This window comes from Citrobacter youngae (assembly GCF_003818115.1).
Taxonomy (GTDB): domain Bacteria; phylum Pseudomonadota; class Gammaproteobacteria; order Enterobacterales; family Enterobacteriaceae; genus Citrobacter; species Citrobacter youngae.
The window spans coordinates 1-230,686 of sequence record NZ_RPOI01000003.1 but is presented as its reverse complement, the minus strand read 5'-3'; the positions used below and the strand labels follow the sequence as shown (position 1 = coordinate 230,686).

The following is a 230,686-nucleotide window of genomic DNA, read 5'->3' as shown; positions in this document are numbered from 1 at the left end:
CCGGTGGGTACTACGCTGGAAGTGCTGGATCTGTTTTACAACACGCCAGCCCGACGCAAATTTATGCGCACCGAGAAAACTGAATTTAATCATATCGACGAGATTATTCGCCGCATTGCGTTGGCGCGTTTCGATGTGACAATTAATTTGTCACACAACGGCAAAATGGTGCGCCAGTATCGTGCCGTAGCGGCGGATGGACAAAAAGAGCGCCGGCTGGGCGCGATTTGCGGCACGCCGTTTCTGGAGCATGCGCTGGCGATTGAATGGCAGCATGGCGATTTAACCCTGCGCGGCTGGGTGGCCGATCCGAACCACACAACGGCTGCGCTGGCGGAAATCCAGTACTGCTATGTGAATGGCCGGATGATGCGCGACCGGCTGATCAACCATGCTATTCGTCAGGCCTGTGAAGATAAGCTGGGAGCCGATCAACAACCCGCTTTTGTGCTGTATCTGGAAATCGACCCGCATCAGGTGGATGTTAACGTACATCCTGCCAAACATGAGGTCCGTTTTCATCAATCCCGCCTGGTGCACGATTTTATTTACCAGGGCGTGTTGAGCGTCCTGCAACAGCAGCTTGAAACATCGCTGCCGTTGGCTGACGACAATGAGCCTGCCCCAAGGCACATCCCGGAAAACCGTGTCGCCGCCGGACGTAACCATTTTGCCGAACCGACTCCCGCGCGCGAACCAGCGACACCGCGTTACTCTGCTTCCACTGGCGCTGGAAGCGGCAGTAGTGGCGCAGGCCGTCAGGCAGCGAGCTGGCCGCATGCCCAGCCTGGATATCAAAAGCAGCAGGGCGAAATTTATCAGCGCCTGCTGCAGACACCGGCTCCAATGCACAAACCACCGGTCACTGAAACGCCGGCAGCACCTCTTACCGGTAACAGTCAAGGGTTTGGAAGGGTGCTGACTATCGTAGGGACCGACTGTGCATTACTGGAAAGCGATAGCCAGATTCGGCTGCTGGCGTTACCTGTTGCGGAACGGTGGTTGCGGCAGGCGCAGCTTACGCCCGGCCAGGCCCCTGTTTGCGCTCAGCCATTGTTGATCCCGTTACGTCTAAAAGTCACCGCTGATGAAAAAGCAGCGTTGCAAAAAGGGCAGAGCCAACTGGCCGATTTGGGGATTGAATTTCAGCTGGATGCGCAGCATGTGACCATCCGGGCGGTGCCTTTACCCTTACGCCAACAAAATTTACAAATCTTGATTCCTGAACTGATAGGCTACCTGGCGCAGCAAACCGTATTCGAAGCGGGCAACATTGCGCAGTGGATTGCACGTAACCTGATGAGCGAGCATCCGCAGTGGAGTATGGCCCAGGCGATTACTCTGTTGGCGGATGTTGAGCGGCTATGCCCACAACTCGTGAAGGTACCGCCGGGTGGTCTGTTACAACCTGTTGATTTACATTCGGTAATGAACGCCCTGAAACATGAGTGATACCTGTAAGGCGAGCCTGCCAAAGGCGATTTTTTTGATGGGGCCAACGGCCTCCGGTAAAACAGCATTAGCAATTGAATTGCGTAAAGTTTTGCCCGTAGAGTTGATAAGCGTTGATTCCGCCCTTATTTACAAGGGGATGGATATCGGCACCGCGAAGCCTGATGCTAATGAATTGAAGGCCGCACCACACCGATTGCTGGATATTCGTGATCCGGCGCAAGCGTATTCTGCTGCGGATTTTCGTCGCGATGCGCTAGCCGAGATGGCCGATATCACCGCAGCGGGGCGTATCCCGCTGTTAGTGGGTGGCACTATGTTATATTTCAAAGCCTTGCTTGAAGGGCTGTCGCCGTTACCGTCGGCGGACCCGGAGGTCAGGGCCAGAATCGAGCAGCAGGCGGCAGAGCTTGGATGGGACGCGTTACACCGACAGCTTCAGGAGATTGACCCGGTAGCTGCAGCGCGGATTCATCCAAATGATCCGCAAAGACTTTCCCGGGCACTGGAAGTTTTTTTCATTTCGGGTAAAACTTTAACGGAGCTGACGCAAACGTCAGGAGATGCTTTGCCGTATGAGGTGCACCAGTTTGCGATCGCTCCGGCGAGCCGTGAATTGCTCCATCAGCGAATTGAGCAGCGTTTTCATCAGATGTTAGCTTCAGGTTTTGAAGCAGAAGTCCGGGCGCTTTTTGCCCGAGGAGATTTGCATACGGATTTGCCTTCCATTCGTTGTGTCGGGTATCGCCAGATGTGGTCATACATTGAAGGCGAAATTTCATACGATGAAATGGTTTATAGAGGTGTTTGCGCCACGAGGCAGTTAGCGAAGCGGCAGATAACCTGGTTGCGTGGTTGGGAAGGGGTGCACTGGCTTGACAGTGAAAAGCCTGACCAGGCGCGAAACGAAGTATTACAGGTTGTTGGTGCTATCGCGAACTGAATGTGTACAATTGAAACGTATCGTGCGCAATTTTTCAGAACCATAAGGTTCAATACGCAAAGTCATTCAAGTTGCATCAAGGCAGCAAGAGAGTGAATCCCCAGGAGCTTGCTCAAGTAAGTGACAGGGGGGAACGAACGTCGCTAACGTAGAGGCAACCTGAAGGATGAAGCGTATTAAGTACAAATAAGCATATAAGGAAAAGAGAGAATGGCTAAGGGGCAATCTTTACAAGATCCGTTCCTGAACGCACTGCGTCGGGAACGTGTTCCAGTTTCTATTTATTTGGTGAATGGTATTAAGCTGCAAGGTCAAATCGAGTCTTTTGATCAGTTCGTGATCCTGTTGAAAAACACGGTCAGCCAGATGGTTTATAAGCACGCGATTTCTACTGTTGTCCCGTCTCGCCCGGTTTCTCATCACAGCAATAATGCCACCGGCGGCACTGGCAGCAACTACCATCACGGTAGCAACGCGCAAGGTTCATCTGCGCAACAGGACAGCGAAGAAACCGAATAAGGTTGTTAGCTGTTTTACACACGGGGAGCCAGCGATCCTGCGTTCCCCGTTGATATATATTAAGGGGTTGACGCTTGTTTGACCGTTATGATGCCGGTGAGCAGGCGGTACTGGTACACATCTATTTTTCGCAAGACAAAGATATGGAAGACCTCCAGGAGTTTGAATCTCTGGTTTCTTCCGCCGGTGTCGAAGCAATGCAGGTGATTACCGGGAGCCGTAAAGCACCGCACCCGAAGTATTTTGTTGGTGAAGGTAAGGCAATCGAAATTGCCGAAGCCGTAAAAGCGACTGGCGCTGCGGTGGTGATTTTTGATCATGCGCTGAGCCCCGCCCAGGAACGTAACCTGGAACAGTTGTGCCAGTGTCTTGTTATCGACAGGACCGGTCTTATTTTAGATATTTTTGCCCAGCGTGCGCGCACCCATGAGGGTAAGTTGCAGGTTGAGCTGGCGCAGTTGCGCCATATGGCTACGCGTCTGGTCCGTGGCTGGACCCACCTTGAAAGGCAAAAGGGCGGGATTGGTTTGCGCGGTCCGGGTGAAACCCAGCTCGAAACCGACCGTCGTTTGCTGCGTAATCGCATTTTGCAAATACAGTCGCGCCTGGAAAAAGTTGAAAAGCAACGTGAGCAGGGGCGGCAGTCGCGCAAGAAAGCGGATGTCCCAACCGTATCACTGGTGGGATATACCAACGCCGGAAAATCCACCCTGTTCAACCAGATAACCGAAGCCCGGGTTTATGCAGCGGACCAGCTGTTTGCGACCCTGGACCCGACGCTGCGCCGAATAGACGTAGCGGACGTCGGTGAAACCGTGCTGGCGGATACCGTAGGGTTTATCCGCCATTTGCCGCACGACCTGGTGGCGGCATTTAAAGCCACCTTGCAGGAAACTCGTCAGGCGACATTGCTGCTGCACGTTATTGATGCAGCAGATTTTCGTGTGCAGGAAAACATCGAGGCCGTCGACACGGTGCTCGAAGAGATCGATGCGCATGAGATCCCGACTCTGTTGGTGATGAATAAAATCGATATGCTGGATGATTTTGAACCGCGTATCGACAGAGATGAAGAGAATAAACCGATTCGCGTTTGGGTTTCAGCGCAAACGGGAATAGGTATACCACAGCTTTTTCAGGCTTTGACAGAGCGACTTTCCGGTGAGGTTGCGCAACATACGTTGCGTTTGCCGCCGCAGGAAGGGCGACTGAGAAGCCGGTTTTACCAACTTCAGGCAATAGAGAAAGAGTGGATGGAGGAGGACGGCAGCGTAGGTCTGCAGGTTCGTATGCCGATCGTAGACTGGCGTCGCCTCTGTAAACAAGAACCGGCACTGGAAGACTATGTTGTCTGACCTGACGGATATGGCCTGAAGATTTTTTCGCCTCTATTCCTCGTGGATTTTATGCGGCAGAAAGGCGGCAAGTCCTGAAATCTCCAGGTGCATAGTCAACTATGTGACTGGGGTTGAAAGATGTAGCCAACGCATCTGCAGCGCAAAAAACGCAGGTATAGCATCGCATAACAAATATGGAGCACAAACATGGCGTGGAATCAGCCCGGTAATAACGGACAAGACCGCGACCCCTGGGGAAGCAGCAAACCTGGCGGCAACCCAGAGGGAAATGGAAACAAAGGTGGTCGCGATCAGGGACCTCCCGATCTGGATGATATCTTCCGCAAACTGAGTAAAAAACTCGGTGGTTTGGGTGGCGGTAAAGGCACGGGTTCTGGTGGTGGTAGTTCATCACAAGGCCCGCGTCCGCAACTGGGCGGCCGAGTCTTTACTATTGCAGCGGCAGCTATCGTCATTATCTGGGCGGCCAGCGGTTTCTACACCATTAAAGAAGCGGAACGTGGCGTGGTGACACGCTTCGGTAAATTCAGCCATCTGGTTGAGCCGGGTCTGAACTGGAAACCGACCTTTATCGACGAAGTGACCCCGGTCAACGTGGAAGCTGTGCGTGAACTCGCCGCATCCGGCGTGATGCTGACATCAGACGAAAACGTCGTGCGCGTTGAAATGAACGTGCAGTACCGTGTGACCGATCCGCAGCGTTACCTGTTTAGCGTAACCAGCGCGGATGACAGTCTGCGTCAGGCAACCGACAGCGCCCTGCGTGGGGTCATCGGTAAATACACCATGGATCGTATCCTGACTGAAGGGCGTACCGTTATTCGTAGCGATACCCAGCGTGAACTGGAAGAAACCATTCGTCCATACAACATGGGTATCACCCTGCTGGACGTCAACTTCCAGGCTGCACGTCCACCGGAAGAGGTAAAAGCGGCGTTTGATGATGCTATCGCAGCGCGTGAAAACGAGCAGCAGTACATCCGTGAAGCAGAAGCGTATACCAACGAAGTTCAGCCACGTGCAAACGGTCAGGCGCAGCGTATTCTGGAAGAAGCGCGTGCGTATAAGACCCAGACCATCCTGGAAGCACAGGGTGAAGTGGCTCGTTTCGCAAAAATTCTGCCGGAATATAAAGCCGCACCGCAGATTACTCGCGAGCGTCTGTATATCGAAACCATGGAAAAAGTGCTGAGCCATACCCGTAAAGTACTGGTTAACGATAAGGGCAGCAATCTGATGGTTCTGCCGTTGGATCAGATGCTGAAAGGTGGTAATGCGCCAGCAGCGAAGAGCGACAGCAGTTCAAATCTGCTGCGTCTGCCACCAGTAACGTCTTCCAGCACTGGGGCAAGCAACACCTCGTCCACCAGTCAGGGCGATATTATGGACCAACGCCGCGCGAACGCGCAGCGTAACGACTACCAGCGTCAGGGGGAATAACGATGCGTAAGTCAGTTATTGCGATTATCATCATCGTTCTGGTAGTTCTGTTCATGTCTGTCTTTGTGGTCAAAGAAGGCGAGCGCGGTATTACACTGCGCTTTGGTAAAGTTCTGCGTGACGATGACAACAAGCCGCTGGTCGTTGCACCAGGCCTGCACTTCAAGATTCCGTTTATTGAATCCGTGAAGATGCTGGATGCGCGTATTCAGACCATGGACAACCAGGCCGATCGCTTTGTCACCAAAGAGAAGAAAGACCTGATCGTTGACTCCTACATTAAGTGGCGTATCAGTGACTTTAGCCGCTACTACCTGGCAACGGGCGGTGGCGATGTTTCTCAGGCAGAAGTGCTGTTGAAACGTAAGTTCTCTGACCGTCTGCGTTCTGAAATTGGTCGTCTGGACGTGAAAGACATCGTTACCGATTCCCGCGGTCGTCTGACCCTGGAAGTTCGTGACGCGCTGAACTCCGGCTCTGCTGGCACGGAAGATGAAGTGGCGACTCCGGCAGCAGATAGCGCGATTGCCGAAGCGGCTGAACGTGTTCAGGCTGAAACGAACGGTAAAGTTCCGGTCATCAACCCGAACAGTATGGCGGCATTGGGCATCGAAGTGGTTGACGTGCGTATCAAGCAAATCAACCTGCCAGCTGAAGTGTCCGAGGCTATTTACAACCGTATGCGCGCTGAGCGTGAAGCGGTAGCGCGTCGCCATCGTTCACAAGGTCAGGAAGAAGCGGAAAAACTGCGTGCAACAGCGGACTATGAAGTCACTAAAACGCTGGCAGAATCTGAGCGCCAGGGCCGCATCATGCGCGGTGAAGGTGATGCAGAAGCCGCTAAATTGTTTGCCGATGCGTTCAGCCAGGATCCTGACTTCTATGCCTTCATCCGTAGCCTGCGCGCTTACGAGAAGAGTTTCGAAGGAAACCAGGATGTGATGGTCATGAGCCCGGACAGCGATTTCTTCCGTTACATGAAGACGCCGAATAGCGCAACACGCTAAAATAGCTCCAGCGGTTTTAGACCAGCAAAACCACCGGCATCCCCAGGGATACGGTGGTTTTCTTTTTATATAAGGACGACGGATGAATTCAACAATTTTGCTGGCGCTCGCGCTGGTTTTGGTGCTGGAAGGCCTGGGCCCTATGCTGTATCCCCGCGCCTGGAAGAAAATGATCTCGGCGATGGCACAACTTCCTGAAAATATTTTACGTCGTTTTGGTGGAGGTCTTGTGGTTGCGGGCGTAGTGGTCTACTACATGTTGAGGAAAACGATTGGCTGAACAATAAGTAGACTAATTTGCAGGATTTTGGATGCAAAAAGTGCTGTATATCTGAAAAAGCGGTGGTAGAATCCATTTTTAAGCAAACGGTGATTTTGAAAAATGGGTAACAACGTCGTCGTACTGGGCACCCAATGGGGTGACGAAGGTAAAGGGAAGATCGTCGATCTTCTGACTGAACGGGCTAAATATGTTGTGCGCTACCAGGGCGGTCACAACGCAGGCCATACTCTCGTAATCAACGGTGAAAAAACCGTCCTCCATCTTATTCCATCAGGTATTCTTCGCGAGAATGTAACCAGCATCATCGGTAACGGTGTTGTACTGTCTCCGTCCGCGCTGATGAAAGAGATGAAAGGGCTGGAAGATCGTGGTATCCCGGTTCGTGAGCGCCTGCTGCTGTCTGAAGCGTGTCCGCTGATCCTTGATTATCATGTTGCGTTGGATAACGCTCGTGAGAAAGCGCGCGGTGAGAAAGCGATCGGCACCACCGGTCGTGGTATCGGCCCGGCTTATGAAGATAAAGTGGCTCGTCGCGGTCTGCGCGTTGGCGATCTGTTTGATAAAGCAACTTTCGCTGAAAAACTGAAAGAAGTGATGGAATATCACAACTTCCAGCTGGTGAATTTCTATAAAGTTGAAGCAGTTGACTACCAGAAAGTGCTGGATGACGTGATGGCAATTGCCGACATCCTGACATCTATGGTTGTTGATGTTTCCGATCTGCTGGACCAGGCGCGTAAGCGTGGCGATTTCGTCATGTTCGAAGGTGCGCAGGGTACGCTGCTGGATATTGACCACGGTACCTATCCGTACGTAACGTCTTCCAACACCACCGCAGGTGGCGTGGCAACCGGCTCCGGCCTGGGTCCGCGTTATGTGGACTACGTTCTGGGTATCATCAAAGCTTACTCTACACGTGTCGGTGCGGGTCCGTTCCCGACTGAGCTGTTTGATGACGTTGGCGAGTTCCTGTGCAAACAAGGTAACGAGTATGGCGCGACCACCGGTCGTCGTCGTCGCACCGGTTGGCTGGACTCCGTTGCTGTGCGTCGCGCAGTACAGATTAACTCCCTGTCTGGCTTCTGCCTGACCAAACTGGACGTACTGGACGGTTTGAAAGAGGTGAAAATCTGTGTCGCTTACCGTATGCCGGATGGTCGTGAAGTCACGACGACTCCGCTGGCAGCTGACGACTGGAAAGGTATTGAGCCGATTTACGAAACCATGCCGGGCTGGTCTGAATCTACCTTCGGCGTGAAGGAACGTAGCGGTCTGCCGCAGGCAGCACTGAACTACATCAAGCGTATTGAAGAACTGACCGGTGTGCCGATTGATATTATCTCAACTGGCCCAGACCGTACTGAAACCATGATCCTGCGCGACCCGTTCGACGCATAATTCTGGTTATAGCGTGGCGTCGAATGGCGCTGCGCTTGCACTATCTTAGGCCGGATGGAGTGCTTTGCAGCAGCATTCGGCTTAAAATCACGTAAGTTCCTCGCTTTTTTCCTTCCTGAACTGAAATAAATTAGCGACCTGGCTGGTGGCTGGTTTATCATCAATATAATTAATACCACCAGGTTTATCCGTTTTATCCCTTTTCCTGAGGTTGATGTGCAGTTAACAAGTTTCACCGATTACGGATTACGTGCGCTAATCTACATGGCGTCACTTCCCGAAGGACGTATGACCAGTATTTCTGAGGTGACAGAAGTCTACGGCGTGTCCCGTAATCATATGGTCAAAATAATCAATCAACTTAGCCGGGCGGGCTTTGTTACTGCTATTCGTGGAAAAAATGGCGGTATCCGCCTGGGCAAACCGGCTAAAGCTATTGGTATTGGTGATGTGGTTCGCGAGCTGGAACCGCTATCGTTGGTCAATTGTAGCAGCGAGTTTTGCCACATTACCCCAGCCTGTCGACTCAAACAGGCGCTTTCTAAGGCAGTGCAAAGTTTTCTCACGGAACTGGACAACTACACACTTGCTGATTTGGTTGAAGAAAATCAACCGCTTTATAAATTATTGCTGGTGGAGTAATGAAGTCCAAAGTATTTCGCGTCGCATCGCGGCGGCAACTGAGCGACTCCCGGGAGCTTACAAAAGTAAGTGACTGAGGGGGAGCAAAGGCAGCCAACAAAGAGGCGTCGTGAAAGACGAAGGAATTCCATCAGAGCTGACAATGGAGGAACCTCGATGTCACAAGATCCTTTCCAGGAACGCGAAGCAGAAAAATACGCGAATCCTATCCCGAGCCGGGAATTTATCCTCGAACATTTAACTAAACGTGAAAAACCGGCCAACCGCGATGAGCTGGCCGCTGAACTCAACATTGAAGGTGAAGAGCAGCAAGAAGCGCTGCGTCGCCGCCTGCGCGCCATGGAGCGTGACGGGCAACTGGTCTTCACCCGCCGTCAGTGCTATGCGCTGCCAGAACGTCTTGACCTGCTGAAAGGCACCGTTATTGGCCACCGTGATGGCTACGGCTTTCTGCGCGTTGAAGGCCGCAAAGATGACCTGTACCTGTCCAGCGAGCAGATGAAAACCTGCATTCATGGCGATCAGGTACTGGCACAGCCGCTGGGCGCGGACCGTAAAGGTCGTCGCGAAGCGCGTATTGTGCGCGTCCTGGTGCCAAAAACCAGCCAGATTGTTGGTCGCTACTTCACCGACGCTGGCGTTGGGTTTGTTGTCCCTGACGACAGCCGCCTGAGCTTCGATATCCTGATCCCGCCGGAAGAGGTGATGGGGGCTCGTATGGGCTTTGTGGTGGTGGTTGAACTCACACAGCGCCCGACTCGCCGTACCAAAGCGGTGGGTAAAATTGTTGAAGTGCTGGGCGATAATATGGGCACCAGCATGGCCGTTGATATGGCTCTGCGTACTCATGAAATTCCCTATATCTGGCCGCAGGCAGTAGAGAAACAGGTCGCCGGCCTGAAAGAAGAAGTACCGGAAGAAGCGAAAGTCGGGCGTGTTGATTTGCGCGATTTGCCGCTGGTTACTATCGATGGTGAAGATGCGCGTGATTTCGATGATGCCGTCTATTGCGAGAAGAAACGTGGCGGCGGCTGGCGTTTATGGGTGGCGATTGCTGACGTAAGCTATTACGTTCGCCCGCCGACTCCGCTGGACCAGGAAGCCCGCAGCCGTGGCACATCCGTTTACTTCCCGTCGCAGGTTGTTCCGATGCTGCCGGAAGTGCTGTCTAACGGATTGTGTTCGCTCAACCCGCAGGTGGACAGGTTGTGTATGGTCTGCGAAATGACCATTTCGTCGAAAGGCCGTTTAACCGGCTTTAAATTCTACGAAGCGGTCATGAGTTCCCATGCTCGTCTGACTTACACCAAGGTCTGGCACATGCTGCAGGGCGACCAGGAACTGCGTGAGCAGTACGCGCCGTTGGTTAAACACATTGAAGAGCTGCACAACCTCTACAAAGTGCTGGATAAAGCCCGTGAAGAGCGCGGCGGTATCTCGTTTGAAAGTGAAGAGGCGAAGTTTATCTTCAATGCTGAACGCCGTATTGAGCGTATTGAGCAGACGCAGCGTAATGACGCGCACAAGCTGATTGAAGAGTGCATGATCATGGCGAACATCTCAGCGGCGCGATTCGTTGAGAAAGCCAAAGAGCCAGCTCTGTTCCGTATTCACGATAAGCCGACAACCGAAGCGATTAACTCGTTCCGTTCCGTCCTGGCAGAGCTGGGACTGGAGCTGCCAGGTGGCAACAAACCTGAGCCGCGCGATTACGCTGAACTGCTGGAGTCGATTGCTGACCGTCCTGACGCAGAAATGCTGCAAACCATGCTGCTGCGTTCGATGAAGCAGGCGATTTACGATCCGGAAAACCGTGGTCACTTCGGCCTGGCGCTGCAATCTTATGCACACTTTACTTCACCGATCCGTCGTTACCCGGATCTCTCCTTGCACCGGGCGATTAAGTATCTGCTGGCGCAGGAGCAGGGCCATAAAGGCAACACCACGGAAACGGGTGGCTACCATTATTCGATGGAAGAGATGCTGCAACTGGGTCAGCATTGTTCGATGGCCGAGCGCCGTGCTGACGAAGCCACACGCGATGTCTCTGACTGGCTGAAGTGCGACTTCATGCTGGATCAGGTGGGTAATGTCTTCAAAGGCGTGATTGCCAACGTCACCGGATTTGGTTTCTTTGTCCGTCTTGATGAGCTGTTTATCGACGGTCTGGTGCATGTTTCTTCTCTGGATAACGACTACTATCGTTTCGACCAGGTTGGGCAGCGCCTGACGGGGGAATCCAGCGGTCAAATGTATCGCCTGGGCGATCGCGTTGAAGTTCGCGTGGAAGCGGTCAATATGGACGAGCGTAAAATCGACTTCAGTTTGATCTCCAGCGAACGTGCGCCGCGCAATGAAGGTAAAACCGCGCGCGAAAAAGCGAAAAAAGGCGATGCGGGTAAAAACACCGGTAAACGCCGTCAGATGGGCAAAAAGGTGAATTTCGAGCCGGACAGCGCTTTCCGCGGCGAGAAGAAAGGCAGAGCCAAACCTCAGGCGGATAAGAAAGCGGCTGAGAAGAAAGGCGATAAAAAAGCGAAAAAGCCATCGGCAAAAACGCTTAAAATCGCTGCCGCCACCAAAGCTAAACGTGCGGCGAAAAAGAACGTCGCACAATAACCGCCACAAACAGTAAGTCGGGCAGCCTCGCGTTGCCCGCGTTACGCATAAACTATTAACGAGTATATTCATGAGTGAAATGATTTACGGCATCCATGCGGTGCAGGCTCTGCTGGAACGTGCGCCGGAGCGCTTCCAGGACGTCTTTATTCTCAAAGGTCGTGAAGATAAACGCCTGCTGCCGCTGATCCACGCACTGGAAGCACAGGGTGTTGTCATTCAACTGGCTAACCGTCAGTTTCTGGATGAGAAAAGCGAGGGTGCGGTACATCAGGGAATTATTGCTCGCGTGAAGCCGGGTCGTCAGTATCAGGAGAACGATCTGCCGGATCTGATTGCCACGCTCGATCAGCCGTTCTTTTTGATCCTCGATGGCGTCACTGATCCACATAACCTGGGCGCATGTTTGCGTAGCGCCGATGCTGCCGGCGTGCATGCGGTTATCGTGCCGAAGGATCGTTCTGCGCAGCTGAATGCGACGGCGAAAAAAGTCGCCTGTGGCGCGGCAGAAAGCGTACCGCTGATCCGCGTGACCAACCTGGCGCGCACCATGCGTATGTTGCAGGAAGAGAACATCTGGATCGTTGGTACCGCAGGCGAAGCTGACCATACGTTGTATCAGAGCAAAATGACCGGACGTCTGGCGCTGGTAATGGGTGCAGAGGGCGAAGGTATGCGCCGTCTGACCCGTGAACACTGTGATGAACTGATCAGCATCCCAATGGCCGGGAGCGTTTCATCGCTTAACGTCTCTGTTGCGACGGGAATTTGCCTGTTTGAAGCTGTTCGTCAGCGCGGGTAATTGATTCCTCCTTCTCTTAAGCCATCCTTCGGGATGGCTTTTTTGTGACCTTAATCCCAGGCACTCTCTTCTCGGACTGGCCATACTTAAGGCGACGGCCATTGACGGAGGGAGACACAATGCACTGGCAAACGCATACCGTTTTTAACCAACCTGTACCGCTCAATAACAGCAACTTATACCTGTCAGATGGCGCACTGTGCGAAGCGGTCAATCGCGAAGGCGCAGCTTGGGACAGCGATCTCCTCGCCAGTATTGGTCAGCAGTTAGGGACTGCGGAATCGCTCGAATTGGGTCGGTTAGCTAACGCTTATCCACCCGAACTGTTGCGCTACGACCCGCAGGGGCAGCGGCTGGATGATGTGCGGTTTCATCCCGCATGGCATTTGCTGATGCAGGGATTGTGCGCCAACCGCGTACATAACCTGGCCTGGGAAGAGGAGGCCAGGCAGGGCTCGTTTGTTGCCCGGGCTGCACGTTTTATGCTGCATGCGCAGGTGGAAGCGGGCACCTTGTGTCCGGTGACCATGACGTTTGCCGCCACGCCGCTGTTGCTCCAAATGTTACCTGCACAATTTCACGACTGGTTGACGCCGCTGCTAAGCGACCGTTATGACTCGCATTTACTGCCCGGAGGGCAAAAGCGTGGGTTGCTGATCGGTATGGGGATGACGGAGAAGCAGGGGGGGTCAGATGTGCTGAGCAATACCACTCAGGCAGAACGTCTTGTCGACGGCTCGTATCGGCTGGTGGGACATAAGTGGTTTTTCTCCGTGCCGCAAAGCGATGCCCATTTGGTGCTGGCCCAGGCAAAGGGCGGTTTATCCTGTTTTTTTGTACCGCGATTTTTACCCGATGGGAGCCGGAATGCGATTTGCCTTGAACGACTGAAAGATAAGTTAGGCAACCGCTCCAACGCCAGCTGCGAGGTTGAATTCCACGATGCGATCGGCTGGCTATTGGGTGAAGAAGGGGAAGGTATCCGCCATATCCTGAAAATGGGCGGGATGACGCGTTTTGACTGCGCGCTCGGCAGCCACGGCATGATGCGACGTGCTTTTTCCGTGGCGATTTACCATGCGCATCAGCGGCAGGTATTTGGTAAACCTTTGATCGAACAACCGATGATGCGTCAGGTACTAAGCCGAATGGCGTTGCAACTGGAAGGGCAGACCGCGCTACTGTTTCGGCTGGCGCGAGCCTGGGATCGTCGTACCGATACGAAAGAAGCGCTGTGGGCCAGATTATTCACACCCGCAGCGAAATTTGCCATCTGCAAAAATGGCATGCCGTTCGTTGCCGAGGCGATGGAAGTACTGGGCGGGATTGGCTACTGCGAGGAGAGCGAGCTACCGCGCCTGTACCGTGAGATGCCGGTAAACAGTATCTGGGAAGGCTCCGGCAACATTATGTGCCTTGATGTATTGCGGGTACTTACAAAACAACCCGGCATCTACGATATGCTCAGCGAAGCCTTTGCGGAGGTAAAGGGACAAGATCGGCATTACGATCGAATGGTGCGCAAGCTGCAGCAGCATTTACGTAAACCCAGCGAGGAGTTGGGACGGGAGATTACGCAGCAATTGTTCCTGCTCGGCTGCGGGGCGCAGATGTTGCGTTATGCCTCTCCGCCAGTCGCGCAAGCCTGGTGTCAGATGATGCTGGATACGCGTGGTGTAACACAGTTTTCTGCACAGGTGCAGGGTGATTTGCTGCTGCGGGCGACGGGAGGAATACGGTAATACTATGCCAGATGGCGATGCTGTCGCGTCGTATCCTGTCTACGTTCAATACAGGCAGGATACGTTTACGCCATCCGGCAATCTGTTATGCATAAAGTATGGCCTGTACGCGCCAGTTATCTGGCTGCTGTTCTTCGTACATCTGAATGATCCGATACCATGAGGCACCTTGTTCATCCGCTTTTAACGCGATTACACGTTCTACATCCTGCGGATTCCCTGCAATGTTACTGACAGAGATCAGGCCAATTTCGTTCAGGCCCGTAACGCAGTCAGCACTGGCGAACTCGGCAGACTGCGCCGTTGTACCTACCAGTCCGGCAGAAAACAGCAGTGAGGATAAGGCAAGTGATTGTTTCATCGTCAGCTCCATTATTCGTACCCCTACACATGGCAGGGCATTCCATCGCGATAATAAACCTCAAGCTCCCTGCTGTTGGTTTATTGTGCACAGGTAAACGCATAGGGGCGCAAAGCAATGTAAAGCTGACTAAATTTCAAGCCAATGTTATTTACGATACAAAATAGCTTGTGAATACCATTGGCCTGTCACGATAGTCTCATCAACTAATAAGACAACGTAATAATCAGCTTTAGCCGCGACGGCTTTGGCACGGATCTCTGCCAGCGCATCATCTGGAGAGCCTCTTACCAGCGCATTGACTGTCCCTATTCGCTGCAACCCGTTGCTTTGGTCGCGGCGGATCTCTTGCGGGTGGTCGGCTACGGGCGGTGCAGGTTGTGGTGTACCCTGTAACACGCTACAGGCGCTTAAAAACGTCACCAGCAACAAAGAGGCAAACCGACGCATAACTCTATCTCGTTTCCTGATAGCCATAGTGTAGTGCCTTATTAAATTCCCTTTAGGGGAATGTTCCCGAATTGTTATCTCTCACGCGATTTTCGAATGAAAATGTTGCGAAAGCGTAACCCAGTTCTCAACATTATGAATCATTGCCGAACACATTCGCTTGCGTTAAGTATTGCTGCATGGCATACCAGAAAGAAAGAGGCGACAAATGATCGAAATTGAAACACGACAGTTGGCGGGTATCCCTGTCCTGCACGCCGTTCCGGCTGGCAAACGCGAATGTTCACTCCCTTGTATTATCTTCTATCACGGGTTTACCTCTTCAAGCCTGGTCTACAGCTATTTTGCCGTTGCTCTGGCTCAGGCTGGATTCCGGGTCGTGATGCCAGATGCGGCCGATCATGGTGCCCGCTTCACTAGTGATGCACAGGGGAGAATGTACCGCTTCTGGCAGATTTTGCAGCAAAATATGCAGGAGTTTACGACGTTACGTGCGGCGCTGGTGGCGGAAAATTGGCTATCAGATGAACGACTTGCCGTTGCGGGGGCGTCGATGGGAGGAATGACGGCGTTGGGCATTATGGCCCGCCACCCCGAGGTTAAATGTGTAGCCAGCCTGATGGGGTCGGGCTATTTTACCCGGCTTGCGCAGACGCTTTTTCCCCCTTTACATGTCCAGACGCCAGAGCAGCAGGCGGAGTTCGATGCCGTTATTGCACCGCTCGCCGAATGGGACGTTACGCATCAACTGCAACGCCTGGCCGACAGACCGTTGCTGCTGTGGCATGGACAGGAGGACGATGTGGTTCCGGCTGTGGAAACTTTTCGTTTGCAGCAGGCGTTAATTCAGGCAGGTCTGGATAACCATCTGACCTGCCTGTGGGAAGCGGGTGTCCGACACCGCATTACGCCAGAAGCGCTGGCTGCGACGGTAGCATTTTTCCGCCAGCACCTCTAAACCCGCAAAATGTTCACGCCCTGAGCTTCAAGTTGTTGCAGAATCTCAGGGTTCGCGTTTTTACCGGTAATCAGCGTATCGATTTGATCGGCGCGACTGAACAGCATTCCCGCGCGTTCACCGACCTTACTGCTATCGACCAGTACCACCAGTTTGCCCACCACGTTAAGCATCTTCTGCTCGGCCATCGCGGTCAGCATATCGGTTTTATACAGTCCGTCCGCAGTCAATCCTTTACCGCTGGTAAACATCCAGTGTCCGGCATACAGGCTATTTTCACTGCCTTGTGGGCTAAGCGTGATGGATTGGCTTTTGTTGTATTGCCCGCCCATGATGATCACGCTGTCATGCTCCTGGTCGATCAGATAGTTTGCCAGCGGCAGATAGTTGGTGATGATCTGCACCGGCTTGCCGCACATTTCACGACCCAGCAGGAAAGCGGTCGATCCGCAGTTGATCACCACGCTTTCTCCCGCATTCACAAGCTGGGACGCCGCCTTGGCAATACGGACTTTTTCATCGTGGTTCTGCGCCTGGTGTAAATTCATTGGCGTCCAGCGTGGACGCTGCTGGGTAATGGCTTCTGCGCCGTTGCGGACTTTCTTGAGTTTGCCGCTTTCGTCGAGTTTGTTGATGTCCCTACGCGCCGTTGCGGGTGAAATCCCCAGACGCTCAATTACGTTCTCAACGGTAACAAAGCCCAACTGCGCCAGCATATCCAGCAATATTTGATGTCTTTGTGCTTCAGTCATGAGCTATTCCGATACAAATTGATTTGAAAAGATGATATTTGAAATAGCCTGGAAATACTAAAGTAAAAGGGAAAAAATGCCGGGATAGCCCGGCATTTTGTGTGGATCACAGGAAGGATTTAAACGGTAAATCCGGCTCAATCGTGAAACAGTCATCAAAGCCGCGCGGATAGTGATATTCAAAGTTATCTTTGTCCAGCGGCCAGGTGAATTTGCCGCCTACCTGCCAGATGAATGGCTTAAAGCTATACTTAAGGCGATCTTTTTTCATCTCCCACAGGACGCGGATCTCCTGTGGATCGGCCTGAAAGTTTGACCAGATGTCATGATGGAAAGGGATCACTACTTTTGTATTCAGCGCTTCCGCCATACGCAGCATGTCGGCGCTGGTCATTTTGTCCGTAATCCCACGCGGATTCTCGCCGTAGGAGCCGAGCGCGACGTCGATCTGATATTCGTTGCCATGTTTTGCATAGTAGTTGGAGTAGTGCGAATCACCGCTGTGGTACAGCGTACCGCCCGGCGTTTTGAACAGGTAGTTAACTGCACGTGCATCCATGCCGTCAGGCAGGACGCCTGCTGCTTTTTGATCTGCAGGCAAGGTGATTAATGCAGTACGATCAAACGCGTCGAGCGCATGAATCTCAATATCGTTTACTTTAACTACGTCGCCCGGTTTCACCACGATGCAGCGTTCTTTTGGCACACCCCAACCGATCCACAGATCCACGCAGGTTTGTGGGCCGATAAACGGCACGTCGTCGGCGCAGTTCTGCATGACGGCTGCCGCAACATTCACGTCGATGTGATCGTTATGATCGTGCGTCGCCAGTACCGCATCGATCTGTCGAATGGCAAACGGATCAAGAACAAACGGCGTGGTGCGCAGGTTAGGCTGCAGTTTTTTTACCCCAGCCATACGTTGCATTTGGTGGCCGGTTTTCATCAGCGGGTTGCCGTGACTCTGTTTACCCGTGCCGCACCAGAAATCGACGCAGATGTTAGTCCCGCCTTCCGACTTCAGCCAAATTCCGGTACAGCCAAGCCACCACATAGCGAAAGTGCCTGGTGCGACCTGTTCCTGTTCGATCTCTTCATTCAGCCAGCTTCCCCACTCCGGGAATGTACTCAGGATCCATGATTCACGCGTGATGCTTTTTACTTTAGTCATCGCATTTACCTTCATTTTTGTTCAAATTAAATCAATATGTGATTTGTTTTGATTAATCCTGGCATTATTTTTTCATATTGGCAATGGGGGATTTTTGAGCTTTGTGCGGATAACAGAAAAGGTAATGTAATGATTTTAGGTGATTTTACGCTATTCCGCTTGCTGTAATTCATTGATTTAATTGATATTGAATGTCTTTCATAGCATTGAATAATTACCCATTTTTCAAATGTGGTAATTATTTGCGTACTTCATCACATTTAATCAAATTTAATCTTGTTGTGATTACTTTTGAAAATTACAGTGAGTGCACAACATCCTGGCGTGTGGAAAGCCCGGCAACTTCGTCTACTGGAGATCGTTATGGAGATCCTCTACAACATCTTTACCGTCTTTTTTAATCAGGTTATGACCAACGCCCCGCTGTTGCTGGGTATTGTGACCTGTCTTGGCTATATCCTGTTGCGTAAAAGTGTCAGCGTTATCATTAAAGGCACGATCAAAACGATTATCGGTTTTATGCTGCTGCAGGCGGGATCTGGCATTCTCACCAGCACGTTCAAACCGGTAGTGGCGAAGATGTCCGAGGTTTACGGTATCAATGGCGCGATCTCCGATACCTATGCCTCCATGATGGCAACCATCGAACGTATGGGGGATGCCTATAGCTGGGTAGGGTACGCGGTACTGTTGGCGCTGGCGCTAAACATTTGTTACGTACTGCTACGGCGGATTACCGGTATTCGCACCATCATGCTGACCGGGCACATCATGTTCCAGCAGGCGGGCCTGATTGCCGTCTCTCTCTACATCTTTGGTTATTCCATGTGGACGACCATCATCTGCACCGCGGTGCTGGTGTCGCTCTACTGGGGTATTACCTCCAATATGATGTACAAACCGACCCAGGAAGTGACCGACGGTTGCGGTTTTTCCATCGGTCACCAGCAGCAGTTCGCCTCGTGGATTGCCTACAAAGTCGCGCCTTACCTGGGTAAGAAAGAGGAGAGCGTGGAAGATCTCAAGCTGCCAGGCTGGTTGAATATCTTCCATGACAACATCGTTTCTACCGCGATAGTGATGACCATTTTCTTCGGCGCGATCCTGCTCTCTTTTGGCATTGATGTGGTTCAGGCGATGGCGGGTAAAACCCACTGGACAGTCTATATCCTGCAGACTGGTTTTTCGTTCGCCGTCGCTATTTTCATCATCACCCAGGGAGTACGTATGTTCGTTGCTGAACTTTCAGAAGCGTTCAACGGTATCTCTCAACGTTTGATTCCCGGCGCGGTGCTGGCCATCGACTGCGCGGCGATTTATAGCTTTGCTCCTAACGCGGTGGTCTGGGGCTTTATGTGGGGCACTATCGGCCAACTGATTGCGGTGGGCATCCTTGTGGGCTGCGGCTCCTCCATCCTGATTATCCCAGGCTTTATCCCGATGTTCTTCTCGAACGCCACTATCGGCGTATTTGCTAACCACTTTGGCGGCTGGCGCGCGGCGCTCAAGATTTGCCTGGTGATGGGGATGATCGAAATCTTTGGCTGCGTCTGGGCGGTGAAGCTTACCGGTATGAGTGCCTGGATGGGCATGGCGGACTGGTCAATTCTGGCGCCGCCGATGATGCAGGGTTTCGCCTCCATCGGCATCGTGTTTATGGCCGTCATTATTCTGATTGCACTGGCTTATATGTTTTTCGCAGGGCGTACGTTGCGCGCTGAGGAAGACGCAGAAAAACAACTGGCAGAACACTCTGCTTAAAAAGGAGTTCCGATTATGACCGTACGTATTCTGGCTGTATGTGGCAATGGGCAGGGCAGTTCCATGATCATGAAAATGAAGGTGGATCAGTTTTTAACCCAGTCAAATATCGACCATACGGTAAACAGCTGTGCCGTGGGGGAATACAAAAGTGAACTGAGCGGCGCAGATATCATCATCGCCTCTACTCATATTGCCGGCGAGATTACCGTATCTGGCAATAAATATGTTGTCGGCGTGCGCAACATGCTGTCTCCCGCCGATTTTGGACCAAAACTGCTGGAAGTGATCAAAGCGCATTTCCCACAGGATGTGAAGTAAGGACGCACCATGAAATTACGTGATTCGCTGGCAAACAATAATTCCATCCTTTTACAGGCCGAGGCCAGCACCTGGCAGGAAGCGGTAAAGCTTGGCGTGGATCTGCTGGTTAAGGCTGATGTGGTTGAACCACGCTACTACCAGGCCATCCTCGACGGAGTAGAACAGTTTGGCCCGTACTTTGTGATTGCGCCGGGCCTTGCTATGCCGCATGGACGTCCGGAGGAAGGGGTTAAGAAAACCGGTTTTGCGCTGGTGACGCTGAAAACGCCGCTGGTGTTTAACCACGAAGATAACGACCCGGTCGATATTCTGATCACGATGGCGGCAGTTGACGCCAACACGCATCAGGAAGTGGGCATTATGCAGATCGTGAATCTGTTTGACGACGAAGCCAATTTCGACCGTTTACGCGCCTGCCGCACCGCGCAGGAAGTGCTGGATTTAATTGATAACGCCACTGCGGCGGCTGTTTAAAAGGATACCAAAATGTCATTACCTATGTTGCAGGTAGCGCTGGATAACCAATCAATGTCTTCCGCGTATGAAACGACGCGTCTGATTGCCGAAGAGGTCGATATCATTGAGGTGGGTACGATTCTTTGCGTGGCAGAGGGCGTTCGTGCCGTTCGCGATCTGAAGGCGCTTTACCCGCATAAAATAGTGCTGGCGGACGCTAAAATTGCCGACGCGGGCAAAATCCTCTCCCGCATGTGTTTCGAAGCCAACGCTGACTGGATTACTGTCATCTGCTGTGCCGATATCAACACCACCAAGGGTGCGCTGGAGGTGGCGAAAGAATTTAACGGTGACGTACAGATTGAACTGACCGGCTACTGGACCTGGGAGCAGGCGCAGGAGTGGCGTGACGCGGGTATTGGGCAAGTTGTCTATCACCGCAGTCGTGATGCGCAGGCGGCAGGCGTGGCGTGGGGAGAGGCGGATATCAGTGCGATCAAGCGACTGGCCGATATGGGCTTTAAAGTTACCGTTACTGGTGGTCTGGCGCTGGAGGATCTGCCGCTGTTCAAAGGGATCCCGATTCACGTCTTTATCGCTGGTCGCAGCATTCGCGACGCGGCTTCTCCGGTTGAGGCCGCTCGTCAGTTTAAACGTTCCATCGCCCAGCTGTGGGGATAAGGAGCGGCTATGTTGTCGAAACAGGTCCCGCTCGGTATTTATGAAAAAGCACTCCCCGGCGGGGAGTGCTGGCTCGAACGCTTGCAACTGGCGAAGGAACTGGGCTTTGACTTTGTCGAAATGTCGGTTGATGAAACCGATGCCCGTCTGGCGCGTCTTGACTGGAATCGCGAGCAGCGACTGGCGCTGGTGGCGGCTATCGCCGAGACAGGGATACGAGTACCGTCCATATGCCTGAGCGCTCATCGTCGTTTCCCGCTTGGCAGCGAAGATGATCGGGTGCGCGAACAGGGGCTGGAAATTATGCGTAAAGCCATTCAGTTTGCGCAGGATATTGGTATTCGCGTTATTCAACTGGCGGGTTACGACGTCTATTACCAGCAGGCCAATAACGAAACGCGTCGTCGGTTTCGCGATGGGCTAAAAGAGAGCGTGGAGATGGCGAGCCGTGCGCAGGTGACGCTGGCGATGGAAATCATGGATTATCCGCTGATGAATTCGATCAGCAAGGCGTTGGGTTACGCCCACTATCTCAACAATCCGTGGTTCCAGCTGTATCCCGATATTGGCAATTTGTCGGCGTGGGATAACGACGTGCAGATGGAACTGCAGGCTGGGGTAGGCCATATCGTCGCGGTACACGTGAAGGATACCAAACCTGGCGTATTCAAAAATGTGCCGTTTGGTGAAGGAGTCGTTGATTTCGAACGTTGTTTTGCGACGCTCAAACAGAGTGGATACTGCGGGCCATACCTGATTGAGATGTGGAGTGAAACGTCGGATGACCCGGTTCGTGAAGTTGCGAAGGCGCGCGATTGGGTGAAAACGCGTATGGCCAACGCAGGTCTGGTGGAGGCGGTGTAATGCAAAAACTTAAACAGCAGGTTTTTGAGGCTAACATGGATCTGCCGCGCTACGGGCTGGTGACATTTACCTGGGGCAACGTCAGCGCCATTGACCGCGAGCGCGGGCGGGTGGTGATCAAGCCCAGCGGCGTCGCCTACGAGCACATGACCGTTGATGATATGGTCGTGGTCGATATGTCAGGGAAGGTGATAGAAGGCGGCTTTCGTCCTTCTTCCGATACCGCCACCCATCTGGCGCTCTACCAGCGTTATCCGTCGCTGGGCGGAGTCGTGCATACGCACTCTACTCATGCCACGGCCTGGGCGCAGGCGGGGCTGGCGATCCCGGCACTGGGTACCACTCACGCGGACTACTTCTTTGGCGATATCCCTTGTACCCGAGCATTAACTGAAGCTGAAGTGCAGGGCGAGTATGAGCTGAATACCGGCAAGGTGATCATTGAAACGCTGAGCAACGTAGAACCACTGCATACGCCGGGTATTGTGGTGTATCAGCACGGTCCCTTTGCCTGGGGTAAAGATGCTCACGACGCAGTACATAACGCTGTTGTGATGGAAGAGGTGGCAAAAATGGCATGGATTGCGCGTGGCATTAACCCGGCTCTCAGCGCTATTGACGGTTATCTGATGAATAAGCACTTCATGCGTAAGCACGGCCCAAACGCCTATTACGGGCAGAAGTAAGAAAAAACGTTCCGAAGCCAACTCTTCATGGGGATAAGATCGGTCTGGCTTCGGGATTTTTTTGCAAAAAAAAAGCCCCCAGTGAAGGGGGCAAGTCAAACTGTGGCAATGTTCTCGTTGGTTATTTCTGGGTGCTAGCGATAAATATCTGCACTGGCGTGCATATTTCCGTTACTACCGGGTTCCCTGGTGAGGATCACGTGATAGTAGGTTGCGCCTTGCGCATCGGTTTCTTCATTCAGGGCCTGAGTGGCTTCACTTTCAGTGGCGAAGTTATGATTTATGTAAATAACGCCTAAGCTCTGCACATCATCCATATTCCTGGCCTGATGATTGTCAATTTTGATGGCTGCCGTTGCATTTGCACTGAGCAAAAGTACAGCCAGAAGGGTCAAAACACGGGCTCGCATAGGTACCTCCTCGACTGCGGTCTCTGGTTAGCTCTCTCCTGTGAGTGGATAACTTCTGATTTAATTTTAACCGCTGCCGGCGCAGTCGATAGCGACCATTTCTGATGCAGTTGTTCAAAAAATTACCGCAAAGCCATCTTTTCTTTAATTAACAATCAGCTGATGCCTTCCGCTGCGGTTAAAAATACCTGCCTTACGCGCATAAGCTCTTACCAAATAGTCAATTTAATCGGGTGAGTACGCCGTTTATAGTGAGCCAGATAATTAATATAACTTTATGATAATAAGGCAAAAACTTATGGATACTTCATTCATGGATTTCAGCTACTTTGTGATTATGTTTATGGTCGCGCTGGTGGCAGGCTTTATTAACGTGGTGTCAGGTGGCGGCGGGTTTCTTTCTATTGGCGCATTACTGATTTCCGGTTTACCCCCGGCTAACGCGCTGGCAACCAATAAGATTCAGGCGTTGGGCAGTTCGCTGACCTCCGGAATTTACTTTTTACGCCGGGGACATATTAATGTGCAGGAACACAAATATGTCTTTTTATCTGCCTTTATCGGTTCTGCGCTGGGCACGACCCTTATCCAGTTTATTGAGCCGGACGTGTTGAAGAAACTGCTGCCGATCCTGATAATCGCGGTCGCCATCTACTTTATTTCTGCGCCTAATCTTAGCGAACCGAAAAGAAAGCAGCAGGTATCCCTGTTTATCTTCTCGTTGATCTGCGGGGGAGGTATTGGGTTTTATGATGGTTTTCTCGGTGCCGGGGCCGGCTCATTTTATACGCTCTGCTACATCCTGCTGTGGGGATACAGCATCGATAAGGCGCAAATTCACTCGAATTTTATCAACCTGGCGTCGAACATTGCCTCGATTCTGTTCTTCATTTTCGGGGGTAAAATGATCTGGTCGCTGGGGCTGGTGATGTTTGCCGGGCAATCCCTTGGCGCACGTCTTGGCGCGACAGTCGTACTGACGCGCGGGAAGAAAGTTATCCGGCCGATGATTGTCATTGTCTCCATTTGCATCAGCGTCAAAATGCTGCTGGATATGTATTAATGGCGACACGATAAATAATCGTACAAGCACCTTGAGTTTAGCGGCTGACCCCAGTATTATGACGCGTCATTTTTCAGCCGACCTTTAACACGTTCCTTGCCTCCATGGGCCTCGGCTGACCCAGACAGGAGGCTGAATAATCCGTAAGGAGCAATTCGATGCGTCATTACGAAATCGTTTTTATGGTCCATCCTGACCAGAGCGAACAGGTTCCGGGTATGATCGAACGCTACACTGCTGCCATCACTGGTGCAGAAGGCACGATCCACCGTCTGGAAGACTGGGGCCGCCGTCAGCTGGCTTACCCGATCAACAAACTGCACAAAGCTCACTACGTTCTGATGAACGTTGAAGCGCCGCAGGAAGTGATCGATGAGCTGGAAACTACCTTCCGCTTCAACGATGCCGTTATCCGCAGCATGGTTATGCGTACTAAACACGCTGTTACCGAAGCATCTCCGATGGTTAAAGCGAAAGACGAGCGTCGTGAACGTCGCGATGATTTCGCTAACGAAACCGCAGATGATGCTGAAGCTGGGGATTCTGAAGAGTAATTTCTGATGACCAACCGTCTGGCGCTGTCCGGCACCGTGTGCAGGGCTCCCCTTCGAAAGGTCAGTCCATCAGGAATTCCTCATTGCCAGTTCGTGCTTGAGCATCGTTCTGTGCAGGAGGAAGCCGGGTTTCACCGGCAGGCGTGGTGCCAAATGCCCGTTATTATTAGCGGACACGAAAACCAGGCCATTACTCACAGTATAACGGTCGGTAGCGCAGTGACCGTTCAGGGGTTCATCTCTTGCCACAAGGCAAAGAACGGCCTGAGCAAAATGGTTCTGCATGCCGAGCAGATTGAATTGATAGATTCTGGAGACTAGCCATATGGCACGTTATTTCCGTCGTCGCAAGTTCTGCCGTTTCACCGCGGAAGGCGTTCAAGAGATCGACTATAAAGATATCGCTACGCTGAAAAACTACATCACCGAAAGCGGTAAGATTGTCCCAAGCCGTATCACCGGTACCCGTGCAAAATACCAGCGTCAGCTGGCTCGCGCTATCAAACGCGCTCGCTACCTGTCCCTGCTGCCGTACACTGATCGTCATCAGTAATCGGTCACGGTCCATTAATACGACTTTGAGAGGATAAGGTAATGCAAGTTATTCTGCTTGATAAAGTAGCAAACCTGGGTAGCCTGGGTGATCAGGTTAACGTTAAAGCGGGCTATGCTCGTAACTTCCTGGTACCACAGGGTAAAGCTGTTCCTGCTACCAAGAAAAACGTTGAATTTTTCGAAGCGCGTCGCGCTGAACTGGAAGCCAAACTGGCTGACGTTCTGGCCGCTGCTGAAGCTCGTGCTGAGAAAATCAACGCACTGGAAACCGTAACCATCGCGTCTAAAGCTGGCGACGAAGGTAAACTGTTCGGTTCCATCGGTACGCGCGACATCGCTGACGCTGTAACTGCAGCTGGCGTTGAAGTTGCTAAGAGCGAAGTTCGTCTGCCGAACGGCGTTCTGCGTACCACTGGTGAGCACGAAGTGAGCTTCCAGGTTCACAGCGAAGTGTTTGCTAAGCTGACTGTAAACGTAGTTGCAGAATAAGTTTTTATTCTGATGACCGCGTAAAAGCGCCGGCCCTGTGCCGGCGTTTTGCTTTTCTACCCTCCTGTTTTTCGCTCTGGCTATTCTTTGTCCTTTTCGGGATAATCATAAAAATAAAACATTATTTCAAAGTGGTGATGGAATGGAACCAACGCACCAACCTCTGTTCGCGCGTAAAAATGTTGTCTACCTGGGCGCAGCCTTCTGTTGTCTGTTGTGGGGGAGCGCTTATCCAGCGATAAAAAGCGGATACGAGATCTTCCAGATTGCCACGGATGACATTCCGTCAAAAATTGTCTTTGCCGGCTATCGCTTCCTGTTTGCGGGATTATTGCTGCTACTGTTGGCGATGGCGCAGCGTAAACCGATTGGCCGGTTAAGCCTGCGTCAGTACGGCCAACTCACGCTGTTGGGGCTGACGCAAACCTCGCTGCAATACATCTTCTTCTATATTGGCCTGGCGTTCACGACGGGGGTGAAAGGGTCCATCATGAATGCGACCGGGACATTCTTTAGCGTGCTGTTGGCCCATTTTATCTATCAAAACGACAAACTAAGCTACAACAAAGCACTAGGTTGTATTCTGGGTTTTACCGGCGTGATGGTGGTGAACTTTAACAGCGGAATGGATTTTAGCTTCAGCCTGTTAGGTGATGGTTCAGTGGTGATGGCGGCCTTTATCCTTTCTGCCGCCACGCTATACGGTAAACGCATTTCTCAGACGGTAGACCCGACGGTCATGACAGGCTACCAACTGGGGATGGGCGGTCTGGCGTTAGTTATCGGCGGTTATGCTTTTGGTGGCACGCTGACCGTACACGGCTTAGCTTCAGTGGCTATTCTGGGTTACCTGACGTTGCTTTCATCGGTGGCCTTCGCTTTGTGGAGCATTTTGCTCAAGTACAACCGCGTGGGGATGATTGCGCCGTTTAACTTCCTGATCCCGGTTTCGGGGGCGGTGCTGTCGGCGATATTCCTCGGCGAAAACATTCTCGAATGGAAATATGCGCTGGCGCTGGTGCTGGTCTGTTCGGGGATCTGGTGGGTGAATAAGGTGAAGCGTTAGTGCTTCACCTTGAGGCCTGATGGCGCTACGCGCATCAGGCCTACTGACTGAGACAGTCTTAGCGTGCGCGAATAAAGCTGCCGTTGGGCTGGCGGGTAAACAATACCTGCTGACCATTTCCGCTATCAATGGTTAACCCGGTCACCACCCCGTTAGCATTCTGCCTGATTTGGATCATCTGGCCGTCTTTCAAATTGCTCAGCGGCTTCCCGGCACCTTCCACTTGCGCCATGGCGTACACATCAGTTGGCGGAAGGTTATGGTCCCGGAAGACCTGCGCCAGCGTTTTCCCTGAGTCTACGCGGTAGGTACGCCACTGCTGCTCAATACCACTATTCTGCTGAAAGGGCTGCGTCTGAGGCTGTGATTGCTGAGCCTGCGGCTGCGCGTCTGGTTCTCCTTCCTGGATGGGTTCCGGCGCAACGGGAGCCACCTGGCCGGGATCGTTTTGCGGGGCCACTAACTGTGCCTGAAGCTGAGCCTCGGTTGGCGGCTGCGACTGTGACTGTAAATCCAGCTGGGCAGTACGCGTAACCACAGGGGTATCAGTAGTGTCACTGGAAGGAAGCAGGAAACCTATCACCAGCACGATAGCAGCAATAATAATGCCGCGTCGGTGCATAGGCGGTAGCGGGTCCATAATGCGAAAATTGTCCGGTGCATGCCAGATTTTCGCCAGGGTTGGTTTTAATTCAAAGCGCCCGGGCATGGCTTTCCTCCTGCTCAGCGTCTCGTTCCTCTGTCATAGAGTATAGATCGCTAACTCTATGATACTTGTTCAGGTACCCGCTTTCGTGACATTGATGCGGGCAATAGCATTGTTTCTTTTTCCTCGCGATTTGTCATCTGTTCCCGAGACAAAGTTTTACCGGATGCGGCATGGCTGATATGCTGCCCGCTACTTTACATCCGATGAAAGGAAATATGATGGCTAACCCGACTTTTGACACTATCGAAGCGCAAGCAAGCTACGGCATTGGTTTGCAGGTAGGACAGCAGCTGAGCGAATCCGGTCTGGAAGGGCTGTTGCCTGAAGCGCTGGTAGCGGGTATCGCTGATGCGCTGGAAGGTAAACACCCGGCAGTGCCTGTTGATGTTGTGCACCGTGCGCTGCGTGAAATTCACGAACGTGCTGATGCAGTACGTCGCGAGCGTTTCCAGGCTATGGCGGCTGATGGCGTCAAATATCTGGAAGAAAACCGTGAGAAAGAGGGTGTGAACAGCACTGAATCCGGTCTGCAGTTCCGTGTTCTGACTCAGGGCGAAGGTTCTATCCCGGCACGTACCGACCACGTACGCGTGCATTATACCGGTAAACTGATCGACGGTACCGTGTTTGACAGCTCTGTTGCGCGTGGCGAACCGGCTGAATTCCCGGTTAACGGCGTGATCCCTGGCTGGATTGAAGCACTGACCCTGATGCCGGTAGGTTCCAAATGGGAACTGACTATTCCTCAGGAACTGGCTTACGGTGAGCGTGGCGCTGGCGCGTCCATTCCTCCGTTCAGCACGCTGGTATTTGAAGTTGAGCTGCTTGAAATCCTGTAAGCAGTAACTTCTGTTCCCCCCGACGCTGGGGGGAGCAACAAAATAGCGTGAAAAGCTATAGTTACGTCGATGTCGATATTTTATCTTGCAAATGATGTTATTGCGTGTATTTTTGTGAACTGATTCTCGCTATCAGAGTGATATGACACTCACTTTAAACATAAAATTAACATTATATCTAAATCTTAGTATTCATCCCGCCGATTCTTACCTAATATCGATGAGTCCTGCCAACAGGATCGTCGTATCATAGACACACTAAAGGCCGTAGAGCCTGAACAACACAGACAGGTACAGGAAGAAAAAACATGGTAGATCAGGTAAAAGTCGACGCCGTTGAAGAGGCTTCGTCTGAACAGTCGCTACGGCGCAATCTCACAAACCGTCATATTCAACTTATTGCCATTGGTGGCGCTATTGGTACCGGCCTGTTTATGGGCTCAGGGAAAACCATCAGCCTCGCCGGGCCGTCGATCATTTTTGTCTATATGATCATCGGTTTTATGCTGTTTTTCGTGATGCGGGCAATGGGAGAATTACTGCTCTCGAATCTCGAATACAAATCCTTTAGTGATTTCGCCTCCGACCTGCTCGGGCCATGGGCCGGGTATTTTACCGGCTGGACCTATTGGTTCTGCTGGGTGGTTACCGGGATGGCAGACGTCGTTGCGATTACGGCGTATGCGCAATTCTGGTTCCCCGGACTGTCAGACTGGGTGGCATCACTGGCGGTGATCATTCTGTTGCTGGCTCTTAACCTCGCCACGGTGAAAATGTTTGGTGAGATGGAGTTCTGGTTTGCGATGATCAAAATCGTCGCCATTGTCGGCCTGATTGTCGTCGGTCTGGTGATGGTACTGACGCACTTCCAGTCGCCAACCGGCGTTCAGGCTTCGTTCACGCATCTGTGGAATGACGGTGGCTGGTTCCCGAAAGGTCTGAGCGGCTTCTTTGCTGGCTTCCAGATAGCAGTCTTCGCGTTTGTTGGTATTGAGCTGGTAGGTACGACGGCTGCAGAAACTAAAGATCCGGAAAAGTCTCTGCCGCGCGCTATTAACTCGATTCCAATCCGTATCATCATGTTCTACGTTTTCGCGCTGATCGTGATTATGTCCGTGACGCCGTGGAGCTCGGTAGTACCAACCAAGAGCCCATTCGTTGAGCTGTTTGTGCTGGTCGGTCTGCCTGCGGCGGCGAGCCTGATTAACTTTGTGGTGCTGACTTCAGCGGCCTCTTCCGCAAACAGCGGTGTGTTCTCTACCAGCCGTATGCTGTTCGGCCTGGCACAGGAAGGCGTTGCGCCTAAAGCGTTTGCCAAGCTGTCTAAACGCGCGGTTCCGGCGAAAGGTTTAACCTTCTCCTGTATCTGTCTGCTGGGCGGCGTGGTGATGCTCTATGTGAACCCGAGCGTGATTGGCGCGTTCACCATGATCACCACCGTGTCGGCAATCCTGTTTATGTTTGTCTGGACCATCATTCTTTGCTCATACCTGGTGTACCGCAAACAGCGTCCACACCTGCATGAGAAATCGATCTACAAGATGCCGTTAGGCAAGCTAATGTGCTGGGTATGTATGGCGTTCTTTGTCTTCGTACTGGTGCTGCTGACTCTGGAAGAAGATACCCGTCAGGCGTTGATGGTGACGCCGCTGTGGTTCATCGCGCTGGGTCTGGGCTGGTTGTTTATCGGTAAGAAACGTATGGCGGGTATGCGTTAAGCGTTGTCATATCGGACACAAAAAAGGCCACATAAGCAGTGGCCGAATTCGGACTTCAGGAAGGCGCTCTCGGGCGCCTTTTTTTATTCACCTGCGAGGGCACGCGGGAACAACACATTGTTTTCCAGACTGATGTGTTCCATCAGATCGTCGATCATCTCGTTAATGCCGTTATACATGGCTTTCCAGGTGGTGCAGGCTTCTGGCGGCGGCGTCACGTTGTGGGTGATGTGCTTGATCACTTCCACCAGTTCGCCGGCCTCGTCGTGTTCGCTTTCCATCACGCTGATTGGCCCCATCGCCTGGCTACCCATGCCCTGTTTGATCATTGGGAACAGGATCTGCTCTTCTTTCATCATGTGGCTGGACAGCTCTTCATGCAGCATCGTCAGGTTCTTCGCCAGACCACGCGGTACGCTCGGCTTGTCGGCATGAACACGTTCAACTTTAGTGGCCTGCAGGATCAGCTCCGGCAGCTGTTCGCGGTGGCGATCATGATATCGAATGACGATATGGTCGATGATTTCTGCCAGTGCCACGGTACGCCAGTCTTTTTCCAGCGGCTGTTCAGCCAACTGGGCGAGCTGCGCCTCGATAGCTTCCACATCCAGCTCTTTACGTGCGGCAGCGCGTGCCAGCGTTTGCTTACCGCCGCAGCAGTAATCCATATCGTATTTACGAAACAGGGCCGAAGCGCGAGGAATAGAGAGCGCCAGTTCACCTAAAGGTTGATCGCGATAAGACATAGCCGTTACCTCATTCTCAATAATATAAGATGTATTTTAAATGCAACTTATGGGGAAGGATATAACCCTTTCGGGTCAGAGGATTTTGTGATGATTGTCACGAAAATTTCTTATCTCGTTAACATGCTGAATCTTATTGAAAAGGGACAAAGCGGCGAAAAAAGCTACGCCACAAGATTAAATAAGCCGACGCAGCTGCCGATAGTTAGACCTCAGACAATACCTGCATAATTAAAAGGCAACAGATGTTCAAACGAATCAAAGTGATAACCTTACTTATCACCGTGTTACTCGCCCTGGGCGCGATGCAGCTCATTTCCGCAGGCGTATTTATTGGCGCGCTCAATAACGATAAGCAGAACTTTAACGTGTCTCAACTTTCCAGCCAGAACGTGGCGGAGTTTACCGATGCATGGATTAGCCTGAACCAGGCTCGCGTCACGCTCAACCGGGGCATGCTACGTTTACAGGGCACGATGGCCAGCGATATTAACGGCGGTCAGTTGAAGGAACTGGTGAACACGGCAAATCGCCTGTTGGCCGAATCGAAAGAGCATTACGATACCTACTACGCCTTGCCGGAAACGCCGGGACTGGATGAGCATCTGGCCGATCGACTGGAAGAACAGTACGGTATCTATTCTACTGCGCTGGCAAAAATGAACGCGCTGCTGGCTGAAGGCAAGCTGGAAGAGATGTTCAAACAGAATGCCGAGCAAAAGCAGACGGCCATGCAGGAAGTTTATCGGGAATGGCGTAGCGCGCAAACCGCGCTGGCAAATGAGGGCGTTCGGGATAACGAAAATGACTACCAGAAAATTATCTGGTTGTTATCCGCCATACTGTTGATTGTGTTGGCCGTCATTATCGTCAGTTGGATTGCCATGCAGCGTGTCCTGCTGAAACCACTCCACGAGGTGATGGGGCATATTCGGCATATCGCTTCAGGTGATCTGACCCATACTATTACTGCTGATGGCCGTAACGAAATGGCGCTATTGGCCCAGAACGTCCGCGAGATGCAGCAGGCGCTGGCGAACACTGTCAGCGTGGTGCGTGACGGGGCTGACACCATCTATACCGGGGCGGGTGAAATTGCCGCTGGCAGTAACGATCTCTCTTCACGTACCGAGCAGCAGGCTGCTTCTCTGGAAGAAACTGCTGCCAGCATGGAACAACTCACCGCGACCGTGAAACAGAATGCGGATAACGCGCGTCAGGCGACCAGTCTGGCAAAAAATGCCTCGCAGACGGCGCAGAAAGGTGGAGCCGTGGTCGACGGTGTGGTGCGTACGATGGATGAAATCGCCACCAGTTCCAGCAAAATTGCGCAAATTACCACTGTTATCGACGGCATAGCTTTCCAGACCAATATTCTGGCTCTGAACGCGGCGGTAGAAGCGGCGCGCGCGGGCGAACAGGGGCGCGGCTTTGCTGTCGTTGCCGGTGAGGTCCGCACGCTGGCGCAGCGTAGCGCTCAGGCGGCAAAAGAAATTAAGGCGCTGATTGATGACTCAGGGAATCGGGTTAATGCCGGTACAGCGCTGGTGCATGAAGCGGGTGAAACGATGGCGGAAATCGTCAGCGCCGTGACCCGCGTGACCGATATTATGGGCGAGATCGCCTCGGCCTCCGATGAGCAGAGTCGGGGTATCGATCAGGTCGGCCAGGCGGTGGCTGAGATGGATCGCGTCACGCAGCAAAACGCCTCGCTGGTGGAGGAGTCCGCTTCCGCCGCCGCCGCGCTCGAAGAGCAGGCCGCGCGGTTGAACCAGACGGTGGCGGTGTTTAAAGTGTCGCGCCGGATGGCGGCGTAAACGCCTTATCCGGCCTACATGAGATCGTACAGTCCTTGTAGGCCTGGTAAGCGCAGCGCCATCAGGCATCCCCCGAAACCGGCACTACCGCCGGTTTCTGCGGTTTTGACCGCACCGCAATCACCACGCCTATTATCAGCAGCGCAATACCGCTTACCGTCAGCAGCGGCGGAAATTCCTTGCGCAGAATAAAGGTGTACAGCAGGCCAGCCAGCGTTTCGAAGACAATCAACGGGCCGAGGATCACCGTCGGCAGTTTCTGGCTGGCGACGTTCCAGCACAGTGCGCCAACCCAAGAACACAATACCGCAATGGCTATCATCAGGCCGATAAACACGGCTGGACGCGGACCGAAGGGCAGAGCGAAGTCCGGCGTTTGCCCGTTCAGCCACAGGCAGGCGGCAATATAGCCGAGCAGAGAAACAGGCAGCGTCACCAGTGCCTGGGCCGTCGCCCACATCACCGGGTGCTTATCCGGATTCTCGCGCAGCCAGCGGGCATTACGCAGCGCATACCACGCCCAACACATCACTGAAATCAGCGCCAGTGCGATGCCAGAGCCATATCGCCAGCCGCTAAAGTCAGGGAGTCCCTGATTCAGCTCCGAGATATTCACGCACAGCAGGCCTATACCAATCAACACCAGCGCAGGCGACAAACGCCACCATGATAATTTGCCATCACGCTGGCTGTAGAGCAGGTTAGCGAAGACCGGGATCACCACCGGCAATGTCCCAATAATCATGGTGGAGACCGGTGCGCCGGTGCGCTGGATAGCGCTTGCCAGGCAAACGTAATAAATCAGATTCCCCATCATTGTTAGCGTCAGCGCAGTTACCCAGTCTTTCCGCCCGAGTTGACGCAGGCGCACACGTCCCAGCCAGGCAATCGGCAATGCGATCAGCCCCAGCGCCAGATAACGCCCCATCGACTGTAACACCGCCGGGTATTCCGGAACGATCAGCGGCCCAACAAAAATTAATCCCCACATCAGCCCGGCCAGCAGGGCATACAACACACCGCTAATCATTTTTGACATCCACATCGCTTAACATAAGGTCGAGTGTAGGCAGGAAAAATGCCGCCGTATTGTATGAGATTGCTGATCAACGCCGGACGACTTGTTTCTGATAACGTACCGGCGTAATGCCGTAGCGATGGGTAAAGGCGCGGGTGAGATGCGACTGGTCGGTGAGGCCGGTTGCGGCGGCGACCTCTGCGGCGGGCATACCGTAGGTAAGAAAACCTTTGGCTCGCCACAGACGGATCGCCATCAGCATCTGGTGCGGCGTGACGTGAAAATGCAATTTGAACTGGCGCTGAAAATGCCAGGGACTCAGCGATGCCACCCGCGCCAGTTCATCGAGCGTGACCGGGTGCATGTAATTATCGTGCAGATACTCGCGCACGCGTTCAAAGCGATGCGCCCCCTCCGGTAATACCGGCGCATGGCGGGCCAGCGGTTGGAACGTGTCGATCAGATCGAGTAATAATCCTTTTTGCGCCAGCGGATCTTCCGTGTTCCACAGGCCGTGGATCAGCGAGCAGATCTGGCGCGAGCGCAGCGGATCGTGACGGGTAACGTCATGGAACCACCAGTGGCGGATCCCGGTGACCTCTTCCAGAAGATCGGGCTCAAGATAAATCATCCGATAGCGCCAGCCGTCGGCGGTTTCGGCTTCGCCGGTATGCAGCTCATCGGGATTCATGGTTACGACGGAATGGGCGGGGGCCACGTACTGCGTGCCGCGATAGCGAAAACGCTCGGCTCCGGCTTCTATCGCGCCAATGCCGAACGCTTCATGAGTGTGCGGCTCAAAGGCGTAACGTGAGATGTGCGCATGATACAGCTCTACGCCCGGCACCTGCGCCAGATGGCGAAAGCGGGCGCTGTCTTTCTCATCAATAAACTGCTCAGGTACACCTTGCACGTTTTCTCTCCCCACGCATCATCCTGTCATTATCAGAGAGGATGCGCGGGGATGCCACCACAATTAACTAATTTTTAACACTTACACGATGCCTTTGACGCTGTCAGCCAGCGAGGTGGTCGGGCGACCAATCAGTTTGCTTAGCGTATGGCTGTCGTCGAACAGACCGCCTTTGGAGGCGCCAGTGTCTGAGTCAGCCAGCATGTCCGCCAGCCCGGCTGGTAGACCAAAGCCCTTCAGTGCGGCGGCAAAGTCAGTTTCGCTCAGGTTCTGATACACCACTTTTTTACCGCTCTGTTTTGCCAGTTCGGCAGCCAACTGGCTCAGGGTCCAGCCTGCGTCGCCCGCCAGCTCATAGGTTTTACCGGCGTGACCGTCTTCACTGATGACGCGCGCGGCGGCAGCGGCATAGTCGGCGCGGGTCGCCGAGGCGATTTTACCTTCACCTGCCGCGCCAATAAAGACGCCGTGTTCCAGCGCGGCCGGGGCGCTGGCGAGATAGTTTTCGGTGTACCAGCCGTTACGCAGCAGCGCGTAGGCGATACCGGATTCAGCCAGCATCTTCTCGGTTGCGATATGCTCATCAGCCAATCCCAGTGGGGAAGAGTCGGCATGTAGCAGGCTGGTGTAGGCGATAAATTTCACGTGGGCAGCTTTCGCCGCGTTAATTACGTTGCGATGCTGCGGGGCGCGTTGACCCACTTCGCTCGACGAGATCAGCAGTAGCTTGTCGATACCCTGCAAGGCAGTTGTAAAGGCGGCTTCATCGCTGTAATCCGCCTGACGAACGGTAATGCCCTGCTGACTAAGCGCCGTCGCTTTAGCGGGATTACGCACGATTGCCACAATCTGGCTGGCAGGAACGGTTTTCAGCAGAGATTCAATAACGTGTTGGCCCAGTTGGCCGGTGGCGCCGGTAATCGCGATCATGGGGTGACTCCCTGGTATTGGTCTTGTGTTTAATCACGCTAACACCTAAACTTACTTTTAGTAAGTACGTACAAAAAGGTTAGTATGAAAATGACAGCTTCGACGCTCTCCCAGCAGTTACGCGATGGCAACTTGTTTGCCGAACAGTGTCCCTCCCGCGAGGTGTTAAAACACGTCACCAGCCGCTGGGGCGTATTGATTCTGGTGGCGCTGCGCGACGGTACGCACCGGTTCAGCGATTTGCGCCGTAAGATGGGCGGCGTCAGTGAAAAGATGCTGGCGCAATCTCTGCAAGCGCTGGAGCAGGACGGGTTTATCAACCGGGTATCGTATCCGGTCGTACCGCCGCATGTGGAGTATAGCCTGACGTCGTTGGGTGAGCAGGTGAGCGATAAAGTCGCCGCACTGGCGGACTGGATAGAACTGAATTTGCCGCAGGTGTTGGCGCAGCGGGAAGAGCGGGCGGCGTAAAGTATTGCCGGATGGCGGCTAACGCCTTATCCGGCACTAAAGTTACTTACTCAAATCCAGCTGGTAAATGGCAAAACCGATGTCATCGGTCGCGACTTTCTTCAGCGGATATTGCCCTTTCTCTTTGATAAACGCCGCGGCTTTATCAGACGGTGATGTTTCAAAGCGAATATCCAGTGGCGTATCGCTGTGAATTGGCGCCAGACGCCAGTTGTTATCTGCCGCTGGATGAATTTCACCGGCACGCTTCGTCTCGGCACCTATCCATGCCGCCAGCACCGAGCGGTTTTCATCCGGTGATGCAAACGCGATGTGGCTGTCGCCGGTTCCGGCAAACTTACCGCCGTAGGCGCGGTAGTTGTTGGTCGCGACGAGGAAGGTGGCATTCGGATCGATTGGTTTGCCGTTAAAGGTCAGATTTTTAATACGTTCCGCTTTCGGATTAATGGTCTGACATTCCCCGTCGTAGCGGGCGGGTTGTGAAACATCAATCTGATAATTCACGCCATCAATCACGTCGAAATTATAGGTACGGAAGCCATCCCAGTTAATCAACGACTGTGGTTTGCTGCTGTGGATATCAATCTGATTAAACTGTCCGGCGGAACATTCCAGCCACTCTTTCACCTCTTTACCGCTGGCTTTTACCACCACCAGGGTATTGGGATAAAGGTACAGGTCGGCGGCGTTACGGAAGGTAAGCTGGCCTTTTTCCACCTCAACAAAGCTGGCCGGATCGTTCTTACGCCCGCCCACTTTAAACGGCGCGGCGGCGGAAAGCACCGGCAGCTTCGCCAGATCCGGATCGCCCTGAATAAAGTGCTCTACATAGGCTTTCTGCGCATTATTCACCACCTGCACAGTCGGATCGTCCTGCACCAGCGCCAGGTAGCTGTACATGTTGTCGGCGGATTTACCGATTGGCTTGCTGACGAACTCGCGCGTGGCATCGTGATCGGCTTTCAGGATCTCAACGATTTTCTTATCTTCAACGGCCAGTGATTTTTTCGCCGCCGCGTCATAAATCGGACGTGCTTCGGCTTTCGCCTGGGTGACCTGCCATTTCCCGCTGTCGTTATTCAGTACCAGATCGACCACGCCCAGATGATCGCCCCACATGCCAGGCATCACCGCCGGAACGCCGTTCAGGGTACCTTTAGAGATATCTGCGCCTTTGATATTGGCAAAGTCTTTACCCGGGAAGACGGCGTGAGCGTGACCAAACATAATGGCATCCACGCCCGGGACTTCACTGAGGTAGTAAACGGAGTTCTCCGCCATTGTCTGATACGGGTCGGCTGAAAGCCCGGAGTGAGCTACCACCACCACCACATCCGCGCCTTTGGCTCGCATCTCAGGCACGTATTTACGTGCGGTTTCGGTGATGTCGTTCACCGTCACTTTACCGCTGAGGTTGGCTTTATCCCAGGTCATGATCTGCGGCGGCACAAAACCGATATAGCCTATCTTCAGCGTCTGCTTGTTCCCTTGCTGGTCGACAACCTCAGTGTCTTTGATCAGATAAGGCGTAAACAGCGGCTTTTTGGTCTTAACGTCGATGATATTGGCATTAACGTAAGGGAACTTCGCCCCGGCTAGTGCGTTGTGCAGATACTCAAGACCGTAGTTGAACTCATGGTTGCCGAGGTTACCCACCGCGTAATCCAGCGTATTCAGCGCCTTATAGACCGGGTGAGTTTCGCCCGCTTTCAGCCCCTTGGCCGCCATGTAATCCCCGAGCGGACTGCCCTGAATCAAATCGCCGTTATCAACCAGCACGCTGTTTTTGACTTCACCACGCGCAGCGTTGATAAGACTCGCCGTACGCACCAGGCCAAATTTTTCAGTCGCCGTATCTTTGTAATAATCGAAATCCATCATATTGCTATGAAAATCAGTGGTTTCCATTATCCGTAGATCGACGGTCGCGGCATTCACACTGGCTGCAATCAGCGTAGCCAGAAGCGTTGCACTAAACTTAATCATCAGGGGCATCCTTTTAAGATCTAAGCCACAAAAGAAAATGTATATAAATCTTCTTGCTTACAGAACTGTGAATCATGACATGAATATAGCGTCTAAAACCGCAGACGCTATCACAGTTGGCGGATCCCCTGGCGATCGGGTATAAGTAAAACAACGAGTTAACACCACGAAAGAAACGAGGTGGAGAATGCTAGAACATGTATGCCAGCTTGCACGGAACGCGGGCGATGCCATTATGCAGGTCTACGATGGAATCAAACCGATGGAGATTACCAGCAAGCAGGACGATTCTCCGGTCACGGCGGCAGACATCGCAGCGCACACTGTGATCCTTGAGGGATTACTGGCGCTGACGCCGGATATTCCGGTTTTGTCTGAAGAGGCGCCTCCGGGCTGGGATGTTCGTCAACACTGGCAGCGCTACTGGTTGGTCGATCCGCTGGATGGGACCAAAGAGTTCATTAAGCGTAACGGTGAATTTACCGTTAACATTGCGCTTATCGAGAAGGGAAAGCCGGTTCTGGGCGTGGTTTACGCGCCGGTAATGAAAGTGATGTACAGCGCAGCAGAAGGTAAAGCGTGGAAAGAAGAGTGCGGCGTGCGCAAACAAATCCAGGTGCGTGATGCGCGTCCGCCGCTGGTGGTGATTAGCCGCTCCCATGCCGACAATGAGTTAAAAGAGTATCTGCAACAGTTGGGTGAGCACCAGACCACCTCGATTGGTTCCTCGCTGAAGTTCTGCCTGGTGGCGGAAGGGCAGGCGCAACTGTATCCGCGTTTTGGACCCACAAACGTGTGGGACACCGCTGCGGGCCACGCGGTTGCTGCCGCAGCCGGAGCGCACGTTCACGACTGGCAGGGGAAACCTCTGGATTACACCCCACGTGAATCGTTCCTCAACCCCGGCTTCCGCGTCTCTATTTACTGAGCAGTTTGTGCAGCAGGGCAATCACCTGCTGCACCTCATCCTGCGTTAGCGCCCCATCTTTTGCCCACTGTACGCGTCCGTCTTTGTCGAGAACGACGATAGCGGAGCTCTCTTCATCCAGTTGCCAGGCCTTACGCGCAATGCCATTGCTGTCGACAATGAATTGCGACCACGGGTAGAGCTTCTTATTGCTCTCCAGACTGCTGCGCACAAACATACCGGAGCCGGGAATGGCGTCATCGGTGTTGACGATAGTGGTGGTCTGGTATTTATCATGCGGCAGATTGGCCGCTTTGATGGCTTCAATCAGTGTCGCATTTTTCTCTTTGGCGGAGGTACGTCCAGCGATGTGTTGCACAATACGGACTTTCCCTGGCAGTTGCGCGCTATTCCAGCTTTTGTAGCTAAACTTATCGTTATCAAGAATCAGTTCGCCGCGATCGGCAATACCCACCGGCGGCACGCGCTGGTTAGTCTCAAACGAATGTGCGGAGGCAATCATCGGCAGCAGCAGGCACGATAGGGCCAGCAGTTTTTGTAAGGTCATGGGTTTTCCTTCTTTCTTTATTTTGCAGGTGATCCGACCACTTGGGCCTGGAATTTAATCATATGTGCGAATGATGCTTTTTCCCGCAAGCGCGATGCCAGTTTGCGGACGGGCGCACAAATCCTGCGAAAAATGAAGGCTTATACTGAAGACAGCGAAGCGTTGAAAAGATAATTCTGAATAATTGTAACCTGAAGGTAAATAAACTTATACACGCTGGAAACATCGTTCAGATAGTCTATAGTCATAAGGCATTAAAATTTGCGCCTGAGGATTGTCGGACCGATTGTGGTACCGCAAAGGCGTAACGCTCAGCAGGAGATACAATGAAAATTTTCCAACGATACAACCCGCTGCAGGTGGCGAAGTACGTGAAGATCCTGTTTCGTGGACGGTTATATATCAAGGACGTAGGCGCTTTTGAGTTTGATAAGGGTAAGATTCTTATCCCAAAAGTGAAGGACAAACTGCATTTTTCTGTTATGTCCGAAGTTAACCGTCAGGTCTTGCGTCTGCAAACTGAGATGGCTTGATCAAAGTGCTATGCAGTAGTTAAAAAAACGGCTCCTGATGGGAGCCGTTGATGTTTCTGGCGGGATTACGCTTTGGTCTCTTCTTTTGCATCCGGCAGCTTTGGTACCAGAACGGTAGGTTTGCTGTCCAGGCGCGTCACCAGCAGCTGATCGATCTTGTAGTTATCGATATCCACCACTTCAAATTTGTAGCCAGAATACTTCACCGAGTCGGTGCGTTTCGGGATTTTACGCAGCATGAACATCATGAAACCGCCGATGGTTTCATAGTTGCCGGACTGCGGAAACTCGTCGATATCCAGCACACGCATCACGTCATCAATCGGCGTACCACCATCAACTAACCATGAGTTCTCATCACGCGCCACAATCTGCTCTTCCAGACCCTGGCCGACTAAGTCACCCATCAGTGTCGTCATTACGTCATTAAGCGTAATAATCCCCACCACCAGTGCATACTCGTTCATGATGACGGCAAAGTCTTCACCTGCGGTTTTGAAGCTTTCCAGCGCTTCTGAGAGCGTCAGCGTATCCGGAACAATCAGCGTATTGCGGATCTGTACGCCGCTGTTCAGCGCCATGCTTTGATTTGCCAGTACGCGGTTGAGGAGATCCTTTGAATCAACATAGCCAATGATGTGGTCGATATCTTCGTTACAGACCAGAAACTTGGAATGCGGATGTTCCGCCACTTTGTTCTTCAGGCTCTGTTCATCTTCGTGCAGATCAAACCAGATAACGTTTTCGCGCGAGGTCATTGAAGACGGCACGGTACGGGATTCCAGTTCAAATACGTTTTCGATCAGCTCATGTTCCTGCTTGCGCAGAACCCCTGCCAATGCGCCGGCTTCTACTACGGCGTAAATATCGTCCGAGGTGATGTCGTCTTTGCGCACCATCGGGATCTTAAACAGACGGAAAATGTTATTTGCCAGACCATTAAAGAACCATACCAGCGGGCGGAACACGAGCAGACAGAAGCGCATCGGGTTGATGATACGCAAAGCTACAGCTTCTGGCGCAATCATACCGATGCGTTTCGGGGTTAAATCCGCGAACAGGATGAACAGGCCAGTCACCAGGGAGAACGACAGAATAAAGCTTAACTGTTCGGACAGCTCTGGGGCGAAGTATTTCGAGAACAGACCGTTAAATGCCGGTGAAAACGCCGCGTCACCGACGATACCGCCAAGAATAGCAACCGCATTAAGACCAATTTGCACAACGGTAAAGAACATGCCGGGGTTTTCCTGCATCTTCAAAACACGCTGTGCGTTTACGTTGCCTTCATCGGCAAGCAGTTTAAGTTTGATTTTGCGTGACGCAGCAAGCGAGATCTCGGATATCGAGAAAAACGCACTCACGGCGATCAGGCAGAGAATGACTAAAATACTGTTTAACATATCTTATCCGACCGTTAAGGCCAGATCCTCGGAAGGGATAAATTGATAAATCTGTGTGAAATACACATTGAAAACCGGTCCGAAGGGAGTGGATCGGCAATTTCAGGAGCTAGTATAGCGTAAGGTACTGTAAAGCCGCCAGAGGGCGGCGATTATCCTTGCGGCGGCAGGCAAACGCCTATGCCGCCAATGCCACAGTATCCATAAGGGTTTTTATGCAGATACTGCTGGTGATCGTCCTCGGCGTAGTAGAACGGAGTCGCCGTGCTGATTTCCGTCGTAATCTCGCGTTCATCGCCTGCGGCGGTCATTGCTGCCTGAAAACGCTCAAGGCTGGCCTGCGCGGCGGCGGTTTGTTCCGGCGTTAACGGGTAAATGGCGGAGCGATACTGCGTACCCTGGTCGTTCCCCTGACGCATGCCCTGCGCCGGATCGTGATTTTCCCAGAACACCTGCAGCAGTTGTTCGTAGCTGATAACATGCGGGTCATAGACGACGCGTACCGCTTCGGCGTGTCCGGTATCGCCGGAACAGACTTCCCGATAGGTTGGGTTAGGGGTATAGCCACCGGTGTAGCCGGCTGCGGTGCTATATACGCCGGGTAATGACCAGAATAAACGTTCAACGCCCCAGAAGCATCCCATGGCGAAAAGGGCTATCTCCATACCGTCAGGCACGTTGGTCATCGAATGTTGGTTAACCGCATGCAGCGTTGCCACTGGCATCGGGGTGTTGCGTCCAGGTAGCGCATCTGCTTGAGTAACAAGATGCTTTCTATCAAATAAACTCATGGCCGTTCTCCCGAAATCAGTCATTTGGGTTAAGGTTGTAACGAGACGCGTCTTTGCCCACAATAAACGGCGTGAATACGTCTAGAGTTAAACATAAGAAATATTTGGGTTGTCGTCTGTTTTTCAACTCTTATTGTTGATTTTTTGTTAAGCCGAGGAACGGCATAGTATTTTTTTCCAGGGGTGGGAAAAAAGGATATTCAGGAGAAAATGTGCCACATATCCGTCAGTTATGTTGGGTGGGATTACTGTGCTTAAGTGGCTCCGCCGCCGCCGCGAATGTTCGCTTACAGGTCGAAGGATTATCAGGACCGCTGGAGAAAAACGTCCGTGCGCAGCTGTCCACGATTCAAAGTGATGAAGTCACTCCAGACCGACGCTTTCGTGCGCGCGTTGATGATGCTATCCGCGAAGGGCTAAAAGCGCTGGGCTACTTTGAGCCGACCATTGATTTTGAACTGCGTCCGCCGCCGGCGAAAGGACGCCAGGTGCTGATTGCCAAAGTGACCCCCGGTGAGCCGGTGCTGATTGGCGGCACAGAAGTGATTCTGCGCGGTGGTGCACGTACGGATAAAGATTACCTGGATCTGCTGAAAACACGCCCGGCAATCGGCACCGTGCTGAATCAGGGCGATTATGACCGCTTCAAAAAGTCGCTCACCAGCGTGGCATTGCGTAAAGGCTATTTCGACAGCGAATTTAATAAAAGTCAGCTCGGAATTGCACTCGATCGCCGCCAGGCATTCTGGGATATTGATTACAACAGCGGAGAGCGCTACCGCTTTGGCCATGTCACTTTTGAAGGTTCGCAAATTCGCGATGAGTACCTGCAAAACCTGGTGCCGTTCAAAGAGGGCAAAGAGTACGAGTCGAAAGATCTGGGCGAACTGAACCGACGTTTGTCGGCGACCGGATGGTTTAACTCCGTGGTCGTCGCGCCGGAGTTTGATAAAGCCCGCAAAACCAAAGTGTTGCCGCTGAAAGGCGTGGTTTCGCCGCGCACCGAAAACACCATCGAAACCGGGGTCGGCTATTCAACTGACGTCGGGCCACGGGTGAAAACCTCGTGGAAAAAGCCGTGGATGAACTCCTACGGCCATAGCCTGACCACCAGTGCCAGTATTTCTGCGCCAGAGCAGGTTCTTGATTTCAGCTATAAAATGCCGCTGTTAAAGAACCCTCTGGAACAGTATTACCTGGTACAGGGCGGCTTTAAGCGAACCGATTTAAACGACACCGAGCAGGACTCCACAACGCTTGCGGTTTCCCGCTACTGGGACCTCTCCAGCGGCTGGCAGCGCGCGATTAACCTGCGCTGGAGCCTCGACCACTTTACCCAGGGTAACGTCACCAACACCACCATGCTGCTTTATCCGGGGGTGATGATTAGCCGGACGCGCTCGCGCGGCGGCCTGATGCCCGTCTGGGGCGACTCCCAACGTTATTCCATCGATTACTCCAACACCGCCTGGGGGTCAGATGTTGATTTCTCCGTCTTCCAGGCACAAAACGTCTGGATCCGCACGCTGTACGATCGCCATCGTTTTGTGATGCGCGGTAATCTCGGCTGGATTGAAACCGGCGACTTCGACAAAGTGCCACCGGACCTGCGTTTCTTCGCCGGGGGCGATCGCAGTATTCGCGGCTATAAATACAAATCTATTTCGCCGGAAGGTAGCGACGGCAAGCTGAAAGGGGCCTCCAAGCTGGCAACTGGCTCGCTGGAATACCAGTACAACGTGACCGGTAAATGGTGGGGCGCGATGTTTGTCGATAGCGGTGAAGCGGTCAGCGATATTCGCCGAAGCGATTTCAAAACCGGTGCCGGGGTCGGCGTACGCTGGCAATCACCAGTGGGGCCTATCAAGCTCGACTTTGCCGTCCCGGTCGGCGACAAAGATGAACATGGTTTACAGTTTTACATCGGTCTGGGGCCTGAATTATGAGTTTATGGAAGAAGATAAGCCTCGGCGTGCTGATTTTTATCCTGCTGTTATTAGGCACGGTGGCGTTCCTGGTGGGGACAACCTCGGGCCTGCATCTGATCTTCAAAGCCGCTAATCGTTGGGTTCCGGGGCTGGAGATTGGTCAGGTCACCGGCGGCTGGCGGGATTTATCACTGAAAAATATTCGTTATGACCAGCCTGGCGTGGCGGTGAATGCCGGCGAAGTGCATCTGGCTGTGGGGCTTAACTGCCTGTGGGACAGCAGTCTGTGCGTCAACGATCTGGCACTGAAAAACATCAATGTGGCGATCGACAGCAAAAAGATGCCGCCATCTGCGCCGGTTGAGGAAGAAGAGAGCGGTCCGCTTAACCTTTCCACGCCTTATCCGATCACGCTTTCACGCGTGGCGCTGAACAACATCAATATCAAAATCGATGACACCACGGTGTCGGTGCTGGATTTTACCTCCGGCCTGAACTGGCAGGAAAAAACGCTGACGTTGAAGCCAACGTCATTACAGGGGCTGCTGATTGCCCTGCCTAAAGTGGCGGAAGTGGCACAGGAAGAGGTCGTTGAACCAAAAATTCAAAACCCGCAGCCGGATGAAAAACCGCTCGGCGAAACGCTAAAAGATCTGTTCTCAAAGCCGGTACTGCCGGAAATGACCGATGTCCATCTGCCGCTCAATCTCAATATTGAAGAGTTTCGCGGCGAGCAACTGCGCGTGACCGGAGATACGGATTTAACGGTCCATAGCATGCTGCTGAAAGTGAGCAGCATTGACGGCAACATGAAGCTCGACGCGCTGGACATCGACTCGAATCAGGGAACGGTAAAAGCCAGCGGCACGGCGCAACTGACCGACACGTGGCCGGTTGATATTACGTTAAACAGCACGCTAAACATCGACCCGTTAAAAGGCGAAAAGGTGAAGCTGAAGGTCGGCGGCGCGCTGCGCGAGCAGCTGGAAGTCGGTGTCAATCTGTCTGGTCCGGTGGATATGGACCTGCGTGCACAGACGCGTCTGGCTGAAGCCGGATTACCGCTCAACATTGAGGTGGTGAGTAAGCAGGTTTACTGGCCGTTTACCGGTGAGAAACAGTTCCAGGCCGATGACATCAAACTCAAACTGACCGGTAAGATGACCGACTATACGCTGTCGATGCGTACCGCCGTGAAAGGTCAGGATATTCCACCGGCTACCATCACGCTGGACGCCAAAGGCAACGAGCAGCAGATCAATCTCGACAAACTCAGCGTTGCGGCGTTGGAAGGGAAAACCGAGCTGAAAGCGCTGGTGGACTGGCAGCAGGCGATCAGCTGGCGCGGGGAGCTAACGCTGGATGGTATCAACACCGCAAAAGCGATCCCGGACTGGCCGTCAAAACTGAATGGCCTGGTGAAAACGCGCGGCAGTCTGTACGGCGGAAGCTGGCAGATGGAGGTTCCCGAGCTGAAGCTGACCGGCAACGTGAAGCAGAACAAGGTCAATGTGAACGGTTCGCTGAAAGGGAATAGCTACCTGCAGTGGACGATCCCGGGCCTGCATCTGGAACTGGGACGCAACAGTGCGGACGTAAAAGGTGAACTGGGGGTTAAAGACCTCAACCTCGACGCGACGATTGATGCCCCAAGCCTGGATAACGCGCTGCCGGGGCTGGGCGGTACGGCGAAAGGGCTGGTAAAAGTTCGCGGTACGGTTGAAGCACCACAGCTGCTGGCGGATATTACCGCCCGTGGTCTGCGCTGGCAGGAACTTTCCGTTGCTCAGGTACGCGTTGAAGGGGACGTGAAATCGGCCGAGCAAATCGCCGGTAATCTTAATGTTCGCGTAGAGCGGATTGTACAACCTGACGTGAATATTGGCCTGGTGACGCTCAACGCCAAAGGCAGTGAAAAGCAGCACGAGCTGCAGTTGCGCATTCAGGGGGAACCGGTTTCCGGGCAACTGGATCTTGCCGGGAGCTTTGATCGCAAAGAACAGCGCTGGAAAGGAGAGTTAAGCAATACCCGCTTCCAGACGCCGGTCGGTCCGTGGTCGCTCAACCGGGCTATCGCGCTGGATTACCGTAATCAGGAACAAAAAATTAGTATCGGACCGCACTGCTGGAACAACCCGAATGCGGAGCTGTGCGTACCACAGACGATTGATGCGGGCGCGGAAGGGCGCGCGGTGGTGAATCTAAACCGCTTCGACCTGGCGATGTTAAAACCGTTTATGCCGGAGACAACCCAGGCCAGCGGCGTATTCACCGGTAAAGCCGATGTGAATTGGGACACCACCAAAGAGGGGCTGCCACAGGGGCAGGTCACCCTGAGCGGACGTAACGTGAAGGTCACGCAAAGCGTGAATGATGCACCGCTCCCCGTGGCGTTTGAAACGCTGAATCTGACCGCCGACCTGCACAATAACCGTGCCGAGCTGGGCTGGCTGATTCGCCTGACCAACAACGGACAGTTTGATGGACAGGTGCAGGTAACAGACCCGCAAGGACGCCGTAATCTGGGCGGTAACGTCAATATTCGAAACTTCAATCTGGCGATGGTAAACCCCATCTTCTCGCGTGGTGAAAAAGCGGCAGGGATGATCAACGCCAACCTGCGGCTGGGCGGCGATGTGCAAAGCCCGCAGTTGCTCGGACAGCTGCAACTGAGCGGTCTGGATATAGACGGTAACTTTATGCCGTTTGACATGCAGCCAAGCCAGTTAGCCGTTAACTTCACCGGAACACGCTCAACGCTGGCGGGCGTGGTGCGTACGCAGCAGGGAGAAATTAACCTGAGCGGCGATGCCGACTGGAGTCAGATAGACAACTGGCGGGCGCGCGTCGCGGCTAAAGGTAGCAGGGTACGTATTACCGTACCGCCGATGGTCCGCCTGGATGTCTCGCCGGACGTGGTCTTTGAAGCCACGCCAAGCCTGTTCACCCTTGATGGCAACGTGGATGTGCCGTGGGCGCGTATCGTGGTACATGATCTGCCGGAAAGCGCGGTTGGGGTTTCCAGCGACATGGTCATGCTTAACAACAATCTGCAGCCCGAGAAACCGCAGACTGCCGGCATTCCGATCAACAGCAACCTGAACATCCACGTCGGTAACAACGTGCGTCTTGACGCCTTTGGTCTGAAAGCGCGTCTGACGGGCGATCTGAAAGTGGTGCAGGATAAGCAGGGGCTGGGGCTGAACGGACAAATTAATATTCCGAGCGGTCGCTTCCATGCCTATGGTCAGGATCTGATTGTGCGTAAGGGCGAGCTGTTGTTCTCCGGTCCGCCGGATCAGCCGTTGCTCAACATCGAAGCGATTCGTAACCCTGATGCCACCGAAGACGACGTGATCGCTGGCGTTCGCGTCACCGGTACCGCCGATGAACCGAAGGCGGAGATCTTCTCTGACCCGGCAATGTCGCAGCAAATGGCGCTTTCCTACCTGCTACGTGGACAAGGGCTGGATAGCGAACAGAGCGATAGCGCAGCGATGACCTCAATGCTTATTGGTCTGGGGGTTGCACAAAGTGGTCAGGTTGTGGGTAAAATCGGGGAGACATTTGGCGTAAGCAATCTGGCACTGGACACGCAAGGGGTGGGCGACTCATCTCAGGTGGTTGTCAGCGGATACGTACTGCCAGGTCTGCAGGTGAAATATGGTGTGGGTATATTTGACTCCTTAGCGACACTCACGCTACGTTATCGTCTGATGCCTAAGCTATATCTGGAAGCAGTGTCTGGCGTAGATCAGGCACTTGATTTGCTCTATCAGTTCGAGTTTTAGCAATGCGAATATTTGTCTACGGCAGTTTACGAACCAAACAAGGCAACAGCCACTGGATGACCAATGCCCTGTTGCTGGGAAATTTCAGTATCGACAACTACCAGTTGTACAGCCTGGGCCACTATCCAGGCGCAGTTCCGGGGAACGGAACGGTACACGGGGAAGTTTATCGTATTGACAACGCCACGCTGGCAGAGCTTGACGCTCTGCGTACGCGAGGTGGCGAATATGCACGCCAGTTAATTCAGACGCCGTACGGAAGTGCATGGATGTACGTGTACCAACGTTCAGTCGAGGGATTAACGCTGATTGAAAGCGGTAACTGGTTAGACCGAGACCAGTACTGATATATCGCTACGAGAATAAACAACGCCGCCTTCGGGTGGCGTTGTTTATTTAAGGCTTAAAACTCTACGCGCGCGCCGAGATTATAGCGACGGCCTTCCACCTGCGCGGATTCATTCCACGCGGTAGTCAGCTTCGGATCCTCATCCAGCACGTTGTAGACCCCTGCCATCAACTGCGTGTGCTTATTGAGCTGATAACGTACGCCCACATCAACCATTGTGTAGTCATCGTATTTGTAGTTATTACCACTGTTGCGGTTACTGCTGCGATAGTTCACCGTACTCCACACGTCGAGACTCTGTGTCGCCGCCCAGGTCAGCGACAGATTCGCCATATGACGCGGGTAGTCGTTTAGCGCGTAGCCTTTATTGGCGCCGCTTTTCTGCTCGCTGTGGTTCCAGGTGTAGTTAGCGTTGGCTTTGAGGTCGGCGCTAATTTGCCAGTCGGCATTCAGCTCAATGCCGTATACGTCTGCCTCACTGACGTTAAAGTATTTACTGACGGAATCTGCTTTGTAGCCATTCACCGAGCACTGGTTTGTCGCCGTGGTTTCACAAATGGTTTGTTCAGCGATTTTGTCTTTGAACTGGGTATAGAAGACCGTGCTATCCAGCGCCAGCGCATCGCCTGTCCAGTAGAGGCCCAGTTCAGAGTTAACGCTTTTCTCTGGTTTCAGGTCGTCATTACCTACCGTCAGGAAGGGATAAGGCACGGTTGAGCCGTAAGGGGTGACGAAGTTGCTGGAGGTCGCGCGTAGCTCCGGTTTTTTATATCCTGCCGAAATACCGCCCTTTAGCGCCCAGGCATCGCTGAAGGCCCAGTTGCCGTACATTTTTGGCGTAATATGTGTACCAAAGTTATCGTCCTGATCCATACGCGCCGAAGTGGTCAGGATGAAATCGTCAATACTCCAGCCATCTTCAGCAAACAGCGCCCAGCCGTTGCGGCTGATTTTGGTTACCGGCTCTGAGCCGGGCAGCGTTTTGTTAGCCACATCAAAGCGGTCATTTAACTCTTCGCGGGTAAAATTCGCCCCGATGGTCAGTTTATGGTTGTCGAGTGTAAACGTGGTTTGCGAATTAGCGACATAGTTTTCCATCTGCACATACTGCGGGGACTGACCGTCATAAACGTATTTTGAGCGGCCCTTTTCGTAGTTGATGTAGTTGGTCGTCGCGATGGTGTCATCTGCATACCAGCCGGTATGTGTCAGGGTGGCGGCGTTACGATCGAACAGCCATGACCATGGCGCGCCGCGTTTCTGAGTGCGATTTTTCTCCTGCTCGCCGGTGACAACGTTGAGGTCGAACAGGTTGTTTTCGCTGGCGGCCAGGCCCAGCGTCATATCAACGGATTTACGGTTGTGTTTGCCGAAATAGTCATTGCGATCGTCATCGCGACGGTCGAGCCAGTCGGCCGCTACGCTAAGGCCGAGAACATCTGGCACAATCGGCCCCATGGTAAACAGATTCATCTGGCTGGTATTACCCAAATACTGGTGTTCCTGAAGCCAGGTATTCGCCGCAATCGCCGTCGTCCAGTCTTTCGCGCCGTACGGCTTTTTGGTAATCACGTTGACCACACCGCCGATGGCATCTGAGCCGTACAGCGAGGACATTGGCCCGCGGATAACTTCGATACGCTCAATGGCCTCCATTGGCGGTAAGAAGTTGGCTTCAGTACCGATATCATGGCCGTAGGGGCGCGACTCACCGGTATTTTGTTTGACGCTGTTGACCATAAAAGCGGTATAGGACGGGTCCATACCGCGGATCATAATGCTGCCCGCATTCATGCCGCTGCTGTTGGTAACCGAGACGCCAGGAAGGTTTTTAATCGCTTCACCAATGCTACGGTCCGGCTGAATATCCAGCGTTTTACGATCGATAACTGAAATGGTGGCCGGCGCTTCGCGCTTTTGCTGCGAGAACCCGGATGCGGTGATCACCATTTCATCTTCATTATTGCGTGAGGTTTCGGTGAGTTCTTCTGCCTGAGTGGGGAAAATAACCCCGCCAGAGAATGCAACGATCCCTGTCAGCGTAATAAGTTGACGCGTTTTCATAATATAAGACACCTGAAAAGTAAAAAAACAAAAGCATCACCTTGCAGCCCGGAAAAGCTGCAAGGTGTAAGAAGCGTTTTTAATTATTAATATTTAGAGAGATCGATTTTCAGCACGTAATCGGGCTTTACGCCAATCATTTCTTCCGGCTGTTTTACGCTGACATACAAGGTGTTAGCGTCCTGAGAAAGTGCAAGGCTGTTAGGTAACGCAGTGGTTTCAATACTTTGTTTTACCTGATAAGTCTTGCTGTCCACAATGCTGATGCGCTTTGCATTGCGGTGGGTGATATACACTTCCTGGCGTTTTTCGTTATATATAACTGCCAAAGAGTTAATGACCTTAATTGGCGCAATAACTTTGCCAGTATTAATATCGACAACCAAAACATCTGCTAAATCCGGATCGGTCAGGAACGCGCGGTTATTTTTTGCATCCAGCGCAATATTCAGGAAGAAATGTTTTTTAGTGGGTTCAATGGAAAAGCGGCTAATGATTTTGTGGCTGCTGGTGTCCAGCGTAATCAGCTCGTTTCTGCCATTCACCACATACAGGCGGTTCTTATTTGCATCCACCGCCATACCGGTCGGATACTGACCCATATTTTCAATGGTGGCGATTTTTTCGCGCTTTTGCGTATCCACTACCCAGACAATGCCTTTTTCAGCCACGCCGGAAACGTACAGACGGTGATGCTGCTTATCGAGCACCATTTCACGCGTATGGACGATTTCCTTTGGATTTTTGGTTTCGCTCAGTTGCAGTATCGCCAACTCTTTACCGCTGCGGGTATCAATTAGCGTTACCGAACCTTCCAGCGTGTTGCCCACATATAGCACCTGATTTTCTTCGTCCAGCGCGGTGGCAAAGGCACGACGGCTGGTGTCGATGACTTCGGTGGTTGTGAGTTTTTCCAGATCGAGTTTGTAGATAAGCCCGCGGGTTTTGTCTTTATCAAACGACGGAGACGAGGCGGCAAAGAGCGTGTTCTGCTGACTATCAACCGCTAGTTCATACACGCCGTTCCCGACGTCGTGGGTCAGAAAATCTTTCTCAGGTAGCATCTGCGCCACGCTGGGCAGGCTGGTAAATAACAGTGATGTGGCGAGCGCCACGCAGGAATAGCGTTTCAGGGACTTCACAGTGTGGAGGTTCATTGACTTTTATTCACATTTATTTACATGCTTCGAATGATAATGAGATCTAATCTCATTCGCAATTAAGATAAATGAAATGTGACTACCCAATCTGGTAGGTCAAAAAGAAACCAGCGGGATACCGGGAAAATAAAGGGAGGAAAAGCACAGGCATAAAAAAACCCTTACTAACCAGAGGCTGGTGTTCAGGGTTTTCAGAGCAGGCGAACTTACTTCTTCGCGCGCTCGAAGGAAGCAACGATTTCAGCTTTAGCGGCTTCAGCGTTGTCCCAACCGTCAACTTTTACCCATTTGCCTGCTTCGAGGTCTTTGTAGTGCTCGAAGAAGTGGGTGATCTGCGCTTTCAGCAGGTCCGGCAGGTCGGTCACATCTTTAATGTGATCGTATTCTTTGCTCAGTTTGGTGTGCGGTACCGCAACCAGTTTTGCATCTTCGCCGGATTCGTCGGTCATTTTCAGTACGCCAACCGGACGGCAGCGGATCACTGAACCTGGCTCCAGCGGATACGGAGTCGGGACCAGAACGTCTACCGGATCACCATCCAGAGACAGGGTGTGGTTGATGTAACCGTAGTTGCACGGATAGAACATCGCGGTGGACATGAAGCGGTCAACGAACAGGGCGCCGCTCTCTTTGTCAACTTCGTATTTGATCGGATCTGCGTTTGCAGGGATCTCGATAACAACGTAGATATCTTCCGGCAGATCTTTACCGGCAGGGACGTTGAGTAAGCTCATGTCTGTTTCCTTTAAATAAGCTATGGCAAACAAGTGGCGGGTATTATAGCCAACTCGCGCCGAATGTCTCCGCTTGTTTTCGATTTCGCGGCGCACATTTTCTTCTTTTCCCTTCTCTTTTGTGACAGAAAAATCCATATCTTCAGCCGCATTTTTCATAGTGATATGAAAGCGATTACAAAGTTGTGATTAACGTTTTATTTACTTTTTTGAAGTGTGATGTAACGCAATTCGTTACATGCTCAATTGTCTATAGTTTTTTCGCGACTGTTTATTAACCAACAATAATCCCCCTACGAGGACGCACTTATGTGGAAGCGCTTACTTTTAGTCACAGCAGTTTCGACAGCCATGTCGTCTATGGCATTGGCAGCCCCTTTAACCGTAGGATTTTCGCAGGTTGGCTCTGAATCCGGCTGGCGCGCGGCGGAAACCAATGTGGCGAAAAGCGAGGCCGAAAAGCGAGGTATTACGCTGAAAATCGCTGACGGCCAGCAAAAACAGGAAAACCAGATTAAAGCCGTACGCTCATTTGTTGCGCAGGGCGTGGATGCCATCTTCATTGCGCCGGTCGTGGCAACGGGTTGGGAGCCGGTGTTAAAAGAAGCGAAAGATGCCAACATTCCGGTCTTTTTGCTCGATCGTTCCATCGATGTAAAAGACAAATCTCTCTATATGACCACCGTTACCGCCAATAACGTGCTGGAAGGTAAATTAATCGGCGACTGGCTGATTAAAGAGGTGAACGGCAAACCGTGTAACGTCGTTGAGCTGCAAGGGACCGTCGGGGCCAGCGTGGCGATTGACCGTAAAAAAGGTTTTGCCGAAGCCATCGCCAGCGCGCCAAACATCAAAATTATTCGCTCTCAGTCCGGGGACTTCACCCGCAGCAAAGGCAAAGAAGTGATGGAGAGCTTTATCAAAGCTGAAAACAACGGCAAGAACATCTGCATGGTTTACGCTCACAACGATGACATGGTGATCGGGGCTATCCAGGCGATCAAAGAAGCGGGTCTGAAGCCGGGCAAAGATATTCTGACCGGTTCAATCGACGGCGTACCGGATATCTATAAAGCGATGATTGATGGCGAAGCCAACGCCAGCGTCGAACTGACGCCAAATATGGCAGGGCCGGCATTCGATGCGCTGGAGAAATTCAAGAAAGACGGCACGATGCCTGAGAAGCTGACCATTACCAAATCTATCCTCTATCTGCCGGATACGGCGAAAGAAGAGTTAGAGAAGAAGAAAAACATGGGCTACTAGTTTTGCTGTCGGTCTTCCGTAGGCCGGATAAGGCGTTACGCCGCCATCCGGCATTTATTGCCTGATGGCGCTGCGCTTATCAGGCCTACGAAACGCCGTGATTTCGTTCCGGAGGAATACCATGACCACCGACCAACATCAGGAGATCCTCCGCACCGAAGGATTAAGTAAATTTTTTCCCGGCGTCAAAGCACTGGATAACGTGGATTTCAGTCTGCGTCGGGGCGAGATTATGGCGCTGCTGGGGGAAAACGGAGCCGGCAAATCGACGCTCATCAAAGCGCTGACCGGCGTTTACCATGCAGATCGCGGCACTATCTGGCTCGAAGGCCAACCGATCTCCCCCAAAAATACCGCCCATGCCCAGCAACTGGGGATTGGCACCGTGTACCAGGAAGTGAACCTGCTGCCCAATATGTCGGTTGCCGATAACTTATTTATTGGTCGTGAGCCGCGGCGTTTTGGCCTGCTTCAGCGCAAGCAGATGGAAAAACGCGCCACGGAGCTGATGGCGTCATACGGTTTTTCCCTCGACGTCCGCGAGCCGCTGAACCGCTTTTCCGTGGCGATGCAGCAGATAGTTGCCATCTGTCGGGCAATAGATCTCTCCGCGAAAGTGCTGATCCTCGACGAACCCACCGCCAGCCTCGATACCCAGGAAGTTGAAATGCTGTTCGGCCTGATGCGTCATCTGCGCGATCGCGGCGTCAGCCTGATCTTCGTCACCCATTTTCTCGATCAGGTTTATCAGGTCAGCGATCGCATCACCGTCCTGCGTAACGGCGGCTTCGTTGGCTGTCGCGAAACCCGCGAATTGCCACAGATCGAACTGGTCAAAATGATGCTGGGTCGCGAACTGGATACCCATGCGCTACAGCGTGCGGGACGCACATTGCTTAGCGATAAGCCGGTGGCGGCCTTTAGCGACTTTGGCAAAAAAGGCACCATCGCGCCGTTTGATCTACAGGTGCGTCCCGGTGAGATCGTCGGTCTCGCAGGACTGCTGGGATCCGGGCGAACGGAAACGGCCGAGGTGATCTTCGGCATTAAACCCGCCGACAGCGGCAGTGCGCTGATCAAAGGCAAACCGCAGACCTTGCGATCGCCGCATCAGGCTTCGTGTCTGGGGATCGGCTTCTGTCCGGAGGATCGCAAAACGGATGGCATTATTGCCGCCGCTTCGGTACGGGAAAATATCATTCTGGCCCTGCAGGCGCAGCGTGGCTGGCTGCGGCCTATCCCACGGAAAGAACAAAACGAGATTGCCGAGCGTTTTATCCGCCAGCTCGGAATTCGTACCCCCAACGCTGAACAGCCGATCGAGTTTCTCTCCGGCGGTAATCAGCAAAAAGTTTTGCTCTCGCGCTGGTTGCTGACCAAACCGCAGTTCCTGATCCTCGATGAACCCACGCGCGGGATCGACGTCGGCGCGCATGCCGAGATCATCCGCCTGATCGAAACGCTGTGCGCGGATGGTCTGGCGCTGCTGGTGATTTCATCCGAACTGGAAGAGTTAGTGGGTTATGCCGATCGGGTCATTATTATGCGCGATCGCAAACAGGTAGCCGAGATCCCACTGGCTGAACTGTCCGTACCGGCGATCATGAATGCCATTGCGGCCTAAGGAGACTATGGTGATGCCTCAATCTCTCCCTCAATCCAACACCGCGAAACGACGGTTCCGTTGGCCAAAAGGTATGCCGCAACTGGTGGCGCTACTGCTGGTGCTGCTGGTCGACAGCCTGGTGGCCCCGCACTTCTACCAGGTGATTTTGCAGGATGGTCGCCTGTTCGGCAGCCCGATTGATATTCTCAACCGTGCCGCTCCCGTGGCGCTGCTGGCTATTGGTATGACGCTGGTGATTGCCACTGGCGGCATCGATCTTTCCGTTGGCGCGGTGATGGCTATTGCAGGGGCGACCACCGCGGCGATGACGGTGGCCGGGCACAGTTTGCCGGTGGTGCTGCTTGCCGCCTTAGGCTCCGGCATTCTGGCCGGGTTGTGGAACGGGATTCTGGTGGCAATCCTCAAGATCCAGCCGTTTGTTGCGACACTTATCCTGATGGTGGCCGGGCGTGGAGTGGCGCAGCTTATCACTTCCGGGCAGATCGTCACTTTCAACTCGCCCGAGCTGTCGTGGTTTGGCAGCGGCTCGCTGTTACTGTTTCCCACGCCGGTGATTATCGCGCTGCTGACGCTGGTCGCCTTTTGGCTGCTAACGCGTAAAACGGCGCTGGGCATGTTCATTGAAGCGGTGGGCATTAACATTCGTGCGGCGAAAAACGCCGGGGTGAATACCCGCATCATTGTGATGCTCACTTATGTGCTGAGCGGCCTGTGTGCGGCTATCGCCGGTATTATCGTCACGGCGGATATTCGTGGGGCAGATGCCAATAACGCCGGATTATGGCTGGAGCTGGATGCCATCCTGGCGGTGGTTATTGGCGGTGGCTCGCTGATGGGCGGGCGCTTTAACCTGCTGCTATCGGTAATTGGCGCGTTGATCATTCAGGGGATGAACACCGGGATTTTGCTGTCGGGCTTCCAGCCGGAACTGAATCAGGTGGTCAAAGCCATCGTGGTGTTGTGCGTGCTGGTCGTGCAGTCACAACGCTTTATCAGCCTGATAAAAGGAGTGCGCGGTCATGATAAAACGTAATTTACCGCTGATGATCACCCTCGGCGTGTTTGTGCTGGGCTACCTTTACTGCCTGACGCAATTCCCGGCTTTTGCTTCCACCCGGGTGATTTGCAATATCCTGACCGATAACGCTTTTTTAGGGATTATTGCCGTGGGCATGACTTTCGTCATTCTCTCCGGGGGGATTGATCTTTCCGTCGGGTCGGTGATTGCCTTTACGGGGGTATTTTTAGCAAAGGCGATTGGTTACTGGGGGATTTCGCCACTGCTGGCGTTTCCTTTGATTCTGGCAATGGGCTGCGCGTTTGGCGCGTTTATGGGGCTACTGATTGATGCGCTGAAGATCCCGGCATTCATTGTTACACTGGCGGGAATGTTCTTCCTGCGCGGCGTCAGCTATCTGGTCTCTGAAGAGTCGATCCCAATTAACCATCCGATCTATGACACGCTCTCAAGCCTGGCATGGAAAATTCCTGGCGGCGGTCGCCTGAGCGCGATGGGGTTGTTAATGCTGGGCGTGGTGGTGATTGGCATCTTCCTTGCGCATCGTACGCGCTTTGGTAATCAGGTTTACGCCATTGGCGGCAACGCCACCTCTGCTAACCTGATGGGCATTTCTACTCGCAGCACAACGATCCGCATTTATATGCTGTCTACCGGGCTTGCTACGCTGGCCGGCATTGTGTTTTCCATTTACACCCAGGCGGGTTATGCGCTGGCGGGCGTTGGCGTTGAGCTGGATGCGATTGCCTCAGTGGTGATTGGCGGAACGCTGCTAAGCGGCGGCGTGGGAACGGTGTTGGGTACGCTATTTGGCGTGGCGATCCAAGGGCTGATCCAGACCTACATTAATTTTGATGGCACATTAAGTTCCTGGTGGACGAAGATCGCGATTGGCATTTTATTGTTTATTTTTATAGCGTTACAACGTGGTCTCACGGTGCTTTGGGAAAATCGTCAGAGCTCGCCGGTAACCCGAGTGGGTACGGCGGCAACACCAAAGTAACATCATGATTTTGCACAAAACATTTAAATACCTAAACTTTTTCCGGTTGTAGTCGATAGGTTCTGTACAGGTCTGTTTTAACCCTACAACCGGAAATATAACGATGCCAAAATCCCTTTCAATTCGATCAAGTTTGTTGGTGTTATTGTCTCTGCTGACGTTTCTTCTGTTGCTGACCGGCGGCATGGGGCTTTATGCCGCTACCCGCGTTATTAACTCTTTGGTTTATCATGGTATTATGAGTGCTGCCATGTTGGCTGCCATTGTGTTGCTGGCGGTCATTTGGTTTATGCTGCGAAATAAGTTTCTCAAGCCGCTGGATAGCATAGTGGAGCAACTGGAACGCCTGGCGACGGGGGATTTGTCGCCTGTTACCACGCTGTCGGCCAGCGCTGAATTCAACCGCCTTAACGCTGCGATGGATGAAATGCGCCATGCGTTGGGTGATTCTGTGCAGCGTGTGCGTGAAGCCAGCTCGCAAATTGATGTTGGCAGCCGTGAATTGAGCGCAGGTAACCAGCATTTGGCACAACGTACAGAATCCACCGCCACGTCGCTGGAACAGACCGCCGCCAGTATGGAAGAACTCACCGCGACCGTGAAACAGAATGCGCAGAACGCGGAGCAGGCGCATCAGCTGGCAAAATCGGTATCGGATACCGCCGATAGGGGCAGTGAGATGGTGTGTTATGTAATTGAAAAAATGCGCGATATTTCCGGTAGCTCCAGCCGAATTGCCGATATCCTCAGTGTGATTGACGGTATTGCTTTCCAGACCAATATCCTTGCGCTTAACGCCTCCGTTGAAGCGGCGCGCGGGTGAGCAAGGCCGTGGTTTTGCGGTTGTTGCAGGTGAAGTACGTAATCTGGCCAGCCGCAGCGCCGAGGCGGCAAAAGAGATCCGTACATTGATCAGCGATTCCCATACGCATGTGGGTGAGGGAAGTGAACTGGCGCAGCAGGCGGGTGAAACCATGGATGAGATTGCGACCGAGGTCATGCGTATGACCAAACTGATGCGTGAAATTGCCAGTGCGTCCCAGGAACAGAGTCGCGGCATTGAGCAGGTGAATATTGCGGTGATTCAGATGGATGAAACGGCGCAGCAAAATGCGGCGCTGGTACAGCAGTCTTCAGCGGCTACCCGCTCGCTGGAAGAGCAGTCTTCAGCGCTAATCGAAGCCATGGCCGTATTTAAGCTACAGACAGCCTAACCGAACGTAGGCCTGATAAGGCGAAGCCGCCATCCGGCAATATCACAGCATTGTGCCGGATGGTACTTCGCTTATCCGGCCTGCAACGTGCTGTAGGCCGGATGTTGCGCTTATGCGTCCGGGAACTCGCGGATAAAGCGCTCTACATCGTCAACCATATGGTCGTTACCCACGAAGAAGGAGCGGCGTTGGTGCAGGCTTTCCGGGATGATATCCAGAATACGATTTTTACCGTCGCTCGCCTTGCCGCCGGCTTGCTCAGCCAGCAGGGCCATTGGGTTGCATTCGTACAGCAGACGCAGTTTCCCTTGCGGGTGGCTGGCGGTGCTTGGGTACAGATAGATCCCGCCTTTCAGCAGATTGCGATGGAAATCGGCAACCAGAGAGCCAATGTAGCGCGAAGTGTACGGGCGCTGGGTTGACTTATCTTCTTCCTGACAGAATTTAATGTATTTCTTCACGCCATTCGGGAATTTAATGTAGTTGCCTTCGTTAATGGAGTACGTGCTACCTTTCGCCGGGAAGCGCATACGTTCCTGGCTGAGGCAGAATACGCCCAGAGAAGGATCGTAGGTGAAGGCGTGCACGCCACAGCCGGTGGTGTACACCAGCATGGTGGAAGAACCATAAACCACGTAGCCCGCAGCAACTTGCTTGTTACCCGGCTGCAGGAAATCCTCTTCCGTGACCGGCGTGCCGACGGGGGTTACGCGGCGATAAATAGAGAAAATCGTACCGACAGAGACGTTAACATCGATGTTGGATGAGCCATCCAGCGGATCCATTAGCACAACGTATTTTGCGTGTTCACAGCCTTCAAAGACGACAATTTCATCTTCTTCTTCTGAGGCAATTCCCGCCACGATGTCGCGTGCCTTCAGTGCAGCTTTCAGTTTTTCGTTTGCGAACAGATCGAGTTTTTGTTGCACCTCTCCCTGCACGTTCTCTGCACCGCTGGCACCCAGGATATCGACCAGACCGGCCTTATTGATATCGCGGTGGATGATCTTGGCGCCCAGCTTTATTGCCGACAACAAAGCAGTGAGTTCACCGGTAGCATGAGAAAACTCGTGCTGCTTTTCGACAATAAATTCACCTAACGTTTTCATAACACTTTCCCTGCAATTTATGTGGAGTAAAGCGACCGCAACAATATTAACAAATATTTCAGCTATCGCGCTCAGGTGAATCGCGCCAGCAAACTACGGAATATCCTGAAATGCGTTTCTCAGTTGCCAGACATGTGCGTAAAATGGCCCCCAGATTAAAAAAGGATAGTGACGTATGCGCATTCATATTTTGGGAATTTGTGGCACTTTCATGGGCGGTCTGGCGATGCTGGCACGCTCGCTCGGTCATGAAGTAACCGGTTCGGACGCCAATGTGTATCCGCCGATGAGCACCTTACTTGAGAAGCAAGGCATTGATCTGATTCAGGGTTACGATGCCAGCCAGCTCGATCCACAGCCGGACCTGGTGATCATCGGTAATGCGATGACCCGTGGTAACCCCTGCGTGGAAGCGGTGCTGGAGAAGAACATTCCATACATGTCTGGCCCGCAATGGCTGCATGACTTTGTATTGTGCGACCGCTGGGTACTGGCGGTTGCGGGTACGCACGGCAAAACCACCACCGCCGGAATGGCGACCTGGATCCTCGAAGTCTGCGGCTATAAACCGGGCTTCGTGATCGGCGGCGTGCCGGGTAACTTTGAGGTTTCCGCGCGTCTGGGCGAAAGTGACTTCTTCGTGATTGAAGCGGATGAGTACGACTGCGCGTTCTTCGATAAGCGTTCTAAATTCGTGCATTACTGTCCGCGTACCCTGATCCTCAATAACCTTGAGTTCGATCACGCAGATATCTTTGACGATCTGAAAGCGATCCAGAAACAGTTCCACCATCTGGTGCGTATCGTGCCGGGCCAGGGACGCATCATCTACCCGGAAAACGACATCAATCTGAAACAGACGATGGCGATGGGCTGCTGGAGCGAACAGGAGCTGGTGGGCGAGCAGGGTCACTGGCAGGCGAAAAAGCTCACTACCGATGCTTCCGAGTGGGAAGTGTGGCTGGACGGTGAAAAAGTGGGTGAAGTTAAGTGGGGTCTGGTCGGCGAACACAACATGCACAATGGCCTGATGGCGATTGCGGCAGCCCGTCACGTGGGCGTCGTGCCTGCGGATGCAGCCAATGCGCTAGGCTCGTTCATTAACGCCCGTCGTCGTCTTGAACTGCGTGGTGAAGCGCACGGCGTGACGGTGTATGACGATTTTGCCCATCATCCAACCGCGATTCTGGCAACGCTTGCGGCGCTGCGCGGGAAAGTTGGCGGTACGGCACGCATTATTGCGGTGCTGGAGCCTCGCTCTAACACCATGAAAATGGGACTGTGCAAAGATGATCTGGCGCCGTCGTTAGGCCGTGCGGACGAAGTGTTCCTGCTGCAACCCCCGCATATTCCGTGGCAGGTAGCAGAAGTCGCTGAAGCCTGCGTTCAGCCGGCGCACTGGAGTGGCGATGTGGATGCCCTGGCAGATATGGTGGTGAAAACCGCGCAGCCAGGCGATCACATTCTGGTGATGAGTAACGGCGGATTTGGTGGTATTCATCAAAAACTGCTGGATGGTCTGGCGAAGAAAGCTCAGGCGGAAGCGCAAGAGCAAGAGTAAAAAAATGCCCGGTGGCGCTACGCTTACCGGGCCTACAACGAATTCACGGATTGTAGGCCGGATAAGGTGTTTGCACCGCCATCCGGCAAGCTCATTTCGCTAAACTTTGTTTCTCTAAATAAAAAGAAAGTTAATGTCGTCAGATTTCTTTTTCCTGTTCTGATAGGTTATTGCAATAAATATAATTTTGCTGCATATTGAAAATGTTATTTTAATATTCAACACAAGGATCGGTGTTCCTTAATATGACAGCGAGCATAGCCTCTTCATGTGATGGCAACAGAGAAATGGTAACGGTTTCTCTATGGGTAAGTTTCATTGGGTTAATTCTTGCAATTTGCTTTTTCTTGTATCTCATAACCGCAGGTATTGATGATGGTGATTGTATAGCGATATTTTTCGTCATGGCTGGAATACTCTTTTTTGTTATTGGTTTTTCGATGAGTATTGCCGGAATGATATCGTCGAATTATCGTTTAAAGGCGTTTTGTGCTTTCATTATCACCTGCTTATCAGCTGCAATATACGTATCTACTACATTATTATTTGCTTTTTAATAATAGCAGGGAGCCAAATATGCTCCCTGTGAGATTAATACTGACGTGATGGCAGGTTTGACAACGCTTCTGCGCTTTTTCGGGTTAACCCCTGGAACGGGTTCCAACTGTCAACACCTTTCACTGTGCGCAGGTAGTAGGCGGTATTGACTAAATGAGCGCATACAATGGCGTATCCAATATTTATGACTTTGGAAAAGGCATTCATATCAATATCTGCCGCAGTTTCTATTGCGATCAGTACGGCCTGTATGGCCGCTACGCCCAAAAATAATACCAGTCCCTTTTTCCATAAGCCCAGGATGCAGAAGTAGACAAAGCCGAAGAAAAAAGCATATAAGTTGGCTCCTATACTTATCCTCTGTCCAAACTTCATTGTTCTATAAATTTTTGTATAAGATGGTGTTCCTGGCAATCCATGCGTGCTCAGAAAGTCAAAACGCTCTCGCCATTTTGCATTAATTGATTCTTTCTCCATTTTATAATCCTTGTGAATATGAATATTATCCGAAGCGCTTCCGTTCAGAATTCAGATTCAATCACTTTCAGGTGCTGACTGCAACAATATTTGAGTACTATAAAAATAGCTGGAAGGAATAATATTAAATATTATATTTATAATATAAATGTCTTATAAGGGTAATTTATTACCCTTATAAGAGTCATAGCCGACGAATTACGCTTCGTTTTCCGCCAGTTCACGCAGATACTGGAAGATCTGGCGGGAAGATTTTGGCGGCTTGTTGCCCGCTTTTTCTTTCCTGGCGTTACGCACCAGCGAACGCAGTTGCTGACGGTCGGCGTCAGGCCACAGGTTCATCACTTCTTCGATGGCTTCATCGCTACCGTCAACCATACGGTCACGCAGTTGCTCCAGCTTATGGAAGACAACGACCTGTTGGTTGTGACGGTTTTTCAGCTTGTCCAGCGCCTGACGGATAGGATCAACATCGCGCTGGCGCAACATTTTGCCAATCAGCTGCAGCTGGCGGCGGCGACCTTCCATCTTAATACGCTGGGCCAGCTCAATCGCGGCACGTAAATCCGCATCGAGCGGGATTTTATCCAGCGCGTTTTTCCCCAGTTTTACCAGTTCCACACCCAGGTGTTTTAACTCCTCGGCGTCACGTTTTATTTCACTTTTACTGACCCAGATAATTTCATCGTCTTCGTCTTCGATGTCATCACCGGGAACGTCGTCGAGCCAGTCTTCGGGCTGCTTAGTCATGTCAGGCTCCTTAAAAAAAGAGGCTAATGTTACCAGTTAAGATGCGCACTGAAAAACGGTTCTCTGTTAGACTTCAGAGAAACTCTCTCTACATTATGGCATTTGCGATGAAAGTAATCTCACAAGTTGAAGCGCAGCGTAAGATTCTGGAAGAAGCGGTCTCGACGGCACTGGAATTAGCGTCAGGTAAGTCGGATGGCGCGGAAGTCGCTGTAAGCAAGACCACGGGTATTAGCGTCAGCACCCGTTATGGTGAAGTGGAGAACGTCGAATTCAATAGCGATGGTGCACTGGGGATTACGGTTTACCACCAGAACCGTAAGGGCAGCGCATCGTCCACCGATTTAAGCCCGCAGGCAATTGCACGCACCGTGCAGGCTGCGCTGGACATTGCACGTTACACTTCGCCGGATCCGTGCGCAGGCGTGGCAGATAAAGAACTGCTGGCCTTTGAGGCGCCCGATCTGGACCTGTTCCACCCGGCGGAAGTTTCCCCTGATGAAGCCATCGAACTGGCTGCTCGTGCTGAACAGGCGGCGCTGCAGGCTGATAAGCGTATCACCAATACCGAAGGCGGCAGCTTTAACAGCCACTATGGCATCAAAGTGTTTGGTAACAGCCACGGCATGCTGCAGGGCTACTGCTCCACGCGTCATTCCCTTTCCAGCTGTGTGATCGCGGAAGAAAATGGCGATATGGAACGCGATTACGCCTACACCATTGGCCGGGCGATGGGCGATCTGCAAACGCCGGAGTGGGTAGGGGCTGACTGTGCTCGCCGCACCTTATCTCGTTTGTCGCCGCGTAAGCTGTCCACCATGAAAGCACCGGTGATTTTCGCCAACGAAGTGGCGACCGGACTGTTCGGACACCTGGTCGGCGCGATCGCCGGTGGTTCGGTATACCGTAAATCCACCTTCCTGCTGGATTCGCTGGGCAAACAAATTCTGCCGGAATGGCTGACTATTGAAGAGCATCCGCACCTGCTGAAAGGGCTGGCGTCGTCGCCATTCGACAGTGAAGGGGTACGGACTGAACGCCGTGACATCATTAAAGATGGCGTGCTGACTCAGTGGCTGCTGACCAACTACTCTGCGCGTAAGCTGGGGCTGAAGAGCACCGGGCATGCGGGCGGGATCCACAACTGGCGAATTCCGGGACAGGGTCTAAGCTTCGAGCAGTTGCTCAATGAGATGGGCACAGGCCTTGTGGTTACCGAGCTGATGGGCCAGGGCGTAAGCGGCATTACCGGCGATTACTCGCGCGGCGCGGCGGGTTTCTGGGTCGAAAACGGCGAAATTCAGTATCCGGTGAGTGAAATTACCATCGCCGGGAACTTAAAAGAGATGTGGCGCAATATTGTGACCGTGGGGAACGATATTGAAACGCGCAGTAATATCCAATGTGGTTCGGTATTGTTACCGGAGATGAAAATCGCCGGGCAGTGATACTCGTTAAGGCGTTAATTTTTAATAATAAAAAAGGAAGTGAGCAATGCGTAAACACCTGTTAGCGATCGTCGCGGCTTCAACGCTGGTTCTTGGTTCTTCTGCGTTTGCAGCCGATCTTGAAGACGACATGGGGATCCTCAACGACAACCTGAAGATCGTTGAAAAAACGGATAATGCGACTGAACTGAAAGATGCGTTAACCAAAATGCGTGCAGCCGCGCTGGATGCTCAAAAGGCCACGCCGCCGAAGCTGGAAAACAAATCCCCGGACAGCCCGGAGATGAAGGATTTCCGCCACGGTTTTGACACGCTGATCGGCCAGATTGATGGTGCGCTTAAGCTGGCGAACGAAGGTAAAGTCAAAGAGGCGAAAGCCGTTGCGGAAGAGCTGAAAACCACGCGCAACGAAAACCACAAGAAGTTCCGCTAATCTGCGCTATCCGGCCTGCATACCCGTAGGTCGGATAAAATCCCCCGCTACTGCACGCCCCATAAGTAAACGCTATCCCCATCACATTTTTTCATTTTTATCGCCCATTCATTGTTCGCATTTCCTGCCATTTTGCGGCTCACTCTTGCGATCTCAATCACATTCTTCCAGTGATAAATTGCGAATCCCGCCCTTTTTGCGGCACAGATCACTATCGCTGACCCCCTTTCCACTTCGAAGTGGAAAACAACTCGCTACAAACTTTTAACCCCCACCGCTAATTTACCCTCAGAGCCATTAGTGGGGTAAGACGAGTGAATAACGGAGCTGTAATGAATGACATGGGGGAATCGGTGGAACTGGCCGACCGCATGCTGGCGCAGGTATATGCCTTGCTGCGTGAACGCCACATTATTCCCAACGCCGTACAGGAACAGATGCTGACATCGCATGTTCGCGCCATGGCGCACCGCTCGATAACGGGTGAACCCTTACCAGAAGTCGATGCCAGCTTATTTGATGAAATTTCTGCCGAGTCAATGGCGCTTGCCCGCGACGTGGTCGCCGAGTTTGGCAATCTTCCCGAGGAAGAAGCCTGGCTGCTGTCGGTGCACTTCGAAGTCGCGAAAGACAACCTTTAAGGAGCAAAAGATGGAACAGATTACCGTAGTGATTGGCGATCGTCTGGGTAAAGGCCAGAAAGTGGCGGCAGGCGTTGAGAAAGCGGGTGGCCGTGCGGTTGTGGTACCGGGCGTGGCGGCTGACATGAAGCTGGGTGACGTAATGAAAGCGGAAAACGCCACCTTTGGTATCTCGTTTTGCGGCAGTGGCGGGGCAGGGGCGATTACCGCACAGACCAAATACGGCTACAAGGCGAAATATGGCATGCGCTCGGTTGATGAAGGCGTAACGGCCATCAACGAAGGTTGCAACGTGCTGGGATTCGGTTTTATGGATAAAGAAGAGCTCGGTGAACGCCTGGTGCAGGCCTGGCAAAAGAAACACGGCGCTTAAGTATGAAAGAGCAATTCACTACCACGGTGAGAGTCACTGGCAAGGGCGAGGCCAAAGCGCGCGCCTTTGCCGATGCCCTGAACCACGTTCAGGCTGCGGTGATGAAAGCGTCGCCGCATATCTTACTGCGTATTGAGCCACAGGATGTGCAGGTTGTTCAAGCGCGTGAAACGGTGCGCAAAGAGGCGTTTTTATTCCTCTTTCTGCGCCGGGAAAGACGCACCTTCAGCGTGGAGCTGGATGTGACCGTCAACGTGACTGCCATCAATCTCGACAAGGTGGATTTCGTTACGCAACGCTGATTCTTTATTAAAAGGCATAAATATGTTCCTGATAATATTAATAAAATCGCTCATCATTGGTGGCCTGGTTGGCGTCGGTGTCGGCGCTGGGGCTGCACGCATGTTTCATGCGCCTACCACTCAAGGGATGGGCGCGTTTCGTACTCTGGGAGAACTGAATTCCTGCGAAGGGGATCCGGCTTCTCACTTCTCGTTCGGCCTGGGCTTCTTCTTTAACGCCTGGGCTTCTTCCGTTGCGGCGGGGGCGTTCACGCAGGATGTCGACCATCGCATCATTCCCAACTGGGGTGCCGCCGCGCTGATGGTTAAAAACCGCAACGTTGGTGAAACGCTACACGATCCCAAACGCATGGCGATTGCCTGTGGCGTTATCGGGATGATTGTCGTGACCTTCCTGAACCTCACCGCGTCATCCGTACCGGAAGCGCTGCAGGTTACCGCCGTCAAGGTGCTGGTGCCTGCGGCTAACCTGCTGGTTAATACCGTGATGCCGGTGATCTTCTGGCTGGCGGCGATCGACGCCGGTAAGAAATCCGGCTTCTGGGCCACCGTTTTTGGCGGCGCGGCGCAGCTGATCATGGGCAACGCCGTTCCGGGACTGGTGCTCGGCATTCTGATCGGCAAAGGTGTTGAAGAAAGCGGCTGGAACCACGTCACGAAAGTGATGATGGTAGCTATCGTCGCGCTGTTTGTCCTGAGCGGCTTCTTCCGCGGTTTCGATATGAAGATGATCGAATCCTTCCATCTGACCGTGCCTAACTGGCTCGAACTTATCCACAACTCGCTCAGCGGCAAATAACGGAGGTCATCATGGAACAGAATAAAGGTTTTTGGTTCGCTGACTGGTCGTTCCCGATCTTTGTGGGCCTGCTCTCATCCGGCGTATTTGCCGGAACGCATATGTACTACCTGTACGGTATTGGCGCATTTAACGAAGTGGCTTTTGTGGCGATGCTGAAGGCGGGAATGGATACCGGCTCCTACGGGGCGGTGGCGGCATTTGGCGCAAGTTTCCTGTTTGCCCGCATCATTGAAGGTTCGCTGGTGGGTATTCTGGATATCGGCGGGGCGATTCAGACCGGGGTTGGGTTAGGTGTTCCGGCGCTGCTGCTGGGCGCGGGCATTATCTTCCCGGTCGCCAACTTTGCCGCCTCGCTGGTCACTGGTCTGGTGATTGGTCTGGCGATTGGCTACATCATCATTCTGGCGCGTAAGTTCACCATCAACCAGAGCGATTCAACCTACGGTGCGGACGTCATGATGGGGGCCGGTAACGCCTCCGGCCGCTTCCTCGGACCGTTGATTATCCTCAGCGCGATGACGGCTTCTATTCCTATCGGAATCGGTTCTCTGGCGGGTGCGCTGCTGTTTTATCTGTGGCAAAAACCGATTACCGGCGGGGCGATCCTTGGGGCAATGATCCTCGGGTCCATCTTCCCGATTGCCATTAGCTAACTGTTGATTTGCAGGCCGGATAAGGCGGTTACGCCGCCATCCGGCATAGGAGAGAGCGATGTTTGATTTACTCCTGCGCGGTGCGCGCCTCGTTGACGATACGGTGAGCGATATTGCGCTGAAAGATGGCAAAATTGCGGCATTAGGCAACGTTGATGGTCCGGCGCTGAAAACTATTGAGCTCGGCGGCGAGTGCTACGTCAGCGCAGGCTGGATTGATTCCCACGTTCACTGTTATCCCAAATCCCCGATTTATCACGACCAGCCGGACAGCGTCGGTATTGCGACTGGCGTCACCACGGTCGTGGATGCGGGCAGTACCGGGGCGGATGATATCGACGATTTTTACACCCTGACCCAGGAAGCAGCGACTGAAGTGTATGCGCTGCTGAATATCTCCCGCGTTGGGCTTATCGCCCAGAATGAACTGGCTAATATGGCCAACATTGACGCCGATGCGGTGCGCCAGGCGGTGAAACGCCACCCTGATTTTATCGTCGGCCTGAAGGCACGCATGAGCAGCAGCGTGGTAGGTGTTAACGGCATCACCCCGCTGGATCGTGCCAAAGCGATGCAAACAGAGAACGGCGACCTGCCGCTGATGGTGCACATCGGCAACAACCCGCCGAATCTCGATGAGATCGCCGAGCGCCTGAGCGCAGGCGATATTATTACCCACTGCTACAACGGTAAACCGAACCGTATTCTGACACCGCAGGGAGAGCTGCGCGCATCTGTCACGCGGGCGCTGCAACGCGGCGTGCGTCTGGACGTGGGTCACGGTACTGCCAGCCTGAGCTTTGCGGTAGCGAAACGCGCTATCGGTCTCGGCATTTTGCCGCACACCATCAGCTCCGATATTTATTGCCGCAACCGTATCAGCGGCCCGGTGTTTTCCCTGGCGAATGTGATGTCGAAATTTCTCGCCATGGGGATGTCGCTCCCACAGGTCATTGAGTGCGTGACCGCCAATGCCGCTGACGGCCTGCGCCTGAAACAGAAAGGGCGACTGCAGCCTGGTCTGGATGCCGATTTAACCCTCTTTACGCTTAAGCGCCAGCCAACCGTGCTGGTAGATGCTGAAAACGACAGCCTGCAGGCTGAACAAATGCTGGTGCCGCTTGCCGCAATACGTGCGGGCAAGGGCTATATGACCGAACAAGGGAGCGCGGAACATGCCTTCGATTTTTGAGAAATACAATTTAAAACAGGTAATTAACACATCAGGCCGCATGACGGCGCTCGGCGTTTCCACGCCGCGACCAGAAGTGGTTGAGGCTGCGATGGCGGGGATGAATCAGTACTTCGAAATGAAAGATCTGGTCAATAAAACCGGCGACTACATCGCGAAATTGCTGGAAGTGGAAGGGGCGACCGTCGTCTCCTGCGCATCGGCTGGAATCGCCCAGTCGGTGGCTGCGGTGCTGGTGAAAGACAGCGACTGGCTGCTGGAGAATCTGCACGTTACGCCCATAGAGAACAACGAAATCGTGCTGCCCAGAGGCCACAACGTCAACTTTGGCGCACCGGTAGGCACTATGGTGGCGCTCGGCGGCGGCAAGCTGGTGGAAGCGGGCTATGCCAATGAATGTTCCGCGGCACAGCTGGCGGCAGCCATTACACCGCGCACGGCGGCGATTCTGTATATCAAATCTCACCACTGCGTACAGAAAAGCATGCTCAGCGTGGAGCAGGCCGCGGTGGTGGCGCGCACGCATAACCTGCCGCTGATTGTGGACGCCGCGGCGGAAGAAGATTTGCAGTGCTACTACCGCCTTGGTGCGGACCTGGTGATTTATAGCGGCGCAAAGGCGATTGAAGGGCCAACCAGTGGACTGGTGATTGGCAAAACCCAGTATGTTGAGTGGGTGAAACGCCAGACGGCGGGGATCGGCCGGGCGATGAAGGTGGGCAAAGAGGGGATTCTTGGCCTGACCTGCGCTATCGAACTGTATCTGAACGCGCAGAAAGAGAGCGGCGCGGAGATGGTCGAGAAAATGACGCCGTTCATTGATGCGTTGAACCAGCTGCACGGCGTGAGCGCCCGCGTGGTGTGGGACAGCGCAGGGCGCGACATCGCCCGTACGGAAATTAAGTTTGACGAAGCGGTAACCGGTATCGCCACGGGCGAACTGGTTGAAGCCCTGAAACACGGCGAGTACGCGATTTACTTCCGTGGGTACAAAGCCAACGAAGGCATTATCGAAGCCGATGTGCGCAGCGTGGATCGCGCGCAGCTGGAAATTGTGGCCCGTCGAATTGGTGAAGTGATTTCGCAGGAGAAAAACGCATGAAACTGACCCCTAACTTTTATCGTGACCGCGTCTGCCTGAACGTGCTGGCAGGCTCCAAAGAAAATGCGCGGGATATTTACGCGGCGGCGGAAGGACACGTGCTGGTCGGCGTGTTGTCAAAAAATTACCCGGATGTCGCAAGCGCGGTCGCGGATATGCGTGAATACGCAGCGCTTATCGACAATGCGCTTTCAGTGGGGTTGGGGGCGGGCGATCCAAATCAGTCGGCGATGGTCAGTGAGATCTCCCGTCAGGTACAGCCGCAGCATGTTAATCAGGTCTTTACCGGCGTGGCGACCAGTCGGGCGCTGTTGGGCCAGCAGGAGACGGTAGTCAACGGTCTGGTCTCGCCAACCGGCATGCCGGGCAGGGTGAAAATCTCCACCGGTCCGCTGAGCAGCCAGACGCCGGACGGTATTGTGCCGGTAGAAACCGCGATTGCGCTGCTCAAAGACATGGGCGGTAGCTCGATTAAATACTTCCCGATGGGCGGCCTGAAATGTCGTGACGAGTACATCGCCGTCGCGCAGGCCTGTGCCCGGCATGACTTCTGGCTGGAGCCTACCGGGGGTATCGATCTGGATAATTTTACTGAAATCCTGCAGATCGCCCTGGATGCCGGAGTGAGCAAAATCATTCCTCACATCTATAGTTCGATTATTGATAAGGTGAGTGGTAACACCCGCCCGGACGACGTGCGCCAGCTGATGGCGATGACCCGGGCTTGCATAGGCTAACTGACAGATGAGGAGACTGACGTGCGATTCCCCAACCAACGTTTAGCACAGCTGTTTGATATGTTGCAAAACGAAGCGCTTCCACAGGATGAGCTGGCGCAGCGGTTGTCGGTTTCTACACGCACCGTACGGGCGGATATCACTGCGCTAAACGCGCTGCTTAATCAGTACGGCGCGCAGTTTGTCCTCAGCCGGGGCAGCGGTTATCAGCTCAAAATTGACGACCCGGCAAGTTATCACTCTCTGCAAACGCAGCAGCCTGAAACGTTGCTGCGCATCCCGCGAACCAGCCAGGAGAGGGTACACTGGCTGGTGGTGCGTTTTCTGACATCGGCTTTCTCGCTAAAGCTGGAAGATTTAGCTGATGAATGGTTTATCAGTCGTGCGACGCTGCAAAACGATATGGCCGAAGTCCGTGAACACTTGCAACGTTATCGTCTGACGCTGGAAACGCGCCCCCGTCACGGCATGAAATTGTTTGGCAGCGAGATGGCGATCCGCGCCTGTTTGACCGATCTGTTGTGGACGCTGGCACAGCAGGATCCGCAGCACCCGTTAGTGATGCAGGAGGCGCTGAATGCCGGGATCCCTGAGCAGCTACAGCCTGTTTTACAGGACATTTTTGCCCGTTTTCATATTCGTTTGACCGACGAGGGCGAGCTGTTTTTACGCTTGTACTGCGCGGTGGCGGTACGGCGGATTAGTGAAGGGTATCCATTGCCGGAGTTTGCCGCTGAAGAAACTGAACAGGCGGTGTGCCTGGCCGCGCGTGAGATTGCGGCGGTTCTGCACCGGCTGGCAGACAAACCGCTTTCTGTTTTCGAAGAGAATTGGCTACAGGTGCACATCGCCGCCCGTCAGGTTCAAGAGATCGCCCCCAGCGCCATCAATGCGGATGATGACGAAGCGCTGGTTAATTACATCCTGCGTTTTATCAACACCCAGTACAACTACAACCTGTTGAATGACAAACAGTTGCATGCTGACCTGCTGACGCATATTAAGACGATGATCACCCGGGTGCGTTACCAGATAATGATCCCTAATCCGTTGCTGGAAAATATTAAACAGCACTACCCGATGGCATGGGATATGACGCTGGCCGCCGTCTCGGGATGGGGGAAATATACGCCGTATACCATCAGTGAAAATGAGATTGGCTTTCTGGTCCTGCATATTGGCGTGGGGCTGGAACGTAGTTACAACATCGGTTACCAGAGGCAACCGAAAGTTCTGCTGGTATGCGATGCTGGAAATGCGATGGCGCGGATGATTGAAGCGGTGCTGGCGCGTAAGTATCCGCAGATTGAAATCGTCGATACCGTCACGTTGCGCGACTACGAACAGCGGGAAAGCATTAGCGAAGATTTTGTTATCTCTACCGCGCGGATCGGTGAAAAAGATAAGCCCGTGGCGATGATTGCGCCGTTTCCGACCGATTATCAACTGGAGCAAATTGGCAAGCTGGTGCTGGTGGACAGAACCCGCCCGTGGATGCTGAATAAATTTTTCGATGCCGCCCATTTTCGCGTGATCGACGGCACCATGGATCAGCAGACGCTGTTCAAAACGTTATGCCATCAGTTGCAGGATGAAGGCTTTGTCGACGCGGAGTTTCTTGATTCGGTGGTTGAACGTGAGGCCATCGTCAGCACTATGCTGGGTGATGGCATCGCGCTGCCGCACGCCCTCGGTCTGCTGGCAAAGAAAACGGTGGTTTACACTATCCTCGCACCGCAGGGCATTGCATGGGGTGATGAAACGGCGCACGTGATCTTCCTGCTCGCCATTAGTAAAAGCGAGTACGAAGAAGCGATGGCGATCTACGATATTTTCGTCACCTTCCTGCGTGAACGCGCCATGACGCGGCTCTGCGCATGCCGGAATTTCACCGAGTTCAAAACCGTCGCCATGGAGTGTGTCAGTCGTTTTTGAGAGGCGTTATCCAGAATTCGATGTAATGCGTATGTAATGCTAAACTGCATTACGCATTCGATTCTACTGGAGGCATAATGGCCACGCTGAACGTCCGTCTGGATGACAAACTCAAAAATGAGGCTTATGCCGTGCTGGAAAAACTGAACATTACTCCAACGGAAGCTGTGCGATTACTGTTTCAGTACGTCGCGGAAACGGGGCGCATGCCAGTGAAAACCGTCACCGTTAGCGACAGCGAAGATACACTGATTCAGACAGTCCGGGAGAGGCTGGCCAGCCCGCAAAAAGGAATCAAGGTTAGTCTGGATGACTTATGAACTGGAATTCGACCCGAGAGCCTTAAAAGAGTGGCATAAACTGGGTGATACGGTGAAGGCTCAGTTTAAGAAGAAGTTGGCCGACGTGTTGTTGAACCCCAGAATTGACTCTGCCCGTTTAAACGGTCTTCCAGATTGCTATAAAATTAAGCTTAAATCGTCCGGCTATCGTCTGGTGTACCAGGTTCGGGATGAGGTTGTGACCGTGTTTGTTGTCGCGGTCGGCAAGCGAGAACATTCGGCCGTTTATCTCGATGCAAACAAACGGCTTTAGCGATCAACGCAAATGATGTACGACCTGGTTGCTGCTGCCGCGCCAGATCAGCGCCGGGTCTTTAAGATCCTGCACGTATTTGCCATCGACCAGTACGTTGATGAGATCGACCACCTGCATTTGCGCGGCGTTGAGTTCATCGAGCTTGTAGCCGGTCCACACCCAGATATCTTTGCCGGGGCACTCAGCGCGAACGCGCTGCACTAGTTGCAGGATTTCCGGCACGTTTTGCGGATGTAGCGGATCGCCACCGGAGAGCGAGATCCCCTGACGCCTGATTCGCGTATCGTTCAGATCGGCAATGATCTTGTCTTCCATCTCTTTGGTAAATGGCTTGCCGGAATTGAGCCGCCAGGTGCTTTTGTTATAGCAACCGGGACATTCATGCACGCACCCGGACACAAACAGCGTGCAGCGGGTGCCGGGGCCGTTAACGATGTCGACGGGGTAGTATTGGTGAAAGTTCATAGCTTGTAACCATGCCGGGTGGCGCTGCGCTTACCCGGCCTACAATAAGAGTGCGGTTCGTAGGCCCGGTAAGCGCAGCGCCACCGGGCATTAACGTAACAGCGGATTAACCTATCTGCCCGTTACCTAAATGCTTAACGCGGCGCTTCACTTCTTCCTGCTTACCGGCGTTAAACGGACGGGCGTCCGGGCTGCCTAAATAACCGCAGACGCGGCGGGTGACCGACACGCGCGCGGCGTCGTGGTTACCACATTTCGGGCAGGTGAAGCCTTTGCTGGTGCATTCGAACTCACCGGTAAAGCCGCACTCGTAGCATTCATCAATTGGCGTGTTGGTCCCGTAATACGGCACGTGCTGGTAGCTGTAATCCCACACGTCTTCCAGCGCTTTCAGGTTGTGCTGAATATTCGGGTATTCGCCGTAGCAAATGAAGCCTCCGCTTGCCAGCGGCGGGTACGGCGCTTCGAAATCGATTTTGTCGTACGGGTTAACCTTTTTCTCCACGTCGAGGTGGAAGCTGTTGGTGTAGTAACCTTTGTCGGTCACGCCTGGCACCACACCAAACTCGGCGGTATCAAGACGGCAGAAACGGTCGCACAGGTTTTCGCTCGGCGTGCTGTACAGGCTGAAGCCGTAGCCGGTCTCGTCTTTCCACTGGTCGACCGCCTGACGCAGACGTTCCACAATGGCGATACCCTTGGCGCGCAGCTCCTCGCTGTCGTACAGATGTTTGTCACCAAACAGCGCGTTAATGGTTTCATGAATGCCGATGTAACCCAGAGAGATGGATGCGCGACCATTTTTAAAGATTTCAGACACATCATCGTCCGCTTTCAGACGCACGCCGCAGGCGCCTTCCATATACAGGATTGGCGCAACGCGGGCTTTCACACCTTCCAGACGCGCAATGCGGGTCATCAGCGCTTTACGCGCCAGCACCAGGCGATCGTCGAGCAGTTTCCAGAAGGTGGCTTCATCACCGTGCGCTTCCAGCGCGATACGCGGCAGGTTGAGGCTGATAACGCCGAGGTTGTTACGCCCGTCGTGAACCTGTTCGCCGTTCTCGTTTTCCCAGACACCGAGGAAACTACGGCAGCCCATCGGCGTTTTGAACGAACCGGTGACTTTCACTACCTGATCGTAGTTCAGGATGTCCGGATACATACGCTTGCTTGCGCACTCCAGCGCCAGCTGTTTGATGTCGTAGTTCGGATCGCCAAACTTGTGGTTCAGGCCGTCGCGAATGGCGAACACCAGTTTCGGGAAGACGGCGGTTTTACGATTTTTACCCAGTCCCGCAATGCGGTTACGCAGAATGGACTGCTGGATCAAACGTGATTCCCAGCTGGTTCCCAGGCCAAAACCGAAGGTGACGAACGGCGTCTGACCGTTAGCGGTATGCAGGGTATTCACTTCATACTCGAGGGACTGGAATGCGTCGTAGCACTCTTTCTCGGTACGGGAATGCGCATAACCGTCGGCATCCGGGATCTGCCACTCTTCAGCGGTTTTGCGATGCTTGTTAAAGCTCTCGGTCACGAATGGTGCGAGAACTTCGTCAATACGGTTAATGGTGGTACCGCCATAAATATGGCTGGCAACCTGCGCGATAATTTGCGCGGTGACGGCCGTCGCGGTGGAGATGGATTTTGGCGGCTCAATCTCCGCGTTACCCATCTTAAAGCCCTGCGTCAGCATGCCTTTCAGGTCGATCAGCATGCAGTTAAACATTGGGAAGAACGGAGAGTAGTCGAGATCGTGATAGTGAATATCACCACGCTCGTGCGCCTGGACGACATCACGCGGCAGCAGGTGCTGACGCGCATAGTGTTTGGCGACGATACCGGCCAGCAGGTCACGCTGGGTCGGGATCACTTTGCTGTCTTTGTTGGCGTTTTCGTTCAGCAGAGCAGAGTTGGTTTGCTCAACCAGACCACGAATTTCCTGGTTCAGACGGCCACGCTTTTCACGCTGTATATCACGGTCGTGGCGATATTCGATGTACGCACGGGCGAGTTGTTTGTACGGACCAGACATCAGTTGGTTTTCTACCGCTGTCTGGATCTCGTTGATATCGACCTGGCTGCGCTCATTCATCTGGCTACTAACGACTTCTGCGACGGTGGCACAGTAATCTGCGTCATCGACTCCCGCTGCTTTAGCTGCACGCAGAATGGCTTCTTTGATGCGCTCTGATTTAAACGGCACTTTACAGCCATCTCGTTTCATCACATGCGGTGTCATGATCACTCCATATTTATAAGAACAGGTTATCCACAGAGGTTGGGGAAGCGGCCATGGCTTTATTCATCTCTATTGCCAATGACTTCCCGCAATCCTGACCCACTTTATCCACAATTCCACCGTAAAGCGGTGCACTGTAGTTGTAGCAATTGTAGTCGATTAATACAACATATTGGGTCGGCGTGCATTTTAAGTTCTATATGTAGTGATTTGCATCAAGGATGTTTACGATTTATTTGATGTAGCGCAAAGTAAAAATCGGAGCGTACAGATGACGGGCAGTACAGCGATTGTAAATTGTGGCAAGAAAAATCTGATTAATTATTCAACAAAAACAGGAAGGTAAATGCAGTGTCAGCATTGAAGCCCGATAGCGCTATACGTACCGGGCTCAAAACCAATTGCAAGCTATTTTTGCACCCACCAGACGGCTTCGAAAGGACGTAGCGTCATGTCTGCGGGTTGGCTGGCGACCTCGGCATAGTTGTGCATCAGCACCTGCCAGTTTCCCCCGGTATGGGGCGGCTGCCAGCGTTGGAAGGTATCGCTCAGATTGGCAATGACCAGCAGTCGCTGCCCTTGCCACTCGCGCTGATAGCACCATATGTGCGGGCTGTCCGGTAACAGATCCTGATAGTCGCCCCAGGTGATAACCGGCTCCGTTTTGCGCAGTGCGATCAGCCTCTGATAGGCATAGAACACCGAGTCGGTATCGTTCAGCGCTGCCGCCACGTTGATCTCCGCCGCGTTGTCACACAGATTGATCCACGGCTCGCCTTCGGTGAAGCCCGCGTGTTGGCTGGCATCCCACTGCATCGGCGTGCGGCTGTTATCGCGGGATTTACTGGCGAGGATCGCCAGCAGTTCGTCGGCATCTCGCCCCTGACCGTTCAGTTCGGCAAACATGTTATGGCTTTCCACATCGCGATAATCGGTAATCTGGCTGAAGTGCGGGTTAGTCATGCCGATCTCTTCCCCCTGGTAGATATAGGGCGTGCCCTGCATACCGTGCAGCACCATCGCCAGCATTTTGGCCGACGGAATGCGGTATTTACCTTCATCGCCAAAACGCGACACGATGCGCGGCTGATCGTGGTTACACCAGAACAACGCGTTCCAGGCCTGATTGTGCATGCCCTGCTGCCAGTGGCGGAACAGGGTTTTCAGCGCCACATAGTCGGGTTTGGCTAACGTCCACTTCTCACCGTTGGGGTAATCCACTTTCAGGTGGTGAAAGTTAAAGGTCATCGACAGTTCGCTGCCATCGAGTGCGGCGTACTGCTGGCAGTTTTCCAGCGTAGTGGATGACATTTCTCCCACAGTCATCAGGCCGCGTGGCGTGAAGACGTCGCGGTTCATCTCGCGTAAAAACGCATGCGCGCGCGGGCCATCGGTATAAAAACGGCGTCCATCGCCGTCGGGATCGTTCGGGAAGCTCTGATCTTTAGAGATAAGATTCACCACATCGAGTCGTAACCCGTCCACGCCGCGATCGGCCCAGAATTCGCACACTTTTTTCAGCTCGGCGCGTACCGCCGGGTTCTCCCAGTTCAGGTCTGCCTGTTCAGGAGCAAAGAGGTGCAGATAATACTGCTCGCTTGCGGCGTGCCAGCCCCAGGCGCTGCCGCCAAATTTGGAACGCCAGTTGTTCGGTGTACTGCCTGGCGTACCGTCACGCCAGAGATAAAACTGGCGATACGGGCTGTCTTTATCCAGCGCCTCACGAAACCACGCATGCTGGGTTGAGGTGTGGTTAAACACCATATCGAGAATAATACGGATACCGCGCGCTTTCGCCTGCGCCACCAGTTCGTCAAAATCTTCCAGCGTACCGTAGGCCGGATCGACAGACAGGTAATCCGCGACGTCGTAGCCGTTATCAACCTGCGGCGAAATATAGAACGGCGTCAGCCAGATGGCATCGACACCCAGCTTTTGCAGATAGTCGAGACGCTGGGTCACGCCGCGTAAATCGCCGGTGCCGCTGCCGGTGGTGTCCTGAAAACTCTTGGGGTAAACCTGATAGATAACGCCGTTTTGCCACCAGTGTGGAATAGTCATGGTTGTTTCCTGGAAATACGCTGGGGCGCAACTGCGCCCCGAAGAAAAGTTAGATAATTTGTAATGTGCCCAGACGGTATTTACGCTGGTAAACAAATGAGGTCAGTATCATTGGGATAACAATCGCAATGACCATCGCCATGCCAAATACCTGCCAGTAGGTCGGCTGGATGGAGAGGATGCCCGGCAAACCGCCGACGCCAATCCCGTTTGCCAGCACTCCGTTCAGGCCGCACAGCAGTCCGGCGAGACCGGAGCCGATCATCGCGCACAGCATCGGGAAGCGGTATTTCAGGTTGATGCCGTACATTGCCGGTTCAGTGACCCCGAGATACGCGGAGATGGCTGCAGGGACTGAGATTTCACGTTCGTTGTGTTTGCGACTGGAGATAATGATGCCCACCACCGCAGAGGCCTGAGCGATATTCGACAGCGCGATCAGCGGCCATACCGGCGTGCCGCCCATGCTCTGAATCATCTGCATGTCGATGGCAAGCGTAGTCTGATGCACGCCGGTGATCACCAGCGGGGCGTACAGGAAGCCGAACAACGCCGCGCCGATCGGGGCAAAACTACCGGTCAGCAGATGACGGACCGCAAACGCGACACCATCGCCGATCATGCGGCCAAACGGACCGATAAAGGCGTGCGCAAGGAATACCGCAAGGATCAGCGAGCACACCGGGACGATCACCAGATACAGATAATCCGGCACGATGCGTTTCATGCGCGTTTCAATAAACCCGAGCGCCAGCCCGGCCAGTAACGCCGGAATAACCTGTGCCTGGTAGCCCACTTTCTCAATGCTGAACAGACCGAAGTTCCACACCTCCGGCACCTGCTGACCGAGCAAATAGGCGTTCATCAGTTGCGGTGAAACCAGGGTTACGCCCAGCACAATACCGAGGATCGGCGTACCGCCCATTTTTTTCACTGCCGACCAGCAGATCCCGACCGGCAGATAGAAGAAGATCGCCTCGCCAATCAGCCACAGGAAGTCGTAAAGGGTTTTCAGCGAAGGATGCATCTGCGCCAGCGTCTGGCCGTTGCTCATCGGTAGATCGCCGATCACGTTACGGAAACCTAAGATCAAACCGCCGCTAATTAGCGCGGGCAGCAACGGGAAGAAGATCTCCGCAAAATGAGAAATCAGCTGTTCGTGCCATTTCATATTCTGCCGCGCCGCTTTTTTCGCCTGCTCTTTGTCGGCACTGGCCTGTCCGGTTGTCGCCAGCAGCGCTTTGTAGTAATCGCCCACCTCGGTGCCAATCACTACCTGAAACTGCCCGGCGTTGGTGAAGCAGCCTTTGACCATCGGTAGCTGTTCGATCTCTTTGGGTCTGGCATTCGCGGGTTGATTCAACACAAAACGCAGGCGCGTAATGCAGTGACTCACCGTGGCGATATTGTCGCGCCCGCCTACCAGCTCAATCAGCCGGTCGATATCCGCTTGTTTTACTTTGCTCATGATGACGTGTGTTCCCCGTAGGTCGGATTAGACGCTTTTGCGACGTCATCCGGCAGCTGTCTCGTTGTTGGTGCCAGAGTATATCGTCGGTGAATATTTAAAAATGGGAACGTTCCCGAAACGCAGTGAAGATCACAAATTAGTGCTCAGAAAGCAATCAGGAGAGGGTGGCGGGAATAACGATTTGTCGTGGTTCGCTACGGCCGTTGATCTGTTCGATCAGCTGCGAGGCCGCTTGCCGTCCGGCTTCAGCGTAGCCGGGATCGACAGTGATGATTTCCGGATGGAGGAATTTCATCAGCGGCGTATTACCGACGCTTGCCAGTTGCAGGTTGTCGATTCGCTGTTCCTGCAGATATTTGCTGACGCCAAGGGCAAGCGTGTCCGTCGCACAGACTAACGCAGTTGTTTCCGGCGTAATGACATCGGCGGCATGCTCATAGCCCTGTTTCATGGCCAGACCAGGCAGAGCAGCGACAGGATGCAGCTTATGTTTCTTGCAGAAGGTCAGGTAGGCCTCATGACGGCGCTTACCGGTGGTCACGTCGCTATGGGGGACGCCAAGGAAACTGATATGACGATGTTCGCGATCGTACAGACGCTGCATCAGGGTATGAATGGCGCCTTCGTCGTCATAACAGACGGAGGCAAAGCCTTTGGCATCCCTGGCCAGCAGAACCAGAGAGTCCTGCCAGGAGGTGAGCATGGTTTCCGTTACGCCGGTAAAACCAAACAACACGACGCCATCAATGTTGCGACGTTTGAGCATTCCCAGATGTTCTTCTACCAGTTCAGGTGAGAACTGGCTTTCCATCATAATCGGATCATAACCCTGCTCATAAAAGGCGGGTAGCATGGTCTGCACGGCGAGATTTTCCGAAAGTGAGTCCAGACGCGTGACGATAATCGCCACGACTTTGTCGCTTTGCCCACGCATGGCACGTGCGGAGCGGGAAGGGGAGAAACCGTGCTGATTCATCACTGCTTCAACACGTTCACGGGTGCGTTCGCTAACGCCGCTTTCGTTGTTGAGCACACGGGAAACCGTTGATTTCCCCACACCGCTTAAGCGGGCGATGTCTTTAATAGTCAGCCGATTTTGCATCCTGTTTTCCCGTTGCGCACTTTTTCAGTTATATCAAAGAGAGTAACTTTACCCATGTGGAGTGCAATGGGGAAAGTCTGCTTTAAACCGTTCACCCTTCAGGCGATGTGTATACGTTTGGTTTAGTTTCCATGCTGTATCATACCGCCATAATTGTCACAAACCTTATGGTTTTCTGCGTATAATCCGCAGCGCTTATCATTCACTTACCGGAGGCTATATGGATCCCGATCCCACCCCTCTCCCTAAATGGAGAACCCCCCCTCTCCGGTAAGCCTGTTTTCACTGTCTTACCGGAGCTGTAAGACAGTGACGTTCTGACGTCCCTGTTGTGATTTTAAAATTGCCACCAGGCAAGGCTTTGCCACGCCTGAAGGATTTACTGCGCCCGCTTATACTGGTGCAGAGGGACTGCCTATGTTCAAAAATATTACTCGCCAGCTGTTTGCCCGGCTAAACCGCCATTTACCGCATCGTCTGGTGCATCGCGATCCGCTACCCAATGCGCAGACCGTCGCTAGCACGCCGATCCCGCCTTCGCTGAGCGAACATTGCCTGAAAATGGCGCTGATGGACGAAGAAGCGCTGTGGAAAACGTTTGGCGCGCACCCGGAAGGATTGAACGCCGCAGAAGTGGAAAACGCTCGCGAGTTACATGGCGAGAACCAGCTACCGGCGCAGAAGCCGTCGCCATGGTGGGTACACCTGTGGGTCTGCTACCGCAACCCGTTTAATATTCTGCTGACTATTTTAGGCGGCATTTCTTATGCCACCGAGGATCTGTTTGCCGCGGGCGTTATCGCCTTGATGGTTGTCATCTCCACGCTGCTGAATTTTGTCCAGGAGGCGCGTTCCACCAAAGCGGCGGATGCGTTGAAAGCGATGGTCAGCAACACTGCTACGGTGCTGCGCGTCATCAACGAGAAAGGGGAGAACGGCTGGGTTGAACTGCCGATCGACCAGTTGGTGCCTGGCGATATTATTAAGCTGGCAGCAGGGGATATGATCCCAGCCGATCTGCGCGTGGTGCAGGCGCGCGATCTGTTCGTGGCCCAGGCTTCACTGACCGGCGAATCGTTGCCGGTGGAGAAAGTTGCAACCAGCCGCGACCCGCAGCAAAGCAACCCGCTGGAATGCGATACCCTGTGCTTTATGGGCACCAATGTGGTGAGCGGCACGGCGCAGGCCATCGTGATTGCGACCGGGGCCAATACCTGGTTCGGGCAACTGGCGGGCCGCGTCAGCGAGCAGGAAAGCGAGCAGAATGCCTTCCAGAAAGGGATCAGCCGCGTCAGCATGCTGCTGATCCGCTTTATGCTGGTGATGGCGCCCATCGTGCTTATCATCAATGGCTACACCAAAGGTGACTGGTGGGAAGCGGCGCTGTTTGCCCTGTCTGTGGCGGTGGGACTTACTCCAGAAATGCTGCCGATGATCGTCACCTCGACGCTGGCGCGTGGGGCGGTGAAGCTGTCAAAACAGAAGGTCATCGTCAAACACCTCGACGCTATCCAGAACTTTGGCGCGATGGATATTCTGTGTACCGATAAAACCGGCACGCTGACACAAGATAAAATAGTGCTGGAGAATCATACCGATATCTCCGGCAAGCCCAGCGAACATGTCCTGCATTCCGCGTGGCTGAACAGCCACTATCAGACCGGGCTGAAGAATCTGCTGGATACGGCAGTGCTGGAAGGCGTGGACGAAGAATCCGCCCGCCGGCTCTCTACCCGTTGGCAAAAAATCGATGAGATCCCGTTTGATTTCGAACGCCGCCGCATGTCGGTGGTGGTCGCTGAAGAAACCGATGTGCACCAACTGGTATGTAAAGGCGCGCTGCAGGAGATCCTCAGCGTTTGCACCCAGGTGCGCCATAACGGTGAGATTGTCCCGTTAGATGACAACATGCTGCGTCGGGTGAAACGCGTTACCGATACGCTGAATCGTCAGGGGTTGCGTGTGGTGGCGGTGGCAACCAAATACCTGCCTGCGCGTGAAGGGGACTATCAGCGTATTGATGAATCCGATCTGATCCTCGAAGGGTATATCGCGTTCCTCGATCCGCCGAAAGAAACGACCGCCCCGGCGCTGAAAGCGCTGAAAGCCAGCGGTATTACGGTGAAAATTCTCACCGGTGACAGCGAACTGGTTGCGGCGAAAGTGTGTCATGAAGTGGGTCTGGATGCAGGTGATGTGGTTATCGGCAGCAGCATTGAAGGGTTAAGCGACGACGAGCTGGCCCGACTTGCCCAGCGCACCACGTTGTTTGCCCGCCTGACGCCAATGCACAAAGAGCGCATTGTCACACTGCTCAAGCGTGAAGGTCATGTGGTCGGCTTTATGGGCGATGGCATTAACGACGCCCCGGCGCTGCGCGCGGCGGACATTGGTATCTCCGTTGATGGTGCGGTTGATATTGCCCGTGAAGCGGCAGATATCATTCTGCTGGAAAAGAGCCTGATGGTGCTGGAAGAAGGGGTGATCGAAGGACGCCGTACTTTTTCTAACATGCTGAAGTACATTAAAATGACGGCCAGTTCTAACTTCGGTAATGTGTTTAGCGTGCTGGTGGCGAGCGCCTTTTTACCGTTCCTGCCGATGTTGCCGCTGCACTTACTGATTCAGAACCTGCTGTACGATGTATCCCAGGTGGCGATTCCGTTTGATAACGTCGACGAAGAGCAGATCAAAAAGCCGCAGCGCTGGAATCCCGCCGAGTTGGGCCGCTTTATGATCTTCTTTGGACCGATCAGCTCGATCTTTGACATTCTGACTTTCTGCCTGATGTGGTTCGTCTTCCATGCCAATACGCCTGAACATCAGACATTGTTCCAGTCTGGCTGGTTTGTGGTGGGTCTGCTGTCGCAAACGCTGATTGTGCATATGATCCGTACCCGTCGCGTGCCGTTCATCCAAAGCCGCGCCGCATGGCCGCTGATGCTGATGACGCTGGTGGTAATGGTGGTGGGCATTGCGTTGCCGTTCTCACCGCTGGCCAGCTATCTGCAATTGCAGGCGCTGCCGCTGAGCTACTTCCCGTGGCTGGTTGCGATTCTGGCGGGTTACATGACATTAACCCAGCTTGTGAAAGGTTTTTATAGCCGCCGCTACGGCTGGCAGTAATCCTCAACTTCTCTTCTGCAGGATGGCGTTAATACCATCCTGCATTTCTCTTTTTCATTCGAAAGATATTCCCTCGAAATATTGGTGTTTTATTTTTATTGAAATGCTCACGCGGGTAATTAGTATCAAATTGCCTTCTTTGCGTTGCTTTTTTATCAATAAAACGATCTGCATTGCAAAAATGAAACAGTGTGCTAAAAATAATGAGCATCTGTGGTTTTTTGTGAACACAGTCATCGAAATAAGTTGTTACACCAGTTAGTCTGCACAGGTAACATCGTTAAGAAAGTTTCACGCTGCCCATTTTTAATTCCGGCAGTCATTTGCTCTGCAAGCTATTCCTGTTAATGGATATTATGAACTTCTGGAGAAGGACAAATGAAACTGACAAAAAACCTGTTAAGTCTGTGTATTGGCGCGTCGGTATTACTGGCGAGTCATGCAACGCTGGCACAAACCTTTCGCGCCGCAGATGTGCATCCGGCTGATTACCCGAACGTTGTTGCCGTGAAACATATGGGGGAAAAACTGAGTGCCGCCACCGACGGTCGTCTGGAGATTAAAACCTTTCCCGGTGGCGTGTTAGGTGACGAAAAACAGATGATTGAACAGGCGCAATTAGGCGCTATCGATATTATTCGCGTTTCAATGACGCCGGTTGCCGCCATTCTCCCTGAAATTAACGTGTTTACCCTGCCATATATTTTCCGTGATGAAGACCATCTGCATAAGGTTCTCGACGGCATGATTGGTCAGGAGATTGGCGACCGCCTGACGGCCAACACCAAATCGCGGCTGGTGTTCCTCGGTTGGATGGATGCCGGAACGCGCAACCTGATCACCAAAAATCCGGTAGTGAAACCGGAAGATTTACACGGCATGAAAATCCGCGTTCAAGGGAGTCCGATAGCGCTGGATACCTTAAAAGCGATGGGCGCTAACTCCGTTGTCATGGGCGTCAGTGAAGTCTTTAGCGGCATGCAGACCGGCGTTATTGATGGTACGGAGAATAATCCGCCAACGTTTGTAGCGCATAACTATTTGCCGGTCGTGAAAAACTATACCTGGAGCAAACATTTTATTATTCCTGAGCTTTTTCTGTTCTCGAAAGCTAAATGGGATAAGTTGAAAAAAGAAGACCAGGATCTCATTATTAAGCTCGCTAAAGAAGCCCAGGTAGAGCAACGCAAACTTTGGCAGGATTATAATGCGAAATCGCTGGAGACGATGAAAGCCAATGGCGTTCAGTTCCACGATATTGATACGGACTATTTCTATAAAGCCACGCAGTCAGTGCGGGATAATTACGGTAAAGACCACCAGGATTTGATCAAACAGATTCAGGATGTGAAGTAATTCATCAGGTGGAGGATATCAACCCTCCGCCTGAATCTTTTGATTAATTCGAGGTGATGATTATGGGTGAATGCTATTCATCGGTAATGGATTTTCTTTATCGGGTATCAATGTGGATTGCCGGTATCGCATTATTAGTCATGGTCGCCATTATCCCTATTGGCATATTCGCGCGTTATGTTCTGAATAACGCTCTGTCATGGCCTGAGCCCGTCGCCATTCTCTGTATGGTGACATTCACCTTTATTGGTGCGGCGGTGAGCTATCGCGCAGGTTCGCATATCGCAGTGAGCATGGTGACTGATCGTCTGGGTGATGCTTCCCGCCGTTATTGCTCGATAATCGCAGACGTTATGCTGGTGGCGATAAGCCTGTTTATCCTCTGGTACGGAACCAATCTCTGTCTTGAACTGTGGGACCAGCCCGTGGCGGAATTCCCGCTTTTAAGCGCCGGGCAAAACTACCTCCCATTGCCGATTGGCTCTGCCATAACGCTGCTGTTTATCGCGGAAAAGATTTTCCGTGGTCCGCAGTACCAACGTCCCGTTGTCATGCTGGGTTCGACCAGCTAGTTACCGCCCCCATTTCAGAAAGGAAAGCAGATGGATGCATTTATTCTCGTCTTTACGCTCGGCATTATGCTGGCGATTGGGGTACCGGTAGCGTACGCGGTTGGTATTAGCGCCATCATTGGGGCCTGGTACATTGATATCCCACTGGAAGCGGTGATGATCCAACTGACCAGTGGGGTGAATAAGTTTTCGCTGCTGGCGATCCCGTTCTTTATTCTGGCCGGGGCTATTATGGCCGAAGGGGGAATTGCGCGGCGGCTGGTGAACTTTGCCTATATTTTTGTTGGCTTTATTCGCGGAGGGTTGTCGCTGGTAAACATTGTGGCATCAACCTTTTTTGGCGCTATTTCTGGATCGTCTGTAGCGGATACCGCATCCATTGGTTCGGTAATGATCCCGGAAATGGATAAAAAAGGTTATCCGCGCGACTTTGCCGCGGCGGTAACGGCCAGTGGTTCGGTGCAGGCGATTCTTACGCCGCCCAGCCATAACTCGGTTATTTACTCGCTGGCTACAGGCGGAACGGTGTCGATTGCTGCACTGTTTATCGCCGGGATCCTACCGGGCCTGCTGTTAAGTTTCAGTCTGATGGTAATGTGCGTGGCTTTTGCGCACAAACGCGGTTACCCAAAAGGGGAACGCGTGCCGTTTCGCCAGGCGCTGAAGATTTTCGTCGATACGCTGTGGGGCCTGATGACGGTTGTGATCATCATGGGCGGTATCCTGTCAGGTATCTTTACCGCGACGGAGTCTGCGGCGATTGCCTGCCTTTGGGCCTTCTTTGTCACCATGTTTATCTATCGTGACTATAAATGGTCTGAGCTGCCAAAGCTGATGTTCCGCACAGTGAAAACGGTCACGATCGTCATGATCCTGATAGGCTTTGCCGCTGCGTTCGGCGCCGTTATGACCTATATGCAGTTGCCGATGCGTATCACTGAAGCTTTCACCAGCATCTCGGACAACAAATACGTCATTCTGATGTGCATTAACATCATGCTGCTGCTGATCGGTACGCTGATGGATATGGCGCCGCTGATCCTGATTTTGACGCCGGTTCTGCTGCCAGTGACCAACGCGCTCGGCATTGATCCAGTCCATTTTGGCATGATCATGCTGGTGAACTTAGGGATCGGCCTTATTACGCCACCGGTAGGGTCGGTGCTGTTTGTGGCCAGTGCGGTGAGTAAGCAGAAAATAGAACAGGTGGTAAAGGCGATGCTGCCGTTCTACCTCGTGCTATTCCTGGTGCTGATGCTCGTGACATACATTCCGGCGATTTCACTGTTCCTGCCGAAATTGTTTGGCGTGATGTGATAAATGCCCGGTGGCGCTCACGCTTACCGGGCCTACCAAAATTCATTCCGGGCTTCCATGCCCCTTTTTTTTTGTGTTTCACACAATGCAGCTAAATATTTTCTGAATTATGGCATTGCCAGTGTCTTCCAACAGAATACGCTAGATTATAAATGTTAACATCTTGTCATGTTAATTATTCTCAGGAGGCATTATGAACGCTTATATATTGGGGAGAGAGGAACCTGAATATAGTATTGATGTTGGAAGTGGTGAATGGTGCAGTGCGGGGCATTTTTCAGATCAATTTTATTATTATAAATATTACCTGGAGCAATTGATTGATGGGAGCTTATATTTAAAGTATCGCTATCCTTTTGCACGAGAAAATTTACTGCATTATTTGCAAAATACGGGTGAAGACATACATATTAACTTAACTGATATGATGGGAAAATCAGCCCAGTTAAGGGATAATTATGTGCAATTATTGGATGCAGCAAAGAGTTTTTGTAAAACATTACCACCAGGTCAGCATGAATTTACTTCTGCGCATGTTAATACTGATGATTTTATTTCTAGCGATCCAGACTTGTTTTATGCTATAGGAGGTTATCAATACTGGGGAAAAGGTCGAGTGCAAATTACCGAAGATAAGTATAAAAATACAATGAGCAATGGTAGTAGACTATGTAGTTATAATTTGACATTTCAGTTTAAGTTTTTTGACAGGTATAACTGGAATGTTAGTGTCGCAAATTCTGGAGTTCGTTTAGGTAGTATCGTTCCTGTGAATGATACTTTTATGGGGAGGTTTCATCAGGAGTGTCTGGCCAGAGAGTACAATATTTTTGGTGCCATTGAGTCAGAGGTAAAATGGCATGACTGAGCATGGCACTTTATTTTACATAGAAAAAATACTTACTTTCGCTTTAGTTTGTGCCTTTTGTTATATGCTGTATATTATTTCGGTTTGCTGGTTACCAGTACGTGAAAGTCACTATCTTCTGGTTGTACAATGGTGCCGTAACGATGATTCAAATACCCACTATGCAAAGAATTTATCCTGGCATGGTTTATATGTTTATTTGGAGAAATCGTCTGGGAATATTATTGTAAGGGAAATGAACACTCCTCTACACGATCCATTTCAGCCTTATCGGTACGTTTACCGTAAAATTGCACATGAAAATGATATATCCTTGGTCGCAGAGAAATGGGGGGTAATTAAGTGTCATGGAAAAAATAAAGCGCTCATTGGTTCATCTGGTTATTCTTTTTTATGGAGACATGGCCAATGAACACTTTTATAAGACGAGCTACTATAAAAATATTTTTTTTACTAATTATAATGTTTATCTGTATTTTTTCTATTAATTCAGTTGAAAGATATAACAATATTGTTGGTTTTAAAATTCACAATAAGGTAGTTTATACATTGGAAAAGATGAAGAATGATAGTGATGATGATCTTAAAATTAATATTTATAGTTCAAGGTTGAACTGGGTTTTAGGACAAACCTGTTTCTCAGAGAATATAGAATCACAGCAAAAAGGGGAAATGGAATTATATAATTGGGGTGTGGGGATAATCGAAAATGAAACCATCACCTTAAAGAATAATGGAAGAGAATTGATTTTTTCAGTTATAGGCTGCAATACTTAAGGAACCCTGCCAGAGCAGGGCTCTCTAATAAGACTTAGCGACGAACGGCGATCGCTTCAATCTCGATTTTCACGTCTTTCGGCAGACGGGCAACTTCTACGCAAGAACGCGCCGGGAAGGTGGCGTTGTGCTCGGTGAAGAACGCTTCGTAGGTGGCGTTGACGGTGGCAAAATCGTTCAGGTCTTTGACGAAAACGGTCGTTTTTACGATGTCGCCCACTTTCAGGCCTGCTGCTTCAACGATAGCTTTTACGTTTTCCAGCGACTGACGTGCCTGAGCGGACACGTCTTCCGCTACGGCACCGGTTTTCGGATCGACCGGGATCTGACCGGAAGTGATTACCATGCTACCCAGGTCAACGCCCTGAACGTATGGGCCGATTGCTGCTGGTGCATTTTCCGTCGCGATAGTCTTGCTCATGATTTCTCCTGAATTTACAGCGGTAGTAGAATGTTCCCGCCCATTATACACGTCATCCTTCACACCGCCTCTTCGTTGGCTACGTCCTCTTACCCTGGTCACATAGTTTACTATGCTCCCAGTGATAATCGGACTTGCCGCCTCGATGCATTGCGAATGCTTATGTGTAACGGGAGCCGGGATTTCATAACCAACCCTAATTAGTTGGCCAGCACCACATAATGCGAAAACTCTTTTTCACAGTATTTGCATTTGAGTGCGATGTCATCGGCGCGTTTTTTCACTGCAAAACTGGAAGAAACCGGCTCAGCATGGCTGATGCAGTTGCTGTTCGGGCACACCAGCACGTTGTCGATGCGCTCCGGCAGGCTGGGGCGTGATTTACCCACCACGTCGTAATCGTCAATGCGGTTCACCGTTGCCTGCGGAGCGTACAGGGAGAGCTGGTTGACCTGCTCGTCGGTCAGGAAGGTATTTTCGATTTTAATCAGGTCTTTACGGCCCATCTCGCCAGACGGCAGGTTCAGTCCGATAGTGATGCGCTGGTCGGTTTCGGTCAGTTTGAACAGCGTCAGCAGCTTAAAACCAACCTGTGCGGGGATATGGTCAATCACGGTGCCACGTTTGATGGCTTCAACCTGCAGTTTGTTATCGTGTGTCATCTCTTTTTCTCCCTTACAGTGCCAGTTCGCTATTCAGTACCAGTGCCAGTAACGCCTGGCGGGCGAAGATGCCGTTGCCAGCCTGCTGGAAATACCAGGCGTGCGGCGTCTTATCGACATCGGTGGTGATCTCATCGATGCGCGGCAGCGGATGCAGCACCTTCATGTTCTCTTTGGCTCCCGCCAGATCGCTGGCGCGCAGAACAAACTGTGCTTTCACGTTGGCGTATTCGGACGGGTCCAGACGCTCTTTTTGTACGCGGGTCATGTAGAGGATATCGACCTCCGCCATCACCTCTTCGATAGTGCCGTGCAGGCTCCAGGCAATACCTTTTTCATTCAGCATATCCAGAATGTATTGCGGCATGGCCAGCGCGTCCGGGGCGATAAAGTAGAAGCGGTTACCTTCAAACTTCGCCAGCGCCTGGGTCAGGGAGTGGACGGTGCGGCCATATTTCAGGTCGCCCACCATGGCGATGTGCAGATTGTCCAGGCGACCCTGCGTTTCCTGAATGGTAAACAGATCCAGCAGCGTTTGGGTCGGGTGTTGGTTGGAGCCGTCGCCGGCGTTCAGTACCGGAACGTTACCGGAGAACTCCGTTGCCAGACGCGCAGCACCTTCCTGCGGGTGACGCATCACGATGGCGTCGACATAAGTGCTGATGACGGAAATGGTGTCGGCCAGCGTTTCGCCTTTTTTGCCAAGCGACGTGTTGCTGCTGTCAGAGAAACCTACCACGCTGGCGCCCAGGCGGTGCATCGAGGTTTCAAAGGATAAACGGGTGCGGGTTGACGCCTCAAAGAAGCAGCTGGCGATGACCTTATGCTTTAACAGCTCCGGCTGCGGGTTGGCTTTTAATTTCGCCGCCGTCGCGAGGACCAGATTGAGGTCGTCGCGGCTGAGGTCGTTTATGGAAATGATGTGTTTTTGATAGAGCGGGTTAGCCATGTTTATCTCCTGACGCCTGGGCAAAAAAAAAGCCCCTCAATTGAGGGGCTCGGAATGGATGATCAACGGAAAGAAAAACGGCAGGCCAGCGTCCTTTTTCAGACGCGGTAAGACAAAATGTCGTACACACTGAACCATACATCCTCCCGGCAAATTGTCCGCGATTATACTCAGCTCCGTTATGGGATCAAGCGAAAAATGCACGATTTATTCATCGCAAACGGTTCTTATGAATTTTAATTCATTTTAAATAGATAGTTAATCTGCTTGTGCACCAGTCCCGTTCGCTGCACGACTCGCGGCGCAACCCAGACAATACTGCTGCCAGCGATGACACCCAGAATCTCTGGTAACGCGTGGTAATCGAGGATTCTGGCAACGGCACGGCCATAACCTGCTGCAGTATGAATGAGGATAAACTCGCTATTGTGTTCCACGCTGACCACCATTTCAGCAATCGATCGGGCAGCATCCGGCGCGGGTCGCGATTGCGGATTTACAGAATAAATTTTTTGCCCTTTTGTATTTCTTATTTTTATAGCCCCGAGCAGTTTCAGCAGACGGGATACCGTTGACTGGCTAATTCCGGTAAAACCATGGTGTTGGAGATCGCGGCGAAGCGCTTCCTGAGAAAGGTAGCTTTTTTCGCTTATCAGGCGCTGACAAATCGCCAATTGTTTCTGCTCTTTGGTCGAGTAATCATCGAATTCCTTCATAAATACACCCTAAGTTTATCATTTGTATCAATGTGATGGCGAAATTCACCACATTTGCAGTATCAATAACGGCTCAAACGGGCGGTTGCGCAGAAAAACGAGAGTGCGCTCAAAAAAGCCGTCGGGATCCGACGGCTAAAAGGGCTACAACATCGCGCCGATACTCAGGACGGCCATGTTCAGTAACGTCAAAATGAGCAGGAGCGGGGCGACCCATTTCAGGTAGCGCACATAAGGAACGCGAGCGATAGCCAACCCGCCCATCACGACGGCTGAAGTGGGGGTGATCAGATTCACAATGCCAGAAGCGGATTGGTACGCAGTAACGACCAGATCCCTTTGCACATGGGCGAAGTCGGCCAGCGGGGCCATAATGGGCATCGTGAGCACCGCCAGACCAGACGAGGAAGGGACCAGGAAGGAGAGCAATACTTCCAGCCAGTAGGTCACATTGATGAAAATGGTGGTGAAAAGACCGGAGACTAAATTTTCGGCGCTGTGCAGAATGGTGTGGGTAATCATACCGTTATCCATCACCACGACGATACCGCGCGCAATGCCGATAATCAGCGCCACGCCGAGCAGATCCCGCGCACCGTCAATGAAGGTACTGGTGAAGGCTTCTTCACTCATGCGGGCAATCACGCCGACGATAATCGCAGAAGCCAGAAAGACTGCGGATATTTCTGCCATCCACCATCCGAGTACCGCGACGCCATAAATCATTACCGCAAAGGCGGCGGCGAATATCAGCAGGATCCACTTACGCGTAGCTGTGAATTCAAGGTTAGCGTTGCCGCGATTGCCGAGGAAATGCGCGCGGTTTTCCTCCATTTTATCCGCCACAATCGACAACTCCGGGTGATTGCGGACTTTGCGCGCATAACGCATGACCCACACTACGCAGATAACATAGCCGACGACCAGCAGCAGAATGCGCATCAGCATGCCCTGGGTGAAGGGGAGCCCGGCGGCGTTAGCCGCGATAACCGTCGCGAAAGGGTTGATTGTCGAACCGAGCGTGCCGATGCCTGCGCCGAGTAGCACGGTCGCCGCCGCAACCAGTGGATCAAAGCGCGCGGCCATCATGACCGGAACTAATAAGGTGTAGAAAGGGAGTGATTCTTCCGCCATGCCGTAAATCGTGCCTCCGGCGGCGAAAAGCCCCATCAGAATGGGGATCATCCACTCTTCTTTGCCGTTCAGCCTGACCGTCACGCGTTCGATGCCTGCGTCGATGGCGCCCGTTTTGTTTACCACGCCGAGAAACCCACCGATGATCAGGACAAACAGCGCGACATCAATTGCGCCTGCGGTGTAGGTTTCGTGGTTATAAAGCCCGTCAATCGGTGCCAGCAGGACAGCGGTTATGCCTTGTGGATGCGCCTCGGTCGGGGCATAAGTACCGGCAACCGGCACTTCTTTGCCGAGGGTAGCATTCATCGCCATCTGGTATTTCCCTGCCGGGACAATCCAGGTCATAACGGCGACGAGTGCAATGAGAATAAACAGGATGGTATACGCGCTGGGAAATTTGAATTTGCCCATGATGTTCTCCGGATAGCTTGGGCATATGCCGCCAGGCGACACACGCCCGCAGGGGTTAGTCGCCGAGTGTCGCTACCATGACCGCTTTGATGGTATGCATCCGGTTTTCCGCTTCGTCGAAGACGATGGAATGCGCTGACTCGAATACCTCTTCCGTGACTTCAAGTCCTTTCAGACCGTAAGCCGCTTCGATTTCACGGCCCACTTTGGTGTGCTCATTATGAAAGGCGGGCAGGCAGTGCATGAATTTCACATTGGGATTGCCGGTCGCATTGATGACCTGCTGATTAATCTGGTAGGGCGTCATCAGGCTGACGCGTTCTGCCCACGCTTCTTTAGGTTCGCCCATCGAAACCCAGACATCGGTATAGAGGAAATCTACGTCGTATACCCCTTCCGCAACATCGTCCGTGAGCGTAATGCGTGCGCCCGTTACGCTGGCGATTTCGCGGCATTCGGCAACCAGCGCCTCGTCCGGCCAGAAGGACTTTGGCGCGACCAGACGAATATCCATCCCCATTTTCGCCGCGCCGACCATCAGCGAATTACCCATGTTGTTGCGGGCGTCACCGAGGTAAGCGAAGCTCAGCTCCGGCAAGGTTTTACCCGGCGCGTGTTCCAGCATGGTCATCAGATCCGCGAGGATCTGGGTGGGGTGAAATTCATTTGTTAGCCCGTTCCAGACCGGCACACCGGCGAATTGTCCCAGTTCTTCCACGATCTCCTGGCCGTAGCCGCGGTATTCGATGCCGTCATACATGCGGCCTAGCACGCGGGCGGTATCTTTCATCGACTCTTTATGGCCGATCTGCGAGCCGCTTGGGCCGAGGTAGGTCACCTGTGCGCCCTGATCGAAAGCGCCGACTTCAAAGGCGCAGCGGGTGCGGGTTGAGGTTTTTTCGAAGATCAGCGCGATATTTTTACCGACCAGCGTCTGTCTTTCGCGTCCGGCCTTTTTTGCTGTTTTTAACTCGATAGCCAGATCGATCAGGTACTGTATTTCCGCAGGGGTGTAGTCCAGCAGTTTGAGAAAATTGCGATTTTTCAGGTTAACAGTCATGAAAATATCCTTATGTAGGCCGGATAAGGCGCAGCCGCCATCCGGCAAAAAAAGCCCTAAGCGTGAGCGTCGGTGGTTTCGAGACGAATGAGCGTGCCTTTGTCGCCGGCGAGAATGGCCGGACCGTCGGCCAGTGAACCGATGCCTGCAATTCCGCGACAGTGAGAGACGAATTCCGCGCAGGCGGTGACTTTGGGGCCCATTGAACCGGCGTCGAATTGCATTTCACCGAGCAGTTCCGGCGTCACCTGGGCCAGCGGGCGCTGGGTAGGTTTGCCCCAGTCGAGATACACCGCGTCGGCATCGGTGAGGATCAGCAACGCATCGGCATGGAGTTGGCGGGCGAGCAGTGCGGCGGAGAGATCTTTGTCGATCACCGCTTCAATGCCGTGGTAGCCATCGGCTTTTTCCACCACCGGTACGCCGCCACCGCCGTTGCAAATCACCAGATGATCGCGGGCGATCAATGTGCGAATGGCATCACTTTCAACGATACGTTTGGGTTGTGGAGAGGGCACAACGCGACGGAACGCTTTACCATCGGCTTTGAAAATCCAGCCCTTTTCCGCGTGTAGCGTTTTAGCCTGATCGTTGTCGTAAATCGGTCCGATATATTTGGTCGGATTACTGAAGGCTGGATCGTGGGCATCGACTTCAACCTGAGTCAGCAGGACGCTAATTTCACGTTGCGGCAGCTGGTTTTTCAGGGCTTGTTGCAGCATATAGCCAATCATTCCCTGACTTTCCGCACCGAGAATGTCGAGCGGATAAGGGGTAACGCGGTCATAAGCGCTGTTCTGTAACGCCAAAAGTCCAACCTGTGGGCCATTGCCATGCACAAGAATCACGCGCCATTGCTGCGTAAGCTGAGCGATAGTTTTTGCCGCCAGCTCAATATTCTTGCGCTGGATGTCAGCTTCCAGCGGTTCACCGCGTTTGAGCAGCGCATTGCCGCCCAATGCCACAACCAGGGTAGGTTTGTTTTCCATAACGTCTCCTTAAATACCGTCGCGTTCCAGTGGGCAGCTCATGCAGCGCGCGCCGCCGCGTCCGCGTCCCAGTTCGTCGCCAGGAATGGGTAAAACGGTGATACCGGCTTTGTCGTATTTTTCGTTGGTCCAGATGTTGCGCTCGTAACCCACCACCACGCCGGGGCGCAGCGTCAGAACGTTGTTGGCGTCGTTCCACTGTTCGCGTTCAGCTTCGAAGGCGTCGCCACCGGTGGTGATCAGCGTGATTTGGTCGAGGCCCAGCGCTTTTTCGAGGGCGTGCACCAGCGTACTTTCCTGGGTGCGTTTCAGGCCGCCGCGCCCGTCTGGCGTCAGGGTCCAGCACTGGACATCCGGGCGTACCACTTCCGGGTAGACGGAGAAGGTATCGATATCGATGTGGGTCATGACGGTATCGAGGTGCATACAGGAGCGATGTTTCGGCAGTTCAACCGCGATGACGCGTTCAGCCTGGCGATGCTTAAACAGCGACTGGGCAAGGAACTCAATGCCCTGCGGCGTGGTGCGTTCCGACATACCGATGAGTACCGCGCCGCGACCAATCACCAGCACATCGCCACCTTCTAATGTGGCGTGGTCGTAATTAATATTTTCATCGCCGAAATATTTAATAAATTCACCATCGGCAAATTGTGGATGCCAACGGTAAATTGCTCGCAGGTTATTGGTTTCCCGCTGGCGTGCGGTTTTTGCCATCGGGTTAATGGATACACCGTTATATATCCAACAGGAGGTATCGCGAGTAAATAGGTGGTTGGGTAATGGCTTCATAATAAAGTCATTAATATCGTGAGTATCGACCACCATATTTTTGATGGAGGCAGGAATTTCCCCGTAGGTTAGCCCGCCGCTTAAATGCCGGGCGAGTTCCCGGTGCTGCATATCTGCAAGCCATGCGCGAATATCGGTAGCGAAAGCGGGGCCAAGGCGATAATCAGAGATTTGTGTCTCCAGCAGCCAGCCTTTGGCATCCGGGACATCTAAGGTTTGTGTCAATAAATCAGTGAGTAACAGAACCTCAATCCCTTGCTGACGTAACGTGTTGGCGAAAATGTCATGTTCTTCTCCTGCACGTTCTACCGAAAGAACATCATCAAAAAGCAGTTCCTGACAATTTGATGGCGTCAGCCTTTTTAAGCTGAGGTTAGGGCGATGTAGCATTACGCTACGTAATTGACCGATTTCAGACCCGACATAATGCTTTTCCATCATTATTCCTTTAATACGATTTTAAAAAATAAAGAGGAGGTGCCTGCAAATAATATTTATTGCAGTCATGATTTTTCAGCTGATTTCAGAATCTATATTTAGATCTTATTTGATGAGGAAATGTGATTTATTTCACAGTCAGGTCGATGGTTGGCTTTTGTTGTTTAATTTATGAGATGGCTCTGAGAATTAACAAAATAAAAATGCGAATAATTGAATTACTACGCGGGAATATGTCTTGTTATTTATCGGTGTTAATTTTATGTACATGTTTAAAAGTGCTGCAATATAAGTAATGTATTGATTTGTTTGTGCTTTTTTATGTGTAATGAATTATTATGCGAATTTATGATTTTATTATTTGCACTGTAATGCTTATTTCAAAATAAATATGATGATGAAGAAGGATAGTGAAGGAGATGTGAACTGTGATCGATGGCTGGTTTTTCTAACAAAGTTTTTAAGAACAGTGGGTTACTGATTGGATTGAAAAAGGGTGGCCGAAATTTATGCAGAGTTTATGCATAACCTGTTGCTGAGAGTTAGCAATTATTTAACATCATCAGCGATAAACATGCGTTGACGCAAAATATCAGCAAATAGCAGTGGTATGGCAGGCGGTTTTTTCGTATAACAACAAAAATGAAACGTTGTTTTAATTAAGGGGTTTGAGATGATTGTCGGCAATATTCACAACCTGGATGCCTGGCTGCCGGAAGAGCTGCGTCAGGCAATTGAACACATTAAAGCGCATGTGACGGATGCGACGGAAAAAGGTAAGCACGACATTGACGGCGATCGCCTGTTTTATCTGATTGCCGAAGATATGACGGAGCCGTTTGCACAGCGCCGCGCCGAGTATCACGCCCGCTATCTGGATATTCAGATCCTGCTCAAAGGCCAGGAAGGAATGACCTTCAGCACGCAGCCTGCGGGCGCGCCGGAAACTGACTGGCTGGCGGATAAAGATATCGCCTTCCTGCCGGAAGGGGTACAGGAGAAAACGGTGGTGCTGAACGAAGGTGATTTCGTGGTGTTCTATCCGGGTGAAGTGCATAAACCGCTGTGCGCGGTCGGCGCTCCGGCACTGGTACGCAAAGCTGTGGTGAAAATGCGGGTAGCATAAGCGTGATTGCCGGGTGCGGCTGCGCCTTACCCGGCCTACGAAACATCATTATTTGGCAAGCGTTGCGACCATCACCGCTTTGATGGTGTGCATCCGGTTTTCCGCCTGATCAAATACGATACTGGCGGGTGATTCAAAGACCTCATCAGTCACTTCCATACCGCCGTGCAGACCATATTCCTGTGCCATTTGTTTTCCAAGCGTGGTTTGATCGTCATGAAACGCGGGCAGACAGTGCAGGAATTTCACCTGTGGATTGCCGGTCAACGCCATCATCGTGCTATTAACCTGGTACTTACGCAGCAGCGCAATACGTTCGGCCCACTTCTCTTTTGCTTCGCCCATTGATACCCAGACGTCGGTATAGATAAAGTCCGCACCTTTCACGCCCGCGGCGACATCTTCGGTCAGCGTAATATTGCCGCCGTTTTTCAGCGCCAGCGCTTTGCACTCCGCCACCAGGCTCTCTTCAGGCCAGCATGCCTGCGGCGCAACCAGGCGCAGATCCAGCCCGGTTAACGCAGCGGCTTCCAGCATGGAATTGCCCATATTGTTGCGGGCATCACCGGTGTAGACCAGAGTCATCTCATTAAACGCTTTACCCGGCAGGTGTTCCTGCATAGTTAACAGATCCGCCAGCAGCTGGGTGGGATGAAACTCGTTGGTTAATCCGTTCCACACTGGAACTCCGGCATATTCCGCCAGCGTCTCGACAATCTCCTGGCCGTGGCCCCGATACTGAATACCGTCGTACATGCGGCCGAGCACGCGGGCGGTGTCTTTGATCGACTCTTTATGGCCAATCTGGCTGCCGCTTGGCCCGAGATACGTCACGCGCGCGCCCTGATCGTATGCGGCAACTTCGAAAGAGCAACGGGTGCGGGTTGAGTCTTTTTCGAAGATGAGCGCGATGTTTTTACCGGTGAGTTTAGCGACCTCAGTACCGTTGTTCTTATCCGCCTTAAGCTGCGCGGCGAGCTGGAGCAGTGACGTGAGTTCAGCAGAGGTGAAATCAAGCAGTTTCAAAAAGTGCTTCTGATAAAACGCAGACATGGTTCCCTCACATGGCTTAGGCCATTTATTGAATTAAAATTCAATTTATATGGATGTTTATTCATTTGCAACCTTGTTTAACAAATCTTTCCTGGAAAGGTGGAGGCAATGACAGCGGTATGTGACAATAAGAGTATCGGCAGGACATTATGAGGAACGAGCCATGGCAAACCCGGAACTACTGGAAGAACAGCGTGAAGAAACGCGCTTGATTATTGAAGAGTTACTCGAAGATGGCAGCGATCCAGACGCGCTGTACACCATTGAGCATCACCTTTCCGCGGATGACTTCGAAACCCTGGAAAAAGCGGCAGTAGAAGCCTTCAAGCTGGGTTATGAAGTGACCGAGCCGGAAGAGCTGGAAGTGGAAGAAGGCGACACGGTTATTTGCTGTGACATCCTGAGCGAATGTGCACTGAATGCGGAGTTGATCGATGCTCAGGTTGAGCAGCTGATGAACCTGGCTGAAAAATATGATGTGGAATACGACGGTTGGGGCACCTATTTTGAAGACCCGAACGGCGAAGAAGGTGAAGACGGCGACGATGAAGATCTCGTCGACGAAGATGATGACGGCGTGCGTCACTAAGTCATCTACTGACCTGCGGTAGCCCAGGCTGCCGCAGGCCAAGGACAATGTATGGATTACCTGCAAATACTCTCCCCGATCCACAATTTCCTGCACTGTAAAACGCCCCAGGCCTGGCTTGATAAAGCGCGAGACCCGGCTAATCTGCCTCTGTTATTGACCGACCACCTCGTCTGTGAGCTGAAAGCAGCGCAAACGGCGATGCTGCTGGTGCGTAAGTATGTCGCAGATAAACAGGGATCTCAGGCGCTGCTGGACTGGCTGAAACCCTATGAAGCGTTTGCTTTCAGAGAAGGGGATGAGCCGGATTTTATCGCGCTGAATAAACAGATAAGCAAAAGCGTGATGCCGCAAACCGACGACCCGTGGGGACGCAAGCTTATCGACAGCATGGTTTTGCTGATCAAGGAAGAACTGCATCATTTCTGGCAGGTGCGTGAGGCGATGATGAGTCGCAACATTCCCTATATTAAGATTACCGCCAGCCGTTACGCCAAAGGCATGCTCAAAGAGGTGCGCACCCACGAGCCGCTGACGTTAATCGATAAACTGATTTGCGGGGCTTACATTGAGGCGCGTTCCTGTGAACGGTTCGCCGCGCTCGCACCGTATCTGGATGACGATTTGCAGGCGTTTTATTTGTCGCTGCTGCGCTCTGAAGCACGCCATTATCAGGATTACCTGGCGCTGGCGCAGCAGGTTTCTGCTGACGATATCAGTAGCCGGGTGCGATTCTTTGGTGAAGTGGAAGCATCGCTGATCCTGTCTCCAGATGATGAATTCCGCTTTCACAGCGGCGTTCCTGCTTAGCCTCCTTCTCTGACGCGCGGCAGACATTTCCGCGCGGTTTAACCCTTCCTGTTGCTTGTTAGCAAAATCTGGTGGCTGGCAATCGCTTGCTGCTGCCGTAATAATCAAAACGCGCGAAGGGGAAATATATCCCCAGAACAGAGACGATTTATCATAAGGATGGTTAATGAACTGGGCACACGTATTGTTGGCGGGTTATATCGGGGCGGTGATTGCTATCGTCGTCGGCATGTTTCGCAAAAAAGGCTGGCTGGGTAAGGTCTCCGGCGCGGTGGTTTTTGTGGTGGCGATTGTTGCGTGGAATTTGTTTGATGTGCACTACCTGATCCCACGCGAAAGCCCGGATTATGGTCTGACGGATGCGCAGAAATTTGAAAACGCGATGCTGTCCATGCCTGTTTATCAGGTGCTTAAGGAGCAGGAGCCAGCGCTGTGGCAGAACATCCTCACCCAGGCAACGCAGCTGAAGGAGGCGGGGAAAAGCGAGCAACAGATTATCGACGCTATTCAGCCGCAGATCCTACAGGTACAGATGGCGCGTTTGCAGCAGGCGCCTGATGCCAACGTGATCGAGTATATGAAGATTAATCTCGAGCAGATTGCCGCGGTGGCAAAAGTGGGCAATGACGAATGTTTTCGCTTTTTGTTCCCGGCTGTGAAAGGCGGGATTAACCCGGTGCGTATTATTCCGCGCGAGCTCATGAACCGTCGTATGGCCAGCGACATGAGTATGATGCACGCGGCTTATGGCCCGAACAAACATACGGTTACGACCGAGGAAAAACAGCTGGCTCTGCAGGATTTACAAGCGATCAGCCCCGGACTGGTGCAACGCTATGGGGATGATATTCAGATTATGGCCGACCCGAATAAAGGGATCGGCAAAGAGAAGATCGCCTGTGAGATTGTGCAGGATCTCTGGACGCAGGTGCTGAAGCTGCCAACCGCTCGCGCGGCTGGTGTTATTCGACTGATGCTCTCAGCCGAAATGCAGTAAAGCAGAAATGCTCCTTTGCCTGACGTCAGAGGGGCTTTAACATCCTGACTTCGCAATCGACGTGGCCGGTGCAGCCGAGCGCCTCACTGATGTGCTCAAACCCTAAATGTTCATACAGACGAATAGCTTCAGTCAGAAACGCGGTGGTTTCCAGATAGCACTGCTTAAAACCCTGCTCGCGGGCATGTTCAAGCGCCATCAGCGCCAGTTTTTTCGCCAGCCCCTGACCGCGCGCGCTTGAGAGGAAGTACATCTTTTGCAGTTCGCAAATGTCCGGTTCGCTACACCCTAATGGCGCAACGCCGCCGCCGCCCACGACTTCACCGTTTAGCTCAACCACCCAATAAGCCGCGCCCGGCTGGCTGTACACCTGGAACAGCTCATCCAGATTGGGGTCGGCAACCGTGTAGCCTTTATCGGCGGTCAGGCCGTGTTCGGCGGAGACCTGGCGGATAACGTTGGCAATCGCGGCGTTATCATCGGCAGAAATTCGACGCAGCGTCGCCGCGACGGAGGTTATGGCACTCATAGCGAACTCATGACAAAAAAGTGGGACATATGCAGTTAATACCACTGCGGTGAGGGGAAGCGCAAGCGAGGATAATTCAAGAAAAAGCCTCTGAGCGAGAACGCCAGAGGCTTTTATCGTCTGTGGTGTCGGATGCGCTACGCTTATCCGACCTACGTTGACGGTGCCCGTAGGCCGGAAAAGCGCAAGCGCCATCCGGCAAACGTATGGGCACGATTTTTACAGCGCGGCGATAACTGCCTGCTGCTCAATCAGCTTCGCTTTGGCTTCTGCGTAACCGTCCAGCTTCTCACGCTCTTTGGCGATGACCGCTTCAGGGGCGCGAGCAACGAAACCTTCGTTGGAGAGCTTGCCTTCGATACGGGCAATCTCACCTTCGATTTTCGCCACTTCTTTCGCCAGACGCGCCAGTTCATCTTCTTTGTTGATGAGACCTGCCATTGGGATCAGCAGCTCGGCGCCGTCGATGATTTTGGTCACCGAAACCGGACCTTTATCATCGGCAGGCAGCACGGTGATGCTTTCCAGACGCGCCAGGTTCAGCAGGAAGCTCTTGTTGTCGTTTACACGACGCATTGCATCCGCGCTGCAACCACGCAGCAACAGCTCCAGCGGTTTGCCTGGGGCAATGTTCATTTCCGCGCGGATGTTACGTACGGCAACGATCGCCTGCTTCAGCCATTCGGTATCAGCCAGTGCCGCTTCATCAACCTGAGCCGCGTTATATTCCGGGAACGGCTGCAGCATGATGGTATCTGCGGTGTTGCCACAAATCACTTTCACGCGCTGCCAGATGGTTTCGGTAATGAATGGAATGATCGGGTGCGCCAGGCGCAGCAGGCCTTCCAGCACGGTCACCAGCGTATTACGGGTGCCGCGCAGTTCAGCATCAGTTCCTCCGGTCATTACCGGCTTGGTCAGCTCCAGATACCAGTCGCAGAACTGGTTCCAGGTGAACTCGTACAGAATGCCCGCGGCGATATCGAAGCGGAAGTTATCCAGCGCTTCGCGGTACGCTTTGATGGTCTGGTTGAATTCAGCGAGGATCCAGCGGTCGGCCAGAGACAGGGTCATTTCGCCGCCGTTGAAGCCGCAATCATTTCCTTCAGTGTTCATCAGCACGAAGCGGCTGGCGTTCCACAGCTTGTTACAGAAGTTACGGTAACCTTCCAGACGCTTCATATCCCAGTTGATGTCGCGGCCGGTAGAGGCCAGCGCCGCCAGGGTGAAACGCAGGGCGTCGGTGCCGTGTGGCTCGATGCCGTTCGGGAATTGCTTCTCGGTACGTTTGGCAATCTTCTCAGCCAACTGCGGCTGCATCATGTTGCCGGTGCGTTTCTCCAGCAGCTCCGGCAGCGAGATACCGTCGACCATATCCAGCGGGTCAATCACGTTGCCCTTAGATTTGGACATCTTCTGGCCTTCGTCGTCACGGATCAGACCGGTCATGTAGACGGTCTTGAACGGAACCTGCGGCTTACCGTTTTCATCTTTGATGAAGTGCATGGTCATCATGATCATGCGGGCAATCCAGAAGAAGATAATGTCGAAGCCGGAAACCATCACGCTGGTTGGGTGGAACTGACGCAGCGCGTCGGTGTTTTCCGGCCAGCCGAGGGTAGAGAAGGTCCACAGCGCGGAGGAGAACCAGGTATCCAGAACGTCTTCGTCCTGACGAAGCGCAACGTCGGCGCCGAGGTTGTTTTCCTGACGCACTTCGTCTTCGGTACGGCCAACGTAGACGTTGCCCGCTTCGTCGTACCATGCCGGGATTCGGTGACCCCACCACAGCTGACGGGAGATACACCAGTCCTGAATATCGCGCATCCAGGAGAAGTACATGTTTTCGTACTGCTTCGGTACGAACTGAATGTCGCCGTTCTCAACCGCTTCAACCGCCGGTTTTGCCAGCACGTCGGCACGGACGTACCACTGGTCGGTCAGCATCGGTTCGATAACCACGCCGCCACGGTCGCCGTAAGGAACGGTCAGATCGTGAGGTTTGATCTCTTCCAGCAGGCCCAGCGCATCAATGGCAGCGACGATCGCTTTACGCGCGGCAAAGCGTTCCAGCTTCTGGAATTCAGCCGGGATAGCGTTGGAGTAAACGTCGGACTCTTCACCTTTGGTGTCGTACACTTCCGCGGTTTCACGGATGTCACCGTCAAAGGTCAGAATGTTGATCATCGGCAGGCCGTGACGTTTCCCGACTTCGTAGTCGTTAAAGTCGTGTGCCGGGGTGATCTTCACGCAGCCGGTACCTTTTTCCATATCGGCGTGTTCATCACCGACGATCGGAATACGGCGGTCAACCAGCGGCAGCATGACGAATTTGCCGATCAGATCTTTATAACGTGGATCTTCCGGGTTCACGGCCACGCCGGTGTCGCCCAGAATGGTTTCCGGACGGGTGGTCGCCACGACCAGGTAATCTTTACCGTCTGCGGTTTTCGCGCCGTCGGCCAGCGGATAGCGGATGTGCCACATGGAGCCTTTAGACTCGCGGTTTTCCACTTCCAGGTCAGAAATAGCGGTGCGCAGTTTCGGGTCCCAGTTGACCAGACGCTTGCCACGGTAAATCAGGTCTTCTTTGTACAGGCGAACGAAGACTTCTTTCACGGCATTGGAAAGGCCTTCGTCCATGGTGAAGCGCTCGCGCTCCCAGTCAACGGAGTTGCCGAGACGGCGCATCTGACGGGTAATGGTGCCGCCGGATTCCGCTTTCCACTGCCAAATTTTGTCGATAAACGCTTCGCGACCGTAGTCGTGACGGGTTTTACCTTCTTCAGCGGCAATCTTACGTTCAACCACCATCTGGGTTGCGATACCCGCGTGGTCGGTACCGGCCTGCCACAGGGTGTTTTTGCCCTGCATGCGCTGGTAGCGAATCATGGTATCCATGATGGTTTGCTGGAAAGCATGACCCATATGCAAACTGCCGGTGACGTTCGGCGGCGGGATCATGATGCAGAAGGACTCTTTGCTTTCATCGCCGTTAGGTTTGAAATAGCCCTGCTTTTCCCAGTGCTCGTAAAGCGGCTGTTCGATATCTTGTGGGTTGTATGTCTTTTCCATTATTTCCAGGTTGCCGTATTCAGGTTAAAACCAGCCACGCGGTAAGCTTTGTAGCGATCGCGTGCCGATTGTTTCAAAGAATCTTCGTAAGGAACGAAGTCTATCACTTCTGTGAAAGCGGTGGCAAAATCTGCAAAGCCAACGCGTAAACTGATAAGCAGGTCGCGCGGGCTGCTGTTGCGTTTTTCCGGCCAGGCAATCTCTACCGGGGCGCCGCCTCTGGGGCCTTCACCCGCCAGATTATGTGGAACAAAGCTTTCTGCCGGTCTTGCCCACAGGGCTTCATCCAGTCGCAGAGCCTGCTTTTCGTTTTCACAGGCGATCAGCACACGCTTGCCAGCCCGCCAACGTTCTGCGGCAATTTCACACACCAGTTGTTCAACGGCGCTGAGGCCGTCGATGGTGTTGTCATTGTCCAGAATATAAAAGGTCGCATTCCTCATATCTATACCCGTCGTCTTTCAAGTTGCCTCATTGTTGGCTGCTGCCTTCACGCACCCCAGTCACATAGTAAACTATGCTCCTGGGGATTTGCTCAGTTGCCGCCGCGATGCAACTCGAAATCCATAGGGTATAGAATTCTTATTGCTCGATCTTGTAGGCCGGAAAAGCGCAGCGCCATCCGGCAATCATGCAAACTACTCTTCGCCGTTAAAACCGGCACGATTGAGCAGGAACTGCGACAGCAGCGCCACCGGACGACCAGTTGCGCCTTTGGCTTTCCCGGAACGCCATGCGGTGCCGGCGATGTCCAGGTGCGCCCAGTTATACTTACGGGTAAAGCGCGACAGGAAGCAGCCTGCGGTAATGGCTCCACCAGGACGTCCGCCAATGTTCGCCATATCCGCAAAGTTGGACTCCAGCTGTTCCTGGAACTCATCACCCAGCGGCAGACGCCATGCGCGATCGCCAGCCTGCTCGGACGCGCCGATCAGCTCATGCGCCAGCGGGTTGTGGTTCGACATCAGGCCGGTGATGTGATGGCCCAGCGCAATCACGCACGCGCCGGTCAGGGTCGCAACGTCAATCACCGCTTCCGGCTCAAAGCGTTCGACGTAGGTTAACACGTCGCACAGCACCAGACGGCCTTCGGCGTCAGTATTGAGCACTTCAACGGTCTGACCAGACATGGTGGTCAGCACATCGCCCGGGCGATACGCGCGGCCACCCGGCATGTTTTCGCAGCCCGCCAGTACGCCGACGACGTTGATGGGCAGTTGAAGCTCGGCCACCATGCGCATTACGCCGTACACTGCCGCCGCGCCGCACATGTCGTACTTCATCTCATCCATGCCTTCGGCTGGTTTGATGGAGATACCGCCGGAGTCGAAGGTTAACCCTTTACCGACCAGCACAATCGGACGCGCGTCTTCGGACGGATTGCCTTTGTACTCGATGACCGACATCAGTGACTCGTTCTGCGAGCCGTGGCCGACGGCGAGATAAGAGTGCATACCCAGCTCTTTCATCTGCTGCTCGCCGATCACGCGGGTCACAACATTTTTGCTGTAGCTGTCTGCCAGCTGACGCGCCTGAGAAGCCAGATAGGCGGCGTTACAAATATTTGGCGGCATATTGCCGAGATCTTTCGCCGCTTTAATACCGGCAGCAATGGCCAGGCCGTGCTGGATAGCACGCTCGCCGCTGGTCAGCTCACGGCGGGTCGGTACGTTGAAGACCATTTTACGCAGCGGGCGGCGCGGCTCGCTTTTGTTGGTCTTCAACTGGTCAAAGCTGTACAGCGTTTCCTGGGCCGTCTCAACGGCCTGGCGCACTTTCCAGTAGTTATTGCGTCCTTTGACGTGCAGCTCAGTCAGGAAGCAGACGGCTTCCATTGAGCCAGTATCATTCAGCGTATTGATGGTTTTCTGAATGACCTGCTTGTACTGGCGCTCATCAAGTTCACGCTCTTTGCCACAACCAATGAGGAGAATTCGCTCAGACAGAACGTTAGGAACATGGTGCAGCAACAGGGTTTGACCCGGTTTGCCTTCCAGTTCGCCACGACGCAGCAGTGCGCTGATGTACCCGTCGCTGATCTTGTCGAGCTGCTCTGCAATCGGAGAGAGGCGGCGTGGTTCAAAGACACCCACGACGATGCACGCACTCCGCTGTTTCTCCGGGCTACCGCTTTTTACACTGAACTCCATGCACTACGCTCCTGAATCTTAAAGACAACAGCGGTGGCTACGGATAGAATTGCAAGCTTTCGTAACTCATACCCGCTGTTGCGGTGACTTCGTGTTAATCTTAACGTTATTACGGCATTGGCACGTCAGAACAATTTCTGAGAGGTGGATCCGTTGAGTATAATGATCTTAGCGACGATTTCGACGACTCAAGAGAATAAATGACGTTTAAGCCATGAAACAAGCTAAATTCCGGCAAAAGACGGGTTTTTACGGGCGTATTTAAAGTGATAATCATAAGATATCTGGTTCGGGAAACGCTCAAAAGCCAACTTGCGATCCTATTCATCCTGCTTTTGATCTTCTTTTGTCAAAAGTTAGTCAGGATCCTGGGTGCGGCTGTTGACGGTGATATCCCGGCGAATCTGGTGCTCTCGCTGCTGGGGCTGGGCGTGCCAGAAATGGCGCAACTTATCTTGCCCTTAAGCCTCTTCCTTGGGCTGCTAATGACGCTGGGCAAACTGTATACCGAAAGTGAAATTACGGTCATGCACGCCTGCGGGCTGAGCAAGGCTGTGCTGGTAAAAGCGGCGATGGTGCTGGCGTTGTTTACCAGTATCGTTGCGGCAGTCAACGTAATGTGGGCCGGGCCGTGGTCCTCCCGGCATCAGGATGAAGTGCTGGCGGAAGCAAAAGCGAACCCCGGCATGGCGGCGCTTGCTCAAGGGCAATTCCAGCAGGCAACGAACGGCAGTTCGGTGTTGTTTATCGAAAGTGTTGATGGTAGCAGCTTCAAAGATGTGTTCCTCGCGCAAATCCGCCCGAAAGGTAACGCCCGTCCTTCGGTGGTTGTGGCTGATTCCGGACATCTGACTCAGTTGCGTGACGGCTCTCAGGTCGTGGTGCTGAACAAAGGTACGCGTTTTGAAGGGACCGCGCTGCTGCGCGATTTCCGCATTACCGATTTCCAGGACTACCAGGCGATTATCGGCCATCAGGCCGTGGCGCTGGATCCCAATGATACCGACCAGATGGATATGCGCACACTGTGGAATACCGACAACGCTCGGGCCCGTGCGGAGCTGCACTGGCGTATCACATTGGTATTCACCGTATTTATGATGGCGCTGATGGTTGTCCCGCTGAGCGTGGTTAACCCGCGTCAGGGTCGCGTGCTGTCCATGCTGCCAGCCATGCTGCTCTATTTGCTGTTCTTCCTGGTGCAGACGTCGCTGAAGTCGAACGGTGGCAAAGGTAAACTGGATCCGGTGTTCTGGATGTGGGTGGTAAACCTGGCCTATCTGGCGCTGGCGATTGTGCTTAACCTCTGGGATACGGTGCCGATGCGCCGCTTGCGTGCCCGTTTTATGCGTAAAGGAGCGGTATAATGCAGCCCTTTGGTGTACTTGACCGCTATATCGGTAAAACCATTTTTACCACCATCATGATGACGTTGTTCATGCTGGTGTCGCTCTCCGGGATCATCAAGTTTGTCGACCAGCTGAAAAAAGCCGGGCAGGGGAGCTACGATGCGATGGGCGCCGGGCTGTATACCCTGCTCAGCGCACCGAAAGATATCCAGATCTTCTTCCCGATGGCGGCGCTGCTGGGTGCGTTGTTAGGGCTGGGCATGTTGGCCCAGCGCAGTGAACTGGTGGTGATGCAGGCTTCCGGCTTTACCCGTATGCAGGTAGCGTTGTCGGTGATGAAAACCGCGATTCCGCTGGTGCTGCTGACGATGGCCATCGGGGAATGGGTGGCGCCGCAGGGTGAACAGATGGCGCGTAACTACCGTGCGCAGCAGATGTACGGCGGCTCGCTGCTCTCTACCCAGCAAGGACTGTGGGCGAAAGATGGCGACAGCTTTGTTTACATCGAGCGAGTGAAAGGGGACGCCGAATTAGGCGGAATCAGCATTTACGCCTTTAACGACAAGCGTCGTTTGCAGTCCGTTCGCTATGCCGCCAGCGCGACGTTTGACCCGGAGCAGAAGGTCTGGCGTTTGTCGCAGGTGGATGAGTCCAACCTGACCGACCCGAAACAAATCACCGGTTCGCAGACGGTGAGCGGCACCTGGAAAACCAACCTTACGCCCGACAAGCTCGGCGTCGTGGCGTTGGATCCTGACGCGCTGTCGATTAGTGGTCTGCATAATTACGTGAAGTACCTGAAGTCGAGCGGCCAGGACGCCGGACGCTACCAGCTCAATATGTGGAGCAAAGTGTTCCAGCCGCTGTCAGTGGCGGTCATGATGCTGATGGCGCTGTCATTTATCTTCGGCCCGCTGCGTAGCGTGCCGATGGGTGTGCGTGTGGTGACGGGGATTAGCTTCGGTTTTGTGTTCTATGTGCTGGACCAAATCTTTGGCCCGCTGACGCTGGTGTACGGCATTCCGCCGATTATCGGCGCGCTGCTGCCAAGTGCCAGCTTCCTGCTGATTAGTCTGTGGCTGATGCTGCGTAGGTCGTAATCACAGTAAAGCGCAGTGCCTGATGGCGCTGCGCTTATCAGGCCTACCCTGGACCTGTAGGCCGGATAAGGCGTTTACGCCGCCATCCGGCACAGTAACACGGACACTAGCGTTTTCTCCCGCCCATCAAACTCCCCAACATGCCGCGGATTATCTGATTAGTGACCTGTCGCGCCGCGCTTTTCGCCACGCTCTGTACCACGCCATCGCGCTTGCCGCCGCGCGGTCCTGTACTGCCAAACAAAATATCCTTCAACCCACCGAGAATACCGTCGTCAACCTCGACCGCTTTACCGTTGGCGGGAGGCGTATTTTGCTGCCCGGTGCTGGCTTGCACGCCTTGCTGTAAACGCTCATAGGCGGATTCGCGGTCGACCTCTTCCTCATATTTTCCGTACAGCGAAGAGTGATTAATCAGCCCGTTGCGCTCATCGTCCGTCACCGGCCCCATGCGGGAGCAGGGCGCAATCACCATTGCCCGCTCCACCACCGACGGGCTGCCTTTGGCGTCCAGGAACGACACCAGCGCCTCGCCGGTGCCCAGCTCCTGAATAGCTTTCTCGGTATCAAACGCCGGGTTGGCGCGCATGGTTTGCGCCGCGCTTTTCACCGCTTTCTGATCTTTCGGCGTGAACGCGCGCAGGGCGTGCTGCACGCGGTTACCCAACTGGCCAAGCACGTTGTCCGGAATATCCGACGGGTTTTGCGAGACGAACCACACACCGACCCCTTTCGAGCGGATCAGGCGGATCACCTGTTCGATTTTATCCAGCAGCACCTGCGGGGCGTCGTTGAACAGCAGATGCGCTTCATCAAAGAAGAACACCAGTTTTGGTTTTTCCAGATCGCCTGCTTCCGGCAGCTGTTCGTACAGTTCGGAGAGCATCCACAGCAGGCTGGCGGCGTACAGTTTGGGCATCTGGTAGAGCTTCTCGGCGCTGAGGATGTTGATCATCCCTTTGCCGCTGGCGTCGGTTCGCATCCAGTCTTTGATATCCAGCATCGGTTCGCCAAAGAAGTGCGCCGCGCCCTGTTGTTCCAGTGACAACAGTCCGCGCTGGATAGCGCCCACCGAGGCGCTACTGATGTTGCCGTACTGGTTCTGGAACGATTTAGCGTTATCGCCGATGTACTGCGTAATGGCCCGCAGATCTTTGAAATCCAGCAGCAACAGACCCTGGTCATCGGCAATACGGAAGATAATATCCAGCACGCCGGACTGCACGTCGTTGAGATTCAGCAGACGAGCCAGCAGCAGCGGCCCGAGATCAGATACCGTGGCCCGCACCGGGTGACCCTTTTCGCCAAAGATATCCCATACCGTGACCGGATTGGCATGCGGTTGCCAGTCGGTAATGCCGATGTTTTTCAGGCGGGCGAGCAGCTTTTCAGAGGATTGGCCTTCCTCGGCTACGCCGGTTAAGTCACCTTTCACATCGGCCATAAATACCGGTACGCCAATCCCGGACAGCGATTCGGCAAGCTTTTGTAACGTGACGGTTTTACCGGTTCCGGTCGCGCCGGTAATCAGCCCGTGACGGTTGGCCATGCCTGGCAGTAAAAACAGTTCGGTGTCCGGCGTGCGGGCAATTAGCAGGGGTGCGCTCATTGAGATTTCCTCCATTTATCCTGCCTGGAGTATAGGCAATGTCCATCAAAGAGAGTATGCGATGGCGAGAGAAAATGACTTAAAGCGTATTGCCGTGATAAATCTGATACCCAAGATCCACGGTGTTGTGGTTATGGTCGTTGTTCTTGATTTTGCTCAGCAACATCTGCGCCGCCATGCGGCCAATGTCAAAACGCGGGGTGATCACGCTGGCGAGGCTTGGGATCATCTGCCTGCCCATTTCCAGCCCGTGAAAACCGGCAATTGAGATCTGTTCCGGAACGGCCAGCTCGCGCTCGCGGCACAGCAGCAGCGCGCCCATCGCAATATCGTCGTTGGTGCAAAACACGCCGTCTACATCCGGATGCGCAGCCAGCGCGTCCCGCATCATCTGGGTGCCAAGATGAATGGACGAAATAGCGCGCGGATTGACGCGCAGCGGCACCAGACCCCGACGCGTCATGGCATCGCAGTAGCCGCGATAGCGTTGTTCATCGCGGACGTCGTCTTTCGAACCGAGATAGAGGATTTTGCGCCGCTGACGTTTATCCAGCATGGTGCTGACCATATCAAACGCCGCCTGACGGTTATCGAAACCTACTTCCATGTCCAGACGATCGCCCTGAATATCCATCAGCTCGACCACCGGAATGTTGGCTGAACGCAGAAATTTAACTGTGCGCAGAGTGTGATATTTCTCGGACAAAATAATGCCGTCGATATTGTACGACAGCAGGTTAATCACCGACTCTTCCTCTGATTCCCGGTCGTAATTGTAGTTGGCGATCAGCGTCTGATAGTTATGGTCCGAGGTGACTGACTCAATACCGGCCAGAATATCTGCGAACAACTGGTTTTGAAACGAGGGGATCAGCACGCCGAGCGTGTAGCTTTGCGCGTTCAGCAGCATCGCGGGCGCGCGGTTGGGGATGTAATTAATCTCCTCCATAATCTGCGCGATGCGTTCACCGGTTTCCTTTGCGACCTTTTTCGGCGAGCGAATGTAGCGGCTCACCGTCATTTTGGTCACGCCCGCCAGCGTGGCGATGTCTTGCAAAGAAATTCTGTGGTTCCTCATTTTCTCTCCAGTGCCGGGGAGCGCAGACCTGTGCTCCCCGGTGATGACCGGCTTAATGCAGGATGGCGTTCAGCGCCAGAACCCCCAGCAGACCCATAATGGAAATCAGCGTCTCCATTACCGTCCATGTGCGCAACGTTTCCCCCACGCTGAGATTAAAATAGCCTTTAAACAGCCAAAATCCCGGATCGTTAACGTGGGAGGCAATCACGCTGCCCGCGCCGGTAGCCAGCACCATCAGCGCCGGATCGGCATGCGTGACGTTGATAATCGGCAGCACCACGCCTGCGGTGGTGATCGCCGCGACGGTGGCTGAACCAAGCGCGATGCGCAGCAAGGCGGCAACCGTCCAGCACATCAGCAATGGAGAAAGCGACGTGCCGGTCATCAGGTGCGAGATATATTGCCCCACGCCGCTGTCGACCAGAACCTGCTTAAACGCACCGCCCCCGGCGATGATAAACACAATCATCGCGATTGCGCCGATAGAGTCGCCAATGATATCCATAATTTGCTCGATCGTACGCCCGTTACGTCGACCAAGGGTAAAAATGGCGAGCACGATAGCAATAAACAACGCGACCGCAGGGTTACCGATAAACTCAAAGAACACCCGCACGCTGTTGGTCTTTGGCAGCGTAATTTCGCACACGGCGGCGACCGCCATCAGTATGACCGGGATAACCGCCGCAAAGATACTGTTCCAGAACGACGGCATCTCTTCTTCGGTGAACAGATGCGGGTTGAATAACCCTTCCGGCGGCGCTTTCTCAAAGCGGGTCAGCAGCTTAGAAAACAGCGGCCCGGCGACAATCACCGTCGGGATAGTAATAATAAAGCCGTACAGCAGGGTGGTGCCGAGATTGGCCTCAAAAATGGTGGCAATCGCGGTCGGCCCCGGATGCGGCGGCAGAAAACAGTGGGTCACGGACAGCGCGGCGACCATCGGTACGCCAACATACAGCAGCGGCAGGCCGGACGAGGCCACCACCGTAAACACCAGCGGCAGCAGCAGAACAAAGCCGACTTCAAAAAACATTGCCAGACCGACCACCAGACCGGTGATCACCAGCGCCCACTGCACGCGCTTTTGACCGAATGTGCCAATCAGCGTGGTGGCGATGCGCTGAGCCGCGCCGGTATCGGAAATCAGCTTGCCGAGCATTGCGCCGAAGCCGAGGATCATCGCCAGCCCGCCAAGCGTGCCACCGATCCCGTTTTGTATTGAGTGCAGAACGGCCTGTGCATCCATCCCTTCGGCAAAACCAACGACCGCCGCCACCAGGACCAGAGCAATAAAGCCGTTAACTTTAAAGCCAATCATCAGGACCAGGAGCAGCGCGACGCCTGCCGCAATTATTATTAATGGCATAATCGTTTCTCTTATATCCCCGTCATCCTTCAAGCTGCAGGTGTGTTGGCTGTAACTCGAATTATTCAGGGGGGAGCCAAAAATGCAGCGCCTGGGCGCTGCGTGATGTTGCGTTGTGTGGTATCAGACGGCGACCAGCATGCCGCCATCGACAAACAACAGGTGCCCGTTAACAAAATCGGATGCTTTAGAAGAGAGGAATACCGCCGCGCCGATCAGCTCCTGCGGATCGCCCCAGCGCGCGGCTGGCGTACGTTTGCACAGCCAGGAGGTGAAGGCTTCATCCTCTACCAGCGCTTTGGTCATTTCGGTTTTGAAGTAGCCCGGCGCGATCCCGTTGACCTGGATATTGTGGCGTGCCAGCTCAACACACATCCCGCGGGTAAGCATTTTCACCGCGCCTTTCGAGGCGGCATACGGCGTGATGGTGTCGCGGCCCAGTTCGCTCTGCATGGAGCAGATGTTGATGACCTTCCCGGCCTGACGTTCCACCATGCGACGCGTTACCGCCTGGGAGACCAGGAATACCGCCGTCTGGTTCACGGCAATCACATCGTTCCAGTCCTGCTCCGGGAACTCGGTAAACGGATGGCGACGCTGGATACCGGCGTTATTCACCAGCACATCAATTTGGCCAATGTCTTTTTCGATATGGTCGATGGCGGCATCAATGTCTTGTTTATGCGTAACATTGAACGGCGCGGCCACGGCGCGGATCCCTTCCTGCTGCAGTTTGGCGACGGCGGCCTCCGCGCGCTCCGGCGTAATGTCATTGACGATAATCTGCGCGCCATATTTACCCAGCCCGGTCGCCAGTAAATAACCAATACCCTGGGCCGAACCGGTGATCAGAATATTTTTGCCGTCCAGTGAAAAAAGATCGTTCATCATGCTATTCCTTATTTTATGTCTTCGAAAACGAGCTGGACCTTCGCCGCCTGGGTTTTATCCCCGGCGAAGATCAGCGCCTGTTCGAGGTCGGTAAACGGATATTCGGCGCTGAGTAACGGCAGCGGATCGATAACGTTATTCGCCAGCCACGACACTGCGGTGTTGAACTCGGTGGTAAAGCGGAACGAACCTTTGAGCGCGATCTCTTTGCCGATCAGCATCATCATCGGGAAGTCCGGCACCGCGCCGCCCATGCCGACCTGCACCATCACGCCTTTCGCGCGGGTCACTTCCAGACAGGTGGTGATTGAGGACGGGTGACCAGAGACTTCAAAGCTGACGTCGAAGTAGCCTTTCTCTTTTTTCCACGCGTCGAGCGAGTCCTGCTGCGGGTTAATCAGCGTATCGGCACCCATCTGTTGCGCCAGCGAGAGCGAGCGCGGGCTGATATCCGCACAGACGATTTCTGCCGCGCCGAGCGTTTTTACCGCGCTGACGATGAGGCAGCCGATAGGCCCAACGCCGGAGATAAACACGCGCTTGCCCTGCAGGTCGCCCGCTTCATGCGCGGCGTGGATCGCGACCGCCAACGGTTCGGCAAAGGCCATGACTTTTTCATCGGCCTCTTGAGGGTAGGGGATGCACTGCGCAGTATCGACGGTTTTAAACTGAGTAAAGCCGCCGTCGACGTGGGGAAAATACATGGCGCTGCCAAAAAAACGCATTTCCGTACACTGGTTTTCTTCATGCTGCAGACAGTATTTGCAGTGACCGCAGGGCTTCGACGGATTAATTGCCACCGACTGACCTTCATGTAATTCTGTTGAATCGCTGTGCACTACTTTACCAATAACTTCATGGCCTAAAATCATCGGCGCTTTAACGGTAAAATTACCAACTTTGCCTTCCTGATAATAATGTAAATCGGAACCACAAATTCCCCCGCGGGTAATTTGTACCAGCGTTCCTTTATTATTCCATTCTATATTTTGGTCGGTAATGGCAACAGTTTTCTTACCCGCGACAACGCAGGATTGGGTTTTGACTTGCATAAATGCCTCACTGGTCAGGTAGTAACCTCGGCAGCATTTAAACGGTTTTAATTGTTATTATTTGTGATGCAGATCACGCTGAGAAATTGTTACACTACAATGTTACGCATAACGTGATGCGCCCTGTAAATCTGCTCAGTCGCGGCGAAAAAAGGTGAATTCTGCAATGTGGAAGGCGTAGTATCGCGCCATGGAATATGAATCTGGAGTTTTTTCAATGGCCGGGGAAAGTTATATTTTGATGGGCGTTTCGGGAAGCGGTAAATCTTTAATTGGCAGCAAAATTGCCGCAATGTTATCGGCTAAATTCATTGATGGCGACGATCTCCATCCCGCTAAAAATATTGATAAAATGTCTGACGGTATTCCATTAACCGATGAAGACCGACTGCCGTGGCTAGCGCGATTAAATGACGCCTCATACAGTTTATATAAAAAGAACGAGACCGGGTTTATTGTTTGCTCGTCATTAAAAAAACAGTACCGCGATATATTGCGTCAGGGCAGCCCGAATGTGCATTTTCTGTGGCTGGACGGCGACTACGAGACTATTCTGGCGCGCATGCAGCGTCGGGCAGGGCATTTTATGCCAGTGGGATTACTCAAAAGCCAGTTCGACGCGCTGGAGTGCCCGCAGGACGATGAGAAAGATATTGCCCGCATCGACGTGAACCATGACATTGAGCATGTGACGGAACAGTGCCGCCAGGCGGTGCTCGCGTTTCGTAACGGGCAATAAGCCCAGTCCCTTGCGGGACTGAGCCCGGCATCAGAAGTCGGCTTTCAGCACCACGCGGTAGCGGGCCTTGCCGTCACGCACGTGCTGGATTGCTTCGTTAATTTGCGACATCGGGTACAGCTCGGTGGTAGGCGACACCTTGCTGCGACCGGCAAACTTCATCAGCTTGCGCAGCTCGAATGGCGTCCCGGTCGCCGAACCGGAGATGCTGCGATCTCCGGCAATTAAGGTAAATGCCGGCACCGGCAGCGGCTTCAGCACCGCGCCGACGGTATGGAAGTTTCCGCCGTAAGCCAACGCTTCAAAATAGGGCTGCCAGTCGAGATCGACGTTAACCGTGTTAATGATGAGATCGAACTGGCCCGCCAGCGCTTTTAGCGCATCCGGATCGCGGCTGTTGACCACCTTATCCGCCCCCATCGCCAGCACTTCCTGCTCTTTCGCCGGATTGGAGCTGAATGCGGTCACTTCGCAGCCCATCGCGTGTAACAGCTTAATGGCGATATGCCCCAGGCCGCCGATACCGATCACCCCGACGCGGCTGGTGGCGGTGATATGGTGCATCAGCAGCGGTTTGAACACGGTGATACCGCCGCACAGCAAGGGGCCAGCCGCCGCCAGATCAATGCTCTCCGGTAGCGGGATCACCCACTGCCAGTCGGCTCGCAGCTTCTCGGCAAAGCCGCCGCGATTGAGAATAGTAGGAACGGACCCTTCCAGGCAGTTAATCTGATTACCGCTGATACAGGCGTCACAATGTCCGCAGCTGCGCGCCGTCCAGCCAATACCGACGCGCTGACCAACCTTCAGACCCTTATCCTGCGCCGCGCTGCCGAGCGCTGCCACGCGACCAATCACTTCATGCCCGGCAACCAGCGGATACTGAGAGAATCCCCATTCGTTGTCGATCATCGACAAATCGGAATGGCAGATACCGCAGTAATCGACCTGGACTTCGACATCTTCCGGCTTGAGCTCGCCCGCATCATATTCATAGAGTTCGAGTTCGCTGCCCGCCGCTTTTGCGGCGTAGCTTTTTATCATCGACATCGTGTTTCCCTCAGTGTGGTGTTGAACTGGAAGTGTAGAGCATGGGGAAACGGGACGCTTCGCAGAAGGGGGGATTAAGAAGCGGGTAAACTGTGATGAGGGTTGCAGCTAAGAAAGGTAATGCTGAAATTTTCAACACTTAGCAGGCCAGACACACGCTGGCGCTTGCATGGTGGCGCACGACAGGTATAATCCACAACGTTTTCCGCATCCCTTCCGTGCCGGAGTGGCGAAATCGGTAGACGCAGTTGATTCAAAATCAACCGTAGAAATACGTGCCGGTTCGAGTCCGGCCTTCGGCACCATCGGAACATCAATAGACGTCAACGGACGTCTTTTTTTGTGCCTGAAATCCAGTATCCGCAAGGCTTTCCTCGCTTTTTCACTCAACCTAAGTCAACCTGATTCAGACATCAGGAACGTAACTCTGTACGTGTGGTTTGCATCCATAAGGCTGGGTATCTTGGCGAACATAGGCTAATGATACAGTGGTGTGCTGATTCTCTGGATGCGAAGCGAAAAGGGAATATCAGTCTGTTTTATTATGCAAAACTGAATAATTCTATGTAGTTTAGATGACACGCGTAATTACAGTAATACCATCGGATTGGATAGCATTTATTTCCAGTTGATAATCTTGCCGAAATATTAAAAAACATTGACCTGTATTTTAATTTTTTAAAGAAGAATTTATTAATTTAAGGATGTGCTTTCCATTATTTTATGAATGTTGATTGTGGGATTACTTGTTCCAGGAGCGAGGCTAAGAGCCTCGCAGCTTATTAGTGATAATTTATCACTGGAATGCAGATTTTACTACTTGTTTTGTTTCTTCTCCTAGCTCTTGAAAAATTTTATTCATATCATTTAAACCGAAAAGGTTATTTGAAGCTAACATCCATAGCTCATCTCCTACAAGTAAATCTCTGCGATCATACTGTCCAGCATGTCTTCTGTAGTTATTAGTTGTAAGCGATTCTGGATTATATGGTATTGCTATAAATGGTTTGACTTGTGCGTTGGGGTTAGTGCTTTTTCTTAAAGCGTACCATTCTAATGTTTTACGTTTCATTGTTCTAAATTCTTTTTTATTGGGTTTTACTGTTGTAATGTCTATATAAATTTCTTCCCCATTTGGTTTTTCTATAAAAACATCAACAATGCTATCTGGATATCTTAGAGGGCTAGATGTGAATACAGATATAGAATCTATCTCGTCCTGTTCTTGGCTTCTGTTTGGTATGTAATGATAATTATTTAAAGTTCTTTCAAGGTACGAGGATACGCTGGGAGTTATATTGCCCTCTAATACAAATTGGGTTTTTACTTGATAACCAACATGTTCTCCTAGAATTTTACACGCTTGCTCATAAAATGACATCCCGAAACTTGTTTGTAATGACTGCATGACTTTTGTTATTAAGATTAAATCATCTCCAAAAAGGTTTCTAAAAAAAAGATTTGTATCACCATCATCAATGTCTGCCTTTTTTTGTGTGACCCTATCATCTATTTTTATGATGCGCCGTGCGAGGTTTTTTATTTGTTCGTGCATAGATTCTTTAATTTCTTGTGTGGTCATAGTAATGCCTTAAGTTAAAGTTTTATTTTTGCATCAAGATTTGTAATCTCATGTATTTATACGTTAAAATCTAAAAAAAACAATAAAATAGATACGTTATGATACAAAGAACTTCACATGATAAGGCTCATACTGTATACTAAACCAGTACTTTTAAATTTATAATGGAAGCGTCCTATGAGTGATGTCCAATTGATAGATTCCTTCAATCAAAATGATTACTTTTCTTTGGAAGTTTTAGCTGACGTATTATCAGAATCTAAGAAAACACTCGAAAGCTGGGTAAGAAAAGGAGTTGTAGAGGCAGTTATATGCCCGGATTCGAAAAGAACGCTAATTCATCGTAAGCAAGTTCAGCATTTAGAAGATGTAAAGTTGCTTTTAACAAGCCAGTGGGATGATGAGTTAAATACTCGCCCACTTCGCAATTATAATCTTGTTGAACTTTTTGCTGGCGCTGGTGGATTGGCCATTGGTTTAGAGCAGGCTGGCTTAAATTCAATATTCTTAAATGAGATAGATAAATCAGCTTGCAATACATTAAGGCATAACAGACCTAATTGGAATGTTGTGGAAGGTGATATCGCGACGATTGATTTTACTAAAATAAATAATAAAGTTGATATCCTTACGGGAGGATTTCCTTGTCAGGCATTTTCGTATGCGGGGAAAAAATTAGGATTCGAAGATACTCGGGGTACTCTTTTCTTTGAATTTGCACGCGCTATAAAAGAACTTCAACCGAAAGTATTTATGGCTGAAAATGTGCGAGGTTTATTGACTCATGAACAAGGTCGAACCTTGTGCGCCATAAAAGACGTTATTAGCGAGCTGGGTTATGAACTTATTGAACCAAAAGTATTAAAAGCAATCTTCTATAAAGTTCCTCAAAAAAGAGAAAGATTGATACTTGTGGGCATACGAAAAGACCTTTCAGAAAAAGTTGAATTTAAATGGCCATCCTATTTTCATAGAGTCATGACATTAAGAGACGCTCTGTATGCAGGTGAGTTGTATAAGGATGATGTCTCCGAATCAGTAGGGCAAATATACCCAAAAAAAAAAAAAAAAATAATGGAGCATGTACCTCCCGGTGGCTATTGGCGAGATTTGAGTGATGAGCTACAACGGGAATATATGCAGGGCAGTTACTTCTTAGGGGGAGGGAAGACAGGTATGGCTAGGCGTCTTTCCTTAGATGAACCGAGCTTAACTCTTACAACATCTCCAGCTCAAAAACAAACAGAGAGATGTCATCCTATAGAAACTCGGCCATTGCAAGTAAGAGAATATGCCAGAATACAAACTTTCCCCGATAACTGGGAGTTTAAAGGATCTATGAATTCTATCTATAAGCAAATTGGAAATGCCGTACCAGTTAACATGGCTGCTGCTTTAGGACGTTCTTTAGTTCGCTTGCTGAATGATATAGAAAATATTTAATTAAAAAAAACTTATAGATAACGCCGACAGTTACCGGAGTGGTTAACCGCTTCGGTAAATGGTGAGCGTTAGAAAGTCATTGATTTCATTATCAGGTAAATAATTGCGATGATGCTCGCAAAATATCACCTGATCAAGAGGGGGGAGGCCGATACACTATCGACGTCGCTTTATCTCTATATCTACAAACGCTCAATAAAGGCGCCCGCAGGCGCCTCAATTATAATGACAATCACACACTCACCCCTTCAATGCTTTCCCCGCAATTACCCCGATAAACTCCAGTACCTGCTTTTGCTTACGCGCGGAGAGCTTTTCCACGGCGCGCAGGGATTTCATCAGTTCTGACTCTTCGGGTTCGGCGGCGCGGGCGGTTAATACGATGCAGCCTTGCATCACCCGCACATCAACGTCGGTGCCGGTGTCGAATCCGGCGGCTTTCAGCCACTGGCCTTTCATCACGATGGACGGAAACTGAACGTACTTCACCGGCAAACGGCTGTAATCAGGATAACGGCTCGCATAACCCACCTTCAGGCGACGGTTATCTGCGGCGTGCACTTCTGGATCAAACGAAACTGCAATACAATGCGTATCAGTCATGGTGGCTATTCTCCGATAATAGTTACTGCGATCAGCGATGCATTGGTGCGCCAACACCTTTGCATCGCGCTAATAAAACCCCTGTAAATGACGCCAGTAAACTGGGGAAAGTCCAGATGTAAATACGATGAAATAAGCGCGAATAGCACGCTTTTGGAATAAATAGAAAACGCCTTCACCCCAATAAATCCGGTATTATTCACCGTGTAAATCCATTCACCTCCAGTCCGCTAAATACCGGCCATTTCCAGAAAATAACGCTCCTCTACATCAGGCCAAAAATGCGATCTAACTCACTGAAGCAAATAGTAAACTCTGAATCAACACCGTTTTGTACACTTTGCTTTACACTTTTGGTGATGTAAATCACAAATATTACTCCGTGAAGTGATCCGACTCTCACAAAATGAGGTGTACTCATTCACGAATACATTATGCGCACAGCCTGGAAAGTTATGTTTTCAGTATTTCCACTCTCCACAGACACACTACGGCGAATGGCAAATCGAAACGCAAAAAAAAACTTGTTGAATATTAACGGGTAAAAAAATGACGTGTGATTTACATCACTCACATTTACAGCTTTTTAAATTATTGCCAGTGATTAATGTTGACCGGGCTATTTCCATAATCAATCAAATCTTGCATAGTGCCTCCACATTATTTCTCCCCCTGGCTCAGGAGGCGAATAGTTATATTTCATCAGGATTTGTTGATGAACCAGGTATGATTTACTTCACATTAATACGTACATGACCACTGTTACTGGAGAAACAAAATGAATTATCCGGCAGAACCCTTCCGTATTAAAAGCGTTGAAACTGTATCTATGATCCCGCGTGATGAGCGCCTTAAGAAAATGCAGGAAGCGGGTTACAATACTTTCCTGTTAAATTCGAAAGATATTTATATTGACCTGCTGACAGACAGTGGCACTAACGCAATGAGCGACAAGCAGTGGGCCGGAATGATGATGGGTGATGAAGCGTACGCGGGCAGCGAAAACTTCTATCATCTGGAAAGAACAGTGCAGGAACTGTTTGGCTTTAAACATATTGTTCCGACTCACCAGGGGCGTGGCGCAGAAAACCTGTTATCGCAGCTGGCTATTAAACCCGGGCAATATGTTGCCGGGAATATGTATTTCACTACCACCCGTTATCATCAGGAAAAGAATGGCGCGGTGTTTATCGATATCGTTCGTGACGAAGCGCACGATGCCGGTCTGAATATTGCTTTTAAAGGTGATATCGATCTTAAAAAATTACAAAAGCTGATTGATGAAAAAGGCGCAGAGAATATTGCGTATATCTGCCTGGCGGTGACGGTTAACCTCGCGGGTGGGCAGCCGGTCTCCATGGCGAACATGCGTGCGGTGCGTGAACTGACACAAGCGCATGGCATTAAAGTGTTCTACGACGCTACCCGCTGCGTGGAAAACGCCTACTTTATCAAAGAGCAAGAGCAGGGCTTTGAGAACAAGAGCATCGCCGAGATCGTGCATGAGATGTTCAGCTACGCCGACGGTTGTACCATGAGCGGTAAAAAAGACTGTCTGGTGAACATCGGCGGCTTCCTGTGCATGAACGATGACGAAATGTTCTCTTCTGCCAAAGAGTTAGTCGTGGTCTACGAAGGGATGCCATCTTACGGCGGCCTGGCCGGACGTGATATGGAAGCCATGGCGATTGGCCTGCGCGAAGCTATGCAGTACGAGTACATTGAGCACCGCGTGAAGCAGGTTCGCTACCTGGGCGATAAGCTGAAAGCCGCTGGCGTACCGATTGTTGAACCGGTAGGCGGTCACGCGGTATTCCTCGATGCGCGTCGCTTCTGCGAGCATCTGACGCAGGACGAGTTCCCGGCACAAAGTCTGGCCGCCAGCATCTATGTGGAAACCGGCGTGCGCAGCATGGAGCGCGGAATTATCTCTGCGGGCCGTAATAACGTGACCGGTGAACACCACAGACCGAAACTGGAAACCGTGCGTCTGACTATTCCACGTCGTGTTTATACCTACGCACATATGGATGTCGTGGCTGACGGCATTATTAAACTTTACCAGCACAAAGAAGATATTCGCGGGCTGAAGTTTATTTACGAGCCGAAGCAATTGCGTTTCTTTACTGCACGCTTTGATTACATCTAAAAAATAGTTATGGCCCCATCACGTGATGGGGCTTTTTTGTATTCCTTTTCCATGAACAGGAAGCCTTTGCGGTGCCCGTTACCGTGACATAACTAAAAAAAGTAAACCCTGACTCCGACATTTTTATTATCCGCATGATGTACAAATGACAGCTGTAATTATAACGAATAGTCTACAGGAACATTTATCATGGATATTAATGCCATTGAGCGACAGAGTAGTACCCCCGGACTGATTAGCGGAACCATGTTGGTTATCGCGACCGTAGTGGGTGGCGGGATGTTCTCCCTGCCGATTGCGATGGCCGGCGTATGGTTTCCCGGTGCCTCTGTTATTCTTCTCTTTATCGCCATCATGATGTTATTAACCGGTCTGATGCTGGTTGAAGTCAATCTGCATTATGGCGCCGGTGCCAGTTTTAATACCTTTACTCAGGATTTATTAGGCCGGAAGTGGAATATCGTGGTGGGTATCGCTTTCGGCTTTGTGCTGTATATTCTGACCTATGCCTATATCTCCGGTTCGTCGGCGGTGATGGCGCAAACCATGTTCAAATACAGCGGCGTGCGCTTTCCGTCGAATATCTCGGTGGTGATCGTCAGTATGCTGGTAGGGGCGATTGCCTGGTATAGTTCCTTACTGGTCGGACGCATCACTACCGTGCTGATTATCGGTAAGTTTGTGGCGTTCTTTGCCACGTTCTCCGGGCTGATTGGCCATATCGAAGTGGCAAAACTCATCGACAGCGTGGCGGTGGCGTTGCCCAATTCGCAGTATCTGCCGTACATCCTGATGACGCTGCCGTTCTGCATCATCTCGTTTGGTTTTCACGGTAACGTGCCGAGCCTGGTTAAACTGTATGGCACAAGCGGAGTCTCGAATATTACGCGTTCGATTATCATCGGTACGCTGTTTGCTCTGCTGCTGTATATTTTCTGGCTGGGCGTGACGATGGGTAACATCAGCCGTTCCTCATTCCCGCCGATTATCGCCAAAGGCGGCAATATCGATGTGTTTGTCGAGGCCATCAGCGGGCTGTTCACCAGCCGGTATATGGATCTGATCCTCACCTTTTTCGGCAACTTCGCGGTAGCCAGTTCCCTGCTGGCGGCGACGCTTGGTCTGTTCGATTACATCGCCGACCTGTTCCACTTCCCGGACGACGGCATGGGTCGCCTGAAAACCGCGCTGGTGACCTACTTCCCGCCAGCCGCCGTGTGCTTCTTCTTCCCGAACGGTTTTGTGCACGCGATTGGTTACGCCGGTCTGGCCTTTACCATCTGGAGCGTGATCCTGCCGCCGTTCCTGGTGAAAGCCGCGCGCAAGCGTTTTCCAACCAGCAGCTATACCGCGCCCTGTAATAACACCGTGCTTAACCTGGTGATTGTCTGCGGAGCGGTTGTCTATCTGACGGTTGTTCTGGATGTATTTGGTCTGCTGCCAACGTTTCGTTAGCGCGGGGGAGTTATGTTTCTGACATTGCTACGATTTCAGCATCCGCTGATCTACCGTTTTGCGTGGCTTCGTTTGTGGGTCAGGGTGTTAAGGGCGTGCAGGCTGCGTAAGTGAAAGGAGACGTGCTTTATTCTGCGGTCGCTGCCGGATGCGGCGCTTGCGCCTTATCCGGCCTACAAAAGAGCGTTAAACGTAGGCGGGATAAGCGAAGCGCCATCAGGCATTACACCCGGAAGTAGCGTGGTGGGATCAACGCGGAAAAGGCGTCGAACTTCTTCACCATCTTTTTCCAGCACAACATAACAACAATCCTCGATTTGAAACATCGGCGCTATTGTAGTCAGCGCCGACAAATCGTAAAGCCAGTGACGTCGTTCCGATTCCGGGTCGGTGTAAACCTTTTAGTTCACCATTGCGTCAAATACGATTGCCGCGAATTTGACGGGGTTGACAATGGCTTACGCCATAAACCAGTAATAAAAGAGACCGACTTTCAGGCCGAGGATCACGATATAGGCGCAGCAGTATTTCATGGTGCCAGACATGATCTGGTTGGCCTGACCGTCCATTTTTGTGGCGGATACCGCGATGGCGATGCTTTGCGGCGAAATCATTTTTCCGCCCGTTGCGCCAGAGGTGTTGGCCGCCGCCAGCCAGTTGGGATCGATATGCAGTTTGCTGGCGGCAATGGTTTGCAGTTTTCCGAACAAAATGTTCGAGTTGGTATCGCTGCCGGTAACGAACGTGCCCAGCGCGCCAATCACCGGGGCGAGGAAGACGTACGAGCTGCCGGTCAGATCGACAATCGACTGCGCCAGCGTGGAGATAATCCCGCTGAGATCCATCACCGTGGCCAGCGCGACGATCGCCATAATTGCAACGATAGAGTTTTTAAGCTGGAAAATCGTTTTGATAAATACTTCCAGCATCCCGCGTGCGGACGCTCCCTGAATAAAACCACCGATAATGGTCGCAAAGATGATCAACATCCCTGGCGTGGTCACCCATTCAACTTTCAACGCCATCGTTTTGCCGTCAGCCAACGTGAAATGTAGCACCGAGGCCAGTTGTGAGGCTGCGCCTTTTATCGTCGGGAACAGCGGCGAACACATCAGGATAAACACAAAAATAAACAGATAAATAGAGCCAACTCGGAACAACACTTTTGCCGAGCGCGGCGTGGTTTCGCGGGTATGGCTGACTTCAATTCGCCACTCGGGATCGGTTTTCCCTTTGCGCAGGCGACTAACCATTGCCACGGCAAACAGGCTGACCAGGCTACCGGCAAAGGCGGGTAATTCAGCACCGAGATGAATAGCGACAAAATACTGCGGAACCAGTGTGGTAATACCGCAAATCAACGTGATCAGAAATACGCCGCGAATGGCTTTCAGGCCGCCGCCAATAATGCAGACAATCACAAATGGCAGCAGGATATTAAACAGCGCGAGCTGCAGAATAATGGTTCCGCCTAAGGTATAAACCGGCAGGTTAACCTGTTCTGCCAGAATAGAAACCGGGATCCCGACCGCGCCGAATGCAGTGGGAACGGTATTTGCCACCAGAGAGGCTATTGCCGCCTTCAGCGGATTGAAACCCAGTGCGATAAGAATACCGATCGGAATGGCGACCGCTGTACCATAACCCGCCGCGGCTTCAAGAAATCCACCAAAGCACCATGAAATCAGTAGCACCTGAATACGCTTATCTTCGCTAATACTGGCGAGAATATCGCGCAGAATATCCAGCGCTTTGGTCGCCTGCATGACGTTATAACTGAAGATAGCGCCGAGGATCACAATCACAATCGGCCATAATCCCTTCAGCGCGCCATAGCCTATCGCGGCTTTTAGATTTTGTACGGGCATTTCCCAGAATATTGCCGATAGTGCAGCGGTGAATACCAAAGAGATCAGTACTGAATAATGGATGGGCATTTTCAATTTCAATATTAAAAATACCATCAGTAGTAACGGAGAGAGTGCCAGGGCAAACATAAAATATTCGTTCATTGCTATTCCCAATTGGTTCATTAAACCTGATTTATATTTATGGTGGGGAGGCTACATTGCTGTTCTAATAAAGTATGCAAACTGAATCGCTTCAGTGAATAAAGTAATTATGATTAATGGTTTTGTAACTATTGTAATCTTTTAATTAAAATTCAATGCCAGGTAAATATACTTAAGAGCAGGCTAAGTACCTATAAATAGTTATTTAATAACCTTTTTATTAATGGTAGTGACAGGAATAGTCAGCACCTGAAACTATTTTTAAGCTGTTCATAACGCGGTGGTTTTCAATATAAAAATGTGAGCGAGGCCGAAAGAAATAAACCAGGGTATTGCATGTACGAGTTGATTGGAGGATTATTTGATTTTGTCATACAAATGAAAATACAGGCATTTAGGATGGTCCTGATATAAGAAGCGGAAATCGACCATCTCAGGAGCATGATCCAACAAACACCATGAACCCAGACATCGGCAAAACCAGCAAACAGAAGACTGGGCGTGATATAGCGATATCAAGCGCAATAAACAGAAATGAAGCAATGGAGTAATTATTGTGAATGTAAATTTCTTTGTTACCTGTATTGGTGACGCCCTGAAATCACGGATGGCACGAGACTCCGTATTGCTGCTGGAAAAACTGGGCTGTCACGTTAATTTCCCCGAGAAGCAAGGGTGTTGCGGTCAGCCAGCCATCAACAGCGGTTACATCAAAGAGGCGATCCCCGGGATGAAAAACCTGATCGCCGCCCTGGAAGACAACGACGATCCAATTATCTCCCCGGCAGGCTCCTGCACCTACGCGGTAAAAAGCTACCCGACGTATCTGGCGGATGAGCCTGAATGGGCGCTGCGCGCCGAGAAGGTTGCCGGACGTATGCAGGATCTCACCTCTTTTATCGTCAACAAACTGGGTGTGGTGGATGTCGGCGCCAGCCTGCAGGGCCGCGCGGTATATCATCCTTCCTGCAGCCTGACCCGCAAGCTGGGAGTGAAGGAAGAGCCGCTGACGCTGCTGAAAAACGTGCGCGGACTGGAGCTGTTGACGTTTGCCGATCAGGACACCTGCTGCGGCTTTGGCGGGACGTTCTCGGTCAAGATGGCCGAGATATCCGGTGAGATGGTGAAAGAGAAAGTCTTACATCTGATGGATGCGAAGCCGGAGTTTTTGATCGGCGCTGACGTCAGCTGCCTGTTGAACATTGGCGGCCGACTGCAACGCGAAGGCCAGCCGGTCAAAGTGATGCATATTGCTGAAGTGCTGATGAGCCGCTGAGGGGAAAGAGATGTCGATAAAAACCAGCGATGTAGAGTTTAAACTGCGCATTCGTCAGCAGATCGAAGATCCGATCATGCGCAAAGCCGTGGCCAACGCGCAGGAGCGTATTGGTGCGAATCGGCAGAAAATGGTTGATGAGCTAGGCCACTGGGAAGACTGGCGCGATCGTGCCAGCCAGATCCGCGATCATGTTCTGAGCAACCTCGACGCTTACTTGTATCAACTCTCCGAGAAAGTGACGCAAAACGGCGGCCACGTTTATTTCGCAAAGACCAAAGAAGACGCTACCCGCTACATTTTGCAGGTCGCGCAAAGTAAAAATGCGAAGAAGGTGGTGAAGTCCAAGTCGATGGTGACCGAAGAGATCGGCGTCAACCATGTGCTGCAGGATGCCGGAATTCAGGTGATCGAAACCGATCTCGGCGAATATATCCTGCAGTTGGATCAGGATCCGCCTTCGCACGTTGTGGTCCCGGCTATTCATAAAGATCGCTATCAGATCCGCCGCGTGCTGCATGAGCGTCTGGGGTATGACGGCCCGGAAACGCCAGAGGCGATGACCTTATTCATTCGCCAGAAGATCCGCGAGGATTTCCTCAGTGCCGAAATCGGTATTACCGGCTGTAACTTTGCTGTGGCGGAAACCGGCTCTGTATGCCTGGTGACCAACGAAGGCAACGCGCGGATGTGTACCACGTTGCCGAAAACGCACATTGCGGTGATGGGCATGGAGCGTATCGCACCGACCTTTGCCGATGTGGATGTGCTGATCACCATGCTGGCGCGCAGCGCCGTGGGCGCGCGTCTGACGGGCTATAACACCTGGCTCACCGGCCCACGTGAGGCGGATAACGTCGACGGCCCGGAAGAGTTCCACCTGGTGATTGTCGATAACGGCCGCTCGCAGGTGCTGAGCTCAGAGTTTCGCGATGTGCTGCGCTGCATCCGCTGCGGGGCTTGTATGAACACCTGCCCGGCGTACCGCCACATTGGCGGACACGGTTATGGTTCTATCTATCCCGGCCCTATCGGCGCGGTGATCTCTCCGCTGCTCGGTGGCTATAAAGATTTTAAAGATCTGCCATACGCCTGTTCATTATGCACGGCCTGTGACAGCGTTTGTCCGGTTAAAATTCCGCTGTCAAAACTGATCCTGCGTCATCGCCGGGTGATGGCCGAGGAGGGCATTACGCCGAAAGCCGAGCGGCGGGCGATAAAAATGTTCGCATATGCCAATAGCCATCCGGGGCTGTGGAAAGTCGGGATGATGGCGGGCGCACATGCGGCGAGCTGGTTTATCAACGGTGGCAAAACCCCGCTCAAGGTTGGCGCGATTGGTGACTGGATGGAGGCGCGCGATCTTCCTGATGCCGACGGTGAGAGCTTCCGCAGCTGGTTTAAGAAACATCAGGCGCAGGAGAAAAAGAATGGATAACCGTACCGCATTTTTAGACACCATCGCCCAGGCGCTGGGCCGCCCGCTGCGTTTTGAGCCGCAAACGGATGCCGCGCCGGTGAACAACTATGCCAATGAACGCCTGACCGAACTTAGCCCGCAGCAGCGCTGCGATGCGTTTGTCCAGTTTGCCAGCGAGGTGATGCTGGCTCGCTGTGAGCTGACTCGCGAAGACCAGGCCGCAGAAGCCGCGCAACGCCTGTGCGAAGAGTTGGGTCAGCCGGTGGTCATCAGCGGCGACAGCCGGCTGGCGGCGCTGGGCATTACCGAACGCTTGCAACAGGAATGTAACGCCGTGGTCTGGGATCCGGCGCGTGGCAGCGAAAATATTACTCAGGCCGAGCAGGCGAAAGTGGGCGTGGTGTATGCCGAGTATGGCCTGACCGAGTCCGGCGGCGTGGTGCTGTTTTCCGCACCGGAGCGTGGGCGTTCAATTAGCCTGCTGCCGGAGTCCTCAATTTTCGTGCTACGCAAAAGCGCTATCCTGCCGCGCGTGGCGCAACTGGCAGAAAAACTGCATCAGAAGGCGCAGGCCGGTGAGCGTATGCCATCATGCATTAACATCATCAGTGGGCCCAGCTCGACGGCGGATATTGAGCTTATTAAGGTAGTTGGGGTGCATGGCCCGGTGAAGGCGGTGTATCTGATTATTGAGGATTGTTGAGGCAGGATGGAAAACCGCTCTGGCGCTGCGGGCCAGAGCGGTATCAACGTTATGCAATCATGCTGATGATCAACACGATAATCAGGCCAACCACGGAGTTCACCAGCTCCAGCAGACCCCAGGTTTTCAGCGTATCCTTCACCGACAGGTCAAAGTAGCCTTTGAACAGCCAGAACGAGGCATCGTTGATATGGGTCAGGGTGTTGGAGCCCGCCGCCGTTGCCAGCACCAGTAACGCCGGGTCAACGCCAACCAGTTGGCCGGTTGCCGGGTCGAGAATGGCGGCGCTAATAATCCCCGCTGCCGTCATGGCTGAGACTACGCCCTGACCGGTTGCCAGACGAATCAGCACGGTTATCAACCACGCCATGATGTACGGAGAAATATTGCCGTGCGACATCAGCATGCCGATGGTATCGCCAATGCCGGTATCAATAATGGTCTGCTTCAGTACACCGCCCGCGCCGATGATCAGGATCACCATGGCGATGCTTTTCACCGCGTTTTCAAAGGCATTCATCACCCACTGCATGTCGTGACCACGCGCGGTACCAAACAGCACGAAGGCGACAACCATAGCGATAAACATTGCAATCGGTGAAGAGCCTAAGAAGTTGACCACTTCCCACGCCTGCGTCCCTTTCACCAGCCAGATGTTGGCGATGGTGGTGGAGATCATGATGATCGCCGGGATCAGCGGCACCAGGATAGAAACACCGAAGGATGGCAGGTTATTCTGGTCAACCGGTACGTCGGCCTTCATGAATGACGGCGTTGGGCGATCGAGGTTGCCGAGGAACTTCGGCAGGATAAGCCCGGCGCAGATCACGCTCGGAATGGTCACCAGAATACCGTAGATGTAGACCATGCCCATGTCCGCGCCGTAGGCGTTAACCAGCGCAACCGGGCCCGGCTGCGGTGGGAACAGCGAGTGGGCGGTGGTGGCGGCAGCAACGGCGGGGATCGCCAGCTTGAGGAACGGGATCTTCGCCTCTGCGGCAATGACGATCACCAGCGGCGCCAGCATAATAAATGCCACTTCATAGAACATCGCCAGGCCGAAGATCAGACCAATAATGATCACCGACAGCTGCACGTAGCGCAGGCCGAGGCGCGCCAGCAGCGTATGGGCAATCTGATGCGCCGCCCCGGAATCAACCATCAGCTTACCGATGACCGCCCCGAATACCACGATAATCGCCAGTTCACCCAGCGTGCTGCCAAAACCGGATTTCATGGTGTGCAGCAGCTCCATTAAATCCATACCCGCCAGCATACCGACCGAGAGCGCCGCCAGCAGCAGGGCGACCATCGAGTTTATTTTGAATCTTAGATTGAGCACCAGCATCAGACCGATGCCGAATACGACCCACAGAATATTGAGAACGTGCATATAACGTCTACCTTTATTGGTTGAACTATTATGACTTTGGTTGAGATGTTACATATATTGGTTAACCATTGATGCGATGAATGTCACATTGCGTTACATGTTTACATTCTTACTGGGCTGCATGGCCGTAAAATGGCGGTATCATCAGCATGAATTGTGATTTGGTTAACCAATTTTGAGCTTCAGGTTGACATGTCATACCAAAAGGAGGAATTTATGTGCCATATCGTCGAGTCCATAACGTAACGAGGAATAAAACATGGAACAGACATGGCGCTGGTATGGTCCTAACGATCCGGTCACCTTAGCGGATGTACGTCAGGCGGGTGCCACAGGTGTTGTCACCGCTTTGCACCATATCCCGAACGGGGAAGTGTGGACAGTTGATGAGATCCTAAAACGCAAAGCCATTATTGAGCAGGCGGGCCTGGTCTGGTCGGTCGTCGAAAGCGTACCGATCCACGAAGACATTAAAACCCGTTCCGGTAACTATCTGCAGTGGATCGCCAACTACCAGCAAAGCCTGCGTAACCTGGCTCAGTGCGGTATTCGTACCGTGTGCTACAACTTCATGCCGGTTCTCGACTGGACCCGTACCGACCTGGAATACGTCCTGCCGGACGGCTCCAAAGCGCTGCGTTTTGACCAGATTGAATTTGCCGCCTTTGAGCTGCATATCCTCCAGCGTCCGGGCGCGGAAGCGGATTACACCGCCGAAGAGATTGCTCAGGCAAATGAACGCTTCGCTACCATGAGCGATGAAGATAAGGCGCGTCTGACCCGCAACATCATCGCCGGTCTGCCGGGTGCGGAAGAAGGCTACACGCTCGACCAGTTCCGCCAGCATCTGGCGCGCTATAAAGATATCGATAAAGCCGCGCTGCGTGAGAATTTCGCCGTCTTCCTGAAGGCGATTATTCCAGTGGCGGAAGAAGCTGGCGTACGCATGGCGGTACACCCGGACGATCCGCCGCGCCCGATCCTTGGCCTGCCGCGCATTGTTTCCACCGTGGAAGATATGCAGTGGATGGTCGATACGGTCAACAGCATGGCGAACGGTTTCACCATGTGCACCGGCTCCTACGGCGTTCGGGCAGACAACGATCTGGTCGACATGATCAAACAGTTTGGCCCACGTATTTACTTCACCCATCTGCGCTCCACGCTGCGTGAAGATAACCCGAAAACCTTCCATGAGGCGGCGCATCTGAATGGCGATGTCGACATGTACGAAGTGGTGAAAGCGATCGTTGAAGAAGAACAACGCCGTAAAGCCGAGGGCAAAGAGGATCTGATCCCCATGCGTCCGGACCATGGCCACCAGATGCTGGACGATCTGAAAAAGAAAACCAACCCAGGCTACTCCGCGATTGGTCGCCTGAAAGGGCTGGCGGAAGTGCGCGGCGTTGAGATGGCTATCCAGCGCGCTTTCTTCAGCCGCTAAAGTGAGTTGCCGGCCACCAGTCTGGCCGGCTTTTTTCTTTTCTCATCCGTTGGCCTTTCAACGGGTTCTGGAGTTCACGATGACAACGACAATTGCCAATAGCGACCTGCCGGTTGCGCGCCCTGCATGGGACCGCTCGCGCCTGCAATCCCGCATTGTTCACCTGGGATGCGGCGCTTTTCACCGCGCGCATCAGGCGCTGTATACCCATCATTTGCTGGAAACCACCGACAGCGACTGGGGGATCTGTGAAGTTAACCTGATGCCGGGTAACGACCGCGTACTGATTGAAAATCTGCGCAAGCAGCAACTGCTGTATACCGTGGCGGAAAAAGGCGCGGACAACACCGTGCTGAAAGTGATCGGCTCAATGAAAGAAGCGCTGCACCCGGATCTTGACGGCTGTGACGGTATTTTACAGGCGATGGCGCGCCCGCAGACGGCAATTGTTTCGCTGACGGTCACCGAAAAAGGCTACTGCACCGATGCGGCCAGCGGTCAGTTAGATCTCAATAACCCGCTGATTAAACACGATCTGGCGAATCCGACCGCGCCGAAATCGGCGATTGGTTACATCGTACAAGCGCTGTACCTGCGCCGTGAGCAGGGGCTGGCGGCTTTTACCGTGATGTCCTGCGATAACGTACGTGAAAATGGGCATGTGGCGAAAGTCGCGGTACTGGGGCTGGCGCAGGCGCGCGACCCGCAGCTGGCGCAGTGGATTGAAGCTAATGCGACTTTCCCGTGTACTATGGTCGACCGCATTGTTCCGGCGGCGACGGCGGAAACGTTGCAGGAGATTGCCAACCAGCTGGGCGTTTACGATCCGTGTGCTATCGCCTGCGAGCCGTTCCGTCAGTGGGTAATTGAAGACAATTTTGTCAACGGTCGTCCTGACTGGGACAAGGTTGGCGCACAGTTCGTAGCCGACGTGGTGCCGTTTGAAATGATGAAACTGCGCATGCTCAACGGCAGCCACTCTTTCCTCGCATATCTGGGTTATCTCGGCGGCTATGAAACCATCGCCGATACTATGACCAACCCGGCGTACCGCAAAGCGGCGTTTGCGCTGATGATGCAGGAGCAAGCGCCGACGCTCTCGATGCCGGAAGGCACCGATCTCAACGCCTACGCCACGCTGCTAATCGAACGTTTCAGCAACCCGTCTCTGCGCCACCGTACCTGGCAGATTGCGATGGACGGCAGCCAGAAATTACCGCAGCGCCTGCTGGACCCGGTGCGTCTGCACCTGCAAAACGCCAGCGGCTGGCGTCATCTGGCGTTGGGCGTGGCGGGCTGGATGCGCTACACCCACGGTGTGGATGAGCAGGGGCAGGCCATTGATGTTGTCGACCCAATGCTGGCGGAATTTCAGCGCATTAACCAACAGTACCAGGGAGCCGAGCGTGTGACGGCGCTGCTGGGGCTGTCTGGCATTTTTGGTCATGATCTGGCGGAAAACGCCGACTTTGTGGAGACCATTATTGCGGCGTATCAACAGTTATGTGAACACGGCGCACGTGAGTGCGTTGCGGCATTAAGCGCTGACGCGTAACTTCCGAACTATGACGGGTCAATCAAAATATTGGTTTGGTTGACCCGTTTTCTGTTTTTGGCTTCCCGCAAATGCTATAGTTCGATACCTATTCCCCGTATCTGACTACACGCATCTGACGGACGTAACACGATGAAATCGAACACTTCTCAGCAAAGACCCTACCAGGAAGTGGGTGCCATGATCCGCGATCTGATTGTTCAGACGCCGTACCAGCCCGGTGAACGCTTGCCGCCAGAGCGTGAGATTGCCGAGATGCTCAACGTCACTCGCACGGTGGTGCGCGAAGCGTTAATCATGCTGGAAATTAAAGGCCTGGTGGACGTGCGCCGCGGGGCCGGGATCTACGTGCTCGACAACGCGGACGCGCAGACTATCGACAGTACGGATGCAAATCATTGCAATGATGCGGGCCCGTTTGAGCTGCTGCAGGCGCGACAACTGCTGGAAAGCAATATCGCCGAATTTGCCGCGCTGCAGGCTACCCGAGAAGATATCGTCAAAATGCGCCAGGCGTTGCAACTGGAAGAGCGGGAGCTGGCGTCCAGTGAGCCGAACGGTTCTGAAAGCGGCGACATGCAGTTCCATCTCGCCATCGCTGAAGCCACGCATAACAGCATGCTGGTGGAGCTGTTTCGCCAGTCATGGCAGTGGCGTGAGAACAACCCGATGTGGATCCAGCTCCATAGCCACCTCGACGATACTCATTACCGAAAAGAGTGGATGGGCGACCACAAGCAGATCCTGGCGGCACTCATTAAAAAAGATGCCCGCGCGGCCAAGCTGGCCATGTGGCAGCATCTGGAAAACGTCAAACAGCGCCTGCTGGAGTTTTCAAATGTTGATGACATTGATTTTGATGGTTATCTGTTTGATTCCTGGCCGCTGGATAAAGTTAACGCCTGATTTTCCTTCCCTTTTATAACGTGGGCCATTCCGGCCCGCGTATCACTTCCCGCTGATTTTCGCTGACTATTTTCCCCGTCTGGACGCGACGTAAAATAATGTTTCCATCAATGCTGATGGCATTTTTTGCAGCGTAATTGCGGAGCGAAAATTGATATATATCAATTAAAAATAACTTATTTTCGCGTGCAAAAAAATGCACCATTTACCTTATTTTTACCTTTTCGTGCTTATTTTTCGACAAAACAGGTCAATGCGAAGTGAGAATCACACTGATTTGCCCAACGGTTAGTGCCGTTAATGTGTACTTAAGGGCGTATAAAAACAGAGGGTTCAGATAAAAGTAGACATTAATCACGCTCTGTAACTTATTGGTCAGAATGATGTTTTGTTTACGCAGGTTGATTACTCGTCCAGCCTCTCCCATTTTAATCAAATGAGTAAGAACAAATATTCGTAAAGTAAAAATTACACATTATTCTACAATCAAGTTATCTTTCATTTGAAATACCGCTCCACTTTTCTGGGGTTTATTAACAGTTTCATTACTATTGTGATTTTTTTTTGCCGTTGACATGTTTTTACACTGACTGCATATTTCATCGCCATAAGCGTGTTATTGCGTTCAGGAGTTAAAAATGCCTTCTCGAGATTATCCCGATATCCGAAAAGCCAGAGGGACCCGATCTAAAGATATGGTTCTTTTAAGTGCCCGTGTTGATACTTATCTTTGGGAATATGTCCGAACACTGGCATTTGAAACGCGTAAAAGTAAACAAGATATTATTGCTGAAGCATTAATGTTGCATCGCTCAGTTAATGAGAGTGAAAGTCTCGAGTAATTATCGCTGTCCGGTTTTGATTGAAAATCCAAAAATGAATTATGTCTTGCCACTTCATTATTACCTTCATTGGTATTTTTTTTGGTGTGTTATTGGTATTGCCCCTTAATCCATAGCTGCAATGGCATTAGGGGTAACCTCCGTTCATGCAGCGGAAATTTATAATAAAGATGGCAACAAATTGGATCTGTACGGCAAAGTAAAAGCGGTACATTCCTGGACTGATGGTAAAGATTCTGATGGTACTTACGCGCGTCTGGGTTTTCGCGGTGAGACACAAATCAACGATCAACTGTCCGGTTACGGCCAGTTTGAAAGTCAGTTTGATGCCGCTAAAGCAGAAGGTTCTCAGGATGGCGTTAATACACGTCTGGCGTTTGCTGGCCTGGATTATGGTCATGACGTCAGTTTTGACTACGGTCGTAACTATGGCATCGCTTACGATGTGGGAGCTTATACTGATACTCTTTCAGAGTTCGGCGGCGACTCCTTTGAGGATACTGACCGTTTCCTTACTACACGCACTTCTGGCGTTGCAACACTCCGCACCAAAAATCTGTTTGGTGCCGTTGATGGTCTGAACATCGACGCGCAATACCAGGGTCAGGATGACACCAATGGAAATCCGGCTAAGCAGCACGGTAACGGCTACGGCTTCTCCCTGGGCTATGACAATATTGCGGATTCCGGTGTTTCTGCCATTGCGACCTACACAAATAGCTCAATTACCGCAGACCAAAAGAAAGGCAATAAAGACGGTAAGTGGGAAGGTAATAACGCTGAATTCTGGGGCGCTGGCCTGAAATATGACGCGAATGCTATCTACGTTGCGACCCTGTACGGCGAGTCCCATAATCTGATTCAGGGTGTTGATAAAGCACAACATTTTGAAGCGATGGCTGCCTATGTGTTTGATTTTGGCCTGCGTCCGAACGTGGCATACGTGCATACGCGTGACACCAATAACAACACGGATAAGACCGAATACGTTGCGCTGGGTACTGATTACTACTTCAACAAAAACATGGTGGCTGATGTGGGTTACAAAATTAACCTGCTTGATGGCAAAAACGACGATAACCAGGTTGTTGCTGGTCTGACTTACCAGTTCTAAGTTTTTGTGATGATTGAACAAGGCGTCTTTAGTAAGACGTCTTTTTTACATATGATTTTGAGGCTCATATCGGTTGGTTTTGTTCCGTCTGTAGATCGCTAAATAGCCATTTCCAGATATCCACTTTTACCCATGCAACGGCACAGAGAATGAGGTAAAAAAGAGGATTATGCGTAATGGAAATACGCATGACTTCCATCGGAAACTTTCCAGAAGCCCACTGCCACAAGAAAACGGTTGTTAGCAGAAATATAATCAACAATCCTGCTGCACCAAATAGACCAAAGTTTTTATAATCGCCTACCGTGCTAATTAAACCAGCCAGAATAATCAACCCAAGTATGAGTTTTTTAACCTCGACATGTGCTCTTCCCGCAAGTGCTGTTGCAATTTAAGTAATATGTCCATTTTTACGCATGTACTATCAGCAAATGTATATACATAAAAGTAAATTATAAAGTTTTTAGAGAGGTGTTTGACTGTTATTTACAGGTTATTAAATGCTGACATTTAATTGCAGAACAATCTGATGAAAATATATTTATGGCGTTAGCGGAGTGATGGTCTTTACAGACTATAAGCGGTTGTTTATACCCTGGATAATTCGAGTATATATCAGCGTTTCGCGCTAATCAGGCGTGTTCAGGAGGCGGGGAACGCGGCTATACAGCGCCAGTTTCCGTTTTCCTGGCGGTAGATAGATTCGGTATGCCCAGGGATCACCCATTCTTCTTCCATGCCAGTAGCACAGTCGATGTAGATGCAGAGTCCGCAACCACCGCGTAGCTCGCGGGGAATATCCGCCACCCGAAAGCGGACCCCTGCGGCCTGTAGCGCCTTGCGCATTTTGATGACACCGACAGTGGAATGAAACAAGAACAGCGTTTCCTTCACTGACGTTTCCCCTGACGCTGGCCTATCAACGCCGCTCCGATTGCACCGGCAAACTGTGCGTCGGGATGCGTGTGTACGGGAATGCCTACATGACCTTCGAGCATATGGGCAAAGGCGTGACAGTGGCTGACTCCGCCGGTAAATAACAGCGGTGCTTGTGCTGAAAGCCGCCCGATGAAGTTAGCGCTGCGTCTGGCCATTGCGTTGATCACGCCAGCCAGAATCGCCTCTGGCGCGATGCCCGCAGAGCGCAGGCTAATGACTTCTGACTCGGCAAATACTGTACACATGCTGGTGATAGCATGCGGTTCGACGCCAGCAGTGATCGTATCCAACTGCTCTACGCTGGCTCCGAGGGTGCGTGAGATAACATCCAGAAACCGCCCGGTTCCGGCAGCGCACTTGTCATTCATTAAGAAATCGCTGAGATTGCCATCGTCATCCAACTGGATGACTTTACTGTCCTGACCACCGATATCAATCACTGTGCGGGTGCCGGGAGCCAGCAATCGCGCACCAAGCCCGTGGCAGGAAATTTCAGTGACCTGTTTGTCGGCATAATCGACGAGCTGCCGTCCGTACCCGGTGAGGGTTAAAAATGGTCGGTTCTCCAGCCCAGCCTGCAACGTTTCCCATGCCTGCGCGATCGCGTCCGCGGGGCGAAAAGGCGTTGGGCAAAGGAAGCGGCGTCTGATGACGTTACCTTCCAGCAAAACGCCTTTCGTCGCCGTGGATCCAGAATCAATCCCAATTGAGTATGTCATCTGCGTTTCTCACAACATCTCAATGAATGCGGCGACGCGGGTACTGAGCTGGCCGATATCTGCGCTGGAATAGTCGGTTTCAATCGCGATATAAGGAATGTTGTGCTGTTGGCGTACGTGACGCTTAATAGCGAGTGATTCAACGGCGTAGGTGTGGCAAGCCTGCAAAATAACATCGACGACGCCGTCAGCCTGGTACTCTTCAACCATTTGACTGAGCATTTTCAGGCGTTGATCGTTAGGAGAAATACAGGAGCAGCCGATGGCGAGGTATTTATCAGTCAGCGCGTCGTAGACATCGCCGGTTTCCGCCACGCATTGTTCGGTGGCCTTTGCGCCGGTGCAGTTTTCATAACCCACGACCCAACCACCGTTTTCTTCAATGGCACGAACGACTTTCTCTGCCGCGCCGCCAATGGGGCAGCCGGTTATCAGGATGCGCGGACGTGACGCCAGACGTTTCCCTGCCTGCCATTCCAGATGTACGCGCTCGGCCATGCTATTAAGCTCGTCGATCAACGCTTCTTTATCAAAACGGAAGGTGGCGCCGTAGACGACTTTCAGAATGTCACTGCCGCTAAGCGCGGGTGGGTTAAGTTGGCCAACGCGGTAGAAATTCGCCAGCGCCCGGCGTTCCTGGTTTTTGAGAATAACGGCTTCACGCAGCGCAGCTTCGGTAATGGCTGTGCCAAAACGGGCTTCGACGACCTGCTGCAGACGCCGGATCTCGGCTTTCCATAGCGCACGGGAAGCCGCATCGCTGGCGCTGTTGGGCAGTTGCATTACATGTACCGCTTTAAATTCGGCCATGTACTCGTACATTTTCTTTTTACCATCGCAGGTGGTTTCGCCCACCACCAGGTCAGAGAAATAGAAGTAGGGGCATTTGTCGGTTTTGCCAAACCCGTAGCTGCTTTTGATTAGCGGACACAGGTTCCGCGGCAGATCTTTTTCGGCCTCTTCAATGGTTTCATCAGAGGTCGAGCACAGGGAAACGACGACCGCGCCCGCCGCCATCGCAATCTCCTGCGGCATAAAGGTGCAATAGGTCCCAACGAGCGGAATACCTTGCTCTTTAAGATCCATTACGGTGAGAAAACCTTTCTGACGGGCGTCGGAGAATTGATTGAAAATAGCGGGTAAATCGGTGATTAGCGGCATGATTTTCCTTCCCCGTAACACGGGAGACAGTAAAAAGACGCCGCATTATAACCCTGTAACATGTCAGGCTTTATTGATGTGCAACAATTGCGCGTTTACAGATTACGACTGTAGACCCGTGAGACTTCTCCCCACGGATGATAGCCCGGCCCGTCAAAGTAAAATCCCGCTTTCTCGTATAAACCTTGCAGGTCGGTACACAAATGGAGCTGCATAAATCCCAGCAGTCTGGCCTGCTGTGCAATATGTTCGATCAGGCGAAATGCCAGACCCTGCCCACGATAGCGAGGATCGATATAGAGCGCGCATAGCCACGGCCACAGTTCGCCGCGACTAATAAAATCATTGGTGATCAATCCAGCGCAGCCAACAATGCTGCCACCATCCTGTAGCCAGTACCACTGCGGTAGCGGGTTCTTTGCGCCAATACAACGGCGCAATGCATCCTCGTATACCGCCATGGAGTCTTCTGAGGCCCATTGTTGCTGAAAGTAAGCGGTGATCTCGTGCAGCTTTTCTGGCGTCTCGCGCAGGGAAAAAATGCGGATGCTCATCGTCATTGAATCTTTCTCCTTAAAAATTCGCCAGCGTCAGCAGGGACGGAATTTGCGACAACAGATATAACACCAGCCCGATTGAACCGCCAACCAACGTGCCGTTGACGCGAATAAACTGCAAATCTTTACCGATGTTTAACTCAATTTGCTGCGACATATCGCGCGCATCCCAACTTTTCACCGTGTCGCTGATATGGCGCGTCAGGAAAGTGGCGAACTCTGGCGCTACTTTATGCGCGGCCTGCTCCAGATGCCCATTCAGTGAGGCGCGCAGGGCGCTGTCGGCTACCAGCGTTTCGCCGAACCACTGCCCGGCGCTGGCGATGCGCTGCTTCACGCGGGAATCGTCGGCGTTAATGTCGGTTTTCACCCACTGACGCAGGTCTGCCCACAGTTCGCCAAGATAATGGTTGAAGGCTTCGTCTTCCTTCAGATAGCTTTTCATGCTTTCGGCCCGCGCGGCCATCTCAGGATCGTGTTTGAGCTTGTCGATGAGCTTAAACGTGGCGCGATCGAATGCGTGGCGGATCTGATGCGCCCGATCGTGGCTGATGTCATCCAGCAAGGAGTTAACGGCATCCGATACCAGCTCGGCGCTGTGCTCGCCCAGCCATTCGGTCGGCAGGATCTTTGCTTTCAGCGGATGTTCGGTTTCCAGCCAGTGCACTACCTGTCTGGCGATAAACATCCGTGAACTGTCGCGCTGTAGCAGGGCGATCAGTTGGGCGATCAGCGTGTCGAGCAGCACCTGATGGCGATTGTTTTTGGTCATGCTCTCCAGCATCAGCGCGCTGGTTCCGGAGAGATCGACCTTGTCGATGGCCTTGTGCACCGCCCGCTTGATCAGCCGCTGAATGCGCGAGTCGTCGGTCAGTTCGAGAAAACCGCTCATGATCTGCAACAGATGCTGGCCGATGCGCTGGGCGTTTTCCGGCTGGCTGAACCAGTTGCCGATCAACAGCGCCGGTTCATGGCGGCGGATCAGGGCTATCAGCGACTGGGTATCGAGGAATTTCTCTTGTACAAACTGACCAAGATTTTCGCCGATCCGATCCTTATTGCGCGGGATAATAGCCGTGTGTTGCGAGATAAACGGGATCGGCACCCGGCGAAAAAGCGCTACCACGGCGAACCAGTCCGCCAGCGCGCCGACCATCGCCGCTTCAGCAATCGCTTTGATCCCGAGTACCCAGAAGTTGGGCGGCAAAAACAGCGTGATGACGAACGTCGCGGCAGCGATCAGCAGCAGAGAGAGCGCCAGGCGCTTGGCACGTTTGAGTTCAGCAATTTTATTCATAGGCTTAAGGATAGAGCCAGACGGGGGGATCGCGCAAAAATTGTGGCACGTCTCCCATTTTCAGGTGGGAGACGTTTATCCTGGGATCCAGTTATCCCACGCCGGTAAGGGACCAAGTTCTGCGACCAGAAAATCGATAAACGAACGCACCTTCGGATTGCTGTACTTGCTGGGAAAATAGAGCGCATACAGGGCATGAGTTTCACAGGTGATGGTGCCGTCGAGCATCAGCGGTGTTATCTCTTCTTTTTGAATATGATCGCCAATCAGATAAGTGGGCAAATACGCCACCCCCTGATCTTCTAGCACCGACTTCAACAGCACCAGACTGCTGTTGGCCTGGATCGGCATATGCAGTTTTAACTGATGCAGTCGATCCTGTTCATCTGCCACCTTCAGTACCGGCGTGAGGCCCGGGTAAACCAGGCAATCATGATCTACCAGATCGCTGCGACGCTGGGGCATGCCTTTTTTGGCAAGGTAGCCGGGTGAGGCGCAGTACGCCCAGCGCACAGGCACCAGCTTGCGCATCGCATAGTTTTGCGGCGGCGCGGTGGAAATTCGCAGGGCAATGTCGAAATCCGTTTCGTTCAGATTGACGAAGTTATCGTTGAGATCGATATACAGATTCACATCCGGGAACTGGGAGCGATATTTATCCACCAGGTTCACCAGCCGGGAATAACCAAACGCAATGGAGCAGGTTATGCGTAATTCACCCTGCGGGCTGTGGTAATAACCGGAGGTGGTATTCAGCGTTTCATCGAATTCTTTCAACAGCTTATTAGCGCGGTTGAAGAGATATTGCCCGGCATCGGTCAGGGTAATACTGCGGGTGGTGCGTTTAATTAATGTCGTGCCTAAAGTATCTTCCATCGCCGCCAGGCTTTTGCTGACCGCAGACGGCGAGACGTTGAGCTGCGCCGCGGCTTCTGACAATCCTCCGCAGTCGACGATTTTAGTAAAAAACTCCAGATGCTTGAGTGAAATCGGCGTACTCATAATTTCCTTAAATTCACAAGTGATTTGCAAAAACGGTACGAATAGGCCGTTACATTCGCCTTTTAAACATGCAACTATTGAATCACAGGAAACAACTTGCTGGCAAAATGAAAAAATAACAACTTAGGTGAGTTACGTCACAAAATAAAAGGAGGCGAAACGGAAACTCATCACATTGTGAATTTAATCTCATTAATTATTATTCTAAAGGTACCGATTATGTGGTCACGACTCGAACCCTACAGATCGTCGATTATTTTATTAGTTGCTCTGGTGATTGGCGGCTTATTAGGTATTTATGCCCCATCGTTTGCAGGTAAACTCCAGCCGATAGGTCAGATATTCCTGAACCTGTTATTTATGATTATTGTGCCGCTGGTGGGGATCAGCGTCATGTCTTCTATCGCCAGTATGACCGACCTGAAAAGGTTGGGACGTATAATGGCGATTATCTTCATTGTTTCGATCGCGATGGCCTTTATTCCGGCGGCGGGGATCGTCGCGCTGGCGCTCTGGTATAACCCGGCGCAGGGCGTCACTATCGATCTCTCGCAGTCGGTGCAGGCGGGCAGCGGCAAGATGGATTTTGTCAGCATGATCACCACCAGCGACTTTATCGGACTGTTTTCTAAGTCCAATATTCTGGCGCTGATCGTAATGGCGATCATCGCCGGTGTGGCGATTGGCCAGTCGGATCAGGCCGGTAAACGCATTGCGTCGCTGCTGGAAGATGCCAATACCGTGATCATGAAGATCGTCTCGATCATTATGAAGGTGGCACCGGTTGGTCTGGGCTGCTATTTCGCGGCCACCATGGCCAGTCAGGACTCTGCACTACTGTTAACCTTTGCCCGCGCTATCGGCCTGTTTATGGTTGCTACGCTGGTCTACTTCGTTTTTGGCTCGATTCTCTATTCGTATATTGGCGGCGGTATTCCGGCGGTCAAAGCCTTCTGGCGAAACGCGATTGAACCTTCAGCCACCGCGCTGGGGACCTGCTCTTCACTGGGAACGCTACCTGTAACCCTGCGCGCCGGTAAGGCGATGGGGATTAACCCGGAAATCGTTGATGTGTCCATTCCGCTACTGGTTAACCTGAACAAGGGCGGTGTGGCGATGATTGCCGCGCTGAAAATCGTCTTTATCTATTCCGTGCTGGGCATGGAATTCACTACCGAAACCTTCTTCCTGACGATGCTGATTGCGGTGCTCTCCGCCATTATCGTTGGCGGCGTGCCGGGCGGGGCGTTCCTCGGTGAAATCTTTATCGTCACCACGCTGGGCCTGCCAATGGAAGCGATTCCGATGCTGGTGGTGCTGGGCACCATTACCGATGCGCCGGCCACACTGATTAACGTTATCCATGATTTGAATGCGGCGCAGATTGTTGAACGGTTCGCAGGAAAAAAGCAGACCAACACTGAAATAAACTCTACTGCTGCGGTGGTATAGGTTTCACACGGATTAAGAACAGGAGATGTTATGAAAGACGCAATGAAGCTTGAGACGCAACTGGTTGTTGCTGGTCGTGACAAACGCTACACCCAGGGAGCGGTGAATCCGGTTATCCAACGTGCCTCTTCACTGGTGTTTGATACCGTGAAGGACAAGAAATTTGCCACCGCCAATCGTGCGAACGGCGAGCTGTTTTACGGTCGTCGCGGGACTTACACCCACTTTGCTTTCCAGAAGGCCATGAGCGAACTGGAAGGCGGCGTTGGCTGTGCGCTGTACCCATGTGGTGCTGCGGCGGTGACCAATGCGATTCTGGCGTTTGTTCAGGGTGGCGATCATATCCTGATGACCGGCGCGGCCTATGAACCAACTCAGGATTTTTGCAATAAGATCCTGAGTAAATTCAATGTGGAAACAACGTATTACGATCCGCTGATTGGTGCAGGTATCGTCGATCTTCTGCGTCCGGAAACGAAGGTTGTATTCCTTGAGTCACCAAGTTCTATCACCATGGAAGTCCAGGACGTGCCGGGGATGGTGAAGGCTATCCGCGCGGTGAATCCGGAGATTGTCATTATGATCGACAACACCTGGGCGGCGGGCGTACTGTTCAAAGCGCTGGATTATGGCGTGGATATTTCCATTCAGGCGGGAACGAAGTACACCATCGGTCATTCGGACGGCATGCTGGGCACGGCGGTGTCTAACGCCCGTTGTTGGGATCGTCTGCGTGAGAACTCCTATCTGATGGGGCAAACGCTGGATGCCGATACCGCCTACAACGGCAGCCGCGGATTGCGCACCCTGGCGGTACGCCTTAAGCAGCATCAGGAGAGCAGTATCCATATTGCCCGCTGGTTGTCGGCAAGACCGGAAGTGGCGCGGGTGAATCATCCGGCATTACCGGAGTGTCCCGGCCACGAGTATTTTCAGCGTGACTTTTCCGGAAGCTCGGGCCTGTTCTCATTTGTGCTGAAAAAGAGACTCACCGACGAACAGATGGCGAATTTCCTCGATAATTTCTCGCTGTTCCATATGGCCTATTCGTGGGGTGGATTTGAGTCGCTCATTCTGGCGAACCAGCCGGAAGAGCTGAACAGCATCCGACCGGCTGGAGAGGTGGATTTCAGCGGCACGCTGGTCAGGGTGCATATTGGCCTTGAGGATATTGGCGACCTGATTGCCGATCTCGAAGCGGGATTTGCACGCATTGCGTAAGGTGATGTGAGCGTAGCCGGATGCGGCGCAAGCGCCTTATCCGGCCTACATAGTTGTCGTAGGCCGGATAAGCGGGCAGGTTAGTTTTCAGTGGCTAACGTCGTTGCCTCATGCTGGCGCACCCGTTTGAGTAAGGCTGCCAGCGTGAACACGACAGCGATCCCCGCCACAACCGCCAGCAGATGAAACGAAATCCTGCCGCCGTTAAACCATAGCCAGCGTCCAATTTCTACAGAAACCGCCATCACCGTCAGGATCACCATATTCAGCGACGCGGAAACCGTGCCCTTCGGTAAGTTGTTGGAAAACAGCGTAAAGCGGAACAGCGTCGGGAAGATCATTCCAATGCCAAACGCATACAGGCTGGTTCCCAGCACCGACCACAGCCAGACGTGCGGCCACAGCAAATTACCCGCGATCAGCACCGCTAACCCGCTCAGTTGAACAGGCACGGCGCGCCAGATAAAACTGGGTTGGGTTGGATCCTTCACAAAACGAACCACCACCATATTGGCGACGATCACCGCGCCAAACACCGGCGCCTGCGCCCAGGCAAACTGCGATGTAGTCATGCCGCCCGCATCAATCAGGATCACTGGTGAGACTGCCACCCAGCTCATCATCGGGATATAGCTTAGCGATAGCGTGGCTGCGCCAAACAGGAATACCCGGTTGCGGAAAACGTCGCGGAAATCGCGCAGTACGCCACGCGCACTGAACGGCACCGTGCCGCGCTGGACGGTTTCTGGCATGGCTAACGCTAACCCAATCAGGGCGATAAGCCCCATGACGGCAATGATGGCAAACAGGATCTTCCAGTGGACAAAGTGCATTAGCGCCGCTCCGGAGAGCGGGCCGATAACCGGTGCAACCAACACAATGGAAGTGATTATCGCCATCAGTTTAATGGCCTTCGTTTGCCCAAACGCCTCCTGCACCGTGACATAACCCACAGTGGCGATAAAACAGATGCTGGTGCCCTGCACGAAACGCGCAACCAGAAATTGCGTCATTGAGGTGGTGAACAGCGTGGCCGCGCAGGCGAGCGTAAAGATGAACGCCCCCGCGATCAGCACCGGCCGGCGGCCAATCCGGTCGGAAAGCGGGCCTAACAACCATTGCAGCGCCATGCCGCCTGCCAGATAAAGGCTCACCGCAGCCGGTGCCAGGCTGACATCGGCGTTGAAATCGCGCACGACATTAATGATGCCGGGCTGGATCAGGTCCGTCGACAGATAGGCGGCGAAGTCATATAAAATCAACGCGATGGGGAAAAATAGCGTCGTGGCGCGTTGGGAGAAAAACGCGAGAATCCGTTGCATAAAACAGCTCCTTGTCGGGAGAAAACCCTCAACGGGAATAGCGAAATTCAATACCGTCTTTGAGACGTCAGGCCGATGACAGAAAAAAGCAGACTGCAAATGTACTGAATTTCATGTAATCAAAAACGCTGCCCGCGCGAGGCGCAAACAGGAGAAACGTTTTCAGACCCGGGTCAGAAAACGTAACGATTACAGGTAACAATCAGCACATCGCACCTCGGGAAGAATTGGTTGAATGGATAATAGCCACCCAAAGTGTAATGCGAACTGGATATTAATTAAACGGGTTTATCCGCTTTATTTGCAGAAATTCGTCACGCTTATCAGAAAGTGACGCTCTGCAGAAAACGCAGCGCGATCGCACCGCCGAAGACGATCAGTACGCCCCCGGCGATGCGTTCGATCCACACGATCCCCAAGGTTAACCACCGCTGGATCTGCGGCAAGCCGATGAACATCACAATCAGCAGATCCCATAGCAGCACCACGCTGGTCATCCAGATCCCGCTCACGGCTTGTTGCAGCAGCGTTACCGATGGGCCGAGCAGGGCGGTCATCAGCGCCAGATAAAACAGCGCATTTTTTGGGTTAAGCAGTGACGAACCTAGCCCCAGCAGCAGCTGTTTACCAAATCCCGGGCAGGCAGACAGGGCGTCTGCTCCGGTCAGAGCTTGCGGGCGGCTGCGTATCAGCAGGCTGCCTATCCACAATAAATAGAGCGCGCCCAGCAGCTCAATAACCGTAAACAGCAGGGGAAGCTGGCGCAGGATCCCCCATCCTATTATCGCCAGCAGGATATATAGCCCATTGCCGACGGCGATACCCACACACAGCCCGGCGCTGCCGCGCATCCGGTAACGGGCGGCGTAACCGACCAGTAAAAAGAAGTCCGGTCCGGGGCTTAGCAGAGCAACAAAATGTGCCAGCGCCAGCGCGGGAAAAGCAGACGGAAAAAATACAGAAAGCAGCGACATAGCGACCTCAGACAATGAATCTGAGATCACCGTACGCCTGACGCAGCGCTAATTATTGTCTGATATTGATCTCCCCAACGCGTACTGGCGCGGTGTGGCGGCGGTGTAACGAACAAAGGTGCGATGGAAATGGCTCTGGTCGGCAAACCCGCTCTGATAGCCGACATCGGCAATCTCATCCCCGGCACGAAGCCGCTGGCGGGCATAGTCAACCCGCAAGATGTTCAGATAACTTGCCGGTGTGAGTCCGGTGTCCTGCTTAAAGGTACGGATCAGCGTTTCTTTACGCATGCTGCACTCTTGCGCCAAATCGCCCAGCGAGGGCGGAGCCTGCAGGTTGGTCTGCAACCGCTCGCGCAGATACTGGCTGGCGGCGCTTAGGTTTTCCGGTGCTACCGACTGCAATGGCAGCGAGCGCAGCAATGCTTGTGCGGCATCCGTTACCCGCGTCGTTTGCCGTTGCTGCATAAGTGCCACAAGATCCAAATAGCGCTGGAATAATTGCGGATCGCGGATAACGGGATCGCGCGAACAAAGCAGTTGGTTGTTGTTCTGCGCAGGCAGACTAGCAAGACACCACTGGGTATCAAGATAAAGCATGTGATAGCTGCGAAACTGCCCGTTAACGGGGTTGCAGCTGTGGGGGGCCAGTGGCGGGATCACAATCAGATCGCCCACTTTCAGACGGTATTCCTTGCCATTGCACTGGCAGCATGTTTCCCCCTCAAGAATTGCCCCGATTGAGAGCTGAGAGTGGTGATGTCGTTTATAGGCCTGCTGGCTTTGCCAGGTGCTGCGCAGCTCCAGCCACGGGAGCTGTTCATCACGCCAGAACGACTGTGGAATATCCCGGGTGTATGTCATATCGCGTCCTCCCTGAAAGTGATGATTTGTTATAGCACAGGCTGCGCGGTCAAAAAGCGGGAATGCGTATTGAGATAGCGATTCTGCGTGACGGGTTCCAGACAAATGCAGACGTTACATAGGGACGTTTTTATCCCGGAAATCGTCTCGCAAACAGAGAAAGTTGCAGGTGAGGGTGTAGCTTCCTTATGGGGCTTGTTGAGCAAATTGTTTCCCTGCTACTTACGGGAGTGCCTAATGACAGCCAGATAAAGACGCTGTTTAATTATATTTTGCAAACTGGCGATGCACTTCGCTTCAGTGAGTTTATTCGTGGGGTTGCTGAACGTTCACCACAGCATAAGGAGCATTTAATGACGATCGCGGACAGATTGCATGAGGCTGGATTTCAAAAAGGGTGGCTCGAAGGCCAGCAAAAAGGTAAGCAGGAAGGTAAACAAGAAGGTAAACAAGAAGGTTTAATTGAGGGGCAACGCACCGAGGCGCTGCGTATTGCCCGCACCATGCTGGCCGACGGTACTGATCTCAGCACGGTGCAAAAAATTACCCGACTTTCCGTTGAAGAGATTCAGGGCGTAAGCCATTAGAAATGACTTAATCCGTGCAATCGCCAGTCCGGTAGCACCGGGCGGTCTGATTTACTCCATTGCCGCCTTTACTGCTTCCCCGAGCTTTTGCATCACTTCCTGATGCTTCTCGTTGGGAGGCAACGCGCAGTTGATGCGCACACAGTTACGATACTTTCCGGATGCGGAGAACAGCGATCCCGGTGCGACCTGTATTTTCAACCGACAGAGCTGTTTAGCAACGCAGACCATATCGACCTGCTGCGGCAATTCTACCCACAGCATAAAGCCACCTTTTGGTCGGGTGACGCAGATCCCGCAGGGGAAGTACTCCCGTACCCAGCAGGTGTAGATCTCCATATTGCGCTGATAAATCTGGCGCATACGTCGGATATGACGATGGTAATGGCCTTCCCGCACAAAGGAAGCGGCCGCCAGCTGCGTGGCAGGAACGTTGGTGCCAATGACGGCGTACTTCATGTGCAGCAGTTTGTTGTAATAGCGACCGGGAACCACCCAACCGACGCGCAGACCGGGGGCGACGGATTTTGTAAACGAACTGCAGAGTATTACACGGCCGTCGCTATCCCAGGAGTGGATGGTGCGCGGCCGCGGATACTCTGTAGCCAGTTCACCATACACATCGTCTTCAAAAATGACGATGTCGTGACGCTGGGCGAGGGCGAGCACCGCCCGTTTACGCGCATCCGGCATAATGAATCCGAGCGGGTTGTTGCAGTTGGGAACCAGCAGCACACCTTTGATCGGCCACTGATCCAGCGCCAGCTCCAGCGCTTCAATGCTGATCCCGGTATCTGGATCGGTTGGGATCTCAATCACCTTGATCCCTAAGCCGCGCAGTAGCTGCATCGTGCCATAGTAGGCGGGTGATTCAACGGCAACAATGTCCCCAGGCTGGCAGACCGTCAGCAACGCCAGCGACATTCCGCTCTGACTGCCGCTGGTGATCACAATATCATCTGCATTAACCACCGAACCGCTGTCCAGCATCAGGCGCGCAATCTGACTGCGCAGTTCACGGCACCCGGAGATTTCATCGTAGCCCAAAATCGCTTTCAGATTATGCTGCGCCACGCGGCTTAACTCGCGCCAGAGCGTCTTCAGGCTGGGTTGATTGATATCGGGCACGCCACTGCTGAAAGGCGTGATGGATTTGTCCGCGTTGCCTTTCAGCATATCCAGCACCTGATCCCACTGGGTTATCTCCACTGGACGCTGGACCGGTCGCGACATCAGCGGCACCGGAGGCTGCGCTTTTTGCGGCGCGACAAAGTAGCCGGAACGTGGCTGGGGGGTGATCAACTGACGCTGTTCCAGCGTCTGATACGCCTGCTGAACGGTGCTGATGCTGACCCCGTGCTCCTGGCTCAGGCTGCGTACCGAAGGCAGTTTTTCGCCATGGCGATACAGCCCTTGCTCAATGCGTTCGGCCAGCAGATTGGCCAGATGTTGGTAACGGGTCATGCTGTATCCCTCATGGGTACCATACAGATTAAAAAACCAGTACAGATTGGCGTAATTAATGCGATGCAGAATCCTTTTTAACCAATCTGTATGTTAAAGAAAAGTACTTTGTGAGTCTGTATTGTGCCTGGCCAAATCCGTGAAGATAAAGCCTCTGGCAAGACGGGGAGGCAAGGTATGGAATTTCACGAAAATAAAGCAAAGCAGCCGTTTATTGGATTTGTGCAGATCTGGCAGGTGATAAAACGCTGGCATTTGCGGGCGCAAACGCGGCGCTTATTGCAGCAGATGAGCGACGAGCGGTTGCGGGATGTCGGGCTGCGACGCGATCAGGTGGAGTGATTTTTCTTCACCAACAAAGGCCGGGGGCTACCACCCGGCCTCTTTTGTATTCATGGTATTTATCAATTCATGCTTCTGATTAGTCTGTTTCTTGATACTTACCCTGATAAGTATTATTTTCTTCTCAGCGATGAGGGGAAGGATACATGACTGAAGATGAACTGTTTGCCCGCCGCCCGATGGGGATGCGCATGGCAATGGTGGTGCGCCAGTGGCGGGCCATTATTGATGCAGCCATTACCGACACTGGCCTGACGCAGTCAAGCTGGACGGTACTGATGCAGCTGTATCAACTGGGAGACAACGTCTCGGTCAGTGAACTGGCAGAGGTGCAGGGTATTGAACTGCCGCCGCTGATGCGCACCCTCTCACAGCTGGAAAAGCACGGCTATCTGCTGCGTTCCACATCGCCTTATGACAAACGCATTCGCCTGCTCACGCTGACCGAGCAAGGCCGCGCAAGGCTGGAAGAACTAAACCGGGTGATTGAGAACTACCAACATCGCGTCACGTGTACCATCCCCGAAGCGGAGCTTGCCGCCTTCAGCTCGACCTTAAATCAACTCGCCTGCAATTTGCGGACAATCCGCGAAGAAGACAATCAACACTAAAAAATTATGATGACCCCAGAACAAAAATTTGCCCGTTGGGTAAGGGTGAGTATTGCCGCTTTCCTGGTTATATTCGCCTGGTTTATCGTTGCCGATATCTGGATCCCGCTGACGCCGGACTCCACGGTGATGCGTGTGGTAACGCCTGTTTCCTCACGCGTATCCGGCTACGTCTCGCAGGTGCATGTACATAACAATAGCCAGGTGAAAAAGGGCGATTTGCTGTACGAACTGGATCCGACGCCGTTTATCAATAAGGTCGAAGCCGCGCAAATCGCCCTTGAGCAGGCAAAGCTGAGCAACCAACAGCTGGATGCGCAGATCGCCTCTGCGCGTGCCAATCTGCGCACCGCGCAATTCAACGCCCGGAACGACAAGACCACCTTTGACCGCTATCAGCGCCTGAGCGCCATGCAGAACGTGTCGCAAGCCGATCTCGACAAGGTGCGCACCGCCTGGCAAACCAGCGAGCAGTCGGTGTCGGCGCTCAATGCCAGTATTCAGAACCTGCTGATCCAACGCGGCGAGCGCGATGAAAACCGCAACGTGACGCTGCAAAAATACCGTAATGCGCTGGAAGAGGCGCAACTGAACCTCGGCTGGAGCAAAGTGTATGCACAGACCGACGGCACGGTGAGCAACCTCCAGCTCAGCCCCGGACTTTACGCCATCGCCGCCACGCCATTGCTGGCGCTGGTCAGCCACCAGACTGATATTGTGGCCGACTTTCGCGAGAAAAGCCTGCGCCACACTAAAGTGGATACTGATGCCGCCGTAGTGTTCGACGCCATGCCGGGCAAGGTTTTCTCTGCCCGCGTCACCAGCAGCGATGCCGGTATTCTGGCGGGTCAGGAGCAGGTTAACGGCCAGCTGTCGCAACCGGAACAGTCTACCCGCTGGGTACGCGACGCCCAGCGTATGCGTATTCATGTCGCGCTGAACGAACCGCTCGACACGCCGTTGCCGACCGGGGCACGCGCCACGGTACAGCTGTACAACAGCGAGGGGATGTTCGCCCGCACCTTTGCCGGGGCGCAGATCCACCTTGTCAGCTGGCTGCACTATGTCTATTAACACCCTGGCCCACGTCTTTACGCCGCACGGGAATATTGTCTACACCGCCAATGATTTTCGCCAGACCCTGCGTATCTCGGTTGCCGGGACAATCGCGCTGAGTATCTCGACCTTTTACAACGTGCAGTACGGCGTGTTCTTTGTGGTTTATCCGCTGATGCTGCTGTCGCTGGTGCCGGTGTTCAACCGCCATGTGGCCAAACAGTTTGTGTTCAGCGCGGCGGTGAATTGCGTCGAAATGGTACTGATTGTCGGCTATCTCTCACAATGGCCGCTGATTATGACACTGGTGGTATTTGGCCTGTACGTGATGCGTTTTCGTTTGATGAGCAAAGGACCGCTGTTTCTGTTCGGCTCAATGGGCGTGGTGTGCCAGAGCACGATGCTCAACTTTATGAGCTATCCCACCACCAACTGGCATACGCTGATGTTCTCCAATATGGAAGCCTGCGTCATGGCGGTGGCGCTGAGCGCGTTGCTGCATTATCTGATCCCGGATGCAGAGCCCCGCCAGCCGCCGCCGCGCATTGAGAAAGATGACGCCCGGGTTCGCCACGAGTCGCTGCTTTCCGGTTCGGTGGCGACAATGATTTTTGTGGTCTTTCAGGTTTGTGACCTGAGCGATTCGCTGTCGGCGCTGATGGCGGGCATTTTGATCCTCTTTCCGATGCATTATCGCGGCGCGGTGTTGAGCTCTCTCTGGCGTGTGGTCGGCGTGGTGCTGGCTTGTCTGTACATTCTGCTGGTGCAACTGCTGGTGTATGATTTCAGCAACCATATGCTGCTGATGATGCCGCTGATTGGCCTCGGGCTGGCGTTCAGCGCCCGCCTGCATGTAATGGAAAAAGTCGGTGCGGGCGTGGGTTTTGCCAGTATCACCACCATCGGCATTATGTTCGGCCAGAACCTGCATCCGGACAGCGATCTGGTGTTCAGCGATCTCTACCGCATCACCTCCGTTACCGTCGCGCTGCTGGCCACGCTCACCTTGGTATTTCTGGTGCATCGCATCTTCAACTGTTTTGCGGCGACACGATTTGTGGTGGAGTGAAACATTACGTTTTAGGAGAGGGAGCGTCTCTCTCCATATTTTAAATAATACCTAAGCGGAATTAGATGTAAGTGAGAAAATCAATTATAAATTAAATTCTGTTGGATGGTAATAAATTATCGGGAAAATTGAATTTTTCCATCTGTATATGATTTTCTGGTTTATTTTCCGTAAGAATACATGATGTCGTATCCATTGAGCCAATCGGTGTATCGAAAAAAGGAATCATTCGAGAACGAGTGTATTTTTTAATTTCGCTCATTGTTTCTTGTGAGCAAATAAAAGCATAATCTTTGTTTTGAAATAGTGAATAGCCTTGCAACCATATTTGCCCATTGCTAGTGGTTTTTTTTATCCCTTTGTAATTATCTAACCAACTATCAGGGAAATCACCAGGGTTTATTTTAATCCAATGGTAATTATTATCACGCAAGCCTGCATAACTCATGCTGTAGTCATTGAGTTTTATAAATATACCACTAGCAAACATTGTTGTTGAATATACCAAGACTGAAACGCTAAATAATGCAATCATAACAATTTCTTTTATTTTTATTTTCTTTCCTTTAGTTATATACCAAACGACCGTTCCAATTGGTGTATATACTACTATTAGTCCAATTAGGAGTGTGAATATTCTTTCCGGGCGTTCATATTGCTGTAAAGACATATTATTGTATAATATGCTAAATATGAAAATCATAATGAAATTAATTAACAATGCAGTACAAAAGATAGTGAGGGAATTTTTTTCTGTTGGTATTGTTTTGAGATATATGATATAGCAACAGTAGAGCATTATGCAATAAATCGTCAATGGAATGGCAATGTCTCCAGGGACGCAACTTAACACTGCGAGAATAATGCTTAAAATAATGAATGAAAAAATAGTCGCTTTACTAAATAATCAATTTTATTGGCTTTTGTAGACCATGTAAATATAATTGAAGGTATGGATAAAAGAATGCCCCATTTGGTTAATATTAAACATATTGAGGCGAATACAGCGAGTAAGGTTGAAGGTGTTGATAGCGCAGAAGTAAGTAAACTAAGTTGGTTTATTCTACTTAAATAAATCCAAATACTAAAGAATCCGATCACCGCAAATAACATGCTTAGTTGCACGAGGTCAGTTATGAAAAATTTAAACTGTGGGCGAATTATTGAATATTTTTTGGTTTTCCTAAATCTGAAATGTATTCTTTCCATTTTACACACCCACAATATAATAAAATGCGGTGTAGAATATTAACACCGCTCTTGAATTCTACTTTTTCAACCCCGCAAACGCCGCTCTGATCTCGTCTTCCGGCAGATTGATGCCGATAAACACCAGTTGGCTGTACGGTTGTTCGTCGCCCCACGGGCGGTCCCAGTCGGCGCTGTACAGGCGCTGGACGCCCTGGAACAGCAGGCGGTTTGGCTCGCCTTCAATCCACAGCATCCCTTTGTAGCGCAGCAGCTTCTCGGCGGATTCCAGCAGCAGGTTTTCCATCACCCGGGATACGTCGCTGATGTTCACCGGGTAATCCAGTTCGACGACGATCGAGGAGATATCGTTCTGCTTGTCGGCGATAAAGTGGAAGCGCGGTTTGGCGCTGACCACGTTCTCTTCCAGCATAAAACCGTTGGTGTCGAACAGCAGCGAGAGATCGATATCGCCATGCGTGACGGTATACACCGGGGCGCGGGCGTTGATGCGCGCCAGGCGCTCTAGCAGTTTTTCGCTTTCGCCTGCCACATCGGTTTTGGTCAGCAGAATTCGGTCGGCATAGCCCACCTGCGACTGAGCGATGGTGAACTGGTTCATCTGTTCGTCGGCATGCACTGCGTCAACCAGCGCAATCACGCCGTCCAGCAGGTAGCGTTCGCAAATCACTTCATGGGAGAAAAAGGTCTGAATAATCGGGCCGGGATCGGCCATGCCGGTGCATTCGATCACCAGACGATCGAAATTGATGGTGCCTTTGTCGAGGTTGTCGAGCAGATCGAGCAGCGCGTCTTCCAGTTCGCTCGAACGGGTGCAGCAGATGCAGCCGTTGGTCAGGGTTTTGATCTGCGTGGCGCGATCGCCAATCAGCTGATCGTCCACCGAGACTTCGCCGAATTCGTTTTCGATAACGGCAATCTTGTAACCGTGCTGCTCGTTGAGAATATGGCGCAGCAGGGTGGTTTTACCCGCGCCAAGAAAACCGGTGAGTAGGGTAACTGCAATCGGGGTCATTCACTTCTCCTTCTAACAGCAACTGCTTCCGCCGCTACCGTAGCGGGCTTCCTGGCGCTCGCGGAAGAATTCTTCGTAGGTCATGTACGGCTTATCGGGATGGTTGGTCTTCATGTGCTCGACGTAGTTGTCGTAGTCCGGAATGCCAATCAGCATCTTCGCCGCCTGACCGAGATATTTTTTTGCCTGACCTAAAGTACCAAACATTCTGCCGTCCTGTTAATGAATAAAGCCGGATGGCGGCTTGCGCCTTATCCGGCCTACATACTGCGGCACTAAGTGATGTAGGCCGGGAGCGCAGCGCGCCACCCGGCTTCAGGTTAGTGGTGTGAAGAGGTCTTCACGCCGCCTTCCGGCACCGGTACATACGGCGTCTCTTTATCAGAGCGACCGTCGATGGCGCGGGCTTTCTGCCAGGTACGGAACCCGTAGAAAATGATGCTGTACACCACCACCAGGAACAGAATACTCAAGCCTGCGTTGGTGTAGTTGTTGACGACGATGTGGTTCATGTTGGCAATCTGCTGAGCGGTCAGTTCGCCGCCGTTAGCAATCTTCTCTTTGTACTGATTCGCCATGAAGAAGAAGCCTTCCATCTGTGGGTTGGTGCTGAACAGTTTCAGACCCAGCGCCCAGGTGGTGCAGATAAGCAGCCATACTGCCGGAACCACGGTAACCCAGATGTATTTGGTGCGCTGCATTTTAACCAGCACCACGGTGCCGAGAACCAGCGCCACGGCAGCCAGCATCTGGTTAGAGATACCGAACAGCGGCCACAGGCTCTTAACGCCGCCCAGCGGGTCAACAACACCTTGATACAGCAGGTAACCCCACAAGCCTACGCAGCCCGCAGTACCAATGATACCCGCAACCAGAGAGTCGGTTTTCTTCAGGAATGGAACGAAGTTACCCAGTAAATCTTGCAGCATAAAGCGGCCAGAACGGGTACCGGCGTCCAGTGCGGTCAGGATAAACAGCGCTTCGAACAGAATACCGAAGTGGTACCAGAAGCCCATGTCAGCCATCGGCAGCACTTTGTGGAACACGTGGGCGATACCGACAGCCAGCGTCGGTGCACCACCTGCGCGGTTCAGAACGGACGGCTCGCCAATGTCTTTCGCGGTTTGCAGGATCTGCTCAGGCGAAATCACAAAGCCCCAGGAGCTGACGGTTGCCGCTGCGTGTGCGGTAACGTCTTTCAACTGCGCCATAATCAGCGGCGCGTTCTCGCCACCCATTTCATGCAGGTTCGGCATGGTGATGCCAAGGCCCGCAGGCGGGGTGTTCATTGCGAAGTACAGACCCGGTTCGATGATGGACGCAGCAACCAGCGCCATAATCGCCACGAAGGATTCCATCAGCATCGCGCCGTAACCAATGAAACGCGCGTCGGTTTCACAGGCCAGCAGCTTCGGTGTAGTACCGGAAGCGATCAGCGCGTGGAAGCCAGATACCGCACCACACGCGATGGTGATGAACAGGAACGGGAACAGTGCGCCTTTCCACAGCGGGCCAGTACCATCAACGTACTGGGTCATCGCCGGCATTTTCAGTTCCGGGTTGAGGATAACAATCCCCACCGCCAGACCGACGATAACGCCGATTTTCAGGAAGGTCGCCAGATAGTCGCGCGGGGCGAGGATCAGCCATACCGGCAGCAGCGCAGAGATAAACGCGTAACCGATCAGGGTGAAGGTAATGGTGGTGTCTTTAAAGGTCAGCGCCGGGCCCCAGTACGGGTCGTGCGCAATCACGCCGCCGAAGTAGATGGAGGCAACCAGCAACACAATACCAATCACCGACACTTCGCCCACGCGTCCTGGGCGCAGGAATCGCATGTAGATCCCCATGAACAGCGCGATAGGTACGGTTGAGCAGACGGTGAACACACCCCACGGGCTTTCAGCCAGTGCTTTCACCACGATCAGTGCCAGTACCGCGAGGATGATGATCATGATTAAGAAGCAGCCAAACAGCGCAATGGTTCCCGGCACCGGGCCCATCTCTTCTTTGATCATCTCACCCAGAGAGGCGCCGTTACGGCGAGAAGAGATAAACAGCACCATGAAGTCCTGCACCGCACCGGCCAACACTACGCCAGCCAGCAGCCACAGCGTACCGGGCAGGTAGCCCATCTGCGCGGCCAGTACCGGCCCAACCAGCGGACCCGCACCGGCGATAGCGGCAAAGTGGTGACCAAACAATACGTTACGGTTGGTTGGAACGTAGTTCAGACCATCATTGTTGATGACCGCCGGCGTGGCGCGCGTCGGGTCAAGTTTCATCACCTTTTGGGCGATGTAGAGACTGTAGTAACGATAGGCCACCAGATAAACGGAGACAGAGGCGACCACGATCCACAGGGCGCTGATGTGTTCACCCCGACGTAATGCCACTACCGAGAGGCAGAATGCACCGATGATTCCGAGAATGACCCAGGGTATGTGCTTGAATATCTTTTTCGTATCCATAGTAAAACCTAATAATTGGCCGAGGCCGCTGGGGGGTTGATTGTGTGTTTGAGGAGATAAGTTGACTGCTATGTTGGGAGGATCTTGCCAGAGAGTTACGCGCGTAAAGTAAGGTAAATAAGTGAGTGGTTGTATGTCAGCTTAAGCGGTCCCAAGTGTCAGTGAGCGGTTCCTGGTGCCGGTGAGTGGGGATAATTATGTGATTGAGATCACTGATAAACGCCTTTAGATCCTGGGCTGACTGCGGGGATCGACGAATCGTCGATGCTGAGATCGATTCAGTTAGCACGAATTCCATAAAGTTTTCCCTTTCCAGGCCGAAAATTCTGACATCTGTCTAGCGGAAAGAGAAAACATGTTAAAACGAATGAAGATTGTTACCAGCTTACTGCTGGTATTGGCGCTATTTGGCGTTTTACAACTGGCCTCGGGCGGGTTGTTCTTTAACTCACTGAAGAATGACAAAGAGAACTTTACCGTTCTGCAAACCATTCGCCAGCAGCAGTCTGCGCTGAATGCCACCTGGGTTGAACTGCTGCAAACGCGAAACACCCTTAACCGGGCGGGTATTCGCTACATGATGGATCAGAACAATATCGGCAGCGGTGCGACCGTTGCTGAGCTGATGCAGGTAGCGAGCACGGCGCTGAAACTGACGGAAAAAAACTGGGCGGTTTATGAATCTCTCCCGCGTGACCCGCGTCAAAGTGAAGCCGCTTTCCAGGAGATCAACCGCACCTATGACATCTATCATGGTGCGCTGGCGGAGCTGATCCAACTGTTGGGTGAAGGGAAGATCAACGCATTCTTTGATCAACCGACGCAAAGCTATCAGGATGGTTTTGAGAAGCAGTATGTCAATTACATGCAGCAGAATGACCGTCTGTATGACATTGCGGTTGAAGATAACAACAGCTCTTACAGCCAGGCGATGTGGGTACTGGCGTGCGTGCTGATTACCGTGCTGGCGGCGATTGTTGCGGTCTGGTTCGGCATCAAACTTTCTCTTATCTCTCCGATGAACCGTCTGATTGACAGCATTCGCCATATCGCCAGCGGCGATCTGGTAAAGCGCATTGATGTAGAAGGGTCCAACGAGATTGGGCAACTGGCAGAAAGCCTGCGTCATATGCAGGGTGAACTGATGAACACCGTGGGTGATGTGCGTAATGGTGCTAACGCTATCTATAGCGGTGCCAGCGAGATTGCCATGGGTAACAACGATCTCTCTTCACGCACTGAGCAACAGGCGGCTTCTCTGGAAGAAACCGCGGCCAGCATGGAACAGCTGACGGCGACCGTGAAGCAGAACGCCGAAAACGCCCGTCAGGCCAGCCATCTTGCGCTGAGTGCCTCAGAAACGGCGCAGAAAGGCGGCAAAGTGGTGGATAACGTAGTGCAAACTATGCGTGATATCGCTTCCAGTTCGCAGAAAATCGCCGACATTATTAGCGTCATCGACGGTATTGCCTTCCAGACCAACATTCTGGCACTCAACGCCGCGGTAGAAGCCGCACGTGCGGGCGAGCAGGGCCGTGGATTTGCGGTGGTTGCGGGTGAAGTGCGTAACCTGGCCCAGCGTAGTGCGCAGGCCGCGCGCGAGATTAAGAGCCTGATTGAAGACTCGGTCAGCCGTGTGGATGTCGGTTCAACGCTGGTTGAAAGCGCCGGTGAAACCATGGATGAGATCGTCAATGCGGTAACCCGCGTGACCGATATCATGGGTGAAATCGCCTCCGCTTCTGACGAGCAGAGCCGCGGGATCGACCAGGTCGGTCTGGCCGTCGCCGAGATGGATCGTGTGACACAGCAGAACGCCTCGCTGGTGGAAGAATCCGCAGCAGCAGCAGCAGCGCTGGAAGAACAGGCCAGCCGTTTGACTCAGGCCGTTGCGGTGTTCCGTATTCAGCATGACCAACAGCGCGCGCGTGACGTTGCGGCCGCTAAACCGGTTTCAACGGTCCAGCCGCGTAAAGCCGCGGTAGCGGATGCCGGGGATAACTGGGAAACGTTCTAAGTAAGCATCAGGCGCATGGCGCAGCGTGATTCATACGCCAGTCCATGCGCCGCTTCCTCTTCTCTTTTCTGGCGCAACTTTGCAGGCAGCGTCTCTTCAGCCAACATTTCAAATCCCAGTCGCGCGTACAATGGCGCATTCCACGGCACATCGCGGAAGGTGGTCAGCGTAAGCGACGTATAACCTTTTGCGCGCGCCTGTTCGGCAACATAGTCAAGCAATCTGCGGCCAATGCCTTTTCCCTGCCACGCCTGATGCAGCGACAGTTCTGCAATAAACAGCGATGAATCCAGCGTTTCGGCGACTAAAAAGCCGACCGGATGCTCATCGGCCTGCGCCAGCCAGCTCAAGCCAGTGGCGGCAAATGCCTGATGCTGAGCAACTGATATAATCTGGTCATCAGCAATCCACGCCAGTTCCGGGATCTGTAAAAAACGTTGCCCCGCAGATCGTTCGATGGCGGGAAGCGCGGCTGCGTCTGCCAGAGTAGTAGCGCGTAAGGTGATGTTCATACGAGGAGCATAACATGCCCGATAAGCACGGTGTTATCGGGCATCTGGAGGATTAATCTTTACGTGGATCGCTAATGGGCTGGCGCACCAGGAAGATGTAGGCGAGAGCGCCCACCATGGTGACGCAGCCGCAGATGATCAGCGCCAGACGGAAAGAGTTGGTGGTATCAACAATAAATCCGGTGACGATCGGGGCGAATGACGCGCAGATGAAGCTGGCGAAGTTCTGGATGCTTCCCACGGAGGCGGTCATGCGTGAAGCCACCGCAACATGGATCAGACCCCAACAGGATGTTCCGGCGAAGTGGATGCAGAACAGCGCCATGCCGATCAGTAACACGGCGGCCATTGACGTTGTGGCCTGCGGCACAACGAAGGTGAAGGCCGCAGAACAGAACATCCCGGCAATAATACAAATCTTACGGCTCTTAATCGGCGCCATACCGCCTTTCACCAGCCAGTCGGTGACAAAACCGTTGATCAACATGCCGGCTGCGCCAAACAGGAACGGGATCGCCGCCATTAATCCGGTGCTTTTTAAATCCAGGTTATAGGAGGTTTGCAGGTAGCCTGGCAGCCAGGCCAGATATAACCATGCGGTGTAGTTGATGCCGCTAAAGCCCAGCATCATGCCCCACATCGTGCGATTGCGAAACAGGCTGCGCCATTCGGCAAAGCTCAGCGGATCGCGGCGGGCATTGACGCTACCGGCGTTCAGGTACGCTTGTTCCGTGGCGCTCAGCTCAATTTGCTCGCGGTTGCGATACAGCATGTACCAGCCGATGGCGAGGAAAATACCCAGCACGCCAATGGTAATAAACATCCAGCGCCAGCCCATTACCAGCATCATGGCAGCCAGAATCGGCGGGCTAATGGCAACCCCGATGGTGGAGGCGGCGTTGAATAATCCCATCGGGCGGCCGCGCTCTTTGATGTTAAACCAGTCGTTGATGACCTTTACGCCGCACGGGTTCATTGGCGCTTCGCCGATCCCCATCCCGATACGCACCAGCACAAACTGAGTGAAGCTGTGTACCATGCCGGACATCGCCTGAAACAGCGACCAGAAGAACATCCCCAGTCCGAGCATAATGCGCGGACCTTTGCGATCCAGCAGCGGGCCGCAGGGGAGCTGGGCAATACCGTAAGCGAGAGAAAAAACCGACAGCAGCACGCCGATTTGCGTGGCGCTCAGCCCCAGTTCTTCACGAATCGTTAAGTTAGCGACCGACAGAGAACTGCGGTCGAGATAATTAATTACCGCAGCAAGAAATAATAAAATCATTGCCGTGGTCTGAATACGTTTTATTCGGCTACTGCGTTGCACCATGCCTTCAGGCGGAACATTAATATCCGCAGATGACGACGTGCCAAACGAAGAACTCGGGTCGAGGGTAATATTATTTTTTTCCACGCCGGACTCCTGAACCTCAATAATTTATTATTCACACAGCCGGGCTGTGCAGTATTGAAAAAATACCAGTGATGAAACAATTTACTCATCACCGCTCACAAAATTTTTTAATGCAGTCGACTTAGCGTGAGCATAGGCAAGAGGTATTTTTCCGGCGTTTTTATTTTTATAAAATCGTGCTCCCGGTAATAGTTTGCTGTTTTTTATCGGTACTTAATGTGCTGCGCTATGACTTTGGTTGATGGAGCGAATCATCGATTGTTTGGCTGAATTCAAATGGTTACACAGCGCCAGGGTGGCATCCAGGTCGCTGCGGCAAATCAGCGCGCTGAGGATGGTCATATGCTCATCGATGGCAATGATGTTGCGCTGCTTAAGGTCGCTTTCATCCCACTGGTAGTGGAAGTGAAAAATCACGGAGATGATTTCAAGTGATTGATTGAAAAATATATTATCGGCAGCAGAGAGCAGTAAAGCATGAAACTCACGGTCTAACTGCGAGAACATACGAAAGCTGCTGCCGATGCTGTCGCGCAGGATCCGGTGGCGCTCGAGTAGCGTTTTTGCCTGCAGCCAGCGTGGGTCATCGTCGGGCAGATTGAGAAAATGCTGCAGGGAATGGGTTTCCAGCATTTCTCGCAGTTCAAACAGCTGCTCGGCGTAGGCCTGATCGAACTGCTTCATGCTCCACTGACCGCGTTTTTCGTTTTTTATCAGGTTGTAACGTTCGAATTTTAAAAGATATTCCCGTACCACTACCGGGCTTACCCCCGCGGCTCTGGCAAGCTGCAGTTCGGAGAAACTCTCGCCCGCGCGCAGCTGGCGCTGGTTGATCATGGTGAAAAACGCCTGCTCAAAAATCCGGTTTTGCTCGGTCATGGAGGCGGTGGTGCAGGCAAAACCGTCGTCATGGTCAGGTTTACGCACGATGACATAGTGGCTACCGACCTGGGTCAGCACCCCGCACTCGCCTAAGTGGCTCAGCATATGGCGCACAGTGGTGCGGCTGATGTTGTACATCTCCGCCAGCGCGCTTTGCGAAGGAAGTGGGGAAGGGATATGACCCCGCGCCATATCATCGATTATCTGGTTAATCACATTGTGGCGTAAGTTTTGTGAACGGCTCATGGCTTCTCCTTTTTGGATATTAAAACCCGATTTAAAACATTTTTATGCGCTGGAATTCACAGATTGTGTTTCTGCTTTCTCCGGATTTTTTATTTTCGTTGATATCTGAGGCAACAGAAAAAAGGAGAGCAGAATCATGTCTACGATGAATACGTTGATTTGCCAGGAACCTAAAAAATTAGTCTGGAAAGAGCGCGAAATACCTATTCCGGGTGAGGGTGAAGCACTCATTAAAATTAAGTCGGTAGGAATTTGTGGTACCGATATTCATGCCTGGGGCGGCAATCAACCTTTTTTCAGTTACCCACGAGTGTTAGGGCATGAAATATGTGGGGAAATTGTCGGGCTGGGAAAAAATATCCAGAATATGAAAAATGGACAGCAGGTGGCGGTTATTCCTTACGTGGCCTGCCAGCAGTGTCCGGCATGCCTGAGCGGACGTACCAACTGCTGCGAGAAGATTTCGGTGATTGGCGTCCATCAGGATGGCGGTTTCAGTGAATATCTGTCCGTTCCGGTGACCAACCTGCTGGATGCGCAGGGGATTGACCCGCAGGCGGCGGCGCTGATTGAGCCTTATGCCATCAGCGCGCATGCGGTACGCCGGGCGGCGGTGGCACCAGGTGAGCAGGTGCTTGTGGTTGGCGCCGGTCCGATTGGCCTGGGGGCTGCAGCGATTGCCAAAGCCGATGGCGCACAGGTGGTGGTCGCCGATACTAGTCCGGCGCGCCGGGAGCATGTGGTTTCCCGGTTGGGACTTCCGGTTATCGACCCATCCGCTGACGATTTTGATACGCAGCTGCGAAACCAGTTTGGCGGTTCGCTGGCGCAAAAGGTGATTGATGCCACGGGGAATCAGCATGCGATGAATAACACGGTGAATTTGATTCGCCATGGCGGCAGCATCGTTTTTGTTGGGTTGTTTAAAGGCGATTTGCAGTTCTCAGACCCTGAGTTCCACAAGAAAGAGACCACCATGATGGGCAGTCGCAACGCCACACCGGAAGATTTCGCCAAAGTGGGCCGCCTGATGTCGGAAGGCAAATTGACCGCCGACATGATGCTTACGCACCGTTACGCATTTGCCACACTGGCAGAAATTTACGAGCGGGATGTGATCAACAACCGTGAACTGATTAAAGGCGTGATCACGTTCTGAGAGGGAAAACAGGATGAAGACATTGAATCGACGTGATTTTCCGGGAGCCAGCTACCCAACGCGCGTGATCCAGTTTGGAGAAGGTAACTTTCTGCGGGCGTTTGTCGACTGGCAACTGGATATCCTCAACGAGCATACCAGTCTGAACGCGGGCGTGACCATCGTTCGGCCAATTAATACCGATTTTCCGCCGTCGCTGAATACCCAGGACGGGCTGTATACCACGCTGATTCGCGGGCTAAACGAGCAGGGTGAGGCGGTAAGCGAGGCGCGGCTGATCCGCTCGGTAAATAACGAAATTAATCCCTATCAGGACTTCGCGGCGTATCTGGCGCTGGCGCACAATGCAGATATCCGTTTTGTATTTTCGAATACCACCGAAGCCGGAATAAGCTATCACCCGGCAGACCGCGTGGATGATGCGCCGCCGGTGAGCTTTCCGGCCAAACTGACGCGCCTGCTGCTCGAACGCTTTAATCACTTTGAGGGCGCGGTGGATAAGGGCTGGGTGATTATCCCGTGCGAGCTTATCGACTATAACGGTGAGGCGCTCAAAACCCTGGTGCTGCGGTATGCGCAGGAGTGGCGGCTTCCCCCGGCGTTTGCCGACTGGGTGGAGACGGCAAACACGTTCTGTTCCACGCTGGTCGACCGCATTGTTACCGGCTACCCGCGCGAAGAAGCCGCCGCGCTGGAAGCTACGCTTGGCTATCACGATGCGTTTCTCGATACCGCGGAGCATTTTTATCTGTTTGTTATTCAGGGGCCGCAGTGGCTGGCAGAGGAGCTGAAGCTGGCGCAGTGTCCGCTGAATATCCGTGTGGTGAGCGATATCAAACCGTACAAAGAGCGTAAGGTCGCTATTCTCAATGGGGCGCATACGGCGCTGGTGCCGGTGGCGTGGCTGTGCGGACTGGAGACCGTCGGTGAGGCGATGCAGGATGCCGATGTCCGCCGCTTTGTCGAACAGGCGATTAGCGAGGAAATCATACCGGCATTGGATCTCCCGGCGGATGAACTGCATGAATTTGCCGACGCGGTAAGCGGGCGTTTTCAGAACCCTTACATCCGTCACCAGTTGCTTTCCATTGCGCTTAACGGGATGACTAAATTCCGTACCCGAATTTTGCCGCAACTGCTGGTGGGTGAGCAAAATGGGCGCTGGCCCGTGCGGTTAACGTTTGCCCTCGCTGCGCTGCTGGCATTTTATCGTGCAGAGCGCGACGGGGAACGCTATCCAATCCAGGATGATGAACAGTGGGTAAGCCTGTATGCCAGCCTGTGGCCGCGAGTAGGTAATGATTTAACGCTGCGTGAACTGGTGGATACCGTACTCGGCGATACTGCGCACTGGGGTGAAGATTTAACGTTGCAGCCAGGGCTTGCCGGACAGGTGACGGCTAACCTGGAGATGATTCTGGTGCAGGGTATGCGCCAGGCGGTGAACGGTCTGGAATAAGGTTGCCATGCAGCGCCCGGTGTGGTGTTGGGCGCTGTTTTTTTTATCCCTGAGCAGCCACTACTTTGATTTCAACCATCCCGATCCCCAGCTTACGCGGCGAGTGGCCGAGAATGTTGCCCTCGTTAGTGGCGACCGGATCGGGCGGGACAATCACCAGCGTATTGGCGTCCGTCGGATTATCAAAATGCAAGGTGGTCGTGCTGACCTCCTGGCTTAATACCAGCGTTTGTTCCTGGCCACCGACGCGTACGGGAATAGGGCGATTCGCGTTGTCACCAAAAGCTTTCGCGGTGATAACCAGATCGAATTTCTTCGGTAGCGGAGTTTTGTATTCGATTTTGACTTCTTCACTCAACTGGGCGTTAGACCAGCGTCCCCAGGATTCAGGGCGTGAAATTCCGCTAAACTGTTTCACCTCTTCCGGCGCGCCCGCTACGTTGAAAATGAAGCTGTCAGCTTTGTAGCGAATATCGTTATCGACAATTTTTAGCGTATCGACGTTACCTTTATAGCGTTCGATGTCGATCACCGTGTCTTTAAATGTCGTCTTCCCTTTCCAGTTGGCTTTATCGACATGCTGCACGATCTGCTGCCCACCCAGTTGCCCCTGTGATACGCACCAGTCGGTAGAGAGTGCCAGTTCTGGTGCCCACAGTTGCGCCATTTTGTAACAGCGGTCTATCCAGACGAAGTTATCGCGTGGGGCGAAATCCGCCAGCTGGAAGCGCAGCGGGGCTGAGTACTCACTTTCCGGCAGCGGTTCGACGCGTTGATCCGAGACCCGGAGCAGCAGCGGCAGACGGAAATGGCTCCCTGAGAAAGAGATCATCTCTTTGTCCCGATCGATGGTGAATGCTTTCATCTCTTTCGGGAAATTCCACAAACGGATGATATTGGGCTTCCACGCCAGCATTTTCTCTTTGATGTTCAGGAACACTTCCGATACGGATTCGCTAGACAGGCTGCTGCGTCCAAGGCCGATAAAGTTATCGCCGCCGAGAATATCCAGTACGGTAGCACCGTTATCCATGGTGTTACGCTTCACCGCCAGCGTATCCTGCTGTGGCTGGTCGCCGCGCAGCACGAAGAACAGGTTGTTGCGATCCTGCTTGTTCAGGTACTTCCATGCGGTGTTGTTCATCGCCAGATGATCGGAAGACACCACGATCACGGTGTCTTTGAACCACGGTGAAGCTTTGATTTTATTGATAAATTCGGCGATATTTTCCTGGCTGCAGCTGACCGCGCTGAACGACTGGTTGGCCTTCCCGTCGATGTCATAACGTTTACGGTTGCAGCTACGTGAGATAAATCCATCCGGATGATGGGTATCCACGGTCAGGGTAAACAGTGAAAAACGCTGGCCCGAGCGCGAAAGCTCTTCGAATTTTTTCCATGCTTCGTCCAGCACGGTATCGTCGTAGAAGCCCCAGTCGTTACGATAGGCCGGGTCCGACACCACGCTTTTTAACTCTTGTGCACCGTACAGATGGTCAAAGCCGTGAGATTTCAGGAACACGTCTTTGCCGGCAAAGCGCAGGTTGGCACCCTGCACAAAGTAGTTCTGATAGCCGGAGTTTTTCAGGATATCGCCCAGACAGATATTGTTAGGGAAGAAACTTGAGACCGACGCCGAGGCGTTGCCTTCAAATGGTGCAAACAGCGGAATACCGCACTGGGAGGCGACCATCCCGGCGATGGTGTAATCGGTACCCGGAAGCTGCATGGTATTGCTGAAATCCAGACCTTCATTTTTTAACGCGCCGAGTTCCGGTGTCAGCTCCGGGAACGCGTCGTTATTAAAATAGGTGCGCTCCAGACTTTCGCCGTAGATATAAACCAGGTTCAGCTTCGGATTGGGGATCGTTTTTGATGGCTCTTTGTAATAGGCCGCAAAATCGGGATCGCCATCGCGTGACTGGGATTTAACCAGTTCAGTTATCTGGTGGAACGCCGGGCTGGCATCAACAGAAGCCAGCGCCAGCAGCAGGGCCAGCAGACTGTAACCCACATGATGCGGATGATGGCGACGGCGACGCAGTATCCAACCCAGCGTGACAAAAACGGTGGTCAGCGCCAGGGCTATCCCGACGCCTGGCAAAATATATTTTCCGATACCCGCGCCGGTCAGGCTGTTGGTCAGGGTGTACAGGACCGCATCGTTGATGCCGTCACCCGTGAAATAGTCACTGGCATACAGCGTGATGTTTAAGACAATAAAGATCCCCAGCACCGTTAACGTGGCGGTAAACCACCAGGTGTTGCGACCCGCTTTCCAGGCGTAAATCAGCACTGAAGCGAGAAACAAAGTGATGGAGATGAATTCTGACAACGGTCGATCCTCAGTAAACCCGGCACACGCCTGGCAGGCTAATCATTTCTGGACAGTACAATGTAATAGCGTTGTTATATTGCTGCAATTGTAATGACATTTAATTACGTTGTTATTCAGAATTGGTTTAGATATGCGGGTTTTTGCGGGCAATCACTCCGCATGTGGTAGGTAAATATCTTCGTGGGATTGATTGCTGCCGCGCCGGTGGTGAAATGGCCGGGCGCGGCATTTGTGGCATCAGGAAATGAAGTTCATCCCCTGTTTTAACACCAGATCGCAGGCCTTGGTTTTAACTTTCTGCGCCAGCGAGCTGTTGCCAATCGTGTTCAGGTCCAGCTGTTGACCATCTTTGGCGTTGAGCAGACCCTGAATCCCGTCCATATAGTTGGTGTCTTGCTTCTGCTCAGGAGCACTGAGCCCCAGTTTATCCAGCACCTGGTTTTTGACGTTTTGCGTGTCGGTGACCGAGGCCAGCTTCTGTTTCGCGCAATATTCCAGGATCCCGGCGGCGTTATTCATGCTGCTGGAGGTCAACGACTGATTGCTGCCATTCAGCAGGCTGGTCAGGGAAGAGAGCGACGAGCTGCTTTGCGAGCTGGAGCTTTGTTTGCTCAGCTCACTGGCCGCGCTGGAGAGCGAATCCTGCCAGGAGGCAGCGAAAACGCTGGTGGAGATGAGCGTGCCGGCGGCAAGCGCACAGCACAGCAGACGTTTGGTAGTTTTCATCATTATATGCAACTCGTGTTATGCCTTTTCAGCGCAGTATAGCGCTGGCAGTCTTAGGAGTGGTCCTAATACGTTAATACTCTTTACCGGTGACCCGACTACGGTAGCTTTCCCAGTTAAAAATGACCCACAGGCTGTTGCCAAGGCGCATACGGTCCATCACGCGCTCGCCCAGCAGCTTGTTCATTTCATCCATATTGCTGTTAGTTAACATGCCGGTCGGACGTTTTGAGGATGAACGGCGATCGACAATCTGATTAATAATCACTTTTTCATAGCGGGATTCGGTCTGCATGCCGATCTCGTCGATCACCAGCAGATCCACATTGCTCAGATCGTTGAGCAGCTGTTCTTCGCTGGTTTCACGATTGCTGAACGTTTCTTTCATCGCCGACATGATATCGGCCACGGTAATGATCAGTACCGACTTGCCGCGCAATAGCAGTTCGTTGCAGATGGCAGCGGCCAGATGGTTTTTGCCGGTGCCGGGTTTGCCGGAGAAGATAAAGCTGGCGATGTTGCCGTCAAACTCTTCAACGTATTGGCGGGCTTTGCTCAGGGCGTTCATCTGACCTTCGCACTCTACCCGATAGTTTTCGAACGAACAGTTCTGATGCAGCGGACGGATACCGGAACGGTTGAATGTGCGTTGCATTTTCATGGCCCGGTTTTCGCGGGCCAGCGCTGCGGCACGAATTTCACCTTGCTCTTTTTGCCATGCCAGCAGCTCCTCGCCCGTTTTAAAGGCGGGCTCGACATTAGGTGGCATCATTTTTTGCAGACGTTTCATCAGGTCGCCAACGTTTTTCATCGTTATCCTCTAAAACCCGGTGGAATGTGGCTGTCAGGTTCACTGACGCTGTTCACATCGCGCTTTGGCATTCCGCCATTGCTGGCCCGTCCAATCTGAATGCTGCGCGCCAGTTTTTGCTGCCACTGAATATGGTGAAAGACTTTGCCTTCAGCCTGCCAGTAGGCAACAAATGAGGCCAGTTCTTCAGCAGTAACCGGCTCTCGCAACGCTACGCCCCATAAAGCGGCCTGACGCTGAAAGTCGGCATCAGGCTGCCAGGCAGCGTACATCGCAAATTTCCCCATTGGCACGGCAACGGGAGCGGTTTGCGGCTCTTCATAAAATTGATCATCCAATGTCACATCGCTTCCCGGGCGTGACAGTTTCTCCTCAAGCGCCAACAGCTCAGCCAGTCTCGCAGGCGTCACCGCGTAAAACGCTGGTGCATTGTTAGCGAATACGGCTACGGCGCCACCCGCAGACTTGGCCAGCACAGCGTGGTGATCGTGTAGTAAGGCGTCAATGCTCGTGACGTCTGGCGTCAAAATTTTGCAGGGCATAATGTTTCTCAATACTGAACAACAACCGAGAAGGGGACTGCTTTTATAGTAACACAGAGAAGAAGGAGAGCAGCAGGTGAGGGGAGATTCCGCTCTCTGCACGGCATTAAAGAAAGTGCACTGTCAAACGCGTGGACGTTTGCGATACAGCCATAATCCTGGCACGGACAGACCGATGGAGAGCGCACCGACAATCGATGAGGCTTTCAGGAAGTTGGTCAGCAGGGTAATCATCAGCACTTCGCTGTAACCAAAATGGCCGATTTTTACCGCTGAGATCATGGCTGTGTAGGCGGAGATCCCCGGAAACATAGGGATCACTGCCGCGACGGTGAAGACTTTCGGATGCGCCAGATACCAGCGCGACCACTGGATCCCAATGCAGCCGACCAGCAGCGAGGCCATAAAGGTGGACCATTCGATATTAAACCCTGCAGTCATCATGACCATTCGTGAGCCGTGCCCAAGCGCGCCGAGTAACGCACACCAGGGGAGTGCCCGATGCGGTACGTTAAATACCATGGCAAAGCCAAGCGCCGGGATCGCCGACAGGATCATATCCTGCATCAGCGCCAGTATGAAATCGATCACGCCCATCCGCGCAGCCCCCATAAGGTCATAGACATCACCACGCCAATGCAGGTTGCCAGCGTAAGCAGACTGGCAATCGCCCAGCGAGCGAGCCCGGTATTAATGTGTCCTTTAAACATATCCGCAACCGAATTGATTAACGGAAAACCGGGGACCAATAACAGCACGCTGGCGGCCATGGCTACGGTAGGTGTGTGATTAAACGTCGGTAGCGTAAGCAGCAGGCCGGATATGGTGGTCGCGACAAAAGCGGTAATACAAAAGTTGATTTGTGGATGCAAATGCCGGGAAGCCAGGATCTGGCGAATGTACATGGCGATCATGCTGGCGAAAAAGGTGATCATCGCGCCATCCCAGCCGCCGTTATTGAGTTTACAAAAGCAGGCGCAGGACAATCCTACCATGAAAGCAACCAGCCATCTGGGATAGCGTAGCGGTTTGATTTGGTTAAACCGTTTCTCTACCCCTTTTTCATCCAACAAATTATGCTCTGCCAAAATAACGATGTGTTGCACTTCCGTCACGACGTGCATGTTGATGCCACGATCCTGATTTTTTCGGGTCGATGTCAGGCATTGTCCGTCTTTGATCGTCGTCAGGACGATGGCATTCGATGATATGGCACTTTCTACACTGTCCATCCCAAGCGCCAGACCCAGGCGGGTGGAGAGTTCATCGACCAACGCGCTTTCTGCGCCATGTTGCAGTAAAAAAAGCCCGCATTGTATACATAACCGTGTAACCGTTCTTTGTGACGACTGCTCTGTTTGCATAGCTCGCTCTGACTAAAAGATGCTCTCTTAATGAAGAATATCTTCTTTTTATCATGAAGCGTGAGTCGGTTGGCTCTGGATAAGATCAATTTTTGTGTTGAAAAAAGAAACAGGTCACTTGGTGGTTGTAGGAAATCGTATCGTGGGACACACTCCTGAACCAGGGCTAAATTTTTCGAGATGAACAGTAATTACGTAAGGAATGCTAATAATTTAATGTAGTTATTTTAATTGTACAATGAATGTACATGTGCGTGATTATGGCATGATAAATTTATAGTGTGATGTTATTGGGAACGTAGCATCGCCATTTTCTATTTAGAATAAGGATAAATAATTCATCCTGTCTATTGTTTAACGCATGTCTATTTATTAATTATTTTATTTGATTGTAGGTGATACTTGCGCGCGCAAGATTGAAGACATGTGAATATGGAGGAGTTATGTTGCCAGGACGCTGCAAGAACGCAATTATTATTAGTAAATTACCTATCATACAAATTGGGCTTAAAGGGGTAATGCAAGCGCATTTCTCTGATTACAAACTGACCTACTGCCGCGCCGTAGAAGAACTAACATTGATGCAACTGCGACGTTCAGATCTGGTTATCGCTGATTTAACCGGAGACTGCAGTCATCCGCGTGCGGTCTGCGAACAATATTATTCTTTGTTACCTCAATATCGTGATATTCACTGGGTCTTTCTCGTTTCTCGAAATTATTATCCTGTGGCCGTTGAGATGCTGATGTGTCCAATCAGTACGCTGTTATCTGATGCCGAACCGATTGATAGTTTAGTAAATGCTATTGATGCAGGGAATGTTTATGCCGACAGAATTAGCCCGGTATTGCTCTCTCCGGTAATAGCACCAGAAAAACAGGATCATAGCGTACACTCAATTATTCTGACGCTATCTGAACGGAAAGTGTTACGGCTTCTGGGAAAGGGCTGGGGGATTAATCAGATTGCCACATTACTTAAAAAAAGTAATAAGACAATCAGCGCCCAGAAAAATAGTGCGATGCGTCGTCTGTCAATACACAGCAATGCGGAGATGTATGCCTGGATAAATAGTTCTCAAGGAGCACGAGAGTTGAATCTACCTTCAGTTTATGGAGAGACCACGGAATGGAAGACAGAAGTATCAAAAGAAATGTCGCACTGGTAGAAAAGTGTGTAATGAGCAGCGTGGGTATTTATAATTTATTTAATGCCAGACCGAACAACCAATACCAACTTCATCCCTTTTCAGGACAGCCAGCCTTAAGCCAGGCGATGTCACAGACGTCATTTTCCGCGGTTATTTTTTCACTTTCCGCGAAAAGAACCGATCGCCGCACCGGACTGGCTTATCTGACAGAGCTGGCGGTGAAACACCCTCGCATCAAGCGGGTGGTCATTGCCGATGATGACGACGAGGCGCGGCTAATTGGCTCGCTGTCACCGCTACCACTGGATGCCGTGATTAGCAAAGCATCCACGCTGAGTGTGTTGCAGGAAGAATTATTTGCAGCGCTGGATTGTGCCAGAGGGGAAACAGAAGACACGAAGAAACTCTGGTATATCAATCAATGCCGTATGCTTAGCCCAACCGAGCGCGAAATTCTGCGCTATATGTCGAATGGTTATTCGATGCTGCAGATCGCGATTGAGCTTGAGCGAAACATTAAAACGATTCGTGCGCATAAATTTAATGTGATGTCCAAACTGGGCGTTAGTTCGGATGCCGGATTACTGAATGCTGCCGATATCCTGCTGCATGTGCGCTCTGCAGAACCGTCATCTTTTCGTCGTACTGCCCCGTTATGGCGTGCTTGAGAAGATGCGTACCGGCGTAGTCATTGGCATGGAAAGGTAAATCGATCACTGGCACACATCAACCCAGGTTGCCGCAGTCAGTTCTGCTATTCTTTCTGGTGCAATGCGAACCGCGCTGTGAGTGGCTCCTGCTGCAGGGAGCACTTCTGTATAGTGTTTCAACGAGACATCACAGTACACCGATATGGGTGTCTCCAACCCGAAAGGACATACGCCTCCTACGGGATGACCTGTTGCGTTGACTACTTCATCGCTACTCAGCATGCGCGCTTTGGCGCCAAATGTATTTTTCAGTTTTTTATTATCGAGGCGAGCATCTCCTCTGGCGACGATCAGGATAATGTCGTTTTTCACCTTTAGTGACAGCGTTTTTGCTATCTGCCCTGGTTCGACGTTATGGGCCTTGGCTGCCAGATCGACGGTGGCGGTGCTTTGATCTAATTCGATGATTTCAATATCTGGCGCATGTTGCGCTAAAAACTGCCGTACTGATTGTAAACTCATTCTTCTCTCCCTCTCGCTTATCCGCAGTCCTGCATAGCAGAAAACCGCCTGGCGTAATTTGTCATAGGGGCAGCGTTACTGTAAATATTTTATTGTAACAACACAGCAACATTGGCAGTTTCTCGATCACCTTCACAATCAAAGAAACCGGTTACAGTAACCGGTTGCGGAATACTGAAATGGCGATTAATACTGAAGCTGTCACTCCCTCTGTATCACATAATAAGAGCCATCTATGAAACTTAACTCAAAAAGCGGTAAGGCTGGTTTTTCTCCCGGCACGGTTGCGAATAGTAGGAATGGGTTTTACGTGGTGGTGTTGATACCAGCACGGTTGCAGGGTTTAGCACAACGGGAGAACGGCTATGTCTACTAACCATGCTGTATTTAATGTGATTTTCCGCTTTGTTGAAAGCTACGTTAGCCCTGTCGCCGGGCGCATTTCTTCACAACGCCATGTGATGGCAATACGTGATGGTTTCATTTCGGCGATGCCGTTTATGATTGTAGGGTCTTTTCTGCTGGTTTTTGCCTATCCGCCTTTTTCGCCGGATACCACCTGGGGGTTTGCCCGCGCATGGCTGGATCTGGCAAAACAATTTGAAGGCCAGATACTCACGCCGTTTGATATGACGATGGGGATCATGTCGGTCTACATATGTGCGGCTATTGCCTATAACCTGGGCAAGCACTATGTGAAGTCGCATCAGTTAGATCCGTTTATGTGTGCGATGCTGTCGATCATGGCGTTTTTGTTGATTGCCGCACCGAAAACCAAAGGTACGATGCCGGTTGATAGCCTCGGCGGTACGGGAATTTTCACTGCCATCCTGGTGGCAATTTATTGCGTTGAAATGATGCGCTTCCTGAAGGCGCACAACATCGGGATCCGCTTACCCGATCAAGTGCCGCCGATGATCAAAAACTCATTTGATCTCCTGATCCCGGTACTGGTGGTGGTGCTGACGCTGTACCCGCTGAGCCTGGTGATACAGTCGCAGTTTGATATGCTGATCCCGCAGGCCATTATGGCCATCTTTAAACCACTGGTGTCCGCAGCGGATTCTCTGCCGGCGATACTGCTGGCAGTACTGATCGGCCATCTGCTGTGGTTTGCCGGTATTCACGGTGCGGCGATTGTGTCGGGTATGCTGCAAATGTTCTGGTTGACCAACCTCGGCATGAACCAGTCGGCGCTGGCGCAGGGCGCGCCTTTACCGCATATCTTTATGGAAGCGTTCTGGACGTTCTTTATCGTCGTGGGGGGATCGGGGGCGACGATGGGGCTGGTGATTTGCTATCTGCGCAGCCGCTCGGCCCATCTACGATCGATTGGGCGTTTGAGCGTGGTCCCCAGTATTTTCAACATTAACGAGCCGGTGATTTTCGGTACGCCGATTGTCATGAATCCAGTGTTCTTTATTCCCTTCCTGCTGGCCCCAATGGTGAACGCGGTGCTGGCCTGGGCGGCGATGAAACTGGATCTAATTGGGCGGGTGATTTCAGTGGTTCCCTGGACCGCACCGGCACCCGTTGGCGCGGCATGGGCGTTAGGCTGGGATTATCGTGCGGCGATCCTGGTGGTCGTGTTGGCGCTGGTTTCTGCCATCATCTACTTCCCATTCTTTAAGGTTTATGAGAGGCAACTGTTGGCGCAGGAAAAAGAAGAAGCACAGCGGATAGAAGAGGAAAATCAGCAGGTTGCATAAAGTGTTGGCGGGGGGCTATGGCTCCTCGCTTATTTTAGCGTGCAGTCGCCGCATTGCTGAACATCGGGCAGGCGATAGCGCTGGCAGCAGGTTCTGCGTACTAACAGTCCCTCGCGTGGAACGACGGTGCGCCACAACGGATTATCCTGGCCACAGGATAGTTGTTTCTCAAAGAAGCAGGTCTGGCGCAGCGTGTTCAACAGTTCTTCACCTAACAACGGCTTCATTTCCGTTAAGTACCAGTGAATTAAGTATCCCGTATTGCTCCAGACAAGTTTCGCATTGATCTCACCCGTTGATTCCAGTGCCTGAACGACCGGTGTCAGGGCTGACAAAATCAGCGTTTCCATACGTTGTTGCGGTGAGAGTGCCGTGGTCTGGTGATCCTGATGTACATCTATCCAGAAACATGCGGCACGCCCGGTTTCGTGAAACTCCACGTGCATATGTTCAGGAGAGACGTCGATAGCCTCTTTTTGCGTCAGCAGAGCCACCATAAGCGGGGGCATCATCAGGCCGATATACCATTGCGCCCAAAGGGAGATCAGCGGTTTATTTTCGCGTACTAACGTGGGCTGGTTGCGGTAGATGTGGTCTGAATAAACGGCCAGAAGCGAACTTAACGTTGTCGGTTGCGTCCATTCATGTAATGTCATTGCACCTTGCGGCGGGGTCTCGTCAAGGCGAATGAAATCCAGCAAGTGTTCGCGGGTTTGGGCTATGGTCGCACGCACGGAAGCCGCCAGCGAGGGCATCTCTGAAGGGAGATGGCTGTGCCAGATGACATCTTCAACGATGGGTGCGGAACGGTAAGCCATGGCGATATAAGGATGTTAATCTAAATGATAATGATTTCTAATCCTATAGATGGGGGTAAACGATGGCAAGATCTTTGTCGCAAGATCGGGCAGTTCCGCACGGAAAACTCAGGAAGAGGTGCAGTTTATCCGCAGCTCATCGCTGACCAGAGTGTTGTTTCGACCCATATTCTTGGCCTCATAAAGCGCTTTGTCTGCTCTGGTAATCGCGGAGTCAATATCCTGTTCCACCAAAGGCGCAATACCGATGCTGACCGTCACATTGGTTGCTACGCTCTCATTAAACATATGTGGAATTTTAAGATCGTACACTTTCTGGCGAATACGTTCGGCGGCAGCCTGGGCCTGTTGGGGATCGACCGCGGTCAGCAAAACCATAAACTCTTCGCCACCAAAACGTGCCACCACGTCCCGGGAGCGTACGGAATCACGAATCGCGGCAGAAACGCGAATCAGCGCCTGATCGCCCATCATGTGTCCGTAATGATCGTTATAGGCCTTGAAATGGTCGATATCCATCAGCAGGACGTAGTGCTTCGAGTTGCTCAGGGCCAACAGCGTATCGAGTCTGTGTTGCAGCCCCCGGCGATTGTACAAACCGGTTAGCGGGTCGAGCATGCTGAGTCCGTTCAGAGTTTCCCGTTCTTCCAGTAGTTTGTACATCAGCTGCTGGGCGAAGCCGTCGTAGCGCTTTTGTATCACATGCTGGATGGCGATCCCGGCCATGGGTAGCGCCATAAAATAGAAAATTCGCAGACCATGCTCGCTGCCGTTAAGCCATAAACAGACGACGACTGAGGGTAACGAATGTAGCGTAAAGGCGATGATATTGTTGGCAAAAGCGATAGAACCAATAAACAGCACGCTGAGAAGTGCGATTAACAGAAAATAATAATCATTATGACCTAGCGCGTTATATTTCAGAAAAATATGTAATGCCCATAGCAAGCCAAAAACGATTGAAATAAAAGGAAGATTAATCTTTTTATTCGCATATTTGCCATGCCATGCCAACAGCAATGTACTGGCGGCCAGGATGAGCAACGCCGGGACAGATACGGCTTTGACGGCAAAAAGTGGGAAAACAAGCGTAAACAGCGCGGAGACTGCATTGAGAAGCAGAAACAGACGTAAAGAAAGTTGATATTTCTTAGTGCGCAGAGTTCGCCAGGATTGTACTGTCATAGGTAAATATTGTTATTTATCTGCAATATACGAAGGTGTGTTTGTAAGGAAAAAATGATGAGCGAAAAATCATTCGTTCAGGTCGTTATTGTTTTTTGATGAAAAGCTAACCGGCGAGCAATTTATCACCTTAAACTATTTATGTCATCAATCGTTAAGTAAAACTCATAGAATTGATAGCCTTTCCTGGCTGACAAATGAGAAAATTTATCATATGATATTGGTTATCATTATCAATGTCATAGGTGAAACCATGTTGCAACGTGCGCTGGGCAGTGGGTGGGGGGTTTTGCTGCCGGGGATAGTGATTGCCGGGCTGGCATTTACTGATCTGTCACTCGACGCATGGAAGGCGATGATTGTATTAGGATTACTACTGACTTCACTCATGTTATACCACAAGCGTTTACGGCACTTTGTCTTATTACCTTCATGCGCGGCGCTGATCGGCGGCATTGTTTTGGTAATGATGAACTGGAATCAGGGATGAGCAAAACAGGAAAGAAAATCGAAGGAAAGATAAGATAATTGGTGCGAGGGGGGGGACTCGAACCCCCACATCCTAAGGACACTAACACCTGAAGCTAGCGCGTCTACCAATTCCGCCACCTTCGCCCAGTGCGAGCAATATCAACGTGGATTATGGTGCGAGGGGGGGGACTTGAACCCCCACGTCCGAAAGGACACTAACACCTGAAGCTAGCGCGTCTACCAATTCCGCCACCTTCGCATACCATCGACACTCAAAAAGTATCGTTACCACGGAGGCGCATTCTAGTTGTTTTCAACTTTTCGTCAATAGTTAATTGTCCAGGCTGGGCCGATTGATGCAAAAACGGCCACGTGAATGGCCGTTCGCTGCGAGACAATTACGCTTTTTTCGCCTGGCGCGTCATGATGGTGCGATAGACCTTGAAGCGCCCGGTCTGCGCGATAACTTCGTGGAAGCCAAACACTTCATCCAGTACTTTCGGATAAGGCAGGAAGGCGTTGGCTACAATTCGCAGTTCGCCACCGCTGTTAAGGTGACGCACCGCGCCGCGAATCAGCGTTTGCGCGGCATCCAGGCTGGTCTGCATGCCGTCATGGAACGGCGGGTTGGAGATGATCATATCAAAGCGACCCGTCACGTCAGAAAAGACGTTACTGGCGATGACGTCACCTTCAATACCGTTGGCGGCAAGCGTTGCGCGGCTGGCTTCAACAGCGGCGGCGCTAACATCGCACAGGGTTAAGCGCACTTTTGGCGAGTGGCTGGCAAGCGCGACGGAGAGGATACCCGCGCCACAGCCGACATCCAGAACTTTGCCTTTGGTGTGCGGCGTCAGCGTGGAGAGCAGCAGTTGGCTGCCAACATCCAGGCCGTCACGGCTGAATACGCCCGGCAGCGTTTTGATGGTCAGATTGTCTGTCTGGTATTCGTCCCAGTATTTTTCAGCATCAAAGACCGGCTGCTTTTCCAGACGACCGTGGTACAGGCCACAGCGACGTGCGCTGTCGACTTTGTTCAACGGCGCGTATTCGGCCAGCATCTGCTCGGCGCTACGTACGCCGCTGCGGTTTTCGCCAACAACAAAAATATCGGTACCCACCGGTAACAGCGAAAGAAGGTTCATCAACTGGAACTGGGCTTCAGGTTTATTCTTCGGCCAGTAGTAGATCAGCGTATCGCTATCGCCGACGTCATCGGCTTGAGCGACGAGGCTGAAGCGGACGTTGTCGCCCATCTGGCGGTTAAGCACCTGCCAGTGGTGAAGCTGCTGAGTGTGCGCACGGCTGGCGGCGCTTTCAAAATGGGCAGGCAGGTCATCCTGCAAATCACCGGCAAACAGAATACGGCTTTGTTCGAAATCATCACTGTGGCGCAGCAAGACTTCACTTGCCGGGGTAAAAGCAGACATGGAGTGCTCCTTAAATTGTACAGCGGGGGATTATAGTTGTTTGATGGCACGGATTCGACAAATTTGCTATATTTGCGCCCCTGATTACAGGAGCGTTTCGCTATGACATCCCGACGAGACTGGCAGTTACAGCAACTGGGCATTACGCAGTGGTCGTTGCGTCGTCCTGGCGCACTGCAGGGCGAAATCGCGATTTCCATTCCTGCGCATGTCCGTTTGGTGATAGTTGCGGAACAGTTACCCGCGCTAACCGAACCATTGATGAGCGATATTTTACGCGCATTAACCGTCAGCCCGGATCAGGTTTTACAACTGACGCCTGACCGTGTCGCCATGCTGCCGCAAGGTAGTCGCTGTAATAGCTGGCGGCTGGGAACCGAAGAGCCGCTGCTGCTGGAGGGCGCTCAGGTCGCGAGTCCTGCGTTTAATGAATTACGGGAAAACCCCGCGGCCCGCGCCGCGTTATGGCAACAAATCTGCGCATATGAACACGATTTCTTCCCTCGAACCGACTGATTTACCCGCAGCATTTCAGATTGAAAAACGCGCCCACGCTTTTCCCTGGAGTGAAAAAACATTTGCCAGCAACCAGGGCGATCGTTACCTCAATTTTCAGTTGAGGGTTGATGACGTGATGGCGGCCTTTGCGATTACGCAGGTCGTGCTGGATGAAGCTACGCTGTTCAATATTGCCGTCGACCCTGACTTTCAGCGCCGTGGGCTGGGGCGTGAGCTGCTGGAGCATCTGATCGATGAGCTGGAAAAGCGTGGCATTTTGACGCTGTGGCTTGAAGTGCGCGCCTCAAACGCCGCCGCTATCGCGCTGTACGAAAGCTTAGGCTTTAACGAGGCGACGATCCGTCGCAATTACTATCCAACGGCCGATGGTCACGAAGACGCCATCATCATGGCGTTGCCAATCAGCATGTAAGACAAGGTGTAATGATGAAGAAGTGGGACTGGATTTTCTTTGATGCCGACGAAACGCTGTTTACATTTGACTCGTTTACCGGCTTACAGCGGATGTTTCTCGACTATAGCATTACCTTTACCGCTGAAGATTTTCAGGACTACCAGGCCGTGAATAAACCGCTGTGGGTGGATTACCAAAACGGCGCGATTACCTCATTACAATTGCAGCATGCCCGTTTTCAGAGCTGGGCCGAACGCCTGAAGGTTGAACCGGGCCAGCTTAATGATGCATTCATCAATGCGATGGCGGAGATCTGTTCGCCGTTGCCGGGGGCGGTTTCTCTGCTCAATGCGATTCGTGATAAAGCGAAAATCGGCATCATTACTAACGGCTTTACCGCGTTGCAGCAAATCCGCCTTGAGCGGACGGGGCTGCGCGACTATTTCGACCTGCTGGTGATTTCTGAGCAGGTTGGGGTGGCAAAACCTGATTCCCGTATTTTTGACCATGCGCTGGAGCAGGCGGGCAATCCTGACCGTTCTCGCGTGCTAATGGTGGGTGACACCGCAGAGTCCGATATTCTTGGCGGCATTAACGCCGGGCTATCCACCTGCTGGCTAAATACGCACAACCGCGAGCAGCCAGCGGGCATTCAGCCGACCTGGACCGTAGCGTCATTAAGCGAACTGGAGCAGCTCCTGTGTAAACACTGATTGCCTCCCCCCCGTTGATGGGTAAAATAGCCGCAATTTTTCGTATTCAACTTGCCCGGCCCGTTGCCGTGCTTACCTAAGAAGATTTGACTATGACGTTGTCTCCTTATTTGCAAGAGGTGGCCAAACGCCGCACTTTTGCCATTATTTCTCACCCGGATGCCGGTAAAACGACAATTACTGAAAAGGTACTGTTATTCGGACAGGCCATTCAGACCGCCGGTACGGTAAAAGGCCGTGGCTCCAGCCAGCATGCAAAATCTGACTGGATGGAAATGGAAAAGCAACGCGGTATCTCCATTACCACCTCTGTGATGCAGTTTCCGTATCATGACTGCCTGGTGAACCTGCTGGACACCCCGGGGCACGAAGACTTCTCCGAAGATACCTACCGTACTCTGACGGCGGTGGACTGCTGCCTGATGGTTATCGATGCTGCGAAAGGTGTTGAAGACAGGACCCGTAAGCTGATGGAAGTTACCCGTCTGCGCGATACGCCGATCCTGACCTTTATGAACAAACTCGACCGTGACATCCGCGATCCGATGGAGCTGCTGGATGAAGTTGAGAACGAACTGAAAATCGGCTGTGCGCCGATCACCTGGCCGATTGGCTGCGGGAAGTTGTTCAAGGGCGTCTATCACCTTTATAAAGATGAAACGTATCTGTACCAGACCGGTAAAGGCCATACGATTCAGGAAGTGCGTGTTGTTAAAGGTCTCAACAACCCGGAACTTGATGCTGCCGTGGGTGAAGACCTGGCGCAGCAGCTGCGCGACGAGCTGGAGCTGGTGCAGGGCGCGTCCAACGAGTTCGACCATGAGTTGTTCCTTGCGGGCGAAATCACCCCGGTCTTCTTCGGTACCGCGTTGGGTAACTTCGGCGTTGACCATATGCTGGACGGCTTAGTGGAGTGGGCGCCTGCGCCGATGCCGCGTAAAACCGACACCCGCGTCGTCGAAGCCTCAGAAGAGAAGTTCACCGGTTTCGTGTTTAAAATTCAGGCCAACATGGACCCGAAACACCGTGACCGTGTGGCGTTCATGCGTGTGGTATCCGGCAAGTATGAGAAAGGCATGAAAATGCGCCAGGTGCGCATTGGTAAAGACGTGGTGATCTCCGATGCACTCACCTTTATGGCCGGTGACCGTTCTCATGTGGAAGAAGCGTATCCGGGCGATATTCTTGGTCTGCATAACCACGGCACTATCCAGATCGGCGATACCTTTACCCAGGGCGAAATGATGAAGTTCACCGGTATTCCGAACTTCGCGCCGGAGCTGTTCCGCCGTATTCGCCTGAAGGATCCGCTGAAGCAGAAACAGCTGCTGAAAGGGCTGGTTCAGCTGTCAGAAGAGGGCGCCGTGCAGGTCTTCCGTCCGATCGCCAATAACGACCTGATCGTGGGCGCTGTCGGTGTGCTGCAGTTCGACGTGGTAGTTTCTCGTCTGAAGAGCGAATACAACGTTGAAGCGATTTATGAGTCGGTCAACGTGGCGACTGCGCGCTGGGTAGAATGCTCTGACGTGAAGAAATTCGAAGAATTTAAGCGTAAAAACGAAATTCAGCTGGCGCTGGATGGCGGTGATAACCTCACCTATATCGCGCCAACCATGGTTAACCTGAATCTCACCCAGGAACGTTACCCTGACGTTCAGTTCCGCAAAACGCGCGAACACTAATCGACCTCTCAGGGCGCGGTATCCGCCGTGCCCTGCAACTTTCCCTGTCTTTTAAATCCCTTGCGGAATGTTCTTAAATCCTGCCGTTTTTCTTTCGTTTGCCTGTTTTTTAGCCAAATCGGGCTGCGATCACGAAATCGTGAACTATATTTAACAATGTGATGACATAAATATCGGCGTTTAATGCTTTTTAGGCTGCCTGTTGCAGCTTCTATTGCTGATATTTATCTCACTTACAAGATTAGTTGCTGGCTCAAGCCGTTTAACGGCTGAGCATCGCTTTAAGCAAAACATACAGGAATACATCGATGACAATGACAGGACTTAAGATTTCTAAAACGCTGCTGGCCGTGATGCTGACCTCCGCTGTTGCAACGGGTTCTGCTTATGCAGAAAACTCAACGATGGACAAAGCGCAATCCGGCGTCGAAAGTGCGGGGCAGAAAGTCGATAGCTCTATGAACAAAGTCGGTAATTTCATGGATGACAGCACCATCACCGCGAAAGTGAAAGCCGCGCTGGTGGACCACGAAAGTATCAAGAGCACCGATATTTCCGTCGAAACAGAGCAGAAAGTCGTGACGTTAAGTGGGTTTGTTACAAGCCAGGCGCAGGCCGAAGAGGCGGTGAAAGTGGCGAAAGGCGTTGAGGGGGTGACCTCCGTCAGCGACAAACTGCACGTGCGTGACAGCAAAGACACCTCCGTAAAAGGCTATGCGGGCGATACGGCAATCACCAGTGAGGTAAAAGCCAAGCTGCTGGCCGATGACATTGTCCCATCCCGCAAGGTGAAAGTGGAAACCACCGATGGTGTGGTACAGCTTTCAGGAACCATTGAATCGCAGGCTCAAAGCGATCGCGCTGAGAGCATCGCTAAAGCGATTGATGGCGTGAAAAGCGTCAAAAATGACCTCAAAACTCAGTAATTCGACTTAATTCGTCCTCCTGACGTTTGTCGGGAGGCGTGTTGTGCACCACACTGAAAATATCGCCGATGGGCAGCCTGAGCGCTCATATCAAGCGGTGACATTAACTATGGTAAAGGAGAAGCATATGTTTCGATGGGGCATCATATTTCTGGTTATCGCGTTAATTGCCGCCGCACTGGGTTTTGGTGGACTGGCGGGTACCGCTGCAGGCGCAGCGAAAATTGTTTTTGTGGTGGGGATCATTCTGTTTCTGGTCAGCCTGTTTACCGGGCGTAAACGACCCTGACTGGTCGTCTGTAAAGTAAAGTTGCAACCAGGCCAGTCCATCGGACTGGCTTTTACGGTTTTAGCGTCAGGCAATTTGCGTTACTTTGTTGCTCTATTACAAAAACAACAGGAAGGCAGAGGTGGGGCAGAGAATACCCGTCACGCTCGGTAATATCGCGCCGTTATCGTTACGTCCGTTTCAACCAGGCAGTATGGCGCTGGTGTGCGAGGGCGGGGGACAAAGAGGCATCTTCACCGCAGGCGTACTGGATGAATTCATGCGCGCGCAGTTCAATCCCTTTGATCTCTTCTACGGGACGTCCGCTGGCGCGCAAAACCTTTCAGCTTATCTCTGTAACCAGCCCGGTTACGGTCGTAAAGTCATCATGCGTTACACTACCCGACGTGAGTTTTTTGACCCGGTGCGCTTTGTGCGCGGGGGAAACTTAATCGACCTCGACTGGCTGGTGGATTCGACCTCGTCCCAAATGCCGCTGGCGATGGACAACGCTGAGCGCTTGTTTGCCGCGGGGAAAGCATTTTATATGTGCGCCTGTCGGGGTGATGACTACACGCCGGGCTATTTTTCGCCGAACCGGCAAAACTGGCTCGATCTTATTCGTGCCTCCAGCGCGATTCCCGGGTTCTACCGCACTGGGGTTGTGTTGGACGGCGTGAATTACCTGGATGGGGGCGTCAGCGATGCCATTCCCGTGCAGGAAGCGGCGAAGCAGGGGGCGAAAACGCTGGTGGTTATCCGCACCGTGCCTTCGCAAATGTACTACACCCCGCAGTGGTTCAAGCGTATGGAACGCTGGCTGGGCGAAAGCAGCCTGCAACCACTGTTGAATCTGGTGCAGCACCATGAAGCCACCTATCGCGCGATTCAGAGCTTTATTGAGAAACCGCCGGGCAAGCTGCGTATCTTTGAGATCTACCCGCCCAAACCGCTCCATAGCATGGCGTTGGGAAGCCGTATTCCGGCCTTGCGGGAAGACTACAAAACCGGACGCCTGTGCGGTCGTTACTTCCTCGCTACCGTCGGCAAACTGCTGGGGAAAAACGTGCCGCTGCCTCGTCAGACGCCGAAGATTGTGGTGCCGGGACCGGTGGTAGTTCCTCCCGCGCCGGTGGCCAACGATGCCCACGCACCGGTGGCGACCAATGCGCCTCAGGCCAACGATACAACGTTTAATAATGAGGATTTGGCGTGAGTTATCGTTTTATCGATACGCACTGTCACTTTGATTTCCCGCCGTTTACCGGCGATGAACCTGCCAGCATTCAGCGCGCGGCGGAGGTTGGTGTACAGAGCATTATCGTTCCGGCCACCCAGGCGGCGAATTTTTCCCGCGTACTGGCGTTAGCGGAAAATTATCCTCCATTATTTGCCGCGCTTGGTCTACATCCCATTGTTATTGAACAACATAGTGATGACTGCCTGGACCAGTTGCAACAGGTGCTGGATAAGCGCCCACAAAAGCTGGTGGCGGTAGGTGAGATTGGATTGGATCTGTATCGCGACGATCCGCAATTCGACAAGCAAGAGCGGGTGCTGGAAGCGCAACTTAAGCTGGCGAAGCGTTACGAACTGCCGGTGATCCTGCATTCGCGACGCACGCATGACAAGCTGGCGATGCACCTTAAACGCCATGCTTTGCCACGAACAGGCGTGGTGCATGGGTTTTCCGGGAGCATGCAGCAGGCCGAACGCTTTGTGCAACTGGGATACAAAATTGGCGTGGGCGGCACCATTACCTATCCGCGCGCCAGTAAAACCCGCGAGGTAATGGCGCAGCTGCCGCTGGAGTCGCTGTTGCTGGAAACCGACGCGCCGGATATGCCGCTCAACGGCTTTCAGGGGCAGCCTAATCGCCCGGAGCAGGTAGTCAGAGTCTTTGACGTCTTATGCGAACTGCGCCCGGAACCTGCGGACGTGATCGCTGACGCGCTGTATCGTAATACCACGGCGTTGTTTGATTTTTGAATTCCGGATGCGGCGCTATTGCATCGCATCCGGCAATCACAGGTACAGCGCCGGGAAAATCAAATTATCCACCCCGCGTTCGCGCAATCTTTGCGCCAGGTGTTCCACATCCTGCGGTGTGGCGCTCGGCCAGTCCTTCGCTTCGCCATACACTCCGTGCGCATGAAAGGCATTCAGCCGTACCGGCACGTCACCTGAACCTCTGATAAACGCCGCCAGCGCATCAATATGCTGGAGATAATCCACCTGACCAGGGATAACCAGCAGGCGCAGTTCCGCAAGTTTCCCTTGTCCGGACAGAAAGGTAATGCTTTGTTTAATCAGCGTGTTATCGCGACCGGTCAACTGACGATGACACGTGCTGTCCCAGGCTTTTAAATCCAGCATTACGCCGTCGCACACCGGAAGCAGCTTCTGCCAGCCGGTTTCGCTCAGCATGCCATTGCTGTCGACCATACAGGTCAGGTGTTGCAGTTGCGGATCGGTTTTGATCGCGCTAAACAGCGCCACAATAAACGGTAGCTGGGTCGTTGCTTCGCCGCCGCTGACCGTCATTCCTTCAATAAACGGCGAGGCTTTGCGAACATGCTGCAGCACCTCATCAATGCTCATGGTCTGCGCCATCGGCGTAGCCTGCTGGGGGCACATGTGCAGGCAGGTGTCGCATTGCTGGCAAATATCAGGTTGCCACCATACTTTTCCCGCGCTCAGACTTAACGCTTCATGTGGGCAATGCAGTACACACTCCCCGCAGTCATTGCAGCGTCCCATCGTCCACGGGTTGTGGCAATTCTTACAGCGCAAATTGCATCCCTGCAGGAACAGGGCCAGGCGACTCCCCGGCCCGTCGACGCAGGAGAAGGGAATCAGCTTACTTACCGAAGCGCATCTGCTGTTCATGGCTAATCACGCGAGGTTGTCGTTCCAGAATGCGCGTATTACGCGCGGCTTCTTCGCCAAGCCAGGTGGTGTTGGTGCGAGAACCTGCGGCACGATATTTTTCCAGATCCGACAGGCGCACCATATAACCGGTGACGCGAACCAGATCGTTGCCGCTCACGTTGGCGGTAAATTCACGCATCCCGGCTTTAAATGCGCCGAGGCACAATTGCACCAGCGCCTGAGGATTGCGCTTGATGGTTTCATCCAGCGTGAGAATGTCGCTGATCCCGGCGTGATAAAACGCGTGATGCGGTGCGACGGTTTGCAGATGAGTGATCGGGTCTGGTTCATCGCCGTAAGGCAGACGTGCGCCCGGCGTGGTACCGATGTCAGAACTGATCCCCGACTGTGCATGCAGCATCGCGCGCTGCTTCCAGCCATATTTCACCGGGGTGCTTTCGACAAACTCCGCCAATTGGGCGCTGATGCGATAGCCAAGCTGATTGGCGAACTCATCTTTTCCGTAGCGCGCATTTTGTCCCGCCTTATCGCACAGTAGATTCACCGCCTCCGCCAGGCCATACATGCCGAACATAGGCACAAAACGTTCGGGATCAATCAACCCTTCCTGCACGAGGAAGCTATTCTCAAAGAAATGTGATTTTTCATAGAGGAATTCACATCGTGAATCAATGATGGCGATTTGCTGTTGGCAATAGTGCGGTAGGATGCGCGTAAAGAAGTCATCGACAGAGGTGCTGCGTTCTGCGATGGCTTTCAGATTAAGCCTGACCAGCGTGCTACCACCCCCTGCGAGCGGCAAAGAGTTGTAACAGCTGACGACGCCATACTGACCGTTTGTGAAAATTTTATCATTTTCAGGGCCATTGGAAATATGCGGCTTACTGCACTCGCAGATATTTTGCGCCACGCTGAGCAGCAGATCGTCAGGTGTGATTTGCGGGTCATAAATGAATGTCAGATTAGGCGAAACCTGCTTTAACTCTGCATCTGCACGTAAAATTGCACGGGTAACTGGAGTATCGGCGGGGCCGATATTGGCATGCATAAACGCGTCTGGCAGGGTTCTGTCGAGATAACGCCAGAAACGTTTTATTCGAATATCGATCTCTTCTTGTGTTAGAATTCTAACATACGGTTGCAGCAGAGCATCGAGCTGACCGAGATAGACCGGCATCGACGTCACTGACGGTACGTGATGGTACAGGATGGTGAGTAAGGATAACGCGTCATCAAGATCCTTTGCCCCTTCCAGCTCCAGCCATGATGAGCCGTTGGCCAGAAAACGCGCGTAGTCGGGTAAAACATAGCGCGGTTTGAATGGGGCATGGCCTTCGTACATATCGCAGATCACCCCGTCATCCAGCGCCTGGCGTGCCTGTGCAGGTAGTTGCGGGTAAGGCAGCGCGTTTTCAGCTTCCAACGCCAGAAAGTGGCGTTTCTGTTCAGGGCTGAGCACCGGGCTGGTCACGATTTGTTGGCAACGCTGTTGCAGCGCGAGTTCGCTTGAAGTGGGCATCGTTGATTCCTTTTTGTCCCGAAGGTGTAACGCCATTGTAGAAAGCGACGCCGCCACAACCTTTGATCCGGATGCGCCTGATGCCACCGCATCCCTTTAGAAAAGGTGATTTATTTGAAGTGGATCTCATTAGAGTAATGCAAATCTGTATGTGGTTTTCATTAACTGTGATGTATATCGAAGTGTAATAGCGAGCGGATGTTAGAATACTAACAAACTCGCAAGGTGAAATTTTATACGGCGATGCCGTTGGAGAATGTTATGACCGATTTAACAGCAAGCAGCCTGCGTGCACTAAAACTGATGGATCTGACCACCCTGAATGACGACGACACCAATGAAAAAGTGATCGCGCTGTGTCATCAGGCGAAGACTCCGGTTGGCAACACTGCCGCAATCTGTATCTATCCTCGTTTCATCCCTATTGCGCGTAAAACTCTGAAAGAGCAGGGTACGCCGGACATCCGTATTGCAACCGTCACCAACTTCCCGCACGGCAACGACGACATCGAGATTGCGCTGGCGGAAACCCGTGCGGCGATCGCCTACGGTGCAGATGAAGTTGACGTGGTGTTCCCGTACCGTGCGCTGATCGCCGGTAACGAGCAGATTGGTTTTGATCTGGTTAAAGCTTGCAAAGACGCGTGTGCGGCGGCAAACGTGCTGCTGAAAGTGATCATCGAAACCGGTGAGCTGAAAGAAGAAGCACTGATTCGCAAAGCGTCTGAAATCTCCATCAAAGCCGGTGCTGATTTCATCAAAACTTCTACCGGTAAAGTGCCGGTCAATGCGACGCCGGAAAGCGCACGCATCATGATGGAAGTGATCCGCGACATGGGTGTTTCTAAAACTGTAGGTTTCAAACCGGCTGGCGGCGTGCGTACTGCAGAAGATGCACAGCAGTTCCTGGCGATTGCCGATGAACTGTTTGGCGCTGACTGGGCTGATTCTCGTCACTACCGTTTTGGCGCATCCAGCCTGCTGGCTAGCTTGCTGAAAGCGCTGGGTCACGGCGACGGTAAGAGCGCAAGCAGCTACTAAGTTTGAATTGCCCATTGTAGGCCGGATAAGGCGCAGCCGCCATCCGGCATCAGTACGACTGCCGGGTGCGCGTTGCTTACCCGGCCTACAACGGCTTGGATTATTAAGAGTAATCATTCATTGCAGTGGGTTTTCCGCAGCATTTAACCTGATTAATCGGGGGTTACCGTGTTTCTCGCACAAGAAATTATTCGTAAAAAACGTGATGGTCATGCGCTGAGCGATGAAGAAATTCGTTTCTTTATCAATGGCATTCGCGACAATACCATCTCTGAAGGGCAAATCGCCGCCCTGGCGATGACCATTTTTTTCCACGATATGACAATGCCTGAGCGTGTTTCGCTGACCATGGCAATGCGTGATTCAGGAACCGTGCTGGACTGGAAAAGCTTGCAGCTGAACGGCCCGATTGTGGATAAACACTCTACCGGTGGCGTGGGTGACGTAACGTCACTGATGTTAGGCCCGATGGTTGCTGCGTGCGGCGGCTATATTCCGATGATCTCCGGGCGTGGCCTGGGGCATACCGGCGGTACGCTCGATAAACTGGAAGCGATTCCTGGATTTGACATCTTCCCGGACGACGCGCGTTTCCGTGAAATTATTAAAGACGTGGGTGTGGCGATTATTGGGCAAACCAGCTCGCTCGCACCGGCGGATAAACGTTTTTATGCCACCCGCGATATTACCGCGACGGTGGATTCCATCCCGCTGATTACCGGTTCCATTCTGGCGAAAAAACTGGCGGAAGGGCTGGATGCGCTGGTGATGGATGTGAAAGTGGGCAGCGGTGCCTTTATGCCGACCTACGAGCTTTCTGAAGCCCTTGCTGAAGCGATTGTCGGCGTGGCAAACGGTGCGGGTGTACGTACCACCGCGCTGTTAACTGATATGAACCAGGTGTTGGCCTCCAGCGCAGGTAACGCGGTCGAAGTCCGCGAAGCGGTGCAGTTCCTGACCGGTGAATACCGCAATCCACGTCTGTTAGACGTCACCATGGCGCTGTGCGTGGAAATGCTGATCTCCGGCAAGCTGGCGAAAGATGACGCCGAAGCCCGTGCGAAATTGCAGGCGGTGCTGGATAACGGTAAAGCGGCAGAGATTTTTGGTCGCATGGTTGCGGCGCAGAAAGGCCCGACCGATTTCGTCGAAAATTATGCGAAGTACCTGCCGACGGCAATGCTCAGCAAAGCGGTATATGCTGATACCGAAGGTTTTGTCAGCGCGATGGATACCCGTGCGCTGGGGATGGCGGTCGTTTCCATGGGCGGCGGTCGTCGTCAGGCCTCGGACACCATTGATTACAGCGTTGGCTTTAGCGACATGGCGCGTCTGGGCGACAGCGTAGACGGACAGCGTCCGCTGGCGGTGATCCACGCCAAAGACGAAGCCAGCTGGCAGGAAGCGGCGAAAGCGGTCAAAGCGGCAATTAGCCTTGACGATAAAGCGCCAGAAATTACACCGACAGTCTATCGTCGTATAACCGAATAACTGTATACTGATCTGATCGCTTTTTTGCGGCGCAGATGTATGGAGAACAAGATGAAACGTGCATTTATTATGGTGCTGGACTCCTTTGGTATTGGTGCGACTGAAGATGCGGATCGCTTTGGCGACGTAGGCTCAGACACTATGGGACACATTGCAGAAGCCTGTGCGAAAGGTGAAGCTGACAATGGTCGCAAAGGCCCACTGAATCTGCCTAACCTGACCCGTCTGGGCCTGGTGAAAGCTCACGAAGGTTCTACTGGTAAAATTGCTGCCGGCATGGACGGTAATGCGGAAGTGATTGGTGCTTACGCCTGGGCGCATGAACTCTCTTCCGGGAAAGACACACCGTCTGGCCACTGGGAAATCGCCGGTGTACCGGTTCTGTTTGACTGGGGTTACTTCTCCGATCATGAAAACAGCTTCCCGCAGGAACTGCTGGATAAACTGGTAAAACGTGCCAACCTGCCGGGCTACCTCGGTAACTGCCACTCTTCCGGTACCGTGATTCTGGATCAGTTGGGTGAAGAGCATATGAAAACCGGCAAGCCGATTTTCTATACCTCCGCTGACTCCGTGTTCCAGATTGCCTGTCACGAAGAGACTTTTGGCCTGGATAAACTCTACGAACTGTGCGAAATCGCTCGTGAGGAACTGACCGAAGGTGGTTACAACATCGGTCGTGTTATCGCGCGTCCGTTTATCGGTGATAAAGCCGGTAACTTCCAGCGTACCGGTAACCGTCACGATCTGGCCGTTGAGCCGCCAGCACCGACCGTGCTGCAGAAACTGGTCGACGAGAAAGACGGCCACGTGGTTTCCGTGGGTAAAATCGCGGATATCTATGCGAACTGCGGCATCACCAAAAAAGTGAAAGCCACCGGTCTGGACGCGCTGTTTGACGCCACCATCAAAGAGATGAAAGAAGCCGGTGATAAGACCATCGTCTTCACCAACTTCGTTGATTTCGACTCTTCCTGGGGTCACCGTCGCGATATCGCCGGTTATGCCGCAGGTCTGGAACTGTTCGACCGCCGTCTGCCTGAGCTGATGGAGCTGGTGGGGGAAGATGACATTCTGATCCTGACCGCTGACCACGGCTGCGACCCGAGCTGGACCGGGACTGACCACACCCGTGAACACATTCCGGTACTGGTTTACGGCCCGAAAGTGAAACCAGGTTCTTTAGGTCACCGTGAAACCTTCGCGGATATCGGCCAGACGCTGGCGAGCTACTTTGGTACGTCGCCGATGGACTACGGTAAAAACATGCTGTAATACCCGTTGTCTTTCGCGCTGTAGATGCGTTGACTTCATTCGCTCACCCCGGTCACATAGTTAATCTATGCTCCCGGGGATTCACGAATTCGTCGCCTTCCTACAACGCGAAATCCTTAGGGTATTTCACTGTTTTGCATACGTTTTGTAGGCCTGATAGGCGTAGCCGCCATCAGGCAATAACAACGAAATAAGGATAAAAAATGGCAACTCCACATATTAATGCAGAAATGGGTGATTTCGCTGACGTCGTATTGATGCCGGGCGACCCGCTGCGTGCGAAACATATTGCTGAAACTTTCCTCGAAGATGTTCGTGAAGTGAACAACGTTCGCGGCATGTTAGGCTTCACCGGTACCTACAAAGGCCGTAAGATTTCCGTAATGGGCCACGGTATGGGTATCCCGTCCTGCTCCATCTATACCAAAGAGCTGATCACCGATTTCGGCGTGAAGAAAATCATTCGCGTAGGCTCCTGTGGCGCCGTGCGTATGGACGTCAAACTGCGTGACGTGGTTATCGGTATGGGGGCCTGCACCGACTCCAAAGTTAACCGTATCCGCTTTAAAGATCATGATTTCGCTGCTATCGCTGACTTCGACATGGTGCGTAACGCCGTTGATGCAGCAAAAGCGCTGGGCGTAGACGCGCGCGTGGGTAACCTGTTCTCCGCTGATCTGTTCTACTCTCCGGACGGCGAAATGTTCGACGTGATGGAAAAATACGGCGTGCTGGGCGTGGAAATGGAAGCAGCGGGCATCTACGGCGTTGCGGCTGAATTTGGTGCGAAAGCGCTGACCATCTGCACTGTATCCGACCATATCCGTACTCACGAGCAGACCACTGCCGCTGAACGTCAGACGACCTTCAACGACATGATCAAAATCGCACTGGAATCCGTTCTGCTGGGCGATAAAGAGTAAGTTGTTTGTGCCCGGTGGCGCGATGCTTACCGGGCCTACAGCAGTATGTAGGCCGGATAAGGCGCAGCCGCCATCCGGCAATTTCAGGCCAGTGCTTAACGCACCGCTCCGGCAATCCATGCCGACAGCTCGCGTAACTCTTTTTCTTGCTCCGGGAAATCAACCAGAAGCGCCTCGCACTCTTGTTGCAGCATATCCGCACGATACAAGCATCCTTGCAGACGACCCGCCAGCGCTTCCAGCGGCGCGGGATTGAGGCTATCGGTGTAGACCTGGGTGCGGGTAATCACGCCTTTTTCAACGTCGAAATGCAGCTCAACGCCGCCCCAGGTGAAACGCTCATCCAACAGGTGCGAGAAGGCCGGCGCCTGACCAAAGTTCCACTCCCAACTGCTCTGGCGGGCAAAGGTTTCGGCAAAGTTCGGCAGATCCGGCGCTTTGTCCGGGGAGATGATCTCGGCTTCTACGCGTTCGCCGTAGTGGGCGAAAAAGGCTTCCGTGATGGCCTGACAGACCTGTTGATGGGTGATGCCCGGTAACAGCTCGGTCAAATTCGCCACGCGCGAGCGAACCGAAGTGATGCCTTTAGCGGCAAGTTTCTTTTTATCGGGATTGAGATAGTTTGCCAGGCGGCTGAGATCGGCATTCAGCAATAGCGTGCCGTGGTGGAATCCGCGGTCTTTCGTTTCACGATAAGCAGAACCAGAGACTTTACGATCGCCATCCGGCGTTTTCACCACCAGATCGTTACGCCCGGAGGCATCAGCTTCTACGCCCAGCGTATTCAGCGCATTGAGGACTATTGCCGTGGAGATGGTTTTGTCGTATTCCGGTTTACCAGCCATAAAGGTAAAGCAGGTATTACCCAAGTCATGGAACACCGCGCCGCCGCCGCTGCTGCGACGGGCGAGCCGCACGTTGTCTTCCTCCATCCGGCGGGTATTACACTCTTTCCACGGGTTTTGCGCCCGGCCAATCACCACCGTATCGGCGTTACGCCACAAGAACAGGACGCGCTGCGTGGCGGGCATCTGGCGAAAAATGCACTCTTCAACCGCCAGGTTAAACCACGGATCGTAAGAGTCTGAGATAAGCAGGCGTAGTGTGGTCATGGTCGATTTCCTTTCTTTGAATTACTCTTTTTTCTCGTTGTCTTCTTCCTGCACCGGTTTGTTGGCGGTCAGCAGGAAAGGGGATTGCTGCCAGCGGGTACGCTTGCCTTGCAATAATGTACGTGTGAGGACTACACCAATAGCCAGTGACAGAAGCAGCATCAGGCGTAAGATGTTGGTGGTGTTGTCTACCTGCTTCGCTTCGGTGGCAAGCGTGTGGGTGTCGAGTGTCAGGCGCAGATAACCCAGCGGGCCGTTTCTCCCCTGAATGGGCTCAACGATTTGCTGATTAAAATAGCCCCCGGCTTTTTTGCCATCGAGCGCCAGCCGGTCACGGACATCGACACTCTCACCAGTGCGGGTAATCAGATCGCCCTGTTCATCGTACACGCCCGCATCCAGAATACGGCTACTTTCCGTTAACTGCGTGAGTACGGCTTTGATGCGCTTTTCATCCGGTGTTTCGGTGCGCATCAGCGGCGCGATGTTTAAGGTGACCTGGCGGGCCAGTGTACGCGCCAGTTCTTCCAACTGCGGATTACGTTGCTGCTGGTGGCTTTGACTAAACCAGGATGCACCCTGCATCAGGGCGACAAGCAACGCGAGACAGAACAATACAATCACTGCACGATGAAGTCGGAATTTCAGTTTTGCGCGAGCCATATTCCACCTGCTGAAAATTTGAGGCTTAATGTTGCCAGAAGCGCTGGTTACAGGGTAGCCTCATGCGTTATTTTCCGCTGGATGATTCCGACCCGAACGATTTTACAGGAGCTTTAATGCCTAACATTACCTGGTGCGATCTACCTGAAGATGTCTCTCTGTGGCCAGGTCTGCCCCTTTCTTTAAGCGGTGATGAAGTCATGCCGCTGGATTACCACGCGGGCCGCAGTGGCTGGCTGCTGTATGGTCGTGGGCTGGATAAACAACGTTTAACGCAATACCAGAGCAAACTGGGTGCGGCGATGGTGATCGTAGCCGCCTGGTGCGTTGAGGATTATCAGGTGATTCGCCTCGCGGGCTCGTTAACGCCGAGAGCGACAAAACTGGCGCATGACGCCAAACTGGATGTTGCCCCATTAGGTAAAATTCCGCATCTGCGCACGCCGGGTTTGCTGGTGATGGACATGGATTCAACGGCTATCCAGATCGAATGCATTGATGAAATTGCCAAACTGGCCGGGACCGGCGAAATGGTTGCCGAAGTCACCGAACGCGCGATGCGCGGCGAGCTGGATTTTACCGCCAGCCTGCGCAGCCGCGTGGCGACGCTCAAGGGGGCTGATGCCAATATTCTGCACCAGGTGCGCGAAACATTGCCGCTGATGCCTGGCTTGACGCAACTGGTGCTAAAACTGGAAACGCTTGGCTGGAAAGTGGCTATCGCTTCTGGCGGGTTTACTTTCTTTGCCGATTATCTGCGTAACAAGCTGCGTCTGACTGCGGCTGTGGCGAATGAGCTGGAGATCATGGACGGTAAATTCACTGGCAACGTGATCGGCGATATTGTCGATGCGCAGTACAAAGCCAGTACTCTGACCCGCCTGGCGCAAGAATATGAGATCCCGATGGCGCAGACGGTGGCGATCGGCGACGGTGCCAACGATCTGCCGATGATCAAAACGGCCGGGCTGGGCATTGCGTATCATGCGAAACCCAAAGTGAATGAAAAGACGGAGATTACTATCCGTCACGCTGACCTGATGGGCGTGTTCTGCATTCTCTCTGGCAGCATGAATCAGAAATAATGAGGTAAAATGTGGCAAAAGCTCCTAAACGCGCCTTTGTTTGTAATGAATGCGGGGCCGATTACCCGCGCTGGCAGGGGCAATGCAGCGCCTGTCAGGCCTGGAACACCATAACCGAGGTGCGCCTTGCCGCGTCGCCAACGGTGGCGCGCAACGAGCGACTCAGCGGCTACGCCGGAAATGCGGGCGTCGCAAAAGTGCAGAAGCTTTCTGACATCAGCCTTGAGGAACTGCCGCGTTTTTCCACCGGATTTAAAGAGTTTGACCGCGTGCTCGGCGGCGGGGTGGTTCCCGGCAGCGCTATTCTGATTGGCGGTAACCCCGGCGCGGGGAAATCAACGCTGCTGCTACAAACGCTGTGCAGGCTCGCCGAGCAGATGAAAACCCTGTACGTCACTGGCGAAGAGTCGCTGCAACAGGTGGCGATGCGCGCGCATCGACTTGGCCTGCCGACGGCGAACCTGAACATGCTGTCGGAAACCAGTATCGAACAAATTTGCCTGATTGCTGAAGAAGAACAGCCGAAACTGATGGTGATCGACTCCATTCAGGTGATGCATATGGCGGACATTCAGTCTTCGCCGGGCAGCGTGGCACAGGTGCGTGAAACTGCGGCTTACCTGACGCGTTTTGCCAAAACGCGCGGCGTAGCGATTGTGATGGTCGGCCACGTCACCAAAGATGGCTCATTGGCCGGGCCGAAGGTGCTGGAGCACTGTATTGACTGCTCGGTGTTGCTCGACGGTGACGCTGATTCTCGTTTCCGCACTCTGCGTAGCCACAAAAACCGCTTTGGCGCGGTGAATGAGCTGGGCGTCTTTGCCATGACCGAGCAGGGGCTGCGCGAAGTCAGCAACCCGTCTGCAATCTTCTTAAGCCGTGGCGATGAAGTCACTTCCGGTAGTTCGGTGATGGTGGTCTGGGAAGGCACGCGCCCACTGCTGGTAGAGATTCAGGCGCTGGTCGATCACTCAATGATGGCGAACCCGCGTCGCGTGGCGGTCGGTCTGGAACAAAACCGTCTGGCGATTCTGCTGGCGGTGTTACATCGTCATGGCGGCTTACAGATGGCGGATCAGGACGTGTTCGTCAACGTGGTCGGCGGCGTAAAGGTTACCGAAACCAGCGCCGACCTGGCACTGCTGTTGGCAATGGTCTCCAGCCTGCGCGACAGACCGCTGCCACAGGATTTAGTGGTCTTTGGCGAAGTGGGGTTGGCAGGCGAAATCCGTCCGGTACCCAGCGGGCAGGAGCGTATTTCGGAAGCTGCGAAGCACGGCTTTCGCCGGGCGATTGTTCCTGCCGCTAACGTTCCGAAAAAAGTGCCGGAAGGGATGCAGGTCTTTGGCGTTAAGAAGCTTGCAGATGCGTTAAGCGTGTTTGACGACCTATAATCAAATACCCGCCGTCTTTCCGACGGCATTGGGTATTACGTTTATTTTTACAGCAGGAGGCTCTTGTGTCATTTGATTATCTGAAAACCGCCATTAAGCAAAAGGGCTGTACCCTGCAACAGGTGGCGGATGCCAGTGGCATGACCAAGGGATATCTGAGCCAGCTTCTGAATGCCAAAATTAAAAGCCCCAGCGCGCAAAAGCTGGAGGCGTTGCACCGTTTTCTCGGGCTGGAGTTTCCGCGCCAGCAGAAAAATATCGGTGTGGTATTCGGTAAGTTTTATCCGCTGCATACCGGCCATATCTATCTTATCCAGCGCGCCTGTAGTCAGGTTGATGAACTGCATATCATCATGGGCTATGACGACACGCGCGATCGCAGCCTGTTTGAAGACAGTGCCATGTCGCAACAGCCTACGGTGCCCGATCGTCTACGCTGGCTGCTGCAAACCTTTAAGTATCAGAAAAATATCCGTATTCATGCCTTCAACGAGGAGGGCATGGAGCCGTATCCACACGGTTGGGACGTGTGGAGCAACGGGATCAAAACGTTTATGCAGGAGAAAGGGATCCAGCCAAACTGGATCTACACCTCTGAAGAATCAGATGCCCCGCAATACCTCGAACATCTGGGGATCGAAACCGTGCTGGTGGATCCCAAGCGGACGTTTATGAGCATCAGCGGCGGGCAAATCCGTGAGAACCCGTTTCGCTACTGGGAGTATATTCCCACCGAAGTGAAGCCGTTTTTCGTGCGCACCGTGGCGATCCTCGGCGGGGAGTCGAGCGGTAAATCGACGCTGGTGAACAAGCTCGCCAACATTTTTAACACCACCAGTGCGTGGGAATATGGGCGTGATTACGTTTTCTCCCATTTGGGCGGCGATGAGATGGCGTTGCAGTACTCGGACTACGATAAGATCGCGCTGGGACAGGCACAGTACATTGATTTCGCGGTGAAATATGCCAATAAAGTGGCATTTATCGACACTGACTTTGTGACCACTCAGGCCTTCTGCAAAAAGTACGAAGGGCGTGAACACCCGTTTGTGCAGGCGCTGATTGACGAGTATCGCTTTGACCTGGTTATCCTGCTGGAAAACAACACCCCGTGGGTGGCAGATGGTTTGCGCAGCCTTGGCAGCTCGGTTGACAGAAAAGCGTTTCAGACGCTGCTGGTGGAGATGTTACAGGAAAACAACATCGATTTTGTGCACGTTCAGGAGCCGGACTACGATGGTCGCTTCCTGCGCTGCGTGGAGCTGGTAAAAGAGTTGATGGGCGAACAGAGATAGTTTACATGCCGGATGGCGCTGCGCTTATCCGGCCTACAAGTCGCACTAACCTCGTAGGCCAGATAAGGCGTCACGCCGCCATCCGGCGCTTAACGCTAATTACTTAGAAATACGCTTGTACTTAATACGCTTCGGCTCCAGTGCATCCGCGCCCAGCGTGCGTTTCTTGTACTCTTCGTATTCGGTAAAGTTACCTTCGAAGAACTCAACCTTACCCTCATCCTGGTAATCCAGAATATGGGTGGCGATACGGTCAAGGAACCAACGGTCGTGCGAGATAACCATCGCGCAGCCCGGGAACTCCAGAAGGGCGTTTTCCAGCGCGCGCAGGGTTTCGATATCCAGGTCGTTGGTTGGTTCATCGAGCAGCAGCATATTACCGCCAACCTGCAGCAGCTTCGCCAGGTGCAGACGGCCACGCTCACCACCGGACAGCTCGCCGACGCGTTTGCCCTGATCCACCCCTTTGAAGTTAAAGCGGCCTACGTAGGCGCGGCTTGGCATCTCGGTGTTGCCGATCTTCATGATATCCAGCCCGCCGGACACTTCTTCCCACACGGTTTTGCTGTTGTCCATGGCATCACGGAACTGGTCAACAGACGCCAGCTTCACGGTTTCACCCAGCTCAATGGTGCCGCTATCAGGCTGTTCCTGACCGGACATCATGCGGAACAGGGTCGATTTACCCGCGCCGTTCGGACCGATAATGCCGACGATAGCGCCTTTCGGTACTGAGAAGCTCAAATCGTCAATCAGTACGCGATCGCCGTAGGATTTACGCAGATTGGTGACTTCAACGACTTTATCGCCCAGACGAGGTCCTGGTGGAATAAACAGTTCGTTGGTTTCGTTACGTTTCTGGTATTCGGTATTGTTGAGTTCTTCAAAGCGCGCCAGACGGGCTTTGCCCTTAGACTGGCGGCCTTTCGCGCCCTGGCGTACCCACTCCAGCTCTTTCTCAATGGATTTACGGCGAGCCGCTTCCTGAGAGGCCTCCTGGGCCAGACGCTGATCTTTCTGCTCCAGCCAGGAGGAGTAGTTGCCTTCCCACGGAATACCTTCACCGCGGTCAAGCTCCAGAATCCAACCCGCTACGTTGTCGAGGAAGTAACGGTCGTGGGTAATGGCCACCACGGTGCCTTCGAAGTCATGCAGGAAGCGTTCCAGCCACGCCACGGATTCGGCGTCCAGGTGGTTAGTCGGTTCGTCGAGCAGCAGCATGTCTGGTTTTTCCAGCAGCAGGCGGCACAGCGCGACGCGGCGGCGTTCACCACCGGAAAGCTTCTCAATTTTGGCATCCCAGTCCGGCAGACGCAGGGCATCGGCGGCACGTTCGAGCTGCACGTTCAGGTTATGGCCGTCGTGCGCCTGGATAATTTCTTCAAACTTGCCCTGTTGTGCGGCCAGCTTATCGAAGTCGGCGTCTGGCTCTGCGTACTTGGCGTACACTTCATCCAGGCCTTTCAGTGCGTTAACCACTTCGGCAACCGCTTCTTCAACGGATTCGCGAACGGTATGTTCCGGGTTTAGTTTCGGTTCCTGCGGCAGGTAACCGATTTTAATGCCAGGCTGTGGGCGAGCTTCGCCTTCGATATCGGTATCAATGCCGGCCATGATGCGCAGCAGGGTAGATTTACCCGCGCCGTTCAGACCGAGTACACCGATTTTGGCACCAGGGAAGAAGCTCAGTGAGATGTTTTTAAGAATATGACGTTTCGGCGGAACGACTTTGCCGACACGATGCATGGTATAAACGAATTGGGCCACGTTGGACTCGCCTCTATGTTTATCCCGTCATACTTCAAGCCGCAGATGCGTTGGCTGTGTCGTTCACCCCAGTCACGTACTTTTGTACGCTCAGGGGATTCACTTCCTCGCCGCCTTGCTGCAACTTGAATTATTTAGGGCTAATTATTGGTAAATAGTTATCAAAGGCGAAGTGTAGCCTTTTTCATTGTCCAATCCCAGCCAGCAGATCCCACTCGCAACAAAAGTAAAAAAGTGTCCGTGACGTGGCGCATTCTGCAATGTCTGGTTAGCATGAATGAATTAAACGGCATGATGCTGCACAGACGTAACATGAGAAGAGGAAGAGCTTGTGGACAAAGCCAAACAATTTACCTGGCGCCTGCTGGCTGCCAGCGTATGTCTGCTGACGGTCAGTCAAGTAGCGCGAGCGGATTCCCTGGATGAGCAGCGCAATCGCTATGCGCAAATTAAGCAGGCCTGGGATAACCGACAGATGGATGTCGTAGAGCAGATGATGCCTGGGCTGAAGAACTATCCTCTGTATCCTTATCTGGAATATCGCCAGATCACTGACGATCTGATGAATCAGCCCACCATTACCGTCACCAATTTTGTGCGCGCCAACCCGACGCTGCCGCCAGCGCGTACTCTGCAATCGCGTTTTGTGAACGAACTGGCGCGCCGCGAAGACTGGCGTGGACTGCTGGCGTTCAGCCCGGATAAGCCTGGCACCACCGAAGCGCAATGTAACTACTACTATGCGAAATGGAGCACCGGACAAACTGAAGAGGCCTGGCAGGGTGCAAAAGAACTGTGGTTAACCGGCAAAAGCCAGCCGAACGCTTGTGACAAATTATTTGGCGTATGGCGCGCTTCCGGTACTCAGGATCCGCTGGCGTATCTGGAACGTATCCGTCTGGCGATGAAAGCCGGGAATACCGGACTGGTGACCGCGCTGGCCGGACAGATGCCTGCACAGTATCAGACAATTGCGCAGGCAATTATCGCACTGGCCAACGATCCGAATTCGGTAATGACCTTTGCTCGCACCACCGGCGCAACGGATTTCACCCGACAGATGGCGGCGGTCGCCTTTGCCAGCGTGGCGCGCCAGGATGTGGAAAACGCCCGCCTGATGATCCCCTCGCTGGTGCAAGCGCAGCAGCTGAATGACGAGCAAACCCAGGATCTGCGCGATATTGTTGCCTGGCGCCTGATGGGCAATGACGTTACCGACGAGCAGGCCAAATGGCGTGATGATGCGATTATGCGCTCCAACTCCACCTCGCTTGTGGAGCGCCGGGTGCGCATGGCGCTGGGAACCGGCGATCGTCGTGGCCTGAATACCTGGCTGGCGCGTCTGCCAATGGAAGCCAAAGAAAAAGATGAATGGCGCTACTGGCAAGCGGATCTGCTGCTGGAGCGCGGACGCGATGCGGAAGCCAAAGAGATCCTGCACCAACTCATGCAGCAGCGCGGTTTCTATCCGTTGGTGGCGGCACAGCGCCTGGGCGAAGAGTACGAGCTGAAAGTGGATAAAGCACCTGCGAACGTTGATTCTGCGCTGACTCAGGGCCCGGAAATGGCACGCGTACGCGAGCTAATGTACTGGAACATGGATAATACCGCGCGCAGTGAATGGGCGAATCTGGTCACCAGCCGTACCAAGTCCGAGCAGGCACAACTGGCGCGTTACGCGTTCAACAATCACTGGTGGGATCTAAGCGTTCAGGCGACGATCGCCGGAAAGCTGTGGGATCATCTGGAAGAGCGATTCCCGTTGGCCTATAAAGATCTTTTTACCCGTTACACCAGCGGCAAGGATATTCAGCCAAGCTATGCGATGGCGATAGCGCGTCAGGAAAGCGCCTGGAACCCGAAAGTTAAATCACCGGTAGGCGCCAGTGGGCTGATGCAGATTATGCCGGGTACGGCGACGCATACGGTGAAAATGTTCTCGATTCCAGGTTACAGCAGTCCGAGCCAGCTATTGGATCCTGATACCAACATCAACATCGGAACCAGCTATTTGCAGTACGTGTATCAGCAATTTGGCAATAACCGCATCTTTGCGTCAGCAGCCTATAACGCCGGCCCGGGACGCGTTCGCACCTGGCTTGGCAATAGCGCAGGTCGTATTGATGCCGTGGCGTTTGTCGAGAGCATTCCATTCTCAGAGACGCGTGGTTATGTGAAGAACGTGCTGGCATACGATGCGTACTATCGCTATTTTCTCGGCGATAAACCGGAGTTGATGAGCGACGCAGAATGGCAACGTCGTTACTGATCGTGTCGGTTGTGTTATGCTATCGTACTCGTTAAAGAGTACAAAGGGGGAAGCAAGCACGCTTCCCCCCGCAACGATGGCGATAACTTATGACTCAGCAATCACCCTATTCAGCAGAGATGGCAGAACAGCGTCACCAGGAGTGGTTACGTTTTGTCGATCTGCTTAAACACGCCTATGAACAAGACTTACACCTGCCGCTGCTCAACTTGATGTTAACGCCAGATGAGCGCGAAGCGTTGGGCACGCGTGTGCGTATCATTGAAGAGCTGCTGCGCGGTGAGATGAGCCAGCGTGAGCTTAAAAACGAGCTCGGGGCGGGGATTGCTACTATTACGCGAGGGTCGAACAGCCTCAAATCCGCGCCGGTGGATCTGCGTCAGTGGCTGGAACAGGTGTTGCTCGGGAAAAATTGATCCGCCGGATGTGGCTTTGCCTTATCCGGCCTACGATTGAACATCCGGCACAATGCTATAAATACACCGCGTTATGAAACGGGCTGAGTGCCAGAATCACCGCCTGGTGGTAGACGCTCGAGCGCGTCAGCTTACCCGCGGTAAAGACGCCGATTGCGCCCTCTTTACGGCCAATCTCATCAATACCTGTATAGTCCGACATCACCGGGCCGAGTGCTTCACCTTTGCGGACTCTGTCGAGAATGACAGCAGGCAATGGCAGCGTGGCTGAACGGGCTTCACCGCGCTGGTTGCCGTTATCAATCACCACCCAACTGAAGGTGGCATCGTCGTCAATTCCTGCTTCAATGGCGACCCAGAAATCAGCCTGCGGGTGCTGGCGGCGAGCGTTATCAACGCGATTTCGTGCGCCAGTGCGCGTTTCCTGGTTTCCGAAAGGTTGTTCCGGCACGCCACTCTCGACGGCGACGGGTTCAATATGGCAGGATCCTTCCCCGAAAATCTCTTCAAATGCCCGCAGAATTGCCTGAATTTTGGCAGGATTGGTGGTCGCAGAGATAACCTTGTGCATAATTAAGCTCAGTTTGAAAATTCATCGCAGAGTCTACTCTAAATAATTTGAGTAACAGAAAGGCGGTAAGCAAGGGAATCCTCAGGAACATAGATAACTATGTGACTGGGGTGAGCGAGCGAAACCAACGCATCTGTTACTCAAAGTATGACGAGTATATAACGGAAAAAAAGCATGTTACAGGTATACCTTGTTCGCCATGGCGAAACGCAGTGGAACGCCGAGCGACGTATTCAAGGCCAGTCAGACAGCCCACTGACCGCTAAAGGTGAGCAGCAAGCCATGCAGGTGGGTGAACGCGCCCGCTCGTTTGGTATTACGCATGTCATCAGTAGCGATTTAGGTCGTACACGACGCACCGCAGAAATCATCGCCCAGGCCTGCGGCTGTGATATCACCTATGACTCACGTCTGCGTGAACTGAATATGGGCGTGCTGGAGCAACGTCATATCGATACGTTGACGCCGGAGGAAGAGGGCTGGCGTCGTCAGTTGGTGAACGGTACGGTGGATGGCCGTATTCCTGAAGGGGAATCGATGCAGGAACTGAGCGATCGCGTTAACGCGGCGCTGGCATCCTGTCTGGAACTGCCGCCGGGGAGTCGACCGCTGCTGGTCAGTCATGGTATCGCGCTGGGTTGCCTGGTGAGTACGATTCTGGGATTACCGGCATGGGCTGAACGTCGCCTGCGTCTGCGCAACTGCTCTATTTCTCGTGTCGATTACCAGGAAAGTTTATGGCTGGCACCGGGATGGGTAGTTGAAACGGCAGGGGACATCTCTCATCTGGACGCCCCTGCGTTGGATGAACTGCAGCGCTAGCGGCGAATCGGAATCAGGAATTCGCAGCGCAGGTTAATAGGGCGATCTCCCGCTTTGGCATCTTCTGCCGGGTAGTATCGCTCGATATCCTGCCCTTTACGGCGCGTCAGGTTCAGCATCGGCATGCAGGTGCCGTAAACCGTCAGGATAAACTCCTGCACGCCCGTCCCCAGACCCTCATAGGTAAACATCACATATTCGCCGCCCTGTAACAGGATGGGTTGCGCCGACTGCACGTATCCGTTGGCCTGCTCTGGTGTGAGCGCGGTGGTATAAAACACTTCCTGTTCGTCATCTTTCTCAATGCTGGGGCGCGTTTCATTGAGTCCGTACAGAACCTGCGGGATCGCAGGAGCCTGACTGAGGAAGTCGCGCCAGAACTGGATCCGCATTTCATGACGGAAATCTGAAATCTGTTCCAGCGAGCAGGAATAGCTTTGCGTAGTGCCAAGCAGTTGCGTATCTTCAAGCGTGACAAACTCATGCGCAGGCATAGCAAATTCACCCAGTCGCATCGGCGGGCGAATACCGAAAGCGCTCCATTCCGGCGAACGACGATACAGCGCAGGCGTCTGAGAAAACTGTTTCTTGAACGCGCGGGTAAAGGTTTGTTGAGAGTCAAAGCGATACTGCAGGGCGATGTCCAGAATCGGACGCGCAGTCAGGCGTAGTGCCACTGCGGACTTCGATAAACGGCGGGCGCGGATATAGGCGCCAATAGCATGGCCCGTCACGTCCTTGAACATTCTCTGCAGATGCCACTTGGAATAGCCTGCTTTTGCCGCCACATTGTCAAGCGACAAAGGCTGATCCAGATGGCCTTCCAGCCAGATTAAGAGGTCGCGAATAATGCCAGCCTGATCCATAAAATATCCTCATCCTTTCAACAACGAGTACCTGACGTCAGGTATGAGGATAATAGCATTTTTTGCTGTTTTAGCATTCAGTGTTTTTTTTGCTCATAAATGCTTTTTTCGGACATACGAAAGCGTGATTATTGTAATCCTGTGATCTATATACGTTTTATCTTAGAATGTCGAATAATTGCACAGCGTAACTTTTAAAAATGGTAACAATATGAAATATAAGAGCTTAGTCATTTCCTCAATTCTGCTGATGATGGCGCAGGTTGCCCATGCGGAGCAGATTGGATCTGTCGATACCGTGTTCAAAATGTTTGGACCGGATCATAAAATTGTGGTCGAGGCATTTGATGATCCTGATGTCACCAATGTGACCTGCTACGTTAGCCGCGCCAAAACAGGTGGAATTAAAGGTGGACTGGGTTTGGCTGAAGATACTTCCGACGCGGCTATCTCCTGTCAGCAGGTGGGGCCGGTGGAGCTGAGCGACAGAATTAAAAACGGCAAAGCCCAGGGCGAGGTGGTCTTTAAGAAACGTACATCGCTGGTGTTTAAATCCTTACAGGTCGTACGTTTTTATGATGCAAAACGTAATGCGCTGGCCTATCTGGCCTATTCAGATAAGGTGGTTGATGGATCGCCCAAAAATGCTATCAGCGCGGTACCTATCATGCCGTGGCAGCGATAACAGGCAGGCAAAATGCAACAGGCGCTGATCTGGTTGGTTGAGGACGAGCAGGGGATTGCGGATACGCTTATCTACATGCTGCAGCAGGAAGGTTTTAGCGTTGAAGCTTTTGAGCGTGGATTGCCCGTGCTGGAAAAATCACGCCAGAGATGTCCGGATGCGATCATTCTGGATGTCGGACTCCCGGATATCAGTGGTTTTGAACTGTGCCGACGCTTGCTGGAACGCCATCCGGCATTACCGATCCTCTTTCTGACTGCGCGTAGCGATGAAGTCGATCGCCTGCTGGGGCTGGAAATTGGTGCGGATGATTATGTGGCGAAACCCTTCTCTCCGCGTGAAGTGTGCGCCCGCGTGCGTACATTGCTGCGGCGGGTGAGAAAATTCTCCACGCCTTCACCGGCGACGCGCTGTGGGGATTTTGAACTTAATGAGCTGGCCGCGCAGATTACCTGGTTCGGCATGCCGTTAAATCTGACGCGCTATGAATTCTTGTTGCTGAAGACATTACTGTTGTCGCCGGGACGCGTCTACTCACGCCAACAGTTAATGGATTTAGTCTGGGCCGATGCCCAGGATACCTTTGACCGAACGGTTGATACCCACATCAAAACGTTGCGCGCCAAGCTGCGGGCCATCAACCCCGAGCTTTCCCCCATCAATACGCATCGCGGTATGGGATATAGCTTGAGGAGCGTCTGATGCGCATTGGCATGCGTTTGCTGCTCGGCTATTTTCTGATTGTTGCCGTCGCCGCCTGGTTCGTTCTGTCGATCTTTGTACAGGAGATTAAGCCCGGCGTTCGTCGTGCGACGGAAGGGACGCTGATTGACACCGCTACGCTGCTGGCCGCGCTGGCGCGTGATGATTTGCTGTCTGGCTCTCCTTCCCATGGCAGGCTGGCACAGGCCTTTTCGCAACTGCACGATCGTCCTTTTCGCGCCAATATCAGTGGCATTAACAAAGTGCGCAATGAGTATCACGTCTACATGACGGACGCGCAGGGCAAGGTGGTATTTGATTCCGCCAACCAGGCCGTCGGCGAAGATTATTCTCGCTGGAACGACGTATGGTTAACGCTGCGTGGGCAGTATGGCGCACGAAGTACGCCACAGAACACGGCCGATCCGGAAAGTTCGGTGATGTATGTTGCCGCACCGATTGTTGACGGCGGACGTATTATCGGGGTGCTGAGCGTTGGTAAACCGAATGCGGCAATGACGCCAGTGATTAAACGCAGTGAACGGCGGATGCTGTGGGCCAGCGCCGTGTTACTGGGGATCGCCTTAGTGATTGGCTTTGGGATGGTATGGTGGATAAACCGGTCTATCGCGCGGCTGGCACGCTATGCTGATTCTGTCACTGAGGATCGCCCCGTTGCGCTTCCTGATCTTGGTAGCAGTGAGCTACGCAAGTTGGCGCAGGCGCTGGAAAGTATGCGTCTGAAGCTGGAGGGCAAGAATTATATTGAGCAGTACGTCTATGCGTTGACGCATGAGTTAAAAAGCCCGTTGGCGGCGATCCGCGGCGCGGCTGAGATTTTGCGCGAAGGGCCGCCGCCGAACGTGGTTGCGCGTTTCACCGATAATATTCTGACGCAGAATGCGCGCATGCAGGCGCTGGTCGAAACTTTGCTACGCCAGGCTCGACTGGAGAATCGACAGGACATTACGTTGACGCCCGTGGCGGTAGATGCGCTTTTTACCCAGCTTAAAGAGGTGCGTAGTGTGCAGCTGGCGGCAAAAAACATCACGCTTACCGTTGTACCTTCATCGCTGACGGTTGCCGCCGATGCCGCACTGTTGGAGCAAGCGTTGGGTAATCTGCTGGATAACGCCATCGACTTTACGCTGGAGAACGGAACAATTGTATTGAGCGCGCATTCGCAGGAGGACCGCGTCACAATACAGGTCAGTGATAACGGTAGTGGCATACCTGACTTTGCGTTGCCGCGTATTTTTGAACGCTTCTACTCGCTGCCCCGCGAGAATGGACACAAGAGTAGTGGGCTGGGGCTGGCGTTTGTCAGTGAGGTTGCGCGATTGCATCGAGGTGACGTGACGTTATGCAACCGACCAGAAGGCGGGGCGCAGGCCTCGTTTACACTTCACCGTCACTTCACATAACTTCAAATTCCCCGCACATAGCTGTTCTACCTTGCTGATATCGCAAAGGAGAACGCTATGTTTAAATCCCCCCTGTTTTGGAAAATAGTCACCTTAGGTGGCGCTATGCTGCTGCTGTTAATTCCACTGACGATGATCAGGCAGATTATTGTTGAGCGGTCGGACTACCGTAGTGAGGTAGAAGATGCTATTCGACAGAGCACCAGTGGGCCGCAAAAGGTGGTAGGCCCGCTGATTGCCGTCCCGGTGACGGAACTGTATACCGAGCTGGAAGGTGACAAACAGATCCAGCGAAAGCGCAGCTACATCCACTTCTGGTTGCCGGAATCGCTGGTTGTTGAGGGTAACCAGAACGTTGAAGCGCGGAAGATAGGTATTTATGAAGGACAGGTCTGGCACAACGATTTATCGGTGAAGGCTGAGTTTAACGCCGAACGGCTGAGCGATTTAAACCATCCCAATGTCAGCGTCGGTAAACCGTTTATTGTGGTTGGCGTGGGCGACGCGCGCGGGATTGGCGTCGTGAAGGCTTCGCAGATTAATGGAACATCGCTGGCGGTCGAACCCGGTACTGGGCTGGATGGCCGTGCTCAGGGGATCCACATTCCGCTACCGGATGCCGGCTGGGCGGAAAAAAATCTCAGTGTCGTGTTGTCGCTTAATCTGAGTGGAACCGGTGATTTTTCTGTCGTCCCGGTTGGTCGTAATAGCGAAATGACTGTGACCAGCAACTGGCCACACCCTAACTTTCTCGGCGATTTTCTTCCGGCTAAGCGTGAAATCAGTGAGTCAGGGTTTAAGGCGCAATGGCAAAGTAGCTGGTTCGCGAATAATCTGGGAGAACGCTTCGGCGATGAGAAGATTGGCTGGCAGGGCATGCCTGCGTTTAGCGTCGCTGTGGCTACGCCTGCGGATCAGTATCAACTGACAGATCGGGCGACAAAGTATGCCATTTTATTGATTACACTGACTTTCATGTCTTTCTTTGTGCTCGAGAGTATGACCAGTCTGCGTCTGCACCCGATGCAATATCTGTTGGTGGGATTATCACTGGTGATGTTCTATTTGCTGTTGTTGGCGCTGTCGGAGCATGTGGGTTTTACTGCGGCGTGGATTACGGCAAGCCTGGTAGGCGCGCTGATGAACGGCGTGTATTTACAGGCGATACTACAGGGATGGCGTAACAGTCTGTTTTTTACCGCAGCATTGCTGGGACTGGATGGCGTGATGTGGGTACTGTTGCGTTCGCAGGACAGCGCGTTACTGCTGGGAACGGGCGTGCTGTTACTGGCGCTTTGTGGGGTGATGTTCCTGACGCGTCATCTTGACTGGCACCGGCTTGCACAGCCAAAGCCCAAAAAGGAGAACGCAACTGAGGACGATGAATTACGGTTGTGGAAATAGGGGCGTAGTAGAATGAAAAACGGCGCATAAAGCGCCGTTTTTATACCAGTCAGGATGACATTAATCCTGCAGATCGCCGCAGAAACGGTAGCCTTCACCGTGAATGGTAGCGATGATTTCTGGTGTATCCGGCGTGGATTCGAAATGCTTACGAATACGGCGGATTGTTACGTCAACGGTACGGTCATGCGGCTTCAGTTCGCGGCCGGTCATTTTTTTCAGCAGTTCTGCGCGAGACTGGATCTTGCCCGGATTCTCGCAGAAGTGAAGCATGGCACGGAATTCGCTACGTGGCAGTTTATACTGCTCGCCGTCAGGGCCAATCAGAGAGCGGCTATTGATGTCCAGCTCCCAACCATTGAACTTGTAGCTTTCGACGCTACGACGCTCTTCGCTCACTGTGCCCAGATTCATGGTGCGGGACAGCAGGTTACGAGCACGGATAGTCAGTTCGCGTGGGTTAAACGGCTTGGTGATGTAATCGTCAGCGCCGATTTCGAGGCCGAGAATTTTATCGACTTCGTTATCACGGCCCGTCAGGAACATCAGTGCAACGTTAGCTTGTTCGCGAAGTTCACGCGCTAACAGAAGACCATTTTTACCTGGCAGATTGATATCCATAATCACAAGGTTGATGTCATATTCAGAGAGGATCTGATGCATTTCCGCGCCATCTGTCGCCTCGAATACATCATAGCCTTCCGCTTCGAAAATGCTTTTCAACGTGTTATGTGTTACTAACTCGTCTTCAACGATAAGAATGTGCGGGGTCTGCATGTTTGCTACCTAAATTGCCAACTAAATCGAAACAGGAAGTACAAAAGTCCCTGACCTGCCTGATGCATGTCGTAAATTAACATGATCGGCGTAACATGACTAAAGTACGTAATTGCGTTCTTGATGCACTTTCCATCAACGTCAACAACATCATTAGCTTGGTCGTGGGCACTTTCCCTCTGGACCCGACAGTGTCAAAAACGGCTGTCATCCTAACCATTTTAACAGCAACATAACAGGCTAAGACGTACCGGACACCCAATAAAACTACGCTTCGTTGACATATATCAAGTTCAATTGTAGCACGTTAACAGTTTGATGAAATCAACGTATCTAAATGATAGCTTTCATCACAAAATTGCAATATTACAACTAGTTGCACGCGCTAATTAATAAATGTAATGAATCCAATCTATGAGAACCATTCTAAATCAAATTATCATGGATAAACAGAAGGATATGCAACTTCTGTTAACATAAAAAGCAATAGTACATGCAGGAAATAGTTTAGCATTTTTTACTGAATGTAAAATGCTTTTTCAGTGATTTCTGTTAAAAATATGTAAATTCGCGCTGCGTAATATGTTGATGCACATCACATAATTATCTGCAGGCCGGTCAAAAAGAGTATCAAAATGCGTTTAACAATTATTCTGGTTGCTCCCGCCAGAGCCGAAAATATTGGCGCGGCAGCTCGTGCTATGAAAACCATGGGATTCACACAAATGCGGATCGTTGATAGCGAGGCTCATATGGCGCCTGCGACGCGATGGGTTGCGCATGGCTCGGGTGATATTATTGATAATATTAACGTTTTCCCAACATTAGCGGAGGCGCTTCACGACGTGGATTTTACCGTCGCCACCACGGCGCGCAGCCGGGCGAAGTTTCATTATTACGCCACGCCGGTCGAATTGGTTCCCCTGTTGCAGGAAAAATCAACGTGGATGGATCACGCCGCGCTGGTTTTTGGTCGTGAAGATTCGGGGTTGACCAACGAAGAATTGGCTCTGGCGGATGTACTCACCGGTGTACCTATGGTGGCTGACTATCCATCACTCAATTTGGGGCAGGCGGTGATGGTGTATTGCTATCAATTAGCAGGTTTAATACAACAACCGGCCAGAAACATTGAGGTGACGGATGAGCATCAGCTACAGGCATTGCGCGAACGTGTTTTGCGTTTATTAGCCACGCTGAACGTTTCTGACGACATTAAGCTGACGGACTGGCTGCAACAGCGAATGGGTCTGTTAGAGCAGCGAGACACGGCAATGTTGCACCGTTTTTTACATGATATCGAAAAAAATATTACAAAATAAAATGTCTTCTTTGTTTTATTTTTTAGTGTTTGATTCTGACTTCAAGTGGGGTGCGCACGCTGTATTGGTTGAAAATAAAAGGGCAAGCAGTCGCTCGTGAACAAGTTTCGGAATGTGATCAATTTAAAAATTTATTGACTTAGGTCAGCAGATACTTTAACCCTAAAAGAATACAAGACAGGCCATAAATAATTACAGAGCACACAACATCATGAAACGCATCAGCATCACCATTACAACAACCATCACCATTACCACAGGTAACGGTGCGGGCTGACGCGTACAGGAAACACAAGAAAAAGCCCGCACCTAAACAGTGCGGGCTTTTTTTTCGACCAAAGGCAACGAGGTAAACCATGCGAGTGTTGAAGTTCGGCGGTACATCAGTGGCAAATGCAGAGCGCTTTCTGCGAGTTGCCGATATTCTGGAAAGCAATGCCAGGCAGGGGCAGGTCGCGACCGTGCTCTCTGCCCCCGCAAAAATTACCAACCATCTGGTGGCGATGATTGAGAAGACCATCGGTGGTCAGGACGCTTTAGCCAATATCAGTGACGCCGAACGTATTTTCTCAGAGCTTTTGGTTGGTCTCGCCGCCGCGCAGCCGGGTTTTCCGCTGGCTCCGCTCAAAGCCTTCGTTGAACAAGAATTTGCCCAAATTAAACATGTCCTGCACGGTATCAGCCTGCTGGGACAGTGCCCGGACAGCATCAATGCCGCGCTTATTTGCCGTGGCGAAAAAATGTCGATCGCTATCATGGCAGGCCTGCTGGAGGCGCGCGGGCACCACGTTACCGTTATCGATCCGGTCGAGAAATTGCTGGCGGTAGGCCATTACCTCGAATCTACCGTTGATATCGCCGAATCTACGCGCCGCATTGCCGCCAGTCGTATTCCAGCAGATCATATGATTTTGATGGCAGGCTTTACTGCCGGGAATGAAAAAGGTGAGTTGGTGGTGCTGGGGCGCAATGGCTCCGACTACTCTGCCGCCGTACTGGCCGCCTGTTTACGCGCGGACTGTTGTGAGATCTGGACCGATGTTGACGGCGTATATACTTGCGATCCGCGCCAGGTACCCGACGCCCGATTGCTGAAGTCGATGTCTTATCAGGAAGCGATGGAGCTTTCTTATTTCGGCGCCAAAGTTCTGCATCCGCGCACCATTACCCCAATTGCCCAGTTCCAGATCCCGTGCCTGATTAAAAATACCGGCAATCCACAAGCGCCGGGCACGTTGATCGGCGCCAGCGGTGATGAAGACGATTTGCCGGTGAAAGGTATTTCTAACCTTAATAACATGGCGATGTTTAGCGTCTCCGGCCCTGGAATGAAAGGTATGGTAGGCATGGCGGCGCGCGTTTTTGCCGCGATGTCGCGTGCGGGCATCTCGGTGGTGCTGATCACGCAATCCTCTTCTGAATACAGCATCAGCTTCTGCGTTCCGCAGGGCGACTGCGCGCGTGCGCAACGCGCGATGCAGGATGAATTCTATCTCGAACTGAAAGAAGGCCTGCTCGAGCCGCTGGCGGTGACTGAGCGTCTGGCGATTATCTCGGTTGTGGGTGATGGTATGCGCACGCTGCGCGGTATCTCGGCGAAATTCTTTGCTGCGCTGGCCCGCGCCAACATCAATATCGTGGCCATCGCGCAAGGCTCGTCTGAGCGTTCTATTTCGGTGGTGGTGAATAATGACGATGCAACTACTGGCGTACGCGTCACCCATCAGATGCTGTTCAACACCGACCAGGTGATTGAAGTCTTTGTCATTGGCGTAGGCGGGGTGGGTTCAGCACTGCTTGAGCAGCTCAAGCGCCAGCAAAGCTGGTTGAAGGGCAAACATATCGATCTTCGCGTGTGCGGCGTGGCGAATTCGAAGGCTCTGCTGACCAACGTCCATGGTTTGAATCTGGAAAACTGGCAGGCGGAGCTGGAAAGCGCGAAAGAGCCATTCAACCTTGGGCGCTTAATTCGTCTGGTAAAAGAATATCATCTGCTTAATCCGGTGATCGTCGACTGTACGTCAAGCCAGGCGGTGGCGGATCAATATGCTGATTTCCTGCGCGAAGGCTTCCATGTGGTTACGCCGAACAAAAAGGCCAACACCTCGTCGATGGATTACTACCATCAGCTGCGTTTTGCAGCGGCGAAGTCCCGGCGTAAATTCCTCTACGATACCAACGTGGGCGCGGGCTTGCCGGTTATTGAAAACCTGCAAAATCTACTCAGCGCAGGTGATGAATTGCAGCGTTTCTCCGGTATTCTTTCCGGCTCGCTGTCGTTTATTTTCGGCAAGCTGGATGAAGGAATGAGCTTCTCGCAAGCCACCACCATGGCGCGTGAGATGGGTTACACCGAACCTGACCCGCGTGACGATCTTTCCGGTATGGACGTAGCGCGTAAGCTGCTGATCCTCGCCCGTGAAACCGGTCATGAGCTGGAGCTTTCTGACATTGTTATTGAGCCGGTCCTGCCAAAAGAGTTTGATGATTCCGGTGATGTTTCCGCGTTTATGACGAAATTGCCGCAGCTGGATGACGAGTTTGCCGCGCGCGTGGCGAAAGCCCGTGATGAGGGTAAAGTATTGCGCTATGTTGGCAATATTGAAGAAGACGGCGTCTGTCGCGTGAAAATAGAGGCAGTAGACGGCAACGATCCGCTGTTCAAAGTGAAAAACGGTGAAAACGCGCTGGCGTTTTACAGCCACTATTATCAGCCGCTACCGCTGGTGCTGCGTGGATATGGTGCGGGTAACGACGTGACGGCGGCGGGCGTATTCGCCGACCTGTTACGCACCCTTTCATGGAAGTTAGGAGTCTGACATGGTGAGAGTTTATGCCCCGGCTTCCAGTGCCAATATGAGCGTCGGGTTTGATGTGCTCGGGGCGGCGGTAACCCCGGTAGATGGTTCACTGTTGGGTGACGTGGTCTCGGTTGAGGCGGCAGACCAGTTCAGCCTGAACAACCTCGGGCGTTTTGCTAACAAGCTGCCGTCTGAGCCGCGAGAAAATATCGTCTACCAGTGCTGGGAGCGTTTCTGTCAGGAGCTGGGTAAAAGCGTTCCAGTGGCGATGACGCTGGAAAAAAATATGCCGATTGGCTCCGGGTTAGGCTCCAGCGCCTGTTCCGTTGTGGCCGCACTGGTCGCGATGAATGAGTACTGCGGTAAACCGCTCAACGATACGCGACTGTTGGCGATTATGGGTGAACTGGAAGGGCGTATCTCCGGCAGTATTCACTACGATAATGTCGCCCCGTGCTTTTTGGGCGGCATGCAGCTAATGATCGAAGAAAACGGCATTATCAGCCAGCAGGTGCCAGGCTTTGATGAGTGGCTGTGGGTGCTGGCATATCCAGGTATTAAAGTTTCCACAGCAGAAGCGCGGGCGATTTTACCTGCGCAATATCGTCGTCAGGACTGTATTGCCCACGGGCGACATCTGGCAGGGTTTATCCACGCCTGCTATTCCCGTCAGCCGGGGCTTGCCGCGAAGCTGATGAAAGACGTCATTGCTGAGCCGTACCGTACCCGTTTGCTGCCTGGCTTTAGCCAGGCGCGTCAGGCGGTAGCGGAAATCGGCGCGCTGGCCAGCGGCATCTCCGGCTCGGGGCCGACGCTGTTCGCCTTATGCGATAAGCCGGATACGGCACAGCGCGTAGCAGACTGGCTGGGTAAAAATTACCTGCAAAATCAGGAAGGCTTTGTTCATATTTGCCGGCTGGACACGGCGGGCGCACGGGTACTGGGATAATCAATGAAACTCTATAATCTGAAAGATCACAACGAACAGGTCAGCTTTGCGCAGGCCGTCACGCAAGGGCTTGGCAAGAATCAGGGATTGTTTTTTCCGCACGAGCTGCCGGAATTTAATCTGACAGAAGTGGATGAGATGCTGAACCAGGACTTCGTCAGCCGCAGCGCTAAGATCCTTTCCGCATTTATTGGCACGGAGATCCCACAAGAGATCCTGGAAGAGCGCGTGCGTGCGGCGTTTGCCTTCCCGGCACCGGTCGCTCAGGTCGAAGGTGATATCGGCTGTCTGGAGCTGTTCCATGGTCCGACACTGGCGTTTAAAGACTTTGGCGGGCGCTTTATGGCGCAAATGCTAACGCACATCAGCGGCGACAAACCGGTGACAATCCTGACTGCGACATCCGGAGACACCGGGGCCGCAGTTGCACATGCTTTTTATGGCCTGAAAAATGTGCGTGTGGTGATCCTCTACCCAAATGGCAAGATCAGCCCATTACAGGAAAAACTGTTCTGTACGCTGGGCGGCAATATTGAAACCGTTGCGATTGATGGTGACTTTGATGCCTGCCAGGCGCTGGTGAAACAGGCGTTTGATGACGAAGAGCTGAAGGCAGCTCTGGGGCTGAATTCCGCAAACTCCATCAACATCAGTCGCCTGCTGGCGCAAATCTGCTACTACTTTGAAGCCGTGGCTCAACTGCCGCAAGAGGCGCGGAATCAGCTGGTTATTTCCGTTCCCAGCGGTAACTTTGGCGATTTGACCGCCGGGCTGCTGGCGAAATCACTGGGCTTACCGGTGAAGCGCTTTATTGCGGCAACTAACGTCAACGATACGGTTCCGCGTTTCCTTGCTGAAGGTGAGTGGGCGCCGAAAGCGACTCAGGCGACGTTATCGAATGCCATGGATGTCAGCCAGCCGAACAACTGGCCGCGTGTGGAGGAACTGTTCCGCCGTAAAATATGGCGCCTGAATGAGCTGGGTTATGCCGCCGTTGATGATGCAACGACGCAGGATACCATGCGTGAACTGCAGAAGATTGGTTACACCTCAGAGCCGCATGCGGCGGTGGCGTATCGTGCACTGCGTGACCAGTTGAATCCGGGCGAATATGGCCTGTTCCTTGGCACTGCACATCCGGCGAAATTTAAAGAAAGCGTTGAACAGATTCTGAATGTCACGCTGGATCTACCAAAAGAGCTGGCTGAACGTGCAGACTTGCCGCTGCTTTCGCATCATCTGCCCGCTGATTTTGCGCAACTGCGTAAGCTGATGATGACTCGCGGTTAATGGTGGTGCCCGCTGGCGCTTTGCTTAGCGGGCCTACAAAACCTGCAGGCCGGATAAGGCGTTAGCCGCCATCCGGCATGTAAATTATTGCTCGTGGCGTTTAAACACCAGTTCGCCGTTTCCTGACGCTTCTTCATCAAAGAAATAGCCTTCGCTGTTAAAAGCGGTCAACTGTTCTGGCTGCGTTAAGCGGTTTTCAATGATGTAGCGGCTCATCAGGCCGCGGGCTTTTTTGGCATAAAAGCTGATGACTTTGAACTTGCCGTTCTTCTCGTCAAGGAAGACTGGTTTAATCAGTTCTGCGTTCAGCTTTTTCGGCTTCACGGATTTAAAATACTCGTCTGAGGCGAGGTTAATCACCACGCTGTCGCCTTGTGCTCCCAGCGCTTCGTTAAGCTTATCGGTGATGGTATCTCCCCAGAACTGATAGAGATCTTTACCCTTCGCATTGGCCAGACGAATGCCCATCTCCAGACGGTAGGGTTGCATCAAATCCAGCGGGCGCAGAACACCATACAGCCCGGACAGCATGCGTAAATGCTGCTGAGCGAAGTCGAAATCCGCCTCGCTGAAGGTTTCAGCCTGCAATCCGGTATACACGTCGCCCTTAAACGCCAGAATGGCCTGGCGCGCATTGTCCGGCGTGAAGTCAGGCTGCCAGTCATGGAAACGCGTGGCATTCAAATCCGCCAGCTTGTCGCTAATTCCCATCAGCTTGCCGATCTGCGGCGCAGAGAGTTGACGCGCCACGTGGATTAACTGCTGGGAGTGGTCCAGCAGTTCAGGCAGCGTATGGCGTGTGGTAGCCAGCGGGCTTTGGTAGTCGAGCGTTTTTGCAGGTGAAATCAGAATCAGCATATCCAGTCCTTGCAGGAGATTTACTGCGACTTTAGCAAAAAAAACGACAGAATTGATCGATGGTTGTGATTGCCGCGCTAGCTGCGCGGCGTTTCATCCCATGTATCCGGTGCAAGCTGTTGTCTGATATCAGGATAACGGTGCGGATCAAATTCCGGGCGCACACCGAGTTTGCGCTGGCGCAGATAGTCGCTGGCGATGGTATGGACAACCGGAGAAAGCAGCAGAATCGCCGTCAGGTTAGTGATGGCCATACAAGCCATAATGATATCGGCCAACTGCCAGACCAGCGGGAAGCTGACTAATGTTCCGCCGATGACGGTGCTAACGGTGGCGATGCGCAATAGCCAGATGACACGCATATTGTCCAGTTTCAGGAAGACGAGATTGTTTTCCGCATAGATGTAGTTGGCGACAATTGAGCTAAAGGCAAACAGAATCACAATAAATGCGACAAACCCAGCCCCCCATTCGCCGGTCAGTGAGACCATGGCCTTCTGCAGCAACTGGATGCCTTCCATGGGCACATAGCCGGCGCCATTGCCCGCCAACAGAATAATCATGGCGCTGGCCGTACAGACAACGAGAGTGTCGCCTAACACACCGATCATTTGCACAATGCCTTGTGCCGCAGGATGCGGTGGCCAGGAGGCTGCTGACGCGGCTGCATTCGGCGTAGATCCCATTCCGGCTTCGTTAGAAAACATGCCGCGCTGAAAACCGTTGGCAATAGCCTGGCTTAGCGTATATCCGGCCGCACCCGCCGCGGCTTCCTGCCAGCCAAAGGCGCTTTTTATAATGGTGACGATAATGTCGGGAAGCTGCCCGATATGCCACAGGCAGATGATGATGCTACATCCAACCCACAGCAGCGCCATGATCGGCACAAACCATTGCATCAGACGGGCAACACCATTAATACCGCCAATGATCACCAGGAATGACAGTATCGCCAAAGCGATGCCGGAAGCGAGGGGAGGGATGTCGAACGCAAATGCCAATGCGCGGGAGACAGAGTTTGCCTGAACGCTGTTAAAAATCAGTCCATAGGCAATAAGTAAAAAGATGGCAAAGAGTACGCCCATCCAGCGCATGCCCAGCCCACGAGCCATATACCACGCAGGGCCACCGCGGAACTGTCCTTTGCTATCGCGTTCTTTATACAGTTGCGCGAGTGAGCACTCGGCGAATGACGTTGCCATGCCAATGATCGCTGAGACCCACATCCAGAAGACGGCCCCTGCGCCGCCAGCGGCGATCGCCAACGCTACGCCGGCCAGGTTCCCGCTACCAATACGTGCGGCAAGACTGGTGCACAATGCCTGAAACGAGGTTAAGCCACCCGGCTGCGGGCTAATGCTGTTTTTAAGACTTGTGCCAAACTGGCGAATGTAGCGGAACTGCACGAACCCGGTACGCCAGGTGAACCAACATCCTGCACCAAGCAGGAGGTAGATCATCACCGAACCCCAGAGTATTTCATTAATAAACAAGAAAAAATCAGGCATTAACATCCCTCTTGTTGATGCCGGTACGCGCGAATATTCCCATGTAAGCGCTACCAATTATCGAACAGTATATACCTTGTCAGGAGAGTGATTGCGGGAGTTTACCATAACAATGGGGATAACCCTTAATTGCGCATCAGGGGCTTTAAGATGCGTAATCGGGAATGAGCAGTGAGTTGGACAATCCCGGCGGTTGCGCTGAGAGTGCGTCGTGCTATCATCAGGGAAGATCGGTTACATCCCCCTAACAAGCTGTTTAAAGAGAATCGCTATCATGACGGACAAATTGACCTCCCTTCGTCAGTTCACCACAGTAGTGGCCGACACCGGAGACATCGCGGCAATGAAGCTGTATCAGCCTCAGGATGCCACAACTAACCCTTCTCTCATTCTTAACGCAGCGCAGATCCCAGAATACCGCAAGCTGATTGATGACGCTGTAGCCTGGGCTAAGCAGCAGAGCAACGACCGCGCTCAACAGGTCGTCGACGCGACCGACAAACTGGCCGTCAATATCGGTCTGGAGATCCTGAAACTGGTCCCGGGTCGTATCTCTACTGAAGTTGATGCTCGCCTGTCCTACGACACCGACGCGTCTATCGCGAAAGCAAAACGTCTGATCAAACTGTACAACGATGCTGGCATCAGCAACGATCGTATTCTGATCAAACTGGCTTCTACCTGGCAGGGTATCCGTGCCGCTGAGCAGCTGGAAAAAGAAGGCATCAACTGTAACCTGACTCTGCTGTTCTCCTTCGCGCAGGCGCGTGCATGTGCTGAAGCTGGCGTATACCTGATTTCTCCGTTCGTTGGTCGTATTCTTGACTGGTACAAAGCCAACACCGACAAGAAAGAGTATGCACCGGCAGAAGATCCGGGTGTGGTTTCCGTAACGGAAATCTACGAGTACTACAAACAGCACGGTTACGAAACCGTAGTCATGGGCGCGAGCTTCCGTAACATCGGCGAAATCATTGAGCTGGCAGGCTGCGATCGTCTGACGATTGCTCCGGCACTGCTGAAAGAGCTGGCGGAAAGCGAAGGCGCTATCGAACGTAAACTGTCCTTCTCCGGCGAAGTGAAAGCGCGTCCTGCACGCATCACCGAAGCTGAGTTCCTGTGGCAGCACAACCAGGATCCGATGGCTGTAGACAAACTGGCGGACGGTATCCGTAAGTTTGCTGTAGACCAGGGTAAACTGGAAAAAATGATCGGCGATCTGCTGTAATCATTAGAGCGTGGCCCTGATAGGGGTCACGCTACCTCTTCTGAAACCTGTCTGTCCTTCCTTTCGCAGTGTATCATTCTGTTTAACGAGACTGTTTAAACGGAATAATCATGAATACTTTACGCATTGGCCTGGTGTCCATTTCTGACCGTGCTTCCAGCGGCGTTTACCAGGATAAAGGTATCCCGGCCCTTGAAGAGTGGCTGGCATCTGCCCTTACTACCCCTTTTGAATTGCAAACGCGACTGATCCCGGATGAACAGGCGATCATCGAACAGACCTTATGCGAACTGGTGGATGAAATGAGCTGCCATCTGGTGCTGACTACCGGTGGTACCGGTCCGGCTCGTCGCGATGTGACGCCTGATGCCACGCTTGCCGTCGCTGACCGTCAGATGCCGGGCTTTGGCGAACAGATGCGCCAGATAAGTCTGCACTTTGTGCCAACGGCGATCCTCTCTCGTCAGGTCGGCGTGATTCGTAAACAGGCGCTGATCCTGAATCTGCCGGGGCAGCCGAAATCGATCAAAGAAACGCTGGAAGGCGTAAAAGATGCCGACGGTAAGGTTATCGTGCCGGGTATCTTTGCAAGTGTACCGTATTGTATACAGCTATTGGATGGGCCGTATGTCGAAACCGCACCGGCTGTTGTAGCATCTTTTCGTCCGAAAAGCGCAATTCGCGATACAAACGCCTGAAAGTAGCCCGATCGTGGCATAAGTGCCAATGACAGTGGAGTATTGAATTGTTTACGATATAGTAATTTTTGCTTTACATATATCGACAAACAGATTCAATAACTCCACTGACTGATGGTTTGCTATGTCACAACACTCTCGACCGCTGAATCGCCAGGATTATAAAACTCTTACGCTTGCCGCCCTCGGCGGTGCGCTTGAGTTTTATGATTTCATTATCTTCGTCTTCTTTGCCGCTGTTGTTGGTGAACTCTTCTTTCCGGCAGACATTCCTGAGTGGCTACGTCAGGTGCAAACCTTCGGCATTTTTGCCGCCGGATATCTGGCGCGTCCGCTGGGTGGCATCATCATGGCGCACTTTGGCGATTTGGTCGGGCGTAAGAAAATGTTCACCCTGAGCATTTTGCTGATGGCGATACCGACGCTGGCGATTGGTCTTTTGCCTACCTACGCCTCAATGGGGATCCTCGCACCGCTGCTGTTACTGCTGATGCGCATTTTGCAAGGCGCTGCCATCGGCGGAGAAGTGCCAGGCGCGTGGGTGTTCGTGGCGGAGCACGTACCGGAGCGCCGCATCGGCATTGCCTGTGGCACGCTGACCGCCGGGCTAACGGTGGGAATTCTGCTGGGATCGGTGGTTGCGACGCTGGTGAATACCAACCTGACGCAACAGGCGGTGCATGACTACGGCTGGCGTATCCCGTTCCTGTTGGGGGGCGTTTTTGGGCTGGTGGCGATGTACCTGCGCCGCTGGCTGCAGGAAACGCCCATCTTTCTCGAGATGCAGCAACGTAAGGCGCTGGCGCAGGAACTGCCGGTAAAGTCGGTGGTGAGCAAACATAAAAAAGCGGTGGTGGTGTCAATGCTACTGACCTGGCTGCTCTCGGCCGGGATTGTAGTGGTGATCCTGATGTCGCCCGTCTGGTTGCAAAAGCAATATGGCTTTGCACCCGCGCTAACGTTACAGGCCAACAGTGTCGCTACCATTATGCTGTGCGTCGGCTGTCTGCTGGCCGGATTTATTGTCGACAGGGTTGGTGCCAGCAAAACCTTTACTGTCGGCAGCCTGTTGCTGGCCTGCTCGAGCTGGTTTTTCTATCACCTGACCGGTAGCCATCCTCAGCACTTGTTCCTGTTATACGGGCTGGTGGGATTATGCGTTGGCGTGGTCGGCGCAGTGCCTTATGTTATGGTGCGGGCGTTTCCGGCGGAAGTCCGTTTTACCGGTATTTCCTTTTCCTATAACGTCTCATATGCCATTTTTGGTGGTCTGACGCCAATCGCCGTGACGATGTTAATGGGCGTGTCGCCAATGGCTCCGGCCTGGTATGTGCTGGCGTTATCGCTGGTGGGGTTAGGTCTGGGGATTTGGCTGCGACAGGATATTTATCATCGTGATACAGGCGTAGAGGGAGAATTACAGCGTCTGTAAAGATTATCCCCCCTTGCGGGGGGATAAAGGCAGATTAGTGTGCTTCACCAATTGGCAGGATGGTACGGCCAAACTGTTCGTTCAGCACTTCACCCATCGCCAGGTAAATGGCGCTTGCACCACACACTAAGCCAACCCAACCCGCTACGTGAATGATTGCTTCGTTACCTGCAATGTTGCCAACGGCCAGCAGGGCGAACAGCACTGTCAGGCTCAGGAACACGAACTGCAGCATGCGCGCGGCTTTCAGCGTACCGAAGAACATGAACAGAGTGAACACGCCCCACAGACCCAGGTAAGCGCCCAGGAACTGACCATTGGTTGCATCCGCGAGGCTCATTTTCGGCATCAGCAGAATCGCAACCAGCGTCAGCCAGAACGAACCGTAGGAGGTAAAGGCGGTTAAACCGAAGGTGTTGCCTTTTTTATATTCCAGAAGACCGGCAAAAATTTGCGCGATACCGCCGTAGAAAATGCCCATCGCCAGAATAATAACGTCTAAAGCGAAGAAACCCGCGTTATGCAGGTTAAGCAGAATGGTGGTCATGCCAAAGCCCATCAGGCCCAGCGGTGCCGGATTAGCCAACTTAGTGTTGCCCATAATTCCTCAAAATCATCATTGATTGAATGGTGAAATAGTTTCCCCAAATAACGATCACTGTCTTCGGGGCGCGGCATAATAATCAGGGGAGAGGGCACTGTCTATGATCTCACGAAGGGAAAACGAATTATTTTCCCTGTGATGGGCATCACGCTTGTGTGTGGTTGAGCATTCTGCGCAGGCAGGCAATGTGGAGTACCGCCGGGATCGTCACCCGATAAGCGCTGCCGCTCACCGCTTTAACCCCGTTTAAGGCCGCACCTACCGGGCCGCCAAGTCCGGCTCCGCGCAGTAATCCGTGCCCGATTACGCTAACAGCAGCGTGCGTACGCAGAATTCGGGTTAACTGGCCGGAGAGCAGGTGAGACACCCCTTTTGCCAGATTGCGGTCTTTCATTAATAGTGGCAACAGTTCTTCCAGCTCAGAGACTTTTGCATCGACCGCCTGAAGAAATTCTTGCTTGTGCTCAGCATCCATTTTTTGCCAGGCGTTGCGTAAAAAATGTTCCAGCAGAGACTGTTCAATTTCGAACGTAGACATCTCTTTATCTGCTTTGAGCTTTAGCCGCTTTGAGACATCCAGCAAAATCGCCCGGTATAATTTCCCGTGTCCGCGCAATTTGTTGGCAATACTGTCACCGCCGTAATGTTGAAGCTCGCCTGCGATTAGTTGCCAGTTGCGGCGGTGCTGTTCCGGATGTCCTTCCATCGATTTAAATAAATCGTTGTGGTTGAGTACGCTCGACAGACGGGCTTTCCCCTTTTCATTATGCGTAAGCAGGCGGGTAATATTGGCGAGCTGCTCCTCGCTGCAATGCTGAAGAAAGTCGAGATCGTCGTCATTCAAATAGGTGACATTCATACTGAATTCTACTTGTGCAGAAGGGATTAGTCGTCGCCGATGATTTTCAGCGTCGCCATATCAGAAGAGTTCACCGTATGACCGGAAAAGGTAATTTTTTTCACGCAGCGCTTATTGTCGTTGTCGCTATTGATGTTGATCCAATTGGTCGTTTGCCCTTCTTTGATGGAGGAAGGCACGTTCAGACTCTGGCTGGACATGCGGGCAGCCTTGAAATAAACCGATGCACCACTGAGCTGTAAATCACCATGATCGGCCGTAAGTTGAATGCGTTTCACCACGCGGCAAACGGGAAGTTTCAGCGTCAGATCGTTGGTTTCATTACGGGGCATGGCGATCACGCCGAGGACTTTATGATCATTAGCGTGTGCGGCGCTGCTCAGTAGCAGGCCCATAAGCAGGCTGGCGGAAAGGGTTAATACGGATTTCATGGAATTTCTCTTTGACGGCTGTAAAAGTGTGTCGTTTCAGACCATCTTACCGCTGTCAGAATCATGATTCATGCTCGTAATCTTTTCTTTTTATTACAATTTTTTCGTGAATAACTTTACCATTTTCATTGGTTTTATGAATTAATTTTAATTGGCGACTATTCATTTTTTCAGCTTTCTGCCTTTTCTCTACGATTTTATCGCCACTGCGCTAAAAAAAAATTTTCATGCCCCCCTTGATGACGTGGGTTACGACCCCATCTTGTAAGCAACCGCAGTGGTGAGTCTGAAAAAAAACGATTCAGGGTAGTTGAAACCGCACGTTTCGCCCTTATTACAGATTCACAACCACATGATGACCGAATTTTTAGTGGAGACGTTTAGATGGGTAAAATTATTGGTATCGACCTGGGTACTACCAACTCTTGTGTAGCGATTATGGATGGCACTACTGCACGTGTGCTGGAGAACGCCGAGGGCGATCGCACCACGCCTTCTATCATTGCTTATACCCAGGATGGTGAAACCCTGGTTGGTCAGCCGGCTAAACGTCAGGCAGTGACAAACCCGCAAAACACCCTGTTTGCGATTAAACGCCTGATTGGCCGCCGCTTCCAGGACGAAGAAGTACAGCGTGATGAAGCAATCATGCCGTACAAAATCATCGGTGCTGACAACGGTGATGCATGGATTGACGTAAAAGGTCAGAAACTGGCACCGCCGCAGATTTCTGCTGAAGTGCTGAAAAAAATGAAGAAAACCGCTGAAGATTACCTGGGTGAGCCGGTAACTGAAGCCGTTATCACCGTACCTGCATACTTTAACGATGCTCAGCGTCAGGCAACCAAAGACGCCGGTCGTATCGCAGGTCTGGAAGTAAAACGTATCATCAACGAACCAACCGCAGCTGCGCTGGCTTACGGTCTGGATAAAGAAGTCGGCAACCGTACTATCGCGGTATATGACCTCGGTGGTGGTACTTTCGATATCTCTATTATCGAAATCGACGAAGTTGACGGCGAAAAAACCTTCGAAGTTCTGGCAACCAACGGTGATACCCACCTGGGTGGTGAAGACTTCGACAGCCGTATGATCAACTACCTGGTTGACGAGTTTAAGAAAGATCAGGGTATCGACCTGCGTAATGACCCGCTGGCGATGCAGCGTCTGAAAGAAGCCGCTGAGAAAGCGAAGATTGAGCTGTCTTCCGCTCAGCAGACCGACGTGAACCTGCCGTACATCACTGCAGACGCGACCGGCCCGAAACACATGAACATCAAAGTGACCCGTGCGAAACTGGAAAGCCTGGTTGAAGACCTGGTTAACCGTTCTATCGAGCCGCTGAAAGTTGCTCTGCAGGATGCTGGCCTGTCCGTATCTGATATCAACGACGTTATCCTCGTTGGTGGTCAGACGCGTATGCCGATGGTGCAGAAGAAAGTCGCTGAGTTCTTCGGTAAAGAACCGCGTAAAGACGTTAACCCGGACGAAGCCGTAGCAATCGGTGCTGCTGTTCAGGGTGGTGTATTGACCGGTGATGTTAAAGACGTGCTGCTGCTGGACGTTACCCCGCTGTCTCTGGGTATCGAAACCATGGGTGGCGTAATGACTCCGCTGATCGCGAAAAACACCACTATCCCGACCAAGCACAGCCAGGTGTTCTCTACCGCTGAAGACAACCAGTCTGCGGTAACCATCCACGTGCTGCAGGGTGAACGTAAACGCGCTGCTGATAACAAAGATCTTGGTCAGTTTAACCTGGATGGCATCAGCCCGGCTCCGCGCGGTATGCCGCAGATCGAAGTTACTTTTGACATCGATGCCGACGGTATCCTGCACGTTTCCGCGAAAGACAAAAACAGCGGTAAAGAGCAGAAGATCACCATCAAGGCTTCTTCTGGTCTGAACGAAGAAGAAATTCAGAAAATGGTTCGCGAAGCAGAAGCGAACGCAGAATCTGACCGTAAGTTTGAAGAGCTGGTTCAGACCCGTAACCAGGGTGACCATCTGCTGCACAGCACTCGCAAGCAGGTTGAAGAAGCAGGCGACAAGCTGCCGGCTGACGACAAAACTGCCATCGAGTCTGCACTGACCGCGCTGGAAACGTCTCTGAAAGGTGAAGACAAAGCAGATATCGAAGCGAAAATGCAGGCGCTGGCACAGGTTTCCCAGAAACTGATGGAAATCGCTCAGCAACAGCACGCACAGCAACAGGCTGGTGCAGCAGGCGCTGATGCTTCTGCAAATAACGCGAAAGATGACGACGTTGTCGACGCCGAGTTTGAAGAAGTGAAAGACAAAAAATAATCGCCCTTTGAACGGGTAATTACTGGCACGGGCGAAGAGGTTTCCTCTCCGCCCGTGCACGCATGTTAGGGGCAGATAAAAAGAGATGGCTAAGCAAGACTATTACGAGATTTTAGGCGTTTCCAAATCAGCGGAAGAGCGTGAAATCAAAAAGGCCTACAAGCGCCTGGCCATGAAATATCACCCGGATCGCAACCAGGGTGATAAAGAGGCCGAAGCCAAGTTTAAAGAGATCAAAGAAGCGTACGAGATCCTGACCGATGCGCAAAAACGTGCGGCCTACGATCAGTACGGTCATGCTGCGTTTGAGCAAGGCGGCATGGGCGGCGGCGGCGGTTTTGGCGGCGGGGCTGACTTCAGCGATATCTTTGGTGACGTGTTTGGCGATATCTTTGGCGGCGGTCGTGGTCGTCAGCGCGCCTCACGTGGTGCTGATTTACGTTACAACATGGATCTCACTCTGGAAGAAGCCGTGCGTGGCGTCACCAAAGAGATCCGTATTCCGACGCTGGAAGAGTGTGACGTTTGCCACGGTAGCGGCGCGAAGGCAGGCACTCAGCCACAAACCTGTCCAACCTGTCACGGTTCTGGTCAGGTACAGATGCGCCAGGGCTTCTTCGCCGTACAGCAGACCTGTCCGCACTGTCAGGGCCGCGGTACGCTGATTAAAGATCCGTGCAACAAATGCCACGGGCATGGTCGCGTTGAGAAGAGCAAAACGCTGTCCGTTAAAATTCCGGCAGGGGTCGATACCGGCGACCGTATCCGTTTGTCTGGTGAAGGCGAAGCCGGTGAGCATGGCGCGCCAGCAGGTGATCTGTACGTGCAGGTGCAGGTTAAACAGCACCCAATCTTCGAGCGTGAAGGCAATAACCTGTACTGCGAAGTGCCGATTAACTTTGCAATGGCAGCCCTGGGTGGCGAGATTGAAGTCCCGACGCTGGATGGTCGCGTGAAGTTAAAAATTCCAGGTGAAACGCAGACCGGTAAACTGTTCCGCATGCGTGGTAAAGGCGTTAAGTCTGTACGCGGCGGCGCACAGGGCGATCTGCTGTGCCGTGTGGTGGTTGAAACCCCGGTGGGCCTCAACGACAAACAGAAACAGCTGTTGAAAGATCTGCAGGATAGCTTTGGTGGCCCGACGGGTGAACAAAACAGCCCGCGTTCCAAAAGCTTCTTCGACGGTGTGAAGAAATTCTTTGACGATTTGACGCGCTAAAATAAAAGTAGAGAAAAGGCCATTTCAGCGATGAGATGGCCTTTTTTTTACCTGGCAGATGGATATCCAGACCCTTACCGGCATCGGATATATTATTTTACCTTGTTGGAATAGTATGATGTGTGGAGCAGTGCTACGGTTTTAGAACTAACATCTTTTTTGACTATTCACAGCCGCATACCTGGTTGATGTGATTGTTTTAACATCAATAAATAATCACGGCCAACCTAATTTAAAAGGCAACTACAGTCATATTTCTGGCGAAATAATTACTTATCTCCTCTCAAACAACATATTCTGACACACTACCAGTAATAACGATTCACCTTCCTTGATGTGAGATTTACATCACTATCCTGTCATTCTATTTCATTATTATTTGTCACCGCGGTAACACAATATTTATTGATGGATTAATTATAATTATGGGGAATACATTCAATGCCTCGGATAAAAAATGGACTATTAGCTTGTCTTATACTTATAGTGCCTTCTCTTTTTAGCCATGCAGCACAAGCTCTGGAGTATAAAAATTCTTTTGGGTCTATTAATGCCGGTTATGCCGACTGGAATAGCGGATTTGTCAATGTACATCGTGGCGAGGTTTGGAAAGCAACAGCGGATTTTGGTGTCAATTTTCGAGAAGCCGAATTTTACTCATTTATTGAAAGTAATGTGTTAAATCATGCTGTAGCCGGTCGAAATCATACGGTGTCGGCGATGACCCATGTGCGTCTCTTTGATTCTGATTATACCTTCTTTGGCAAGATTTATGGCCAGTGGGATAACTCCTGGGGGGACGATCTGGATATGTTTTATGGTCTGGGTTATCTCGGCTGGAGCGGAGATTGGGGGTTTTTAAAACCCTATATAGGTTTGCATAACCAATCTGGTGATTATGTATCACAACGATATGGACAAACCAGCGGCTGGAATGGCTACGTTATTGGCTGGACTGCGGCTTACAATTTTACTTTATTTGGTGAGAAATTTGTTTTATCTGACTGGAATGAAATTGAGCTTGATAGAAATGATGCTTATGCGGAACAGCAATTTGGCCGGAATGGATTAAATGGCGGATTAACACTGGCATGGAAATTTTATCCACGATGGAAAGCTACAGTGACGTATCGCTATTTTGAAAACAAACTGGGTTATGACGGTTACGGGGATCAGATGATTTATATGATTGGGTATTCATTTTAAATAAAACCAAAGGATCGGAAATGAAAAAAACAGTCGTGGCGAGTTTGGTTGGGCTGGCATTATGTGCCGGGAGCGCATTACAAACAACATATGCAGCTTCAGCGAAACAGCCTAATTTAGTGATTATTATGGCTGATGATTTGGGCTATGGCGATCTCGCGACTTATGGCCATCAAATCGTCAAAACGCCTAATATCGACAAGCTGGCACAGGAAGGGGTGAAATTTACCGACTACTATGCGCCCGCGCCGCTGTGCTCTCCTTCTCGTGCGGGTTTATTAACGGGACGTATGCCATTCCGTACAGGGATCCGTTCCTGGATCCCTGAAGGCAAAGATGTCGCGTTGGGACGGAATGAACTGACGATTGCCAACCTGTTAAAGCAACAGGGATATGACACGGCGATGATGGGGAAATTGCACCTAAATGCCGGGGGCGATCGCACCGATCAACCGCAGGCGAAGGACATGGGGTTTGACTACACCCTGGTAAACCCGGCGGGATTCGTCACGGATGCTACGCTTGATAACGCAAAAGAACGTCCCCGCTATGGCATGGTGCATCCCACTGGCTGGATCCGCAATGGACAGCATATTGGTCGTGCGGACACCATGAGCGGCGAGCTTGTCAGTTCTGAAGTCGTCAACTGGCTGGATAACAAGAAAGACGACAAACCGTTCTTCTTATATGTCGCGTTCACGGAAGTTCACAGCCCGCTGGCCTCGCCGAAAAAGTACCTCGACATGTATTCGCAATATATGAGCGCTTACCAGAAACAGCATCCGGATCTGTTTTACGGCGACTGGGCGGATAAGCCATGGCGCGGAACAGGCGAATACTACGCGAACATCAGCTATATGGATGCTCAGGTCGGTAAAGTAATGGATAAGATCAAGGCAATGGGTGAAGAAGATAACACCATTGTCATTTTCACCAGTGATAACGGCCCAGTGACACGCGAGGCTCGCAAAGTATATGAACTGAACCTGGCGGGTGAAACGGATGGGCTTCGCGGTCGTAAAGATAACCTTTGGGAAGGCGGTATCCGTGTTCCGGCAATCATCAAGTACGGTAAACATATTCCGCAGGGGATGGTAACGGATACGCCAGTTTATGGTCTTGACTGGGTGCCGACGTTAGCAAACATGATGAACTTTAAACTGCCAACAGATCGTACCTACGATGGGCAGTCTCTGGTTCCATTACTGGAACAGAAAACGTTAGCGCGTCAGAAGCCACTTATTTTTGGTATTGATATGCCGTTCCAGGATGATCCTACTGACGAATGGGCGATCCGTGATGGCGATTGGAAGATGATTATCGATCGTGAAAATAAACCCAAATACCTCTACAACCTGAAAAAAGATCGCTTTGAAACCCTTAACCAGATTGGCAAACAGCCTGAAATCGAGAAACAACTGTATGGCAAGTTCCTGAAATACAAACAGGACATTGACAACGATTCGCTGATGAAAGCTCGCGGTGACAAGCCAACGCCAGTCACCTGGGGCTAACAGAATAATTATAAGAAACATAAGGTATGCCACTTAGGGCTATGCCCGCCTGGTTCAACGCTTTTGTGCTGAGCCAGGTTCTTTTATTTATGGAGCTATCACAATGCAGACAAAAAGTTGTCAGGTCATGATTAAACCGACAGGCTCGGTATGTAATCTGGACTGTAAATACTGTTTTTATCTGGAAAAGGAGATGCTTTATCCGGATAGAAAAGCGAATTACAGAATGTCAGATGACATGCTCGAGTTATTCATCAAACAGCATATTGCCGCGCAGGATGTGAATGACGTGATTTTTGCGTGGCAGGGGGGAGAACCTACGCTGATGGGGTTGGCATTTTATCGGCGAGCGCTGGCATTGCAGCAGCGTTATTCTGGCGGTAAAACGATTATAAATACCTTCCAGACTAACGGTATATTGATTGACGACGAATGGGCTATTTTTTT

The 230,686-nt window shown here is 52.6% G+C and carries 218 protein-coding genes, 3 tRNA genes, 2 pseudogenes and 1 other annotated feature (1 of these 224 cut by a window edge); of the genes and pseudogenes, 131 read left to right on the top strand and 92 right to left on the bottom strand.

Going from position 1 to position 230,686, the window contains the following annotated elements:
• The 12 genes from mutL to EHN13_RS01990 all read left to right on the top strand — a co-directional run.
• A protein-coding gene (gene mutL / locus EHN13_RS02050; RefSeq protein WP_124020796.1) for a DNA mismatch repair endonuclease MutL crosses the window boundary here: on the top strand, window positions 1–1,452 show its 3' portion. It extends 417 nt beyond the left edge of the window; the window shows 1,452 of its 1,869 coding nt (coding positions 418–1,869); its start codon lies off the left edge, out of view; its stop codon occupies window positions 1,450–1,452.
• Window positions 1,445–2,395: a tRNA (adenosine(37)-N6)-dimethylallyltransferase MiaA gene (gene miaA / locus EHN13_RS02045; RefSeq protein ID WP_124020795.1), complete on the top strand. Its 951-nt coding sequence runs from the start codon at window positions 1,445–1,447 to the stop codon at window positions 2,393–2,395. The genes mutL and miaA overlap by 8 nt, the downstream gene beginning before the upstream one ends.
• A 210-nt stretch (window positions 2,396–2,605) precedes the next feature.
• Window positions 2,606–2,914 (top strand): RNA chaperone Hfq, encoded by a 309-nt coding sequence (gene hfq, locus EHN13_RS02040; protein ID WP_003025584.1) that lies wholly within the window; start codon window positions 2,606–2,608, stop codon window positions 2,912–2,914.
• 74 nt (window positions 2,915–2,988) lie between these two features.
• The gene (hflX, locus tag EHN13_RS02035; protein WP_003025589.1) at window positions 2,989–4,269 is read left to right on the top strand and encodes a ribosome rescue GTPase HflX; all 1,281 of its coding nucleotides are present in this window, start codon (window positions 2,989–2,991) and stop codon (window positions 4,267–4,269) included.
• 189 nt (window positions 4,270–4,458) lie between these two features.
• Window positions 4,459–5,712, top strand: coding sequence for an FtsH protease activity modulator HflK (gene hflK / locus EHN13_RS02030; protein ID WP_048212892.1), 1,254 nt, complete (start codon window positions 4,459–4,461; stop codon window positions 5,710–5,712).
• Between the two features lie 2 nt (window positions 5,713–5,714).
• Window positions 5,715–6,719: a protease modulator HflC gene (gene hflC, locus EHN13_RS02025; RefSeq protein ID WP_005122169.1), complete on the top strand. Its 1,005-nt coding sequence runs from the start codon at window positions 5,715–5,717 to the stop codon at window positions 6,717–6,719.
• An 82-nt stretch (window positions 6,720–6,801) separates the two neighbouring features.
• The gene (locus tag EHN13_RS02020; RefSeq protein WP_005122170.1) at window positions 6,802–6,999 is read left to right on the top strand and encodes a DUF2065 domain-containing protein; all 198 of its coding nucleotides are present in this window, start codon (window positions 6,802–6,804) and stop codon (window positions 6,997–6,999) included.
• A 102-nt stretch (window positions 7,000–7,101) separates the two neighbouring features.
• A complete protein-coding gene (purA, locus tag EHN13_RS02015; RefSeq protein ID WP_005134423.1) occupies window positions 7,102–8,400 on the top strand; it encodes an adenylosuccinate synthase in 1,299 nt (432 codons plus the stop codon).
• A gap of 216 nt (window positions 8,401–8,616) precedes the next feature.
• On the top strand, window positions 8,617–9,042 hold the full coding sequence (nsrR, locus tag EHN13_RS02005) for a nitric oxide-sensing transcriptional repressor NsrR (RefSeq protein WP_005134424.1): 426 nt from the start codon (window positions 8,617–8,619) through the stop codon (window positions 9,040–9,042).
• A 156-nt stretch (window positions 9,043–9,198) separates the two neighbouring features.
• Window positions 9,199–11,661, top strand: coding sequence for a ribonuclease R (rnr, locus tag EHN13_RS02000; RefSeq protein WP_124020794.1), 2,463 nt, complete (start codon window positions 9,199–9,201; stop codon window positions 11,659–11,661).
• 70 nt (window positions 11,662–11,731) lie between these two features.
• Window positions 11,732–12,463 carry a 23S rRNA (guanosine(2251)-2'-O)-methyltransferase RlmB gene (gene rlmB / locus EHN13_RS01995; protein WP_003830482.1) on the top strand — a complete coding sequence of 244 codons (732 nt, stop codon included), beginning with the start codon at window positions 11,732–11,734 and terminating at the stop codon, window positions 12,461–12,463.
• Window positions 12,464–12,582: 119 nt separating this feature from the next.
• The gene (locus EHN13_RS01990; RefSeq protein WP_115601103.1) at window positions 12,583–14,205 is read left to right on the top strand and encodes an isovaleryl-CoA dehydrogenase; all 1,623 of its coding nucleotides are present in this window, start codon (window positions 12,583–12,585) and stop codon (window positions 14,203–14,205) included.
• 85 nt (window positions 14,206–14,290) lie between these two features.
• Here the strand turns inward: EHN13_RS01990 and yjfN are convergent, their stop codons facing one another.
• Together yjfN and bsmA are read right to left on the bottom strand one after the other, a co-directional pair.
• Complete coding sequence (yjfN, locus tag EHN13_RS01985; RefSeq protein WP_082193776.1) at window positions 14,291–14,566, bottom strand: DUF1471 family protease activator YjfN; 276 nt, start codon at window positions 14,564–14,566, stop codon at window positions 14,291–14,293.
• Window positions 14,567–14,713: 147 nt separating this feature from the next.
• Entirely contained in the window at window positions 14,714–15,043 is a 330-nt protein-coding gene (gene bsmA, locus EHN13_RS01980; RefSeq protein ID WP_040232967.1) for a biofilm peroxide resistance protein BsmA, read from the bottom strand.
• A 181-nt stretch (window positions 15,044–15,224) separates the two neighbouring features.
• On the opposite strand from bsmA, the gene yjfP reads away from it, so the two are divergent.
• A complete protein-coding gene (gene yjfP / locus EHN13_RS01975; RefSeq protein WP_061067102.1) occupies window positions 15,225–15,974 on the top strand; it encodes an esterase in 750 nt (249 codons plus the stop codon).
• Here the strand turns inward: yjfP and ulaR are convergent.
• On the bottom strand, window positions 15,971–16,726 hold the full coding sequence (gene ulaR / locus EHN13_RS01970) for an HTH-type transcriptional regulator UlaR (RefSeq protein ID WP_061067103.1): 756 nt from the start codon (window positions 16,724–16,726) through the stop codon (window positions 15,971–15,973). The two genes, yjfP and ulaR, sit on opposite strands and share 4 nt — an antisense overlap.
• 106 nt (window positions 16,727–16,832) lie before the next feature.
• Window positions 16,833–17,897 (bottom strand): L-ascorbate 6-phosphate lactonase, encoded by a 1,065-nt coding sequence (ulaG, locus tag EHN13_RS01965; RefSeq protein WP_124020793.1) that lies wholly within the window; start codon window positions 17,895–17,897, stop codon window positions 16,833–16,835.
• 363 nt (window positions 17,898–18,260) lie between these two features.
• On the opposite strand from ulaG, the gene ulaA reads away from it, so the two are divergent.
• From ulaA to EHN13_RS01935, 6 genes are read left to right on the top strand one after another with little or no spacing between them, the layout of a single operon-like run.
• Window positions 18,261–19,658 carry a PTS ascorbate transporter subunit IIC gene (ulaA, locus tag EHN13_RS01960; protein WP_124020808.1) on the top strand — a complete coding sequence of 466 codons (1,398 nt, stop codon included), beginning with the start codon at window positions 18,261–18,263 and terminating at the stop codon, window positions 19,656–19,658.
• Between the two features lie 15 nt (window positions 19,659–19,673).
• Window positions 19,674–19,979, top strand: coding sequence for a PTS ascorbate transporter subunit IIB (gene ulaB, locus EHN13_RS01955; protein ID WP_003025655.1), 306 nt, complete (start codon window positions 19,674–19,676; stop codon window positions 19,977–19,979).
• A gap of 9 nt (window positions 19,980–19,988) precedes the next feature.
• Window positions 19,989–20,456: a PTS ascorbate transporter subunit IIA gene (gene ulaC, locus EHN13_RS01950; protein WP_048212878.1), complete on the top strand. Its 468-nt coding sequence runs from the start codon at window positions 19,989–19,991 to the stop codon at window positions 20,454–20,456.
• 12 nt (window positions 20,457–20,468) lie between these two features.
• Entirely contained in the window at window positions 20,469–21,119 is a 651-nt protein-coding gene (gene ulaD / locus EHN13_RS01945) for a 3-keto-L-gulonate-6-phosphate decarboxylase UlaD (RefSeq protein WP_061067104.1), read from the top strand.
• Between the two features lie 9 nt (window positions 21,120–21,128).
• Window positions 21,129–21,983, top strand: coding sequence for an L-ribulose-5-phosphate 3-epimerase (locus tag EHN13_RS01940; protein ID WP_115601097.1), 855 nt, complete (start codon window positions 21,129–21,131; stop codon window positions 21,981–21,983).
• On the top strand, window positions 21,983–22,669 hold the full coding sequence (locus EHN13_RS01935) for an L-ribulose-5-phosphate 4-epimerase (protein WP_124020792.1): 687 nt from the start codon (window positions 21,983–21,985) through the stop codon (window positions 22,667–22,669). The genes EHN13_RS01940 and EHN13_RS01935 overlap by 1 nt, the downstream gene beginning before the upstream one ends.
• A 134-nt stretch (window positions 22,670–22,803) precedes the next feature.
• On the opposite strand, the gene yjfY is transcribed toward EHN13_RS01935, so the two are convergent.
• Window positions 22,804–23,079: a DUF1471 family protein YjfY gene (gene yjfY / locus EHN13_RS01930; protein WP_003025668.1), complete on the bottom strand. Its 276-nt coding sequence runs from the start codon at window positions 23,077–23,079 to the stop codon at window positions 22,804–22,806.
• A gap of 298 nt (window positions 23,080–23,377) precedes the next feature.
• On the opposite strand from yjfY, the gene EHN13_RS01925 reads away from it, so the two are divergent.
• From EHN13_RS01925 to EHN13_RS01900, 6 genes are all read left to right on the top strand, one after another.
• Window positions 23,378–24,142 carry a TSUP family transporter gene (locus tag EHN13_RS01925; protein WP_124020791.1) on the top strand — a complete coding sequence of 255 codons (765 nt, stop codon included), beginning with the start codon at window positions 23,378–23,380 and terminating at the stop codon, window positions 24,140–24,142.
• A gap of 158 nt (window positions 24,143–24,300) precedes the next feature.
• Window positions 24,301–24,696: a 30S ribosomal protein S6 gene (rpsF, locus tag EHN13_RS01920; RefSeq protein WP_003025672.1), complete on the top strand. Its 396-nt coding sequence runs from the start codon at window positions 24,301–24,303 to the stop codon at window positions 24,694–24,696.
• Window positions 24,697–24,702: 6 nt separating this feature from the next.
• Window positions 24,703–25,017 (top strand): primosomal replication protein N, encoded by a 315-nt coding sequence (gene priB, locus EHN13_RS01915; protein ID WP_003025674.1) that lies wholly within the window; start codon window positions 24,703–24,705, stop codon window positions 25,015–25,017.
• Window positions 25,018–25,021: 4 nt separating this feature from the next.
• Window positions 25,022–25,249: a 30S ribosomal protein S18 gene (gene rpsR / locus EHN13_RS01910; RefSeq protein WP_000135199.1), complete on the top strand. Its 228-nt coding sequence runs from the start codon at window positions 25,022–25,024 to the stop codon at window positions 25,247–25,249.
• A gap of 41 nt (window positions 25,250–25,290) precedes the next feature.
• Entirely contained in the window at window positions 25,291–25,740 is a 450-nt protein-coding gene (gene rplI, locus EHN13_RS01905) for a 50S ribosomal protein L9 (protein WP_005134442.1), read from the top strand.
• Window positions 25,741–25,882: 142 nt separating this feature from the next.
• A complete protein-coding gene (locus EHN13_RS01900) occupies window positions 25,883–26,806 on the top strand; it encodes a DMT family transporter (protein ID WP_101742913.1) in 924 nt (307 codons plus the stop codon).
• Between the two features lie 58 nt (window positions 26,807–26,864).
• Here the strand turns inward: EHN13_RS01900 and EHN13_RS01895 are convergent, their stop codons facing one another.
• Window positions 26,865–27,515: a LysM-like peptidoglycan-binding domain-containing protein gene (locus EHN13_RS01895; protein ID WP_116361050.1), complete on the bottom strand. Its 651-nt coding sequence runs from the start codon at window positions 27,513–27,515 to the stop codon at window positions 26,865–26,867.
• A 218-nt stretch (window positions 27,516–27,733) separates the two neighbouring features.
• Here EHN13_RS01895 and fklB point away from each other — a divergent pair, with 218 nt between their 5' ends.
• Window positions 27,734–28,354 (top strand): BamJ family beta-barrel-assembly machinery protein, encoded by a 621-nt coding sequence (fklB, locus tag EHN13_RS01890; protein ID WP_048213487.1) that lies wholly within the window; start codon window positions 27,734–27,736, stop codon window positions 28,352–28,354.
• Window positions 28,355–28,662: 308 nt separating this feature from the next.
• Complete coding sequence (cycA, locus tag EHN13_RS01885; RefSeq protein WP_048212871.1) at window positions 28,663–30,072, top strand: D-serine/D-alanine/glycine transporter; 1,410 nt, start codon at window positions 28,663–28,665, stop codon at window positions 30,070–30,072.
• 83 nt (window positions 30,073–30,155) lie between these two features.
• Here the strand turns inward: cycA and ytfE are convergent, their stop codons facing one another.
• Window positions 30,156–30,818 carry an iron-sulfur cluster repair protein YtfE gene (gene ytfE, locus EHN13_RS01880; protein ID WP_048212870.1) on the bottom strand — a complete coding sequence of 221 codons (663 nt, stop codon included), beginning with the start codon at window positions 30,816–30,818 and terminating at the stop codon, window positions 30,156–30,158.
• A gap of 245 nt (window positions 30,819–31,063) precedes the next feature.
• On the opposite strand from ytfE, the gene EHN13_RS01875 reads away from it, so the two are divergent.
• Window positions 31,064–32,635, top strand: a complete 1,572-nt coding sequence (locus tag EHN13_RS01875) for a methyl-accepting chemotaxis protein (RefSeq protein ID WP_124020790.1) — start codon at window positions 31,064–31,066, stop codon at window positions 32,633–32,635.
• 61 nt (window positions 32,636–32,696) lie between these two features.
• Here EHN13_RS01875 and EHN13_RS01870 read toward each other — a convergent pair whose 3' ends face one another.
• The 3 genes from EHN13_RS01870 to EHN13_RS01860 all read right to left on the bottom strand — a co-directional run bounded on the left by EHN13_RS01870 (window position 32,697) and on the right by EHN13_RS01860 (window position 35,496).
• Entirely contained in the window at window positions 32,697–33,665 is a 969-nt protein-coding gene (locus EHN13_RS01870) for a DMT family transporter (RefSeq protein ID WP_124020807.1), read from the bottom strand.
• A 76-nt stretch (window positions 33,666–33,741) separates the two neighbouring features.
• The gene (locus EHN13_RS01865; RefSeq protein WP_048213486.1) at window positions 33,742–34,566 is read right to left on the bottom strand and encodes an AraC family transcriptional regulator; all 825 of its coding nucleotides are present in this window, start codon (window positions 34,564–34,566) and stop codon (window positions 33,742–33,744) included.
• Window positions 34,567–34,647: 81 nt separating this feature from the next.
• On the bottom strand, window positions 34,648–35,496 hold the full coding sequence (locus EHN13_RS01860) for an SDR family oxidoreductase (protein WP_124020789.1): 849 nt from the start codon (window positions 35,494–35,496) through the stop codon (window positions 34,648–34,650).
• A 90-nt stretch (window positions 35,497–35,586) separates the two neighbouring features.
• Between EHN13_RS01860 and EHN13_RS01855 the strand changes: the two genes are divergently transcribed.
• Window positions 35,587–35,967 (top strand): winged helix-turn-helix transcriptional regulator, encoded by a 381-nt coding sequence (locus EHN13_RS01855; protein ID WP_048213485.1) that lies wholly within the window; start codon window positions 35,587–35,589, stop codon window positions 35,965–35,967.
• Between the two features lie 42 nt (window positions 35,968–36,009).
• On the opposite strand, the gene cpdB is transcribed toward EHN13_RS01855, so the two are convergent.
• Entirely contained in the window at window positions 36,010–37,953 is a 1,944-nt protein-coding gene (gene cpdB, locus EHN13_RS01850) for a 2',3'-cyclic-nucleotide 2'-phosphodiesterase (protein WP_124020788.1), read from the bottom strand.
• A 187-nt stretch (window positions 37,954–38,140) separates the two neighbouring features.
• Between cpdB and cysQ the strand changes: the two genes are divergently transcribed.
• A complete protein-coding gene (gene cysQ, locus EHN13_RS01845) occupies window positions 38,141–38,881 on the top strand; it encodes a 3'(2'),5'-bisphosphate nucleotidase CysQ (protein ID WP_124020787.1) in 741 nt (246 codons plus the stop codon).
• On the opposite strand, the gene EHN13_RS01840 is transcribed toward cysQ, so the two are convergent.
• Window positions 38,871–39,428, bottom strand: coding sequence for a YtfJ family protein (locus tag EHN13_RS01840; protein ID WP_048212864.1), 558 nt, complete (start codon window positions 39,426–39,428; stop codon window positions 38,871–38,873). The genes cysQ and EHN13_RS01840 overlap by 11 nt on opposite strands.
• 326 nt (window positions 39,429–39,754) lie before the next feature.
• Here EHN13_RS01840 and EHN13_RS01830 point away from each other — a divergent pair, with 326 nt between their 5' ends.
• Complete coding sequence (locus EHN13_RS01830) at window positions 39,755–39,961, top strand: DUF1107 domain-containing protein (RefSeq protein WP_003025710.1); 207 nt, start codon at window positions 39,755–39,757, stop codon at window positions 39,959–39,961.
• A 65-nt stretch (window positions 39,962–40,026) separates the two neighbouring features.
• On the opposite strand, the gene paeA is transcribed toward EHN13_RS01830, so the two are convergent.
• Together paeA and msrA are read right to left on the bottom strand one after the other, a co-directional pair.
• A complete protein-coding gene (paeA, locus tag EHN13_RS01825) occupies window positions 40,027–41,364 on the bottom strand; it encodes a polyamine export protein PaeA (RefSeq protein ID WP_061067115.1) in 1,338 nt (445 codons plus the stop codon).
• Between the two features lie 152 nt (window positions 41,365–41,516).
• A complete protein-coding gene (gene msrA, locus EHN13_RS01820; protein ID WP_124020786.1) occupies window positions 41,517–42,155 on the bottom strand; it encodes a peptide-methionine (S)-S-oxide reductase MsrA in 639 nt (212 codons plus the stop codon).
• 212 nt (window positions 42,156–42,367) lie between these two features.
• Between msrA and tamA the strand changes: the two genes are divergently transcribed.
• From tamA to EHN13_RS01805, 3 genes are read left to right on the top strand one after another with little or no spacing between them, the layout of a single operon-like run.
• Window positions 42,368–44,101 carry an autotransporter assembly complex protein TamA gene (gene tamA / locus EHN13_RS01815; protein ID WP_124020785.1) on the top strand — a complete coding sequence of 578 codons (1,734 nt, stop codon included), beginning with the start codon at window positions 42,368–42,370 and terminating at the stop codon, window positions 44,099–44,101.
• Window positions 44,098–47,874, top strand: a complete 3,777-nt coding sequence (gene tamB, locus EHN13_RS01810) for an autotransporter assembly complex protein TamB (RefSeq protein ID WP_124020784.1) — start codon at window positions 44,098–44,100, stop codon at window positions 47,872–47,874. Before tamA ends, tamB begins: the two co-directional genes overlap by 4 nt.
• A 2-nt stretch (window positions 47,875–47,876) precedes the next feature.
• Window positions 47,877–48,221, top strand: coding sequence for a gamma-glutamylcyclotransferase family protein (locus EHN13_RS01805; RefSeq protein ID WP_048212859.1), 345 nt, complete (start codon window positions 47,877–47,879; stop codon window positions 48,219–48,221).
• A gap of 56 nt (window positions 48,222–48,277) precedes the next feature.
• Here the strand turns inward: EHN13_RS01805 and EHN13_RS01800 are convergent, their stop codons facing one another.
• From EHN13_RS01800 to ppa, 3 genes are all read right to left on the bottom strand, one after another.
• Window positions 48,278–50,287, bottom strand: coding sequence for a TonB-dependent receptor domain-containing protein (locus EHN13_RS01800; RefSeq protein ID WP_101742927.1), 2,010 nt, complete (start codon window positions 50,285–50,287; stop codon window positions 48,278–48,280).
• A gap of 86 nt (window positions 50,288–50,373) precedes the next feature.
• Window positions 50,374–51,444 carry a 7-bladed beta-propeller protein YncE gene (gene yncE / locus EHN13_RS01795; RefSeq protein ID WP_101742928.1) on the bottom strand — a complete coding sequence of 357 codons (1,071 nt, stop codon included), beginning with the start codon at window positions 51,442–51,444 and terminating at the stop codon, window positions 50,374–50,376.
• Between the two features lie 209 nt (window positions 51,445–51,653).
• The gene (gene ppa, locus EHN13_RS01790) at window positions 51,654–52,181 is read right to left on the bottom strand and encodes an inorganic diphosphatase (protein WP_048212857.1); all 528 of its coding nucleotides are present in this window, start codon (window positions 52,179–52,181) and stop codon (window positions 51,654–51,656) included.
• Window positions 52,182–52,490: 309 nt separating this feature from the next.
• Here ppa and ytfQ point away from each other — a divergent pair, with 309 nt between their 5' ends.
• The 5 genes and pseudogenes from ytfQ to EHN13_RS01765 all read left to right on the top strand — a co-directional run bounded on the left by ytfQ (window position 52,491) and on the right by EHN13_RS01765 (window position 58,309).
• Complete coding sequence (gene ytfQ / locus EHN13_RS01785; RefSeq protein ID WP_048212856.1) at window positions 52,491–53,447, top strand: galactofuranose ABC transporter substrate-binding protein YtfQ; 957 nt, start codon at window positions 52,491–52,493, stop codon at window positions 53,445–53,447.
• A gap of 121 nt (window positions 53,448–53,568) precedes the next feature.
• A complete protein-coding gene (gene ytfR / locus EHN13_RS01780) occupies window positions 53,569–55,071 on the top strand; it encodes a galactofuranose ABC transporter, ATP-binding protein YtfR (RefSeq protein ID WP_016149467.1) in 1,503 nt (500 codons plus the stop codon).
• A gap of 13 nt (window positions 55,072–55,084) precedes the next feature.
• Window positions 55,085–56,107, top strand: a complete 1,023-nt coding sequence (gene ytfT, locus EHN13_RS01775; protein ID WP_061068792.1) for a galactofuranose ABC transporter, ATP-binding protein YtfT — start codon at window positions 55,085–55,087, stop codon at window positions 56,105–56,107.
• Window positions 56,094–57,095, top strand: a complete 1,002-nt coding sequence (gene yjfF, locus EHN13_RS01770; RefSeq protein ID WP_124020783.1) for a galactofuranose ABC transporter, permease protein YjfF — start codon at window positions 56,094–56,096, stop codon at window positions 57,093–57,095. Before ytfT ends, yjfF begins: the two co-directional genes overlap by 14 nt.
• A 103-nt stretch (window positions 57,096–57,198) precedes the next feature.
• A pseudogene (locus tag EHN13_RS01765) lies at window positions 57,199–58,309 on the top strand (methyl-accepting chemotaxis protein).
• 110 nt (window positions 58,310–58,419) lie between these two features.
• On the opposite strand, the gene fbp reads toward EHN13_RS01765, so the two are convergent.
• Window positions 58,420–59,418, bottom strand: coding sequence for a class 1 fructose-bisphosphatase (fbp, locus tag EHN13_RS01760; protein WP_048212854.1), 999 nt, complete (start codon window positions 59,416–59,418; stop codon window positions 58,420–58,422).
• Window positions 59,419–59,593: 175 nt separating this feature from the next.
• Here fbp and mpl point away from each other — a divergent pair, with 175 nt between their 5' ends.
• Entirely contained in the window at window positions 59,594–60,979 is a 1,386-nt protein-coding gene (gene mpl, locus EHN13_RS01755; protein WP_101742931.1) for a UDP-N-acetylmuramate:L-alanyl-gamma-D-glutamyl-meso-diaminopimelate ligase, read from the top strand.
• Between the two features lie 591 nt (window positions 60,980–61,570).
• Here mpl and EHN13_RS01750 read toward each other — a convergent pair.
• Together EHN13_RS01750 and yjgA are read right to left on the bottom strand one after the other, a co-directional pair.
• A complete protein-coding gene (locus EHN13_RS01750) occupies window positions 61,571–62,014 on the bottom strand; it encodes a DUF2628 domain-containing protein (protein WP_115601085.1) in 444 nt (147 codons plus the stop codon).
• 198 nt (window positions 62,015–62,212) lie between these two features.
• Entirely contained in the window at window positions 62,213–62,764 is a 552-nt protein-coding gene (gene yjgA / locus EHN13_RS01745) for a ribosome biogenesis factor YjgA (protein ID WP_008786039.1), read from the bottom strand.
• A gap of 95 nt (window positions 62,765–62,859) precedes the next feature.
• Here yjgA and pmbA point away from each other — a divergent pair, with 95 nt between their 5' ends.
• The 13 genes from pmbA (at window position 62,860) to EHN13_RS01680 (ending at window position 72,976) form a co-directional block, all read left to right on the top strand.
• Window positions 62,860–64,212: a metalloprotease PmbA gene (gene pmbA / locus EHN13_RS01740; RefSeq protein WP_124020782.1), complete on the top strand. Its 1,353-nt coding sequence runs from the start codon at window positions 62,860–62,862 to the stop codon at window positions 64,210–64,212.
• A gap of 46 nt (window positions 64,213–64,258) precedes the next feature.
• Window positions 64,259–64,645: a cytochrome b562 gene (gene cybC / locus EHN13_RS01735; RefSeq protein ID WP_061067120.1), complete on the top strand. Its 387-nt coding sequence runs from the start codon at window positions 64,259–64,261 to the stop codon at window positions 64,643–64,645.
• Between the two features lie 332 nt (window positions 64,646–64,977).
• Window positions 64,978–65,286 (top strand): glycine dehydrogenase, encoded by a 309-nt coding sequence (locus EHN13_RS01730; protein ID WP_048212850.1) that lies wholly within the window; start codon window positions 64,978–64,980, stop codon window positions 65,284–65,286.
• Window positions 65,287–65,296: 10 nt separating this feature from the next.
• Window positions 65,297–65,659, top strand: coding sequence for an SFCGS family glycine-rich protein (locus tag EHN13_RS01725; protein WP_003830384.1), 363 nt, complete (start codon window positions 65,297–65,299; stop codon window positions 65,657–65,659).
• A 2-nt stretch (window positions 65,660–65,661) separates the two neighbouring features.
• Window positions 65,662–65,961: a DUF4312 family protein gene (locus tag EHN13_RS01720; protein ID WP_038636649.1), complete on the top strand. Its 300-nt coding sequence runs from the start codon at window positions 65,662–65,664 to the stop codon at window positions 65,959–65,961.
• 22 nt (window positions 65,962–65,983) lie between these two features.
• Window positions 65,984–66,760 (top strand): DUF4311 domain-containing protein, encoded by a 777-nt coding sequence (locus tag EHN13_RS01715; RefSeq protein ID WP_005134210.1) that lies wholly within the window; start codon window positions 65,984–65,986, stop codon window positions 66,758–66,760.
• 11 nt (window positions 66,761–66,771) lie between these two features.
• Window positions 66,772–67,416 (top strand): DUF4310 family protein, encoded by a 645-nt coding sequence (locus tag EHN13_RS01710; protein WP_003830379.1) that lies wholly within the window; start codon window positions 66,772–66,774, stop codon window positions 67,414–67,416.
• A 58-nt stretch (window positions 67,417–67,474) separates the two neighbouring features.
• Window positions 67,475–68,608: an amidohydrolase/deacetylase family metallohydrolase gene (locus tag EHN13_RS01705; RefSeq protein ID WP_101743296.1), complete on the top strand. Its 1,134-nt coding sequence runs from the start codon at window positions 67,475–67,477 to the stop codon at window positions 68,606–68,608.
• Complete coding sequence (locus tag EHN13_RS01700; RefSeq protein WP_101743297.1) at window positions 68,592–69,710, top strand: DgaE family pyridoxal phosphate-dependent ammonia lyase; 1,119 nt, start codon at window positions 68,592–68,594, stop codon at window positions 69,708–69,710. Before EHN13_RS01705 ends, EHN13_RS01700 begins: the two co-directional genes overlap by 17 nt.
• Window positions 69,707–70,447, top strand: a complete 741-nt coding sequence (gene dagF / locus EHN13_RS01695; RefSeq protein ID WP_124020781.1) for a 2-dehydro-3-deoxy-phosphogluconate aldolase — start codon at window positions 69,707–69,709, stop codon at window positions 70,445–70,447. Before EHN13_RS01700 ends, dagF begins: the two co-directional genes overlap by 4 nt.
• A gap of 21 nt (window positions 70,448–70,468) precedes the next feature.
• Complete coding sequence (locus EHN13_RS01690) at window positions 70,469–72,382, top strand: BglG family transcription antiterminator (RefSeq protein WP_124020780.1); 1,914 nt, start codon at window positions 70,469–70,471, stop codon at window positions 72,380–72,382.
• Window positions 72,383–72,459: 77 nt separating this feature from the next.
• Window positions 72,460–72,702, top strand: a complete 243-nt coding sequence (locus tag EHN13_RS01685; protein WP_003839576.1) for a type II toxin-antitoxin system RelB/DinJ family antitoxin — start codon at window positions 72,460–72,462, stop codon at window positions 72,700–72,702.
• Window positions 72,692–72,976: a type II toxin-antitoxin system RelE family toxin gene (locus EHN13_RS01680; protein WP_003839578.1), complete on the top strand. Its 285-nt coding sequence runs from the start codon at window positions 72,692–72,694 to the stop codon at window positions 72,974–72,976. The genes EHN13_RS01685 and EHN13_RS01680 overlap by 11 nt, the downstream gene beginning before the upstream one ends.
• A 3-nt stretch (window positions 72,977–72,979) precedes the next feature.
• Here EHN13_RS01680 and nrdG read toward each other — a convergent pair whose 3' ends face one another.
• From nrdG to treR, 5 genes are all read right to left on the bottom strand, one after another.
• Complete coding sequence (nrdG, locus tag EHN13_RS01675) at window positions 72,980–73,444, bottom strand: anaerobic ribonucleoside-triphosphate reductase-activating protein (RefSeq protein WP_124020779.1); 465 nt, start codon at window positions 73,442–73,444, stop codon at window positions 72,980–72,982.
• 106 nt (window positions 73,445–73,550) lie between these two features.
• A complete protein-coding gene (gene nrdD, locus EHN13_RS01670) occupies window positions 73,551–75,689 on the bottom strand; it encodes an anaerobic ribonucleoside-triphosphate reductase (protein ID WP_048212844.1) in 2,139 nt (712 codons plus the stop codon).
• 408 nt (window positions 75,690–76,097) lie between these two features.
• A complete protein-coding gene (treC, locus tag EHN13_RS01665; protein WP_124020778.1) occupies window positions 76,098–77,750 on the bottom strand; it encodes an alpha,alpha-phosphotrehalase in 1,653 nt (550 codons plus the stop codon).
• A 49-nt stretch (window positions 77,751–77,799) separates the two neighbouring features.
• Window positions 77,800–79,218 (bottom strand): PTS trehalose transporter subunit IIBC, encoded by a 1,419-nt coding sequence (gene treB, locus EHN13_RS01660; RefSeq protein WP_048212842.1) that lies wholly within the window; start codon window positions 79,216–79,218, stop codon window positions 77,800–77,802.
• Window positions 79,219–79,375: 157 nt separating this feature from the next.
• Window positions 79,376–80,323 carry a trehalose operon repressor TreR gene (gene treR, locus EHN13_RS01655; RefSeq protein ID WP_124020777.1) on the bottom strand — a complete coding sequence of 316 codons (948 nt, stop codon included), beginning with the start codon at window positions 80,321–80,323 and terminating at the stop codon, window positions 79,376–79,378.
• A 417-nt stretch (window positions 80,324–80,740) separates the two neighbouring features.
• On the opposite strand from treR, the gene mgtA reads away from it, so the two are divergent.
• The 7 genes from mgtA (at window position 80,741) to EHN13_RS01620 (ending at window position 88,339) form a co-directional block, all read left to right on the top strand.
• A complete protein-coding gene (mgtA, locus tag EHN13_RS01650) occupies window positions 80,741–83,449 on the top strand; it encodes a magnesium-translocating P-type ATPase (RefSeq protein ID WP_048212840.1) in 2,709 nt (902 codons plus the stop codon).
• Window positions 83,450–83,827: 378 nt separating this feature from the next.
• Entirely contained in the window at window positions 83,828–84,805 is a 978-nt protein-coding gene (locus tag EHN13_RS01645; RefSeq protein ID WP_124020776.1) for a TRAP transporter substrate-binding protein, read from the top strand.
• Between the two features lie 62 nt (window positions 84,806–84,867).
• On the top strand, window positions 84,868–85,377 hold the full coding sequence (locus EHN13_RS01640; protein WP_048212838.1) for a TRAP transporter small permease: 510 nt from the start codon (window positions 84,868–84,870) through the stop codon (window positions 85,375–85,377).
• Between the two features lie 30 nt (window positions 85,378–85,407).
• Entirely contained in the window at window positions 85,408–86,694 is a 1,287-nt protein-coding gene (locus EHN13_RS01635) for a TRAP transporter large permease (protein WP_003839607.1), read from the top strand.
• 193 nt (window positions 86,695–86,887) lie between these two features.
• Entirely contained in the window at window positions 86,888–87,562 is a 675-nt protein-coding gene (locus tag EHN13_RS01630; RefSeq protein WP_232034658.1) for a hypothetical protein, read from the top strand.
• Window positions 87,555–87,974 carry a hypothetical protein gene (locus EHN13_RS01625; RefSeq protein WP_124020775.1) on the top strand — a complete coding sequence of 140 codons (420 nt, stop codon included), beginning with the start codon at window positions 87,555–87,557 and terminating at the stop codon, window positions 87,972–87,974. The genes EHN13_RS01630 and EHN13_RS01625 overlap by 8 nt, the downstream gene beginning before the upstream one ends.
• Window positions 87,971–88,339, top strand: coding sequence for a hypothetical protein (locus EHN13_RS01620; protein WP_124020774.1), 369 nt, complete (start codon window positions 87,971–87,973; stop codon window positions 88,337–88,339). Before EHN13_RS01625 ends, EHN13_RS01620 begins: the two co-directional genes overlap by 4 nt.
• Window positions 88,340–88,373: 34 nt before the next feature.
• Here EHN13_RS01620 and ridA read toward each other — a convergent pair whose 3' ends face one another.
• The 4 genes from ridA to pyrL form a co-directional block, all read right to left on the bottom strand.
• The gene (gene ridA / locus EHN13_RS01615) at window positions 88,374–88,760 is read right to left on the bottom strand and encodes a 2-iminobutanoate/2-iminopropanoate deaminase (RefSeq protein WP_000047544.1); all 387 of its coding nucleotides are present in this window, start codon (window positions 88,758–88,760) and stop codon (window positions 88,374–88,376) included.
• A gap of 200 nt (window positions 88,761–88,960) precedes the next feature.
• A complete protein-coding gene (gene pyrI, locus EHN13_RS01610; protein ID WP_003025816.1) occupies window positions 88,961–89,422 on the bottom strand; it encodes an aspartate carbamoyltransferase regulatory subunit in 462 nt (153 codons plus the stop codon).
• Between the two features lie 13 nt (window positions 89,423–89,435).
• Window positions 89,436–90,371, bottom strand: a complete 936-nt coding sequence (gene pyrB, locus EHN13_RS01605; RefSeq protein ID WP_061067131.1) for an aspartate carbamoyltransferase — start codon at window positions 90,369–90,371, stop codon at window positions 89,436–89,438.
• Window positions 90,372–90,407: 36 nt separating this feature from the next.
• Window positions 90,408–90,509: a pyr operon leader peptide gene (gene pyrL, locus EHN13_RS01595; protein WP_016155570.1), complete on the bottom strand. Its 102-nt coding sequence runs from the start codon at window positions 90,507–90,509 to the stop codon at window positions 90,408–90,410.
• On the opposite strand from pyrL, the gene EHN13_RS01590 reads away from it, so the two are divergent.
• Window positions 90,489–90,611, top strand: coding sequence for a hypothetical protein (locus EHN13_RS01590; RefSeq protein WP_086523826.1), 123 nt, complete (start codon window positions 90,489–90,491; stop codon window positions 90,609–90,611). The genes pyrL and EHN13_RS01590 overlap by 21 nt on opposite strands.
• Here EHN13_RS01590 and EHN13_RS01585 read toward each other — a convergent pair.
• The 5 genes from EHN13_RS01585 to arcA (EHN13_RS01565) form a co-directional block, all read right to left on the bottom strand.
• Entirely contained in the window at window positions 90,608–91,087 is a 480-nt protein-coding gene (locus EHN13_RS01585; RefSeq protein ID WP_003839609.1) for an arginine repressor, read from the bottom strand. The genes EHN13_RS01590 and EHN13_RS01585 overlap by 4 nt on opposite strands.
• Window positions 91,088–91,231: 144 nt before the next feature.
• A complete protein-coding gene (locus EHN13_RS01580; RefSeq protein ID WP_124020773.1) occupies window positions 91,232–92,635 on the bottom strand; it encodes a YfcC family protein in 1,404 nt (467 codons plus the stop codon).
• Window positions 92,636–92,690: 55 nt separating this feature from the next.
• A complete protein-coding gene (argF, locus tag EHN13_RS01575; protein ID WP_048212834.1) occupies window positions 92,691–93,695 on the bottom strand; it encodes an ornithine carbamoyltransferase in 1,005 nt (334 codons plus the stop codon).
• A gap of 56 nt (window positions 93,696–93,751) precedes the next feature.
• Window positions 93,752–94,684 (bottom strand): carbamate kinase, encoded by a 933-nt coding sequence (arcC, locus tag EHN13_RS01570; protein WP_124020772.1) that lies wholly within the window; start codon window positions 94,682–94,684, stop codon window positions 93,752–93,754.
• Window positions 94,685–94,693: 9 nt separating this feature from the next.
• Window positions 94,694–95,914, bottom strand: coding sequence for an arginine deiminase (arcA, locus tag EHN13_RS01565; RefSeq protein WP_048212832.1), 1,221 nt, complete (start codon window positions 95,912–95,914; stop codon window positions 94,694–94,696).
• 673 nt (window positions 95,915–96,587) lie between these two features.
• Between arcA (EHN13_RS01565) and EHN13_RS01560 the strand changes: the two genes are divergently transcribed.
• Window positions 96,588–97,040 (top strand): YhcH/YjgK/YiaL family protein, encoded by a 453-nt coding sequence (locus EHN13_RS01560; RefSeq protein WP_008786059.1) that lies wholly within the window; start codon window positions 96,588–96,590, stop codon window positions 97,038–97,040.
• A 48-nt stretch (window positions 97,041–97,088) separates the two neighbouring features.
• On the opposite strand, the gene argF (EHN13_RS01555) is transcribed toward EHN13_RS01560, so the two are convergent.
• Window positions 97,089–98,093, bottom strand: coding sequence for an ornithine carbamoyltransferase (gene argF, locus EHN13_RS01555; protein ID WP_048212831.1), 1,005 nt, complete (start codon window positions 98,091–98,093; stop codon window positions 97,089–97,091).
• Complete coding sequence (gene argL / locus EHN13_RS24510; RefSeq protein WP_371414776.1) at window positions 98,063–98,158, bottom strand: putative translational regulatory protein ArgL; 96 nt, start codon at window positions 98,156–98,158, stop codon at window positions 98,063–98,065. Before argL ends, argF (EHN13_RS01555) begins: the two co-directional genes overlap by 31 nt.
• Window positions 98,159–98,256: 98 nt before the next feature.
• Here argL and rraB point away from each other — a divergent pair, with 98 nt between their 5' ends.
• The 3 genes from rraB (at window position 98,257) to EHN13_RS01540 (ending at window position 100,489) form a co-directional block, all read left to right on the top strand.
• Window positions 98,257–98,682: a ribonuclease E inhibitor RraB gene (gene rraB / locus EHN13_RS01550; RefSeq protein WP_003025845.1), complete on the top strand. Its 426-nt coding sequence runs from the start codon at window positions 98,257–98,259 to the stop codon at window positions 98,680–98,682.
• Between the two features lie 51 nt (window positions 98,683–98,733).
• Window positions 98,734–99,492, top strand: a complete 759-nt coding sequence (gene miaE / locus EHN13_RS01545; RefSeq protein ID WP_115643977.1) for a tRNA isopentenyl-2-thiomethyl-A-37 hydroxylase MiaE — start codon at window positions 98,734–98,736, stop codon at window positions 99,490–99,492.
• Between the two features lie 166 nt (window positions 99,493–99,658).
• The gene (locus EHN13_RS01540) at window positions 99,659–100,489 is read left to right on the top strand and encodes a topoisomerase II (protein WP_124020771.1); all 831 of its coding nucleotides are present in this window, start codon (window positions 99,659–99,661) and stop codon (window positions 100,487–100,489) included.
• Between the two features lie 25 nt (window positions 100,490–100,514).
• Here the strand turns inward: EHN13_RS01540 and EHN13_RS01535 are convergent, their stop codons facing one another.
• The 4 genes from EHN13_RS01535 to pepA form a co-directional block, all read right to left on the bottom strand.
• Window positions 100,515–101,018 (bottom strand): GNAT family N-acetyltransferase, encoded by a 504-nt coding sequence (locus EHN13_RS01535; protein WP_061067135.1) that lies wholly within the window; start codon window positions 101,016–101,018, stop codon window positions 100,515–100,517.
• 219 nt (window positions 101,019–101,237) lie between these two features.
• Entirely contained in the window at window positions 101,238–104,093 is a 2,856-nt protein-coding gene (locus tag EHN13_RS01530) for a valine--tRNA ligase (protein WP_124020770.1), read from the bottom strand.
• On the bottom strand, window positions 104,093–104,536 hold the full coding sequence (gene holC, locus EHN13_RS01525) for a DNA polymerase III subunit chi (RefSeq protein ID WP_048212826.1): 444 nt from the start codon (window positions 104,534–104,536) through the stop codon (window positions 104,093–104,095). The genes EHN13_RS01530 and holC overlap by 1 nt, the downstream gene beginning before the upstream one ends.
• 195 nt (window positions 104,537–104,731) lie before the next feature.
• Entirely contained in the window at window positions 104,732–106,243 is a 1,512-nt protein-coding gene (gene pepA / locus EHN13_RS01520; protein ID WP_005134172.1) for a leucyl aminopeptidase, read from the bottom strand.
• A gap of 153 nt (window positions 106,244–106,396) precedes the next feature.
• On the opposite strand from pepA, the gene EHN13_RS24180 reads away from it, so the two are divergent.
• From EHN13_RS24180 to lptG, 3 genes are all read left to right on the top strand, one after another.
• Window positions 106,397–106,447, top strand: a complete 51-nt coding sequence (locus tag EHN13_RS24180) for a hypothetical protein (protein WP_212723231.1) — start codon at window positions 106,397–106,399, stop codon at window positions 106,445–106,447.
• 62 nt (window positions 106,448–106,509) lie between these two features.
• Window positions 106,510–107,610, top strand: a complete 1,101-nt coding sequence (gene lptF / locus EHN13_RS01510; protein ID WP_048212825.1) for an LPS export ABC transporter permease LptF — start codon at window positions 106,510–106,512, stop codon at window positions 107,608–107,610.
• The gene (lptG, locus tag EHN13_RS01505; RefSeq protein ID WP_048212824.1) at window positions 107,610–108,692 is read left to right on the top strand and encodes an LPS export ABC transporter permease LptG; all 1,083 of its coding nucleotides are present in this window, start codon (window positions 107,610–107,612) and stop codon (window positions 108,690–108,692) included. The genes lptF and lptG overlap by 1 nt, the downstream gene beginning before the upstream one ends.
• 106 nt (window positions 108,693–108,798) lie before the next feature.
• On the opposite strand, the gene EHN13_RS01500 is transcribed toward lptG, so the two are convergent.
• From EHN13_RS01500 to idnD, 5 genes are all read right to left on the bottom strand, one after another.
• Entirely contained in the window at window positions 108,799–110,301 is a 1,503-nt protein-coding gene (locus tag EHN13_RS01500) for a helicase HerA-like C-terminal domain-containing protein (RefSeq protein WP_048213481.1), read from the bottom strand.
• Window positions 110,302–110,380: 79 nt separating this feature from the next.
• Window positions 110,381–111,379, bottom strand: coding sequence for a DNA-binding transcriptional regulator IdnR (gene idnR / locus EHN13_RS01495; protein ID WP_048212823.1), 999 nt, complete (start codon window positions 111,377–111,379; stop codon window positions 110,381–110,383).
• Between the two features lie 52 nt (window positions 111,380–111,431).
• Window positions 111,432–112,751, bottom strand: coding sequence for a gnt-II system L-idonate transporter (gene idnT, locus EHN13_RS01490; RefSeq protein WP_124020769.1), 1,320 nt, complete (start codon window positions 112,749–112,751; stop codon window positions 111,432–111,434).
• Window positions 112,752–112,874: 123 nt separating this feature from the next.
• Window positions 112,875–113,639 carry a gluconate 5-dehydrogenase gene (gene idnO / locus EHN13_RS01485; RefSeq protein WP_048212822.1) on the bottom strand — a complete coding sequence of 255 codons (765 nt, stop codon included), beginning with the start codon at window positions 113,637–113,639 and terminating at the stop codon, window positions 112,875–112,877.
• A gap of 11 nt (window positions 113,640–113,650) precedes the next feature.
• Window positions 113,651–114,694 carry an L-idonate 5-dehydrogenase gene (gene idnD, locus EHN13_RS01480; protein WP_101743090.1) on the bottom strand — a complete coding sequence of 348 codons (1,044 nt, stop codon included), beginning with the start codon at window positions 114,692–114,694 and terminating at the stop codon, window positions 113,651–113,653.
• 217 nt (window positions 114,695–114,911) lie between these two features.
• On the opposite strand from idnD, the gene idnK reads away from it, so the two are divergent.
• The gene (gene idnK / locus EHN13_RS01475) at window positions 114,912–115,433 is read left to right on the top strand and encodes a gluconokinase (protein ID WP_048212820.1); all 522 of its coding nucleotides are present in this window, start codon (window positions 114,912–114,914) and stop codon (window positions 115,431–115,433) included.
• 30 nt (window positions 115,434–115,463) lie between these two features.
• Here the strand turns inward: idnK and ahr are convergent, their stop codons facing one another.
• Window positions 115,464–116,483, bottom strand: coding sequence for an NADPH-dependent aldehyde reductase Ahr (gene ahr, locus EHN13_RS01470; protein ID WP_003839634.1), 1,020 nt, complete (start codon window positions 116,481–116,483; stop codon window positions 115,464–115,466).
• A 220-nt stretch (window positions 116,484–116,703) separates the two neighbouring features.
• Between ahr and EHN13_RS01465 the strand changes: the two genes are divergently transcribed.
• Window positions 116,704–116,788: transfer RNA gene (locus EHN13_RS01465), tRNA-Leu, on the top strand.
• Between the two features lie 491 nt (window positions 116,789–117,279).
• Here the strand turns inward: EHN13_RS01465 and EHN13_RS01460 are convergent.
• Window positions 117,280–118,065: a TdeIII family type II restriction endonuclease gene (locus EHN13_RS01460; protein WP_124020768.1), complete on the bottom strand. Its 786-nt coding sequence runs from the start codon at window positions 118,063–118,065 to the stop codon at window positions 117,280–117,282.
• Between the two features lie 177 nt (window positions 118,066–118,242).
• Here EHN13_RS01460 and EHN13_RS01455 point away from each other — a divergent pair, with 177 nt between their 5' ends.
• Window positions 118,243–119,508, top strand: a complete 1,266-nt coding sequence (locus EHN13_RS01455) for a DNA cytosine methyltransferase (protein WP_124020767.1) — start codon at window positions 118,243–118,245, stop codon at window positions 119,506–119,508.
• Window positions 119,509–119,748: 240 nt separating this feature from the next.
• On the opposite strand, the gene symE is transcribed toward EHN13_RS01455, so the two are convergent.
• The gene (gene symE / locus EHN13_RS01450) at window positions 119,749–120,111 is read right to left on the bottom strand and encodes an endoribonuclease SymE (RefSeq protein WP_124020766.1); all 363 of its coding nucleotides are present in this window, start codon (window positions 120,109–120,111) and stop codon (window positions 119,749–119,751) included.
• Window positions 120,112–120,889: 778 nt separating this feature from the next.
• Between symE and EHN13_RS01445 the strand changes: the two genes are divergently transcribed.
• Window positions 120,890–122,260: a tyrosine phenol-lyase gene (locus EHN13_RS01445; protein WP_124020765.1), complete on the top strand. Its 1,371-nt coding sequence runs from the start codon at window positions 120,890–120,892 to the stop codon at window positions 122,258–122,260.
• A 189-nt stretch (window positions 122,261–122,449) separates the two neighbouring features.
• Window positions 122,450–123,715 (top strand): aromatic amino acid transporter, encoded by a 1,266-nt coding sequence (locus EHN13_RS01440; protein WP_124020764.1) that lies wholly within the window; start codon window positions 122,450–122,452, stop codon window positions 123,713–123,715.
• 458 nt (window positions 123,716–124,173) lie between these two features.
• On the opposite strand, the gene EHN13_RS01435 is transcribed toward EHN13_RS01440, so the two are convergent.
• A complete protein-coding gene (locus EHN13_RS01435) occupies window positions 124,174–125,727 on the bottom strand; it encodes an L-lactate permease (protein ID WP_003837161.1) in 1,554 nt (517 codons plus the stop codon).
• A gap of 556 nt (window positions 125,728–126,283) precedes the next feature.
• Between EHN13_RS01435 and EHN13_RS01430 the strand changes: the two genes are divergently transcribed.
• From EHN13_RS01430 to EHN13_RS01420, 3 genes are read left to right on the top strand one after another with little or no spacing between them, the layout of a single operon-like run.
• On the top strand, window positions 126,284–127,003 hold the full coding sequence (locus EHN13_RS01430; protein WP_124020763.1) for a (Fe-S)-binding protein: 720 nt from the start codon (window positions 126,284–126,286) through the stop codon (window positions 127,001–127,003).
• Between the two features lie 10 nt (window positions 127,004–127,013).
• Window positions 127,014–128,441 carry a LutB/LldF family L-lactate oxidation iron-sulfur protein gene (locus EHN13_RS01425; protein WP_124020762.1) on the top strand — a complete coding sequence of 476 codons (1,428 nt, stop codon included), beginning with the start codon at window positions 127,014–127,016 and terminating at the stop codon, window positions 128,439–128,441.
• On the top strand, window positions 128,434–129,126 hold the full coding sequence (locus EHN13_RS01420) for a LutC/YkgG family protein (RefSeq protein WP_086523568.1): 693 nt from the start codon (window positions 128,434–128,436) through the stop codon (window positions 129,124–129,126). The genes EHN13_RS01425 and EHN13_RS01420 overlap by 8 nt, the downstream gene beginning before the upstream one ends.
• A 49-nt stretch (window positions 129,127–129,175) precedes the next feature.
• Here the strand turns inward: EHN13_RS01420 and gntP are convergent, their stop codons facing one another.
• Window positions 129,176–130,519: a gluconate permease GntP gene (gntP, locus tag EHN13_RS01415; protein ID WP_003033260.1), complete on the bottom strand. Its 1,344-nt coding sequence runs from the start codon at window positions 130,517–130,519 to the stop codon at window positions 129,176–129,178.
• A gap of 259 nt (window positions 130,520–130,778) precedes the next feature.
• Between gntP and uxuA the strand changes: the two genes are divergently transcribed.
• The 5 genes from uxuA to EHN13_RS01390 all read left to right on the top strand — a co-directional run bounded on the left by uxuA (window position 130,779) and on the right by EHN13_RS01390 (window position 136,380).
• Complete coding sequence (gene uxuA / locus EHN13_RS01410) at window positions 130,779–131,963, top strand: mannonate dehydratase (protein WP_003837169.1); 1,185 nt, start codon at window positions 130,779–130,781, stop codon at window positions 131,961–131,963.
• Between the two features lie 79 nt (window positions 131,964–132,042).
• Window positions 132,043–133,518, top strand: coding sequence for a fructuronate reductase (locus EHN13_RS01405; protein ID WP_124020761.1), 1,476 nt, complete (start codon window positions 132,043–132,045; stop codon window positions 133,516–133,518).
• Between the two features lie 132 nt (window positions 133,519–133,650).
• Window positions 133,651–134,424, top strand: coding sequence for a Uxu operon transcriptional regulator (uxuR, locus tag EHN13_RS01400; RefSeq protein ID WP_003033268.1), 774 nt, complete (start codon window positions 133,651–133,653; stop codon window positions 134,422–134,424).
• A 638-nt stretch (window positions 134,425–135,062) separates the two neighbouring features.
• Window positions 135,063–135,266 (top strand): hypothetical protein, encoded by a 204-nt coding sequence (locus EHN13_RS01395; protein ID WP_124020760.1) that lies wholly within the window; start codon window positions 135,063–135,065, stop codon window positions 135,264–135,266.
• A 121-nt stretch (window positions 135,267–135,387) separates the two neighbouring features.
• Window positions 135,388–136,380: a porin gene (locus EHN13_RS01390; RefSeq protein WP_124020759.1), complete on the top strand. Its 993-nt coding sequence runs from the start codon at window positions 135,388–135,390 to the stop codon at window positions 136,378–136,380.
• Between the two features lie 642 nt (window positions 136,381–137,022).
• On the opposite strand, the gene EHN13_RS01380 is transcribed toward EHN13_RS01390, so the two are convergent.
• The 6 genes from EHN13_RS01380 to EHN13_RS01355 all read right to left on the bottom strand — a co-directional run bounded on the left by EHN13_RS01380 (window position 137,023) and on the right by EHN13_RS01355 (window position 142,055).
• On the bottom strand, window positions 137,023–137,274 hold the full coding sequence (locus tag EHN13_RS01380) for a putative Se/S carrier protein (RefSeq protein WP_086523573.1): 252 nt from the start codon (window positions 137,272–137,274) through the stop codon (window positions 137,023–137,025).
• Window positions 137,271–138,038, bottom strand: a complete 768-nt coding sequence (gene yjiL / locus EHN13_RS01375; RefSeq protein WP_124020758.1) for a putative 2-hydroxyacyl-CoA dehydratase activator YjiL — start codon at window positions 138,036–138,038, stop codon at window positions 137,271–137,273. The genes EHN13_RS01380 and yjiL overlap by 4 nt, the downstream gene beginning before the upstream one ends.
• A 9-nt stretch (window positions 138,039–138,047) precedes the next feature.
• The gene (locus EHN13_RS01370) at window positions 138,048–139,199 is read right to left on the bottom strand and encodes a double-cubane-cluster-containing anaerobic reductase (protein WP_061067158.1); all 1,152 of its coding nucleotides are present in this window, start codon (window positions 139,197–139,199) and stop codon (window positions 138,048–138,050) included.
• A gap of 95 nt (window positions 139,200–139,294) precedes the next feature.
• Window positions 139,295–139,759 (bottom strand): GNAT family N-acetyltransferase, encoded by a 465-nt coding sequence (locus EHN13_RS01365; protein WP_101743010.1) that lies wholly within the window; start codon window positions 139,757–139,759, stop codon window positions 139,295–139,297.
• Between the two features lie 13 nt (window positions 139,760–139,772).
• The gene (locus tag EHN13_RS01360) at window positions 139,773–141,053 is read right to left on the bottom strand and encodes a DUF445 domain-containing protein (RefSeq protein WP_124020757.1); all 1,281 of its coding nucleotides are present in this window, start codon (window positions 141,051–141,053) and stop codon (window positions 139,773–139,775) included.
• Window positions 141,054–141,128: 75 nt separating this feature from the next.
• Window positions 141,129–142,055: a LysR family transcriptional regulator gene (locus tag EHN13_RS01355; RefSeq protein WP_032948460.1), complete on the bottom strand. Its 927-nt coding sequence runs from the start codon at window positions 142,053–142,055 to the stop codon at window positions 141,129–141,131.
• Between the two features lie 219 nt (window positions 142,056–142,274).
• Here EHN13_RS01355 and EHN13_RS01350 point away from each other — a divergent pair, with 219 nt between their 5' ends.
• Both EHN13_RS01350 and metC read left to right on the top strand, forming a co-directional pair.
• Window positions 142,275–143,507 (top strand): dicarboxylate/amino acid:cation symporter, encoded by a 1,233-nt coding sequence (locus EHN13_RS01350; protein ID WP_048212807.1) that lies wholly within the window; start codon window positions 142,275–142,277, stop codon window positions 143,505–143,507.
• Between the two features lie 30 nt (window positions 143,508–143,537).
• Window positions 143,538–144,728: a cystathionine beta-lyase gene (metC, locus tag EHN13_RS01345; protein ID WP_124020756.1), complete on the top strand. Its 1,191-nt coding sequence runs from the start codon at window positions 143,538–143,540 to the stop codon at window positions 144,726–144,728.
• Window positions 144,729–144,808: 80 nt separating this feature from the next.
• Here the strand turns inward: metC and mdtM are convergent, their stop codons facing one another.
• The 3 genes from mdtM to EHN13_RS01330 form a co-directional block, all read right to left on the bottom strand.
• The gene (gene mdtM, locus EHN13_RS01340; protein ID WP_101743008.1) at window positions 144,809–146,050 is read right to left on the bottom strand and encodes a multidrug efflux MFS transporter MdtM; all 1,242 of its coding nucleotides are present in this window, start codon (window positions 146,048–146,050) and stop codon (window positions 144,809–144,811) included.
• Window positions 146,051–146,373: 323 nt separating this feature from the next.
• A complete protein-coding gene (locus EHN13_RS01335; RefSeq protein WP_124020755.1) occupies window positions 146,374–147,024 on the bottom strand; it encodes a LysE family translocator in 651 nt (216 codons plus the stop codon).
• A 48-nt stretch (window positions 147,025–147,072) separates the two neighbouring features.
• The gene (locus tag EHN13_RS01330; protein WP_101743006.1) at window positions 147,073–147,888 is read right to left on the bottom strand and encodes an AraC family transcriptional regulator; all 816 of its coding nucleotides are present in this window, start codon (window positions 147,886–147,888) and stop codon (window positions 147,073–147,075) included.
• A 185-nt stretch (window positions 147,889–148,073) separates the two neighbouring features.
• On the opposite strand from EHN13_RS01330, the pseudogene EHN13_RS01325 reads away from it, so the two are divergent.
• Window positions 148,074–148,475, top strand: a pseudogene (locus EHN13_RS01325) (ISNCY family transposase); the annotation flags it as partial.
• A gap of 51 nt (window positions 148,476–148,526) precedes the next feature.
• On the opposite strand, the gene EHN13_RS01320 reads toward EHN13_RS01325, so the two are convergent.
• Window positions 148,527–149,939: an aminotransferase-like domain-containing protein gene (locus tag EHN13_RS01320; RefSeq protein WP_124020754.1), complete on the bottom strand. Its 1,413-nt coding sequence runs from the start codon at window positions 149,937–149,939 to the stop codon at window positions 148,527–148,529.
• Between the two features lie 177 nt (window positions 149,940–150,116).
• On the opposite strand from EHN13_RS01320, the gene EHN13_RS01315 reads away from it, so the two are divergent.
• From EHN13_RS01315 to EHN13_RS01300, 4 genes are all read left to right on the top strand, one after another.
• Complete coding sequence (locus tag EHN13_RS01315; RefSeq protein ID WP_071887315.1) at window positions 150,117–150,281, top strand: DUF1127 domain-containing protein; 165 nt, start codon at window positions 150,117–150,119, stop codon at window positions 150,279–150,281.
• A 146-nt stretch (window positions 150,282–150,427) separates the two neighbouring features.
• Window positions 150,428–150,892 carry a MarR family winged helix-turn-helix transcriptional regulator gene (locus EHN13_RS01310; RefSeq protein WP_003019178.1) on the top strand — a complete coding sequence of 155 codons (465 nt, stop codon included), beginning with the start codon at window positions 150,428–150,430 and terminating at the stop codon, window positions 150,890–150,892.
• A gap of 6 nt (window positions 150,893–150,898) precedes the next feature.
• Window positions 150,899–151,966, top strand: a complete 1,068-nt coding sequence (locus EHN13_RS01305) for an HlyD family secretion protein (protein WP_101743003.1) — start codon at window positions 150,899–150,901, stop codon at window positions 151,964–151,966.
• Complete coding sequence (locus tag EHN13_RS01300) at window positions 151,956–153,017, top strand: DUF2955 domain-containing protein (protein WP_124020753.1); 1,062 nt, start codon at window positions 151,956–151,958, stop codon at window positions 153,015–153,017. The genes EHN13_RS01305 and EHN13_RS01300 overlap by 11 nt, the downstream gene beginning before the upstream one ends.
• A gap of 91 nt (window positions 153,018–153,108) precedes the next feature.
• On the opposite strand, the gene EHN13_RS01295 is transcribed toward EHN13_RS01300, so the two are convergent.
• From EHN13_RS01295 to btsT, 4 genes are all read right to left on the bottom strand, one after another.
• Window positions 153,109–153,687: a hypothetical protein gene (locus EHN13_RS01295; protein WP_124020752.1), complete on the bottom strand. Its 579-nt coding sequence runs from the start codon at window positions 153,685–153,687 to the stop codon at window positions 153,109–153,111.
• Window positions 153,688–154,284: 597 nt separating this feature from the next.
• Window positions 154,285–155,241 carry a GTPase gene (yjiA, locus tag EHN13_RS01290; protein ID WP_124020751.1) on the bottom strand — a complete coding sequence of 319 codons (957 nt, stop codon included), beginning with the start codon at window positions 155,239–155,241 and terminating at the stop codon, window positions 154,285–154,287.
• Between the two features lie 12 nt (window positions 155,242–155,253).
• Window positions 155,254–155,448, bottom strand: coding sequence for a YbdD/YjiX family protein (locus tag EHN13_RS01285; RefSeq protein WP_003830038.1), 195 nt, complete (start codon window positions 155,446–155,448; stop codon window positions 155,254–155,256).
• Between the two features lie 113 nt (window positions 155,449–155,561).
• The gene (gene btsT, locus EHN13_RS01280; RefSeq protein WP_121585445.1) at window positions 155,562–157,712 is read right to left on the bottom strand and encodes a pyruvate/proton symporter BtsT; all 2,151 of its coding nucleotides are present in this window, start codon (window positions 157,710–157,712) and stop codon (window positions 155,562–155,564) included.
• Window positions 157,713–158,067: 355 nt separating this feature from the next.
• Between btsT and tsr the strand changes: the two genes are divergently transcribed.
• A complete protein-coding gene (gene tsr, locus EHN13_RS01275; protein WP_048212794.1) occupies window positions 158,068–159,729 on the top strand; it encodes a methyl-accepting chemotaxis protein in 1,662 nt (553 codons plus the stop codon).
• Here tsr and EHN13_RS01270 read toward each other — a convergent pair.
• From EHN13_RS01270 to EHN13_RS01260, 3 genes are all read right to left on the bottom strand, one after another.
• Complete coding sequence (locus EHN13_RS01270) at window positions 159,726–160,241, bottom strand: GNAT family N-acetyltransferase (protein ID WP_124020750.1); 516 nt, start codon at window positions 160,239–160,241, stop codon at window positions 159,726–159,728. The two genes, tsr and EHN13_RS01270, sit on opposite strands and share 4 nt — an antisense overlap.
• A gap of 52 nt (window positions 160,242–160,293) precedes the next feature.
• Window positions 160,294–161,655, bottom strand: a complete 1,362-nt coding sequence (locus EHN13_RS01265) for an MFS transporter (RefSeq protein ID WP_061067180.1) — start codon at window positions 161,653–161,655, stop codon at window positions 160,294–160,296.
• A gap of 213 nt (window positions 161,656–161,868) precedes the next feature.
• A complete protein-coding gene (locus EHN13_RS01260) occupies window positions 161,869–162,783 on the bottom strand; it encodes a GntR family transcriptional regulator (RefSeq protein ID WP_003019148.1) in 915 nt (304 codons plus the stop codon).
• Window positions 162,784–162,919: 136 nt separating this feature from the next.
• Between EHN13_RS01260 and EHN13_RS01255 the strand changes: the two genes are divergently transcribed.
• Both EHN13_RS01255 and EHN13_RS01250 read left to right on the top strand, forming a co-directional pair.
• On the top strand, window positions 162,920–163,942 hold the full coding sequence (locus tag EHN13_RS01255; protein WP_048212792.1) for a zinc-binding alcohol dehydrogenase family protein: 1,023 nt from the start codon (window positions 162,920–162,922) through the stop codon (window positions 163,940–163,942).
• Window positions 163,943–163,955: 13 nt separating this feature from the next.
• Entirely contained in the window at window positions 163,956–165,401 is a 1,446-nt protein-coding gene (locus tag EHN13_RS01250) for a tagaturonate reductase (RefSeq protein WP_124020749.1), read from the top strand.
• A gap of 43 nt (window positions 165,402–165,444) precedes the next feature.
• Here EHN13_RS01250 and opgB read toward each other — a convergent pair whose 3' ends face one another.
• The 6 genes from opgB to EHN13_RS01220 form a co-directional block, all read right to left on the bottom strand.
• Window positions 165,445–167,736: a phosphatidylglycerol--membrane-oligosaccharide glycerophosphotransferase gene (opgB, locus tag EHN13_RS01245; protein WP_124020748.1), complete on the bottom strand. Its 2,292-nt coding sequence runs from the start codon at window positions 167,734–167,736 to the stop codon at window positions 165,445–165,447.
• A 240-nt stretch (window positions 167,737–167,976) separates the two neighbouring features.
• Entirely contained in the window at window positions 167,977–168,468 is a 492-nt protein-coding gene (locus tag EHN13_RS01240) for a YjjA family protein (protein WP_124020747.1), read from the bottom strand.
• A 70-nt stretch (window positions 168,469–168,538) separates the two neighbouring features.
• A complete protein-coding gene (gene dnaC, locus EHN13_RS01235; protein WP_003019133.1) occupies window positions 168,539–169,276 on the bottom strand; it encodes a replicative helicase loader DnaC in 738 nt (245 codons plus the stop codon).
• A gap of 2 nt (window positions 169,277–169,278) precedes the next feature.
• Window positions 169,279–169,818 (bottom strand): primosomal protein DnaT, encoded by a 540-nt coding sequence (gene dnaT / locus EHN13_RS01230; protein WP_003019130.1) that lies wholly within the window; start codon window positions 169,816–169,818, stop codon window positions 169,279–169,281.
• A gap of 123 nt (window positions 169,819–169,941) precedes the next feature.
• Complete coding sequence (locus EHN13_RS01225; protein ID WP_003019127.1) at window positions 169,942–170,415, bottom strand: threonine/serine exporter; 474 nt, start codon at window positions 170,413–170,415, stop codon at window positions 169,942–169,944.
• On the bottom strand, window positions 170,406–171,182 hold the full coding sequence (locus EHN13_RS01220; RefSeq protein ID WP_101742995.1) for a threonine/serine exporter family protein: 777 nt from the start codon (window positions 171,180–171,182) through the stop codon (window positions 170,406–170,408). The genes EHN13_RS01225 and EHN13_RS01220 overlap by 10 nt, the downstream gene beginning before the upstream one ends.
• Before the next feature lie 443 nt (window positions 171,183–171,625).
• Here EHN13_RS01220 and EHN13_RS01215 point away from each other — a divergent pair, with 443 nt between their 5' ends.
• Window positions 171,626–172,351: a helix-turn-helix domain-containing protein gene (locus tag EHN13_RS01215; protein WP_061067185.1), complete on the top strand. Its 726-nt coding sequence runs from the start codon at window positions 171,626–171,628 to the stop codon at window positions 172,349–172,351.
• On the top strand, window positions 172,312–173,001 hold the full coding sequence (gene bglJ / locus EHN13_RS01210) for a DNA-binding transcriptional activator BglJ (protein WP_101742994.1): 690 nt from the start codon (window positions 172,312–172,314) through the stop codon (window positions 172,999–173,001). Before EHN13_RS01215 ends, bglJ begins: the two co-directional genes overlap by 40 nt.
• 45 nt (window positions 173,002–173,046) lie before the next feature.
• Here the strand turns inward: bglJ and EHN13_RS01205 are convergent, their stop codons facing one another.
• Entirely contained in the window at window positions 173,047–173,505 is a 459-nt protein-coding gene (locus EHN13_RS01205; protein WP_116360623.1) for a YbaK/EbsC family protein, read from the bottom strand.
• 365 nt (window positions 173,506–173,870) lie between these two features.
• On the opposite strand from EHN13_RS01205, the gene EHN13_RS01200 reads away from it, so the two are divergent.
• Entirely contained in the window at window positions 173,871–175,214 is a 1,344-nt protein-coding gene (locus EHN13_RS01200; protein ID WP_048212782.1) for a PTS sugar transporter subunit IIC, read from the top strand.
• Between the two features lie 29 nt (window positions 175,215–175,243).
• On the opposite strand, the gene fhuF is transcribed toward EHN13_RS01200, so the two are convergent.
• On the bottom strand, window positions 175,244–176,032 hold the full coding sequence (gene fhuF, locus EHN13_RS01195; protein WP_048212781.1) for a siderophore-iron reductase FhuF: 789 nt from the start codon (window positions 176,030–176,032) through the stop codon (window positions 175,244–175,246).
• 108 nt (window positions 176,033–176,140) lie between these two features.
• Window positions 176,141–177,217, bottom strand: a complete 1,077-nt coding sequence (locus EHN13_RS01190; RefSeq protein ID WP_048212780.1) for a GGDEF domain-containing protein — start codon at window positions 177,215–177,217, stop codon at window positions 176,141–176,143.
• Window positions 177,218–177,470: 253 nt separating this feature from the next.
• On the opposite strand from EHN13_RS01190, the gene EHN13_RS01185 reads away from it, so the two are divergent.
• Window positions 177,471–177,707 carry a DUF1435 domain-containing protein gene (locus EHN13_RS01185; RefSeq protein ID WP_086523828.1) on the top strand — a complete coding sequence of 79 codons (237 nt, stop codon included), beginning with the start codon at window positions 177,471–177,473 and terminating at the stop codon, window positions 177,705–177,707.
• 39 nt (window positions 177,708–177,746) lie between these two features.
• Here EHN13_RS01185 and EHN13_RS01180 read toward each other — a convergent pair.
• From EHN13_RS01180 to rsmC, 3 genes are all read right to left on the bottom strand, one after another.
• Window positions 177,747–177,832, bottom strand: a tRNA-Leu gene (locus EHN13_RS01180).
• Between the two features lie 28 nt (window positions 177,833–177,860).
• A tRNA-Leu gene (locus tag EHN13_RS01175) sits at window positions 177,861–177,947 on the bottom strand.
• Window positions 177,948–178,086: 139 nt separating this feature from the next.
• On the bottom strand, window positions 178,087–179,118 hold the full coding sequence (gene rsmC, locus EHN13_RS01170; RefSeq protein ID WP_101743359.1) for a 16S rRNA (guanine(1207)-N(2))-methyltransferase RsmC: 1,032 nt from the start codon (window positions 179,116–179,118) through the stop codon (window positions 178,087–178,089).
• Window positions 179,119–179,220: 102 nt separating this feature from the next.
• Between rsmC and EHN13_RS01165 the strand changes: the two genes are divergently transcribed.
• From EHN13_RS01165 to EHN13_RS01130, 8 genes are all read left to right on the top strand, one after another.
• Entirely contained in the window at window positions 179,221–179,634 is a 414-nt protein-coding gene (locus EHN13_RS01165; protein WP_124020746.1) for a DNA polymerase III subunit psi, read from the top strand.
• Window positions 179,603–180,049: a ribosomal protein S18-alanine N-acetyltransferase gene (rimI, locus tag EHN13_RS01160; protein ID WP_003829985.1), complete on the top strand. Its 447-nt coding sequence runs from the start codon at window positions 179,603–179,605 to the stop codon at window positions 180,047–180,049. Before EHN13_RS01165 ends, rimI begins: the two co-directional genes overlap by 32 nt.
• A gap of 14 nt (window positions 180,050–180,063) precedes the next feature.
• Window positions 180,064–180,744 (top strand): pyrimidine 5'-nucleotidase, encoded by a 681-nt coding sequence (gene yjjG, locus EHN13_RS01155; RefSeq protein WP_124020805.1) that lies wholly within the window; start codon window positions 180,064–180,066, stop codon window positions 180,742–180,744.
• Between the two features lie 92 nt (window positions 180,745–180,836).
• Window positions 180,837–182,426, top strand: coding sequence for a peptide chain release factor 3 (gene prfC, locus EHN13_RS01150; RefSeq protein ID WP_003829982.1), 1,590 nt, complete (start codon window positions 180,837–180,839; stop codon window positions 182,424–182,426).
• 308 nt (window positions 182,427–182,734) lie between these two features.
• The gene (gene osmY / locus EHN13_RS01145) at window positions 182,735–183,352 is read left to right on the top strand and encodes a molecular chaperone OsmY (protein ID WP_124020745.1); all 618 of its coding nucleotides are present in this window, start codon (window positions 182,735–182,737) and stop codon (window positions 183,350–183,352) included.
• A 127-nt stretch (window positions 183,353–183,479) separates the two neighbouring features.
• Window positions 183,480–183,641: a DUF1328 domain-containing protein gene (locus EHN13_RS01140; RefSeq protein WP_003019081.1), complete on the top strand. Its 162-nt coding sequence runs from the start codon at window positions 183,480–183,482 to the stop codon at window positions 183,639–183,641.
• 121 nt (window positions 183,642–183,762) lie between these two features.
• Window positions 183,763–184,836 (top strand): patatin-like phospholipase family protein, encoded by a 1,074-nt coding sequence (locus tag EHN13_RS01135; protein WP_124020744.1) that lies wholly within the window; start codon window positions 183,763–183,765, stop codon window positions 184,834–184,836.
• Complete coding sequence (locus tag EHN13_RS01130; protein ID WP_124020743.1) at window positions 184,833–185,609, top strand: metal-dependent hydrolase; 777 nt, start codon at window positions 184,833–184,835, stop codon at window positions 185,607–185,609. Before EHN13_RS01135 ends, EHN13_RS01130 begins: the two co-directional genes overlap by 4 nt.
• Before the next feature lie 36 nt (window positions 185,610–185,645).
• Here EHN13_RS01130 and EHN13_RS01125 read toward each other — a convergent pair whose 3' ends face one another.
• Together EHN13_RS01125 and EHN13_RS01120 are read right to left on the bottom strand one after the other, a co-directional pair.
• A complete protein-coding gene (locus EHN13_RS01125) occupies window positions 185,646–186,509 on the bottom strand; it encodes a YjjW family glycine radical enzyme activase (RefSeq protein WP_101741330.1) in 864 nt (287 codons plus the stop codon).
• The gene (locus EHN13_RS01120; protein WP_124020742.1) at window positions 186,481–188,031 is read right to left on the bottom strand and encodes a YjjI family glycine radical enzyme; all 1,551 of its coding nucleotides are present in this window, start codon (window positions 188,029–188,031) and stop codon (window positions 186,481–186,483) included. Before EHN13_RS01120 ends, EHN13_RS01125 begins: the two co-directional genes overlap by 29 nt.
• A gap of 261 nt (window positions 188,032–188,292) precedes the next feature.
• Here EHN13_RS01120 and deoC point away from each other — a divergent pair, with 261 nt between their 5' ends.
• The 4 genes from deoC (at window position 188,293) to deoD (ending at window position 192,761) form a co-directional block, all read left to right on the top strand.
• Window positions 188,293–189,072 carry a deoxyribose-phosphate aldolase gene (gene deoC, locus EHN13_RS01115; protein ID WP_003019042.1) on the top strand — a complete coding sequence of 260 codons (780 nt, stop codon included), beginning with the start codon at window positions 188,293–188,295 and terminating at the stop codon, window positions 189,070–189,072.
• Window positions 189,073–189,240: 168 nt separating this feature from the next.
• Window positions 189,241–190,563, top strand: a complete 1,323-nt coding sequence (gene deoA, locus EHN13_RS01110; RefSeq protein ID WP_043018339.1) for a thymidine phosphorylase — start codon at window positions 189,241–189,243, stop codon at window positions 190,561–190,563.
• Window positions 190,564–190,614: 51 nt separating this feature from the next.
• Window positions 190,615–191,838: a phosphopentomutase gene (deoB, locus tag EHN13_RS01105; RefSeq protein WP_003019037.1), complete on the top strand. Its 1,224-nt coding sequence runs from the start codon at window positions 190,615–190,617 to the stop codon at window positions 191,836–191,838.
• A gap of 203 nt (window positions 191,839–192,041) precedes the next feature.
• Complete coding sequence (gene deoD / locus EHN13_RS01100; protein ID WP_000224864.1) at window positions 192,042–192,761, top strand: purine-nucleoside phosphorylase; 720 nt, start codon at window positions 192,042–192,044, stop codon at window positions 192,759–192,761.
• A 95-nt stretch (window positions 192,762–192,856) separates the two neighbouring features.
• On the opposite strand, the gene lplA is transcribed toward deoD, so the two are convergent.
• The gene (gene lplA, locus EHN13_RS01095) at window positions 192,857–193,873 is read right to left on the bottom strand and encodes a lipoate--protein ligase (RefSeq protein WP_124020741.1); all 1,017 of its coding nucleotides are present in this window, start codon (window positions 193,871–193,873) and stop codon (window positions 192,857–192,859) included.
• A gap of 21 nt (window positions 193,874–193,894) precedes the next feature.
• Window positions 193,895–194,536, bottom strand: a complete 642-nt coding sequence (locus tag EHN13_RS01090) for a YtjB family periplasmic protein (RefSeq protein WP_048212768.1) — start codon at window positions 194,534–194,536, stop codon at window positions 193,895–193,897.
• A 116-nt stretch (window positions 194,537–194,652) separates the two neighbouring features.
• Between EHN13_RS01090 and serB the strand changes: the two genes are divergently transcribed.
• From serB to nadR, 3 genes are all read left to right on the top strand, one after another.
• Complete coding sequence (gene serB / locus EHN13_RS01080; protein ID WP_101741335.1) at window positions 194,653–195,621, top strand: phosphoserine phosphatase; 969 nt, start codon at window positions 194,653–194,655, stop codon at window positions 195,619–195,621.
• Window positions 195,622–195,632: 11 nt separating this feature from the next.
• Window positions 195,633–197,015, top strand: coding sequence for a DNA repair protein RadA (gene radA / locus EHN13_RS01075; protein ID WP_001728171.1), 1,383 nt, complete (start codon window positions 195,633–195,635; stop codon window positions 197,013–197,015).
• 65 nt (window positions 197,016–197,080) lie between these two features.
• Window positions 197,081–198,310, top strand: a complete 1,230-nt coding sequence (nadR, locus tag EHN13_RS01070; RefSeq protein WP_048212766.1) for a multifunctional transcriptional regulator/nicotinamide-nucleotide adenylyltransferase/ribosylnicotinamide kinase NadR — start codon at window positions 197,081–197,083, stop codon at window positions 198,308–198,310.
• Between the two features lie 99 nt (window positions 198,311–198,409).
• On the opposite strand, the gene ettA is transcribed toward nadR, so the two are convergent.
• Entirely contained in the window at window positions 198,410–200,077 is a 1,668-nt protein-coding gene (ettA, locus tag EHN13_RS01065) for an energy-dependent translational throttle protein EttA (protein ID WP_048212765.1), read from the bottom strand.
• 331 nt (window positions 200,078–200,408) lie between these two features.
• On the opposite strand from ettA, the gene sltY reads away from it, so the two are divergent.
• Window positions 200,409–202,346 (top strand): murein transglycosylase, encoded by a 1,938-nt coding sequence (sltY, locus tag EHN13_RS01060; RefSeq protein ID WP_124020740.1) that lies wholly within the window; start codon window positions 200,409–200,411, stop codon window positions 202,344–202,346.
• A gap of 89 nt (window positions 202,347–202,435) precedes the next feature.
• Window positions 202,436–202,762 (top strand): trp operon repressor, encoded by a 327-nt coding sequence (gene trpR, locus EHN13_RS01055; RefSeq protein ID WP_003837292.1) that lies wholly within the window; start codon window positions 202,436–202,438, stop codon window positions 202,760–202,762.
• 55 nt (window positions 202,763–202,817) lie between these two features.
• Here the strand turns inward: trpR and yjjX are convergent, their stop codons facing one another.
• On the bottom strand, window positions 202,818–203,333 hold the full coding sequence (gene yjjX / locus EHN13_RS01050) for an inosine/xanthosine triphosphatase (RefSeq protein ID WP_101741338.1): 516 nt from the start codon (window positions 203,331–203,333) through the stop codon (window positions 202,818–202,820).
• A gap of 174 nt (window positions 203,334–203,507) precedes the next feature.
• Between yjjX and gpmB the strand changes: the two genes are divergently transcribed.
• The gene (gene gpmB / locus EHN13_RS01045) at window positions 203,508–204,155 is read left to right on the top strand and encodes a 2,3-diphosphoglycerate-dependent phosphoglycerate mutase GpmB (RefSeq protein WP_005123948.1); all 648 of its coding nucleotides are present in this window, start codon (window positions 203,508–203,510) and stop codon (window positions 204,153–204,155) included.
• Here gpmB and robA read toward each other — a convergent pair.
• On the bottom strand, window positions 204,152–205,021 hold the full coding sequence (gene robA / locus EHN13_RS01040) for an MDR efflux pump AcrAB transcriptional activator RobA (protein WP_048212763.1): 870 nt from the start codon (window positions 205,019–205,021) through the stop codon (window positions 204,152–204,154). The genes gpmB and robA overlap by 4 nt on opposite strands.
• 211 nt (window positions 205,022–205,232) lie before the next feature.
• Between robA and creA the strand changes: the two genes are divergently transcribed.
• From creA to creD, 4 genes are read left to right on the top strand one after another with little or no spacing between them, the layout of a single operon-like run.
• On the top strand, window positions 205,233–205,706 hold the full coding sequence (gene creA / locus EHN13_RS01035; protein ID WP_048212762.1) for a protein CreA: 474 nt from the start codon (window positions 205,233–205,235) through the stop codon (window positions 205,704–205,706).
• A gap of 12 nt (window positions 205,707–205,718) precedes the next feature.
• Window positions 205,719–206,408: a two-component system response regulator CreB gene (gene creB / locus EHN13_RS01030; protein WP_048212761.1), complete on the top strand. Its 690-nt coding sequence runs from the start codon at window positions 205,719–205,721 to the stop codon at window positions 206,406–206,408.
• Window positions 206,408–207,832 carry a two-component system sensor histidine kinase CreC gene (gene creC / locus EHN13_RS01025; protein ID WP_124020739.1) on the top strand — a complete coding sequence of 475 codons (1,425 nt, stop codon included), beginning with the start codon at window positions 206,408–206,410 and terminating at the stop codon, window positions 207,830–207,832. Before creB ends, creC begins: the two co-directional genes overlap by 1 nt.
• Window positions 207,833–207,889: 57 nt before the next feature.
• Window positions 207,890–209,236, top strand: coding sequence for a cell envelope integrity protein CreD (creD, locus tag EHN13_RS01020; protein WP_061067200.1), 1,347 nt, complete (start codon window positions 207,890–207,892; stop codon window positions 209,234–209,236).
• 60 nt (window positions 209,237–209,296) lie between these two features.
• Here creD and arcA (EHN13_RS01015) read toward each other — a convergent pair whose 3' ends face one another.
• On the bottom strand, window positions 209,297–210,013 hold the full coding sequence (gene arcA, locus EHN13_RS01015) for a two-component system response regulator ArcA (protein ID WP_124020738.1): 717 nt from the start codon (window positions 210,011–210,013) through the stop codon (window positions 209,297–209,299).
• A 95-nt stretch (window positions 210,014–210,108) separates the two neighbouring features.
• Here arcA (EHN13_RS01015) and yjjY point away from each other — a divergent pair, with 95 nt between their 5' ends.
• The 6 genes from yjjY (at window position 210,109) to thrC (ending at window position 216,375) form a co-directional block, all read left to right on the top strand.
• A complete protein-coding gene (gene yjjY / locus EHN13_RS01010) occupies window positions 210,109–210,249 on the top strand; it encodes a YjjY family protein (RefSeq protein ID WP_001541509.1) in 141 nt (46 codons plus the stop codon).
• A gap of 399 nt (window positions 210,250–210,648) precedes the next feature.
• The gene (locus EHN13_RS01005; protein ID WP_124020737.1) at window positions 210,649–211,335 is read left to right on the top strand and encodes a tRNA/rRNA methyltransferase; all 687 of its coding nucleotides are present in this window, start codon (window positions 210,649–210,651) and stop codon (window positions 211,333–211,335) included.
• A gap of 206 nt (window positions 211,336–211,541) precedes the next feature.
• Window positions 211,542–211,668 (top strand) — a sequence feature (Thr leader region).
• Entirely contained in the window at window positions 211,547–211,612 is a 66-nt protein-coding gene (gene thrL, locus EHN13_RS01000; protein WP_032337689.1) for a thr operon leader peptide, read from the top strand. (Overlaps the previous feature by 66 nt.)
• 23 nt (window positions 211,669–211,691) lie before the next feature.
• A complete protein-coding gene (gene thrA, locus EHN13_RS00995) occupies window positions 211,692–214,154 on the top strand; it encodes a bifunctional aspartate kinase/homoserine dehydrogenase I (RefSeq protein WP_124020736.1) in 2,463 nt (820 codons plus the stop codon).
• Window position 214,155: 1 nt separating this feature from the next.
• Window positions 214,156–215,085, top strand: a complete 930-nt coding sequence (gene thrB / locus EHN13_RS00990; RefSeq protein WP_124020735.1) for a homoserine kinase — start codon at window positions 214,156–214,158, stop codon at window positions 215,083–215,085.
• Window positions 215,086–215,088: 3 nt separating this feature from the next.
• A complete protein-coding gene (thrC, locus tag EHN13_RS00985) occupies window positions 215,089–216,375 on the top strand; it encodes a threonine synthase (protein ID WP_124020734.1) in 1,287 nt (428 codons plus the stop codon).
• Between the two features lie 84 nt (window positions 216,376–216,459).
• Here thrC and yaaA read toward each other — a convergent pair whose 3' ends face one another.
• Both yaaA and EHN13_RS00975 read right to left on the bottom strand, forming a co-directional pair.
• Window positions 216,460–217,233, bottom strand: coding sequence for a peroxide stress protein YaaA (yaaA, locus tag EHN13_RS00980; protein WP_048212754.1), 774 nt, complete (start codon window positions 217,231–217,233; stop codon window positions 216,460–216,462).
• Window positions 217,234–217,310: 77 nt separating this feature from the next.
• Complete coding sequence (locus EHN13_RS00975; RefSeq protein ID WP_124020733.1) at window positions 217,311–218,741, bottom strand: alanine/glycine:cation symporter family protein; 1,431 nt, start codon at window positions 218,739–218,741, stop codon at window positions 217,311–217,313.
• Between the two features lie 274 nt (window positions 218,742–219,015).
• Between EHN13_RS00975 and tal the strand changes: the two genes are divergently transcribed.
• From tal to EHN13_RS00960, 3 genes are all read left to right on the top strand, one after another.
• Window positions 219,016–219,969, top strand: coding sequence for a transaldolase (tal, locus tag EHN13_RS00970; RefSeq protein WP_005124064.1), 954 nt, complete (start codon window positions 219,016–219,018; stop codon window positions 219,967–219,969).
• 110 nt (window positions 219,970–220,079) lie between these two features.
• Window positions 220,080–220,667 carry a molybdopterin adenylyltransferase gene (mog, locus tag EHN13_RS00965; RefSeq protein WP_003018973.1) on the top strand — a complete coding sequence of 196 codons (588 nt, stop codon included), beginning with the start codon at window positions 220,080–220,082 and terminating at the stop codon, window positions 220,665–220,667.
• A 124-nt stretch (window positions 220,668–220,791) separates the two neighbouring features.
• Complete coding sequence (locus EHN13_RS00960; protein ID WP_124020732.1) at window positions 220,792–222,099, top strand: MFS transporter; 1,308 nt, start codon at window positions 220,792–220,794, stop codon at window positions 222,097–222,099.
• 34 nt (window positions 222,100–222,133) lie between these two features.
• Here EHN13_RS00960 and satP read toward each other — a convergent pair whose 3' ends face one another.
• The 3 genes from satP to EHN13_RS00945 form a co-directional block, all read right to left on the bottom strand.
• Window positions 222,134–222,700, bottom strand: coding sequence for an acetate uptake transporter (gene satP / locus EHN13_RS00955; RefSeq protein ID WP_124020731.1), 567 nt, complete (start codon window positions 222,698–222,700; stop codon window positions 222,134–222,136).
• Between the two features lie 148 nt (window positions 222,701–222,848).
• A complete protein-coding gene (gene msyB / locus EHN13_RS00950) occupies window positions 222,849–223,562 on the bottom strand; it encodes an acidic protein MsyB (RefSeq protein ID WP_124020730.1) in 714 nt (237 codons plus the stop codon).
• Window positions 223,563–223,588: 26 nt separating this feature from the next.
• Window positions 223,589–223,993, bottom strand: coding sequence for a DUF2541 family protein (locus tag EHN13_RS00945; RefSeq protein WP_003018965.1), 405 nt, complete (start codon window positions 223,991–223,993; stop codon window positions 223,589–223,591).
• Between the two features lie 384 nt (window positions 223,994–224,377).
• On the opposite strand from EHN13_RS00945, the gene dnaK reads away from it, so the two are divergent.
• The 5 genes from dnaK to EHN13_RS00920 form a co-directional block, all read left to right on the top strand.
• The gene (gene dnaK, locus EHN13_RS00940; RefSeq protein WP_003018959.1) at window positions 224,378–226,300 is read left to right on the top strand and encodes a molecular chaperone DnaK; all 1,923 of its coding nucleotides are present in this window, start codon (window positions 224,378–224,380) and stop codon (window positions 226,298–226,300) included.
• An 85-nt stretch (window positions 226,301–226,385) separates the two neighbouring features.
• On the top strand, window positions 226,386–227,519 hold the full coding sequence (gene dnaJ / locus EHN13_RS00935; RefSeq protein ID WP_003837322.1) for a molecular chaperone DnaJ: 1,134 nt from the start codon (window positions 226,386–226,388) through the stop codon (window positions 227,517–227,519).
• Between the two features lie 441 nt (window positions 227,520–227,960).
• On the top strand, window positions 227,961–228,725 hold the full coding sequence (locus EHN13_RS00930) for an outer membrane protein OmpK (RefSeq protein ID WP_048212749.1): 765 nt from the start codon (window positions 227,961–227,963) through the stop codon (window positions 228,723–228,725).
• A 20-nt stretch (window positions 228,726–228,745) separates the two neighbouring features.
• Entirely contained in the window at window positions 228,746–230,239 is a 1,494-nt protein-coding gene (locus EHN13_RS00925) for a sulfatase family protein (RefSeq protein WP_060855449.1), read from the top strand.
• A gap of 103 nt (window positions 230,240–230,342) precedes the next feature.
• Window positions 230,343–230,686: radical SAM protein (locus EHN13_RS00920; RefSeq protein WP_124020729.1), on the top strand; the 344-nt coding region annotated here is incomplete at its 3' end.

Coding starts and splice junctions, on each gene's coding strand:
- EHN13_RS01220 (WP_101742995.1), bottom strand. CDS start 171,182: ATGCAAACAGAGCAGTCGTCACAAAGAACGGTTACACGGTTATGTATA.
- cycA (WP_048212871.1), top strand. CDS start 28,663: ATGGTAGATCAGGTAAAAGTCGACGCCGTTGAAGAGGCTTCGTCTGAA.
- EHN13_RS01830 (WP_003025710.1), top strand. CDS start 39,755: ATGAAAATTTTCCAACGATACAACCCGCTGCAGGTGGCGAAGTACGTG.
- gpmB (WP_005123948.1), top strand. CDS start 203,508: ATGTTACAGGTATACCTTGTTCGCCATGGCGAAACGCAGTGGAACGCC.
- EHN13_RS01855 (WP_048213485.1), top strand. CDS start 35,587: ATGACAGCTTCGACGCTCTCCCAGCAGTTACGCGATGGCAACTTGTTT.
- tamB (WP_124020784.1), top strand. CDS start 44,098: ATGAGTTTATGGAAGAAGATAAGCCTCGGCGTGCTGATTTTTATCCTG.
- nrdG (WP_124020779.1), bottom strand. CDS start 73,444: ATGAACTTTCACCAATACTACCCCGTCGACATCGTTAACGGCCCCGGC.
- thrB (WP_124020735.1), top strand. CDS start 214,156: ATGGTGAGAGTTTATGCCCCGGCTTCCAGTGCCAATATGAGCGTCGGG.
- EHN13_RS01295 (WP_124020752.1), bottom strand. CDS start 153,687: ATGTCTTTACAGCAATATGAACGCCCGGAAAGAATATTCACACTCCTA.
- priB (WP_003025674.1), top strand. CDS start 24,703: ATGACCAACCGTCTGGCGCTGTCCGGCACCGTGTGCAGGGCTCCCCTT.
- EHN13_RS01365 (WP_101743010.1), bottom strand. CDS start 139,759: ATGACGATGAGCATCCGCATTTTTTCCCTGCGCGAGACGCCAGAAAAG.
- EHN13_RS01460 (WP_124020768.1), bottom strand. CDS start 118,065: ATGACCACACAAGAAATTAAAGAATCTATGCACGAACAAATAAAAAAC.
- EHN13_RS01360 (WP_124020757.1), bottom strand. CDS start 141,053: ATGAATAAAATTGCTGAACTCAAACGTGCCAAGCGCCTGGCGCTCTCT.
- rraB (WP_003025845.1), top strand. CDS start 98,257: ATGGCAAACCCGGAACTACTGGAAGAACAGCGTGAAGAAACGCGCTTG.
- ulaA (WP_124020808.1), top strand. CDS start 18,261: ATGGAGATCCTCTACAACATCTTTACCGTCTTTTTTAATCAGGTTATG.
- creA (WP_048212762.1), top strand. CDS start 205,233: ATGAAATATAAGAGCTTAGTCATTTCCTCAATTCTGCTGATGATGGCG.
- EHN13_RS01270 (WP_124020750.1), bottom strand. CDS start 160,241: ATGAACATCACCTTACGCGCTACTACTCTGGCAGACGCAGCCGCGCTT.
- rimI (WP_003829985.1), top strand. CDS start 179,603: ATGAACACGATTTCTTCCCTCGAACCGACTGATTTACCCGCAGCATTT.
- EHN13_RS01620 (WP_124020774.1), top strand. CDS start 87,971: ATGAACACTTTTATAAGACGAGCTACTATAAAAATATTTTTTTTACTA.
- uxuA (WP_003837169.1), top strand. CDS start 130,779: ATGGAACAGACATGGCGCTGGTATGGTCCTAACGATCCGGTCACCTTA.
- thrA (WP_124020736.1), top strand. CDS start 211,692: ATGCGAGTGTTGAAGTTCGGCGGTACATCAGTGGCAAATGCAGAGCGC.
- ulaD (WP_061067104.1), top strand. CDS start 20,469: ATGTCATTACCTATGTTGCAGGTAGCGCTGGATAACCAATCAATGTCT.
- EHN13_RS01335 (WP_124020755.1), bottom strand. CDS start 147,024: ATGTCGCTGCTTTCTGTATTTTTTCCGTCTGCTTTTCCCGCGCTGGCG.
- dnaK (WP_003018959.1), top strand. CDS start 224,378: ATGGGTAAAATTATTGGTATCGACCTGGGTACTACCAACTCTTGTGTA.
- miaA (WP_124020795.1), top strand. CDS start 1,445: ATGAGTGATACCTGTAAGGCGAGCCTGCCAAAGGCGATTTTTTTGATG.
- EHN13_RS01530 (WP_124020770.1), bottom strand. CDS start 104,093: ATGGAAAAGACATACAACCCACAAGATATCGAACAGCCGCTTTACGAG.
- EHN13_RS01705 (WP_101743296.1), top strand. CDS start 67,475: ATGTTTGATTTACTCCTGCGCGGTGCGCGCCTCGTTGACGATACGGTG.
- EHN13_RS01925 (WP_124020791.1), top strand. CDS start 23,378: ATGGATACTTCATTCATGGATTTCAGCTACTTTGTGATTATGTTTATG.
- EHN13_RS01355 (WP_032948460.1), bottom strand. CDS start 142,055: ATGAGTACGCCGATTTCACTCAAGCATCTGGAGTTTTTTACTAAAATC.
- EHN13_RS01590 (WP_086523826.1), top strand. CDS start 90,489: ATGTCGTACACACTGAACCATACATCCTCCCGGCAAATTGTCCGCGAT.
- creC (WP_124020739.1), top strand. CDS start 206,408: ATGCGCATTGGCATGCGTTTGCTGCTCGGCTATTTTCTGATTGTTGCC.
- EHN13_RS01580 (WP_124020773.1), bottom strand. CDS start 92,635: ATGGGCAAATTCAAATTTCCCAGCGCGTATACCATCCTGTTTATTCTC.
- rlmB (WP_003830482.1), top strand. CDS start 11,732: ATGAGTGAAATGATTTACGGCATCCATGCGGTGCAGGCTCTGCTGGAA.
- ulaC (WP_048212878.1), top strand. CDS start 19,989: ATGAAATTACGTGATTCGCTGGCAAACAATAATTCCATCCTTTTACAG.
- EHN13_RS01715 (WP_005134210.1), top strand. CDS start 65,984: ATGTTCCTGATAATATTAATAAAATCGCTCATCATTGGTGGCCTGGTT.
- EHN13_RS01935 (WP_124020792.1), top strand. CDS start 21,983: ATGCAAAAACTTAAACAGCAGGTTTTTGAGGCTAACATGGATCTGCCG.
- serB (WP_101741335.1), top strand. CDS start 194,653: ATGCCTAACATTACCTGGTGCGATCTACCTGAAGATGTCTCTCTGTGG.
- purA (WP_005134423.1), top strand. CDS start 7,102: ATGGGTAACAACGTCGTCGTACTGGGCACCCAATGGGGTGACGAAGGT.
- creD (WP_061067200.1), top strand. CDS start 207,890: ATGTTTAAATCCCCCCTGTTTTGGAAAATAGTCACCTTAGGTGGCGCT.
- ahr (WP_003839634.1), bottom strand. CDS start 116,483: ATGTCGATGATAAAAAGCTACGCCGCAAAAGCGGCGGGCAGCGAACTC.
- EHN13_RS00925 (WP_060855449.1), top strand. CDS start 228,746: ATGAAAAAAACAGTCGTGGCGAGTTTGGTTGGGCTGGCATTATGTGCC.
- deoC (WP_003019042.1), top strand. CDS start 188,293: ATGACCGATTTAACAGCAAGCAGCCTGCGTGCACTAAAACTGATGGAT.
- ytfT (WP_061068792.1), top strand. CDS start 55,085: ATGCCTCAATCTCTCCCTCAATCCAACACCGCGAAACGACGGTTCCGT.
- argF (WP_048212834.1), bottom strand. CDS start 93,695: ATGACTGTTAACCTGAAAAATCGCAATTTTCTCAAACTGCTGGACTAC.
- EHN13_RS01860 (WP_124020789.1), bottom strand. CDS start 35,496: ATGATCGCGATTACCGGCGCCACCGGCCAACTGGGCCAACACGTTATT.
- ridA (WP_000047544.1), bottom strand. CDS start 88,760: ATGAGCAAGACTATCGCGACGGAAAATGCACCAGCAGCAATCGGCCCA.
- EHN13_RS01405 (WP_124020761.1), top strand. CDS start 132,043: ATGACAACGACAATTGCCAATAGCGACCTGCCGGTTGCGCGCCCTGCA.
- EHN13_RS01205 (WP_116360623.1), bottom strand. CDS start 173,505: ATGAGTTTACAATCAGTACGGCAGTTTTTAGCGCAACATGCGCCAGAT.
- lplA (WP_124020741.1), bottom strand. CDS start 193,873: ATGACCACACTACGCCTGCTTATCTCAGACTCTTACGATCCGTGGTTT.
- EHN13_RS01320 (WP_124020754.1), bottom strand. CDS start 149,939: ATGACCCGTTACCAACATCTGGCCAATCTGCTGGCCGAACGCATTGAG.
- msrA (WP_124020786.1), bottom strand. CDS start 42,155: ATGAGTTTATTTGATAGAAAGCATCTTGTTACTCAAGCAGATGCGCTA.
- EHN13_RS01535 (WP_061067135.1), bottom strand. CDS start 101,018: ATGAGTGCCATAACCTCCGTCGCGGCGACGCTGCGTCGAATTTCTGCC.
- fhuF (WP_048212781.1), bottom strand. CDS start 176,032: ATGGCTTACCGTTCCGCACCCATCGTTGAAGATGTCATCTGGCACAGC.
- EHN13_RS01640 (WP_048212838.1), top strand. CDS start 84,868: ATGGGTGAATGCTATTCATCGGTAATGGATTTTCTTTATCGGGTATCA.
- treC (WP_124020778.1), bottom strand. CDS start 77,750: ATGACTATTCCACACTGGTGGCAAAACGGCGTTATCTATCAGGTTTAC.
- EHN13_RS01500 (WP_048213481.1), bottom strand. CDS start 110,301: ATGAGCGCACCCCTGCTAATTGCCCGCACGCCGGACACCGAACTGTTT.
- rnr (WP_124020794.1), top strand. CDS start 9,199: ATGTCACAAGATCCTTTCCAGGAACGCGAAGCAGAAAAATACGCGAAT.
- ulaG (WP_124020793.1), bottom strand. CDS start 17,897: ATGACTAAAGTAAAAAGCATCACGCGTGAATCATGGATCCTGAGTACA.
- uxuR (WP_003033268.1), top strand. CDS start 133,651: ATGAAATCGAACACTTCTCAGCAAAGACCCTACCAGGAAGTGGGTGCC.
- yjfN (WP_082193776.1), bottom strand. CDS start 14,566: ATGAAACAATCACTTGCCTTATCCTCACTGCTGTTTTCTGCCGGACTG.
- ytfQ (WP_048212856.1), top strand. CDS start 52,491: ATGTGGAAGCGCTTACTTTTAGTCACAGCAGTTTCGACAGCCATGTCG.
- idnT (WP_124020769.1), bottom strand. CDS start 112,751: ATGCCATTAATAATAATTGCGGCAGGCGTCGCGCTGCTCCTGGTCCTG.
- yjjG (WP_124020805.1), top strand. CDS start 180,064: ATGAAGAAGTGGGACTGGATTTTCTTTGATGCCGACGAAACGCTGTTT.
- yncE (WP_101742928.1), bottom strand. CDS start 51,444: ATGAACCTCCACACTGTGAAGTCCCTGAAACGCTATTCCTGCGTGGCG.
- idnO (WP_048212822.1), bottom strand. CDS start 113,639: ATGAACGATCTTTTTTCACTGGACGGCAAAAATATTCTGATCACCGGT.
- pyrI (WP_003025816.1), bottom strand. CDS start 89,422: ATGACACACGATAACAAACTGCAGGTTGAAGCCATCAAACGTGGCACC.
- EHN13_RS01120 (WP_124020742.1), bottom strand. CDS start 188,031: ATGCCCACTTCAAGCGAACTCGCGCTGCAACAGCGTTGCCAACAAATC.
- yjfF (WP_124020783.1), top strand. CDS start 56,094: ATGATAAAACGTAATTTACCGCTGATGATCACCCTCGGCGTGTTTGTG.
- EHN13_RS01455 (WP_124020767.1), top strand. CDS start 118,243: ATGAGTGATGTCCAATTGATAGATTCCTTCAATCAAAATGATTACTTT.
- fbp (WP_048212854.1), bottom strand. CDS start 59,418: ATGAAAACGTTAGGTGAATTTATTGTCGAAAAGCAGCACGAGTTTTCT.
- EHN13_RS01425 (WP_124020762.1), top strand. CDS start 127,014: ATGTCGATAAAAACCAGCGATGTAGAGTTTAAACTGCGCATTCGTCAG.
- pyrB (WP_061067131.1), bottom strand. CDS start 90,371: ATGGCTAACCCGCTCTATCAAAAACACATCATTTCCATAAACGACCTC.
- EHN13_RS01445 (WP_124020765.1), top strand. CDS start 120,890: ATGAATTATCCGGCAGAACCCTTCCGTATTAAAAGCGTTGAAACTGTA.
- EHN13_RS01900 (WP_101742913.1), top strand. CDS start 25,883: ATGGAACCAACGCACCAACCTCTGTTCGCGCGTAAAAATGTTGTCTAC.
- nrdD (WP_048212844.1), bottom strand. CDS start 75,689: ATGACACCGCATGTGATGAAACGAGATGGCTGTAAAGTGCCGTTTAAA.
- thrC (WP_124020734.1), top strand. CDS start 215,089: ATGAAACTCTATAATCTGAAAGATCACAACGAACAGGTCAGCTTTGCG.
- EHN13_RS01225 (WP_003019127.1), bottom strand. CDS start 170,415: ATGGGCGTGATCGATTTCATACTGGCGCTGATGCAGGATATGATCCTG.
- EHN13_RS01285 (WP_003830038.1), bottom strand. CDS start 155,448: ATGTTTGGTACTTTAGGTCAGGCAAAAAAATATCTCGGTCAGGCGGCG.
- EHN13_RS01560 (WP_008786059.1), top strand. CDS start 96,588: ATGATTGTCGGCAATATTCACAACCTGGATGCCTGGCTGCCGGAAGAG.
- EHN13_RS01165 (WP_124020746.1), top strand. CDS start 179,221: ATGACATCCCGACGAGACTGGCAGTTACAGCAACTGGGCATTACGCAG.
- ulaB (WP_003025655.1), top strand. CDS start 19,674: ATGACCGTACGTATTCTGGCTGTATGTGGCAATGGGCAGGGCAGTTCC.
- EHN13_RS01625 (WP_124020775.1), top strand. CDS start 87,555: ATGACTGAGCATGGCACTTTATTTTACATAGAAAAAATACTTACTTTC.
- EHN13_RS01350 (WP_048212807.1), top strand. CDS start 142,275: ATGTGGTCACGACTCGAACCCTACAGATCGTCGATTATTTTATTAGTT.
- EHN13_RS01420 (WP_086523568.1), top strand. CDS start 128,434: ATGGATAACCGTACCGCATTTTTAGACACCATCGCCCAGGCGCTGGGC.
- osmY (WP_124020745.1), top strand. CDS start 182,735: ATGACAATGACAGGACTTAAGATTTCTAAAACGCTGCTGGCCGTGATG.
- EHN13_RS00930 (WP_048212749.1), top strand. CDS start 227,961: ATGCCTCGGATAAAAAATGGACTATTAGCTTGTCTTATACTTATAGTG.
- EHN13_RS01895 (WP_116361050.1), bottom strand. CDS start 27,515: ATGCCCGGGCGCTTTGAATTAAAACCAACCCTGGCGAAAATCTGGCAT.
- EHN13_RS01990 (WP_115601103.1), top strand. CDS start 12,583: ATGCACTGGCAAACGCATACCGTTTTTAACCAACCTGTACCGCTCAAT.
- ytfR (WP_016149467.1), top strand. CDS start 53,569: ATGACCACCGACCAACATCAGGAGATCCTCCGCACCGAAGGATTAAGT.
- dnaJ (WP_003837322.1), top strand. CDS start 226,386: ATGGCTAAGCAAGACTATTACGAGATTTTAGGCGTTTCCAAATCAGCG.
- mgtA (WP_048212840.1), top strand. CDS start 80,741: ATGTTCAAAAATATTACTCGCCAGCTGTTTGCCCGGCTAAACCGCCAT.
- EHN13_RS01700 (WP_101743297.1), top strand. CDS start 68,592: ATGCCTTCGATTTTTGAGAAATACAATTTAAAACAGGTAATTAACACA.
- EHN13_RS01435 (WP_003837161.1), bottom strand. CDS start 125,727: ATGAACGAATATTTTATGTTTGCCCTGGCACTCTCTCCGTTACTACTG.
- deoD (WP_000224864.1), top strand. CDS start 192,042: ATGGCAACTCCACATATTAATGCAGAAATGGGTGATTTCGCTGACGTC.
- rpsF (WP_003025672.1), top strand. CDS start 24,301: ATGCGTCATTACGAAATCGTTTTTATGGTCCATCCTGACCAGAGCGAA.
- EHN13_RS01315 (WP_071887315.1), top strand. CDS start 150,117: ATGGAATTTCACGAAAATAAAGCAAAGCAGCCGTTTATTGGATTTGTG.
- EHN13_RS01390 (WP_124020759.1), top strand. CDS start 135,388: ATGGCATTAGGGGTAACCTCCGTTCATGCAGCGGAAATTTATAATAAA.
- EHN13_RS01540 (WP_124020771.1), top strand. CDS start 99,659: ATGAACTGGGCACACGTATTGTTGGCGGGTTATATCGGGGCGGTGATT.
- idnR (WP_048212823.1), bottom strand. CDS start 111,379: ATGAGGAACCACAGAATTTCTTTGCAAGACATCGCCACGCTGGCGGGC.
- yjgA (WP_008786039.1), bottom strand. CDS start 62,764: ATGACTAAGCAGCCCGAAGACTGGCTCGACGACGTTCCCGGTGATGAC.
- hflC (WP_005122169.1), top strand. CDS start 5,715: ATGCGTAAGTCAGTTATTGCGATTATCATCATCGTTCTGGTAGTTCTG.
- yjiA (WP_124020751.1), bottom strand. CDS start 155,241: ATGACCCCGATTGCAGTTACCCTACTCACCGGTTTTCTTGGCGCGGGT.
- rpsR (WP_000135199.1), top strand. CDS start 25,022: ATGGCACGTTATTTCCGTCGTCGCAAGTTCTGCCGTTTCACCGCGGAA.
- EHN13_RS01635 (WP_003839607.1), top strand. CDS start 85,408: ATGGATGCATTTATTCTCGTCTTTACGCTCGGCATTATGCTGGCGATT.
- EHN13_RS01940 (WP_115601097.1), top strand. CDS start 21,129: ATGTTGTCGAAACAGGTCCCGCTCGGTATTTATGAAAAAGCACTCCCC.
- lptG (WP_048212824.1), top strand. CDS start 107,610: ATGCAGCCCTTTGGTGTACTTGACCGCTATATCGGTAAAACCATTTTT.
- mpl (WP_101742931.1), top strand. CDS start 59,594: ATGCGCATTCATATTTTGGGAATTTGTGGCACTTTCATGGGCGGTCTG.
- EHN13_RS01870 (WP_124020807.1), bottom strand. CDS start 33,665: ATGATTAGCGGTGTGTTGTATGCCCTGCTGGCCGGGCTGATGTGGGGA.
- arcA (WP_048212832.1), bottom strand. CDS start 95,914: ATGGAAAAGCATTATGTCGGGTCTGAAATCGGTCAATTACGTAGCGTA.
- rsmC (WP_101743359.1), bottom strand. CDS start 179,118: ATGTCTGCTTTTACCCCGGCAAGTGAAGTCTTGCTGCGCCACAGTGAT.
- arcA (WP_124020738.1), bottom strand. CDS start 210,013: ATGCAGACCCCGCACATTCTTATCGTTGAAGACGAGTTAGTAACACAT.
- yjfP (WP_061067102.1), top strand. CDS start 15,225: ATGATCGAAATTGAAACACGACAGTTGGCGGGTATCCCTGTCCTGCAC.
- EHN13_RS01330 (WP_101743006.1), bottom strand. CDS start 147,888: ATGACATACACCCGGGATATTCCACAGTCGTTCTGGCGTGATGAACAG.
- ytfE (WP_048212870.1), bottom strand. CDS start 30,818: ATGTCTTATCGCGATCAACCTTTAGGTGAACTGGCGCTCTCTATTCCT.
- satP (WP_124020731.1), bottom strand. CDS start 222,700: ATGGGCAACACTAAGTTGGCTAATCCGGCACCGCTGGGCCTGATGGGC.
- tsr (WP_048212794.1), top strand. CDS start 158,068: ATGTTAAAACGAATGAAGATTGTTACCAGCTTACTGCTGGTATTGGCG.
- bglJ (WP_101742994.1), top strand. CDS start 172,312: ATGGAAGACAGAAGTATCAAAAGAAATGTCGCACTGGTAGAAAAGTGT.
- hfq (WP_003025584.1), top strand. CDS start 2,606: ATGGCTAAGGGGCAATCTTTACAAGATCCGTTCCTGAACGCACTGCGT.
- dagF (WP_124020781.1), top strand. CDS start 69,707: ATGAAACTGACCCCTAACTTTTATCGTGACCGCGTCTGCCTGAACGTG.
- EHN13_RS01805 (WP_048212859.1), top strand. CDS start 47,877: ATGCGAATATTTGTCTACGGCAGTTTACGAACCAAACAAGGCAACAGC.
- dnaC (WP_003019133.1), bottom strand. CDS start 169,276: ATGAAAAACGTTGGCGACCTGATGAAACGTCTGCAAAAAATGATGCCA.
- EHN13_RS01440 (WP_124020764.1), top strand. CDS start 122,450: ATGGATATTAATGCCATTGAGCGACAGAGTAGTACCCCCGGACTGATT.
- EHN13_RS01255 (WP_048212792.1), top strand. CDS start 162,920: ATGTCTACGATGAATACGTTGATTTGCCAGGAACCTAAAAAATTAGTC.
- paeA (WP_061067115.1), bottom strand. CDS start 41,364: ATGTTAAACAGTATTTTAGTCATTCTCTGCCTGATCGCCGTGAGTGCG.
- EHN13_RS01185 (WP_086523828.1), top strand. CDS start 177,471: ATGTTGCAACGTGCGCTGGGCAGTGGGTGGGGGGTTTTGCTGCCGGGG.
- EHN13_RS01710 (WP_003830379.1), top strand. CDS start 66,772: ATGGAACAGAATAAAGGTTTTTGGTTCGCTGACTGGTCGTTCCCGATC.
- miaE (WP_115643977.1), top strand. CDS start 98,734: ATGGATTACCTGCAAATACTCTCCCCGATCCACAATTTCCTGCACTGT.
- EHN13_RS01395 (WP_124020760.1), top strand. CDS start 135,063: ATGCCTTCTCGAGATTATCCCGATATCCGAAAAGCCAGAGGGACCCGA.
- EHN13_RS01190 (WP_048212780.1), bottom strand. CDS start 177,217: ATGACAGTACAATCCTGGCGAACTCTGCGCACTAAGAAATATCAACTT.
- pyrL (WP_016155570.1), bottom strand. CDS start 90,509: ATGGTTCAGTGTGTACGACATTTTGTCTTACCGCGTCTGAAAAAGGAC.
- treB (WP_048212842.1), bottom strand. CDS start 79,218: ATGAGCAAAGTAAAACAAGCGGATATCGACCGGCTGATTGAGCTGGTA.
- EHN13_RS01585 (WP_003839609.1), bottom strand. CDS start 91,087: ATGAAGGAATTCGATGATTACTCGACCAAAGAGCAGAAACAATTGGCG.
- rplI (WP_005134442.1), top strand. CDS start 25,291: ATGCAAGTTATTCTGCTTGATAAAGTAGCAAACCTGGGTAGCCTGGGT.
- symE (WP_124020766.1), bottom strand. CDS start 120,111: ATGACTGATACGCATTGTATTGCAGTTTCGTTTGATCCAGAAGTGCAC.
- holC (WP_048212826.1), bottom strand. CDS start 104,536: ATGAGGAATGCGACCTTTTATATTCTGGACAATGACAACACCATCGAC.
- EHN13_RS01215 (WP_061067185.1), top strand. CDS start 171,626: ATGTTGCCAGGACGCTGCAAGAACGCAATTATTATTAGTAAATTACCT.
- EHN13_RS01260 (WP_003019148.1), bottom strand. CDS start 162,783: ATGAGCCGTTCACAAAACTTACGCCACAATGTGATTAACCAGATAATC.
- yjiL (WP_124020758.1), bottom strand. CDS start 138,038: ATGACATACTCAATTGGGATTGATTCTGGATCCACGGCGACGAAAGGC.
- EHN13_RS01250 (WP_124020749.1), top strand. CDS start 163,956: ATGAAGACATTGAATCGACGTGATTTTCCGGGAGCCAGCTACCCAACG.
- EHN13_RS01310 (WP_003019178.1), top strand. CDS start 150,428: ATGACTGAAGATGAACTGTTTGCCCGCCGCCCGATGGGGATGCGCATG.
- bsmA (WP_040232967.1), bottom strand. CDS start 15,043: ATGGCTATCAGGAAACGAGATAGAGTTATGCGTCGGTTTGCCTCTTTG.
- EHN13_RS01005 (WP_124020737.1), top strand. CDS start 210,649: ATGCGTTTAACAATTATTCTGGTTGCTCCCGCCAGAGCCGAAAATATT.
- EHN13_RS01750 (WP_115601085.1), bottom strand. CDS start 62,014: ATGGAGAAAGAATCAATTAATGCAAAATGGCGAGAGCGTTTTGACTTT.
- EHN13_RS01140 (WP_003019081.1), top strand. CDS start 183,480: ATGTTTCGATGGGGCATCATATTTCTGGTTATCGCGTTAATTGCCGCC.
- mdtM (WP_101743008.1), bottom strand. CDS start 146,050: ATGCAACGGATTCTCGCGTTTTTCTCCCAACGCGCCACGACGCTATTT.
- idnK (WP_048212820.1), top strand. CDS start 114,912: ATGGCCGGGGAAAGTTATATTTTGATGGGCGTTTCGGGAAGCGGTAAA.
- EHN13_RS01725 (WP_003830384.1), top strand. CDS start 65,297: ATGGAACAGATTACCGTAGTGATTGGCGATCGTCTGGGTAAAGGCCAG.
- EHN13_RS01090 (WP_048212768.1), bottom strand. CDS start 194,536: ATGGCTCGCGCAAAACTGAAATTCCGACTTCATCGTGCAGTGATTGTA.
- ulaR (WP_061067103.1), bottom strand. CDS start 16,726: ATGACTGAAGCACAAAGACATCAAATATTGCTGGATATGCTGGCGCAG.
- fklB (WP_048213487.1), top strand. CDS start 27,734: ATGGCTAACCCGACTTTTGACACTATCGAAGCGCAAGCAAGCTACGGC.
- EHN13_RS01240 (WP_124020747.1), bottom strand. CDS start 168,468: ATGATGAAAACTACCAAACGTCTGCTGTGCTGTGCGCTTGCCGCCGGC.
- argL (WP_371414776.1), bottom strand. CDS start 98,158: ATGAATAAACATCCATATAAATTGAATTTTAATTCAATAAATGGCCTA.
- yjjX (WP_101741338.1), bottom strand. CDS start 203,333: ATGCACAAGGTTATCTCTGCGACCACCAATCCTGCCAAAATTCAGGCA.
- deoB (WP_003019037.1), top strand. CDS start 190,615: ATGAAACGTGCATTTATTATGGTGCTGGACTCCTTTGGTATTGGTGCG.
- creB (WP_048212761.1), top strand. CDS start 205,719: ATGCAACAGGCGCTGATCTGGTTGGTTGAGGACGAGCAGGGGATTGCG.
- EHN13_RS02020 (WP_005122170.1), top strand. CDS start 6,802: ATGAATTCAACAATTTTGCTGGCGCTCGCGCTGGTTTTGGTGCTGGAA.
- yjfY (WP_003025668.1), bottom strand. CDS start 23,079: ATGCGAGCCCGTGTTTTGACCCTTCTGGCTGTACTTTTGCTCAGTGCA.
- cybC (WP_061067120.1), top strand. CDS start 64,259: ATGCGTAAACACCTGTTAGCGATCGTCGCGGCTTCAACGCTGGTTCTT.
- EHN13_RS01645 (WP_124020776.1), top strand. CDS start 83,828: ATGAAACTGACAAAAAACCTGTTAAGTCTGTGTATTGGCGCGTCGGTA.
- EHN13_RS01840 (WP_048212864.1), bottom strand. CDS start 39,428: ATGACCTTACAAAAACTGCTGGCCCTATCGTGCCTGCTGCTGCCGATG.
- EHN13_RS00975 (WP_124020733.1), bottom strand. CDS start 218,741: ATGCCTGATTTTTTCTTGTTTATTAATGAAATACTCTGGGGTTCGGTG.
- trpR (WP_003837292.1), top strand. CDS start 202,436: ATGACTCAGCAATCACCCTATTCAGCAGAGATGGCAGAACAGCGTCAC.
- mog (WP_003018973.1), top strand. CDS start 220,080: ATGAATACTTTACGCATTGGCCTGGTGTCCATTTCTGACCGTGCTTCC.
- arcC (WP_124020772.1), bottom strand. CDS start 94,684: ATGGAAAACAAACCTACCCTGGTTGTGGCATTGGGCGGCAATGCGCTG.
- EHN13_RS01300 (WP_124020753.1), top strand. CDS start 151,956: ATGTCTATTAACACCCTGGCCCACGTCTTTACGCCGCACGGGAATATT.
- EHN13_RS01685 (WP_003839576.1), top strand. CDS start 72,460: ATGGCCACGCTGAACGTCCGTCTGGATGACAAACTCAAAAATGAGGCT.
- yaaA (WP_048212754.1), bottom strand. CDS start 217,233: ATGCTGATTCTGATTTCACCTGCAAAAACGCTCGACTACCAAAGCCCG.
- cpdB (WP_124020788.1), bottom strand. CDS start 37,953: ATGATTAAGTTTAGTGCAACGCTTCTGGCTACGCTGATTGCAGCCAGT.
- argF (WP_048212831.1), bottom strand. CDS start 98,093: ATGTCTGCGTTTTATCAGAAGCACTTTTTGAAACTGCTTGATTTCACC.
- msyB (WP_124020730.1), bottom strand. CDS start 223,562: ATGAATGTCACCTATTTGAATGACGACGATCTCGACTTTCTTCAGCAT.
- gntP (WP_003033260.1), bottom strand. CDS start 130,519: ATGCACGTTCTCAATATTCTGTGGGTCGTATTCGGCATCGGTCTGATG.
- ppa (WP_048212857.1), bottom strand. CDS start 52,181: ATGAGCTTACTCAACGTCCCTGCCGGTAAAGATCTGCCGGAAGATATC.
- EHN13_RS01630 (WP_232034658.1), top strand. CDS start 86,888: ATGAACGCTTATATATTGGGGAGAGAGGAACCTGAATATAGTATTGAT.
- treR (WP_124020777.1), bottom strand. CDS start 80,323: ATGCAAAATCGGCTGACTATTAAAGACATCGCCCGCTTAAGCGGTGTG.
- pepA (WP_005134172.1), bottom strand. CDS start 106,243: ATGGAGTTCAGTGTAAAAAGCGGTAGCCCGGAGAAACAGCGGAGTGCG.
- EHN13_RS01720 (WP_038636649.1), top strand. CDS start 65,662: ATGAAAGAGCAATTCACTACCACGGTGAGAGTCACTGGCAAGGGCGAG.
- yjjY (WP_001541509.1), top strand. CDS start 210,109: ATGACTAAAGTACGTAATTGCGTTCTTGATGCACTTTCCATCAACGTC.
- EHN13_RS01680 (WP_003839578.1), top strand. CDS start 72,692: ATGACTTATGAACTGGAATTCGACCCGAGAGCCTTAAAAGAGTGGCAT.
- pmbA (WP_124020782.1), top strand. CDS start 62,860: ATGGCATTTGCGATGAAAGTAATCTCACAAGTTGAAGCGCAGCGTAAG.
- EHN13_RS01875 (WP_124020790.1), top strand. CDS start 31,064: ATGTTCAAACGAATCAAAGTGATAACCTTACTTATCACCGTGTTACTC.
- EHN13_RS00945 (WP_003018965.1), bottom strand. CDS start 223,993: ATGAAATCCGTATTAACCCTTTCCGCCAGCCTGCTTATGGGCCTGCTA.
- EHN13_RS01730 (WP_048212850.1), top strand. CDS start 64,978: ATGAATGACATGGGGGAATCGGTGGAACTGGCCGACCGCATGCTGGCG.
- EHN13_RS01800 (WP_101742927.1), bottom strand. CDS start 50,287: ATGAAAACGCGTCAACTTATTACGCTGACAGGGATCGTTGCATTCTCT.
- EHN13_RS01370 (WP_061067158.1), bottom strand. CDS start 139,199: ATGCCGCTAATCACCGATTTACCCGCTATTTTCAATCAATTCTCCGAC.
- dnaT (WP_003019130.1), bottom strand. CDS start 169,818: ATGCCCTGCAAAATTTTGACGCCAGACGTCACGAGCATTGACGCCTTA.
- EHN13_RS00960 (WP_124020732.1), top strand. CDS start 220,792: ATGTCACAACACTCTCGACCGCTGAATCGCCAGGATTATAAAACTCTT.
- cysQ (WP_124020787.1), top strand. CDS start 38,141: ATGCTAGAACATGTATGCCAGCTTGCACGGAACGCGGGCGATGCCATT.
- tal (WP_005124064.1), top strand. CDS start 219,016: ATGACGGACAAATTGACCTCCCTTCGTCAGTTCACCACAGTAGTGGCC.
- btsT (WP_121585445.1), bottom strand. CDS start 157,712: ATGGATACGAAAAAGATATTCAAGCACATACCCTGGGTCATTCTCGGA.
- prfC (WP_003829982.1), top strand. CDS start 180,837: ATGACGTTGTCTCCTTATTTGCAAGAGGTGGCCAAACGCCGCACTTTT.
- EHN13_RS01305 (WP_101743003.1), top strand. CDS start 150,899: ATGATGACCCCAGAACAAAAATTTGCCCGTTGGGTAAGGGTGAGTATT.
- EHN13_RS01200 (WP_048212782.1), top strand. CDS start 173,871: ATGTCTACTAACCATGCTGTATTTAATGTGATTTTCCGCTTTGTTGAA.
- robA (WP_048212763.1), bottom strand. CDS start 205,021: ATGGATCAGGCTGGCATTATTCGCGACCTCTTAATCTGGCTGGAAGGC.
- hflK (WP_048212892.1), top strand. CDS start 4,459: ATGGCGTGGAATCAGCCCGGTAATAACGGACAAGACCGCGACCCCTGG.
- metC (WP_124020756.1), top strand. CDS start 143,538: ATGAAAGACGCAATGAAGCTTGAGACGCAACTGGTTGTTGCTGGTCGT.
- EHN13_RS01125 (WP_101741330.1), bottom strand. CDS start 186,509: ATGAACAGCAGATGCGCTTCGGTAAGTAAGCTGATTCCCTTCTCCTGC.
- idnD (WP_101743090.1), bottom strand. CDS start 114,694: ATGCAAGTCAAAACCCAATCCTGCGTTGTCGCGGGTAAGAAAACTGTT.